Raw genomic sequence first — 163,464 nt, forward strand, 5'->3', positions numbered from 1 at the left:
ACGGAAAGCTAACCGTAGAGGCTACAACGGAAGATACGCCGTGCGTCTATTCCTGATCCTGATTGCCGTTTTTTTAATTATTCTTTATTTAGTCATGCGTTATTCCGAAGGAGATTTAAAATTTTTAGGATTATAAATCTCCGGTCATTTTAACAGCTATTTATTTTATGTCAGATATTATACAGTTATTACCCGATTCCGTCGCTAATCAGATTGCTGCCGGAGAAGTTGTACAACGACCGGCTTCTGTCGTGAAAGAATTGATGGAGAATGCGATCGACGCCGGTGCCGATCATATTCAAGTGATATTGAAAAATGTAGGAAAAGCTATTATCCAGGTTATTGATAACGGAAAAGGCATGTCGCCTATGGATGCCCGTATGGCTTTCGAAAGGCATGCCACTTCTAAAATAGCCTGTGCTCAGGATTTATTTAATATACATACTCTGGGGTTCAGGGGAGAAGCACTCCCTTCCATCGCCTCTGTCGCTGAAATAGAATTAAAAACCCGCCGCCAGGAAGACGAACTGGGAAGCTATGTGCATATATCAGCTTCCGAATTAAAATCACAGGAATCTATCAATACACCTTATGGTACAAACATCTGCGTAAAAAATCTTTTCTTTAATATTCCCGCCCGGCGGAAATTTTTAAAGTCTGATACGACAGAACTACGCAATGTCATTAATGAATTCCTCCGATTATCCCTCACTTATCCCGGTATTACTTTTTCCCTGATAAACAACGGAAATGAAATTTATAACCTGCCCGTCAGCGGATTAAGACAACGCATTGTAAATGTCTTCGGGAAAAGTATCAATACCCGCTTACTCAATATCAATTGCGATACGGAGCTCATTTCGATAAAGGGATTTGTGTGTAGTCCGGAACATGCCAAAAAAACTTACGGAGAACAATATTTCTTTGTCAATAACCGCTTTATGAAACATAACTTTTTTCACAAAGCGGTCATGGAAGCTTATTCCGGTCTGATCAGCGCAGACAGTATCCCGTCCTATTTCCTTTATTTCACCGTTCAACCGGCACAAATAGATGTAAATATTCATCCGACAAAAACCGAAATAAAATTTCAGAACGAATCTGACTTTTTTCAGATATTATTAGCCGGAGTAAAAGAAGCTTTGGGGAAATTCAATATTACCCCCCCCTTAGACTTTGACAAAGAAGGGGATATCGGGTACAATCCCCCAACTCCCTCTCCGGCTCCTTATGTTCCTAAAATTAATTACAATCCGAATTATAATCCGTTCAATTACAAATCAGGTATCAGTATCGAAGAGTCGGATTTTGAAAAACCGGTGACTTCTTCTTCCGTTCATACGAAAGAAAAGGTACCCGCAAACTGGGAATCTCTTTTCGAAAACCTGAAAGAGAAACAGGAAAACCAGCAGATGACGCTTACAGGCATGGACATTCCGGAAGAAATAACCCCGAACCATACCGCCTTTATACAAATGAAAGGACGTTATATTGTCACTCCTGTTCATTCCGGTTTAATGTTTATCGATCAGAAAAGAGCTCACGAACGAATTCTATTTGAACAATATACCCATAACCTTTGTACAGAAAAAGTAGCCGGACAAAAAAATTTATTTCCCGAAACGCTGGAACTCTCGGCAGGGGACTTCGCGCTTATTCAGGAAATCAATGGCGATTTGGAATACCTGGGATTCGAATTGAGTGAATTCGGGAAAAATTGTTATGCGATTTATGCGACTCCTCCGGACCTTTCCTGCTCGAGAGCAAAGGAGGTCCTGATCCAATTAATCGATCATTATAAAAATACAGAAGGCGAGATTAAACAGAAAATGAAGGAACGTATTGCTCTTGCTTTGGCAAAAGCGACTGCAATTCCTTATAATACCCTTTTAACAGCGGCTGAAATGAATGACATTTTTGATAATTTATTTGCCTGTCAACATCACAATTATACGGCCGACGGAAAAAGTATCATTCATATTCTCAATTTTGAAGATGTAAACAGTTGGTTTAAATGATTTTAAACCAACTCTTCCCTTCAAAGCCGAACAAGGCTACTGCTGTCCGAAAAGAAAATTTTAACTACTCCATTACCGATATTATTTCTACTTTACCCTTAATTTCAAACCGGCCCGGATGGTATCGAACTTTAAATCCAGCAGGCTCCTCATTTCTCCTGCCATACAAAAACCACAGCGATCGCAAAGGCCCGCCGCTTTTCCCTGACATTCTGCCAATCTTTGCCCATCGGGTAAAATAAAATTAGATACCCAACATTGTTTCCGGAAATGATTATGCCGCATTAAGCGCAGGCCTGATACAGAATTCATAATGGGGTAACCGGCTTTCTTTAACCGTATCACTTCATCTATAATCTCTGCCCGTACTCCCCAGTTTACCATTAAGTTCTCCGTCCCTTCAAAAGGGGTATGAAAATTTATTGATATTAACTGAATATGAGGATTACTCCGCACAAATTCTATCGTTTCCCTGACAGAAGGATGATTCAGCCGATTTACAACCATATTGACACTTAAGGCCGGATGACCGCATTCACTGATATTTTTAATCAAACGGGCAAAAGTACCTTCTCCACGGATCTGATCGTGATATTTTCCAATACCATCCAAACTGACCCATATCGAATCCGCTTCACATCCTTTAAAAGGGATCTGGGCATTTGTAGTGACTGTGACAGAAAAAAATCCAATTTTCCGGGCTAATCTCACTAAATCATTAATATCTTTTTCCCCGTCTTTCCAAATCATAGGTTCTCCTCCCTCAAAATCTACAAACCGGGCCCCTTGAGCAAAAGAATACGCAAGTTCCTCCTGTATCTGTCCGTATGTTTTAATATGCGGATGTTCTTTCCGGTAAATACTACAATGCCGGCAAGCCAAATTACATTGATCCGAAATAAACAAAACGGTCTGTAAAGGCTTCTTTACTTTTCCAAATTTAGCCCGGAAAAACCAGGAAGAAAGATACATTAATCGTCCCATATTTTTAAATCCTTTTTATTTTAGCCGATAAAAAGCGGCTAATTTTTCCCATACATCCATTCCCAATGAAATGCCAGCCGGCTATAAATACCTACCGAAGCAGCTATACTTTATATACCACATTCAATATCAGAATAACCAGACAAAAGAAAGAAAGCAAATTACGGGCCAAATACCATCGAATCATAAACCATTCAATTCCCGCCCCTTTTATTCTTTCCCAATTGTTCATCGGCCCCATCCAAAAATAACGGTTAATTTCTTTACCCGGACAACGTATATATTGTAACATGAAGTAAAATAACCCAAAAGCCATAGGAAACACCAACATCACCCACCAATAGTAAAGTGGCAGACAAAAAGTTATAATCCCAAAGATGATAAACCCAAAAGGCAAAAACAGGAAACCGGTTAAGATCCACAACATCGCCTTTTTATTATTCAACAATACGGCCAAAGTCATTTTACCGACTTGTTTGTCCGGTTCAAAGTCCATTATAGAATGAGTATACAGAATATTTGCTACCAGTAATCCTACCGGTACAGATACCAGAATAACAGAAATATCCAATTGTCCGCAGGCAGAATAATAAACACCTGCCATCAATAAAGGACCGAACATAAATCCGACCTGTAACTCACCCAATCCCCTATAACTCAAACACAAGGGATTACCGGAATAGGAAAGTCCCAAAAAAGCGGCAATCAGACCTATATAGAAAATAACCTCTCCTCTTTTGAAAAACAGCACAATACCAATAACGGACGCCAACAGACAAAATACCATGCAAGCATTCCGCAATTGCCGGACTGTAGCGGCGCCAGAAGTCAGGTAACTACATTTAGCAATGCGGGCCCGTATACCAGCCCGGGCCATTTTATCCCGATAAGCCGTCTCCTTTCTTCGATAATCAAAATAATCATCCCATAAATTTAAGCCCAAATGTCCCAGAGCTACGCCCAATACAGCTAAAACGGACAAACCCACAGAAAAACCCGGCTGACGGAAAGCCATGACAACAGCTAATAAAGCCGGCATTAAACTCTGCGGCAACGCATTAGAACGTGAATTCCGAATCCAGAAACGAATTGTATTCATTTTCTTTATTTTAAAATCAGTTATCCCCTTTCAATCAGATTTTGCAGACAGCTTATTTTAAAGATTTGCCTTTCACTGACATTGTGGCTTTCCGGGCATTTACAATTTAAGACCCTTCTTATTTTTCTGCAAAGGACGGCTTTTTTCAGCAATTAACAAAGTATTCTTTCTGAAGATACAACATATTCCCCCAAAACTCTTTTTAATTCCAACAACTTACAGAACTTGCTGTAAAAGACGGGCAGTAGCCGGATCTGCCGGAGAAGTCATATCTGCTTTTACAATCTTCCCTTCAGGATCAATGAGGACAAAATAAGGCAATTGACGGACCTGATAAAAATCAATTTGTTGCATAACGTCTTTTCCAAACAGTTGAATACCGTGTATCTCGTGAAGAACCATAAATTTCTTCCAAACCTTTTCTTCCTGATCCGTAGAAATACCGATAAAACAAATAGGTTTATTTTTCCATTTCCGCTCCATTTCTTTCAGGGAAAGCAAACTTTTGACGGAAGAAGCACAAGACGTATTCCAAAAACACAGGTATACAAATTTTCCCCTGAAATCCCTGAGCCGGATATCAACTGAATCAGCATTTATACAATTAAAATCAAAAGCAGGCGCCCCGGAAGCTTTTTTTCGCCACTTTTCACATAACTGTCTGAAACGTTCTCTTTTTTCCGGATTTTTTACTTTTGCTTCATAGTAAGGCAATAACTGTTCCAAACGTTCTATCCCATTCCGACTGACGTAATCAGAAATATAATGATCTGTCAGGAACTCTGCAAGTTGTGGACGGGCAACCGAATGGTGTATGCATTCCAATTCTGCCAGCAAAATTTCAAAATCAGTGTTTCCGGAAAGTCCGTTATTGCTATATGCTTCTACCCATCCCAATAAAGCCTGACGGTAATCCTCGTATTCCAGTAATCCTTTTTCCTGCTTAATTAAAATCCGGAGGTAATCTCTGTATACTTCTGAAGGCTTATAGGTGTCTGTACGTAAAGTTTTCGCATGCTTTTCCGGATATTTTCCCAAATAACCGAAAATAGTATATTTAAATTTTTCTTTTACTAATCCGGTAAAAAAAGAATCCAGATGTAAAGAATCGATTTTGCGGTCGTATTGCTGTTTTACAGCTTCCAAAGAACGCATAAAAGTATCTTCGTCTAAAGTATAATCCGGTACAAAATCCGTTTCCCCATATTTACCGTTTAAAATCTCATTTTTTAAAGCCCCTGCTCCCCGAAATTCTGCGCCCAGTGAATGCGGAAAAAGATTAAGATAAATATCCAGGTTTTTTTCTGGTTCCAGGTATAAAAACAACCGGTATCTTCCATATTGTAATAATCCTTGCGTAGGGATAGAAAGCGGCAGGTCATTTATTTCCGCAAAACCTGCAGAATCTATAACAAAAGGATAAGTATTCTCCCCTATCCTCAGGACCGGAATAATCCCCGCTTCTTTCCCGTCCACTTTCATCCGGATGAAAGAAGAATCGGAAGATTGACAAGTCCAGAAAAAGGAAATAATAAAAATACAAATCCACAATTTGAACATACCTGCTTTTTTACAAGAACAAAACTATTATATTTCTCTTTCAAAACCATAAGGTTACTATTAATTTTATGGAGAAAACAAAACTATTTCAATCAAATAAAACAAATCTCCGTAAACATTTATAAACTTGTAAAATTATTCAGAGTAAAAATGGACAAAAATGAAGCACTCCGGTATCACGCAGAAGGGCGCCCCGGAAAAATAGAAGTTATTCCGACAAAACCCCATAGTACCCAACACGATCTTTCCCTGGCCTATTCCCCGGGAGTAGCAGTCCCTTGCCTGGAAATTCAAAAAAACGCTGCAGATGCTTATCGTTATACGGCTAAAAGCAATCTGGTGGCAGTTATCTCGAACGGAACTGCCGTATTAGGACTAGGGAATATCGGAGCAATCTCCGGAAAACCTGTCATGGAAGGGAAAGGATTACTTTTTAAAATATTTGCCGATATTGATGTATTCGATATTGAACTGGATACAGAAGATGTAGATAAATTCATCGAAACAGTAAAACTCATTTCCCCTACATTCGGGGGAATTAATCTGGAAGATATCAAAGCCCCGGAATGTTTTGAAATCGAACGACGGTTAAAAGAAGAATTAAAAATTCCTGTCATGCATGACGATCAGCATGGAACAGCTATTATTTCCGGAGCCGGTTTATTAAATGCCCTGGAACTGAACGGGAAAAAAATCCATGACATAAAGGTAGTGGTGAATGGAGCCGGAGCTGCTGCCATTTCCTGTGCCCGTTTTTACCGAGCACTGGGCGTAAAAAAAGAACATATTCTCATGTGTGACAGCAAGGGGGTAATCAATACCCGCCGAACCCAACTGAATAAAGAGAAACAGGATTTTATCGTAGATACACCTTTTAATACATTAACAGAAGCTTTGGTAAATGCCGATGTTTTCTTAGGACTTTCTGTCGCCGATATATTAACCGAAGAGATGATCCGCAGTATGGCACCGGATCCGATTGTCTTTGCTCTTGCCAATCCCGATCCGGAAATTACTTATGAGAAGGCGATGCATTCCCGGAAAGATATCATTTTTGCTACCGGTCGTTCCGATTATCCCAATCAAATCAATAATGTACTGGGATTTCCCTATATTTTCAGAGGAGCTTTAGACGTACAGGCCAGTGGAATCAACGAGGAAATGAAATTAGCTGCAGCCTATGCCATAGCAAATTTAACCAAAGAAGCAGTACCCGAAAGCGTGAAAATGGCTTACAATGAACCAACCTTATCTTTTGGTAAGGATTATATTATTCCCAAAGCCTTGGATAACCGGTTGATCAGCCGCGTAGCCCCGGCTGTAGCCAAAGCAGCCATCCAATCGGGAATTGCCCGGAAAATTATCCACGACTGGGAAGCATACGGCAACGAACTGGAAAAGCGCATGGGACACGATAATCGGCTGATGCGAATAATGATCAGTAAAGCCCGTTCTAACCCCAAACGCATTGTATTCGCCGAAGGAGAGAATTTGAAAATTCTTTCAGCTGTGGAAGAAATCATCAGTGAAGGGATCGCTCACCCGGTTCTCATCGGCAAGCAGGAGGTTATCCTCCGGAAGATCAAAGAAAACAAACTGAATATTCCGGCTCCGGATATTTTTGATCCCCAAGAGGAAACAGATGCATTGGAAAAATATACGGAACTCTATTATGTCCGCAGGCAAAGAGCCGGGATACTCCCGGAAATAGCCCGGAAACACATGCAGGACCCGAATTACATCGGACTTACAATGGTAGAAAACGGGGATGCCGACGGTTTTATCGGCGGTATACAAACCCCCTATAGATCTTTGTTGAAAATTGCAAAAGAAGTGATCGGACTCCGGGAATGTTGTCCCTATGCAGCCGGCATGCATATTGCTGTAACCCACAAAGGGACTTTCTTTCTGGCCGACACAACTGTAAACAGCCACCCCTCAGCAGAAACATTAGAATGCGTCACCGTTCTGACTTACGAATCCGTAAAGCAATTCGATATAGAACCTGTCATCGCACTAACCTCCTATTCCGATTTTGGGGAATACAAACTGGGAAGTCCGGCTCAGATACAAGCAGCAATAGAACAAATTCACCGGAAATACCCGGAAATCCTCGTAGATGGAGAGATGCATGCTTCAGTAGCTTTCAATAAAGAATTAAGGCAAACTACTTTTCCTTTTTCAGCATTAGGCGACAAAACAGTCAATACAATCATTTTTCCCAACCTGAGTTCCGGAAGTATCGGACTTGGTATCCTGAAAGAATTGGGAAATCATGACATAATTGGTCCCATACTTTTGGGAATGAAAAAACCGGTTCATATCCTCCCTATGGACTGTCGTATACGAGATATTGTATATCTTACAGTCCTGGCAGTATGCGACGCTCAAAAAAAGCAAGCCGTTAATTTCTGCCGTATGGAAAACCGGGGATAAAAGAAAGAACCCGGTATAGTACCGGGCTCTTAGGCAAACGCCATACTTATTAATTTATCTTATTTTGGGGACGCTACCAGTAGGCCCCCTTTTTTCCTTTATTCAGAGAAATCCTCCGGTACTGAATTCTTTCTATTCGCAGCAAGCTTATTGTATAGGTATTTTCTCTATTCTCCGCTGATGCCGTCCTCCTTCAAATTCAGTAGCCAAAAAACGATCTACTATTTCCTGAGCCTCCTCGTAAGGAATAAAACGGGCCGGCAATCCGCATACATTAGCATTATTATGCAAACGGGCCAACCAGGCAATTTCTACATTCCAGCACAAAGCACACCGAATTTCCGGATGTTTATTAGCCGTCATAGAAGCTCCGTTTCCACTTCCGCAAAGTACAATTCCTTTTTCAAACTCTCCAGCCCCTACTGCCACAGCCAAAGGATGAATCGTATCGGGATAATCCATGCTTTCCGGAGAATGGGTTCCGAAATCTTTAACTTCATGTCCGTTTTTCCGAAGATAGTCTACCAGTTTCTCTTTGTATTCAAAACCGGCATGATCACAAGCTATTGCAATTTTCATAATTTAAAACATATTTATGTCCGGCCATACCGTAACGACAGGAAGTAATGCACCTGACGCATGCGAAACTGCCGGAACAGTCTTTATTATACTTCAGTGATACAAAGTTAAAGGATTATCTTTCACATAAGCAAAAAAAATAGGTATTCTTGCGAATACCTATCAAAATATTTATCCCGGCAATATCAAAGAATCAGTTTATATCCTTTTCCATGTACATTGATAATTTCCACGGAAGGATCTTTTTTCAAATGTTTCCGCAATTTCGTGATATACACGTCCATACTGCGGGCATTGAAATAGTTATCATCTGCCCAAATATTCTTTAAAGCATAATTTCTTTCCAACACTTTATTTACATTCAGGCATAATAATTTCAATAATTCCGACTCTTTTGTAGTCAATTTTTGTTCTTCTTCCCCGTCGAACAATGTTTGCTTTTTAGAATTAAATGTCAGTTTTCCAATTTTGAAAACTTCCTGTTCATCTTCCGGTTTCAAGCCTGTAGAACGGCGTAAAACAGCCTCTATTCTCAGTAACAATTCTTCCATACTGAAAGGCTTGCTCATATAATCATCCGCACCAATTTTAAAGCCTTCCAATACATCTTCCTTCATATTTTTTGCAGTAAGGAAAATAATCGGAATTTCGCTATTTATCTGACGCACATCCTTCGCTAAAGTAAAGCCGTCTCTTTTTGGCATCATCACATCGAATATGCATAAATCAAAAGGCTGATTCAAAAAAGCCTCGTATGCAGCATCCCCATCTTCGCATAAAATTGTATCGAATCCTTTTGCTCTCAAATATTCTTTTAACAGCATTCCCAGATTCGTATCGTCTTCTGCCAATAAAATTTTAATTTTCTCATCCATAACTATATAGTTTTAAATAATTTCTCTGAAAAATATACGTTTTTAAAAAAATAAAGTTCTCTTTACTTTTTGTTTTTTAGAGGTCAGCGGTAAAATAATATCAAAACGACTTCCCTTGTCCAAAGCACTTTCTACTTCTATTCTTCCTCCATGTGCTTCAACAATCTTTTTGACATAAGAAAGTCCTAATCCAAATCCTTTTACATTATGCAAATTACCTGTAGATACCCTGTAAAATCTTTCAAAGATTAACTTTTGTTCTTTCGTAGCAATTCCTATGCCATTGTCTATCACGCTGATAATTATTTCATCTCCCTTGTTACGGGTATATACACTGATTTCCGGAGCTTTTACACAATATTTTATTGCATTGTCCAGCAAGTTGGAAACCACATTGGTAATATGCACCTCATCTGCCAGCACTTCATCCCGCTCTGCATCCAAATGGCCGAATAATTGTCCGCCTTTATCTTCCACCCTCAGGCTAAATTTTGTCAGCAAGCCTTCCACAACTTCATTCAAATTCACATTTTTCAACTTCAATTTCATCCGGGTTTCGGTAAATAAAGCCGTCTGCAATACCTTTTCAACCTGATAGGTCAGCCGTTTGCTTTCATCCCGGATAATACCTGCAATATGATCGATAGATTCAGGCGTCTGTTGCACAGCTCCGTCTTTCATCATCTGGGCCGCCAAAGAAATCGTTGCAATCGGAGTTTTAAACTCATGAGTCATATTGTTGATAAAATCATTCTTAATCGCTGACAATTTCTTCTGCCTGAGAATCACATAAATACAAAACCCGAAACAAAGTACTAACAGTAATGTAATAATTAAACTAGGCAACAGCAAAAATACAGAAGATAAGCGGTCGTGTACCTGATCGGGAAATATAAGGTAAAGACTGGCCAGACTTTTATTCCCTCCCAAAAATATCTGTTTACTGTACGTATAATCGGAATAGCGGTTAAAAAAATGTTGTGACATCACAATAAAACGGTCTTTTTCTTTTACGGCAAATTCAAAATCCGACTTCACTCCGTTATTCCGCAATCTTTCCCCCAGCACTGTCCGCAAATTTATATCTTTAATACGGTCTTCAACAGAACGTTCCGGTTCGCTGAACCTTTTCTTTAAAACCAATTCATAATCTGTTCCTAAACGATCTTTTACGGCCTGTCTGTATTTTTGAAGGGAAGACAATAAACCCGTGTTTTTTTGTCCTAAAAAATCATTTACATTTTGAGTTTCATCATCACCATCGATCAGATTCAAAGGCTGTCCCAACCCCATCTCATTTTTTAAAGAAACATTGTCGTGTCCTGTTCTATACCGATCTTCAGGCTCCTGCAATTTTTCAGTTCCTTTTTTTATCTCATTCAGTTTATCCCTTTCCTCTACATAAGCAATTGCTTCATCCAGAGAACGGTTGACCGCATAATCAAACTGAGCTTTTTTCAACTTAAAAGCCGTCTGAAAATACTTTGCCTGCATATAGATTAACCCTAACAGCGAGCAACCCAGCACCACACTCAAAACAATAATTTGTTTCTTTCTCATACACGCATATTTATCAATTCAAAACCACATTCCCCTCACTTCCGTCCCCATTTACCCTCCCTTAAAACAAAGTAGGTTGTTCATTTATCCGTCTATCATTTTTCCCCAGATGTTTAAAAGCCAGTTCCGTCACTTCCCTTCCCCGGGGAGTCCGTTTTAAAAACCCTTCCTTGATCAAAAAAGGTTCATATACCTCTTCCAGCGTACCTGCATCTTCTCCCACAGCTGTGGCAATAGTAGTCAACCCTACCGGCCCTCCTTTGAATTTCTCTATTATCGTCAACAATATCTTATTGTCCATTTCATCCAACCCATACTTATCGATATTCAACGCTTCCAACGCATAACGGGTAATATCCCAGTCAATCTCTCCTGTTCCTTTCACCATTGCAAAATCCCTTACTCTTCTCAATAAAGCGTTAGCAATACGGGGTGTTCCACGGCTCCGGGAAGCAATCTCCAAGGCAGCCTGACTGGTAATTTTCACTTTCAAAATAGAAGCCGATCTCCACACAATAGCTGACAATACATCCGTATCGTAATACTCCAGATGAAAATTAATTCCGAAACGAGCCCGTAAAGGGGCTGTCAACAATCCGCTCCGAGTAGTTGCCCCCACTAAAGTAAAAGGATTGAGCTGAATCTGTACGGAACGGGCAGCCGGTCCTTTATCAATCATAATATCAATCCGGTAATCTTCCATTGCGGAATACAAATACTCTTCTACAATGGGGCTTAAACGGTGGATCTCATCTATAAAAAGCACATCATTTTCTTCCAGATTTGTCAACAGACCCGCTAAATCCCCCGGTTTATCCAATACCGGTCCGGAAGTAATCTTTATCCCCACACCCAATTTATTGGCAATAATGGAAGCAAGTGTGGTTTTTCCCAAACCCGGAGGACCGTGCAAAATAACATGATCCAACGATTCCCCCCGCATCTTCGCTGCACTGACAAATATCTTCAGATTTTCGACAATCTTTTTCTGTCCCTGAAAATCCTCAAAAGTCAAGGGGCGTAATGCCCGCTCAAACTCTTTCTCCGTCTCTTTTATCCTATTGTCTCTTATATCAAAATCACCCATTGCCGTATACATCTGACACCAAAAGTATAAAAACAATATATCAACTCAAAGTGTTAAAATGGAAAAGTGTTAATTCTGAGAAGAAATTAAAAGAAGATTAACATTTAAAATTAGTTTTTAATGATAAATACTTCCTGGGCAACTCCCTAAACATTATTACCGGGACAAGGTAACCTTTTTTTCATTTCCTGCCGGGGAAAAGGTACTTCAACATTTCCCAAAAGTTCATAAATATCTTTTTCCAATTTCTGAATAGCAGTATATGCCCCGTAATGAATATTCTGCCGGAGTTCCATATCCACATTATTGCGATCCCGGTATAAAGCAGCTATTGCTTCCCGGGTATGATGCCCGCGTCTTGCCTTTTTCAGCAGGATCTTACATACTTCCTTGCTAATACTGCTGATCATATCGTAAACATTGTGTCCGCGTATAAACAGGTAAGTTGTATCCGAAGTCAGGCCCAAAATTTCATATTTATTACGAATAAACGCTAAATCTGCCTGGGGATAAATCCGTTCAAAATAATCCGTCTTCTTTTTCACTTTATATCTCAGCTCCTCCAACGCTTTCCCGACATTATTCAGAATATCCGGAGCTTTATGCTTACCCAAATTGATAAACTGGTTAAATTCATACTTGGAAAACCGCGTCGGATCTGCTCCCAAAAAATAAAGATGCCAGATAAAAAGAGGATACACAATACGGGAATATTCTGCCAGAAATCTGCGGAAACTAAATATTTGGTTCGGAACATGAGTAACCCGGCTGCATACCTCATCCAATCCCTCTGCAAAGCAATGGTGATTTTCAAAGGAATACGTATACGTCTGCAAAACGTAATGCTTTACATCTATTTCCTTTTCATGTAAAAGATAGCGATAATCGCTGTCGATACAGATAAAAAAATCAGTGCTAAGGTAATTAAGATACTTTAAACATTGGGTCACCCCGCTGGTTTCATGTCCAAATTCGTTCCGGGAACCTGCAATAAAATGGAAACGGTCGTCCGGACGAAAATGCTTTATCACAGTACTCCAAAAAATAATATCATCTTTATTTTCCACATGTATGGCAGCACGACAGCGAAACATTTTAGCATCCAAAGCAAAACGTCTTGCTGAATTTGCGAAAAACAGTTCTTTATTTTCTATACCCGCTCCCGTCCCAAACATACAAAAATTCAAATTAAAAAATATACACCCTTTACACACCTCTTTCCCTTCCTTCCCTTCGCTTACAACTGGAAAAGAAATTTATTCCCTAAAAACGTTCCGCCTTTTCCAACCCTTCTGCATTTCTAACCGATCACCTGCACCATATCTTCTATATAAAACAATTTATCCCCCCAACCGTCTCCGAAAAGACTGGGCGAATGAGTAGAAGTAATAATCTGGCAACTCGGATTCAAATTCCGGATTTCTTCAAACAGACGATATTGCCATTCTATATGGAGAGAGATTTCGGGTTCATCCATCAATAAAATATAAGGTTGCTCCTCCATCAGAAAAACTCTCAATAAAATAATCAACAACTGCTTTTCACCCGAAGACAGTTTATATAAGGGAATTATCTCTCCATGATCTATAAAAATCAAACGGTTCGTATGGGGATCTATTTCAATTGTTTTTTCTGTTTTGGCAAAAAGACGATTTACAGTATCGTAAAACATTTGAATCCGTTCATTAATTCTGGCGGCCTGATCCGGAAAATTTGTTGCTTTTAAACGATAATCCGAAAAAGAAGGATGGTCCCCGCCAATATTGTAAACAATATCGTGCAATTCATTGTAAAGCTGGCTGTATTCTTTACCAACCCTGGGCTTATCCTTCATCGGGACATCAAATGTACTGATTTTCTGGTAACGAACGCCAGACAAGGCCTTTTTGAGTTCGCTAACCGGCATCTTCGGAGTATAGTCTACTGTAAAATCGTTTACTTCCACTGTAACGGATACCCCGTATAATTTCAAGCGTTTGACATCAGCCGAAAAAATAGAATCTAAAATATTAAAAAAGGTGGTTTTACCACTTCCGTTGATACCAATCAGAATATTGACATCCGGATTCAGATCTTTCCAAAGCAGATCGTATTTCTGCCATAAATTCCGGATCTCTATACGGTGTATAAGATTAGCTTTCATAACAAACTCTTTTTACAAAGATATAAAACTAAAAATGAAAAAGAGAAGGATAAAAAATATATTTTTGCAAGGTCTTACAGAACCAAAATGTCAAAGTGAAGATTTATTATTTTAAAAGTCTGCATTTCCCTTATTATTTTGGTTTTTGAGACATTTTTTATTTTAAAGTATATCACCTATCGGTCGATCTGACTTTACGCATACTTTTTAAAGTATGCATTTCAACGGCCGGTCTGATTTTATGATTATTTTATTTTTTAAAATTATAACCTCTTGCTCAGGGGATTGACTAACATTTTTAATTTGGTATTATGCGCGGATTATCGACCATTGGCCTGCTTATTCTTTCTAATATATTTATGACATTTGCCTGGTATGGACATTTGAAACTTCAGGAAGCGAAACTTATTACTCATTGGCCTCTTATCGGCGTTATCTTATTTTCCTGGAGCATTGCCTTATTCGAATATTGCGCACAAGTGCCGGCGAACCGTATCGGCTTTGAAGGAAATGGAGGACCGTTTAGCCTGATGCAGTTGAAAATTATTCAGGAAGTCATTACACTTGTCGTCTTTATTATCTTCTCCCTTTTGTGCTTTAAAGGGGAAACTTTGCATTGGAATCATATCGCAGCCTGTGTCTGTTTAGTTATGGCCGTGTATTTCGTATTTATGAAGTAGTAAGTTCCGCCTCGAACTGATGATGTTCCAGGTTTAACTTAAAACCGAAAAGATTACCGTAAACCGATAATTTTGTCTTAATTTTGTGAGAAGACCGGCTTATCGGGAATTTTTTATATCTCTTTATCGGTTTAACAGATGACGCTCCCAACAGAACTGAAATATAAAATCCGGCAATACTACCATAACTTTCAGTCGCTTGTAAAAATATCGACCGATATTATTGCTTTTCTCACCTCTTTTCTGACACTTTGCCTGCTCATGTATGAAATCGGGTTTCACGAAGACGGGAAAGTCCATTTGCTCCTGTCAGAAATATACAAGATTATTCTCCGGATTTTTTTATATACCGGCCTGATAAGGGTTATTTTAAATCCCCAGGGGGTAAAAAAAGAAAAAGGATTCTGGTTTGAAGTTGTACTTCTGATTGCTTTGACATTTGTCATCATCCTAGAAGCCTGGCCGGCTACAAGCAATCCTTTGTTTTCAAAACACTTTACAGATGTATCGACCTATATTTTACTCACCACAATCAGCGTTATTGAATTTTCAAAACAAATTGTCACGACTCTTCAAAGGTATGTAAAACCGGAAATGATGTTTGTCTACAGTTTTCTTTTCATTATTCTGGTCGGCACCTTTCTGCTGTCGCTTCCCAATGCACACACCTATCCCCTGAGTCTCATAGATGCCTTGTTTACATCTGCCAGTGCTGTCTGTATAACCGGGCTTACTGTTGTAGACACATCTGCAACATTCACCTTTACAGGCTTGATTATTCTGGTTTCTCTCATTCAGATCGGAGGTATCGGAGTGATGACGTTTACCAGTTTTTTTGCCATGTCTTTTTTCAGTCAGGTTTCCTTCCGTGACCAACTCAGTTTAAAAAATATTCTCAATGAAAATTCTTTAAATAACATTTTCCGTACCCTTTTTTATATCCTTCTCACTACCTTTCTTATTGAAGGCTTTGGAGCCTATGTCATTTACAATCAAATCAAGGATATTCCGGAACAAATTCTCCCGGACAAATTGTTTTTTTCTATTTTTCATGCCGTCTCATCGTTTTGTAATGCCGGCTTTTCCACCCTTCCCGGAAATTTATATGACCCCATTGTCCGGAATCTTTATGGACTTCAGAGCTGGATGGCTTGTCTGGTCATATTAGGAGGGATCGGATTCCCGATTTTGTTTAATTTCGGAAAATTATTCGTACACTATTTCCGGAATGCACTTTCCAGACTGAAAGGGAATCCTGTTCCGCATTACGGACAATTCCACATCATCAGTCTGACGACCCGGATTGTATTACCGATAACTTTAATTCTCATTGCAGGAGGAACGCTGGCTTTCTTATTTCTGGAGGATCATAATACCCTGCAAGACCTCCCCCTTTCCGGGAAAATAGCGCTGGCTTTCATGAACGCTGTTACACCCCGTACAGCGGGATTTAATAATGTAGAAATGACTTCGCTCCTTCCTTCCTCCATCTTCCTCCTACTGATGCTAATGTGGATCGGGGCTTCCCCAATGTCTACCGGAGGAGGGATTAAAACGACAACTTTTGTTGTTGCCTTTAAAAACATAATAAGTATTATACGGGAAAAACAAACCGTCGAGATTGCCGGACGTACAATTTCTCCGGGCAATATCCGGCGGGCCAATGCGATTATTCTTTTATCGCTGCTCTGGATAGGAGGGGTTACTCTCTTCCTGTTGATCACCAATCCACAAGCTTCTTTTATTCAAGCCCTGTTTGAGGTTGTATCCGCCCTCAGTACCGTCGGCCTGAGCCTCGGCCTGACTCCAGAATTGAACATAAGCGGTAAAATTATTATCAGCATTACAATGTTTGCAGGAAGGGTGGGATTGCTGACGCTTTTAATCGGAATTATCCGCCAACAACCGGTACAACCGTGCCAATATCCGGAAGAAAATGTTATTTTATAAATAAGAAAAATTATGAATTGTATTGTAATGGGTTTAAGTTATTTTGGAATAGCACTCGCCCAAAGATTGACCTCCATGGGCCATGAAGTGATTGGCATCGATAGGGATATCAATAAAGTAAATGAATACAAAGATTCCATCAAAAACACAATCTGCCTGAATATCAATAATCAGCAGGCCATTGAAACCTTGCCTTTAAAAGATTCAGACATTATTTTTGTAACCATCCGTAAAGATGTAGGGGCTTCCGTACAGGCCGTCGCTTTATTGAAAAAATATAAAGCTCCCCGCATCATAGCCTGTGCCGTATCCGACATTCACATGACCATATTAAAAGCCATGGGAATTACTGAAATCATCCGTCCTGAACAGGAGTATGCCGATCTCTTTACCACCCGGATTGAGTTGTCGAATTCTATTTTCACCTATAAAATTACCCACAATTATTTTATTCAGGAATTAAAGCTCCCGGACTCTTTTACCGGAAGACGTCTGGGAGACGTGCAATTTGAAAAAGAATTCAGCCTGCAACTCATCGCTATCAAACATCCTTTAACAGAAGAAACAACATCTCCCGGAAAAATAGTATTATTGAATAAACCGGATGAGAATTTTATCATCAGTAAAGAAGATATATTTATACTGGCAGGCAACCCCAAGTCTTTCCGGAAATTGATTCCTTTTTCAAACAAATAAACGTCCGGAAAACCGCTTTTCGAAGTAACCGTTCCTATTTTTTGCAGAGTCCGATGCAGGACCCGAATTTCTGATTCCCTCTCTCCCAGCTTTTCAGCCCCTTCAATCTGTCTGCTGACAAAGAGGTATCTGTCAGGTATAGTGTACTATCAATCAAAAGGCGTTTTTTCGGACGTTTTCTTTTTATCCCAGGCAATTATTCTCCGCGTATAGCCTCAATTCCCGGTAATTCCTTTCCCTCTATATATTCCAAAAGGGCACCTCCTCCGGTAGAAACATAACTTACCTTATCAGCCAAACCGAATTGATTAATTGCAGCGACAGAATCCCCTCCTCCAATCAGCGAAAAAGCTCCTTTTTCCGTAGCCTTTACAATCGCTTCTGCTATTGCCTTGGTTCCTTCGGCAAACTTAGGCATTTCAAAAACTCCGACCGGTCCATTCCAAAGAATCGTCTTGGAATTTTCGATCACTTTAGCAAATTTTTCCCGGGTTTCCGGACCGATATCCAAACCTTCCCATCCGTCCGGGATATTCATCGGGTCTGCCAATTTAGTATTAGCGTCATTACTAAAACTATCCGCTATAACAGCCTGATCGGAAAGTACTAAATTTACGCCGGCCTCTTTAGCTTTCTGCATAATTTCCCGGGCTAAATCCAGCTTATCTTCCTCACAAAGCGAAGACCCCACATGTCCGCCTAAAGCCCTCTTAAAAGTATAAGTCATTCCTCCTCCTAAAATCAAATTATCCACTTTCCCCAGCAGATTCATAATGATATCGATCTTTGAAGAGACTTTTGATCCTCCCATAATTGCAGTAAAAGGACGTTCCGGATTTTTCATCACTTTATCCACACTATCCAATTCCCCCTTCATCACATATCCGAACAACTTATCATTGGGAAAAAATTTAGCTATGACAGCCGTAGAAGCATGGGCACGGTGCGCCGTTCCAAAAGCATCATTGATCCACACATCTCCTAATTTCGCTAACTTACGGGCAAATTCCTCATCTCCTTTTTCCTCTTCTTTATGAAAACGAAGATTTTCCAATAAAAGTATTTCTCCCGGTTTCAAATCAGCAGCAGCTTTTTCGGCCACCTCTCCGATACAATCTTCTGCAAATTTTACAGGTACTTCTGTCAACTCTTCCAAGTGTTTCTGAATGTGTTTCAGGGAAAATTTATCTTCGGGTCCGTTTTTAGGGCGGCCCAGATGCGACATCAAAATGACGGAACCCCCTCCTGCCAACACTTTTTTTATGGTCGGAATAGCAGCTCTCATGCGGGTATCATCAGTAATTTCAAATTTTTCATTCAAAGGCACATTAAAATCCACCCGAATCAATGCCTTTTTGCCTTTGAAATCATAAGTATCAATAGTCTGCATAACTAAAATTGTTTATAATTATTTAATTTAAAATAGCTTCCTCTCTCCTTTCCTATTCCTTTCCGCCGCTAAAATTAACAATAAATCAAATGCATCCCAAATATTTTCAATTTATAAAGCTGACAAAAAACTCAAACGATTGTATTATTCCTTTAATTTCAAAAGTCACAAAATAGCAGATTTATTTCTTTCTTCTTATTTTTGTTTTTCTTTAAACTCACAAATAAAAGAACCGCTATGCCTCACGAAATTTTTATGCGAAAAGCCATAGAAGAAGCAATCATGGCAGCAGAAGAAGGAGAAATCCCTGTAGGAGCTCTGATTACTTGCAAGGGTAAAATTATTGCCCGGGCTCACAATCAAACCGAACGCCTGAATGACGTTACGGCCCATGCGGAAATGATTGCAATCACAATGGCAACTGCGGCTTTAGGAGGGAAATACTTAAATGAATGTACCCTGTATGTCACGCTGGAACCCTGTACAATGTGCGCCGGAGCAATGGCCTGGGCACAATTGGGAGAATTAGTTTACGGAGCTGCTGACCCGCAGAGAGGTTACAGACGTTTAATCCCATCTGTACTCCATCCCCGCACGAAAGTCACCGAAGGAATTCTGGAAAAAGAATGCAGTCAACTCATGAAAAAGTTTTTTCAGGAAAAAAGATAAAACAGAGGTTCTTATTTCAAAACAAACGGAACTACAACAAAACAGCAATAACCTGAATAAAGACAATCAGGAACACCATAGCAATCGGATAGACCGTAGCGTAGGCTACACTGGGTGCATCACTGTCTGTCATCGAACCCGCAGCCGCTAACCCAGGAGTACTGGTCATTCCACCCGTAATGGTACCCATCAGATCAAATAAATTGATTCTAAAAATAAAATAACCGATCAATACGGCAACAATCATAGGGACCAGCGTAATGGCAACACCAGCCCCGAAGAGAGCCCATCCGCTTTCCCGGAAGGTTTCCACCAGATTAGCCCCGGCAGCTGTACCGACTTCTGCCAAAAATAAAAGTAGTCCCAACTGCCGCAATAAAAGATTGGCTGCTCCGGACATGGACCAAACAACAGGTCCCGTTTTACCGATAGAACTCAAAATCAAAGCCGTCAGCAATATTCCCCCTGTCAAACCGGGAGAGAAACTAAAACTATCCGAAAAAGAAATATTTATTTTTCCGACCAATACCCCCAATACAATTCCCATCGCTATGGGGAAAAAATCAGTATCGGAAAGGCGTTTTTCATCATTCCCTAACAACTTGGCCAATTCTTTTAAACTATCCTGATGGCCCACCACCAACAGTTTATCGCCAAACTTCAACGATAAGCCCGGTTCCGGAGAAAGATCAATACCACTACGCCGGATACGCGTTACGGTACAGCCGAAATTCTGTTGCAGATTCAAACTGCCTAGCGTCTTTCCTATAATTTCTTTTTTGGTCAGTAATAAAGATTGCAACTCATAAGAAGTAGCTAAAGGCAAATCTTCCTGTATCCGTTCCCCTACCAATACCCCGAGCTGAGCCAAAGCATATTCACTTCCTACAGCCTTTACCAAATCATTTTGATGTAACACTGTCCTGGAAGAAGGTATTTCAGTCGTATCCCCGTGCTTAATCCGGGAGATCACTGCTCCTGTCATCGTACGGATTTGTAATTGTACTAAACTTTTCTCGAAAATATTTTCATTGGTTACCCGGAAGGTCCCCGTATAAATTTCAGGGTATTTACCGCGTTGTAAAATGTCCAGTCGTTTTTCTTCTTCCTTTACGTCCAATCTCAACATTCCCGGTAATAATTTAACAAACAAAATAACTCCAATGACTCCAAAAGGATAAGCAATACCATAAGCGATAGAAGCTGCAGACGAATGAGTACTGTCTATAGCTGCCGCTAAACCCGGTGTACTGGTCAAAGAGCCTGCTATCAAGCCGACTGCTTCTGCCGTATCAATATGCAATAAATACTTAAATAAGAGGGCAGTCATACAAGCCGAACCAATAATCAACAAAGTGATCAGAATTAAAACTTTCCCCTTCGAACGGAAAGAATCAAAAAAACCAGGTCCGGCTTGTATCCCAATCGTAAAAATAAACAACACCAAACCAAAATTTCCCAGTTCTTTCGGAATAATCACTCCGAAATGTCCAAACAACAAGGCAATAAAAATAACGGCTGATACGTCTAAAGAAATACCTTTGAAGTTAATCCGCCCCAATACAAATCCCAGAGCCACAATTAAAAACAGTGCAAAATACGATGATTGTAATAAACTTACCAGCATATTATTTCTTTTAAATTTTGATTCTTCTTTTACAAAGAGGCTTCTCTTACCTGCTTTCTGCCGTTCTGAGTCCCAGTTTATGTAATTCCTTCCAATAATCAGCAAACGATTTACTGACAACTTCTTTCTCAACGATAATTAATCCCGGATGTTTCAGAGCAGCAGGAGCAAACGCCATAGCCATCCGATGATCGTGATACGTCTCTATAGAAATACGATTATCCTCCGGCCACAAATATTCCCCTTCCCACTTCAATCTTCCTTCCCCCTCTTCCCTCAATTGATACCCTAATTTTCCTAATTCCCGGATTAAGGCCGCAATACGGTCTGTTTCTTTGATACGCAGCGTCTCCACCCCCGAAAAAGAAAAAGGAATCCCTTTCAGGCAACAAGCAACGGCGAAAGACTGTACCAAATCGGGCATTTCGACAAAATCGAATTCCAACGACCGGACTTCAACGTCCTTTTTCTTTAAAATTAATCTTTCCCCCTCAAAACAGCTTTCCACACCTAATTTTTTCCAAACCTTCACTTGCCCGGCATCCCCCTGCAAGCTTTTTTCCTGCAAACCGGACACGGCAATTTCACCCTCCTCTGCTATTGCCAACAGTTCATAAAAATAAGAAACTGCGCTCCAATCCGATTCTACCCGAAAAGGTACAGGAGTATACGGGACAGGCGCTATTTTTATAAAATTGCCGTCTGTCTCTATTTTTGCACCAAAACGGCCCATCAAGGCTGCGGTCATATCGATGTATTTACGGGAGACCACTTTACCCGTTAGACGCAACTGTAAGCCTTCGGCCATATAAGGGGCAATCATCATCAATGCCGAAATATACTGACTACTGACAGATGCAGGAATGGCAATTTCCCCTCCCCGCAAATACGACCCATAAATCCGGAGAGGAGGGAAACCAATCTGCCCGCTATACTCAATACGGGCTCCCAACTGATTTAATGCCTCGACTAAAACACCAATTGGCCGTTGCTTCATCCGCTCAGAACCTGTCAGTATCCATACTCCCGCAATTCTCGACAAAAAAGCCGTCAGAAAACGCATAGCCGTACCTGCATGACCTATATCAAAATGATTTGTATCCGATTGCAACACCTTCAACATACTTTCCGTATCGTCGCAGTCCGAAAGATTCCCGATTTCAAAAGGACTATCCGCCAACGCATTTAATATTAAAACCCGGTTGGATATACTCTTAGAAGCAGGTAAGGAAATTATTCCCCTTACTGTATTTTTTTCAAAACAGACAGCTATATTCATCTTTTTGCTTTAAACGGATTTTAATCAGGGATTGGAAAGGGTACGCAATGCCTCCAGTATTTCTTCCTGACTGCAATAATTATCGATGGAAAATTCTCCGGGCCGGCGCAGGAGGGTAAAATTCACCCCTTCCTGTTCATTTTTTTTATCATGCAGCATCAATCCATACAAACATTCTTCCGGTAGCTGAGGGATATAAGAGGGATAGATCCGACGGATATGCTGCCGAATCCTCTCATATAAACCGGATTCAAAGCCCATTTTTACCTCAGAAAGGTATAATTCCGCCAACATCCCATAAGCAACGGCATCCCCATGGTAAAGTTCCATCCCCTTTTCAATAGCCGCACTTTCAATAGCATGTCCTACCGTATGCCCGAAATTGAGTGCTTTACGTATTCCGGCTTCCTGAGGATCTGCTTTTACGACAGCATATTTTACCTTTACCGACTCTTCCAGTAAGCCTGCAAAATTTTCCCAGTCTATCTGTTCCGGAGAAACCGAAAACACGGCTTCAAAATGCTCACCTCCTGCCAGTAATGCATGTTTCAGCATTTCTGCAAATCCGGACAGGATCTGACGCTGAGGCAAAGTTTTCAAAAAAGAAATATCAATAATGACTTTCTCAGGTAAAGAAAACGTTCCAATTTCATTTTTCAAACCATTGAAATTCATTCCGGTCTTTCCTCCCACGGAAGCATCTACCTGTGAAAGCAAAGTCGTCGGGACATTGATACATTTTATTCCCCGTTTAAAACAGGCAGCAGCAAAACCACCGATATCCGTTACCAACCCTCCTCCGACATTTACTAACACAGCATTTCGCTTTGCTCCCCTATCGGACAGGATTTTCCAAATATACAGTACACTTTCCGGAGATTTATTTACTTCTCCCTCACCGATTACAATTCTGTTTTTTACATTTATCCTTTCCAGATTTAAGAGAGGCACACAATATTTATTACTACCGGTATCCGCTAAAATAAAAATATTCTCCGATGCAAAATTTTCCAGAACCTGCCCCAAAATACAATTGATATTCCGGGTAAAAATGATATTCTCCATAATCCTTCAGACAAATGCAATTCGTAACTATTCACTCTCCTCTTCCAAATCCACTTCCTCAGCAAAAAACAATTTTAAACCGGAACAAAGATAAGCTGAAACTTAAAAACTTCCAATCGAAATCCAGCTTTCCCTTCTTATTAAAACACAAATCAGATAAACTGCGTATAACATAAAAAAATATTTTTTACTTTAAACCTAAAGTTGTACCAATATTGCAATTTTACTTTGATCAATTACAATATTTTATTATTTTTGCAAATTTACAGTAATTATTAATTTATAGCGCAGGTTGCTTTGTCCGGGAATTGTATTCTGGATTTTCAGGATAAAATTCATCCGCCAGTCGGATAAATACAGCCTGCGCTTTCTTATTCAATTTTGGAAAATCAGTCCTATTTTTATTTTCAGTTTTTTTTCATAAATTTGTTTATATCCCTTATTTCAGTAACAATGGAAACGAATAGTTGCCTGAAAATGCAGATAGCTTTAACGATGCTACCCCGATTCAATACTCAAAAATGCTTAACGCTCATTGAACAATGCGGAGGTATTGAAGGATTTTTTCACGAGAAGACTGCTGTTTTCTCAGCGCTTTTAAAAACATATCATCTTGATTGCGCTGATGAAAGAAAAAAGGCATTGCGTTGTGCCGAAGAAGAATTAAAAAATCTCGATATTCACGATATTCAGGTATGTTCTGTCGAGCATTCCAATTATCCTTTTCTCTTGCGGGAATGTGAAGACACTCCTCTGGTCTTTTACTACAAAGGGCAATTGGTATCTGAAGATCTGCCTTACCTGTCTATAGTGGGTACGCGGCATGCCTCTGACCGTTGTAAAATACGGGTAAGGACCATCCTTAAAGAGTTATCCGAGAAAGGACATCGCTTAATCATTGTGAGTGGCTTAGCCTACGGCATCGATATCACAGCCCATCTGTCAAGCCTTGCCTACAATTTCCCGACTTATGCAGTATTGGGGCACGGGTTAAATACCATTTATCCGGCTCCTCATAAAAATATTGCAGAAGACATTCTCCGGAAAGGAGGAGCCCTGATTTCCGAATATCCTTGTTCATCTCCCATCTTACCCGTACATTTTTTAAAACGCAACCGGATTATCGCCGGTATAAGTCAGGTTACTTTCGTTGCAGAATCAGCCCTCAAAGGAGGAGCCATGTCTACTGCCCGCATAGCAGCTTCCTACGGACGAGATGTACTGGCACTTCCGGGCAGGCCGGAAGATAAATTTTCTGAAGGCTGTAACCACCTGATTAAACAAAACATTGCAGCTTTAGTAGAAAATAGTTCAGATATTGCCTTTTTACTTCACCTGAAAGCGGGAGAAAAAACTGCCGTACAAACAAGTCTCGACTTTTTCGAATCCGACGATCAGGAAAAACAACTTTTAAAAGTACTTACTCAACAAGGCTGTACTCATATCGATGACTTAGGCAAAAAAACAAATATTGCAATCAATGCACTCACAGCCCTTTTGTTAAAATTAGAACTGGAAGGAAAAATCATCTCCCTCCCCGGAAAAAATTATATTATTCCTTAATAATCCGGGTAAAAAAAATCATAAAATTTCAGTTTTTACAAATAACAGCAGATTTTAATAACAATTTAGATGTTGCTCTTTCTTTAGAGTAATAAATTGTAATAAAAAAAGGTTTACTCATTTAATAAAAATACGCTTAAAAATTTTGGAATATTAAATAAATAGGTAATTTTGAAACCTGAAAACGTTTGAGAAAATCAAATGTTTAAAAAGTGTCATTTACAATCAAATCCATTTATTAAAATCCTTCTGGGATTTTAAACGACTTAAAAATTATACACATGAAAGCAGAAATTAAAGAATTCATGGATGCCTTAAAGGCAAAAACTGTCGGTGAAAGTGAATTCCATCAGGCAGTGGAGGAAGTTATTGAAACGGTTTGGGATACCTATCAGGCAAATCCTAAATACAAAGCCAATAAGATTCTGGAAAAAATGGTTGAACCCGAAAGAGTGATCATGTTCAGAGTTCCATGGATTGATGATAAAGGTGAAGTACAAATCAACCGCGGTTACCGGGTACAATTCAATAGTGCTATCGGACCGTACAAAGGAGGCTTGCGTTTTCACCCGTCAGTAACCTTAGGAGGTTTAAAATTCTTAGGTTTTGAACAAACTTTCAAAAACTCTTTGACAACTCTTCCTATGGGAGGTGGTAAAGGAGGTTCTGATTTCAACCCGAAAGGAAAATCGGATAATGAAGTCATGCGTTTCTGCCAAAGCTTTATGACAGAACTTTGCAAATATATCGGACCGGATACAGACGTGCCTGCTGGTGATATCGGTGTGGGAGCACGCGAAATCGGCTTCCTTTTCGGACAATATAAGAGAATCCGCAATGAATTCGTCGGAGTATTAACAGGTAAACCGCGTGAATTCGGTGGTTCAAGAGTTCGTCCGGAAGCTACAGGTTATGGTACGGTTTATTTTGCTCAGCACATGCTGAAAGAAAAAGGCCAGGATATCAAAGGCAAAACTGTTGCTATTTCCGGTTTTGGTAATGTAGCCTGGGGTGCTGCTCAGAAATTAGTTCAATTAGGTGCCAAATTAGTTACCATCTCCGGTCCTGATGGATACATCTATGATGAAAAAGGAATTACCCAGGAAGGTGTTGATTATATGTTGGAACTTCGCGCCAGCAATAACGACGTTGTTGAACCGTATGCAGCTAAATTCGGAGCTAAATTCTTTGCCAAGAAAAAACCGTGGGAAGTTAAATGCGACATTGCATTCCCCTGTGCTATTCAGAACGAATTAAACGAAGAAGACGCAAAACAACTGGTTGCCAACGGATGCCAAATGGTAGTTGAAACTTCCAACATGGGTTGCACTGCAGAAGCTGTTAAATTCCTGAATGCTCACATCACTTTTGCTCCGGGTAAAGCTGCAAATGCCGGTGGTGTTGCCGTTTCAGGTCTGGAAATGAGTCAGAACTCTCTGCGTTACAGCTGGACTGCAGAAGAAGTAGACCAGAAATTATCTCAGATCATGAAAGATATTCACGATACCTGCGTGAAATTCGGTAAAGAAGGAGATAAGATTGACTACGTAAAAGGTGCAAATATCGGTGGCTTTATCAAAGTTGCTGAGGCAATGTGCGCCCAAGGACATGTATAAAAAGAAAATTCTTTCTTTTTCAATAAAAAATGTGCGTGGCTTCACGCACATTTTTTATTTTCTTTCCTCAAATGAAAAAAGACGGAAAAGCCTGTAAAGAAGAAAAGAAACACAGAAACAAATAAAAATCCGTAAAAAAACTCAGGAAATCCGAAAATATTCTTATTTATCCCATTAAGTGTTGACGAATTTCATTGCTTCCCTTAAATAACAATCCTTGAATTTTATTCTTAAAACAGTCGCTGTCCATACTGATTCTATCCCCTATCTTTTTTGTATTTCTGATTAATGATTATCTTTATCCAGCAAAATACAGTTATCCATTATGTATATTGACACGCATTCTCATTTGTATGTAGAAGAATTTGCCGCAGACCGGGAGCAGGTGATTCAAAGGGCGAGGGAAGCTCGTGTAGAAAAAATTATTTTACCTGATATAGATAGTCAGACACGTTTCCAAATGCTGGAACTTTGTGACGCCTATCCGGACTTATTATTTCCGTTAATTGGCTTACACCCGACTTCCGTCAATGCTGATTATAAAAAGGAACTCCATGAACTGGAACACCAACTCGGTTTGAGGAAATATTACGGAATCGGAGAATGCGGAATCGACCTTTATTGGGACAAGACTTATTTTAAAGAACAGGTAAAAGTTTTTGAATACCAAATGGGTATAGCCCGGGAATTAAATCTGCCGATTATTATACATGCGCGGGAATCTTTAGAAGAAATCTTTTCTTCCTTAAAAAAATACCCTTATATCACCGGTATATTCCATTGCTTTTCGGGAAATACCGAACAAGCTAAACAGGCAATAGACATGGGATTTTTATTGGGTATAGGCGGAGTTGTCACTTTCAAAAACACCCAGTTGGATAAAGTCCTTTTAGCAAATGGTCTTTCTTCCATCGTTCTGGAAACGGATTCTCCTTATCTGTCTCCGGTACCTTACCGGGGGAAAAGGAATGAAAGCAGTTATATTCCGTTAATTGCTCAAAAAATTGCTGATATCTTAAAAGAAGACCTTAAAAAAATAGAAAAAATTACAACGCAAAATGCAATGAATTTATTTACTTTGCACACGGAAATTGTATAAATGCAAAAGCAGTTGTCAACATGAATAAATCCGTCTTGATTATCTATACGGGGGGGACGATCGGAATGATTAACAATCCGGAAACGGGGGCGTTATGTCCGTTCAATTTCGAGCAGATTGCAAACGAAGTACCTGAAATTAAAGAATTTGGATTTGATATCGACAGCTATACTTTACCCGAATTAATCGACTCTTCTGATGTAAAGCCGGAAGTATGGGCCCTATTGTGCCAGATTATTTTAGACAATTACGAAAAATACTGCGGTTTTGTCGTTTTACACGGTACGGATACGATGGCATACTCGGCTTCTGCCTTGAGTTTTATGTTATCCAACCTCACGAAGCCGGTTGTATTTACAGGTTCCCAACTACCGATCGGGACAATCCGTACAGACGGGCGGGAAAATCTGATAGCGGCTCTGGAAATTGCAGCTGCCTATATAGAGGATAAAGCCATTGTACCGGAAGTGAGTATCTTATTCGGAGCAAAACTATTCCGGGGAAATCGTACGACCAAAATCAATGCCGAAAGTTTTGACGCCTTTCAGTCGTTTAATTATCCGCCATTAGCAGAAATCGGTATACATATTCATTACAACTACGGCGCAATCGATTATTCTCCCCGTATGGAGAACGTTTCAGCTTTTACTCATCTGGACACTCATATCGCCATATTAAAAATATTCCCGGGCATTCGTCCGGAATTAATTGAATCTGTCATTCAGACACCGGGATTAAAAGGATTGATTCTGGAAACTTATGGTTCAGGGAATGCCCCTACAGACGCTGTGTTTCTGAAAAAAATTCAGGAAGCCTGTAAAAAAGGGATTATTATCTATAACGTCACCCAATGCCAGGGCGGAACCGTCGAAATGGGACGCTATGAAACCAGTACAGCACTTATAAATGCCGGGGTGACAAGCGGATATGATATTACGACAGAGGCTGCCGTATGTAAAATGATGTATGTATTAGGACAACAGCAAGACGCTAACGAAACAAAAAAAAGTTTAAATTCGGCCTTAAAAGGAGAAATAACTGTAAATCGTATTGGATTTTAACATTTTTTTTGTACCTTGGCCCGTCGTTTGGAGTGCAGTTGTTGGATACAAAGGATTGCAAATAGATATAGAAATATATAGAGTTAAATTTTAATTATTTATAAACTAAAAATCAGTTAAAGAGATCATGAGAAAATTATTTGCACTAATAGCAGTTTTAGGAATGCTTACTATTGGAGCATCAACAATGCTAATGGCTCAGGAATCAACAGAACCTGAAACACAAACAGAAGAAACAACAACTACCCCTCAAACGACGACATTGGATGAAGACGTTGTTGAAAGTACTTCAATGCATGCCGCTATCAAACAGAAATTCATCGAAGGTGGTGCCGGATTTATGGCAGCAGTAGTACTTTGTTTAATTTTCGGTTTGGCTGTCGCTATTGAAAGAGTTATTTATTTGAACCTTTCTGATACCAATACCAAAAAATTGGTAAATGGTGTAGAAGAAGCTTTGAATAACGGAGGTATTGAAGCAGCTAAAGAATATTGCCGCAATGCACGCGGACCGGTTGCCAGTATTTTCTATCAGGGATTAATGCGTTATGACCAGGGAGTAGACATGGTTGAAAAATCAGTTGTATCTTATGGATCAGTACAAATGGGTCTTTTGGAAAAAGGATTGACTTGGATTTCACTGTTTATTGCTATCGCCCCGATGTTAGGATTCTTGGGTACAGTAATCGGTATGATCGCGGCTTTTGATAACATTCAGGCTGCAGGAGATATGAGTCCGGCTTTGGTTGCAGGAGGTATTAAAGTGGCTTTGATCACGACCGTAGGTGGTTTGATCGTTGCTATGATCCTTCAGGTATTCTTCAACTACTGTAATTCAAAAATCGAAGGCATTGTAAATAATATGGAAGATGCTTCAGTTAGTTTGTTGGATATCTTAGTAAAATACAATCAAAAAAATAAATAATCAACCATGACCGAGAAGATATTAAAAATTATCACCATTGTAATGTTCGCCATTACCCTTGTGATATTGGGTATGTTCATGTTCGGGGGAGATGTACCTGATCAGATATATCCAACACCGATATATACGGGAGCATTACTTAATTGGGCATATGTATTGTTTGTTATTGCAATAATAGCAGCAATTATATTCCCGATCACAAGGTTATTTACAAGACCTAAACAAGCCATGAAGAGCTTTATAGGCTTGGTTGCCCTTGCTGTAGTTATACTCTTTGCTTATTTGTTAGCTGATGGTACTCCGATGCAAATCGTAGGTTATACAGGTCCGGATAATGTTCCGTCACGTCTGATTTTCTCTGATACCATCATTTATACAATGTATTTCTTGTTCGCAGGAGCCATAATTGCTATTTTAGCAACTGAACTTCTGAGAAAATTCAGGTAATCATATCCCCTGGAGGGAATAGATAAAAACGAATAATATGGCAAAAAAAACACCAGAAATTAATGCTACTTCAACTGCCGATATTGCGTTCTTGTTGCTTGTATTCTTCTTGGCTACAACGACAATGAATGTGGATTCCGGTATGTTCCGGAGATTACCGCCATATCAGCCCAGCAATACCGAAGCTCCGAAAATTGCAAAGAGAAATATCCTGCAAATTTTGGTAAACCGGAACAATCAGCTGGCGATCAACGGTGAACTAGCTGATGTTTCTACGCTGAAAGAGAGAACTGTGGAATTTATACTGAATCCGACAAACGATGAAAATTTACCGGAAAAAATGGTAAAAGATATCGATTTGCTGGGGAATGTAGAAGTATCCAAAGGTATCGTTTCTCTACAAAGTGATAAAGGAACATCCTATGAAATGTATATTGCTGTTCAGGACCAATTGGCAGCAGCATACAATGACGTAAGAGACCGGAAATCCGTGAGCAAATGGGGCAAAAAATATTCAGCTCTGACATCTGATCAACAGGATGCCATTAAAAACTGGATTCCCATGTCAATATCAGAAGCAGAACCTAAAAACATAGGAGGTAAAAAATAATGGCAAAATTTAAAAAAGACGGTAAAAAAGAAACACCGGCAATTTCAACAGCGTCATTACCTGATATTGTGTTCATGTTATTGTTCTTCTTTATGGTTAGTACAACCATGCGTGAAGTAACACTTATGATTCAGAATAATCTGCCTCAGGCAACACAAATTGCCAAACTGGAAAAGAAATCGTTGGTAAGTAATATTTATGTAGGAAAACCAACATTCCAATACCAGAAGGCTTATGGAACGGAACCCCGTATCCAGCTGAATGATAAATTCGCAACATTAGAAGACGTTGGAGCTTTCGTAGCTGCTGAACGCGAAGCCCGGAAAGAAGAAGACCGGAACAGCATTACGAATAACCTAAAAGTTCAGTCTGAAACCACAATGGGTATCGTTACTGATATTAAACAGGAATTACGTAAAGCTAATTCTTTGAGAATCAACTATGGTGCCAGACAAAAGGTCACCAATCGTTAATAACGGAAAAAAAGGGGATCTAAAATCCCCTTTTTTCTTGTAAAATTATTATTTTTGCAATCGTAATGGTTCCGTAGTTCAATGGATAGAATGAAGGATTCCGGTTCCTTTGATTGGGGTTCGAGTCCCCACGGGATCACAAAGGGAGTTAAAAATCAACAAGTTAGGATTTTTACTCCCTTTTTTACTCCCCCCACTTTTTGTCTCACTTTTATATATTTTTAACTTTTACAATAGTGATTTTTTCCTCCTAAACCAAGATTATTGGCAGAAATAAAGAAGATTCTATCAAACTATGAGAGGAAAACCATTACAAAAACGAGAAGATATTAAACAGGTCCGAATCCGTCATTTAATGGCTCAGGAAACAAAATCAAATCATCATTTGGTGTTTCCATCTCCTGAGCTTTATTTTCAGGCTTAAAATGGCTTAAATCAAGTTTTCCCGTATTATTACTTTTGTTTTCCACTAGTGTTTGCTGTCTATCCTTTTTAGGGTCGCAGCTAATCAGTATGGAAAGAAGGATAAAAATTAGATTTATTGTTTTCATGATTATTACTTATTTATCGAGGAAATAAGCCATTACGATTTTGTTACCATGTCGGGTAATCAAAAGCTCATCCGGCAGGTTAATCAATAGGTAGAAGCCCCGGTTTGTTTCTTCCATTAATTGCTCTGGATTGTTGAAATCAGGCAAATTCATAATATCAATCCCTTCTCCTTCTTCTTCTATCATCACTGAGAGTTTTTCTTTGTCTTTAACGGCATTTAGATAGATTCTTCTGCTTAAATTCGCTCTATTTCCGAATAAGATAGAATTTGTTACTGCTTCAATAACCGGAAGAGTTATTCGGGCTTGTAGATGTTCCGGTATTTCAAATGCGGTCATTACATATTCAATAAACTTTTCTGCTTCCGTAATATTATCCGGTAGTGATACGATTGTAGTGTTTAATTCATTCATCTTTGTTTTCTTATAACGGTTTTGTCTGTAATTATTTCATAGATTTTTATCATTTCCTCGGAATCGTTTAAATCCGGTAGTCTATATTCGTGAAGGTGAAAAATCGGAAAAGGTTCTGCTTTAAGTCTGGCATTCCTGCAATAGAGGGTGGTAGCCAGGATTAATTGAAAGCTATAAAATAACTGGCTAAAACGGATCGTATTAAGAATGCTGTCCAATGGAGCATTGTCATGACCATAAAGCCGGATAATGTATAGGAAAATAAGTACCTGAACACTATTGGTTTCATATTTAGGATTTTCTGTAAAGTCAGGAATAGACCAGAATTTTAATAAGTGATTAGGTATATCGCTTGTTAGAATATTCGGATTATTGTAGATATAATCCATACTAACCATAAGCATTTTGTAATCCCCTTCTTTTAGCTTTTTTTCCATAATTATAATTGTATTAATCTTAACATTTTCTAAAAATAAAACATCTCTCTTTTTCTCACGTTTCTATTTATCGCCCATAGACGTTTAAACACTGCATCAAAATTACCTTACTTGCACAAAATTAGATTTTTAAATGTCAATAGTTGATATAGAACAATATGTGATTGACCGGGTGAGAGCTAAAAGGCTTGAACTCAACTGGACGCAGGAAGATTTATCTGCTGCAACAGGTCTTTCACAAGGTTTTATAGGTGACGTAGAATCAGGTAAGCGAGGTAAAAAGTATAATTTGAGGCATATCAATATCTTTTCAAAAGCCTTTAAAATTTCACCGAAAGAATTACTCCCTGATGAGCCATTTTGAATAGGAATTGATTGATTGTATTTTCTTTTCATAATCAGAACGTGGAATATATTGCAGAAACTAATCGCCTAAAGGCTCTGCAACAAGCCCGTCCAACAAATAGTACAACAATAATTCCACGTATAAAACATGAAACTAAGTGTCTATCTCGTTGGACTTTAGGAATGTTGCAGATTCTTAGGTCAAGATTTCCATTTAGTTACTAAACCATTTTAATAATCTATTAGAATGGTTTTTTCATGATATTTTCTTTTCTCTCTTTTATTTCAATTTTAGATATTTCTATATTTTGCAAATATAGGATAACTAAAAACTACTTGCAAGCTATTTAATAAATACTAAAATATTTTTTGGATTAATCCCGTTATTTTTCTCCCTTCTGAAATCCCCTGAAACTCTTATATATGAGAAGGAATAAGATATTAGAATTATCAGATATTCGGAATAGTGCCATTCTATTCTAAATTCCTTTTTTCGTCAGGAAAGAAGGGAAATATCTGATTACAAAAGAGAGCTTTAGGCTCTCTTTATTTTTCTCCCTTTCAAAGCCTTATATATGTAGAGATAACAAATTAAAAATCAATCAAATAAAGAAAGGAGAAAATTATGAAAACAGTAAAAAATTTACTTACAGTATTGCATTTATTATCAGCAATATTCACAGTTTATGAATGTACCGACAAATTCATTCAGAACAGAAAAGTGAAAAACGAAAAAATGAAAACAGAAGACAATCAGGCATGACAAAATACGAAAAAACGGAAACATGTCTGATTTTAGGGTTTGAGGTTCTCTTATGTATATTAAAGAACTTCAAAAAACTACGCTCGGTTCTCCATAAAAAGGTATCGAGAGTAAAAAAAGAGTAATAATTTAAAAACTAAGGAATTATGAAAAATAACAAAAAACAGAATACAGAACTACCGGAAAACACAACAGAGGTAGCCGTATCAGAAAAAACAGAAAATAATAATATCGAGGAAGCTGTAATAATCGGGGAACAAACGGAAACACCGAATTTACCGTTTCTGGAATCCAACACAAACGAAGCGACTTTGGAACACTTAAAGAAGGATTGTATCATTCCGGTGTTTGCCAAAGATAACGAGCTGACGATATCGCATCAGGAATTTATCGAGGCGGTATATGATGCAGCCAATGACTTTTACAAAGGCGAAGGTATCGAAATGCCCTCAATCCGGGTGTCCCATATCATAAAAGGCAGAATACCGGAGGCTATTCATAAAAGGACGGAAGAGCTTTTGCCTTCGGATAAAACAATGTATTATTCCCGGATGGCTTTCAATATTCAGGTTTCTACAATCCGGGAAAACCTATTCGGAGACAATCTTACGCTCTCCATTTCAGGGTGTAGAAGCTATGAAAAGGATAACTTAGGAGGAAAGCTCACAGCTCAGAAATTTTCTTTGGCTGTAGGGTTCCTGAATAAAGTATGCAGCAATCAATGCCTGACGACCAACGGATATAAGGAGGAAATAAAAGCCTCCAATACATCCGCCTTGTATCAGTCAGCACTGGAATTATTCGACCAGTATAACGTTGCCAAGCATATCCACCTTATGCAATCGTTCGGTGAAGCCTATCTTTCGGAACACCAGTTTTGCCAAATACTGGGACGGATGAGACTATATAATTATCTGAGCTTAGAAGATCAGAGAGCTTTACCGAGGCTTTTGATTACGGATTCTCAGATTAATAGCGTAGCTAAACACTACCTATGTGATGAAAACTTTGCCGGAGAGAGGAATCAGGGAATTTCAATGTGGAAGTTTTACAACCTCATTACCGGAGCAAACAAAAATTCTTATATAGATTCGTTTCTGGCAAGGAGTGCCAATGCAACCAAAACCTGTGAAGGAATTACAAAAGCCCTGACAGAAGAAGATAAGGAGTATGGTTGGTTTCTTGAATGAACGTATCTAAACGACAGAATCCGAAAAGGGTATCACAAAAATGTGGTATCCTTTTTTTATTACAAATCAAAATCTAAGCTATGTATATATTATCAACAGTAGTAAAAGCTATAATTACCAGAGAGACAATATATAGTACATGCAGAATATTGCATGACAGTAAAAGGAAAGTTAATAAATCAAATGTCATTAAAGAGCTTAAGGATATAGTACAAGACAAAGGAAGTGTCGGAATAGAGTATATCTATGACCGTGATATGGAGAATTTAGAATATGACGGATTAGAGGAAGATGTAAAGAGGATATGCAGGGAATTAGGTATTAATTAAAATTTTAAGGAAATGGAAAATTTGACAGAAAGTAAAGAATACAAAATAGCTAAGGAATTAGAAATGATTTTGAACGATTATAGTTTTAATGCCAAAAAGTTTGTAGCAGCAATACCAACGATGCACCCTACCCTCCAGCAAAGCCTATTCCGGTTATTGAAGGAGTGTATCATTTTCATGGCAGACGAAAAGAACAGATATATAGACGGGAGAAACCGAATTTCCTATGAGTGTTCCAAGAAACTTGCCGGGATATTAAAGGAAACAGGTGTACCGATGATTTGATTCTTATGTATCTGGAATGTACTTGTTCTGATATATCCATAGATGAATGGAATCAGAAAATGAAAAAGACAAAGCCGTTGAGTTATATATGGCTGAAAAGACAAATCAAGAGAAATTTACCGGAATTATACGATTCATTATGTCTGGATTTTTATAATCCCTGGGAAAAGCAAACAAGGCAGAATAAGGATTACTATATTCTCGTACATTCTGCAACGGAGTATTTTATAAGGAAAAAGTAAAATGAGAAATTCAGAAAAATATCAAAATGGGAAAGAATACAAATATCAAAAACAGGAAAACCATAATTTGTATCAGATGTGGCAAAGAATTAAAAGACGGATTCTATAATTCGCCTGAAGGGATATTTTGCCCCTCCTGCTGGGAGGAGAAACCACAAGAAGAAAGAGAGCGACTTTATAACGATGCTATAAAAAATATAGCTGGGTTTATAAAAGGAAAATAAAGATAGTTGTAAGGACACTTTCATTTTTTGGAAGTGTCTTTGTCTTAAAAAAAGGAATGTATTCAAAATAATCTGTAGAGGATATTTGAATACAGCTTTTTATGGTAACAAAATAATCAAAGAAAAATATGGAAACAAAAGCTGTGATTTATGCCCGTGTGAGTTCAAACAGTGACAGACAGGACACAACTAGGCAAATAGAGGATCTGAAAAAATATGCCGATTCTCAAAATATCAAAATCGTAAAAATCTTCGAGGAGAAAATATCAGGAGCTAAGAAAATAGAAGAAAGACAGATTTTAAGTGATTGTCTGGACTATTGTAAAGATGAATCTGTCAATTTCCTGCTTCTTTCAGAATTATCAAGATTAGGAAGATCGACATTACAGGTATTACGAAGTCTGGAAATACTTCACAATTCTAAAGTATCGGTTTATATTCAAAATCTGGGTTTATATACTTTACAACCCAATGGAGAACCTAATCCAATGGCTTCAATTCTCGTTACTGTCATGGCTGAAATGGCTAACATTGAGAGAAACAATATTCAATACCGCCTGAATAGTGGAAGGGAAAATTATATCAGGAATGGTGGCAAACTTGGCAGACCTAAAGGAAGCCTGAAAACAACCGAAAAGAAGAAACAAGAATACAAGGACACAATAACTTTACTCAAAAAAGGCTATTCGATAAGGAATGTAGCTAAACTTCAAGGAGTAAGTGTTTCTACTGTATTGAGAATAAAAGAAGAGTTCATAAATCAGAATTTTTAGAGAAAAGGGGATGTTTCCCTTTTTCTTTTTCCTTCCTCAAAGGGATAAAAGCCTTATATTTGAAGAAACAATATTTTCACATTTAAGAGCGTCATATTGAAAGAAAAACGTAATTTTGTAATTGTTAGGATAAGCGATTATTCTGACAGACATAAGAAAGCGTTTTTTGCTTTATCCTGAAAAACGAAATCGCCAATTTCAACTTTTTTAGGGGGATAAGGACAATATATGACGCTCATTTTCTGTTTGTATAGGTACGAACAGCTTTTTTGCTGTATCGCTATACTTTCAGGCGTGAGAATATTGTTTCTTTATTCATTCCTAAAAGGCGTTTGGCGATGCCTGTTTTTCAATGAATGGCAGACAAGTCTCACGCCTTCTTTTCTTTATTAAAAACAGCCTGATTCGGAGACTTACAGGGTAAAAATAGCAAACTATGAAAACAGTAATCTATTATTGTCTGGCATTATTGCTTTGTATTGTTGTATGTAATAATGCAGAAGCTAAAATAAAAAAGTATCCTAACGGAGATGTGTATGAAGGAGAAATGAGGAAAGGAAAACCTCATGGTGAAGGAAAGATGATTTATGTGAGTGGAGATATATATGAAGGTACATGGGTCAATGGATTCTATAAACAAGGGAAAAAAAGTTATGTTGACGGTAATATATATGAAGGGGAATGGCTAGACGGATATTATAAAAAAGGAAAAATGAGTTATGCTAATGGAGATATCTATGAAGGGGAATGGCAACTAGGAAAACCAGAAGGAAAAGGAAAAATGTCTTATAGTAATGGAAATACATGTGAGGGTAATTGGTACAAAGGAGAATTATCTTATGGGAAAATGATTTATGCAAATGGAGATATATATGAAGGGGCATTTAGTATAGGAATACCAAATGGCATAGGGAAAATGACTTATGCAAATGGGGGATTTTGTGAAGGAGAATGGAAGATGAACCAATTTTATTCAGGAAAAATTAATATTCATTATGAAAATGGAGACCTATATGAAGGCATGTGTAAACGAGGGAAAATAGAAGGTGAAGGTATAATGACTTATGCTAATGGAAAAACAGAGAAACTTAAATATAAAAATGGTAAGATTTTAAATAAAAAAATAACAATACATCCTGATAATGATAATATTTCTGAATTTACTGGAATAAACTATGAAGATGAAACAATGGATGGCAGTATAAAATATAAAAATTATAAGACGTTGTATGATTACAACGGAAAAATGGTGGGAAACTATGAACGTCATGGACAAGGTATACTTCATTTTAATGACAATAACAAAATATCTACCATTGAAGGATTGTGGCAACATGATTCATTGGTCTCGGGCTCAGGTAAATTCATAATACAAAGAGATACTTTAGAAGTAACTAAAAAAGCAAACCAACCTATTAGAATCTTTGATAAAGTTTTTAATGATAATATGGTAGTCCATGATAGTAATTATAGTAACATGGATGAATTATATAAATACATAAAAAAGCAAAAGGAAGGTATGCGGAAAATTACAGTAAAAAAACCGGGTACAATATTATCTTATCTCGATATAGAAGAACTTTCAAGTATTAAGCATTTGACAATCACAGGCTTTTTATATGAAACTGATTTGGCAGTAATTAATCAATGTACAGCTTTAAGCTACTTAGACCTTTCACATACTTTTATAACGGATTCTCCTCAAGCAAAACAAGAAAAGGAGAATGAAGCAAAAGCACTTTTAGGTTTTGTAAAATTATTAGGTGTAGCTGCCGACCTAACTTATGGTGACGGAAATTTATCTAATAGTGATTATATTATGATGAAAGCACTTGCCAAACTAGGAGAGTATGCCGAAAATAGCGAACCAGTGAAGCAGGCTAACGAAAACTGTTTTATACCAAAAGCCGCTTTTAAAAATATGCAATTTTTAAAAACAGTGAAGTTACCACTTTCTGCTATTGAAATAAAAGAAGATGCTTTTTACGAATGTGAAAATCTGGAAAATATACAATTACCACCTTATTTAAAATCTATAAATGAACAGGCTTTTGCTTATTGTAAAAGTCTTAAAAATATAGAATTTCCCTCTACTCTTTCAATGCTAAAGCAATCGGCTTTTCGGGGATGTGATTCTATAGAAAGAATTGATTTGAGTAAAAATACATTTAGTGAGTTTAAGCCTTCTTTTAATGGAACGACTTTAAAAGAAATGAGATTATACAAGAATGTATATTCTTCCTATGAATACTATACAAACTGTGTTGTATATTTCCCCTCTTCATTAGAATATATTGGGGGCAAAGTATATAATTGTGAATTGCATTTTAGTTCTTCAATTCCTCCTAAAATACAATATCTTAGACCCGATGATATTATAAAAGGCAATAAAATATATATACCTAAAGGTAGTTTAACAGGCTATTTTACAACCTTTGGAAAACAAAATACCTATATAGAAGAATAAAAAATAGATTAATAATAATTACCATTAGAACGTATCGTTTAAATCCGGTACGTTCTTTTTTGTCCTTCCTAAATCGCAAAAACGCCATTCAAACGCCATTGAGAGCCTCATATCTGAAAGTAAAAAATATGCTTGCTAATCTTATTTATTCTTTTTTTGGAGGATTTCAAGGAGATTCTTCAAAACCTTCTGTTGCTTGTCAGGAGGATAACCCAAAAACAAGCGAAAACAAATATAGAGACGATATAGAAGCCCTCCGAGAAAAATACGGGGAATTAACAACTGGGCTCTCTATTGAAATTCAGTTATCAGAACTCCTTAGTATTATTCCCAGAGAGCGAAAAAGAATAGACGCTTATAAATCTCTGATATCCTACCTGAAAGAAAAACATGGAGTGAACCTTATTATTAAATCACGAAAGACCAAATGAAAATCCTTAGAAAAAAAGATTATGACGGAGATTGTTGTGTTTTTGGCAGCCAACTCCTTATAAAATCCAACGGAGAGACGGAAGAAAAATTACCCCAAATGCCATTGAGCGACATTTGTATGCTATTGGACTATGAGGTTGAAAGAGTAAAGAAAGACTATGCCCCTATCCACTCCTCCTATGATTATGAAATTATTAAACTTATGTTGGATGCTTCTATGGCAACCGGGCTTTACTATCAGCAATGTGAGATTGCCTCCTTTGATTCAGCTCTTTATTACAGTATTTATTACGATACTGATAAACTAAAATTAAAGGATACAAACCATATTCCAGTTTCTTTAGCTGCTTTGCTGTCTTTTTTACCGGAGAAAAGGATGCTGAATCTTATCGGGTTGGAAATGAAAGTATATACCGATGAAAACGGAGAGCCTTCCATTAGCGTTACGGACTTTCTGGAGTATTATGAAAAAGGGCTGCTACAGAAGACAGGACAGGAATGTGATGTAAAGATGCAACGGAAGGATGATTGTGTAAGCATCCTGATTAAACGGGAATTAACCAATAAAACGAAAAACGATGAATAAATTTATAGTAAACGGTCAAGAATACACCACAGACCAACCGAAACAAGAAATTGAGGGGAATGTTCAGGGGCTTTTAGATTTACAATATGGGGCGGGAAATATTATTTTTGAATACGATCTGATAAATGACAAGGAGGTAAAACTCTCTTTCAAAAGGGATATCGTATATGGCATCATAGGGGATTTTCTGACTTCCATAGATTGCAGTATGATAACTGGCTGCGATTTAAGTGCTTTTGAAGTAGACTATCTCGGAGACAATCAGCCTTTGGTTCACTGTTTCCCTTTTAATAATTCACGGGGAGAAGGTCATTGGTACATTTCTACCGATGAACTGGCTTATGTATATAGGGAAGAATTAAAAGCCTTGTTAAATCAGAAAACAAAGCAGGTAAAGGTTTCAGCAAATGATACAATCGTCACAGTCAATATAAAATTCAGGTAGCTCATAGGGTTACCTTCTTTTTTCCGTTTTCCCCAAGTCTCCATTTCTTTTTTACCGGTATGGCATTGTTATACCTTCCTCCTATCCTCAACGAGTGCTAACGCTAATTCAAGGCTTCGCCTCTCATTAAAACTCGTTTCGTCTTAGGGTAAATTTGAAAATACCCCCTTGATTGTCAATTGTAGTTTTCATAGGAAATTGACAGTTTCGGAGAAACTGGATAAACCTATGGATTTCTCAATTGTAGTGATAAGGGGGGAAAACAGAAAATAAGATACAGCTTCAATTCTATCCTTCAATTGAAACAATTAGGTATCTCTTTTGTATTTATCTGACAAAAGGAATTTTTAATTGTAAGATATGAAGGAAAATTCATGAAGCTGGTGAAAAGGGGAAAATAAGGATATTCCATTTTTCAAAAAATTCCAATTATCAATCCTTTTCATCAATCTAAACAAGGATAATGCCAAAGGCAAGGAGGAAGTATCTTTCAGATACTCCCTCGTTAATGACAAATCTATGAATGTATTTTCTCTGGATAAATGATAAACTTTACTCTCCATTTTTTAACCCTTATAATAACTATACCGGAAACAAAAAAATGGAGACTTATTTTATGGCTTCTTTTTTCCCTTTCTGTTGACCTGTATATTCAGGATAATTCCAAAGTGTCTATCTAAAAATCTGATTAATGGTTTAAACGTTTTGGTCTCTTTCTTTTGGTTTGTTTTCCCTAATCTTCTGTATATTTCATCGAGTGTAATATCTAATGTAAATTTGGAATGAGAAACAATAGCTTTTTCCAAATCCGGATTATAGGTAATTAATTTTTCAATCGGACTTACATACATTTTACTGTATTTCTCCACTTCACTCTGCCATACCGGGACAGATTGTTTTCTGGAAGGGATATTGAGCTTATTCTGATTCAGGTAGTCTTTTAAAGCGGTTATAAAATAAGCCTGAAAGTCGGAGGAATAACAGACTGTATAGGTTTTCCCTTTATGGTTCCTTATTCCAATCCTCAAAATTAACTGAACCATATACCAGAATTTATATTCATCCTGTGTAGTCTGGCTGTTATAGGCTTCCCTGAACTTGGCTGAAACGGAAGGGGGTAAATCCCAATTGCCACAAAGGATAATATTCCCGTAATCCCTGTATTCATTCGTTGACTTGGTATCTGCTGCCCCGTAATAGGTGACAGAAAATGAATCTCCCCGTAATCCTCCTTTTTTCAATTTTTCTTCTAACCTGTTTACCCATTCGGATTTGTTGTTTGTATCATTCAGATCGTCGTCTTTAAAATCCTTCCAAATCACAATAAGGGTTTTTCCTGATAAGGAGGTACAAAGGCTTTTTACCTTAAAGACAAAATCATTATACTCTTTGTCTGAGGGTTTATTTTTCCTGCTCAGTTTAAAATCGAAATCTTTAAACAATACCGTATCTTTATATTTCCGGGGTATATCCAGCAGTTTAAATTTCGGGGAAGAACCCAGTAAAACATCCCCCACACCTTCATAAATCAGTACATGGGTTGCCATATTGGGAACAATCAAGTGAGACGGATAGAATTGTATATCAAATCTCTTATCCTTCTCCCTTATCCATTCGGAGTAATGGACAGGAATCAGATTAAATACAGTTTTCCTTTTCATCTGGTCGGCTTTACTGTCCCCGTCACAGAACCCTAAAACACCGCCTTTGATAAATTTATCGTAATACCTTTCTATTTCATCAATAGGCTTACATTGGTACTCTCCTTTAATCTCATTGGAGAATATGCCTACTATTTCTCTGGGAATGGAAACAAAAGGTTTCAGGAATAACGGGGTTTCGTCAAATATCAGGTATTCTCTCAGGTTCTTTTGTGTCATTAGATTTTGGAAATTCCCGTCAAAAGGAGGAATGCCGGGATTAGGGTTATTGGGTTCATAGGTAACAAAAAGATGAATCAGGTCTGTCAGGAACCGGACGTGTGTTATAATGAGAATCCGGCACTTTACAATTAATTCCGGGTTATTCCTGTATCTGTCCTTATCCGAAAAATCACATCCTGAGTGAAGCATCAGAATATCGTCCTTCTCTAATTTTTGTCTGTTTAATTTTTTCCCGGTTAGATTCTTATTCAGCCAGTCATACATCTTATTGCATTCTGCTATGGTATCGACACAATAGAGAATGCCTTTATCCCATTTTTGCCGGATAAGTGATTTTATAGATTCTGTTTTTCCCACACCACACCCGGAAGCTATAACATACCCGCCCAGTTGGTCTTCGACAGTGAGAGTACCATTAGGAAAAGGTATGTCAAAACCTTTTCCTGTTGTATGGCACTGGATTTCTATTCGTTCCCGGATTATACCCAAACATTGATTAATAAATTCTACGAGGTTACACATATTCTCAAAAGTTATATTTCTTCGTTCTCGGCAAAGTGTCTGTAATCACAATATCGGCATCCTGAGCGTTTCCCTTATACCGTTGTAGGGCGAACCATAAATGAAGGTCATGGACGATTACAATTTTCTGGTCTATATCTGTATCGGTAAGGGAAATCAGTGTCCCGTTTTCATCGACCGCCAACCACCCCTTCGCTAAAAAATCTTTCCCCGATACGGCTGTCAGGGGTTCTGAGAGACTAACACAATGAAGGTTACAAACCAAAGTATTGACATAGCCCATATCTATACTGATTTTTTGGGGTAGGCAAATTTTTCCTCCCTGATTTATAAAATCTGATAGTTTTACTTTTTTCATAATACATAGAATTTAAATTCCCTGTTGGCTGTCACTCAGGGAATTTAGGTTATGAGGACTTCTTAACAAAGAGCATTTTTTATTTCTTCAAATGGGTCTTTGCGATTTTTTTTCTTAGAAATACTTCCTGGCTCCTTCTTTGAAATTGCCTCTGTTTTTGTCTTATACTTTTCGGTGGCATCATGTACTGCATTAGTCCATTTTGCTTTACCTTCTGATGTGTTCCATTCTTTAAGAAACTGATTATAAGCGGAAGCGAATGCTTGTTTCTTATCCTGAATGGATTTCTTACTTTCAATTTCTAACAACGTAGAATTTTCCACTCCTGTATAAAACGTTATAAGATTCTTCACACATTCTGATTTCTTTTCGTCAAGAGCTTCCATGTAGATACTTATAAAATTATCTATTGCTGCGCTATTCTTTAATAACTCCGGATGATCTCTAAAGCCAATTAAAAAAGAATCCAAAATTCTTTTACCACGTTCAAACTGTTCCTTTGTTCCCTTTAGTTTTGGTGATTTTTTACCGTTCAAGCAATTTGTAACATCCGCTTTTTTATAAACATCACTTAAATGGAAAATCTTAAAACATGTTCTGAATCCCATTTTATATTTATGGTGACAGTCATTTGCACAGAATAAAATACGAGTATCTTCATCTGACTTATTTTCAAGGACAACTTGGGCTACTTCTCTGTAATTCCAACCGAGCTGGTTTACATTGCCTTTTTTAATGTAATCAGAGATTTTCATACCCTCTGGGATTTCAGCAAATTTAATGTAAGCATCGAGCTCAATATCTTTATTTTCATTCATTAACATCATGATTGCATAGGCTCTATGCTGACCGTTTCCAATTCCCACCGTTTTTTGAACATCTTCGTCCTCAGATTTTATGGTTTTACCCATAGCATCCTGTAAAAGTATTTTTTCCTCTAATATTTTTTCCGCCGGAATGACTTCAATAGGATAAAGCATTGTTTTATCTTGTTTTAAAGATTCTGCTAACTCTTTTACATGGGTTTTTATAATCTTTCTGTTGATTTCAGGCATAAATGCTAACTTTAGTACCTTAATCGCTTTCTGAAAAAGCACTCTGCCTCCTTCTTTCAAAGTTTTCCAGATTTCTTCAAATTCTCCTTCCTTGGTTTCGTCCAGAGATGGTTCATCGCTTTCCCCAATAACTGATTCGACTTGACTAATCACTGTTTCAGGCAATTCTGAAACAGAGACTACATTTTCTTCTATTCCTGTGTTTTTTTCTTTCATAATTTCAAATTTTTGTGAATAACAGCACTCTGAAACAATATCGGCCGCCTAATATTTCAAAGGCTGTTATTCTGGTTAATAAATGCTTACTTGTTTTTCATCAGCTCCAACGCTAATTCAACATCGACAATGATAACACGACCGTCCTGAGAAATTGCCTTATCCAGTCTCCCACTGCTTTTAATCCTCTGAGCGGTTGCTATACTACATCCCAAGACTTTTGCCAGCTCCTTTATACCATAGGCAAACCTCCTGTCAGCTCGGTGCGTCTTGTTCGATTCATTACTGGTAGAAGAAGTGATAATTTCTTCCAATACTTTAGCGACATCCCCAACGGTCGCTTGAAAAAGTGGTTTTTCTTTTATCTCGTTCATTATAGGTACAAATCAGGGATTCGAGTAGTGAAGCTTCAAAACCTCTCGTTCTGATTTCGGGGACAATATTAACCCATATATCTGATACATAAAACTTTACCAACAAACCACCAACTTTACTTCAACAAAATCCCAACCGCATCCCAACCAATAAAAAAGGATGTATCGTAATGATACATCCTTTATAACAGCCGTTTATATTTTAAATATTATTCTAAAAAATCTTTTTCATTTCCATGATTAAATTTTTAAAATACTCATACGTGTCATTTTTATATTCTTCCTTCTCCCGATATTTATTTTCAATCCGTTTAAAACTTGAAGCTAATCCCTTACTACTTATCTCGTTAAAAATATTTTTATTATCTGACGAAACAGCTTTACTTTCACGGACAAAAGTTTCTGCTGTTCTTTCCCATGTTCCACTTTTTATATCTTCGCTAATGGGACATAACAAACCAATAAAACAAGCCAAATCCTGTAAACCTCCCAACCACTCTATTTTTTCAAAATTATCATAATCCTTTGGTTTTTCACCTGTCAGAAAAAAAGCAAAACGTATAATATCACTAGCATCTGATATATACTTCTGGTCAAGTAAACTTTGAAACAAAAATTCTATTTGTTTTTTGTTCAAATCCAAATGTAAACTTCTTTTTTCACTAAGTTTATCCTTCTCTTCATTATAATATTCAGGTAAAATTATGGTAGGAACTTGTATTTGTTCATGGTTTTTTATACATATTATCCAATCCTTTGCATTTCCATTTTCTCTCATAAACTCATTATACAATTCTTGTAACTCCCATGAATATGGGGATTCCTTCAATAATGTAATAATACTATTTTGAACTTTGAAGGGCATATTATTATTTAAGAAATAAAATATAGCATAATATAAAGAATATATGATTTTTTGCAACCATCTAACTTTTTCTTCTTCAGATTTTTTCTTTAATTCTTCTAGCTCATTAGTTTTCTTTCTCTGGTATTCATCAAATATGCTAATTATGTGTGGTGCGATAAGTTCAAGGTCTTCAATACTCTGTTTAATAGAAAGATTTGCTAAATACTGTTGAATTTTCTGAATAGGTCCTCTAGTAAGTTTCCATTCATATATAATAACTTTCAATTTTATTAGGTTATCTCCATTGATAGTCTTAATAAAAAGAGTATAATCTCTATTTTTCAAGGCTTCTTTTAATTTTAAAAATTTTCTCCTTCCTAACAAAGGAGCTAAAAAAAGAATCCCTTCTCTTTCTCCTAATTCACATAAAATTTCCCAACAATCTTCCTCTGATATTTTACCTTCTATAAAATTAAGCATAAGTAACTCTGTTTGCGACCTAGGGGAAAGACAGCTCCCCTTTTCACTTTCCAAAAATTTCCAACTTATATCTTTCAAAGAAATATCTTTCAAATTTTGAAAAACAGCTTTCAATAATTCTAATCTACCTTTTATGTCAGCTTCTTTCATAATATTTTCTATTTTTAATAAAACAAAGATATAAAAAACGACATCTGATTTCTCAAATGCCGTTCTAAAATTATTTTTAAGCTGTCTGTTTCAAGATTTTCAACGCCTTTGCTATTTCTTCCGGCTTCATCTTATTTAGTAACTCCGCTATTTCGGTTTTATTTTGCTGATTATTCCATTTATTCATTTGTTCTTCTTTGGTTTCATCCGACACCTCTATATAAGGTTTCATTGAATCATAATCACTATGTCCGGTGTATGACATTACTACCGTAGGCGGAATACCCATTGCAAGGGAACAGCAAATAAAAGTTCGTCTGGCATCATGACAGCTAATTTGCTCATAAAATTTCTTTACTTCCTCGTGCCGTTCAGTACCAATGAAATAAATGTCTAATACCTCCCTATCCAATCCTGCCATTTCAGCAGCCTCTTTTAAATAATCGTTCAACTTCTGATTAGACGGTACAGGGAATAACATATCGCCCTCATAATTTGCATATTTATCAAGTATTCTTTGGGCGTGTTCGTTAATATCAATATAAATCTTTTCATTCGTTTTCTCGGTACAAACTTCAATTTTGCCATTCGATATATGTACACGTCTCAAAGCTACCAAATCACTGTGCCGAAGGGAAGTTGCAGCCATAAAACAGAACATATCACGAGCCTTATCTAAATAATTTTTAGTAGGGGGAAATACAAAAGACTCAAAATGCAGTAATTCCTTAAACTTCAAAAATGTAACGGTTTTCTTTACCACAGTAAGATTCGTTTTATACCGTAACACTTCTTTCTTAATCGGATAATAGTTTGTGTCTATCCACCTCAGAAATGCCTTTAAATTAACAAAATGTCTGTTTGTTGTCCGATTACGGTATTCATTTTTAACATACCATTCTTTTAATTCTATCATTTTTTCTTTATCCAACGCATTTATAGCAATATCAGGGTGACAGCTATTCAGATTATTCCAAGCTTGTTCATATTTGTAATGTACCTTCTCCGTCCAATTTTTTTCTATTGAAGTAATCTTAATAAACTCCTCGAACAAATCTTTAAATGTTTTCTCTTTCTCAACCTCCACCCGTTTAACCCGTCCTAATTTTGTATTTACACGTTCCTTCAACCAATTATTATCAGGCATAACTTCTTTTAAACCCGCCTCTGTAAATGCGTCCCCTATATATCCTAAAAAATTAATAATCCGGTTATTTATATCACGGGCTACAAATACTCTATTCCCTATAGTATGGGTTGTATTATTTTTGGCTCTCTGGTCTTCACTATTCCATTTGTCAGAATCAGCATAACAACCGACAGAGAAAGCGACTTCATTCTTTTTACGATTCCAACGAACACGAATCATCACTTGTCCGTTATCTTCAACAAATACTCTTGTATTATACTTAATTTCCTGCATTATGACCTCCTTTTTTAATGTTTCGGAAGACAAATATATATACAAAATTTGGGGGGAGTAACACCTTTTCCTTACTCCCCCTGTATACGATTGTTCATTAATTTTTATGACAGTATTTTATAAAAACACAGTCATAATTGATTGAATATTAGATAAATAATATAAAACTACAAATCAAGAATTATCAAAAGCAAAGTCCCCACGGAATCACAGAGCAAAACGCTAAATAAGTATAAATCACTTATTTAGCGTTTACTTTTTTCTGTTCATTTCTACAATTTGCACGACGTTTGCACAACGAAATCTAAATTTTGAATCGTTTCATACGATCAGATCCGATCAGATTTTAAACTCCAATCAAAAAATAAGCGGCTGATTACACACCAGGGACGTGCCCTAATGTGTAATTTTTATGCTATATTCGCATAAAGAAAAGAAAAAGATGAAAAAACCGTCCCGACATACGAAATTAAAAGTAGTGAGTGGTTACATTTTACTTTTTATCCTCACCATTGCTGCCATTACTTTTATATACAAACAAATTTCCCGTTTTACAGACAATGACCGGCTTGTCAGTACAGCCAACCAAAAACTTTTCATCATCGGGAATACCATTACCGGTCTTTATGAAGCTGAATCTTTAAGTAATTCGTTTATACAAACCGGTTCTCCCAGCTCTTTCCGGAAATACATTCAAATCATAAATCAGGTTGAGCTGAACATCGATTCGTTGAAAAACATGACCGACCAACCCGGACAAATTGCCCGTATTGATACCATACATACTTTACTCAACAATAAAATCAGAAACCTCAAGGAACTTATACGTGCTAAAAAATCCCAGACACCGGAAGATTATTACAACCAGGCGATGGCTTTAATTGAATCGAACCGTGACACTTTGACGGATGTTCCCCAGCTACAAAAACGGATAATCACTACAAGAGACAGTTCCTACATTAAAAATGAAAAAAAGAAAAAAGGGTTTTTAAGGCTCTTTTCTTCCCGCCAACCGGATTCTTCTTTACAAATTACCGTTACAAACCGTGAAGTGTGGGATACGCTTTATAATCCCGCTCCTGCTACGAATGCCGACAGTATTATGAACCTACTCAAATCAGCCTGGGAAAATTTTCAGGCAGAGACTGAAAATCTGAACCGGCAAATTACCCAAAAGGAATACAACATTGTCCTCCAAAGTGTCAGAATAACAGAACAATTAAAAAAAGTATTATACGATTACGAAAACGAAGAAATCAATTATTCCATTAGCCGGATGAAACAACGGGAAAAAGTCATGAACTCTGCAGCGGGAATGATAGCTAAAATTGCCATCATCGCAATTCTATTCATTGCCTTTTTCTGTACGCTCATTTTGAAAGACATTACCCGTAACCAGCGTTACCGGCAAGAATTAGAAAAGGCTAAAGCCTATACCGATCAATTATTGAAAAGCCGGGAACAACTTATGTTATCGGTAACTCACGACATTAAATCTCCTTTAAGTTCTGTTTTAGGATATATTGAACTGTTAAACACCACACATACCGATGAGCGTCAAAGCTATTTCCTGAAAAATATGAAAAGTTCCTCTGAACACATACAAAAACTGGTTATGAACTTACTGGATTTTTCCAAATTGGAAAACAACAAAGTAAAACCTGAAAATATCAGTTTTAACCCGGCCCGTTTATTTCAGGAAATAAATGACAGCTTTATTCCATTGGCTAAAACCAAAAATTTGGTGCTCAATTACCATATAGACGAAAAACTGGATAAAGAATATACCGGGGATGCGCTGAGAATACGTCAGATTATTGTAAATTTAATGTCCAATGCCATTAAATACACAAAAAAAGGAAGTGTCGCCCTTATCGTTATGACAAACGTACCCGGAGATAAACTGATTATCCAGGTAAAAGATACCGGCCCCGGTCTCTCCGAAGAAGAACAAACTTTAATCTTTCAGGAATTTACCCGCTTAACTTCATCTGCCCCTGCAGAAGGAACAGGTTTAGGACTTACCATTACTCAAAAACTGGTGCACCTGCTCAAAGGACAAATTCAATTGGACAGCAAACCCGGTAAAGGCAGTTGTTTTACCATTGAACTACCGTTAAAGAAATCTGCAGTTCAACTTCCTGCCGCGGAAAAAGAAACCCTTTCCCCACTTAATTCTGTAAAAAAAGCGGCTTTATCCCGCTTGAAAATATTGTTGATAGATGACGATCCGCTTCAGCTGGAGATGACAGCCGGCTTACTGAACAGTCAGGGTATTTCATCTGACATTACCACTCATCCGCAGGAAGCAATAAGCAGATTACAAGCCACCCATTATGATCTGGTATTCTCAGATATTCAAATGCCGCAAATGAATGGATTTGAACTTGTAAAACAAATCCGTAAACATTTTCCCGCTCTTCCGGTTATAGCGTTGTCAGCCGATTCGGACAAAAAAGAAGAAGACTACCTGCAGGCTGGTTTTACAACTTATCTGAGTAAACCTTTTTCCTCCCCTCAACTGATCCAGCTCATTCTCCGCCTGACCGGACTGGATCAGTCCATTAAGTCTATTCCTTCTTCCCCGGAGGATTGTTTTCCCGATAAAGAAACCCGAGGATATACATTAAAAAATATTCTTCAGTTTACAGATAATGATCCGAAAGCTTTACAAAAAATTTTAAAATCATTTATCAGCAATACCCAAGAACATATTGAATTACTCAAAAAATATTTACAGGAAAACCAATGGCCGGCCATTGGACTTCTAGCTCATAAAATGTTACCGCTGTTTCGCCAGTTAGAAGTTAACACCGTGCTTGATTCTTTACAAAAACTGGAGCACTCTGAAAAAAATCCCTTGCCGGTGGCTGAAAGCGCAGCTCTCGTGCAGCAAGTTATCACAATCTCAGAAACATTAATACAAGCATTACAAAATCAAATTGACAAACAAAACACTTATTGAAATCCAAGATGTAAAAAAGTTCGATAAACGGACTACTCCTTTTCAGCCTTAGCCGGATTCTTTTATCAGGAAGCTGCTCAACAGGAGCAATTTTCCTGATTATTATTCCTGAATCAAAACCGTGCGTTTGTTCACAAGCAAATTGAAAGGTACGAAACTGCTTTCTCTTTTAAATTTAAATATCTGAACATTTTCACTTTGAACATTTGAACCCACAAACCTTCCTGAATTTCCGGATTTTTCCTATTTTTGTCTCATTCAAACGGCTAGAAATGAAATATATTCTGATTATTTTTTGGTGTAGTGTGGTTTGTCAAGTGTGGGGACGCGAAGTTATTTCCCTGAATCGTTCCTGGAAATTTACACCGGGATACGAGACAAAGAAGAATACATTTACGGAAGTAAACTTGCCTCATACCTGGAATCAAGATGCCCTGACAGCGAAAATAAACTATTACCGGGGATTGGGGAATTATGAGAAAGATATTGATATTCCGGTTAACTGGCAAGGGAAATGTATTTATTTACGTTTTAAAGGAGTAAATACCATAGCAAATGTATTTATAAACGGTAGACATGCAGGAGAACACCGGGGAGGATATACGGCTTTTGCCGTTGACCTGACTCCTTATATACGATGGGGAGAAAAAAATACAATCTGGGTAAGAGTCAATAATTCTCCCCAATTAGATATTATGCCTCTGGTCGGAGATTTCAACATGTACGGAGGTATATACCGGGATGTTGAACTCATTGTCACCGATCCTTACCATATCAGTCTTTCCGACTACGGTTCCTTCGGTGTATACTTTACTCCGGCAGAAGTTTCCCGGAAAAAAGCCAGGATTCAGGCCAAAATCTTAGCAAAAGGGAAAACAGGTTGTTCTTCAGTAATACGGGTAAAAATAGAAGATCGGGAAGGAAAAACCTTTCTCAGTGAAGAGCAAAAGATTACGTTTGACGAAAAGGGGGAAGCGGTAGGAGAACTGACATTGGAAGTTAAACAACCACATCTCTGGAACGGACGTAAAGACCCTTTCCTTTATCATACAGTTACTGAATTGATTCATGAAGGGCAAATCAAAGACCGGGTAAACGAAAGAATTGGCATCCGGAATTTCCGGGTAGATCCCAACGAAGGTTTCTTTCTTAACGGGGAACATTTACAATTAAAAGGCGTATGCCGTCATCAGGACCGGCCGGAAATCGGGAATGCACTTCTTCCACTTCATCATTGGGAAGATATGGCACTTATCAAAGAAATGGGAGCCAATGCAGTAAGGTTAGCTCATTATCCTCAAGACCGTTATGTATACGATCTTTGTGATGAATACGGATTTATTGTATGGGCTGAAATCCCCTTTGTCGGACCGGGTGGCTATCGGGACAAAGGATTTGTAAATCAAGCCTCTTTCAGAGAAAACGGTATCACTCAACTCAAAGAACTAATACGTCAGAATTACAATCATCCTTCTATTTGTTTTTGGGGATTATTCAATGAACTCAAGCAAACAGGAGACGATCCTGTAAAATACATTGAAGAATTACATACCCTGGCTCATCAGGAAGACCCTTCACGCCTCACGACCGCAGCCAGTAATCAAAACGGCATCTTGAATGAAGTAACCGATCTGATTGCCTGGAACCAGTATTACGGTTGGTATGGCGGAGAACCTGACGGGATAGGAGAGTGGGCAGATGCCGTACATAAAAAATATCCGGGGAAACCTGTGGGAATCAGCGAATACGGTGCCGGGGGAAGTATCCTTCATCAACAGGAAGAATTGAAAAAGCCAATAGCAAACAGTTATTGGCATCCCGAAAACTGGCAAACATTCTTCCACGAAGAACATTGGAAAGCAATCGATCAGAGGCCTTATTTATGGGGTACTTTTGTATGGAATATGTTTGATTTTGGAGCTGCTCATCGTCAGGAAGGAGAAATTGCCGGGAAAAATGATAAAGGTTTAGTAACTTTCGACCGGAAAACAAAAAAAGATGCTTTTTATTTCTATAAAGCAAACTGGAATTTAGAAGAACCTTTCGTATATATAGCAGAAAGACGGTTAAAGCAAAGATCGGGAACACCTCAACAAATAAAAATCTATTCCAATCAACCGGAAGTAGAATTGTTATTAAATGGAAAATCTTTAGGTGTCAGAAAAGGGACTTACGGTATTTTTATCTGGCCGGAGGTCTTCTTAAAAGCAGGAGAAAATATACTGTTCGTCCGTTCGAAGCAAGGAGTAACAGACAAAGTAAAAATTCTTTTTTAACAGTGTCATCTTACCCTTATGTGGAAAACATTTTTAAGAAAGCATTTGGTTTATCCCTGCTGTGCGGCTTTACGATATTTTTTTCAAAAGATGTAGAGTTTACACCTTACGAACTGGCTTTACAATATTTTTTTCTTTAATTTTATAGCAAAATAGGAGACATGGCAAAAATTTTATTAGTAGACGACGATACGACATTCTGTTTAATGTTAAAGACTTGGTTATCCAAACGCAACTTTGATGTCGACGAGGTTTTCTCCTGTGAAGCTGCTTTAAAATCACTGGCGGCGCAAAAATATGATGTTGTACTGACAGATTTGCGTCTCCCGGATAAAGATGGAATATTTCTCTTAAAAAGTATAAAAGCAAACTATCCGGCCACACAGGTGATCTTAATGACAGGGTATGCCGACATACGGACCGCGGTAGAATCCATAAAGGCAGGAGCATTCGATTATGTTTCCAAACCTGTGATTCCGGAAGAAATTCTCAAAAAGATTGAGGATGCTTTAGCGAAAAAAAATCCGGCTATACAGAAAAAAGCAGAAACAAAAGAAGGAATTTCCTATATAAAGGGGACGAGTGAACAAGCTGATAAATTATACGAATATATTCAATTGGTTGCACCCACCCAGATGACAGTACTGATTAACGGGGAAAGCGGATCGGGCAAAGAATATATTGCCCGGCTGATTCATGAAAAGAGTAAACGCAAAAACGGACCCTTTATTGCCGTAGATTGCGGGGCTATTCCCAAGGAGTTAGCAGCCAGTGAATTTTTTGGGCATGTAAAAGGAGCATTTACCGGAGCTGTCAGCGACAAAACAGGGTATTTCGTATCGGCCTCCGGAGGGACCATTTTTTTAGATGAAATCGGGAATTTGAGTTATGAAATTCAGGTACAGCTATTACGTGCTCTGGAAGAGAGAAAAGTAAAACCTGTAGGAAGCAATAAAGAAATTGAATTTGATGTGCGGATTATTTCAGCGACGAACGAAAATCTGAAAAAAGCTGTAACAGAGGGAAGATTCAGGGAAGATTTATACCACCGCCTGAATGAATTTTCTTTAAGGGCCTTGAGTTTACGGGAACGACCGGAAGATATTATTGTATTTGCCAATCATTTTCTTTCCCAATCGAACGAAGAATTAGGTAAAAATGTCATCGGATTTGAAGATAAAGTGATCCGAATCTTTAAAAAATACCCTTGGCCGGGTAATTTACGGGAAATGAGAAATGTAATAAAAAGGGCAACTTTATTGTGTAAATCTTCTTTTATTTCGGAAAATGATATTCCTGCTGAGTTACTGGCTTGCTCTGAAAATACCCCTGAAGATTTTTCCTCCCGGAGGGAAAAAAATGAGCTGGAGTTGATCAAAGAAGCTTTGGCAAAATGTAATAATAACAAAAGTGAAGCTGCCCGGCTTTTGAAAATAGACCGGAAAACGCTCTATAACCGGTTAAAACACTATTCATTAGAATAAAAGATGTTTCATTCAGCCGATTGTTTTCAAGTCCACGAAAAAGCTGCCCCGGACGAGGCAGCTTTCTTTCGCATTAAATAATAAAACATCAAATACCCTGCATAAAATTACAGGTTTCTTTCCGCAGAAATTCACCATTCCCGCTATAATAAACTGCTAATTTAGATCCTCTTTTTTTCAGCATTAATTTATAATAACTATTATCTTCTATAAAAGCTTCCTCAACCACATAAGCAGAGTACCGCGCTGCGATAGCGGATTTCACCACTAAAGGCACATTATCAATATCTATTTTGCGTAGATTCACGGTTTCTGCCGGTAATTGAGCATCATAAACCATTTCCCCCTTTACAGTATCTTCTTCATAGAAAGGAGGATTTGAAGAAGCAGAAGCCGAAACCGATAAAAAGAGTCCGCATCCTAATACTATTCCGCTAATTCCTGTGATACGTTTCATAATTTTTCCTTTTAGATCATAGCTCTCTATTTTTTATAGAAAAAGCTATGCCAAAAAGGAGCAAAAATCCACAGGATAGAATAATTGTCTTGAAATCAATACATTAACTCATCTGAAAATTTCATTTAAGCATCTTAAATTGAGGAAAATGGGGAGGAGATTAAAAAAAGACAGGGGAAAATTTCCACAACTTTATTTAAAATTCAGTCTCCCATCAACGCTTTTTCTGCTTCCAATACAGAAGTATAATCCCAACAGTGCCGTATAAATTTAGCTTTGATTTGTTCCAGACAAAGATTTCCCATACTCCCTTCATGGGAATGGTGAAGGGAACGCTGCATATTGGTATCGTATTCTCCCGCCTGTACTTTCAAACCTATAATTCGGTAGGCCTCCCGGAAAGGGATTCCGGCACTTACCATATCGTTTACATCTTCTACCGTAAATAAATAATTATAGCGTTTATCTTCCAGAATATTCCGGTTTAATTGTATTTCTTTTAAAACCGTTCCGGCCATACACAGACAATCTGTCAACTCGCTAAAAGCCGGAAAAAATATTTCTTTTGTCAGCTGCATATCCCGGAAATAACCTGAATTGAGATTGGCGCAGATTAAAGTCAATTGGCCCGGTAAAGATTGAATACGATTACATTTAGCCCGAATTAATTCGAATATATCAGGATTTTTCTTGTGAGGCATAATACTTGAACCGGTTGTAAATTTATCCGGTAATTTTAAGAATCCGAAATTTCCGCAAGAAAACAAACAGATATCTGCAGCCATTTTCCCTAAAGTCGTAGCCACTGCCGCCAAAGCAAACAATACATTTTTTTCCATTTTTCCCCTTTGCATTTGGGCGTAAACGGAATTATATGCCAAATCCTCAAATCCCAATAAGGAAGTAGTCAGCCTCCGGTCGAGAGGCACAGAAGAGCCATAGCCCGCCCCAGAGCCGAGAGGATTCGTATTGACCATGTCGTAAGCAGCTTTTAAAAACAGTAAATCATCGGCCAGCGACTCGGCATAAGCACTGAACCACATTCCATAAGAAGAAGGCATTGCGATCTGTAAATGGGTATACCCCGGTAATAAAACCCCTTTGCTTTCTTCCGCTTTCGCCATAAGGATTTCGAAAAATTCCTGCACATGCTGAAGCACACTTATCAAGGCAGAGCGGGTAAATAATTTTATATCCGTAAGTACCTGATCATTACGGGAACGGCCGGTATGAATCCTTTTCCCGGCCTCTCCGCATTTCCGGGTCAATAAATATTCGATCTGGGAATGTATATCTTCTATTCCCTCTTCTATTTTAAATTCTCCCCGGTCGATAACTTGCCCAATTTCTTTTAAAGCATTCTCCAAATCCGTTACTTCCTGATTGTTCATTAATCCGATGGAATGCAACATTTTTAAATGAGCCATATTTCCCAGCACATCCGCTTTTGCCAGCAGCACATCCAGTTCACGGTCTTTTCCGACCGTAAATTTTTCTGTAAAACGGTCGATATCATATCCTTTATCCCAAAGTTTCATGACTTTTATATTTAAATGTTAAAATGTTCAGAACCGAAAGTTATCTAATAATCGCACAAACAGGCCGATACCTTCTTCTATTTCCTCCAGGCGAATGTATTCATCAGCTGTATGACTGCGGGCACTGTCTCCGGGGCCAATCTTCAGGGAAGTCCAGGGAATAACGGCCTGATCAGAAGTAGTAGGGGAACCGTAAGTAGTCAATCCGACAGCTTTACACCGTTTTACCAGCGGATGATTTTCAGAAATACAGGAAGAATTCAGGGAAAAAGAACGGGGTTTTACCTCGCTCTTTACCCGGGAACGGATTATATCAAAAATCTCAGCATTAGAATAATGCTCATTTACCCGTATATCCACCATAAAACGGCATTCTGCAGGTACGACATTGTGCAAAGTTCCTGACTGTATGCCGGTTACTGTCATTTTCACCTCTCCCAGTAAATCCGACACCTTTCCGAAACGGTAATTCCGGAACCATTCTATATCCGGCAAAGCTTCGTAAATAGCATTTATTCCTTCCTCCCGAGCAGCATGTCCGGCTTTTCCCTTCGCTACACAGTCCAATACCATCAACCCCTTTTCAGCAATCGCAGCCTGCATTCCGGTAGGCTCTCCAATTAAAGCCAAAGCGATTCCCTCCAATTCTTCCACTACACTTTGCACACCTCCTTTTCCGGTATTCTCTTCTTCGGCTGAGTTCAGGTAAATCATATTATAAGGCTGAACCTTTTTATCCAATTGTAAAAAAGCAGCCAACATGGAAACAATACTCCCTCCCGTATCGTTACTTCCCAATCCAAACAATTTCCCCTCCCGGATTTCCGGGCGGAAAGGATCAAGCGTCCAGGCAGAATTCGGTTTAACTGTGTCGATATGGGCTTCTAATAAAAGGGTCGGTTTAACCGGATCGAAATTACGGGAACGTACCCATACGTTATTTCCTTTACGAAAAGCGTTATAACCGAGTTTGGCCCAAGTGATTTCCATCAGATCCGCAACCCGATCTTCTTCCCCGCTGAAAGAAGGAATAGAGATAATTTTCATTAACAAATCCACTGCTTCCGAAACCTGCATATCTTAGTTTTTATTTATTTTTCCGAAAATACTTTTCTTATTCCTTCATCAGTACCGTCCCGCCTTCCAAATCCGCAGGACTGGTCAATCTCACTTTTTTTACACCGGCATCCAGGGTTTTAAAAGCGTTTTCCAATTTAGGCAGCATACCTGCATGTATATTTTTTTCTTTCAATAATTCTTTATATGTTTTCCGGTCGATAAAAGGAATAACAGAGTTTTCGTCCTGAATATCTTTCAATACGCCCGGTTTATCCAAGCAAAATACCAATTCTGTTTCATACTTCCGGCTCAATGCTATAGCAGTAGCGGAAGCGACACTATCGGCATTGGTATTTAACAGTTGCCCGGCAGCCGAGCAGGTAATAGGAGAAAGCACAGGCATGATTTCCCTTTCCAGCAAAAAAGCCAGAACCTCTTCTTTCACCTGTTCGATATCCCCGACATAACCCCAGTCGATAGCTGTAATTGCCCGTTTATGAGAAACAATAACGTTCATATCACAACCGGACAAACCACAGGCATTTATCTGCTTGGCTTGTAAACAGGCTACAATCTTTTTATTTGCTAAACCGGCATACGCCATTACGGTAACGTCCAAAGTCAGGGCATCTGTAATCCGCCTGCCCTCATGCATACGGGTTTCTATTCCCAAACGGGTTGCCAATTGGCCTGCCATACTTCCCCCTCCATGTACCAACACGCAAGACGGATAATAAACTGCCAATTTATTACAAAGCTCATCCAGTATCCGTTCGTTTTCAACCAGCTTACCGCCTACTTTTACTATTTTGATCATACCCTAATCTTTTGAAACTATATTTTTAAGACTCCATTACTATCCGGAAAGCCTTCAAAAATTCATCGGCTTCTTTCCGGGTAATTGTCAGTGCCGGTAATAAACGAAGTGTATTTGTCCCACTGTACCCGGTCAGAATATGATGGTCTTTTAACAGTCGGGCCCGTATCTCTTTTTGCGGGTTCTCCGTATCCACCCCGATCATCAGTCCCCTTCCCCTCACTTCCTTCACTCCTTTTATTTTCCCCACTTCATGCATCAGGTATTTTCCTATACCGGCAGCATTGTTGACAACATATTCCTTCCCGATCACTTCCAATACCGCCAATGCTGCAGCACAAGCCAGATGACTGCCACCGAAGGTAGTCCCCAGCATTCCTTTTCTGGCCTGTATTTTTCCGGCAATTAATAGCCCGGCTACGGGAAAACCATTGCCCATTCCCTTAGCCATCGTAATAATATCCGGTTTAACCCCTGCGTATTGATGCGAGAAAAACTTCCCGCTTCTGGCATAGCCGCACTGGATCTCATCTACAATCATAAATGTCCCGCTTGCCTGACAACATTCCTGCATCCGGCGTAAAAATTCATCTTCAGCCAGACGAATTCCACCCACACCTTGTATTCCCTCTACAATTACCGTAGCGTACTGTCCGCTAGACAGTTCTTTTTCCAAAGCCTGGATATCATTTAAGGGAATAAATGTTACTCTGTGATACTGATTCACCGGAGCCTGAATAGTGGGATTATCGGTTATGGCAACAGCTGCACTAGTCCTGCCGTGGAAAGCACCCTTGAAAGCCAGTATTTTATCCCTTCCGCTTGCAAAAGAAGCCAGTTTTAATGCATTCTCATTGGCCTCAGCCCCGCTATTACAAAGAAAAAGCTGATAATCCTCACAACCGGCAAGACGGCATAATTTCTCAGCCAATTCTTCCTGTAAAGGATTTATTACAGCATTCGAGTAAAACCCCAGCTTACTTAATTGCCGGGTTAATTTTTCTACATAAACAGGATGACTATGCCCAATGGATATTACTGCATGCCCTCCATAAAAATCAAGATATTTTTCTCCCTCCTTATCCCATAGATAAGCTCCCTTAGCCTCTACCGGCTCTATATCAAGCAAATCATAAACTTCAAATAATCCCATAACTGAAAATTTAAACGGCCTGGAAATACTTTATGGTCCTCCAAGTCTGTAATTACTTTAAAAATAATTCGCCTTTAACTGAAGTCCTGCCGTTTCCGGTAAACCGGACATCAGGTTCATGTTCTGCACAGCCTGACCGGAAGCTCCTTTCAACAGATTATCAATTACCGAAGTAATCAGTATTTTTCCCTCCTGCTGAGCGATCTGAATAAAACAATAATTCGTATTGACCACCTGCTTCAGATAAAGAGGATCATCACTTATACATACAAACGGATGAGCCTGATAGTATTTTCTATACATATCCGTCAGTTCAGTTTTCGAATAATTGCACCGGAGTACCGTATTAATCAGAATCCCGCGGGTATGGCATCCTCTTACCGGCACAAAAGCCAGATCGTAAAGATTTTTAGCCCCGGCTCTCTGTAAGGTTTCATTGATTTCAGCCAAATGCTGATGAGTAAAAACTTTATAATTCGACAAATTATTACAACGGTTACTGAAATGCGTATCAATCGCAGGCTTTTGTCCGGCACCCGTAGAACCTGTAATGCCGAAGACGGTAATGTCATCGGGTAAACCGTTCGCAACCGCTAAAGGCAATAATCCCAATTCTATGGCAGTAGCAAAACATCCCGGATTTGCAATATACTGGCTTTTAATGATTACTTCCCGGGCTAACTCCGGTAAACCGTATACAAACCCATTGGCTTCTGCAGCCAGACGGAAATCATTTCCCAGATCGATGATCTTTACCCGGGGAGGTACAGAATATTTTTCCAGGAATTCAAGAGATACACCGTGCCCCATACACATAAACAAAACATCTATGTCTGAAAAATCTATTTCAGAAAATGTCAGGGGAAGATACAACAAATCCTGATGAACTTTCGAAACCGGTTCCCCGGCATGCGACTCACTTTGAATATATTTTATTTCTGCCTGCGGATGATTCACCAGCACCCGGATCAATTCTCCGGCCGTATAACCGGCTCCGCCGGCAATCCCTATCCTAATCATACTCTTACTATTGTCTCCCATAAATAGTCCTTATTCTTTCTTACAGATCGTGATTCACCGCATTATAAATCTTCAACGGCATAGCGATCATTTTCGTAAACCCTTTTACGTCCTCAGCAGTCCAGGCATTATTCATTTCCCCATATTCTGCAAAACCGGAATGCATCAGATCGTGAGCGGACTCGATTCCGATCAAGTCAAAATGATAAGGCCGCAGCTGTATGCTGACTTTTCCACTGACATTCCGCTGACTATTTTCCAGAAATTTCTCAATGTCCCGCATAACCGATTCTGCATACATGGCTTCATGTAAAAACATGCCATACCAATTTCCTAATTGTTCTTTCCAGTATTGCTGCCACTTTGTCAAGGTATGTTTCTCCAGTAATTCATGCGCCTTAATAATCAAAAGCGGAGCGGCAGCTTCAAATCCCACACGTCCCTTAATTCCGACAATCGTATCCCCTATATGCGTATCCCGGCCGATTGCCCAGGGACTTGCAATTCTCTCAATTGTGTTGATCGCTTTAATTTTCTCTACCGGGCAGCCATTGACGGCAACAATTTCCCCCTTTTCAAATTCAATCTCCAGTATTTCTTTACCCGTTTTCTGCAATTGCGAAGGATAAGCTTCTTCAGGCAAATTTGTATCGGCCCGTAAAGTCTCTTTCCCCCCGACAGAAGTACCCCATACCCCTTTGTTAATGGAGTATTCCATTTTTTTCCAATCGTAATTTACACCATGCGCCTTCAGATAGGCAATTTCTTCTTCCCGGGATAACTTCAGATCCCGGGTAGGGGTAATAATCTTTTTATCCGGAGCGAAAACAGTAAAACAAAGATCAAAACGAACCTGATCATTTCCGGCTCCGGTACTGCCATGAGCGATATACTGGGCGCCGATTTCGTTTGCATATTCCACGATAGCCAGCGCCTGGAAGGTACGTTCGGAACTTACAGAGACCGGATAAGTGTGATTACGCAATACATTTCCGAAAACCATATATTTAATACACTTCTCATAGTAATCGGTTGTCACGTCCAGATTTACATGCTTTTTAGCCCCCAGAGCATAGGCTTTTTCTTCTACCGCCTTTAATTCTTCCGGAGTGAATCCCCCTGTATTGGCCAAAGCTGTATATACTTCCAATCCAAGCTCCTCACTCAGATATTTTACACAATAGGAAGTATCCAATCCTCCGCTATATGCTAAAACGACTTTTTCCATTTTTATCTTCATTACAAAAGTTATAAATATGATTTATGTTTTAAAATCCTGTTTTCAGTGGTTATTTTCGGTATGAAACCAACTATCAGTATCCCTCTCAGGAACCCTCTGTCTGAACCGAAAGTTTTTTAGAAAAACCATACTGCCTTGTTTTCTTCCGCAAAGCCACACGATTAACCGGAAAATACCCCTTTTAAAACTTCGCCTGTCCCCTTCGCGATTTAAAAACAGGCAAACTTTTTCAATAAACGGATAATTCCCGAACGTTTCCGCCCCATTTTCTTTAATTCTGCCTCACGCCTGGCAATAGCTTCCGGATCATATACCATACCTGTACACAAACATTTCGTCATATTCGTACGCTGAAGAATATCGTAATTCACACAGGATTTACAACCGGCCCAAAACTGTTCGTCATCGGTTAGTTTAGCAAAAGTAACCGGTACATATCCCAATTCGGTATTGATCCGCATCACCTGTTCCCCTGTAGTTAATCCAAATAATTTGGCCTGCGGAAATTTTTTACGGGACAACTCAAAAGCAGCCCGTTTAATTTTTTTCGCTACTCCCATTCCCCTATAGGAAGGTTTTACAATCAAGCCCGAATTGGCAACGAATTTTTCATGACCCCAGGATTCGATATAACAAAAACCTACAAATTCCTCCCGGTTTAAAGCTATAATGGCTTTCCCCTGTTTGATCTTACCGGTTATATATTCATCCGTTCTCCGGGCTATACCCGTTCCACGAGCCTTAGCTGCTTCATCTATGGTATCATTAATAGTTGTAACATATTTCAAATGCTTCTCAGAAGCAACCATCACATCTATTTTCATCTCCTTCTAATTTAAATGCGTTTAAGATTTATAGTTTGTCCTCTCTCCTCCCCCCTATTGGATTCCGATGCAAATATATGCATAAATATTTATTTAAAACAAATATTTATGCAATTTTATTCTTTTATCAGCAGTTTTTTCTAAGCTAAAATAGAGGATTTACAGAGGGAGCAAACGTATGCATAAATATTCAATATTTATAAAGATTCTAAAAAGGGAAGACTACAGTACAGTATTTCCAATTCTGTTTTGTAGAGTTAAAATTATTTCAGATCGTCATTAAATAAATTCATTTTTATTACGAATTGACAGTAAATAGGAGCATTTTGTAAGAATATATTAGAAAAATTTTTAATTCGGGATATTTTTTCTAGTTTTGTTTTCGCAAACGTTAACAACAAAGATCATGGAGAAGAATTTTACATTGAATCCTAATCCTTTAGTTCAGTTTTTACAAAAAGAACAAAAAGAATTTACGAAGGCTGATATTATAAAATACGTCACCGAAAATCAGATTGAAATGATCAATTTTCGATATGTAGGAGCCGACGGCAGATTAAAAACTTTAAATTTTATTATTAGCAGTCTGGAACATTTGGACAGCATCTTAACCTACGGAGAGCGTGTAGACGGATCCAGTCTATTCCCTTATATAGAAGCGGGATCCAGCGATTTATATGTTATCCCTCGTTATCGTACAGCTTTTCTGAATCCGTTCAGTGAAATCCCGGCATTGGATATTTTATGCAGCTATTATACAAAAGACGGGAAACCGTTGGAAAGTGCTCCGGAATACACTCTCCGGAAAGCTCACGAAGAGTTTAAAAAAGTGACGGGCATGGAATTTCAGGCCATGGGAGAATTGGAGTATTATGTGATCAGCGAAAAGGAAGAATTGTTTGAAACAGCCGACCAAAGAGGATACCATGAATCTACTCCTTTTTGTAAATGGGCAGATTTTCGCTGCGAATGTATGCGGGCCATTGCTCAAACGGGTGGAAAAATCAAATACGGTCACTCGGAAGTAGGTAATTTTACCCTCGGTAACATCCAATATGAACAAAATGAAATCGAATTTTTACCGGTAGATATCGAAGAAGCTGCCGATCAATTGGTGATTGCCAAATGGATTATGCGTACTTTAGCACTTCAATACGGTATCAATTTGACTTTTGCTCCTAAGATCACAGCAGGTAAAGCGGGAAGCGGATTGCATATCCATACCCGTCTGATGAAGGATGGTAAGAATATGTATATTGAAAACGGTAAACTAACCGACAACGCCCTAAAAGCCATTGCCGGAATTCTGAATATTGCTTCTTCTCTGACAGCTTTTGGCAACACGAATCCGACTTCTTATTTCCGTTTGGTTCCCCATCAGGAAGCTCCGACCAATATTTGTTGGGGAGACCGTAACCGTTCAGTACTGGTACGGGTTCCGCTAGGATGGACAGAAGGTGCCGATAAAATGATTACGGATGCCAATCCGCTGGAAAAACCGTCTCAAAGTTTAGATCCGGGTATTAAGCAAACTGTAGAATTCCGTTGTCCGGACGGTTCTGCCGATCTTTACCTGTTATTAGCAGGTCTGGCTGTCGCTGCACGTCATGGCTTCGAAATGAAAGACAGTATACAGTACGCCAAAGACCGTTACGTCAGTGTCAACATTTTCGACGATGCTCATAAAGCTACTGCCGAAAGACTGAGTCATCTGCCCGCTTCCTGTGCAGAATCTGCAGAATGCCTGGAAGAACAACGCAGTATTTATGAAGAACATGGCGTATTCAGTAAAAATTTATTGGACGGTATTATCAAAAAACTAAAATCTTTTGACGACCGTACATTACGTACCGACATCGGAAATGATACTATGAAAATCACAGAATTAGTAAAGACCTTCATCAACGTCGGCTAATTTTCGAAAAAATATTAAACTTTTTAAAAAGCCCGCCTGATTTTTAAATATCAAGCGGGCTTTAATCATAATTTCATTTTACGGGTCCCTTTTTTAGGCTACTTCAAAGTAACCCATAGATAAATATTTTAAAACATTAATAGTTAATTTTATTCTATTTCCCACCCCGGATAACGTCCGGTTTCCATCCGTTCACAAATATGTATAGGCGGATATACAAGTCCTCCATCCACTTTGCGGGTTTCTTCATTTAGTTTTCCTACAAATATTCTGGGTTCATTCATTCGCCAGATATACCAACGAGAAGAAACTTTTATTCGTCCCCTTCCATGATCATCAGTATCCCGAAAAAGTACATCTGCCTTTTCCCGGAAAGGGACATTACCTACTTTCTCCCACACATTGGAATAATTATAAAATCCTGCACGTATATCTGTATGAGTATGAAAATCAATCTCGTCTTTAACAACTTCTTCTAAATCTACTACGGCATCTACCGGATAATGTGTTTTAAATACTCGGATCACCTCACTGTTTAATTGCTCGAAATCCAACCCAATATATTGAAAATACCTTTTAAATTTACCCTTAATGTTAGCACAAAATACATTACCTACGTCAATTTTTACTTGTTTCATAACCAATCATATTTTATTGTTTTATAAGACAAAGGGACGGTTCTTTTGTCACCGCCCAAATATATAATAATGGCCCATCTTAATATAAGAAAATATTTTTATTTTAATCATAACTCCTCCTTAATTCTAAATACATTTTTTCGGATTTATGGATGATCCGCCTATAGACACCTAACTATCTGGTCCTATTTATTTTATACAATCCCATAAATACAAATAACACTTCTGTATTTTTCTGATTTTTTAAAATAACAATTCTGCATAAAATCCGAGTGTAAAGAGAAAGAAGAAAGCTAGAATAAAAAAGGTGACAAAAGAACCGTCCCTTTGTCACTTTTGATAAAAAAAATCTGAAAAATGTCTATTTTTTTGACACTTTTATGGATTTATCCGGGAGGATTTATAGTTTTGAATGATAAATTCTGAGACAAAATGGCAAAAAAAGGAATAATATTAGTAGTAGATGATAATAAATCCGTATTGACAGCAGTAGGATTATTATTGGGAAGTTATTTTGAAAAGGTAATCACTTTATCGACTCCCGAACGTATTCCTGCAGTATTATCAGCAGAGCGGGTAGACGTCGTTTTACTGGACATGAATTTTTCAGCTGCCATCAATACCGGTAACGAAGGATTGTACTGGCTTTCGAAAATCAAGGAACAAATTCCGGAACTCCCTGTCGTTTTATTTACTGCCTACGCAGATATCGAACTGGCCGTCAAAGCAGTAAAAGAAGGGGCAACGGATTTTGTGGTAAAGCCCTGGGACAACGCAAAACTGGTAGCAACTTTACTCTCGGCCTACCGGTTGAGAGAATCCCAAAATGAGGTCAAGCAACTGAAAGAAGAAAAGAATGTACTGAAAAACCAGTTGAACAGCGAACCTTCCATGTTGTGGGGAAGTTCCCCGGAAATCATGCAGGTATATAACCTGGTGTGCAAAGTAGCCAAAACGGACGCCAATATTTTGCTTACCGGTGAAAATGGCACCGGGAAAGAAATGATTGCCCGGGAAATTCACCGTTTATCCAACCGTTCCAACGAAGTAATGATTTCCGTCGATATGGGAGCCGTAACGGAAACACTCTTTGAAAGTGAATTGTTCGGGCATGTGAAAGGAGCCTTTACCGATGCCCGGGAAGACCGCGCAGGAAAATTCGAAGCAGCTAATAAAGGCACCCTTTTTTTGGATGAAATCGGAAATTTATCCTATGCTCTGCAGGCCAAATTACTGACAGCCCTTCAAAACCGTAAAATTACCCGGGTCGGTTCCAATAAACCCATAAATACCGATATCCGCCTGATATGTGCCACGAACCGGAATATTCAGGAAATGGTACAACAAAATCATTTCCGGGAAGATTTACTCTACCGGATTAATACTATTCACATTGAAATTCCTCCGCTCCGGGAAAGGAAAGAGGACATCGTACCTTTAGCCGAATATTTCCTGAAAAAATATTCTTCTAAATATGGGAAAAACTGCAATATGTTATCAACCACCCAGGAAAAATTACAGGAATATAAATGGCCCGGGAATATACGGGAATTACAACATGCTATCGAAAAAGCCGTGATCATGTGCGAAGGAAATATAATCAAGCCCTCAGATTTTTTCTTTAAAACGGTAACAACTACTTTTATCGATAAAAATGAAACGCTGGAAGATATGGAAAAACAAATGATCCAACACGCTTTGGACCGCAGTAATGGAAATTTATCGGCCGTAGCCACCCAGCTGGGAATTACCCGCCAAACCCTTTATAATAAAATGAAAAAATACAGTTTATAAAATCCGGGGTTCATCCCTTTCGTAAAAATGAGTCTGCAAAATGTAAATTATAGAATATGTTCCGGAGGATTTCACTACACCTTTTATTTTTTATCCTGATCATTATCGGCTGTTCTGTCGCTTCAGCCGCTCTTTTCTATTTTTCTTATAAAGGCTGGGGAATTATATGTGCTCTAGGAGCTATTATCTATATATCCAAAACCCTTACTCTTTATAATTCGGTAAACCGTAAGCTGGCTTATTTTTTCGAAGCCATCGAAAATGACGATTATTCCATTAATTTTATCGAGAAAAAAGGAACCAGTTCGGAAATGTTTCTGAGTTACATCCTGAATAAAATGAAAAATGTTCTTCAGAAAATCCGTATCGAGGCTCAACAAAAAGAAAAATTCTATGAACTGATTTTAGGTAGTATTCATTCCGGTATTGTGATATTAAATTCAAAAGGTTTTGTATTACAAGCAAATACAGCTGCTTTAAAACTTCTGGGACTGGATGTTTTTACTCATATCCGTCAACTGGACAGAGTAGATCCGGCATTGACGGGTTTATTTGAAACGATCCGGCCCGGAGATAATAAGACCTCTTCCCTGACAATGGAAAGAGGAAGCGTACAATTGAGTATAAAAGCTTCAGGAATGACAATGGAAAACGAATTCGTACGCCTGATCGTCATCCACGATATCAATAATGAAATGGATGAGAAGGAAATTGAGTCCTGGATCAAGCTTATACGTGTATTATCGCACGAGATTATGAATTCTATTGCTCCCATTACTTCTCTTAGTGACACATTATTAACCCTATACGAAGATAAAAATGTCCCCGACAACGACATTCGTTCGAATGCTATCAGTGGACTTCATGTCATCAGTGAAACCAGTAAAGGCCTGGTGTCATTTGTTGAATCCTACCGTAAGTTCACTCGTATTCCAACCCCTGCACGGGAATTGTTCAACGTAAGTGAATTCATTCAACGCATCGTCATTCTTTGTAGTGCTGAAGACAATTTTAACTCCGTAAAAATAGATATGTCCGGTGTTCCGGAAGATTTAAAATTATATGCCGATTCTAATTTATTAGGACAGGTACTCATCAATATTGTAAAAAATGCGATTCAGGCTTTATCCGGACGTCAAAACGCTGCCATTGTAATCAAAGCCTGGAAGACAGAAAACGACCGGACAATTTTCACTATTAAAGACAATGGACCCGGTATACCGGAAGAATTGATAAAACAGATTTTTGTACCTTTCTTTACAACAAAAGAATTAGGTTCCGGAATCGGTTTGAGTATAGCCCGTCAAATTATGCGAGCACACGGAGGTTCCATCCGCGTTCATTCTGTCCCCAATAAAGAAACACAATTTACAATTGAATTATAAATTAAAATTCTAACAAAAAGCCATAAGTCATCCTGTCTGAAAACTATAACGTAAAACAGTAGGGCCTCTGCGTCACCTGAAGTTTCATGACTGAGTATTTTTATCTTTGGATAGAGACCTTTAAAGGCCGCTTAATGCTTCCGTTCGCTTCAGAATTAGATCACCTGAAACGGCAGAGAAATATTAACCCGGAATAAAATGCCATTTATTATTTTAGTTAGGAAAATTAAAAAATCCTTTTAAAAGGACAACAGCATTTTAAAGATGAGAAAAAGAAAATTGGGTGACAAAAGAACCGTCCCCTTGTCACCGAATGACAGATTTGATATTTTCGATTAAAAGAGATAGGGCAACAGAATTGAATCCACCTTCCGGTATGATTACATCAGCATATTTTTTAGAGGGTTCTACAAATTCTTCATGCATTGGTTTTACCGTGGAAATGTACTGATTGATTACAGAGGTCATACTTCTGCCCCTTTCCTGTACATCCCGTAAGATCCGACGAGCTAAACGGATATCCGCATCTGTATCTACATATACTTTAATATCCATCAGATCCCGTAAGGCTTTATTTTCAAAAATCAGAATTCCTTCTACAATCAATACCTTGGCAGGGATCATTTTTACCGTTTCCCTCAACCGATTGTGCTCGACAAAAGAATATACAGGCCGCTGGATAGGAACGCCGTCCTTCAGCGTCCGCACATGTCCGATCATCATTTCCGTATCAAAGGATTGAGGATGGTCATAGTTCAATTTCCTTCTTTCCTCCATACTGAGATCATTATTTGCCTTATAATAATAATCATGACTCAAGGTGATCACTTCCTCTTCCGCAAAAGCTTCCCTCAATTTCCGTACCAACGTACTTTTACCGGAACCGGTACCTCCGGCAACTCCTATAACTGTTGTATTCATATGCAGATACTTACGGATTTCTGTTTACAGGCAAATCTCTATACCGCCTTCCCTCCCTCTTTTAAAAAATTTCTCCTCCTCTCCGGCCTTTACCTGGAATTTCCTTCTATCGGACAAATATATAAAAAGTATTCGCTGACTACAAAAGTAAAAAGACATTGAATCTGCTTTGTTTCTTTCCTTCTGATCTATTAAATAAATGTTTAAAATTAAATTATTTTTGTCTTTTCTTCTTGTCAAATAATTTCACACTGTTGTCTATTTTTTTGACACCATAATAAAATTAATAAGTAACAAAATACTAATAATTAATATTTTACAATTCTGGCACGTTTTTAGCAGAATTCCTTACAAATACAGAAAAATAGAAATCACGAAAAAACGAAATAAAATGGTAAAAATCGGTATCACTTTACTGGCTGTCCTGATTACCTTTCAAAGTTTTGGTCAGGAAAAGAAATGGACACTACAGGAATGCATTGATTATGGTGTGGAGCAAAGTCTGACAATGGAGCGTCAACTACTCAATAATAAAGTTAACAATGTAAATTTAAGGGACGCCCGTTTGGATCTACTTCCCAGTCTGAGCGGTTCTTCCAGCTTAGAATATAGTTTCGGACGTTCGATTGGGGCCGACAATACTTATGTTGATTCCCGTATACTTGCCAATAACTACCGGGTTGGGGCCAATCTCAATCTTTTTTCCGGTTTTACGGCCATCAACACTTTGCGTTACCGGAAAGTATCCCAGCTAAAGGGATTGCAAGACTCCGAGAAGACAGCCAACGATATCGCTGTAAACATCATGCAGGCCTTCTACGATCTGGCTTATGCAGAAGGATTAATCGAAATTTCTCAGGAGCAGCTGGAAAACGCCCGTTTACAACTAAAAAGAATGGAACGTCAGCATGAGCTGGGTATCAAACCCAAAAGTGATCTGTTTGACATACAAGCCCAGGTAGCTGAAAGCGAATATAATCTGATTGCAAATCAGAATAAAAAAGCGACTGCTTTAGTAACCCTTAAACAAACAATGAATTATAACCCTGACGAAGAACTGGATATAGAAGTTTCTTCTCTGAGTAGCCGTATTCCGGAAAATCATGAATTGAATATTACAGAAATATACGGAAAAGCAAAAGAAGATTTACCCGAAGTAAGTGCAGCAGAATATGCCTTCCGGGCTGCCCAGCTGAATTGGTATATTACAAAAGGTCAGTTGTTCCCAAGTTTTAATGCTTCCGGAACGCTGAACACCTACTACTATGATTCCCAAGACAATTCCTTTCATTCCCAAATAAAGAATAATCTCGGAAAAAGTTTCGGATTCAGCGTAAGCATTCCCATCTTCGGAGGCCTTTCGCGCCACTCTACTGTTTCCCGCAGCAAATACCAGATGCAGGATGCAGAATTTGCTTATCAGGAAATGTTACAGTCTGTATATAAAGAGATTGAACTTGCCGTATTGGACCTAAAAGCTGCTTCCCGGGAATACGACATGGCCATAAAAAAACAGAACTTCAGTCAATTGTCTTATGAAGCAAACCAAAAAAAATATGAACAGGGATTAGTGACAATTATCGACTTAAACACCAGTGACAATAATCTGAGGCAGGCAAAACTCGATGTATTGAAAGCCCAACTGACTTATGGAATCAAAAAAAGGATGGTAGATTTTTACAGAGGTGCTCCTTTGCAGGCTAAGATCAAATATTAAAAATACGAAAAACCTTATTGAATAACAATTAAAATATATATCATGGATAAGATCATCGAACAGAAAAAAGGATTGAAGAAAAAACATATTCCTTATATTTTAGGGGGAGCTTTTGTATTGCTCTTTATCGGATGGCTGGTTTTTGGAAACCACAGTTCAACTTTAAGGGTAGAAAAGGATAAAATTACCATTGAAGAAATCAAAAAAGGAACTTTCAACGATTATATCCGCATTATGGGAAATGTAGAGCCGATCACTTTTATCCAGTTGAGTGCTATGGAAGGTGGACGGGTTATTGAAAAAGTGGTCGAAGAAGGAGCTATGGTAAAAGCCGGAGACATTATCGTTAAACTCGAGAATCCCAATTTATCGATGGAGATCCTGAAAAGTGAAGCCGATTTGGCTTATCAGGAAAACGAATTGAGAAACACTTTGCTTTCCATGGAAAAAGAAAAAATCAGCATTCGCCAGGACCGTTTGCAAAGTGAACTGAATGTTACCCGGAACAGACGGAAGTACGAACAAAATAAAAAATTATACGAAGAAGATCTGATCGCAAAAGAAGACTACCTGACTGCAAAAGAGGATTACGAAACATCCATACAAAATAACGATATGTTGATTGAGCGTCAGAAACAGGATTCCATGTATCGTGAAATCCAGATTGAAAACATGGCGGAAAGCTTGAAAAGTATGCAGAGAAACCTCAAACTGGTCCGGGAAAGGTATGAAAACCTGAATGTAAAGGCTCCTATCAGCGGACAATTGGGTACACTTTCTGTAGAAATCGGCCAGTCTGTAAACAGTGGTACAGAGCTGGGGAAAATCAATGTTTTGGATAACTACAAAGTAGCAGCTCAGATCGACGAGCACTATATCGACCGTGTAAGAAAGGATCTGGACGCCTCTTTAGAACGTCAGGGTACCAATTTTAATATGACCGTCATGAAAGTATACCCCGATGTAAAAGGCGGGCAATTTAAAACAGATCTCTGCTTTGTAGGCGATATGCCGGAAAATATACGTACGGGACAAACCTACCATATCAATCTTCAACTGGGACAATCCGACGAATCTGTATTAATTCCAAGAGGAGCTTTCTATCAAAGTACAGGAGGACAATGGATTTTCGTACTTTCACCCGATGGTAGTGAAGCGTACCGGAGGACAATTAAAATCGGGAAACAAAATCCGCAATACTATCAGGTAATAGAAGGATTGGAACCCGGAGAAAAAGTAATCACTTCCGGTTACGAAATGTACGGAGACAACGAACGCCTGGTCTTAAAGTAGAAAAACCGTAAAACAGGGTAAGAATAAAAATCCGCTCTCTTTAAACAGATGCAAATGTATAAAAGATAAAGAGTAGTTTATATCTTTATTTTATTCGCCTGACCCCCTCACTGATTAATGAACCTTTGGTTCTGATTCCACTACTTATTCGGGGAACGTAAGCTTCATTAATCAGTGTTGTCTTAGTTATTTTTACTGAAAACGTTACACTAAAACTCTAACCTGCTAAATGAAATATAAATGATTCGGTTATAAACATTTTTTATAAAAAGTGTAACAAAATACATATATATCCGTCATATAATAAAACACAAATTCCGACACGGAAAGCAAGATATTTCGTAACAACAATTCAACATTAAAATATACAACTATGAAAACATTATCTCTTATTTTTCTAACTTGTTTTTCCCTGACACTTTGTTCTTGGGGCTACCGGAACAACAAATCTGAAAATGTAGTAAAAGAACAGCGGGAAATTGGACATTTTACGGAAATAAAAACATCCTCTGCGATTCACGTTTATTTAACCCAGGGAAAAGCTGAGTCGCTTCAGGTAGAAGCCGAAGAAAACATAATTCCTTATATTGAAACAAAAGTAGTAAAAAACTGTCTGATCATCTCCCTCAATGGAAACAGAAAACACAAAAACTTATCGACAAATAAACCGATGAACGTATATGTAAGTGTCCCTAACTTAGAAAAAATTGAGGCCTCTTCTGCCTCTCACATCTATGGGACCAATGAGTGGAAGGCGACAGATCTGGAAATCGAAATTTCCTCAGCAGCACAATTAGATATGAATTTAGAGGTAAATCGTCTGGATCTGGAAGTGACTTCGGCAGCAAAGGCCCAATTAGCAGGGAAGGGGAATTTATTAGATGCAGAGGTCAACTCGGCAGCTTATCTGGATGCTGAAAAATTTATTGTTAGCAAAGCAGACATAGAGGTAAGTTCTGCAGGTAAAGCAACTATATATGTAGCCGATGAACTCGAATACGAGATAAGTAGCATGGGAAAATTAGATTATTACGGAAATCCCCGTATATTGAAAGCAGAATCAAATTCAGGTGCGAGACATAGAAGTAAAGACTAAAATAAACAAGGAAAGACCAATGAAATTACTTATTCTATTATCTCTTATATTTATTTCCCTGACCTCCTGGAATGGGAAAGAACAAAAAACGATCAAAGCGTCGGGACGCGTCATTACGGAACAAAGATCTGTCACAGCCTTTTCTGGTATTGCAGTTTCACAAGGTATAAATCTTTATGTAACTCCTGGTGAAAACTACAGCATAACGGTAAAAACTGACGATAACATTCTGCCTTATTTAAAAACCGAGGTAGAGGAGAATACATTAAGAGTACATTTTCCTGAAAATGTTCAAATCAAAAATGCACAGTCACTTGAAGTACAGGTAACTTTACCCCAAGTCAAAAAATTATCGGTCACTACGGGAGCTATGTTAAAAAGCACTCAGCTATTAAAATGTACAAACATAGACCTTAAAGCCACAACGTCGGGGGTAATGACCTTAGATTTGGAAGCAGTAACTGTAAAAACTTCCATCACAACTTCCGGGGATATTTATTTAAAAGGGAAAGCGGAAAAAATTGATGTACAAATGAGTACAAGCGGAAACTTAAATGCTGCAGACTTCCCTGTAAAATTTGCAAACATAAAAGGAACGACAGGCGCTAAGGCTACAATAGAAGTTTCTGAATTATTGGAATATTATATGAGTACCGGTTCTGACCTAATTTATAGAGGGAATCCGACAATAAAAAGCCAGAAACTCACCTCAGGAGGACAAGCGACACGAAAATAATAAGATAAAGTTAGACGTATCTTATTAGGCGGGCACCTGCTTTCCACAGTGGAAAGTAGGTGCTTTTTTTAAATTCAATAAAAAAAATCATCTTATTTTAAAGAGATTAATCAAAACATTGCTATATTATCAAAGTTAGTATATTTTTGTATCAAATATCGGTGTGTGATGAATAGATACTGCTTTTCGATTTTAATAGTTTTAGGAGTATTCGCCTGTGATACTCAACTTACTCCTTATATGGTAAAATTAACCCAATGGGATAAAATATTGGAAGACAATCCACAAGCTATAGCGGATAGTTTAACAACATTAGATGTCGCAAAACTTAGTAAAGCCGAAAAAGCTTATTATTATCTGCTGGAAGCCGCAATGGCAGATAAAAATTTAAATCAATTGGAAAATGATTCTACTCTACTTATTGCTGAAAAGTATTACAGCAGCAAAAAAGATTACTATGCCCTAGCCAGAACCCAATATTATTTATCTAAATATCAAGAAGATCCTCAAGAAATATACGAATTGTTAAAAACTGCGGAAATCAATTTTGAAAAAAGTTCAAAAGAAGATTATCACATTCTTGGATTAATATATTATTGGTTAGGACAAATTCAATACAAACAGATAAATTTATCTGAAGCAGAATTATACTATAAAAAATCTAATCAGATTTACTCAAGCTTAAAAGATTCACTTTATATGGTATATTCACTTAGACAACTAAATCTAATATATAATAAACAAAAGAAATATAATTTAGCGAAAGAAAATTCTAATCATATGTTAGAAATCATTAAACATATTGATAATAAAAATGATCCACAAGTTTCAGAGTTATACGCTAGTATTTTAAATAATAAAAGTTTTCTACTTCAAAATACAGGAAATATTGATAGCGCACTTATCATTAGTAAGGAATGCATATCTTTACTTGAAGAACGTGACTTGTCAATGAAATCGCCTTATTATTATAGAATAATTAATATATTTCGTCAAAAATCTAAAATAGATAGCTGTAAATATTATGGATTAAAAATGAAAAAAGCAGCAGAACAAGAAAACAATTTATTTAATCTAGCTAACTGTTATAAAAATCTTTCTCAAATATCTAAAGAACAAGAAGACTATAAACAAGCATGTGTATTTAATTCATTATATAACGAAATAAAAGACAAATTAAATTCTAATCACGAAAAAGAAGTTTTAAAAGAATTAGAACAAAAATATGCTCTAGCAGAAAAGGAAAAAGAAAATCTCAGAGATCGTAATAGAAGTCTTTGGTATTTTACTATTTCACTAACCATTGCGCTAGCAGCTAGTATAATAGCTTTATATTTTAGTTGGATTCATCGGAAATTAAAAGTTAAAAACGCTCATTTATCCGAAGAGATTGCAAAAACGCAATGGGGTTTTGCTTTATCGAAAGAATTAATTGCAGATAATAGCAGTGCTTACGAAAAACTGGAACTCCTTTTAACAAAAAACATAAAATTAATTCCAGATAAAGTCTATTACGAATTCGAAAATTCTTTAAAAGCTCAAAAAGAAGATTATTCTCAACGTCTCTTTTCTGCTTTGACAAATATTGATAATAATTTTATTGAAAAACTTCAACATAAATTTCCAGAGTTAAATATAGATGAAGTCATGTTAGCCTATATGCTCAGGCATGAATGGGATATTAATGATATTGCTCAAGTATTCCGAATTACTTTTGAAGCTTTTAAGAAAAGGAAATATAGATTGAAAGTAAAAATTCTAGGAAATGACAATAATAAAATTAGCTTGGAAGATTACTTAATTAAAATGTGATTTCTTCAAAACTTAATAAAAATCTTGAATAAAAAATAACTTTTTTTAGAAGTGTCACCTTATTTTAAGATTTATATAACTAATTATTAAAATTTTACATTTTCATCTGTCCCCTCTTTTGTCCCACAAAATGATTTGGAAGGAGAGTGGGATTTGCTTTAAATTTGCCAAAAAGTTTTAGAGGATAAAAAAAGTGTGTATGAAAACAAAATTTCTTGGCGTACTAGTAGTATTAACAAGTTTAATGATCATTCCTGTTTTTTCATCTACATATTATACAGATGAAGATATTGAATTTTTAGGTGAAGATGATGGAGATCTTGTATACCCAACAGATGAAGTACCTATATATTTAGAAGGAACTTTATCTCAAAATAACATGACAATAGATTGCAATTTCTATTATGATTTAGGTCAAGTAACTTTTAAAATAGAATCCCAACAGGCAAAATCCATTGTTTTAACAGAAAAAACAATAGCCTATAAAAATGGGACTTATACAATAGATATAAAAGAATTAGAGGCAGGAAACTACAAAATTTCTTGTTATAGTGAAGAGCTAGCAACGCAAGTTGGAGAATTCGAAATTAGAAAATAAAGATATCCCAAGTTGATAATAAGTCAATTTTGTGTTTGCTGTGCCCTTTCCCAAGTGGGGCATGGCAAACTTTTTAAAGAAAACAGTAAACGTTATAAAGATACTCCGGGATAGACCCAAATATCCCTTATTCATCACCACTGGAGTGCCTGCACGACGATTGAATTTTACTCGACTATTTGACCAAGCGATAATCGGTAATGTAATTCAATTTTGTTTGTGCAGGTTTTTTTATTATTTTTTCCTCATTCTGATTATTTCTAACGGTATTTTTTGTAAGTTCGCCAATAGGAAAAGCGTCTGTGCTAGAGGTATTCAAAATGTTTTATTTATCCAAATACAATCATAAATAAAAAACATCCATTATGAAAAAATGTTTACTATTTGTCTTTTTACTGGCATTTGTATTCTGTACATACGGAAAAGAAGCCAGATTATTACGTTTCCCGCACATTCAGGGAGATAAAATAGTGTTTTCCTATGCTGGAGACCTATATACAGTGGACGCTAAGGGAGGGACAGCCCGGAGGTTAACTTCTGATATTGGCTATGAAATGTTCCCTAAATTTTCTCCCGACGGGAAATATATTGCTTTTACCGCTCAGTACGACGGAAATACAGAAGTCTTTGTCATGCCTGCAGAAGGCGGACAGCCCCAACGGATTACGTACACCGCCACCCTCGGCCGAGACGATTTAGGAGACCGGATGGGTCCTAATAATATCGTAATGGGTTGGACACCGGACAGTAAAAATATTCTGTTCCGTTCCCGTCAATATACATTTAATGACTTTACGGGTCAGCTCTTTACTGTCCCCGTAGAAGGAGGGGATGTTACCGAAATTCCCCTGAAAAACGGTGGTTTCGCTTCTTATTCCCCAGATGGGAAAAAGCTGGCTTATAATTACGTCTTCCGGGAATTCAGAACCTGGAAAAGATATCAGGGTGGGATGGCCGATGATATCCGTATTTTCGATTTTGATACTAAAAAATCAGAGAAAATTACCGACAACATCCGGCAGGATATTATTCCCATGTGGTCTGCTGACGGAAATGAAATTTACTACATTTCCGACCGCGATAACGTCATGAACCTTTATGTATACAATATAAACGATAAAAATACCAAACAGCTGACGTTCTCAAAAGATTACGACATCAAATTCCCCTCTATCGGAAATGATCAGATCGTTTACGAACAGGGAGGATATATTTACAAATTCGACACTCGGAATAAACAGGCTACCAAAGTCAATATAGAAATTGATAATGACCAATTATATTCCCGTCCCCAACTGAAAGATGTAAGCGATCAACTCCGCAGTATTGATATCTCCCCGAACGGAGAACGGGTATTACTGACGGCCCGTGGAGATTTATTTTCCGTACCGGCAAAAGAGGGAATTACTTACAACCTGACGAATTCTTCCGATGCAAATGACTTTGCTGCGACTTGGTCGCCCGACGGACAAAAAATAGCTTATATTTCCGACAAAAACGGAGAGTTCAATATTTGGATCCGGGACGTATTTACCGGTAAAGAACAGGATTTGACAAAAAATCTGAAAACCTATATCTTCGACATTCTCTGGTCGCCCGACAGTAAAAAAATAGCCTGGAACGATAAACAGAATCAGTTAAATATTACAGATGTAACCACCGGTAAAACAGAAACGGTAGAAACTTCCGGAATCGGAACTTTCTATAGTTACAACTGGTCGCCCGACAGTAAATACCTGACCTACGTACGTCCGGAAAAAAATACGAGCAACATTATCCTCTATAACCTGGCTACCAAGGAAAAACATCAAATGACAGACGGCTGGTACGATATCAGTTCTCCCAACTTCAGTTCCGACGGAAAATACCTGGTCTTTAGTTCTGCCCGTACTTTTAATCCGATATACAGCCAGACGGAATGGAACCATGCCTATGCCAATATGAACAAAGTATATCTATTACCTTTAACAGAGGACGCCCTCATTCCGTTTGCTCCGGAAAACGATAATTTAAAACCGGTTTCGGCTGAAAAAGCAATAAAGTCTGAAAAAACAGATAAAAAACCAAAAGCGAAACAAACGGAATCTACCGAAAAAGCACTTGTTTACAATTTTGAAAACCTGAATAACCGGGTTGTGGAATTGCCGGTTCCTGCCTCTTACTATTACAACATACACATGATCGGACAGAAAGTATACTACAACCGGGGCAGAGAAACTCAGGTTTACGATCTGAACGCCAAAAAAGAGACAAACCTAAAAGCTTACATCGGTTTCGGGCCTGCCTATAAAAAAGCAATTGCCATGGAAGGCAAAAACATGCAGGTCATTGATATCCCGAACGGGCCTGTAAGTATTTCCGAACCGATATCTTTAAAAGATGTAAAAAAACGCATCGATTTCCATCAGGAATGGATGCAGATCTATAATGAAAGCTGGCGGCAAATGCGCGACTTTTTCTATGCCAGAAATATGCACGGAGTGGATTGGGATGGAGTACGGGAAAAATACAAAGTATTGGTTCCTTATGTAAACCATAGAACCGACCTGACCTATATCATAGGCGAAATGATAGCAGAATTAAGTGTAGGCCATGCCTATTCCGAAAACGGGGAACATCCTGAACCTGTCCGGATTCCGATGGGATTACTGGGAGCTCAGTTTGAAAAAGACGCTTCCGGTTATTTCCGGGTAAAGAAAATTATTGAAGGAGCCAACTGGGATAAAGCTACCCGTTCACCCCTGACAATGCCTGGCGTCAATGTCAAAGAAGGAGAGTACATCATTTCCATTAACGGACAGTCGTTAAAAGATACCGATAATCTGTTTAAACATTTGGTAGATAAAGCCGGTAAAACCGTAGAAATAGAAGTAAATACCGTTGCAGATGCAAAGGGAGCACGGAAGGTATTGGTCGTTCCCCTCGAAGACGAATCGCAACTATACTATTACAATTGGGTACAAAACAACATCCGTAAAGTCAATGAAGCTACAAACGGAGAAGTAGGTTATATCCACATTCCGGATATGGGAGTTGCCGGTTTGAATGAATTCGTAAAACATTATTACCCTCAGCTCGGTAAAAAAGCATTGATTATCGACGACCGCGGAAATGGAGGCGGAAATGTATCTCCTATGATTACAGAACGTTTACTGCGTACCCCGACATTTTACACTATGCATACAAATCAGAAAGAAGGGTCTGTCAATCCGGTGGGTACCTTTGTAGGACCGAAAGTATTGCTGGTAAACGAATATTCGGCATCTGACGGAGATTTATTCCCCTACAGATTCAAATACAATAAGCTGGGCACAATTATCGGACACCGTACCTGGGGAGGCGTAGTAGGTTACAGCGGTACTGTACCGGTAGTAGACGGGGGAGCTATCGTAACTCCTTCTTATGCACCTTTTGCTGTAGATGGAAGCGGTTTTATCATTGAAGGAAGCGGAGTTACTCCTCATCTCGAAATCGACAACGATCCTTATAAAGAATATATGGGAGATGACGAACAATTGAACAAGGCCATCGAGGTTATTCTGGAAAAGCTGAAAACAGAAGCACCCCGGGAACCAGCAATCCCGACTTTCCCGAATAAATCCGGAAAATAAAATACTTTAAAAATTTTATGAAAAACCTATTCTTTATAATTGCCTGTAGCCTCCTTTCAGGATGGCTACAGGCACAATCTGCATTAGAGGTAAGGACATTTACCCTGGACAACGGATTAACGGTCTGGTTAAATGAAGATCATTCCCAATCTACTGTTTTTGGGGGAATAGTGGTAAAGGCCGGAGCTAAAGATAGTCCCAGCACAGGTATTCCGCATTATTTTGAACACATCATGTTCAAAGGGACTGACAAAATCGGTACTATCGATTATGCATCAGAAAAAGTATATCTGGATTCTATCGCCCAACAATACGATACGCTGGCTATTACAAAAAACAAATCCGCACGACGGAGAATTCAAAAAGAAATTAACCGGATGAGCATTGCAGCGGCTCAATATGCAATTCCCAACGAATTCAATACCCTGATTTCCCAATTCGGGGGAAGCGGACTCAATGCTGCAACTTCCTACGATTATACCTTCTATTACAATAGCTTTAATCCCCAGTACATCAGTCAATGGTTGGAATTGTACAGTGAAAGATTAATTCATCCGGTATTCCGTTTATTTCAAAGCGAACTGGAAACCGTTTATGAAGAAAAAAACATGCACGAAGATTCCGATTATGAATTAGCTTTTCTGGAAGCAACAAGGTTATTTTATACTCCCCACCCCTATCAATATCCCATTATCGGAACAACGGAACACCTGAAAAATCCACAGTTATCAGAAATGATGAAATTTTATGAGGAATATTACGTAGGGGGAAATATGGCTTTAATTTTAAGCGGTGATTTCGACTCCGAAGCAATTATCCCACAGATCCGGGAAAAATTCTCCCGCATAAAAGCCGGGAAGGCCCCTGTTTCTCAACCGGTTGACCTGCCCGCTTTTCAGGGGAAAGAAACGGCAGAAATCCGGATTCCGATACCCATTGTAAAGATGGGAGCCATTGCCTGGAGGGGTATTCCCGCTAATTCTCCCGATATCTATGCCTTGAGGATTGCGCTCAATCTCTTGAGCAATCAAAACAATACCGGTTATCTGGATCAATTGAGTATAAACGGAAAATTAATGGGTGCCGGTATTGAACAACTCAATCTGAATGAGGCCGGAGCTATAGTGCTCATGTTTGTACCGAAATTCCTTTTCCAATCCTACCGTAAAGCTCAACAAATCGTAACCCGGGAAATTGACCGTATTAAAAAAGGGGATTTTACGGAAGAAGAACTGGCCGATCTCAAACTAAGCCTGAAAACAGCTTTCGAAAAAGCACAGGAAACACCAAAAAGCCGGGTAGAACAAATGGCACAACTTTTTACACAAGGCGGGAACTGGACAGACTATCAAAAAGCTCCTGAGATCATAGACGCCCTTACAAAAGAAGATATTACAAAAATAGCAAACCGGTATTTCACTCCCAACTATTTATTTTTTAAGAAAAAAAACGGACGTTACCGGAAAGAACGGGTTAACAAACCGGACTTCGAACCCATAATTCCTTCTCACCGGGCAGAAAGTTCGGCTTATGCCCAAAAATTAAAAAAAGAAGCGGCCTCGATGTCCGTCATTCCTCCCCGCACCATTGATTTTGAAAAAGACGTGACTACGTTTTCCCTTTCTCCTTTAGTAACTCTATATGCAAAAGAAAATCCGGTCAATAACATCTTTGAATTAACCCTAGCCTATAAAAAAGGAGTTGCAGCCGATCCGGCTCTGGAATTTTTACCTGCCTATCTGAACCATTTAGGAACAGACAGCCTTCCTTTTAAAGAATTCAGAAAGGCTCTTCAAAAGACCGGAGGAAACGTGATTTTTAACGGTGACAGTGAATTTTTCTATATATATATTTCGGGAATAAACGAAAATTTCGATCAAACACTCGCGCTTATTCATCACTTTCTGACGCAAATAACATCCGATAAAAAGCAATTTAAACAAACCCTCAGCGAAGAAAAAATAAGCCGGCTACAAATGCAAAGGGAACCGGAAATCATGGGAAAAGCCCTTGCGCATTATGTAATATGGAAAGAAAATTCAGTTTATTTAAAAACATGGCCTTTAAAACAAATCAAAGCCAAAGGAGGTGCGGAATATGTCAGTTTATTTAAAGATTTATTGCAAACAGAATGTAATCTGTATTATTCCGGGAAATTACCGGTTTCTACCCTAGCAGAAGCTGCCCGGAAATACCTGCTGACAGAGGAAGTCTCTCAAAAAGGATTTGGTCCGGTCTCTGAACCGATCGTAAAATATAAGCGGCCGACCGTATTTTTTGTAAGCAATCCCTATACAAACCAATCCATCATTTACAGTTATACTCCGTCCAAAACAGAAATGAGCATGGCTTTCCGGGATTCCAGTCTCTTTTTCGACTGTTACTTCGGGCTCGGTATGTCATCTTTAATTTTCCAGGAACTCCGGGAATTCCGGTCTTTTGCTTATTCTGCAATAGGCTATCACCACCGCCCTGATCCGCTCAACTGGGAGAAAGGCAGTTTTCTGAATTGTACACTTTCTACTCAAGCGGACAAAACGATAAATGCTTTAAGTGTCCTGGATTCTTTATTAAAAAATATGCCTGAAAAACCGGAATTTACACCTTATGTAAGGCAATTAAATCTGAACTACATTAACGATGCTTATCCCTCTTTCCGGGATTTGCCAGGTACAGTTGCTCTCGGGAAATTCTACGGTTATTCTTCCGACCCGAACCGGGAACTGATTCAAAAATTAAATGAAATGGATATGTCGACAATCCGGGAGTTTTATAATAACAACATTAAAAATCAAACGACCTGTTACATTATTGTCGGAAATCCGACAAGGATTAATGTGGAAGCTCTGAAACGATTCGGAAATCTGAAAATAATCGATAGAAAAAAAATATTTGGTAATTCCATTAAATAAAAAACCAGAGACAAGCTTTTACCGACAGCAGATTAACGTTTCTCAGGTTAATGAACCGAAAGTTGCTGATAAATTCATTTTTTCAGGGCCGGAAGTTCATTAACCGGCGGAGTGATTTTTACGAACCAGGCGATAACACTTCTTCCTTAGTCACCTAAACGGCCAATGGCTTTCAAATATTCAGTCTCACTCAATTGAAGCGCTGCTTTTGCATCTACCCACTGACTCCAGGCATCCTGCCATTGGGCTTGCGCTTCGAGTAAATTGGAAAGGCTTTCCATTCCGCCTTCATATTCCGCTTGACTGATGTAGAGATTTTCTTTCGCCTGAGCCAAAGCATCCCGGCACATCTCTATTCTTTTCTGTGCATCTTTGATGTTAAAGCGGGTAGAAGCAACTTCCAGCTCCATCAGTTGGGCAGATTTTTCCAAATTCAGCTGAGTCATTTCCTGTTCGATTTGGGCAGCCCGGACCTTATTCCTGCCTTCTCCCCAATAAAATACGGGGATTTGGACCGAAGCCATCGCATTTAAAGAAGCACTGGCATCTGTATTTCCGTTCAGTTCCAAACCTCCCCCATATCCATATCCGACGGATATACCTACCTGGGGAAGAAATTCTGAACGGGTGAAACGAATTTGTTTCTCTTTCAGCTCCACCTCTTTTTTCAACAGATTATAATCGGGTCGCTCGGTAATATTTTCCCCTTCTCCCAGAAGACCGGGAGTAATGGTTTCCGGTAAAGTATCCTTGATCACGACTTCCGTATGTAAATCCAAACCGATCAGCCGGCACAAATTCATACGGGAAAGTACCAAACCGTTCTCGGCTTTTTGCAGCATCAGTTCGGCCTCATTATACCTAACTTTTACTTTCAGGACTTCATTATTGGAAGTCATGCCGACCTGCTCAGCATCTTCTATATTCTGCATCAATTCACCCACTACTTTCCGGTAGGCAACAGCAGCCCGGATTTGTTCCTGTACCCGCATCAACTGCCAGTAAGCTCTATCGGTTTCCAGCAAAACTTCGGAACGGTTTAACCGTAAATTTTCATTGGCCATCCACTCTCCTGTTTTAGCCATCTGATGAGCCGTCCGGATTTTGCCCCCCATATATACAGGTTGCAAAATTTGTACTCCCGCCATATAAACCCCTCTCAAACCTATCTTTATGCCGATATCCGGCAAAAAAGCATATTCTTTGAAAACGGGCAGACCGTCTGCTCCCATTACGGGTTTACCGGTTTCAGGATTTAACAGGACATTCGGCTGTAACTGTCCCTGTTCGTCCGGTATATAAGTGGGTAAATATCCCCCTTTCAACTTATAGGAATATTTTTCCTGATTGTAAAAACCGAATCCGGAAACAGATACTTTCGGAAAATAATCTGCCCTCACCGATTTGGTTGTATAAAGGGCTTTCTCTTTGTCTTTTCCGGCAATTGCCATCTGTTTGCTATTTTCCAATGCCATCTCCCGGCATTGCTGACGGGAAAGCTGCACCTGAGCTGCCAGGTGACCAGTAGTCCCCCAGCTACCGAGCAAAAAGATCAGGATAATAAATCTCATTTTCATAACATTACATTCTCAACATTTCTTGTCTTTTTCTGCCGGATACGATAAAATACAGCGTACAATACGGGTAAAATGACTAAGGTAATAATCGTCCCGATAAACAATCCGCCCATAATCGTTACGGCCAGAGCACCGAACATATCATCATTGACCAACGGAATCATTCCCAAAATCGTCGTCATAGCAGCCAATAATACAGGGCGTAAACGGGAAGAGGATGCGTCCAGCAAAGCTAAAAACGGTTTTTTCCCACTGTGGATCTGAATATTTACTTCGTCTACCAAAACCACTCCGTTTTTAATCATCATACCGACCAATCCCAAAGCTCCCACAATAGCGACGAAGCCAAACTCCTTCCCTGCCAGTAACATTCCGGCAACAATCCCAATCACAGCCAGTGGCAGGCATAACAAAATCATCAGAGGTTTTTTAAAATCCCCGAACAAAGCGATGAGGATAATCAAGACCAGGACAATGGCGATAGGCACATTTTTGAATAAATACTGTTCTGACTGTGTGCTGGCCAGATATTCCCCCTGCCATTCAGAGCTATACCCCGCAGGCAACTGAATAGAGTCGATTTTAGCCAATAAACTATTCCGCGCTTCAGCGGTCGTAAAGCCCGGAGCATTATTACATTGGATAGAGATCGAACGTTGTCCGTTATAACGCCTCACCAAGGGTACTTCCCAAGTCATGTCTACCCCGTTAGTGGTCTGGTTTAAGGGTTTGGAACCGATTAATCCGCTTAAAATTTCATCTTCAGAGATCATACCAACCATTAATTCTTTGACCGTTTCCATATTCAATCCATTGAGGGAAGGAGTCAAACTCCATACCGGTATATTATCAATCCGTTCCGGACGTTCTCCCCGTTCATTTACACTTTTGATATAAATGGGCAGATCGTGTTCCCCCTCGTAATAAGAGCCGATGGGCAACCCTTCGGTTGCTGCCAGTAAAGCCAGACTGACATCCTGCCGTGAAAGTCCTGCTTCCCGGGCAATCTGCTGGTGATACCTCACATCCAGTGCAGGAGTTTCCGGTCCCCAGTTATTTGTCACCAGTATGACAGTAGAATCGTGACGCATAATATCTTCCACCCGTTTACTTAAACTCTTTAAAACAGCCGGATCCGGACCGGAAATCATAAACTGCACCGGAAAATCCATATACATCAGATTATATTGTTTCATACGGACATATCCCTGAGGGTAATGTTCCGACAAATATTTTTGCAAACCGTTCAAATTTTCTTTCAAAGTGGCAGGTGAGGTAAAATCTACAATCAACTCCCCATAACTTAAAGCAGGCTCGGCAACCGTCCGTACCAGATTGTACCGGGAAGGCGTTCCGCCAAGGCTGGTGGTTACCGCGGTAATTTCAGGCCGGCTCATCAGATAGCGTTCCATAGAAGCCAGATCTGTTTTAACGATCTCGGGATTCGTCCCGTAAGGCATCTGATATTCAATATAAAGCTGATTATAACTTAAATTCGGGAAAAAGCCCTGTCGTACAAAGCGGAAAGCCCATACACTGATGACTAATAAAATCACTAGTACCAGGATTACCATCCAACGGTAATGCAATGAAAACTGCAGGATATTCCGGTAAAATCGATATACTTTCTTTTTATATATAACCTCTTCACTTACCGGTTTACCTTTCACCTTCAATACCCGGTCTGCCTGTATGGGCACATAAGCTAAAGCCAATATCCAACTCAGCCAAAGGGATACCGCCAACACAATAAACAAGTCCCGGACATATTCCCCTGTCGTATCCGGAGAAAGAAAAATAGGTAAGAAAGTCAGGATTCCTATCGTTGTCGCCCCCAGTAACGGCCAGGCCGTTTTTTTCGTAATATTTACCAAAGCAGCCGGTTTTTTTACCCCTCTTTGCAAATCGAACATAATTCCGTCCACAATCACAATGGCATTATCCACCAGCATACCCATAGCGATGATAAAGGAAGCCAGCGAAACCCGTTGCAGCGTACCATGCATCATATGAAGAACCACAAAAGAACCCAGTACGACAATAACCAGACCGGCTCCGATGATATAACCGCTACGGAACCCCATCGATAACATAACGATAAAAATTACGATCAATACGGATTCTATCAGATTAACCATAAATACGTTTATCGCATTCTTTACCCGGGTCGGCTGGAAAAATACTTTTTGAAACTCGATTCCGGCCGGAATAATATTTTCTTTCAATTCTGCCAATCTCCGATCCACTTTTTTCCCCAACTGAATGATATTTCCGCCTTTTTGCATAGCGATAGAAATTGCAATCGCAGGGAGGGTATCATATAATACTCCTTCCCGGGCCGGTTGAACATATCCTTTAGAGATATCTGCAATATCTCCCAGGCGAAGTTCGTCTTCCTCATGTCCCCGTATCAACAGGTTCCGGATATCATTGATATCGGTAAAATTTCCGTTTACTCCCACCCGGATTCGTTTTTCTCCGCTATTATAATAACCTGAATATACTGTCTGGTTCTGGTTATTAAGGGTCAGGATCACCTCTGCGGGATGTACACCCAGATTAGCCATCTTATCCTCCAATATCCGGATATCGATACAGGATTGGCGTTCTCCGTATATATCCACGCTACTCACTTCGTCAATATCTAGTACTGTCCGCCTCACCAATTGTGCATAATCCATCATTTCCTGATAACCGAATCCCTGAGAGGTCATTGCATAAAACATCCCGTATACATCCCCGAAGTCGTCCATCACCAAAGAAGGTTGTGCTCCTTTCGGGAGCTGAGATTGTACATTTGCAACTTTGCGGCGTAAGATATCCCAATTTTGCTGCAATTCATCCAAAGGTACAGTACTGCTTAATTCCACTAAAATTTCAGAAACATCATCCATAGAACGGGATTCTACATGATCCAGATCTCCCATAGAACGTATGGACTTTTCCAGTACATTGGTTACTTCCAGTTCTACCTGAAAAGCATTTGCTCCCGGATAAGCCGTAATCACCATAGCCTGTTTAACCGTAATAGCCGGATCTTCCAGTTTACTCATCGTCATAAAGGAATAAATGCCTCCTACAATAAGTACAACGACAAGGAAATATACTAAAGCTCTGTTTTTTAATGCATACTCGGTAAAATTCATATTTGAAAATTGAATAGTTAAGAATCAAAAGTGAAACAGTATCATAAAAGTTTACCGACATTGGAAGACGGAACGGGAGGCAAAACCCTGACGACCTGTCCTTCTTTCAGATCATTCACTCCGGCAGAAACGATTGTCTCTCCCGGACGTAAATCCGATTCCACAATCACTTCCCCATCTTTCAGGACCCGCTTTACATCCACCGGCATCATTCTCACTTTCCCGTCGTTAGCATCGAAAAGCCATACATAGGAACGGTAATCTCTCCAGAAAAGAGCAGATATAGGTATAATAGACAGATCTTCAGCAAAGGGGATATACTGAATTGTAACACTGACACTCATACCGGCAGCCAGATTCAGTTTTTGTTTTGGTTCTCTTTTCAAACGAAACCGGACCTTAAACAATTGATTAAAATTAGCTTTACGGGTAATATCCAAAAATTCAAGAGGTAAAACATCATCCGGATAGACATCAGCTATGCAACTAAATTCGGCAAAATCTTCCTGACGGATATAGTCTACTGAAGGAATATCTATGCTAACTTCCAGATAGTCATTATTGATCATGGACAATACCGGTGTGCCCTGATTCACTATTTCATAGGCGTCAAAATATTTATTCTGGATATAACCGTCAAAAGGGGCCCTCAAACGGGTATCTTCCAATGCGTTCTTTTGCCCGTTATACAAAGCAGAGACACGTTTCAATGCAGCAACAGCCTTATCATATTCATTTACAGGAACACTTTTTTTCTGATACAATTGCATGATTCGTTCCGACTCTCCTTTTACCTGTATGTATTCGGCATAAGCGGCATCGTATTGAAGCTGATAATCACGGGGATCCAAACGGGCTAACAATTTCCCTTTTCTGACATATTCTCCTTCATGCACATAGATATCCTTTATCGGACCGGCAACCCGGAAAGCGAGTTTTACATCAGAGGCAGCCTGCAATTTTCCCGGATAAGTCACTTTAAACAAGCCTTGATATGCTTTTACTTCTGTCGTCTTCACCAATTGAGAGATCGTTAAAGGAGTTGTTTTTTGGCGGCATGCTCCCCATAAAAGCATAAATCCCGTAACTATTATAAGCCGAATAAACGTCTTTTTCATATATATCCTATCATTTTTACAAAAGCTAAAAGAATAAAACGTTTATATATACTTATCTGAAGGCAGACTTGTTTCATTTTAACGACTAAAAAGACATTTTCAATTCTTTAACACTAGTCCAATTATTAATTAAAACTTTTTCTATATTTGTAGTAGGTTATTTTTTTAACATGGTTAAATATGCAGTATTTCATCAGTTCATTTTACTTCTTAAAAAAAAGAGCATATACCTTCTTTTCACTTTTTGCATACAAGCCGTTTTGGGATACCGGCACTTAATTGCAGGTATTCACTGATATCGTATTTTTCTGTCAATCGGCAAAACAAATATCGTATTGAATTCGTTATCCGGTGTAAGTACGACTTTTAATTACTTATATATTATCAACTTGGGAAAAAAACAAAAAATGGAAAGGAAACAAATTGTAGCTGCTTATCTGCGTGTCAGTACAGATAAACAAACGATTCTGAATCAAAAAAGCGAAGTGCTTAATTTTTGCCGGAAGCAGGATATGCAAGTTACTACCTGGTGTACAGAAACCGTCAGTGGCACCAAAAAGGAAACAGAACGTCAGTTGGGGACGTTATTAAAAAGGTTGCAACAAGGGGATGTTCTGATCATCACAGAAGTATCTCGTTTAAGTCGTAAAATGCTAAACATCATGAACATTATTCATCAGTCTATTGAAAAAGGAATTACCATTCACAGTATCAAAGAAGGGTATAAATTCGATACTTCTATCAATAGTCAGGTACTTGCTTTTGCTTTCGGCCTTTGTGCCGAAATTGAACGTACCTTGATTTCACAACGTACAAGAGAAGCTTTGGCCAGAAGACGAGCTGCCGGTATAAAACTGGGAAGACCGAAAGGAAGTATCAGCACCAGTAAATTATATGAACACATTGATGAAATTTTCCAACTCCGCGCAGATGGACTTTCTTTTCAAAAAATCGCCCGGAAATATAAGGTTTCTCCGGAAACAGTCCGTCTGTTCTACTTGAGAAATCTGGTAAAAAAAACCAAAAAGATACTCCCGGCTTCTGAAGTCCAAACCAACGAAACCCCTTCCTGAGAACAGGAGGAATTGAAAATAGAAAACTGTTTTCAGCTAAACGAACCAATGCTTTCTAACAAAAGCTGATTAACGCTTCGCTGATTAATGAGACCAAAGTTCCGGATTGATTTTTTGCCGGAGACCAAAGCTTCGTTAATCAGTGAGCCGTTAAGCAAATTTTAATCCGCCACAAAACATGCCAGTATCTAAAAACAAATTTCCTTTTTTCTTTCCGGAAAAGTTTTATTCTGCCAAACGGCCGGTAGCTTTTAAATATTGCGTTTCACTCAACCGCAATTCTGATTTGGCATCAATCCAATCACTCCAGGCCTTTTGCCACTGGGCTTGGGCCTCCATATAATTGGTCAGGTTTTCCATCCCCACTTCATAGCGATTTTTGCTCACAGTCAGATTTTCTTCCGCCTGGAGTAAAGACTTACGAGTCATCTCTACACGGCTAGCAGCATCTTCTACATTAAAACGGGCCCGGGCCGTTTCCAGTTGCATGAGTTGTATCATATCTGCTCTTTTCAGTTCGCTTATGGTCTGTTCAGAGCGGGCTGATTTTATTTTATTCCGCCCTTCGCTCCAATGGAATACCGGTACTTTTAAAGAGACAATAGCCATAAAAGAAGACATTCCGTCGGATTCGCCATTCAATGCTATCCCGTCCGTATACCCATAAGATGCAGATACTCCCAACTGAGGCAGGAAATCAGAACGGGTCAGGTCTACCTGTTTTTTCTTTAACTCTATTTCTTTTTCCAGAAGATTATATTCCGGTCTTCCTGTTATATCAGGATTTCCCTCCAATATACCGAGAGTTAAACCATCCTGTAAAGAATCCCGGATTTGCAGGCTTGAGTGAAGATCGACTCCTATTATCCGGCATAAATTCATAGCCGCTAATGTTTCCCCATGCCGGGCTTTTTGTAACAACAATTCCGCTTCATTGAATTTTACCTGAGCTTTTAACAAATCATTCCGGAAAGCCATTCCGGTCTGATACGCATCTGTCAGATTTTTTACCAGTTCTCCCACTACCTCTTTATATTTCAAAGCAGATAAGACCAATTCCTTTACTTTCAGATATTGCCAATACGCCCCGTCAGCTTCAGTAATCACTTCTGCCCGGTTGTATCTGACGTTTAAATAAGCCATATCAGCTCCGATAGATGCCATGCGAAATGCAGAACGCACCTTTCCTCCCATATATAAGGGCTGCTCCAAAACTCCTCCTACCGTATAGGCATTATCCAACCCCAAAGACAATGCAATATCCGGCATAAAAGCATATTGGTTAAAAATTGGAGTTCCGTCTGCTCCTACCACAGGTTTACCTGTAGCCGGATGAATCAGATAATTCGGCTTTAACTGCCCGGAAGCATCCGGAACAAAAGTTGGCAAATATCCCCCATCAATTTTAAACGAATACTCTTTTTGCATATAGGCATACATACCCATAGCCGAAATTTTCGGAAAAAAATTAGCCCGGTAAACTTTTTTGTCATAGTTTGCCTTTACAGCTTGCTGACCGGCAATTGCCATTTTTTTACTGTTCTCCAAAGCCATACTCCTGCATTTCTGCAAATCGAGTTCTACCTGTGCCTGCAAAAAACAAACTTGCAAAAGCAAAAATACTGTCAACAGTGTTCTCATTTTATTTACTTTACACACACTTACTAATCTATTGCATCTATTTTCACTTTTTTTCCTTTTATCCGGAAAAAAAGAGAGTATAATACCGGTATAAACACCAGAGTAATCACAGAACCGACCAGCAATCCGGACATAATTGTAACTGCCAGAGAACCGAAAAGGTCATCCCACAACAAAGGAATCATTCCAACGATAGTAGTCAACGAAGCCATCATGACCGGACGGAAACGGGAAGAAGAAGAATCGAGCAAAGCCTGGTAAGGATCTTTGCCGGATCCGATTTGTAAAGTAATCTCATCTAATAAAACCACTCCATTTTTAATCATCATTCCGATCAATCCCAAAGCCCCGACGATTGCAACAAAACCAAAATCTTTTCCGCTCAATAACATTCCGAATACAATTCCGATGATGGCCAAAGGCAGACAGAGCATAATAATAGCTGGCTTTTTAAAATCCTTAAACAGCATAATCAGAATGGCTATCATCATAATGACAGCCCAAGGTAAACTACGGAAAAGATACTTTGTCGATTGACTGCTGGCCCGATATTCTCCTAGCCACTGTTTTGAATATCCCTCCGGCAGTGTAATTGTATCGGTCTTTTCCATCAAAGCTGCCCGTACTTCTGCAGCCGTATGTCCGTAAGCATTATTACACTGCGCTTTTATAGCCCTTTGTCCGTTATATCGCCTTACTACCAAGTCTTCCCAGCAGATCCGGATTCCCCGGGTCGCCTGATTCAAAGGTATAGATCCTATTGTTTCTGACAAAAGCTCCTCCGATTTAACCGTACCCATCAGTAAACCCTTTATGGTTTCTCCATTTATCCCAACTACAGAAGGCATCATACTCCATACCGGAATATTATTCAGGGATTCTAATTTCTCTCCTTTATTGTCTACACTTTTGATATAAATCGGTAAAGAATGTGTCCCTTCAAAAAAAGATCCCACAGGCATCCCGTCCGTAGCAGCCAACATGGAAACTCCAATATCTGAACGGGACAAACCGGCCATTCGGGCTACAGGCTGGTGATAATCTACTGTCAGCACCGGTTTCATCGGTTCCCAATCATTGCGTACCAACATGGCGGAAGGTTCGTCTCTCATAATCCGCTCCGCCTTTGCAGACAGTTCTTTTAATACCGCGGGGTCCGGTCCGGTAAACATTAATTCCACCGGAAACTTTTCATACATCAGATTATACCGCTTAATGCGTACATAAGCATCCGGAAAATTCCGTGTTAATTCTTCCTGCAAAACCGGGATAGAGGTTTTCAGGACTTCCGGATCGGTATAGTCCACGATTAATTCTCCGTAACTCATAGAAGGTTCTGCAATAGAACGCACTAAATTATAGCGGGAGGGTGTACCGCCAATACTGGTAGTTACATGAGTAATACCGGGATAATTCAATAAATAATCCTCCACTTTTTCCAAGTCAGCTTTCAGTCTCTCTACCCGTGTCCCTTCCGGCATACTATATTCAATATAAAGCTGAGAATAGCTTAAATCAGGGAAAAAGCCCTGAGGTATATAGCGGTACAAATAAACACTCAGGCCCAAAAGTAAAACAGTTACACCGATAGCTAATTTTTTATGCCACAACATATAAGACAGGAATGTCCGGAATTTACGGTAAATCGGACTATCGTAAAGATCCGCATTCTTACGGTTTTTCACTTTCAAAAAACGATCGGCATGTACCGGTATCTGAGTCAGTGCCAGTATCCAACTCAACAACAGAGACACCGCCAGTACGATAAATAAATCCCGTACATACTCCCCGGTTGTATCGGGAGACAAAAAAATCGGTAAAAATGCCAGAATTGCAATCAAAGTCGCCCCTAACAAAGGCATAGCAGTCTTCTTCACAATATTTACCAAAGCTGCCGGCTTGGGAATTCCTCTTTCCAGGTCAACCTGAATGCCATCGATAATCACAATGGCATTATCGACCAGCATCCCCATGGCAACAATCAAAGCTCCCAAAGAAACCCGCTGCATCGTACCGTCAAAAAGATACAATACGACAAACGAACCCAGTACAATGATCACCAGTCCCACTCCAATAATAGCTCCGCTCCGGAATCCCATCGTCAACATCAGAATCAGGATAACCACTAATACAGACTCCAGCAGATTCACCATAAATATACTGATTGCATCACTCACCTGTTCCGGTTGAAAAAATACTTTCCGAAACTCTATTCCGGCAGGAATACGGGACTGTTTCAACTGTTCCAGTTTCCGATCGACCACTTTTCCCAAATCAACGATATTCCCTCCTTTTTCCATAGATACGGATATGCCTAAAGCCCTTGTGCGGTCGTAACGCATTTCATTGCGCGAAGGCGTATCATACCCGCGGGTAACGGAGGCTATATCCCCCAAACGCAATTGATCCTGCTCATGTCCCTGTATAATTAAATTCTGTATATCTTCTATGGATTTATAATCATCGCTCACCGCAACTCTGATCCGTTCATCACCGCTATCAAAATAACCGGGATAAACCGTTTTATTCTGGTTATTGAGGGTAGACAAAACCTCCAGAGGATGCACGCCCAGATTAGCCATCTTATCCCGGATAATCTCGATATTGATACAAGGTTTTCTATCCCCGTATATTTCAACTTTACGGACTCCTTCAATATCCTGCAATTCCCGTTTTACCAGCTGGGCATAATCTATCAGCTCTTCATCGGCTATTCCGTCGGTCGTCATAGCATAAAACATGCCGTACACATCCCCGAAGTCATCCATCACTACAGAAGGACGAGCCCCTTCGGGCAAGCTGGCCTGAGCATTTGTTACTTTCCGCCTCAACATATCCCATTGCTGCTCCAGCTCTTGCGGACTAACCGTACTTTCCATTTCCACTGTAATCTGAGAAACATCCGCCAGAGAACGGGACTGAATATTATCAATCTCTCCCATAGAACGAATGGATTTTTCCAGAATATCTGTGACTTCCAATTCCACTTTATGAGCGGAAGCTCCCGGATAAACAGTAATCACCATCGCCTGTTTTACTTTTATCTCGGGATCTTCCAATTTACTCATCGATAAAAAAGCAAACAGCCCGCCAGCCACTAAAACGGCGATAAAGAACTTCATTAAAGCTCTATTATTCAAGGCGTATTCAGTTATTGTCATTCTCTTATTTTTTAACTAAAAATTAAAGTGCTGCCGTCCGGAACATCGTAAATATCTTTCCGTTACAAAAGCTTCTCTTTCTGACGAATTATAACAATCCTCCAATGTTTGTTTTGGATACCGATTTCAGCATTTTTACTTTTACACCTTCTGTCAAGCTATGCACTCCCGCCGATACAATGATTTCCCCGGCTTTCAGACCTTCGTATACAACTGCCTCCCCGGTCTTTAAAAATTTTCCGACTTTTACAGAGCGCCCATGCACTTCTCCGGTCCGGGGATCATACACCCAAACGGCAGCATTTCCTTCATTCTCAAAAAGAGCACTTACCGGTACAGAAGTCAAGTTTATCTCATCCGGAGTATATTCGATCGTTGTATTGACACTCATTCCTGCGGCAATGTCTATTCCCGGAACAGGTTTCAATCTCAGACGTATACGATAAAGCTGGTTTAAATTCGCTTTCCGGGTAATTTCGATTAATTCTAAAGGAAAAGTTTTTCCGGGAAACACATCAAAAGTACAGGAAAATGCCTTGAAATACTGCTGACGGACATAATCACTGGAAGGAATATCTATTTCAACCTCGAAATAACTGTTATTTATCATCGAGATAACGGGCATACCGGCGCTCACTGTCTCATGAGTATCAAAATATTTTTTCTGGATATACCCATCAAAAGGAGCCAGCATACGGGTATCCTGAAGAGCGTTTTTATGAGCATTGTATTTAGCAGTTATCTGCTGCAGTCCGGAAACAGCCTTGTCATAATCATTTACCGGTACACTGTTGCGCCGGTACAATTCTATCACCCTTTCGGCTTCAGCCTTGACTTGTTTATACTCCGCTTCGGTAGCAGAAAATTGTATCTCATAATCCCGTGGATCAATTTCTGCAATCAATTGCCCTTTTCTGACAAAAGCTCCTGCTTCTACCGGTATACGAAGAATAGGACCCGCTACCCGGAAGGACAAATTTACATCCGAAGCGGGTTTTACTTTACCCGGATAAGTTATGTACAACTCATCCTGATAGTTCTTCACAGTATCTGTCTTTACCGTGACAACTGTATCCTTTGCTGCTTTCTCCGTACGACAAGCCATGCAAAGCAGGAACATCCCCAAAAGAAAAAAAATAAAATTACGTTTCATATACACACCTTTTATATTCTATAGCTCAAAGCTCCAACATCCGGAAACCTTAAAACTTTTAAACCAGAAACGAAGGAAAAATCACCTACCGGAAAACATTTGATTACACACCTGAAAACGTTCGTTCTCCTTTAATTATTTATCTGATTTTCAGACTCCGCAACTTTAAAATACTTATTTCCCGATAATACAATAAATATGCCAAAAGAAAATAAAAAACAGTTAATATCCACAAACTATTAAATTCCTGTCTTACTTCTCCGAAAGTAGCTCCCAGGCTATTAATTTTTACATATCCTTCTATACCATAAGTGGAAGGAAAAATCTTTGAAAAAATGACCCAATAGTCTGGTATAGCAGCAGCAGGCCAGGAAATTCCCGATATAAACATCAAAGGGACAGAAGTAAATACAAAAATCAAAAAGGGAGTTTCCCTTTCCCTGCATAAAAACGAAAGGGTTATCGCAAAGAAAATACAAGCCAGTAAAAAGGGCAATATAAACAGAAAAAAGTCCCATTTCTCACCAATACGCGTCAGATTAAACATTCCGGGTACTACGACAAAAATCCAAATCGCAACAAATACGTAAATAGGTAAATAAGCCAACGCTTTTCCTACTACTACCGGAAAGGGATGTTTATAATGAGAATTGAAAGGCAACAAAGCATGCAAACGGCTGCGATCCCGCGCCGTTCCGGTCAAAGTACCCACGCCCAGGAGTAAAGACTGTTGTATGACCAGTATTAAAATCGCAGGAATAATAAAAGTCGCATATCCGCTTTGAGGATTAAACAACTTTACCTCAGCCATTTTTACAGGTGCAACTGTCAGCTCCTGTTGTTTTGGAGAAGCATAAGGCAAACCTTCTACCTGGACAAGTCTTCCCATCCCTACAGCAACATTGCTGGCTGACTGCAGCAAAGCTTTATAATTTAATAAGCCTCCCATATCCGTGTAAAGGGAGACATGAGCCTGTTCTCCTTTCACCGGCAAATGACTAAAATCAGCCGGTATTTCCAATATTCCGTATATCTCTTTTTTCCATAATAGCCGACGCGCTTCTTCCCTATCCGCACAACGGGCAACGACAGCCACCCCTGAAGATGCATCCCATGCCCGGATAAATTCCCGGCTTTCATAAGAATTATCCTGATCTATGACAGCCACAGGCACTTCAAATACGGTTTCATTACTATAAATATAGGTATATAAAACCGGATAAAACAAAGGGAGAGCGACGAAAAAAGTAAGCACAGCACTATCTCCGGCGATAGCTTTCATCTCCTTTCTGCAAATGTACCAGATATTATAAATTATTTTTTTCATCTTTCTGTTCTTCCCTTATCTTCTTCCTATTTTCAGGATAAATACACATTCCGCATGAGCTGGTTTTTCAAAGAAGATAACACCAAAACCGGTAATAGGATAAATATTCCCAAAGCCAGATAAGACTGTACGGAATAAATCATTGGTATACCGTTTAAAGCCTGATCTACATAGAGCAAAAAATAATGCCGCATAGGGAAAAGATTAGCAAACCATTGCACAGGCTCAGGCATAGAACGTACCGGAAAAGTAAACCCACTGATCGAAAAAGAAAGCACGGCCCAAAGAGCGCAGCTACTCAGCGCCAACCGGTTACGAGGATACAAACCCACCATCAACAATGCAAATCCCTGAGAAGCAGCAATCAATAAAAACATAGCTAAAAACATAGGGAAAAAGCCACTGTTTAAAGGGAAATGTAAAAAACGGTACAGTAATACCAGGCAAAAAGTACCGGTTATCAAAAACAAGATCAGTTGAGGTATCCATTTCCCGGCAATAGCGATTCGTATAGAATTCCGGCTAAGTTCCAGCCATTCGCGGGCGGTTCCTTTTTTTAATTCTTCTCCTATACTGAATGCCAGAGTAAACATGGCAAACATACTGACAAAAGCAGGCATCAGAATATTGGATAAATAAATAGCGTAACTCAGCCAGGGATTATTCAAGGGATGTACGTCCACAGCCACCGGATTTAAGCGGGCAGAAAGTTGAGGTTCTGTGGTTCCTTTGGCCTGCAGTAAAGCCCGCTGTACAGCCCCGTTAGCCAAAGCCGCCTGTAAACGCATATCCTTGTAAATCAGGGAACCCGGCAAAATATAAGAATCATTTGTATAGAAAGAAAGTACCGGTTCCTTTCCAGAAGAAGCGTCCCGGCGAAAATGTTCCGGAATAAAGAATATACCGTAAATTTTTCCTTCCTGCATAGCTTTCCGGGCTGCTGTAAAATTATCCGTTTTCATGACAATTTCCGTTTGCCCGAAAGCATTTAAAGAGCGCGCTAAAGAACGGGAGACGGCGGTATTATCCATGTCCACCACAGCTACAGGCAAATTGACAGGCACGCCCCCTTTGAATAAATCGGCAAAAAAGAGAAAGCACAACACCGGAGCAATTACAATCATAAAGAGGTAAATGCGGCGGAAAGCCAACTGCCTTATTTCCCGTTTCATTACGCTTATCAATCCCATTTTCAATTTCTGGTTATTTTCAGAGAACAGCTTGTATATTCTTTAAAGATCCTGTTCTCTGTCAGATTTTATACCTTATCTCTTCTTCAAAACACTCATGCCGGGGCGTAGACCTTCGACTTTTTCTGTGGGAACTGCTTTAACTTCAAACGTCTTAGCATCAAACTGCCCAGTCGTCTTGGTAGCTCTCCATGCAGCATAACTTCCCCGGTCCTTCATATAAGTGACCTTTAAAGTGATCTCCCGTTGATCCAAAGCAGGAATTACAGCTGTAAAGGTCTCTCCGATACGGATATCTCCTAATAAATCTTCCCGTATATTAAAAGTTACCCACATATCATCCAGATCCATGACGTCCATAATAGGGGCTCCGGTTCCCACCAATTCCCCGACCTTCGGGTAACGTTCGGAAATTTCCCCATCGATAGGAGACAACAGAAAAGTTTCATTTATATAAGATTCAACTTCAGCGACCGCACCGCGCGCCCGGTTTACCTGAGCTTCAGCAGCCAGCTTATCTTCCCGCTGGGCCCCGTTTTTTGCCATTTCATATTGAGCATGAGCAGCCTTTTCAGTTGCCTGCATAGCTTTATAATTTGCTTCAGCTTCGTCCCGTTTTTGTGCAGAAACAACTTCATTTTCAAATAAGGATTGTATCCTTTCATACGATTTCCGGGCAATTTCAAGAGCAGCCAATGCTTTTTGCCAATTCTGATAAGCCATTGACAATTGTTCGGAGCGCGACCCCTTGCCGACTTTCTCATTCATTGCCTGTGCAGCTTTTTCAGCTGCCATCGCCTGCTCAAATTTAGCCAGGACTTCCGGACTATCCAAAATAACTAAGGTATCTCCTTTTCGTACCCGGTCCCCTTCATTTGCCCTGAACTCCTCAATACGTCCGGGTACCTTCCCCGAAATCCTCACTTCCGTTGCCTCTGCTTCCCCCTGAATAATTTCCGGCAACGGGTTCCAAAAAATAAACGCAAAGATCACGACTAACAGTACAAGGCCGATAAGCCCGAGAAAAACAATTAGTTTATTTTTTTCCTTCTTTTCCATGCTATTTGAATCTAATATTATGCATTAATTCTCTTGTCCCAGTATACCATAAGCTTTTTGTAAATAAACTTCACACAATTTCATTTCTATACGGGAATCTATAAGCTCTGAATGTGCTGACAGCCAAGCAGACTGAGCTTCCAGCACATTAGATACCGGAATGGTCCCTTCCTGAAAACCGAGATTGGCCAGTTTCAAATTTTCATTCGCCTTTTCCAGATTAGTTCCGGCCATTTCCAATTTTTTAGCTACTTCTTTGATTTTAAATTCCGACTGTCTGACTTGTAATTCAATTTGTTCTTTTACTTCCTGTAAGCGGTATTCAGCCATTCCGGTCTGGGCCCGGGCATTTCTCAGACTTTTCCGGGAAGCTCCCCAATGAAAGAGAGGAGCTTTTACTCCAACCCCTACACTCCACATTCCGTCGAACTTCGTACTAATCCCATTGAAAAAAGAAGGGGTCATCGTCAGATAATTCGCAGTTAAAGCCACTGTAGGTAAATACTCAGCAAGAGCTATTTTTTCCTTTTTTTTATAAATTCGGGTTGCAAGTTCCAATCCAACTACTTCCGGACGTTTTGCATAGATTTGTTCTAAAGATAGCTGTTCAAAACCCTGCACCTTATTTATTACGATATTTTCGTCCTTTAAAGGAAAAATGGTATCGGTACTCAAACCACATACCTGATTCAAATGCATACGGGCAAGACTCAGCCCGTCTTCAACCCGCAACTGCTGCATTTCAGCTTCATTCAATTTTACCTTCACAGAAAGTACATCCGCTTTAGTAGACAAACCTGTCTTATACATCAAATCAATGTCACGCTCAAATTTTTTCAGCGTCTCTACATATTTCTCAGCCAGTTTTTTACGATTTACCAGCGAAACCACTTGCCAATATGCCTCATCGGATAATTCTATTACATTCTGAAGTTCCAGTTCGCGCTTACTATAAGCCAATTCTAACGAAAGCCCGGCCAGACGATTGTATGCCCTTATTTTACCTCCCATATAAACAGGCTGTGTCAATCCCAACTGCAATACTGCCGTATTCCGGTCGTCCACCGACATCGCCTCTTTCGGCAACAATGCATAATCTTTAGGTACTGCCTGTCCATTTATTATCTGTACCTGATCCGGCCGGGGTCTCCAACTCCCGTCCGCTTGAATGGCTCCGACCGGCAAATAAGCATCGTGTTCCAGCAGATTAATTTTCTTCTGATTCCGCATATATATCCCTGCAGCGTCTATTCCCGGAAGATATTTCGTAAAAGCTTCTTCCTTCTGTGCCAAACCCGACTGAATTTCCTCATCGGCTATTTTCAATTTCTTATTATTCTCTACAGCCAGATTCCTGCAATCCTGTAAACTCAATCCGGATTGAGCCTTTAAACTCAAACCGGTTAACCATAAAACCATACAGATAAATACTCTAATCATCTTCTCAGAGTTTAAATCAACAATCCACTTTTCTCCTTAAAGAAAAACTTTATATCATAAACGTGAATAAAGCCTGTATAACAGATAGAAAACAAATTTTTTAAATAAACTTTAAAATAAAACCTTGATAAAACCAAAATTTTCAAAATCGTTCTCATCCTTTCACCCATTAAATCAACAAATTCTACGTAATAATTTATTTACAGTTATTTCTTTTCCATTGTCAGCCTTTATTTTATACTTTCTGGTATGTAAACAGCAATTAAAATGAATTGACAGAAACCAATGAATACAATTGCTCATATTGGGACCGCATAGCAGAAAGTGCATAGGAAACATCCTGATGCATTACCAAATAATTTACCATACCCGCACTGATATTAAGTATATTTTTAGCCAAAACCGATGTATCTGCATCGTTACGTAATTCCCCTCTTTTCTTAGCTTCCAGAATCAACTGCTCTAATTTTGACAATCTCTGCATTTTGGAAACAATTGTCACTTTTTTCAGTTCGGGAAATAAAGCAATAACCTCTACCAATAAAGAAAGCGATAATACTTCAGGAATCTCGCTAGTGAACGATTTTGCCGTATAATTATGAATACCAGACATTTTCCGGATGGTTAAATCAACATATTCCCTCAAAGTAGTTATACTATTAAATTCCATCGACCGCTGTTTATCTATCATCTCATAATAACGGATTAAACCTTCCTTCAAAACTTCCTCTTTACTCGTAAAATGATAATAAAAAGTTCCTTTCGTAATACCGGCCGCTCTCTCAATATCACTTAACTTTACTGCTTTAAAACCTTTTTTTAAAAACAGCAAAAAAGCCTTTTCTATTATCAGAATTCTGGTATTTGCCATTATTTCTTTATCAACATATAATATTGCTCAAACTGTATACGCATATCTGAAAAAGCATATTTCAAATCAGCGCTCAGCAATTCGATATTCACCATACTCATGGGAACTGACATCAAAGTCCGCGCCAGTACAGAAGTATCCAATGATTCACGGATTTCACCCTCTTGCTTAGCTTTCAAAATGATTTCTTCCCAACGGGATAAACGGTTTTTTAACAGGACATCTATTTTCCAGCGGTATTCCGGAAATAAATATTCAACTTCCAAAACAAGCTGAAAATAAAATTCTTCAATAATAAATGTACCAAACAATTCTCTCAAACGCTCTGCCCGTCTTTCCTTTTCCTGCAGTATAACTTCTATGTATGCTTTTAAAGAATGGATTCCCCGGAATTTTTCTTCTTCAATATCTTCAATTACCGTAGCATAACGTGCCAGTCCTTCTTTGAGGATTTCTTCTTTATTTTTGAAGTAATAGTAAAAAGCCCCCTTCGTCAAACCTGTGACCCGTTCTAAATCTTTAAGGGTACAAGCTTTATAACCTTTATTTAAAAACTGGAAAAAAGCCTTATTTACTATTATATCTTTAGGAGTTGTCATCTTTATACTTTTCGGTATGCAAAATAAATAAACTTTTAGAATATAGTAAAAATAGTTTCAAATAATTTTTTCTTTCTTTTGTGTTGTCTTTTTATCTGCTATTCCCAAAAAGTAAACGATATAAATAAGTGTAAAAAAACAAGACAGAAGGTGTCCATTTTTTTTACATACCGATCCTTTTAGTTTTTATTTATAATATTATATATCAACATTTTATGTTTTTGGCACAAAAATAGCTATAGTTTTAGCGTGAAAATGAAAAATGAATTAAAAAAGAAATATATGATAAAAATTGAAAATCTGAATAAAGTTTTCCGGACGGAAGAAGTTGAAACAACAGCTTTAAATAATGTATCACTTCACATTAAAGAAGGAGAATTTGTAGCAATCATGGGGCCTTCAGGTTGTGGTAAATCTACTCTGTTGAATATTGTCGGTTTATTGGATAATCCGACTTCTGGAAAATACTACTTTGATGGCAGAGAAGTAGGAGCCTTAAAAGAAAGGCAACGTACTATGGTTCGGAAGGGGAATATCGGTTTTGTATTCCAAAGTTTCAATTTGATTGACGAATTAAATGTATACGAAAATATTGAATTGCCTCTAATTTATCTGAAAATGAAGGCATCTGAAAGAAAAGAGAAAGTCAACCGGATGCTTGAACGGATGCAAATCAGCCACCGGGCCAAGCATTTTCCACAGCAACTTTCCGGCGGACAACAGCAACGTGTAGCAATAGCCCGGGCTGTAGTAGCCGGTCCGAAACTAATCCTTGCCGACGAACCTACTGGTAACCTGGACTCTAAAAATGGTATACAAGTAATGAACTTACTAACTGAATTAAATAAGGAAGGGACGACCATTGTAATGGTAACTCACTCCCAGCACGATGCTTCTTTTACACATCGGATTATCAATCTTTTCGACGGACAGGTCGTAACTGAAAAACCGAACTTATAAGAAGCATAAATTTTCTCATAAATTTTTTCTGGAAAGAGCCGTCTACAGAAGACGGCTTTTTTTATATCAGTCTCTATCAAGACGGGAATCAACTTTCTTTCCCTTTATATATGCGATTTATGATCACTGCTATTGCACCGTCTCCTGTCACATTGGTAGCTGTACCAAAACTATCCATTGCAATATAAAGAGCGATCATTAATCCCTGCGCTGTCTCATCAAAACCCAACATGGACTGTAACAAACCCAAAGCAGCCATAATCGCTCCTCCTGGCACACCGGGAGCTGCAACCATTGCAATCCCCAACATCATGATAAAACCTGCAAATTGGGCAAAATGTATTTCCATCCCCGACATCAGCATAATGGCCATAGCACAGGCGACAATCTTCATCGTACTTCCCGACAAATGAATCGTAGCACAGAGAGGAATGACAAAACCTGCCAGCTCAGGACGCACCCCGTTTTTAATGGTTTGTTCCAGAGTTACCGGAATTGTAGCTGCAGATGACTGAGTACCCAAAGCAGTCATATACGCAGGCAACATATTTTTGAATAAATGAAAAGGATTTGCTTTTCCGACCAAACCGGCTATAAAAAATTGAAGAAAAAGCAGAACTACCGTCATCACAAAAATGACCAGAATGATTTTTACAAAAACCCCCATCACCCCCGCTACTTGCCCGGAATTCGTCATGTTCAAAAAGATACCGAAAATATACAAAGGCAAGAGAGGTATAATCACCGAAACAATAACAGCATTGATAATATCTTTAAAATCTTCCATCATCCCTTTTAATTTATCCCCGGTAATAACAGACATCCCTAAACCCAGGGTAAACGCCAGAATTAAAGAAGTCATTACTCCCATTAAAGGAGGCATCTCTATCGTAAAATAAGGTGTAAGATCTTTCACTTCCTCGCCTAAAGGAGTAATTGTCTCCGTTGTATCCAATAACCAGGGATAGGCAAGATCGCAAGTAAAATAAGTGAAGAAACCAGAAAACAATGTGAAACAATAGGCCAATAAAGCCGTAATCAACAAAAGCCGTCCCGCACCCTTTCCCAAATCAGCAATACCGGGTGCAACCAGTCCCAAAATCAATAAAGGAATAATAAAACCTAAAAAGTTTCCGAATAAGGTATTAATCGTTATAAAAATCCGAACCAATCCGTCCGGGAAAAATAAACCACAAACGATTCCGGCAGCTATGGCAATGATAATACGCGGTAACAGACCCAGTCTTCTCTTTTTCATAAATCAATTTTATTGTTAAAACGGTTAAGGCGTTGCAATGTTACAATTGTTTTTTTATTTTTACAATAAAACATCCGAACATTCGTAAAATGGAATATTTATTCTAACATTATTTTTTCCGTTAACGGAAAGAGAGGGGATTTTATATTGTTTCTTTCTTTTCAATACAATTAGTTGTACTTTTGTCAGGTACGGAATCCCGTTCTAAATACGATTTTATGACTAAGGAAAAATGGGAAGGACATATTGCTATCCTCTTTACGAATCTTATTTTCGGGCTCAATACCCCAATTGCTAAAACGATCGTTCCGGAATGGATTTCTCCTACAGCTCTTACGGCTTTGCGGATGTCTTTTGCTACCTTGATATTTTGGACCATTGCCTCTTTTTTCCCCAAAGAAAAAGTTTGTGGTAAGGATTTAGTGACTATTTTATTCGGCGCTTTGTTCGGACTCGTAGGTGCCCAGCTTTCTTTTGCCACAGCTTTAAAATACACCTCTCCTGTGAACATTTCATTAATTGCAGCTATGACTCCCGTCGTCGTTATGCTGATGGCTGCTATCTGGTTAAAAGAACCGATAACCTTTAAGAAAGCTGCCGGAGTAGCTGCCGGAGTAGCCGGCGCCCTGCTCCTTATTTTTCATTCTTCCGGTGCAATCAAAGGACCCAACGAAATGCTGGGGAACTTATTGAGTATTGTAAATATCATTACTTACGGTATTTACCTGATCATTACCCGCTCTGTTTCCCTGCGTTACACCCCCATTACTTTAATGAAATGGATGTTTCTATTTTCAGCCTTGTTTTCACTTCCCTTAGGATGGCAAGACTTAGGGATGGCCAAAGCATTCTCCGGAACTGCCCCGATAAGTGTTTTAGGACGTCTCAGCTATATCGTACTGATCGCAACCGGATTAGCTTATTTTCTGGTACCCATGGCTTTAAAACGTATACGGCCGACAACTGTCAGTATGTACAACAATGCCCAACCCCTGATTGCTTCCACTATTGCTATTGTAATCGGACAAGATATTTTCAGTTGGGACAAACCGGTTGCTGCAGCTCTGGTATTCACCGGTGTATACCTGGTTACTCAAAGTAAGTCCAAAGAGGATATACGAAAAAAGGGACAATGCTCTGGTCACAATTGATTTCTAAACGATTGAAATATAGCTGAAAAGAATATGTTCTGTAAAAAGAGTGACAAGAGAACCGTCCCCTTGTCACTCTAAAACGTTTATTCTTTTACACAGCGTACGGGCATACCGCTTGAACGTGCTGCTGCTGAAGCCGGATTCCAAGAGGATTGCGATGCAGAAATGGCAGTTGCCTGATGCTTTTTCCCTTCTGCTGCTTCAACCGGATTGGCCGCAGGCGAAGAGCCCCACATAAATCCTGTAGTACTTACGCCATAAAGTTTCCCGCAACTGGAAGAGTTATTCTGACGGCGTCCTGCCAACGGATACCAATCTTTTGCTCCATCGGCAGCGGTATATACATAACCGTAATAAGCCGTATTCGGAGCCAACAGCGGAGATGAGAAAAGTTTTTGATAAACCAATGCGGCTTCGCACCAGTATTTTCCCGGAGCAACTTTATAACCTACAGGACAGGGATCGTAAATAGTCTTTACACCTTCTCCGGTACTGATTTCAGTCGCTTTATAGGTATCAAAAATATATATTTTTCCATCGGCATACGGATTTCCCCACAAATTATCGTCAGGGGTCTGAAGCCAGTCGGTTAACGTATAAGAAACCTGGTAATAAAACTGCATGGGATTACGCACGGCATCCTCAATCTGTTTTCCGCCAATTTCACAGGACCATTTCATATTTTCAGACGAATTGATAATCTTACCTTCTCCATCGTACATAAAGGCAGTATAACCTGCCTGTGTATAATCGTCCGGTGTACTGCCTCCGAAAGCCAGATTACTATCTTTACGGCTACTACCGTCACCATTTCCGGCAGCTGCCGGGAACGGATCTTTTCGACCCCACTGATAGTAAAAACCTAAAGCATTATCACTGCCTATTTCATTTGAAATCGCTCCCAAATTCCGGTCTAATACCCGGAACGCCTCCGTACCGGTTTCATAAGAATTATACGGATGTGCCTGCAAATCAGCTACACACCAGATATGCCAGCTCCAAAGTATTTCCCCGTTGGCATCTTTAGCAGCAATTAAGGCATTCCCTGCATGGAAAGTCTCGCCAGTCGTAAAATATATATAACCGTTCTGGTATTTAACATCGTTTACAATACCTGCTCCGTCAGCATAATAATCCTGCCAAAGTAATTCTGCTGAAACCGGAGAAATAGTCGTAGGCGTAATTCCGGGAGTTGTGGCATTGTTTCCCTTCACACAGGCATTGAACATATAAGATCCCGCTTCAGAAACAACATAACAATTCGAAGTGCCCCCAATGCTCAAATCGGAAACGATCACTTCCGGACGGCCTTCCTGTGACACAGTGATGGTTTTCACCACTGCATTGGGGGCTACACCTGCCGTAAGGGTTACAGTAGCCAGGGGCATGGCCTCGAAAGTTTTATTCTCTGCTACAGAAACCATCATGGTATGTTCGTCTTCTTTCGTAACGACGCACCAGGTTTGGTCGGATTCGACATTCCAAACTTTATTACTGCTGATATAAAATTCGGTATTAGAACCGCTGTAAAGAAACTGTAAAGTTTCAACATCAGGATCGATTGTCATTTCTGCCGGGGCAGAGCCTTCCTGCGAAACGGTAAATGAAACTTCGTCGGTATCCTCTTCTGAAGAAGCCACTACAGTCACTACAGCCTGCGGCATAGCGTCTATACCGGTATTTTCAGCCGCCGTAATACAGAAAGAGTTCGCAGCACTTTCAATTTTCACCCATTCTTGAGTAGTCGTAGCTTTCCAGTTTTTGCCGTTGGTTTCCACCTGAATCTCCATACTGCCACCCCTCTCTCCGAAGACCACATCTTCATCCGGGAGTAAACGTAACGTCGTAACATCTGTAATTACTATTTCATCTTTGGTCGAGCAAGCCATCATACAGCAAAAACCCACCATCATTAATCCTATTACAATTATTTTTTTCATGACATTTTCCATTTTTTGTTTGACGAATTGCTAATCTCTGGCGCAACGGACATTGAATCCATAGGTAATTCTAATATTAGTCCGCGCAAAACTTCCCGTCTCTTCAAACCCGATGGCATAGTTAAAACCTGTCATCAAATCATAAGGATTTGTTTCGCTGGTCCACACCCAGCCGCTGCGTCCAATCATAGACAAACGCCCGTTCTGGAAATTCCGGTATCCTTGTGCCGGGACCCTGTCTTTCCCGCGCATAACCCCCTGGTAATCGTCCCAGGAAATGGTACTGTTTACGGACGAAAAATAATTTCCCAATTCGTTCCGGGTCGGTAAATGCCAACCCGGAGGACAAGGATCACTTTCTCCGGTCCATTCCGTTCCATAGTTAGGCAAAGCTTTAATCGTAGTAAGATAAGTCGTAGCTATCGCTGATGCACTTGAATGAGTATGGGCATCACTCTCGTCTGAAACGTTCCAGTCAGCTACAAGTGCTGTATTTACAACTGTAGCTGCTGTATAACTGACTCCTTGCTCATTTCCCGGGGCAAACGGAGTTTCTTCATTGTAAGAAAACAATTCCTGAGGGAAGCTACCAACACCGGATGAACCGATAAACGGATCTTTACGTCCCCATTCATAAAAAAGACCGAACTGAGATACTTCACCCGTTAAATCAGAGGTTGCACCCAGGTTTACAGGCATCATATTACGCTCACGGGGTTCAAGTACCAGATCGGTGAGCCAAATGTGCCAGCTCCAGACGACCTTACCATTTTCGAGCAAGGCCAGTACAGCATTACCCGGTTTAAAATCACTGCATACAAATGAAATATATCCATTTTCCACTTTGGGTTCTACAGTCAGCAAACCTTCTTCAGTAGCCCAAAGCCAGTCGGCTGAACAGGCCGAAAAATCAGACGCAGTTGCCAGCTCACTCTTTCCCTGTACACGTGCATCGAATTTATAATAACCCGCTTCAGAAATCACATAACAATTGGAACGCCCTATCTCACTTAAATCAACAAGATCAAATCCGCTCTGTTTAACTTTGATACGAATTGTGGCAAAATTTTCCTCAAGCTGTCCAGCCGAAGTTTTTACTGTTACCGTTGCTTCTGGCAACTCTTGTGTGGTATGATTGGGAGCCGCACTCACCACAAAACCATTTCCCTCTGCGTTTGGAGTCACTTTACACCAGTCCTGATCGGAATTCACCTTCCACTCTTGCTGATTGGTACGTACGGAAATTATACGTTCTCCCCCTTCACTTGTAAAAATAATGTCGGACGAAGGCGTCAGACCGACTCTAGCCTTGGATACGTAAACGTAATTTGTGTCCTCACAGGCTATGAATGCTACAGCCGCCAGTAAGCAAACTGCAGATTTCACCAAAGAAGTTAAGTTTTTTTTCATAAGTTAGGTTTTTATTTAAAATCCAAATAAGATTGGAAAATTTATTTCAACATTTTAGTTTTTTCCTTTTATGCTGATTTAACAGGCATTTTATATTTCAAAATTGGATAAATTTATATAATAATAAGTTTTTTAAACTTTTTCTACACTATTTTTTAAAATCTTATTTATTCATTTTTTATAAACTATACATTACTATCAACTTTACTCTAAAATATAGTTTATCAAAACGATATAAATCACTTCTTTTTCAAATCTTAAATATTGGGGCTGAATCTGCTGGAGCCAGCATACACCTCCATTCATCCACCGGACTGTGGTTCTAAAAATAGAATACATTTTTAAATTATACAAATTTATTAAAATATAAAATATGCTTACACCTGAAATAAGGAATAGAATAAACTTTAAAATCAGAATATTAATCGTATCAGAAAGGGAAAGAGGGACATAAATTTAAAAAAAACGACCGGGAATAAGTAAAAAATGTAAATACAAAATTGGATTATATTTCAAATCAAAGCAGTTTAGCTACATAAACTTCATACGGATAAAATATTTACAAAACAAAAAACAACATTCAGAATAGTAAGGTTTGAGTACCTAAAAGGCCGACTGAAAATTGAAATTTCCAGCCGGCCTTTTTCATCCTTTCATTTTTATACTACTTATTTATTCAGATAAGCACATAACATCCAAACTAATTTTTCTTGTTCAGAAATATAGGGAGTCAATAAATCCTGGGTTCCGTCATCTCCGTTATCAGCAGCCACGGTTAAAATTTCGCGTTCCTGATTAATCAATACGGAAAGATTTTCCAAAACAGCATGCAAACATTCATCCCCATCCGATATATTTTCCACAGCCTTTAATGAAGCTGCCCGGGAATAAGCTGCATAAGAATGTAAAGGAACTCCTCCCAAAGTCAGAATACGCTCTGCTAATTCGTCTATCTTTTCGATAGCATCATTGTACAATTCTTCAAATTTGGCGTGAAGAACAAAAAAACGATTTCCTTTTATATTCCAGTGAAATCCACGTAAGTTCTGATAATAAATCTGGAAGTTTGCTAATAAACTATTTAAAAGATCGATTTCTTTCTTTGATTGTCCGGCGTTCAAACCGATAAAGTCTGTTGTTTTCATAATCTTATGTATTAATTGATTTATATTATATTTCTTTTTCTGATACAAATATACGGCAACGTAAAATATAAATCAAATCGATTGTTTTTACTTGTTTATAAATTTTAATTATACTTATTGAATATAAGCATTCTACAAACAGATAAAATATTTAAAATACAGAATTTTATTTTCAAACATTCTTATCGTTCTATGCTGGCTTTACGAATAATTAAATTTTAAATTGATTCTTTCTCCTTTAAATGGGTTTTAAAAACATTCCGGAGTCTGAAAATCTTTTCCCTCAGCCGACTTTAGAAACGTTTTATTTTAATAGATTGGCTTTTCACTTTTCCTTTAAACGAAGTAAATGATCAGCACTTTGAAGAATTTTATTCCGGAGTAAAGGCGGATAATGCGGGTGAGTTTCTAAAAAAGCTCTTACAGTATCTGCTGCAGCCGGAGTATGGTGCCCTTTTAAAGAAACAGCAGCCCAATTTTTAGGGAAAAAGATATCTCCCGTACGCTGAATATCCTCCAGTATTTCCAAAGCAGGACGGATATATTTTAATGCCTCTTTTTGTCGCAAAGGGTGATTCAAATAAGAGAGTACGCTTAAAGTCCAGGGTTCAACCGGACGGTTTTCTGCTTTTAAAAGAGAATAAAAAAGGGAATCTCTGACATTTAAACAGGGGCTCAGGGCAGGGGCAATAAAGTCAAATTCCCGTAACCGGTCGGGATTTGTAATTCTGGACCGTTGTACATCTAAAATTCTTCCGGTTTTTTCCGGCAGTCGAATACACAATGCATAAGCCATATCGGTATAATCCTGTTCACTGAGGTATACACCTTCAGGTAATTTCTGTGATTCCCAAATAGCATATATTTTACGGGCACAAGCAGGAGTACGAAAAATACGCAACAAAGTCCGGAACGCTCCCTGTTTGTATTCTTTTCCTAACGGGCTCTGTACTAATGCCAGACATTTTTCTTCTACTTTCCGGACATCTTCTTCATTGATACGGGGATCAGTACAGCAAATCCCGAGATAATTCAACAAAGCAGAATAAATAAATAGGTTTTCTTCTGTCTGTATAGAAGACAACAGGCTTTCCATAAAATCAGCAGTTCTCAATTTTCCTTCTCTGTTGTTTTCATAAAGAGTCATCAGGATACTCATTCGGCGGACGGGATCCCGGTTATCTTTCCAATGTTTTAAACAATAAGCAAGGGAAGCGGAATCTAAAGCAAAATAACCGTATTCTTTTCCTCCCACACCGGGTATTACGACATCTGCTTCTTTTTCCGGAACAATCTCTGCCGTTTCGTTTTCCAATACGACTTCCCGGATTTTTAAAGAATCGTTTTTTACCAACATTACAGCTATTGTTTGGGGCCATCGGATGTTCCGTCCCCAAATATCCTGCTGAAGTAATTGCCAGTTTCCTTTTCCCTTCCGGACAGTAATTTCCGGTAAACCTTTTTCATTGACCCAGACACGACTCCATTTTTTTAAATCGGCGGCAGTATGCCGGTCCAAAATATCAATCAATTCTTCCCAATCGGCATTCGAATAAGCATAGGCAGTCAAATACGACTGTATTCCCTTCCGGAAAGATTCTTCTCCCATTTTTTCCTCCAACATCCGCATCACAACAGGTGCTTTATTATAAATAATCTGTCCGTATATTAATCCGGCATCCTTTAAATTTTCCAGATTTTGTTTAATAGCGTTACACCCTTCTGTACGGTCTTCGGAATAAGAAGCCGCATAAAAATTCTTTAAAGCACTTAAAGTATGATTGATGGCGGGAAAAAGAGGCTCTGTCATTTTAGCTGCAAAAAAATTGGCAAACACTTCTTTTGTCCATACATCATCAAACCATCTCATGGTAACATAATCTCCGAACCACATATGGGCTGTTTCGTGAGCAATCAGCTCTGCTCTTGCCAATTCTTCATTTAGGGTAGGATGTTCCGCTAAAAACATCCGCTTATCATTATATAAAGTCGCACCTGTATGCTCCATACCACCAAATTGAAAACCAGGCAAAATAATTAAATCGTATTTGGCAAACGGATAAGGTATACCTGTGTATTTCTCCATCCAGTCCAAAGCATTAAAGACCTGACCGGCAATTACGGGCAACTGTGCTACCCTTCCCGGATCCGTCTCCCGGTAGTAAATGGAAATATCTTTCCCTGCCTGAGTATAAAAAGTCCGTTCAAAACATCCGGCAACGAAAGAAAATAAATAAGTACTCAGGGGTTCAGTCTCTGCAAAAAAGATCCAGCGCCCCTTCCCGTCCGTATAAGATTTTTCTACCGGAGAATTAGCAACAGCCTGCCATCCTTCCGGTATCCGCAATCTCAAAGTGAAACGGGCTTTCAGATCCGGCTGGTCAAAACAAGGAAATAAGGTACGGGCCCGATCCGGCACCAATAAGGTATATAAATAATCTTCATTCCGGTTTAATGACTGATTACCTGCAGTAAATAAGATTTCCACCCGATTTAAACCTATAACTGTTTCCGCAGCCGGAATAACGATATGTTCATTTTCAAACCGATATTCAGCAAGTTGCCCGTTGACGCTTACCTGTTTTAATTTCTGCTGCTCTTCCCGGAAATCCAATACAATCACAGTCGGTTCAGATAAATTAAAAGTGATTTCTTCCTGTCCTTCTATCACTTCACATTTCTGTTCCGGAAGTTGAAATTCCAATTTATACTTCAAATCGGAAATTGAAGCTTTCCGATAGGCAGCTAATTCTTTACTTACCCCAGGAACAAGCCAATCCACCTGTTTTTGTGCACATCCTCTCATAAAAAACAGGCCGCAAATTCCCCACCATAAATACATCTTCTTCATAACAAACACCTTTAGATCATTTGAACATCTCCAAAACCCGGCGAACAGAACCTAACTGAATTTTTGATTTATAAATTTAAGGATATGGCCCGATTACCGAAATAACAGACAAAAAAAATAGGTCTGGAAATTTCTCTCTGAAGGGGCAATATTGCCCCTGACAGAAACGCTCTTCACTCCTCTTTCGGTTATGCCGCTCATTCGTTTTTCAACACTTCCACCGGATTTGCATTGGCAGCTTTCCAGCTTTGCCAACTGATAGTTAACAAAGTGATTAACAAGATTACCAAACCGGCCCAAAGAAATACCCAGCCGGAAAGAGTTGTTTTATACGCGAAGCCATCTAACCAGGATAAAACGGCATATCCGGCTAACGGACAGGCAATCACACAGGCAAGGATAACGAGACGCAAAAAGGTTCCATTAATCAGAATCACCATTTGCCAATTTGTAGCCCCGTTCACTTTTCTGACTCCAATTTCTTTGGCTTTAAACTTAGCATTGAATAATACCAGTCCGTATACTCCCATTAAAGCGATCAAAATGGTCGCTAAACCAAAGATATTCACTAATTTTCCCAAGCGTTCTTCATTTTGGTAAAAGCTGTTGAGATGATCGTCCAAAAATTTCACCTCATATCCATAGGCGGGAGAGAGAGTACGAACGGTTTTCCGGATATGGGCCAAAGCTTCATTCCGGCTTGCAGCATTGATTTTTATGTAAAAATAATGAGCCCATTTTTCATCTATACCTAATAATAAAGGACGGATATCCTGCTGAAGTGGTAACAGATTAAAATCTTTCAATACCCGTGTCACTTTCATTCCCGCCAACTCTTTTCCTATAGGATCAAAGCCATATTTTTTTTGAAACGTCTCATTCACCATTGCGGTACTGTCCAAGGGATTTACGCAAGAATCGCCCACTAAAACTTTTAGTCCAAAAAAATTCAGATAATTAGGAGCGACCATGCAAACATCACATTCGATCATCTGGTCTTCACCGTCGATAGAAGCCCCGAAAAACCAATGTTGCATATCCACGTCCCCTATTAATTCAGAACCAAAGGTAACGTCTGCAACGGCAGAATTCTGACGTAATTCATTCGTAAAAGCATTCCGTTGATTTCTAATATCGCTGTTTCCTTTCAGGAAAACGACATGTTCTTTCTCGATCCCCCAAGGCTGATTTTTCATCCATTCCAGTTGGCGGCTGATAAATATTGTGCCTATGATTAACACAACGGAAACAACATACTGAAAAACGACCAGGGTATTGCGCAGGTATACTCCGCGTGGAGACAAAGCCTGGGAACCTTTCAGTACCAAAGCCGGTGAAAAAGATGTCATATAAAAAGCCGGATAACATCCTGCAAGCATTCCGACGACAAAACTTATCCCGGTTACAAATAACAACAAACTCATGTAATGAAACGGATTCAAGGGAGCGTACAACACTTCCTGTAAAGAAGTCGTCCCTAATAAATAACACCAGAAGAATCCCAGCAGACAAGAAACAAAAGCAAAAAGTACAGCTTCTGAGACAATGCAAAAACGCAAAAAACGGTCGGTTGCCCCAAAAGTTTTCTGGGTATTTAAACTTTTAATCCGCGAAGGAGCCAATGCTGTTGAAAAGTTCACAAAATTTACGACAGCCACCACCAGAATCAGCCCCCCTATCAGTAATAAGACATTTGTCATCGCTTTATTTCCGCAAGCTTCCTGACTATGGCGCACATCAGCAAAATAAAGATCTTTCAGCGGATAGAATTTCAGTTGATAATTATCTATAAATTTATTTGAGACCAAGCTATCCAAACTCCGTAATTTATGTTCCAATGCCTGAAAATCTGTCCCTTCCCGAATGACATAATAGGTTTGATAATTCCATTGATTCCAATTTTCCCAACGATTAAAACTCCCTGAATAAGGCATGTTCTGAAAAAAAGAATTAGAAGGTACATCCCGGTAAACAGCAGCAATTGTCAGTTCCTGTTTTCCACCGAATAAAACCGTTTTTCCGACAGCATCGGTACCTCCGAAATATTTTTGTGCTAAACTCAAAGGTAAAAATACATTATTCTTAACCGTCAACGCTTGCCGATAATCTCCCGCTACCACATCCAGATCAAAAACATCGACAATACAAGTATCTGCATATCCGTAACTATCTTCAAAAAAATCCACCTCTCCATTCGGCTTAACAACGGAAAAACTCATTGAACCAAACGATTGGCCAATAATACAGGAAAATGCCAATTCAGGTATTTCGGATTTTATCAGCCTGTAATAGGGCATAGGTACCAAAGAAGAATACTGATTTCCGGAATTCTTTTTTATCTCCAGCCGGTAAATCTGATCAGCTTTTGGAAACGAATCGTTATAGCTATATTCATAGTCTACCTGAATCAAAATCGCAGTAAATACAGCAAAAGCCACCGACAAACCCGCAATATTTAAAATACTAGCTCCAAAAGAACGTTTCAGAACATGAAAAAAATTACGAAAAATTTGTATCATAAAGCATAAATTTTAAATGCGTACAACAAAATTTACAACCGGAGAAAAGATATTCATTGAACCTTTAATAAAGTTTTTTCTACTCGCTCTTAAGTGTTTCTACCGGATTACGTACAGCTGCCCGCCAGGATTGCCAAACAACGGTCAGTACTCCCAGCATAAAAACAAATACCCCAACCCCGACATACGTCCACACCGTCATCTGTTGTTGATAAACAAACTGTTTTATCCATTGGAACGTAAAATAAATTGCTACGGGCAAAGCCATCAGAAAAGCTATTAAAATCCATTTCATAAAACGGCTGCAAAGCACTTCCATCACTTGTACTTCTGTCGCTCCGCTCACTTTCCGCAAGGCAATTTCTTTCATTCTATTTTCCACAGAATACCAGGCCAGACCGAATAAACCCAGACAAGTTAAAATCAAACTGATCCAGGAAAACACGAATACTAAATTAAATGTCTTTTGTTGCTCCTGATGCAAATTCCGGAAAGAATCAGCTAAAGTTTCCCATTCAAACGGCTGTTCATCGGGAGCGATTTCTTTCCACAAAGCCATCATCTTGGCAACAGCCGCTGAACGGTTTTCGGCTGATATTTTCACCACAGTTGTATATGGTTCTTCCGAGGTAATCATCAAAGGTTCAATTGCCCGCGTCAAATCGTCAATAATGTAATTATGAACCACTCCGCAAATGACATATTCTTGTCCGTTGAATTGAAAACTGTTCCCTACGGGACTCTTTATGTCCCATTTTTCTACCATAGCTTCATTTACGACAACGTAATTACCAGGAGAAGTAGCAGTAAAAGGACCTCCTTCCAAAAACTGTAAATTAAATAAACGGAAATAATTCTCATCCGCATTCACTATATTCATATTTTTCCCATTGACCGATATCATTGCGTCTACAAAAGCGGACCCCCAAGCTACATCTTCAATTTCAGGAATAGAGAAAAGCCGTTCATGGAAAACAGCTCCTAAATTTTCATCCATCATTCCATCTGCATCAATTGTAATAATCCTTTCAGCTCCCGGACGATTATGGGCAACAAAATTCATCTGACGTTGCACATTCACCACAAAAATCAATAACACAATAGAAATAGCAAATTGAGCCACGACCATTCCCGTTATTAAACGGGAACGCTTTCCGTACTCTTGTTTTAAAATACGACTCAATTGCGATTCACCTAAACGGGAAAAAATATAAAGGGTCGGAATTATAATCACTAATCCCAACAATCCCGCCAAAATCCAGGGTGTCGCCCCAGTAAAAAAATCAGAGAAAAATAAGCGGGCTCCGAATAGTCCATTGAATTGAGGCAAAAGTTGATAAATCAATATAAAGGCAATACCTACTGAAAAAAACACATGTAATGCTGTTTCTACCATCAATTGTGTACGCATTTGCTGCTTAGAAGCCCCGAATGCCATTTGCTGTCCGGTATTTCTCAAACGCTGTAAAGTCCGGGTCATACTGATATTGATATAATTAAAACAAGCTATCAATAAAACAGCCAAAGCAATACTGATTCCAATGTACAAAAAAGAGGGGTCTCTGCTTAAAATCAATCCTTCCGGATCCGCATCCGATGAAAAATAAACCTGATCCATCGGGACAAACTTTAGTTTACTATTTGTCTGAAAAGTAGTGTCTGCCTCAATCTTCTCCCCGATACTCTTAGCTTCTACTCCTTCATTTAAGCCGACAAAAGTATAGTATGCCCCAATCCATCCTTTTAAATTGGTAGCGATCTCTGCCTTTGGCAGACCGGCCAATAAATTATAATTGAAAAAACTTCTACGGGAATCATCCAATACTGCGGTTATAACATATATCTTTTCTCCCATTTTATTATAAACCATTCCATTTGTCAGCCGTACCGTTTGATTTACATTCAACGTCAGAGATTCCCCTACCACATTCTCTTTTCCAAACCGTTTCAAAGCAAAAGAACGGGTAACAGCAATTTCTCCGGGACGACTAAGCGTCTGTTCCAAATCTCCTTCGATAACTTTCGGTTGAAAAATACGCGCAAAATCAGGCTGAACTTCATAATAACCGCTCAGTTCCTCAGGTTTACCTTTATCAATCAACTGAGTATAACAATAATGAAACACACAATAATCCCCTACTTCCGGATACCGCTCTTTCAATTGTAAAGCCAAACTTCCTTGTCCTCCTCCAAATACTTCCAATTCTGTACTCCCGTAAAAAACACTGGTTTCCCTTAAAGCGTACCAGCGATCACTATTGGGTAAAGCATGGGCTATCCGGTATTCATTTACGACAAAACCCGACATTAAAATGCTGCATGTCAACCCTACAATTAAACTAAATATAGAAATGACAGTATATACCTTATTACGCGCCCAACCACGGAAAATCATTTTAAATTGAATTAACTTCATTGTATTGTCATTTATAATTTTTAAATCATAACAGAATATACAAGAAGCATACCAAACACTTAGTAATTTGAAAATCAATATAATATACATATATTATTTTATAATAATGTCTAATAAATAGACATCCCCTGTCCAAAAAATTAACAAGAAAAAGCACTTTATTTTCGATCTTTTCTAAAAAGAGAATATATTTGACGGAATATTTCAAAATCCATTGTATCATTTTTGCCGGGAAGAAATTTTCCATATAAAGCTATTATTTCCGGTACTTTTTCTATGTTGTGAACCATCCTCTGGCGTTCAGTATATCCCTCAGAGAAAAGAATCCTCTATTTTCACACTACAGAATCTGACTGATCGTTTCAGCCGGAAAACAATTGCCTGCAGAATTCTCCGGAAAACTGACAGCCAATATCCGGACTTCCTTCTTCTTATTGCGGTTAAATAGTACAGAACGAAAGGAGATTCTTCCAAATTACCCTGTTTATTTTATTATCCGGGACTTCACTACGAGGCAGGAAACAGAGAAAGAGAAGCCCTGAAAGCATACGTTCAGGCAGAGCCACGTTTCCTGACAATTAAAAATATGGAGGACATCGAGCCTTGTACTTTTACTGGCCTTATGTACTATTTTCCTTTTGTCCCGATATGGGCAAACTGCCGGAAGATTTCGCCTATCGTATTCCTCTAAATTTTCGGACTTTCGGAAGAAGTACCCTTTATACATTGCTAATTATTTTAATCCCTGTATTGTTGAAAAGCCAAAAAGAAATCCGGATTTGTTTTGCAGGATCATTAAAAAGTGAATGAGGAATTTAATAAATGTTTAATAGTATATTTTCCGTATTTTGTTATTAATTCATTAAATTTGTTCATTAATTCCCTTTAAAATATCCGGAGATTCTGAAACGGAATTTCTAAAATTTAAACATCAAGACAAACATAAATGAATTATAAATTTTCTCACATCTCTTTTTTAAACAAAATAAAAAAAGGAGATATTAAAGATTATTTCCGCCAATTATCCGTCGTCATTGTTGGTATCGTAATTACTTTCCTTGCCAGTGATGCCATCAATCAACACAGCAAACAAAAAGAAGTGGAAAAAATCACAACTATGCTAAAAAAAGAAGCAGCAGATAATTTAAAATCTTTACACTTCCTGCAAAGTCGCCTGATACGGGAATATAATCTCTATAATCTGATCCGCGAACATTTAAATGATTTCAGTTGCTTACCACAGGATTCTCTCAGGAAATATCAAGCTTTACCCGGGAATGACTACCGGTATTTGTTTAAAACACAATCTTTTGATGTTTTGAAAAACTCAGGACTAATCCCACATATAAAAAATAAAATTTTCCTGAACAATCTCTTTTCTTGTTATAATTCTCTGCAATTTTCCCAGGAATGGATAAACACTTATTATGCGGATAAGACAAATGCTACCTGGAAATGGCTACAGAATCTTAGTTTAAAAGAAGCACAACAGTTGTTTATGGATGATGATGATCCGATCAATATAACTCAATACTGGACATTCATTCTGGAAAATGATAATACCCGTAATTTTTATATCAATGCCTGCGGATACATCGAAACAATATTAAATGAATGCAAAAAGACGGAAGAGCTGCTTCAAAAAATACTTAAAGACTTCAAATAGTCCCTGCTTTTATATATTCTATTTCTTAAAAGAGTGATATCAAAATGAGAAGGGGTAATTAAGCGACAAATAAATCAGGTAAACAAAGGGGTAAACCGATAATTTTTATAAAATAGCTATAAATAAACTAAAGATTACGCCTTCTATTCGCATAAATAAAAATCTATTTTGCATCTTCACGCAGGAATTTTTGCTCTTAGCTGTCTAATAGGAGAGAAGATATTTCATCTGCGTGCGAAAAAACTTTTACGAATGTCTGTAAAGTATATTTGAATTTGCTCCAATCTTTCGGACAAAGAAAATCTTGTATTGAAAGATGTTGTAAAACCGATAAATACTTTATTAAAAACAGGAAACGGATGTATCAGAAAATGTTGCGAATAAAATGTGTGAACCTTAATATATTATTAATCATTAAAATCAAAAAAAGATGAAAGCTTTATTTATTGCCCTGGCATTTGTATTTACAGTAAGTATTGCATCTGCTCAAAGTAACAAAACCACAAAAGATCAGAAAAAAGAATGCAAAAAAGAATGTGTAGTAAAAAAAGAATGTTGCAAAGATAAAAAAGATACAAAATGCTGTAAAGTAAGCAAGAAGGACGCAAAATGCTGCAAGGAAGGAAAAAAACAGGGAAAATGCTGTAAAGAAGGGAAAAAAGAAACTTGTGAGAACAGTGAAAAAAAATGCTGTAAAGACAAGAAATAAAACAGAAATAGTTCAATTATTAAATTACTCCTCAAATACTTATCAAGTTAGTCCTTATAAAATTAAAATTTTATAAGAGTTAACTCAGGAAAATTTAAGGAGTAATTTTAAGTAAAGTATTTTTTTATCTCCGTCAAAAAATGATCAGGGAGAATCGGTTTTGTAATAAAACCATTACAGCCGGCTTTTCTGGCTTCTTCTCTGTCTGAATCGAAAGCATAAGCCGTCTGCATAATAACCGGGATATGCTGATATTTTTTCCGTATTTCCTTTAAGGCCTCAATCCCATCCATTTCAGGCATTTTGATATCCATCAAGATTAAATCTACCTTTTCTTTGTTTACTATTTCCACGGCTTCTTTCCCATTTTTTGCATGCAGAACCTCATAATTTTTATGTAAAAGAGTATAAATAAGCATATAATTGCTTTCGTTGTCCTCTGCAACCAGAATAAGGGGGCGGATAGAGGCAGGTAACGGGATTTCCGAAGAAACGGAAACATCCGGACCCTTATAACCTTCTGCCGATATATCTTCTGTCTGGAAAGGCAATATGACAGAAAAGCGGCTCCCTTTTCCTTCTTCCGATTCCAAGTAAATATGGCCTCCCAGTTTTTCTACAATTCCTCTGCAAATAGCCAGTCCCAAACCGGTCCCCTGAGCGAATTCATCTTGTTTATAAAATCGTTCAAAAATCATTTTCTGTTCCTGAACCGGAATACCTTTTCCGGTATCTTCCACATAAATAACGACTTTTCCGTTCGTTTCCTCTTTTTTATAACCGACTAAAATATGTCCGTAATCTGTAAACTTCACAGCATTATTGATAAAATTTGAAAGTACCTGGCTCAGGCGAAGTTTATCGGTATACAAAAAAAGAGGTTCTTCCGGAACTTCTTTTAAGAGTTGCACCTTATTGTGTATTAACATCTGGTGGGTGCTATATAATTTCTCCACCAACTCCGTAAGATTACATTTGTCAAAAGTAAATGACATATTCCCCGACTCAATCCGTGAAATTTCCAAAATATCTTCTATCAATTTCAGCAATAACTCACAGTTTTGATTAATAATCTTAATGAACTCCTGCCTTTCTTCGAAAGAATGGTTCTCCTCATCTATCAACAAATTTGAAAAACCAACAATAGCATTCAGGGGGGTACGGATTTCATGGCTCATATTAGCCAGGAAAGACTGTTTAAGTTCAGCTTTTGCAGCTAAATCTCTGGCCTGAGTAAGTTCTTGTTCGCGATTTTTATAATCCTGTATATTCAAAAGCAAACCTATAATAGAAAAGTTATGCCGTAAAGAATCGTCAACACGGATATAACGGAATTCATACCAGACATAGCCTGATCCATTAAAATTGCAACGACAATCGATGATCGCCCTTTCCATTAAACCCGCCAAAAGCTTTTTAAACTGTGCAGCTGCCTGGGGACAATCGTCCGGATGAGTCACCTCACAGAGTTGTTCTAAAGTGAATAAACGGAAAGGGATACTTAAATTTTCAAAAAATTCTTTATCGAAAAAGAAACACCCTATACCCGGCTCATACTTCCAGGCAAATATTTCATTTCCCTCCAATGCCAGTGATAAAAACTCTTTCTCCTTGCGGAGATGTTCCCGGGCTTCTTTTTTCTGGCGGGCTTCCCTGACATAAAGGTAAGAAAGATAGGTAATCAAAGACAGGATCAAAATTGTGGCTAATGTACAACCAATGATAATAAAAACCCGATGCCGTTGATAAAAAGGGATATTCACAATCTCATAATGAGCCGGGACAATATCCGGAGAGAGATGCCAACGTATCAATTCTTCCCAATCGACTACATATTTTTTCCTACTTTGGGAGATCGGGAGTTCCCAAACCGATTTCCCTTTTAAAATCTGGGCTGCATACTTAACAGCTTCCGTCACTTGGATATCCAGCGTAGTAATATATCCCCCCAATACGCCCTGATGGTATCCAAAGCACTCGTTAATCACAGTAAAAGTCGGAATAGAAGCCATTTGACCAATACGGGTAGAAGTAAAGTCGTATTTTGTTTGGACAAAAGCAGAATATTTTGACATACCGCTAATTGCCCATAAAATCCCGCTTCCTTTATTATCCCGAAGGTTTGTAAAGAAAAACTGAGTCGTATCAGGGCGCATTACACGCTGAAGCATTTTTTCAGAAACAATATCAGAAAGTACGGGCCGGTTTACTGTTGTAGAGTCCTTTAAATAACCGTATAACAACTCCGACAACCCCATATCCTTTCTTTCCAATTGCCTGGCCAATTCTAAAGTCACCTGCCGGCCTAAGAAAGTATTATCATAAAAAAAACGGATTCGGGTTTTTCCCAATAATTCTTCTATCATGTTTACCGTCTCAAGATAATCCGGCCTATCCCAGTATCCTGTGACGTTATCAAACTTTTTTAATAAATTCCAATTGGGAAAATTCACTCCGGAAAAAACAACCGGCGTATTGAAAACCAAAGGATGCCCACAAGCCAAAGTCGAGTAAGTAGCCTGATCTTCGTTTACTAAAATTAAATCAGGATGCCAGGAACCGATAGAATCCAAATAATCGTATACCCGTTGTTTTTCAGGTTCCTCCAAATACTGCTCACAGTCCAGATAAAAAATCCGGAGATCGGCTTTGATCCCTTCTTTTTTGAAATTTTCCAAGATCATCCGGTTATAATCCGGATAAACAACATAATCCGAATCATAAGAATGAATTACCAGAACGCGGAATTTTTCTTCTCCATTAGCCCAGCTGCTAAACGGAAATAAAAAGATAAACCACAGAAGGCTGATAAAATGCATTGAGAACAAAAAATCTTTCACTGTCGGTATTGATGTTGTCAAACATCCACAAATGTAATAATTCCCCGGGAAAAAACAGGAAAAAGATTGTTATTCTTCAAAATCCCCTTTCCTTTCAAAATAAATCATTCTGTTTTCAGCAGTAAAACATTTTATTCCGTTTTTAAAGTCTCTACAGGATTTGCAGAAGCCGCTTTCCAACTTTGCCAACAAATCATTAAACCTGCGATAAAAAGGGCAATCATTCCGGAAATCACAAAAATCCACCAATCCAGAGAAATACGATAATTAAAACCGGACAGCCAGCGGTTCATCGCATAATATCCTACCGGACAAGCAACAAAAAAGGCCAGTATAATCCATTTTATAAAATTATTCATCAACATCTGCAGCACTTCCCGTATAGAAGCTCCATTTACCCGACGAATACCGATCTCTTTGATCCGTTGCTGTATAAAATAAGTGGCCATGGCCAAAATCCCCATAGCAGAAAGCAGTATCGCCAGTATGCATAAATTTCCGATCATATTGGAAATCCGGTCAATATTATCGTACCATTGTACAATGGCATCATCCAAAAAAACAGATTCAAAAGGGGTCCCGTCGCTCAACTGTTTATATACATTTTCAACTTCGTGAAAAGCAGCGTAGGCATCATTACCTTGCAATTGTACCAGCATGCACCACGGACATTCCGGCGCTTGCATAAGAGAAATCATCAAAGGTTGTAATGGATGGGACAAATCCCGTATATGGAAATTATTTACAATTCCGCGTACCGGCTGCATCCGGTTATCCATTTTAAATTCCAAAGGTAACTCTCCCACTCCCAGTTGCCTCACGGCTTCTTCATTTAACCAGACACTTTGATATTTTAATACATTCCGCTGAGAAGTACTGCCAAATGTATACTCGACATATTCACCACCCTCCAGATTTGTATTTCCAGTAGGCCTTTCCTTTATACCCAGCATCCGGAAAAAAGAAGAATCCACTTTAAAGGTTTGAAAACTCAGTCTCCTTCCTTCATAATCAAAAGTCAAATCACTTCCTCCATATATCGGATCACCACAAGTAAAAGCAACTTCTTTTACTCCGGCAATCTTCAATAATTCATTTCGTAATGTTTCTTTTTTACCGGCATCCAAAACATAGGGGAAACGAACGATTTGATCCCGGTTAAAACCCATATCGTAATGTTGCATAAAATGTGTCTGCTTCATCAATACGATGGTACAAATCGTCAATACAATCGCAATCGTAAACTGAAAAGAAATCAAAGCTTTACTATATACTCCCCTGGTTCTCTTCCGGAATACTCCCTTCATTACTTCTATGGCATTATAACGGGTTATCACCCAGGCCGGTATACTTCCCGATATAAAACCGACCACTAATATCAATAATAATGCATACAAGAGCAGGAGAGGAGAAAAAGCGGATGCCACTTCTATATGAGTAGCCATCAAGTCATTAAATACTGATTCCAGTAATATACTGAAAACACAGGCAATCAGAAAAGCCACAAAACTTAAAATAAGCGATTCTCCTATAAATTGAGAAAAAAGCATGTTACGCGAACTTCCGAACAATTTTTTTACAGATATTTCCCTTGCCCGCATACTTCCCTGTGCAATGGATAAATTAATATAATTTATAATTGCCAATAGTAAAATCGTCAAACCTATAGCCGACATCACTGCAATTAAGGATTTACTGTTACGTTTTCCCCCTCCGCCGTAAGGACTGAAATAAATTTGTTCCAAAGGTTCGATTACAAGTTTCTTAGGACTATCTTCCCGTTGATATTGAGAGGTATTTTTCTGCAAACAGGTTAGTATATCTTTTTCCCGTGCTTGCAGGTTTGTTCCCGGTTTTCCCATTAGGTAAAGACTAAACGTGGCTATTCCCATTTGTTCCAAAACATCCCCATTTTTCCATCCCCAATAATCGGATAAACCGGCAATATTGACAGCTACATCAAAACGAGAGAAATGTGTATTCTCAGAAATATCTTCCATTACTCCCGTTATGGGAACAGCAATACCTGAAATCTGAATTTCTTTCCCTAAAGGCGATTCATTTCCATACAATCTTCTCGACAACGACCGGGTAATGACCATACTGTATTTCTCCCGCATCACTTCCTCCGGAACCCCTTCCAGCAAAGGGAAAGTAAACATTTTGAAAAAAGTCGGATGTACATAAGCACAGGTATACCGAATTTTTTCTGTAGGAGAAACCGGAACAATTCCTTGCCGGTTTAACATAAACAGAGAATAGCACTCTATTTCCGGGAATTGCTGCTGTAACAAACTTGCCATGGGGCCGGAATATCCGTAATCCAATTCATTTGCCACCCGAAACAGACGGTCTTTATGTTCCTGAAAAGAATCTACAGCCAACTCCTGACGGATGTAAACACTCAGCAATATAACAAAAGTCAAAGCCGTTGCAAAGCCTAAAATAGTTACAGAAGAATATAATTTATTTCTGGAAAAATTACGGAGAAACAATTTATAGCCTGAAAATTGCATAATTATTTTATTTAAATAAAATTACTTTTAGCCTTTTTGTACGTTCGATAAAAAGCCTTCCCCATCTTTTTCCTGCTTCACGGTAATACAAATTTTTCTACTTATTCATTTTGTAAAGCCTTTACCGGATTTTCAGATGCCGCTTTTATACTTTGCCAGCCTACAATTACTGCTGCAATAAAAAAAGCCATACAACCCGCTCCTAAAAACAGTTCCCAATTCAAATCCGTCCGGTAAGGATAATCCTCCAGCCAACGGTTCATAATATACCAAGATAAAGGACAGGCAAAAACAAAAGCCAACGCAATCCATTTCATAAAATTACCCATCAACATAGAAAGAATCCCGTTTATTGTAGCCCCATTTACCCGTCTTACCCCGATCTCTTTGATCCGCTGCTGTATAAAATACGTAGCCATGGCCAAAATTCCCATCATACACAATACTATAGCCAGCATAGAAAAATAACCGATCAAACGGGCCGTATGAGCTTCCGATTTATACCAGTCGTCAATGGTTTGGTCCATAAAACCGGCATCAAAAGGTTGCCCATCGGTAAAATGACTATATGTTTTTTTGATCTGATCAAAAGTTCCGGCTGCATTCTCCGGAGAAATTTTTACCAAAATCGTCCAGAAATTCAGCTCATCCGATTGAAAAGGAGAAATAATTAAAGGCTCTATTTCACATGTCAAATCTTTTATATGAAAATCCTTTACAATACCTAAAACGGGACATTTTTGTTCATAATACATGAATTCTGTCGGAATACCTTCGGCTTCAATCGCTTTCACAGCTGTTTCATTTAACCACACCCCGTTTTTATCGTATGCAGTCCCGGTTGGAATAACCTGTAAATCCAATATTTTAAAGAAATTAGAATCTACGACAAATTGCTGGAAACTGATCTGTTTACCGGTACCTGCATAATCGGTCATGGTCTGATTGTTTCCTCCGTCAATCGGAGTACCCCGTACAAAGGACACTAATTGTACGCCCGGAATTCGTTCAAATTCACTTTGTAAAGCATTTTTTTGCTGACTTGTAATTTTATTATCCAACCAAACAATATAGTTTTTATTGTATCCCAACTTATAATTTCGCATAAAATCCGTCTGTTTCCAAATAACCAGCGTACAAATAATCAATGTTATCGCTGTACAATACTGGAAAGAAATCAGTACTTTACTATAGACCCCCTTCGTCTTTTTACGGAAAACTCCTTTCACAACTGCTACCGGATTAAAGCGGGTAATAATAAAAGCAGGTATTATTCCGGCAATTATACCAATAATTCCGACTCCCAATAAAGTAATAATCAGAGTTACAAAGGTGAGATGTTGACTCAATTCGATATGTGTTTTCAATAAATTATTAAACCAAGGAATTACAGAAACGGTAAAAATACAAGCTAAAATAAAGGCTACATAGCAGAGACTGACCGATTCTGCAATAAATTGACGGAACAAAGCCCTGTTATTACTACCCAGTAATTTCTTTATTGCCGACTCTTTTGCCCTAAAACCGACCCGCGCTACGGAAAGGTTATTGTAATTGATCAACGCCAAAATCAAAATAATCCCGACAATAGCCATCATGACGGAGACAAAAGTACGGCTATTGTGATGTACCCCGTAAGTCAATTTCGGACTCCAATACACCTCTTTCAAAGGGTCTAAAAAAAGTTGTTTTCTGTAATTATCCTTATACATCCAAAAGTCTTTTTTCAGGTATTCGAGCATAACCGGAATTTTAGAAAAAAGCTCCGCACCCGGTCGCACCATCAGATAAGTCGCAAAGGCAGAACTATTGTTATTTCCAATCCAACCTGCATTCAAACTATTAAAATCCAACAAGGCATCGCAAGTTTTAAAATGAGTATTTTTCGGGAAATCCTCCGCCACTCCGACAATTAACCATCCGGTTTCACCTCTCATATTCAAATCTTTTCCAAGAGCCGATTCATCGCCAAACATCTTCCGGGCAAAAGAACGGCTAATAACTACTTCTTTTTTAGCTTTAAAATTCCGTCCTTCTGTCAAAGGAAAAGAAAACATATCTAAAAAAGCCGTATCTACATATAAACTGTGAAGCAGTAACTTATTCCCATCTGCTGTCGTCGCATAATCTGAATTGTTTTCATATATCCTCGTATAAGCTTCGATTTCCGGAAAAGCATCCTTTACGCCTTGAGCCACCAAAGCTCCCCAGGTCGCTCCATCTTCCCCTTCCATCCGCACAATCCTGTCTTTGTTTACATGAAAGTCATCCACAGATAATTCCTGACGAATATAAACACTCAATAATAGTACAAAAGTTAAAGAAATTGCAAAACCAATGATTGTTATTACCGAATATAATTTATTCCGGATTAAACTTCTGACAAATACCTTTAAATCCAAAAAATTCATAGCCGTTCAATTAAATTTACGTTTTCGGAATAAAAATTGAAATGTTGAGTAAACAGAGGAGAATTTTTATCCGTTTTTAGCTGAAGGGAACAACCTTTATGCCAAAAGAATAAAATATTGAATTTCAATATTTTAAATACTTGATAAACGTTTTCACCTGTATAATTATTTTACATTCCTGTCTAAATTTTTACCACTCAGCAGGAAGAATACATTACTCAAAAACTCCTCTTTTTACTCTGTTTTCAAGGCTTTCACCGGATTAACAGTAGCTGCTTTCCAAGTTTGATAACTAACCGTCAGCAAAGCGACAAAAACCACAATTAAACCGACTGCTGCAAATATCCACCAACTGATTTCCGTACGAATACGGAAATTTTCCAACCAACGGGAAATAAAAATGTAAGCGACCGGGCAAGCTAGCACAAAAGCGACCAATACCCACATTAAAAAATCACGGTTTAATATGAGCAGGATTTCGCCAACTGTTGCACCATTCACTTTACGAACTCCTATTTCCTTAATACGTCTTTGTGTCGCATAAAAAGCCATGGCAAATAAACCGACAATACTGATCAGTAAAATCACGAACATAGCCGAAGATAAAATTTTACCGGCATTGGTTTCCGCCTTATATAAATTTTCATAAGCCTGATCCAAAAAACCGTATTGGAAAGGCACATGGGGGACCAATTCTTTCCATTTTGCTTCTATCGCCCGAATTGCCACCTGCGGATCCCCTTTTATTTTAATTAAATAAGGGACTCCTCTGCTTCCCCAGGACTCGTTCAATTTTAAATAAACCTGAGGATCGACTCCCTGATGAAAGGACTTGGTCTGAGCATTTTTTACAACACCCTTTATAGGATAATAAGAACCGTAAATCAATAAATTTTCTCCTACAGGATTTTCCATAGCCAATAATTGAGCTGCCCTTTCATTAATCAGGCAATAACGAAGAGAATCATGCACTTCCCGGAAAGGATTTTCCCCTTCTATGACTTTCATCCCCATCAGATCGAAATAATTGTAATCAACACGGCACATCTCCATCAGATATTTATCCTCCATCCCTTCTTTACCGACAGTCCATCCCTGTACCCAATCGGTCGGCAAAGAATTTTTCCGGCTTACATCTTTTATTGCGGGGCATTGTAACAAATCATGCCGTACAGCTTCATAATGTTTCGCAAAATCATCCCGCCCTTCTACATACAAAACATTTTCTTTATCAAATCCCAAATCGGTACTTATCATAAAATGAACCTGTTTATTGATAAAAAAGATGGAAATCAAAAAAATCACAGAGGCTGTAAATTGAGCTATAATCAATCCTTTTTGTAAAAAAGAAAGGTTTTTACCTTTGAATTGCCCCCGCATGGTTTCCACCACTCCGAACTTAGTCATATATACAGCCGGAAAAAAACCGGCAATAAAAACAGTAAAAAGAGTAAGTCCCCCTAAAAAAACATACAATAAAGGGGACTTGAAATCAATATAAATATTGCTATTGGCCATTTCATTAAAAAACGGGACTCCGACACAAGCTATAACTACTCCAAGACCGACAGCCATTATTACATAATAAAAAGTCTCCGTAAAAAATTCCCGGATTAAAGAAATTTTATCTGCTCCGTGCGTTTTCTTTACGCCTATCGCCTTAGCTCTCAAAAAGGAAGTGGATATAAAGAGATTAATAAAATTAATACAGGCGATCAATAATACCACTAAAGCCGTCAGTAAAAAAATCATTACCAAGGACTTGCTCCCTTTGGCAATATTTTCTGATCCGCTTTCTGTAGAGAAATGAATATCTTTTAAAGGTTCAAGATAGACGGAACTCTTCCGGTCCCGGAAAGAAATCATACGATCTGACAACAATTGAGTCAATTCGTTTTGTAAAGTCGGAAAGTTTGTCGTCGGCTCAATCTGAAAATAGGTGATATAAATATCCGAACCGCCCCACACATCCCTTGCATACCAACCGAATAAAGGAACAATCATATCAGCCTGCAAATGAGAATTAGCGGGCATATCATACATGATTCCCATAACTTTAAAATTTTGCCCTCCGTAACGGAGTATTTTCCCTATCGGATCTTCTCCGGGAAAATATTTAAGTACAGCTGATTCGGAAAGTACAATATTGTCCGGTGCTTCAAAAATGCTAGCAATATTTCCCACCTTCAGAGGAAACGTAAAAAAAGTAAAAAAATTAGTATCTGTGACTAAAACCTTATTTTGGTTATATACGGTGTTGCCGATCCAGATTTCGCTATCAGTCCAGGCAGCAACCCGGCACATTTTTCGGATTTCCGGAAACTTATCTTTTGCTTCTTCCCCGAAAGGTTTAAACGTTGAACCAAAACGAGTCGATTCATTATTTTTAAACGTATTTATAGTCAAACGATAAATCTGATCTCCATGCTGATGAAAATTATCGAAACTCAATTCATTGATTCCCCATAACCCGATGAGTAAAGCCACAGCTATACTAATTCCCAGGCAACCAATACTCAGTATACCAACGGTTTTCTGTTTTTTCAGATTTCGTACAAAGACTTTGAAACTATTCAGATTCATAAAATTTATTTTATATGTTCCAGAAACGTTTCTGTTATTCACTTTTCAGCACCTTTACCGGATTTACATTGGCTGCTTTCCAAGTCTGGTAACTAACAGTCAGTAAAGTCACAAAAAATGTAATGATTCCCACAAGGGCAAATATTCCCCAACTTAAAGAAGTTCTCTCCACAAAACTTTCCAGCCAATGGGATACAAAGATATAAGCCAAAGGACAAGCGATCAGAAAAGAAATTCCGACCCAAACAAAGAAATCGCAGTTCAGGATTAATAATAATTCCCATACTGAAGCCCCATTTACTTTCCGTACTCCGACTTCTTTCAGCCGGCGTTGTGTGGTATAATAAGCAATGGCAAATAAACCTGCAACACTAATAATCAACGTAATGATCATGGCAACCCCCAATATCTGTCCGGCATTGGTTTCCGCCTTATATAAACGGGCATAAGTATCATCTAAAAAATAATAATCAAAAGAAGTACCGGGATTGAGGTCGTTCCATTTATTTTGAATCAGGTGAACGGCTTCCTGCGGGTTTCCCTGTATTTTAAACAGAACGGTAGGATCACCGATCCAGTCTTTTTCAAAAGTAAAATAAATTTGCGGATCTATTCCTTGGTGAAGTGATTTCGTCTGTGCATCTTTTACCACTCCCCGAACAACATAAAACCGGTTATCTGTATATAGTTTTTCTCCTACAGGTTCAGTAAAACCTAACATCCGGGCCGCTGTTTCATTCAAAATACAATAATGTAAAGAATCTCCGGAATCTTCACTAAATTCTTGTCCTGCAGACATCCGCATGCCCATCATATCAAAATAATTGGGTTTTATCTGGCAAAATTCCATCAGATATTCCTGATCATCACCCGGTTTTTTTACCGAATTTCCCCTGCACCAACCCGCCGGATCCGTATCTTTTAAAGTTACATCTTGAACAAAGGGATAACTTTTCATTTCATTCCGGAATGCTTCGTAATTCTTCACAAAACCGCCCCGGTCATATACATATAAAACATTTTCTTTATCAAAACCCAAATCTTTATGAATCATATAATTTACCTGTTTATTGATAAAGAAAACAGATATCAGAATGATAATAGAAGCTGTAAACTGTACAATAATCAAACCTTTCTGTAAAAAAGAAAGATTTTTTCCTTTAAATTGTCCTTTTAAAGTAGCTACAGCATTGAATTTGGTCATATACAAAGCCGGAAAAGTACCTGCTGTCAACATGACAAATAAAGTCACCCCGAGCAGAAAAATATATAACCACGGATTCAAAAAATCAATTGTCAAATGATAATCCGCCAGACGATTGAATAATGGTAAAGTCAGCTGAGCCACAACCACTCCGATCACCAAGGCAATCAATACATAATAAAATGTCTCCTTATAAAATTCACGTATCAACATTCCTTTTTCTGCCCCATGAGTTTTTTTCACTCCGATGGATTTAGCTCTTAAAAAAGAGGTAGAAATAAAAAGATTAATAAAATTAATACAAGCAATCAACAAGATTACAAAAGCCGTTAACAAAAAAACCAGTACCAAACTTTTATTTCCATGGACTACATTATCGAACTTAAAGGAATTATTGAAATGGATATCCGATAAGGGCTGCAGTTTATATTCAAAACCCAGTTGTTGCCATTGAGAACTGGTGATACGGATCAATTCCGTCATTCCCTTTTCGAGACGAGAAATATAGGCCGGATTCTCTATTTTGAAATAGGTCAGGAAGCAATCTGTAGAACCGTAACCCAAATACTGATCTTTTGCCCAATAACCCAGGAAAGGACTAATAATATGAGCTTTGAGATGAGTATTCTCCGGCATATTTTTCATTACAGCTGTCACTGTAAATATTTTATCCTGTATAGTCATCATTTTTCCGATGGGATTTTCGCCAGGGAAATACCGGTTAGCAGCAAATTCATCGATTACTAAACCATCAGGAGCAGAGAGACAGGTACGCGGATCACCTGTTTTTAAAGCAAATGTGAAAAATGTAAAGAAATTGGAATCCACTAAAAAGATTTTATTGTCCTGATATATTATATCATTAATTTTTACCTCCAAATCTTGTGGTGTAATCCGGCACATATCTGTAATTTCCGGAAACTTTTGCACCGCATCAGATCCTAGAATTTTATAAGTTGAACCAATAGCAGTGGGAGTATTGTTCAGCATTAGACTTCCGTATACCCGATAAATTCTCTCCCCGTCTTTCTGAAACTTATCAAAACTGAATTCATTAGCCGCCCACAATCCGATAAGAATTACCACAGCAATTGCAATGGCCAAACTCCCGATACTCAAAATACCAACCGTCTTCTGCTTGATTAAATTTCGCCAAAAAATTTTTAAACCACTTCTTTCCATATGCTTTCAGTTATATAACTTCTGTATTTTTTACTTATTCATGTCAAATTATATGCCAAATATATAACTGATTAATATTTATACATTTAACTAAGAATAGAATTAAAGTACTGTCTAAAAAATGGACAAAACTGTTAAATAATTATACAGATAAAAGGGAAGAAAAGGATGAATTGTTCAACCATTTAAATGCAAAAGGTTTAAAGAAGAAAAAGGTTTAAAAGATTGATAATGCTACCTTTACCGGATAAAGATCCGGCTAAAATTTGCAGAAAAATTTATTATATTATAAAGATACATTACCCGCAATTTCATTCTGATTATCAAATAAAATACAAGTCTACAATCAAACCTTCTCCGCCCCTTCAACAGTCGAACAATCAAACCTTTTGAATATTTAAACGCCCTATTCGCTTTTCAAGGCTTTTACCGGATTTTCTGTAGCTGCTTTCCAACTTTGCCAACTCACTGTAATGAGGACAATTCCTAAAGTAATTACTCCAGCCAGCAAAAATATCCACCAATGAATAGGTGTTTTATAGTTAAAACTCTCCAGCCAACGACTTATAGCATACCAGGCAATGGGGCATGCAATAATAAACGAAAGGATCAGTAAACGGAAAAAATTCCGGTTTAATAACAGCATGATCTGGCTTTCAGTAGCTCCATTCACTTTCCGGACACTGATTTCTTTCCGTTTATACTGAGCGTTGAAGACAATCAGCCCATACACTCCTACCAGGGCTAAAATAATAGCAATACTCCCCATTAATGAAATAACCTGCATCAGACGTTTCTCAGCTTCATAACTTTGCTGTAAAGATTGATCCAGAAATTCAAATTCAAATATTCCGGAAGGAGATAAATGTTCATAAATTTCCTTTATTTTTTCGATAGTAACCGAAAAAGAATGGCCGGACAATTTCAGGAACATATATTCATAACCCGGTTCGTTTTGACAAATAATGGCCAAAGGACCGACGGCTTTGCGTAATGACATATAATGAACATCGTGAGCGACTCCGACAAATCGTCCTTTAAATGTCGGACTCGGAAAACTACGTTCCAAATAACGTTCCAAAACCGGTTGTTTTTTCACAGCTGTCTCGTTTAAAATAATTTGTCTTTCCGATAAATCAGACTGAGAAAAATTTTCTCCTTTTATTAACCCTATTCCAAAAAAGTCCATAAAGTTTTTATAAACGATCCAACTGTCTAATTGTACTGCTTCCCCATCAATTTCTGTTCCTGCACTCGAGACTAAATCTTCACCCGGTACATAATCGGAAAATGTATAATCTGTTACACCGGGAACAGCTGTCATCTCTGAAATTAAAGTTTCCTGATTAGCCATCAAATCCCTGTCCAGTTTCAACCAACCGATGTTCTCCGTCTGGAATCCCAGGGAGTAATCCTGCATATAACGATATTGGGCTCCCATCAATAAAGTACAGGTTATCAATACAATAGAAATAATAAATTGAAAAGCCATCAAACCGTTTCTCAAACGAATCCCTTTAGGGGTCATCACAAAACTTCCCCTTAACACCATTGCCGGCTCAAAAGAAGTAACGTAAAATGCCGGATATAAACCGGCAAAAATACCCAGTAGAATAGCTAATAAACCGATTCCCCCCATTATTTCCCAGTGATCTACCGGAATCAACGATACAGAAAACAAATTTGAAAAGCCGGAGATGGCAAACAATTGTAACAAACCGATAGACACCAAAAAAGCAATTACGGTATAAGTAACAGCTTCTGCTACTAATTTCAGGCGCAGAGCGGCAACTACAGCTCCTAATACTTTTTGAGTATTTATACTTTTCATCCGGGTAGGAGCCAACGACATCGAAAAATTAATAAAATTAATGCCTGCAATCAGGATAATTAACAATCCGATAGCTACCATTACTACAGCATTCCGACGGTCTCCTTTATCAGAAGCATCGTAAATCACCGTATTATCGTAAAATATTCCGGTCAAAGGAGACACGCGCAAATAGGACTTCCCTTCTTTTTCTACTTGCTCTTTTTTATGCAGCCCTTCAAAAATCTGATCCAGAGTAGCAATTTCCAAAGCATTAACCTGTTGCTGCAATACATTTCTATCCGAAGTTGCCGCTTTTATATAGATTTGCCCACTCCAGTCCCCCCAGTTTTCCTCTTCTACAAAACGGGTATAACAATTGTTTTTAAAAACAGAATTTTTCGGCATGTCTTTATATACAGCAGCTATTGTTACATCTTTCCCTTTCCCATTGCGAAATATATGTTTCCCTACTGCCGGTTCACGGCCAAACCATTTCTGAGCCACACTTTGCGGAATCAACAACATATCGGGCTCCGTCAAAGCCTGCCGGGCATCTCCCTCCAGAATCTCCATACCTAACACATCAGCGAAACCAGCCGTTGCATTTCCACACATTTCTTTGAATTTATCTGATGAACCATCCGGTTTTTTCAGCAAGAATATATCTTTCTGATCATCCGCCATAACAAAATAATCTTCTACCAGAGGACTTTGATCCTTTAACATGCCGCCCATCGGACTGGGACCGGAAGCACAATATTGTAAAGACATCGGGAAAAGTAACTCTACCCGGAAAATTTTATCGGCATCAGGCCGGAATCGGTCGTATCCATTTTGAAAAACCAATTGGATAACAATTACGGCAAAAGCCGTAAAAGCGACCGACAACCCAACCACATTCAATATTCCGGCTATTTTAAAGCGGCGGAAATTGACCCAAAACTCTTTGATAACTTTCATATCTACTGATTTTAATTTGGCAAAATTAATTTTATGCCCGTGGATTAAATTTTTTAAAATTAAAAAATATCTCTGACTCCCCGTAACCGATTAATGAATTTCCGGCTCCGATGAAAACGTAAAATCAGAAATGTCAGTTCTCTTCAACAGCTCCCGTACAGGAACCTTACTCCAAAGGGAAAAACCTTCCCCTTCCCTCAATCCTCAAACTTATAATTGTCTAAATCCTTAAATGAAAGTAACTTCTCTTTTATCTATTCACTTTTCAAGGAATTAACCGGATTCTCCATCGCTGCCTTTAAACTCCGCCATAACAAAGTAATTAAAGCAATTGCAGCTGTCAATGCTCCCGCCACTATAAAAATCCACCAACTCATTTCTGTGCGCTTCAGATAAGATTCTAACCAACGGCTCATAAAATAATAAGCCAATGGACAGGCAATCACAAAACCAACCAATATCGGCTTTAAGAAATTGACATTTAACAACCAGACAATCTCTGATATTCTGGCACCATTCACCCGGCGAATCCCTATTTCTTTCCGTTTCTGTTCCATCATAAAAGTAGCTAACCCGAACAAACCCAGGCAGGAAATTAAAATAGCCAATACAGAGAAAAAAGATACCATATGAGAAGTTTGCTTTTCAGATTCAAGCCAATATTCTACATCTCCATTGAGAAAACGGATAACAGGCGGTTCTCCGAAAATTTCTTCCGTTCGTTTTTTTATCCTATCGTAAACTTCCCCTAATTTTTCCCCACTTACCCGTATACTCACGATATTCACCCACTCTCTTTCTTCCGGATAAATCGGGAAAATGACCAAAGGTTCTTCCTCTGCTTTAAAGTCATTAAAAAGGAACTGATCCACAACGCCTAAAATCTTCACTTTTGGGGTTTCTTCCCCCTGCTGAAAATATTTATCCAAAGCATTTCCCCCCATCAGTTCTGCCAATTTGCGGTTTACAACCACTCCTTCCTGTGATTCAGTAAAAAACTCTCCCTCTTTTAGCCGGATGTCATATACTTTAAAAAAACTTTCATCTGCATACAGCATAGAAATCAAAGGATTCTGTAAAGGATCTTTCCCTTCCCAATTAAAACCCACCCCATTCCAATATATAGCAGTGGGAATAGATGTCGAAACTGTAGCAAAACGCACGCCTCCATCTTTCACAAGTTCATCCCGTAAAACAAACGCTTTCTGAACCTGCGCCTGATTGCGCAAAGATATATATAAAACTTCATCCCATTTATATCCCAAATCCATATTCTGATACATCCGGATTTGACGGGAAATGATCAATGTACATGCAATTAAGGTAATGGATACGGCAAACTGCAAAACGACCAGGCTCTGACGCAAACGGGCACTCCATAAGCCAACAGCATTCCGGCCTTTTAACACCTTTACAGGCAGAAAAGAAGACAAATAAAACGAAGGATATAAACCAGCCAGCAAGGTCGTAATCACCAACATAATTCCTCCGATCCAGAATACTTCGGGACGAAGTAAATCAGAAACCCGGAAATTGCTTCCGATTATTGTTCCAAAAACAGGCACAATAACATAAGCCAATAAAAAAGCCAGAAAATAGGAAATCAATACCAATATAAACGTATTGGAAAGATAAATAGCAATTAAACTTTTGCGGGTAGCTCCCACCACTTTCCGTATACCCGTTTGTACAGCATTCTGGGAAAATGCGGCGGTTGATAAATTGACAAAATTAATACAAGCAATCAACAAGATCACCAAAGCGATTAATCCCATCAAGCGTACCTCCCGGATATGCCCGTGAGCATGTAAATAACGGTCCTTTAATTTTCCGGCTTTAATATACAACTTCGTTTCCGGCTGAGCTTTTATCGCCCGGTCTTTAATCTCTGTTGCGAACTTTTCAAAACCGGCCATATCTTTCAATAAGACATAACTTTCAAAGCTATTGTTATACCAGGCACTCAAGCCTTCCTGATTCCGTTCTATAGGCAAAAAAATAATCTCTTCCCTTCCTTGCCGGGCAACTGTCCGGTGCAGTGGCAAATTTTCTATAACGCCACATACAGTAAAAGTCCCGAAATCGAATTCCAGCGCCTGGTCTATAGGGGACTTATTTCCGAATATGATTTTCGCAGCCTTACGCGTAAGTACGCAACGATCTTTTTCTCCCTCGGCAAAAGGCCTTCCCTCTATGGTTGTCAAACTGAATAAATCGAATAAATCGTAATCCGCATCATAAGCCGAAATACCGAAATTTTCTGTCTCATATTTAACCGTCCGGGCTGCATTCCGGATACGAACAGCCTTCTCTATTTCCGGACGTTCCATCTTTAATACGGGAGTCACCGCAGGGGAAACGCCCCAAAAAGTATTTTGTCCTTCATGATACCCCTGAAGGGTGACAATCCGGTCGATATTTTTAAACGAACGGTCTGTCTCCACCTGCCCTACAATCCACATGACAATCAATAAACAGCAAGCAAGTCCAGGAATCAGACTCAACATATTGATCATGGAAGACAATCGGTTGTGTTTAAAATTCCGGGAAAAATTTTTGAAAATGTTCATGTATAAATTATAACGTTAAAAAATGCCTTTTTTAAAAATCACGCCTTTATCTTCCCTTTAAAGCTTCAATCCTCCTTCCACATTTGCAATTCCTTCTTTCAAATAACCATCCATAATATTTACAATCCGGGTACCATAGCGGGCATTCTGTTCGGAATGGGTTACTTGAATAATAGTCATTCCTTCCTCCTGATTTAATTTTTTCAATAATTCCATAATTTGCCTTCCTTGTTCAGAGTGTAAATTCCCTGTCGGCTCATCTGCCAGCAATAATTTAGGGCGGGCAACAATAGCCCGGGCAATACCCACCAACTGTTGTTGTCCGCCAGACAATTGGTCCGGAAATAAATCCTGCTTGGCTACAATATTAAAGCGATCCAGAATATCTGCCACAATTGCTTTTCTCTCTTTTCCCTTTACCCCCTTATACACCAAAGGCATCTCGATATTCTCATACACATTCATATCTTCCAGCAAATGATAGGCCTGAAAAATAAAACCGATATAATTCCGATGGCATAGATTCTTATCTTTTTCTGTCATTTTATGAACCGGATTACCCATAAAATAATACTCTCCTTCCGAAGGTTCATCCAGCATACCGATGATATTCAATAAAGTGGATTTACCCGCTCCACTAGGTCCCATAATACTCACAAATTCCCCTTCATTTACAGTAAAATTGACATTCTTCAGGATAAACGTACGCTGAAAGCGGGATTTATAATACTTGTCAACATTTTTTAATTCAATCATAATCTTGCCATTTAATTTCTTCTTAAATTCTACAAAACGTATGCCATTTCAAATAACAAATTCAATTACAATTATTTACATTTTTATATCCCTCAAAAAATGTCTAATTATTGGACAAGTTTGTCTATTAATTTGACAAATTTTATTTTTCCCAATCTGCTTTCTCTCAGACAAAATAAATGTCAATATTCATTACAATTTCCAAAAGTCCGTATTTAATTTTCAGTTTTCGATTTTTATTCGTTATTTTAGAATGCTAAAAACGGAAAATAACTTTATAAAGTTAATAAAAAACATTATTTATAAACCTGTCAGAAATCCGAATTTATCCGTATTGAAGAGAAACCGGATTCTGCACTTTTAAAATCAGTCCGATTATGGAAAAACAGGCAGCCAGAGAACTAATTGATTTTATCAATGAAAGCCCCACTAATTTTCATGCTATTCTGAATCTCAAAAAACACCTCCGGGAAAACGGATTTAAACAATTATTTTCCGGGGAAAGCTGGAATATTGAAAGAGGAGGAAAGTATTTCGTTACCAAAAATCATTCCTCCCTTTTCGCTTTTGTTCCCGGCAGTGGAGACATTGCTGAAAACGGATTTAAATTTATCTGTGCCCACAGCGATTCTCCTACTTTCCGGATTAAACCTCATGCAGAAATGCTTGTAGAAGGCAAATATCTCAAATTGAATACTGAAGTATACGGAGGGCCCATTCTGTATACCTGGTTTGATCGTCCTCTTTCTATGGCAGGACGGGTAATGCTCAAAAGTAATAATCCACTAAAGCCTGTCACCCAATTTGTCAATTTTAATCGTCCTCTATTAACGATTCCTCATTTAGCCATCCATTTTAACCGGGCTGTAAACGATCAGGGAAATCCGTTGAGCAAACAGAAGGATATGCTACCGGTATTAGGAATGGTAAACGAACATTTTGAAAAGGACAATTATTTACTCAACCTCATTGCCACCGAAATGCAAATTCAGCCGGAAGAAATTCTCGATTTCGACTTGACCCTTTATAATTTTGAAAAGGGATGCCTGACAGGCATGAATGAAGAATTTATCTCCTGTGGTAAATTAGACGATCTGGCCATGGTACATGCCGGACTGAAAGCGTTATTGAATTCTAAAGAATGCCGTAAAACAAAAGTGCTGGCTATATTCGACAACGAAGAAGTGGGAAGCGGAACCAAACAGGGTGCCGGCTCTCCCATATTGAGAACAATCATCGAACGTATTGTATACAATCTGGGAGGAAGTCCTGAGGATTTATACCGGGCCATTCACAATTCCTTCATGATCTCTGCCGATATGGCTCACGCTTTACATCCGAACTATGCTGAAAAGCATGATCCGACAAATCATCCGGTAATGAACGGAGGACCGGTAATCAAAATCAATGCTAATCAGAAATATGTTACAGATGGAGATTCAGCAGCCGTATTTCAAACCATTTGTAAAATGGCAGATGTTCCTTATCAAACATTTGTCAATCAATCGGATATGGCAGGCGGTTCCACTCTTGGAAATATTCTGCTTTCTCAAATGGAAATGCGGGGAGTAGATATCGGTAACCCGATGTGGGCCATGCACTCTGTACGCGAAACAGGAGGTTCCCTGGATCATCACTATGTCATCGAAGCTTTTACGACTTTTTACAATATCTGACAGAAAGAGAAAGCCGATATCCGGAAAAGACATTCCGGATATCACTTTCTTTCTAATTCGTTCGTTACCATGGTTCGAATAAAAACAGCCTTATATTCTACTCTACCCGGACAAGATGCTCAAAATAAAATGGCTCCTCGACCTAAGATTATAGAAGGTTATGAAGGTATACATTCCGGACCGCCCGTTAAAAGCGCTGTCCTGATATTGATTATGCCGGATAACAATGAATTGGCAATTCCGTTTATCAAACGGACAAACCGAGGGAAATATCATGCCGGACAGATTGCCCTGCCCGGAGGGAAAATGGATGCCTGCGACAAGGATGCCATAGACACAGCCTTACGGGAATGTGAAGAAGAAATCGGAGTTCCCTCAAAAGAAATCTCCATTTTGGGAACTCTAAGCGAATTATATATTCCCCTGAGTAATTATAATATTACTCCCATCGTAGGGTCCGTGCTTCAAAAACCAGAATTTATTTTATCTCCTCATGAAGTCGACAAAGTCATTTCCATTCCCTTGAAAGAATTATTTGATCCCAATCACAAATCTACTACCTCTTTCTCCCGGCATGATCACAAAATTATCGCTCCCGGATACCGGCTAGGGGAATATTTTATTTGGGGAGCAACCGCTATGATTATATACGAAATGGAACAAATCATGAAAACGAACACCAGACAGATTGAAATCAGGAAAACGAGAAAAGGAACTGTCTAAATTTTCCTTACGTCTTAAATACATTGGTATATATGTTCAAACATTAAAAAAATTAACGGCTCTCTGTGCCTGATTAAAGTTCGTCTGACGATCCCCAGCTTAAAGGACCTCCGGTCCGGACGAAATAATGAATCAAGAATGTAAACTCCGTTAGTCAGTGAAACATTCATCCGCTTCCGTCAGGAAGCATTCATCCCCTGATTCTATTAAAGATAACCTGACTATTTCTACATCTGGACTTTCTGAGCATTTTCACTCCTAAACAAAGAAACATTTTTCCCGGACAATCCTTTTATCTTTTTCCTGTAGAGAATATTTATTGCAGTTGCCGGATTCTCACTTCTATCGAAGATTGATTTTTCAATTGATCCTGTAACTCCCGGACAGGTGTTTCCCCGTAATGATAAGGATATAAAATCTTTGGATTTATCCTTTCTGCAGCTTTCACTGCCTGGGGGACAGTCATCGTATAAGGTTGATTAACCGGCAAAAAAGCGATATCGATAGCTTCCAGATTCTTCATTTCCGGTATGTCTTCGGTATCCCCGGCAATATAAATACGGGTGCCTCCTAAAGTGAGCACATACCCATTGTCCCGCCCTTTCGGATGGAATTTATCTCTTCCGGGTGTGGTATTATAAGCGGGTACAGCTTCTATAAAAAGATAAGGAGTCAATTGTCTTTTATCTCCATTTTTCATCACTATTCCTTTCTGTATTTGTTCATAAGAAGAAAGATTGCTCACAATTACCGTTCCCTCTTTTTCGGAAGCAGCAATAGCTTTAGGATCCAAATGATCGTAATGTTCATGGGTAATTAAAACAACATCTGCTTTTGGGAACTTCGCATAATCTGCATATTCAGAAATCGGATCAACCTGTATAATGTGTCCGTCATATTCAAGCATAAGACTGGCATGCTTAATAAATGTAATCTCCAGTTTTTTTCCGTCTCTTGCCGTGAATGTATCCTTTTCAAAAGGATCTGCCTTAACGGACACTGTACTCAATAGGCAACACATCATTATCATTTCATTTTTCATAAGGTATTCTTTTTATTGCCTAAAGTTACAAAAAACGCGGGAATATCCGGGAAACAAAAAATTTAAATCTTTCTGATTTACAAAAATTATCAAAGAACGGTTTTCACTGAAAGAAAAATCTTTTCCGTTATTTTTCAAACTTTTCTGTTATCTTTACAGAAGGTTTAATAGTAAAAATATGGAAATACACAAATTTAAAACAACAGCCAAATGTCAAGGTTGCGTAGCTAAAATCAGACCTTTCTTAAATCAGATTGTACCTGAAAACCAGTGGATCTTTGACCTTTCTGATCCGGATAGAATCCTGACGGTTCAAGGGGATTATTCAGATGAAAAAATCATTCAAGCGTTGCAAAAAGCCGGATTTAAAGCTGAAATGCTGAAATAAACAGGACAAAGAAAACATATCCGAAAAATTTATGAAAATTATTACTTATAATGTAAACGGTCTCAGAAGCGCTCTTTCCAAAGGTTTTACGGACTGGCTCTCAACCGAGCAGCCGGATATTGTCTGTCTGCAAGAAACAAAGGCGCAACCGGACCAGATACCGACTTTAGAGTTTGAAATGCTGGGATATCACTCTTATTTTTTTTCAGCTCTGAAAAAAGGATATAGCGGAGTCGCAATCCTCACTAAAAAAATACCGGATCAGGTAATCAGTGGCATGGGGATTCCTCCCTATGACAATGAAGGTCGTTTTATAAGAGCAGACTACGGAGACTTATCTGTGGTAAGTGTTTATCATCCCTCTGGTACAACAGGAGAAGAAAGGCAGGCTTTTAAAATGAAATGGCTGGAAGATTTTCAAAACTATGTTTTGGAATTAAAACAGGTACGTCCGCAATTAATATTATGCGGAGATTATAACATCTGCCACCGTCCTATAGATATCCACGACCCGGTCCGGAACGCCAATAGCAGTGGTTTTTTACCGGAAGAACGGGACTGGATGAGCCATTTTCTGGAAAGTGGTTTTATCGATTCTTTCCGTTATTTTCACGCCGCAGAACCTCATCATTATACCTGGTGGAGTTTCCGGGCAAACGCCCGGACCAATAACAAGGGATGGCGCATTGATTATTGTATGGTAAGCCCGGCCATTGTTCCTTTTTTAAAAGATGCTTATATATTACCGCAAATTAAACATTCAGACCACTGTCCGGCTGTACTGGAATTAACCATTTAACCGGAATTAAAAACAGGCTGTTTGAGATATTCTTCTCAGCAGCCTTACAGTCAAATATAGACGAATAGTATATTAATTTATAAACAAATCGTTATTTTTGCAGATAAAATAAATACGGCAAATTATGATAAAATCCATGACCGGCTTTGGGAAAACAACCATAGAAACCGGGAATAAAAAAATAGTCATTGAAGTTAAAAGTTTAAACTCGAAACAACCCGATATTAACCTGCGGATTCCCAATCTTTATAAAGAAAAAGAAATGGAAATCCGTAATCTGATCAAAAACCGACTGGAAAGAGGCAAAATTGATGTCTGTATTTATTTTGATAATTCAGAAACAGAAAAAGCAGTATCCATCAATCAAACGATTGTGGAACAGTATTTTAAACAGATGCTGGATGTAGCCGATACATTGGGTGTGGAAATCAACAATAATGAACTTTTACAAACGATCATGCGCTTTCCCGATACGCTCAAACAACCGTCCGAAGAACTCGACGAAACAGAATGGCTCAAATTAAAAACCGGTATCGAAGAAGCATTGGAAATGGCTGATCAATTCCGGAAACGGGAAGGAGAGGTTTTGATCCAAGATATCTTACATCGTATTGAGTTGATAAAGACTTTCGCAGCAGAAGTTCCTCAATACGAAGAAAAACGCGTCGAAGGAATACGACAGCGCTTGCAGGAGAAAATGAAAGAGTGGAAAGAGATTCAGAACATCGACCAGAACCGTATGGAACAAGAAATCATTTATTATCTGGAAAAATTAGACATTACAGAGGAGAAAGTACGATTAGCCAATCATTGCCAATATTTCACAGAAACAGTAGAGAAAGAAGAGGCTCCTGGACGGAAACTGGGATTCATAGCACAGGAAATTGGCAGGGAAATCAATACAATGGGCTCAAAAGCCAATGACCACGATATCCAGAAATTAGTCGTACGCATGAAAGACGAACTGGAAAAAATTAAAGAACAGAGCTTAAATATTTTATAATACACGGAAGAAGATTTTTCAAATTGAATACAGATTTGCCGCGTGTTAACAGCAAATGAGATGATGGGAAAAGTAATTATTTTTTCAGCTCCGAGCGGAGCGGGCAAAAGTACAATTGTCAATTACCTTTTAAGTAAAAATTTAGGATTAGAATTTTCTATTTCAGCTACCTGCAGATCTCCCAGGGGGAAAGAGCAACAGGGAAAAGAATATTATTTTTTAACACAACACGATTTTAAAGAAAAGATTGCCGCCCGGGAATTTTTAGAGTGGGAGGAAGTATATCCAGGTTGTTTTTACGGTACTCTGCAAAAAGAAGTAGAACGGATCTGGGCGAAAGGCCATACCGTTTTATTCGACGTAGACGTAAAAGGCGGAGTAAATATCAAAAAGAAATTCGGAGACCAGGCCCTGTCCATTTTTATCCAGGCCCCCTCTATTGAGGTCCTGAAAAAACGGCTTATTTCACGGGCTACAGATAGTCCGGAAAAAATCGAAGAACGAATAGCCAAAGCTGAATATGAAATGTCCTTTGCCAATAAGTTCGATACAGTAATTATCAACGATAATCTGGAAACGGCTCAAAAAGCGGCAGAAGAAAAAGTCAAAGCATTTTTAGCCCGTTAAGTGTATTTGATTCGAGAAAGTGGAAAAATGTTCCAGTTCTTTTAAGGGGATGAGGGAAGGAATGTTCCCTGACAGAACCGGGTTAACGGGATTTACACTTCATCCGAACCCCCAATTTTTTTGTCAGTAAAGGGACAAACGAGTCTTCCTCCGGTACAAAGTTTACTAATCTGGTAATCATTTGAGCTTTTAACCATTTTTACTTTTTGAACATTTTAAACACTTTCACCTGGGAACTTTTAATCCGATACCCTTTTCAGTTCACTCCTTCATCTACTTATAATCCTTTCAACACGGGCAAGCTAATGTGATATTTTACAGCTAACAGACGGGCTAAAATTACACCCGCAGCCGATATCAACTGGGTTAAAGCCGCAGGCAAATCCAACAACATACATATATAAAAAACAAATCCGCCGAATACACAAGCCAATGCATAAATCTCTTTCCGGAAAATCAAAGGGACCTCATTAATAAAAACATCCCGGATCACTCCACCGGCAGCTCCGGTTGTCATCCCCATAATAATAGCCACCCAAAAAGAAAATCCACACGTCAGGCTTTTCTCTATTCCGACAACAGCGAACAGTCCTAAACCAATGGCATCAAAAATAAAAAAAGTATTATTCAGACGGATGACATATTTTCCAAAAACAATCACAAATACCAAAGCCAGGCCTGTTACAACCATATAAGCCGGCTGAGTCATCCAGAAAGGCGTTACACCCAATAAAATATCCCGTATAGTCCCTCCCCCGATGGCGGTAGCTAATCCGACTACATAGGCTCCGAACCAATCAAATTGCTTGGCCGAAGCCAGCCGAATCCCACTGATTGCAAAAGCAAAAGTTCCGATATAATCGATAATCGTTATAAAATCCATCATCCTCTTGTCGTGAATTATAAATAAAATTTATCCTCATTACTAACCCTTACCCCTCAAACGTCCCCTCTTTTCTTTATCTTTTTATTTTAGCGGACGCAAAAGTAGTAATAAAATTATATATTTGAAATTTCGTACAAAACTAGATTTTTCCAAATTTATGAGGATGGACTTTTTGCTTTATCCCGTAAAACAAAACAGATAAAAGCAATAAACAAAAATATTTCAGCTTATTTTAGGGACAATATGACAGGACTTTTTTTCGGATCGTTTAATCCCATACACAACGGACACCTGACAATTGCGGAGTATATACTTCACCACCATTACTGTGAAGAAATCTGGCTTATTATCAGCCCCCAAAATCCCTTTAAACAAGAAATCCGATTACTGGAGGAAAGCCTGCGTTTAAAAATTGTAGAAACAGCCATCTATTCCCATCCTCATTTAAAAGCCTGCGATATTGAATTCAAAATGCCCAGGCCCTCTTATACGATTGACACGCTCCGGAAATTTTCAAAACAATATCCGGATAAAAAATTTGCTCTCATAATCGGAGAAGATAATTTAAAAAACTTTGCTCTTTGGAAAGACTCCGAGCAGATCATTTCAACTTATCCGATTTATGTCTATCCAAGGCCTCATATTCATACGGCAGATATTCATTTCCCCAATCTAATAAGAATAGACGCTCCTTTATCAGAAATTTCATCTACGGAAATCCGGAAAATGGTTCGGGAAGGAAAAGACATCAGCGCCCTGGTTCCTTCCTCTGTTTTAAAGCTTATAGAGACTTATTACAAATAAAAATTGAAAAGAATCCATCCCATCAATTTAAATAAAAGTATATCCGATTAATATTTTTAACAAGGGTCTTGTATCCGGCTTCGGGTAAATTACGTTACTTCCTAGAAAACCAATTCTTCAACGTATATGAGTTATAAAATTGCATTTTTTGACACCAAGCCTTATGATAAAGCCGCTTTCGACAAGATAAATGAAAATTACGGTTTTGATATCCGTTACCATAAAGGTCATCTCAACAGGAACAACATTGTACTGACACAAGGAGTAGATGCTGTCTGTATTTTTGTAAATGATATTGCCAATGCCGAAATTATCAACGCCTTGGCTGATAACGGGGTCAAACTGCTGGCTCTCCGTTCTGCAGGTTTTAATAATGTGGATCTGGCAGCAGCTGCAGGTAAACTGACAGTAGTCAGAGTCCCTGCTTACTCTCCTTATGCAGTAGCAGAATTTGCGGTAGCCTTGATGCTGTCTCTGAACCGGAAAATTCACCGGGCTTATTGGCGCACAAGGGACGGAAATTTCTCCTTACACGGCTTAATGGGATTTGACATGCACGGGAAAACAGCCGGCATTATCGGAACGGGAAAAATAGCCCGGATCCTTATTCAAATCCTCAAAAGTTTTGGTATGAATATAGTAGCTTATGATATTTTTCCGGACCCGAAAATCGCAGAAGAACTGCAGTTTACCTATACGACATTATCCGACCTCTACCACCATTCAGATATCATTTCTTTACATTGTCCCCTGACAGATCAAACCCGACACATGATTAACGAAGACTCGATTTCAATAATGAAAGACAACGTCATGATTATAAATACCGGAAGAGGGCAACTTATCCGTACCGAAGATTTGATCGAAGGCTTAAAAAACAAAAAAGTAGGGGCAGCTGGTTTGGATGTATATGAGGAAGAAGGACCTTATTTTTATGAAGACAAATCGGATAAAATTATTGACGATGATACACTGGCCCGTTTATTATCATTCAATAATGTAATTGTTACTTCCCATCAGGGATTTTTTACAGGAGAAGCTCTAAAAAATATAGCAGAAACGACATTAAAAAACATACAGGATTTTGCAACAGGAAAACCATTGGAAAACGAAATCAAAAACGAATCCAACTGATTTTAATAAATGCTGAAAATGTTTAAGTGTATAAATGTAAAGCGTAAACGTGTGAAAATGTTTGAAAGATTAACGACACTTTATGCCTGATTAAAGTTTGCCTAACGATCCGGCAGTTAAAGAACTTTCGGTTTAGGAGGGTTAATCAGTCTGTATTGTAAATCCGGCCAATCAGTAAAATATTCATTTGCTTGCCTGAAAAAGCATTTACCTCCTGATCCGACAAAAAATAACTTATACACAGTCACACTTAAACATTTTTACATCTAAACATTTCCGCTTTTTAAGTAATTCAGCCACTACCTACAGTTAAAATGTCTTTACGACTTTCAGTTTTCCTCAACTAAAGGTTTAAAACCGTGTCCTAGAATTTCTTTGGAATCAATGACATTAATAAAAGCATTCGGATCAATCTCCTGAATGCGGTGACGAAGTATCATCATCTCCCGACGGGTGAGAACCGTATATACAACGTTCCGGTTTTCTCCCTGATACATCCCTATAGCCGGCAATAAGGTTGCTCCCCGGTTGATATCCTGTAAAATAACTTTTTTTACAGCTTCTACATTATCGGTGACAATCATCAGCGTTTTGTATACAGATCCTCCTTCGAGCACAACATCAATGACTTTTCCTTCTATAAAGACGACAATCCAGGAATACATGGGAAGTGTCCATTCCCCAAAGGCCAATACAGTCGTAAGCGTTATAGTACAATCGACCAGTATAACCAGTTGTCCCAATGAAATATGAGTATATTTATTTAAAATCATAGCAATAATATCCGACCCGCCGGAAGTAGCCCGCGATTTAAAAATCATTCCAATTCCGATGCCATAGACAATTCCTCCAAAAATAGCGGATAAAAGTTGCTGATTTTCTCCCAAAAGTGCATCATAACCGTAGGTCGCATGAATCAATCCCATAAATAAAGGGATTGCAAAAGTACATATCACTGTTTTGATACCAAATTTGGGACCTAAAAAATAAATTCCGATGAGGAGAAGGGGAACATCCATACACAAAGCGGTAAGCTCTGTCCGCCATCCTAATAAATGATGCAAGACAATCGCTAACCCATACGTTCCTCCCGGAGCAAAACGATTGGGCTCAGCAAACAGGACTGCTCCTAAAGCAAAAACAAAACAACCACCTAGTAACCAACTATAAGTGATAAAGAAATCTTTTGAAAACAACTTTTCCTTTGTGACAAAGCTCATAGAATATTTTATTTTAAAAGTTTACGTCCCACCTATCCTTCTGGTTTTTCCGGACGTTTTTTATGCTAAAAATTTATCTCTGTTCCCTCTTTACCCACATCGCTTTTCAGAATCCGATAATCTCTTTGATTATTTATCTAACAAAAATGTTTGGGTTAAAGCTGAACGCGGACAAATTTATAAATTGTTTTCGGCATTATTTTGCTGTTTTCTGTTCAGATTAAACATATAAAAAATTGATTTTCAACATCTTAATTTTGAGAGAAATGCATAATAATACAAACGACAGCATATTTATACAAAAACATCCAGGAGAACGAAAACGATTGAAAAAAGTAATTTTATCAGGAAAGGGTGTCTTAAATACAAATCATTTTGTTTTCTGAGAAATTCCTGCAGAACTTTTCCGTAGGCTACTTACAATTGCAGACACAATCGCAATTCCTGCTCCGAACAAAAGCGACATTTTCATACTATTGCCGGGGAAGAAGGCAAACATCAAAGCAGCAATGGCAGCTCCGACCGTTTGACCCAGCAAACGGGCCATACCTAACATTCCGCTGGCCCCTCCACTCCGGTTGGGAGGAGCTGAAGCAATAATAGTGCTGTTGTTAGGCGTTAGAAAGGTCCCGAAACCAATACCCCCAATAACCATCCGCCAAATAATATCGAAATGAGTAGGATGGTCGGGTAACAGGGCTAAAAGACAAAGAGCCAGGCCAAATATTGCCAAACCAATTCCTCCCAGTATCCCACCGTTAATACGGTCCATCAGGCGGCCGGCTAAAGGCGCAGAAATCATTGTAGCCAATGGCCAGGGAGTGAGTAAAAGCCCGGTAGCCACTTCACTCAAATGCAATACTCTCTGAAAAAAGAAAGGGATAGACACCAAAGCCAGCATCTGAGCGATAAATGCAACGACTGAAGTAATTACAGATAAAGAAAAAGTACGATTATGCATCAAATCGAGTGGTAATAAAGGGAAAGGATGGTGTAACTGGCGCCGTATAAAAAAATAACCGATAGCTAACATTACAAATATTCCCGGAATCAAAATATACCAATGTATATCATGGGCAAACCCATCTATTACACAAATGAGAAGCCCGAAGGTCAAAGCATTGAGAATAGCACTTGTAACATCAAAGCGTTGTCCTTCAACTTTTACCGGATTAGCCGGAAGGAACTTTGCACTTAAACCGAAAGCGATCAAACCGATCGGCACATTAATGGCAAACAACCAAGGCCAATTAGCGACAGAAAGAATACCGGCGGCAACTGTAGGACCGGCGGCAGCGGCAACAGCTATAATCAATGCATTTGTACCCATGCCTCTGGGCAAAAGATGCGCCGGATAAATAATACGTAATAAAGCCGTATTCACACTCGTAATCGCTGCTGCCCCGAAACCTTGCAGACCACGGGCAATCACCAATGTCCAAAAGGAATCGGAAAGGGCGCAAATCAAAGAAGTAGTACTGAACAATAATAACCCGCCTACATAGACTTTTTTATATCCCCATAAGTCTCCCAAAGAAGAAAAAGCCAATAAGGAAATAGTCACAGCCAATTGAAAAGCATTGACCACCCAAATCGAACTGGCGGGATTTACATGCAAATCACCTGCAATAGTAGGCAGGGCGACATTGGCAATAGCACCGTCCAATACGGCAACAGATATACCTACGGAAATAGCAGCCATTGCCCAATTCCGTTGAGGTTTTGGTATACCATCCTGCACAATATCTTTAGCCATATCTCATCTCTATTTTTCTACTGACTTGGAAAAAACCAATCCCCCAAAACAATATTTATTCGGGTTCCGGAACTGTTTTTACAGTAGTAGTAGTGTAATAAATCGCACAACTCGTCCGCTGCAATTGCGGATAAATATTCTTCAACAAATATTTATAATGAGGCAACTGCTGAAGAGCCCTGTTTTTTTGCTGAGGTGTACGATTACTGTCTAAAATAGCCAAAACAGCTTCTTTATCCGGAAAATCCGATTTTTTTACCATTTCTGAAAATCCTTCCCAATCCTGAGGTTCTGTCTTTATTTCAATCCGGATCTTAAAGGGTCCGGAAGTATTCTCCAAATAATTTAAAAAATGATCCGCCCTTTTCATCGATAATTTTTCATTATATGCAAGGGTTCCGTCAGGAGAGGACATTCCGGTAATTACAATACGGTCCAACTGCTGAGCAGGAGCGTTTTTAATTTGAAGCAAAAGATCTCCCATTTTATTTAATTGCTCCAAATTATCCGATAAATCGGGATAAAGAAAAGAAACATTGACCGGATAGTGGAAATAAAAAGTTGCCTCCTGAGCTACCGGAATTTCTTTTCTGACATATCTGACTCTTACGGGCCCCGGACCCAACGGTATATAAACAATTCCATCCGATACGATCTGAGTAGAGGTTTGCATGGCATGGGGCGTTTCCACAATTGTAGTCGCAACCAATTTAGCCTGAGTCATCCACAATTGAAAGGGAATCACTTCATCGATCTCTATTTGCATATTCCCGGAAGTCAGCTGGAATCCCTCCCCGGAAGACAGGTTAACAGCGGACAAACCAGGCAACCGTATTGTACGATGTTTAGGTTTAAATTTGCTTCCGCTTACAATAACAGGCTTCAATGTATAGTCATGACCTGCCGCAGAAATACGCGGAATATAGACCAAACGGTCTTTGGCAGAAATAAAATCAGCCGGAATGTTCAACTTATATTTTACCCGTATGGTGTAAGGGTCTGTTTTCTGATTGACAAACAATTCGGGATGGACAGGAGAAGTGGTAAGCGGATATTTTTTTTCTTTCTCTTTTATACTACCACAAGAAAAAAACGAGAAAGCAGAAATCAAAAAAAGATAATATACAATTTTCATAACCCAGTTTTTTGGTTTAAACGAGAAGAAAAAAATAAAGTTAGAACGAAGAAAATGAATCTCTCTTTTTCAATTTAACTTTATCTTTTTTGATTTCTCATTCTTTTTTACTTCTTTTGCCTTCATAAAACAGAAGAAATGAAGCAAATGTTAAATATATGGTGGTGGTTCTGTTCATTTGTCAAAGCAAGTGGAGGAGCGTAGCTATTCTATATAACCCAATAGTTAAAACCGCAGGAAATCCACCTGCGGTTTTTTTATAATTAAAATTAAAATCTGATACAATGAACACAAAAACAAAAAGATTTATTTTACCGGAAAGCGAAATTCCGAAAGCATGGTATAATATCGTAGCGGATATGAAGAATAAACCAATACCAATATTGCATCCGGTAACCAAACAACCACTGAAAGCAGAAGATCTGTATCCTATTTTTTCTGAAGAAGTCTGCCGGCAAGAAATGAACCAGACAGATACGTGGATTGAAATCCCGGAAGCAGTGCGGGAAGAATACAAAAAATACAGATGTACTCCTTTAGTACGGGCTTATGGATTGGAAAAGGCACTGGATACTCCCGCCCACATCTATTTTAAAAATGAAAGTGTGAGTCCGGTAGGTTCTCACAAATTAAATTCGGCTTTAGCTCAGGCTTATTACTGCAAGCAGCAAGGAATTACCAATATCACTACAGAAACAGGAGCGGGCCAATGGGGAGCAGCTCTTTCCTATGCTGCCAAAGCTTTCGGACTGGAATTAGCCGTATACATGGTAAAAATCAGTTACGAACAAAAACCTTACCGGCGTTCTATCATACAAACGTTCGGAGCACAAGTCATCGCTTCCCCCAGTATGTCGACAAAAGCCGGTCGTAAAATTCTGACAGAACATCCTCATCATCAGGGAAGTTTAGGTACAGCCATTTCTGAAGCCATCGAATTGGCTATGCAAACGCCGAACTGCAAATATACTTTAGGAAGCGTCTTAAACCATGTTTCTCTACATCAGACCGTTATCGGACTGGAAGCAGAAAAACAGATGGAAATGGCCGGAGCGTATCCGGACATCATTATCGGCTGTTTCGGAGGAGGATCCAATTTTTCAGGTATTTCTTTTCCTTTTATGCGTCATACTATACTCGAAGGCAAAAAAACACGTTTTATTGCTGCGGAGCCTTCTTCCTGTCCCAAATTAACCCGGGGTATTTTCCAATATGACTTTGGAGATGAAGCCGGCTATACTCCTCTATTACCCATGTATACGCTCGGACATGATTTTGCACCGGCAAACATACATGCCGGAGGATTACGTTATCATGGAGCAGGTACAATTGTAAGTCAATTGAAAAAAGACGGCTATATGGAAGCGGTGGACATTCCTCAGCTGGAATCCTTTAAAGCCGGCACTTTATTTGCACAGGCAGAAGGAATTATTCCGGCACCGGAATCCTGTCACGCTATAGCTTCCGCTATACGCGAAGCCATGCGGGCCAAAGAAGAAGGAAAACAAAAAACAATTTTATTCAATCTCTCCGGACACGGGTTAATTGACATGGCAGCTTACGACCAGTACAATGCCGGCAATCTGATCAATTATGATTTACCTGATACAACGATCCGCTCAAGTACAGACAAGCTGGAAAAATTAATCTGAAATTACAGGAATCAAATATCCGGAAAATAAAGGAGGCATCAACGACAAAGCCTCCTTTTTTACTCTGTATCCGGAATCTTACCGAATGGGAATGTTACACATCAGGAGAAGTTTTCTTGATGTCCACTCTATTTGGAATTACTTTTTTTCATCATACGAAAATTTCTATAAAATACCGATGTCAAATTTATAAACTTTCTAATCCAGTTTCAAAACTGCCAAAAAAGCTTTTTGAGGAACTTCCACATTTCCGATCTGTTTCATCCGTTTCTTTCCTTTCTTCTGTTTCTCCAGCAATTTTCTTTTCCGGGAAATATCTCCTCCGTAACATTTGGCGGTCACATCTTTCCGTACAGCTTTTATCGTTTCCCGGGCAATAACTTTTGCCCCAATAGCCGCTTGTACAGCAATATCAAATTGCTGACGGGGGATAAGCTCTTTTAATTTTTCACATATACGGCGGCCAAATGCATAAGCATTGTCAAAATGAATCAATGCAGACAGGGCATCGACAGATTCCCCGTTCAATAAAATGTCCAGTTTCACCAGATTAGCCCTCCGGTATCCGATCTGATAGTAGTCAAAAGAAGCATATCCCTTGGTGATACTCTTCAGCTTATCGTAAAAATCAAACACAATTTCTCCTAAAGGCATTTCATACGTAATCTCGATCCGGTTACCCGTATGATATTGTTGATTAATTAAGATTCCTCTTTTTCCAAGACATAAAGTCATAATCGGTCCGATATAATCAGCCGGAGTAATAATCTGTGCCCGGATAAAAGGTTCCTCTATAAAATCAAGCGCATTGGAAGAAGGCATATCGGAAGGATTATGCATTTCATATACTTCTCCTTTCGTAGTATGGGCAATATACATTACATTCGGCACTGTCGTAATGACATTCATATCGAATTCCCGGTCCAAACGTTCCTGAATAATTTCCATATGCAACATTCCCAGGAACCCGCAACGGAATCCGAAACCCAAAGCCGCCGAAGATTCGGGTTCAAAAGTCAGAGAAGCGTCATTCAACTGTAATTTTTCGATAGAAGCTCTCAGATCTTCATAATCTTCTGCATCTATAGGATAGATACCGGCAAAAACCATAGGTTTTACTTCCTCAAATCCGTCTATCGCCACATCACAAGGATGCTCTACGTGAGTGATTGTATCCCCCACTTTTACTTCAGAAGACGTTTTTATCCCTGATATAATATATCCCACATCTCCTGTCTTCAATTCGTTCCGGGGTTCGGGTTTCAACCGGAGTACTCCAATTTCATCGGCTACATATTCCTTTCCTGTATTGACAAATTTCACCAGATCTCCCGTTTTTAAACTCCCGTTTATAATCCGGCAATAGGTAATAATTCCGCGGAAAGAATTGAACTCCGAATCAAAAATAAGAGCTTGCAATGGCTGACTCGGAAATCCTTCAGGATGAGGAATACGGGTAATAATCGCCTGCAAAATCTCTTCTACACCCAGACCCGTTTTTCCACTGGCTTCTATAATGTCTTCCCGTTTACACCCGATAAGTTCCACAATCTGATCTTTAACTTCCTCAGGCATCGCATTAGGCATATCCATTTTATTTAAAACCGGAATAATTTCCAGATTATTTTCCACAGCCAGATAGAGATTGGAAATTGTCTGGGCCTGTATCCCCTGGGTAGCGTCCACAATTAGTAAAGCTCCTTCACAAGCCGCTATCGACCGGGACACCTCGTAAGAAAAATCCACATGTCCCGGAGTGTCAATCAGATTTAAAGTATATTTTTGCCCATCATAAATGTAATCCATCTGGATAGCATGGCTTTTTATCGTAATTCCGCGTTCCCGTTCCAAATCCATATCATCCAATACCTGTGCCTGTAAATCTTTTCCTGTCACTGTTCCGGTATGCTCTAACAAACGATCCGCAAGCGTACTTTTTCCGTGATCAATATGCGCTATAATACAGAAATTCCGGATATTCTCCATATATTCAATTTTAGGCTGAAATTTAATGTTTTCTTGTTAATTGGACTCTGGAAAGCCCTTCCTCCTAATCAGGCTGTAAAGATAGTGATTTTTTATTTTAAGTAACCGATCAAAATTAATTATCCATTTCCGTATCGTAATCATCTTTGCCAAAAAAGATTACGGAAATATGGAATAAGTCGGCGGACATACAAAAAGAAATAGCCTTTTTACTCCTTTACGAAATTTCTCTTTCCACAGTTTTATTTAAATATGCTATTGGCAAAAATTTATAGGAACAGAAAAGTAAAGACAAAAAAACAGAGAGGGATAAAGACTTTGAAAAGCTTTATCCCTCTGTTACAACATTCAGGTACCCTTATTATTTTTCAGCAAAATATTTATAAAACAAAGGAATTGTCGTGATTCCATTGAAGAATTGTTCTAAAGGGAAATTTTCATTCGGGGAATGAATAGCGTCGGATTCCAAACCAAATCCCATTAAAATGGATTTTATTCCTAAAATTTCTTCAAAAGCAGCAATAACCGGGATACTCCCTCCTGAACGGAAGGGTACCGGATTTTTCCCGTACACTTCTGCATATGCCTTTTCTGCTGCTTTATACGCCGGCAAATCAATCGGGCAAACATAAGCTGGTCCTCCATGCAAAGGAGTCACTTCTACCTTCACATAATCCGGAGCGATGGATTCAAAATACTGCTTAAACAAAGTTGCAATCTGCTCGTGATTCTGATTGGGGACCAGGCGGCAACTGATTTTGGCAAAGGCTTTTGAAGGCAGTACGGTCTTTGAACCTTCTCCCGTATAGCCCCCCCAAATTCCACATACGTCAAACGTAGGGCGGATTCCCGTTCTTTCATTCGTGGTATATCCTTCTTCCCCAAACAATTCTTTTACACAAATGGCTTTCTTATAAGCTTCTAAATCAAAAGGAGCTTCTGCCATTTTAGCCCGTTCTGCAGCACTTACTTCCAAAACATCATCGTAAAAACCGGGGATAGTAATATGCCCCTTATCGTCCACCATAGCAGCTATCATCTTGGCTAAAACATTGATAGGATTTGCTACAGCTCCTCCAAAAAGTCCGGAGTGCAAATCCCGGCAAGGCCCCGTCACTTCTACCTGCCAATAAGCCAGTCCCCTCAAACCCGATGTAATAGAAGGAACATCCGGAGCGATCATACTTGTATCCGATACCAAAATGACATCTGCTTTCAGCAGGTCTTTATGCTCCTGACAAAATTTCGGTAAACTGGAAGAACCGATTTCTTCTTCTCCTTCAATCATAAATTTCACATTACAAGGCAGATTTCCGGTCCTTACCATATATTCGAAAGCTTTAGCATGCATAAAGCTCTGTCCTTTATCATCATCTGCTCCTCTTGCCCAGATTTTTCCGTCTTTTATGACCGGTTCGAAAGGCTTCGTATTCCACAATTCTACCGGATCTACCGGCATAACATCCATATGCCCGTATACCAACACCGTCGGTAAAGCAGGGTCAATGATTTTCTCTCCATAGGTAACAGGATTTCCTTCTGTTTCAAAAACCTCTGCCTTATCAGCTCCTGCACTCAACAAAATAGTTTTCCATTTTTCGGCGCATTTATACATATCCGGTTTATGTTCCATTTCGGAGGAAATGGAAGGAATACGGATTAGCTCAAACAATTCTTCCAAAAAACGCTCTTTATTCTTTTCAATATACTCCTTTATTTCTTTCATACTTTTAATTTTTGATGATTTGCTGTAAAGATATGAAATAAAATTGAGACTTAACGCAAAGTGCAGTAATAAGGCTGACAAATAGCGATTTAGGCGAAAAAAAGGAAGGAGCAAAGTTCCCTCTGAAACCAACAAAAAGCCAAGTGAGGACAGAGTTACATTACTATCCCGTTACTTTCTTTTGGCTGGCAACAGAATTTTAGATGGTTTTCAAAGAGCTGATTTACATGAATTTCAGATGTTACTTACCTGCAAATGTAACCGAAATTTCGGGGAATGGCAGTGATAGCATGAAAAAAGAAACAAATCCGATTCTTTTGCGTTGGTTGGCAGTGTTTTGCATATCAAGAAACAACTCTACAGGTAATAATTTTGCAATCAAAAAAATGTAGAGTATGGGATCAACTTTTAAAGTCTTATTTTATCTCAAACGCAATGCCCCGAAGAAGAACGGGCTTGTACCAGTCATGTGCCGTGTGACCGTGAACGGCAAAGTATCTGAGTTCAGTTGCAAACTGGATGTAGAGGAAAAATCATGGAATGTCGAACTGGGCAGGTTGTCCGGCAGAAGCCTCATTGCACAGGAAGGAAACCGGATGCTTGACAAAATTCGTGTCGGTATAAACAAAGCCTATCAGGAAATCTGCGACCGTGACAACTATGTAACCGCCGAGAAAGTGCGTAATGCTTTTTTAGGTATGGGAATGAAACCCGAAACCTTACTTGCAGTCTTTGCACAGCATAACGAGGACTACGCTAAACAAGTAGGCAAAATCAAAAGTGAGCGCAGCTATTGGAAATACTGTACTGTGTACAATCATTTGTCGGAGTTTATCAAGCAACGGTATAAAGTCAGTGATATAGCTCTCAAAATGCTATCAAATTTCCGAATCCACCTTCAGGTATTCTGTCTTGATTGGGGAAGAAACGGTCGTATGAGTTGAATGTAATATGTCCGTTTCGCTTCATGGCTTCCGTTAGGATGATGCTACCCAATCTCCTTACTTTGTATGCAGGTATCGGTTCTTGAAAGAAAATCCACACATGTGCCCCATTACCGGATCGTGAGTGTTCTATGCCGTAAGGGATTTCCCAATTCCTGCAAACAGCAATGAAAGCCTGCACGTCTTCCTTACATCCGTGAGTACAATTCTTGTCATCAAAATCAGCGCATAGGAAAGAGCATTTATTGTCGGAAACAATGACATATAGACCAATCACGTCACACCCATCCTCACCTTTTCCCTCCGGATGGCGATAGATGTCTTGGTTTATCAAAGGAGCAAAGTTCCGGTTCGGACATGATGCACACTTGTGTTGTTTTTGTCGCAGATGCCTCTACGCCATTCATTGATACAAGCTGGTTGATAGCCACATTTTTCGGTTGTCTTGCTAAACCATCTTCGTGCAAAGACATCTTCACGACCTTTGAAAAGACTGCGAAACAATGCAATTTTCTCATCAAGAGAGAAATTGACAGGATGGAACATAATGGAGGTGAATTCCGATACCTCATCCAGAATCTTCATATAAGAATAATCAATATCATGTTGCTGAAGAATTGATTTCAATTTTTCGTTTTCAGCGAGCAGCATATTATATTTTTTGATAATCACATTGTGTTTCTTTTGGATGTCCTCCATTATACACTTAAATAATTCTTTATGTGTTGTGAATTTACATAACAACCCAGGTTATCGAATATAATTCACTATATTTACACAACTAAATTGCATCTAAGAATGAAACTGAATAGAATAAAGGTGGTCTTGTTGGATAAAGGCATCTCTCAAACGTGGTTGGCGAAACAACTTGATAAGAGTTTCAGCATGGTAAATGCCTATGCTTGTAATAGAATCCAACCGAATTTGGAGACATTGCAACAGATTGCTGAGATTCTTCAAGTTGACTTGAAAGATCTGATAACTGACAAGAACGAACGTCAATAGTATTTATGGACGTCCATTATTTTTCAGTGTACAACTTCTGATAATATGGAAATATAGGAATATATATGACACCAGAAGAAAAAGCAAGGCAAAAAATAGATCAGTGGTTTATCGATGCCGGGTGGAAAGTAATTAATAGGGAAAATTACGAACCGACAAGTACAGCTGTGGCTATAAGAGAAGGGCTGCTAAAGGGTAATCTTGAAGCAGATTATTTTCTTTTCATTAACGGAAAGGCTATAGGTGTACTAGAAGCTAAAAGGGAAGATATAGACGCCTTTTCCAATAAAGTATGTGAACAAGCTGCTTTATATGCCAGAAGTGTTCCTAATATCTATCAAGCTTATCAAAAGCCATTGCCTTTCATTTTCACTTCAAATGGAAAAGATTTATATTTTTGCGATTTCCGCAAACAAGATGTTTGTTTCAAACAAATAATGACTATTCCAACTCCTTATGAACTGGTGAAGCAGTTGGGTATAAGCGATTATTTTGCCGGACTTCCGACTTTGCGTAAAAAAGGATTGCGAGACTGTCAGTACGAGGCTGTAACCGAATTGGAAAAGAGTTTGCGGAGTGGGCAAAATCGTGCCTTGATGGTGCTGGCAACGGGCGCAGGCAAAACATATACCGCTTGTCTTGCTGCATATCGTATGCTGTCATATACTCCTATGCGAAGGATTCTGTTCCTTGTAGATAGAAACAATCTTGGCAAACAAGCAGAGGGAGAGTTCGGAACCTTCCGATTGACAGAAAACGGAGATGCGTTCAATACTATATTTACAGTGAACCGACTTCGTTCCTCATCCATTCCATCTGATAGCAATGTGATTATTTCGACAATACAACGCCTTTTTTCATTCTTGAAAGGGGAAACCATCGAAGATAATGACGACGATGACGACAGCGAACCAACAGAAGAAGTAACATTGCCGCCTAACCCAAACTTGCCGCACGATTACTTTGATATGATTATCATAGACGAGTGCCACCGTTCTATTTATGGGGATTGGCGTAAAGTATTGGAATACTTCGATACGGCAAAACTTGTGGGGTTGACTGCTACGCCTATCCCAGAGACAATGGCGTTCTTCAACAACAACCGCATTGTCAACTATACATTGGAAAAAAGTATTGTTGACGGTGTAAATGTGGATTGTCGTGTATATAGAATCAAAACACAGGCTACCGAGAACGGAGGTGCTATCCTGGAGGGAGAAAAGGTGAAGGAGGAGACGCGCTATACCGGCGAGGTAAAAACCATCTGCAACAAAGAGGCGAAAACCTACACCAATAAAGAACTGAACCGAAGTATCATCAATCCGGCACAAATCAAACTTATCCTGTCCACTTATCGCGATGTAGTCTATACAGAATTGTTCAATGACCCGCAACGGGAGGCCAACTTTGACTATTTACCCAAAACATTGATATTTGCTCTCAATGAGGCTCATGCCACCAATATCGTACAGATTGCCAAAGAGGTATTTGGGCGCACTGACGATCGCTTTGTTCAAAAAATCACCTATTCGGCAGGCGACAGCAACGAACTGATACGACAATTCCGCAATGAGAAGGATTTCAGAATTGCCGTGACCTGTACATTAGTCGCCACCGGTACGGATATAAAGCCGCTTGAGGTGGTGATGTTTATGCGTGACGTAGAATCTTTGCCCCTTTACATACAGATGAAGGGGCGTGGTGTGCGTACCATCGGAGACGAGCAACTACGCAATGTCACTCCGAACGCCTTCAGTAAAGATTGTTTCTATCTGGTAGATGCTGTAGGAGTAACAGAACATGAAAAAACTATTTCTACAGCGACGGACGAACCGGCGACAAAGATAATTACTCTTAAAGAACTATTGGAACGTATCAGTCATGGCTACCTTCCCGATGAGTATCTGAAACGTCTTGCAGCAACGCTTGCCCGGATATACAACAAGGCGGACAATCCGCAACGGAATGAGTTCGCACGTTTGGCTCATGATGATATGAAGGAACTTGCTTACAGAATTTATGATGCGCTTGAAAATAACGCTCTTCCACCGTTTGTCAGCATAAATGAACCGAACAACGAGCGCAAAGGCTTGGTTTCGCCACTTGCCCATCATGCAGATGCGCGCCGATACTTGCTCATTCTCGCGGCCGGGTTTATCAATACTTTGATGCCGGGTGAAGATACGCTTATCTCTAAGGGATTCTCCCTGGAAGAAGCCAAAAGTACGACAGAGGCTTTCGAGGAATTTTGCAAGGAACATAGTGATGAGATAGAGGCGCTGCGGATTATATATAATAATGAGAGAACCCCCATTACATACGTCATGCTAAAGGATTTGGAGAACAAACTCAAAATGGCAAACAATCATTTCACATCCAAGCAGCTTTGGAACTCGTATGCCATTGTAAATCCAAACAGTGTGCGACGCTCTACCACCAAAGAAGAAAGTGAAGCTCTGACCAATATTATACAACTCGTGCGCTTCGCTTTCCGCCAAATCGAACGATTGGATAGTGTGGTCGCCACATCCAAACAATATTTCAACCTGTGGTTGGGACAAAACCAACGCGAAATAACCGACAAACAGCGTGAGATTATCGGTCGCATAGTAGATTATATCGCATCCAATGGAGCTTGTACCGTCAGGGATATCCGTGAAGATGACGCTACTCATGCAGCACAAATGATTCGTGCATTCGGTAATATGCAAAAAGCTGACGAAGCACTGTACTCTCTTTATACATTTGTAGTTCTAAGAAAAGCAGCATAAATCTATGGCAGCCAATAATACAACAGAGCAATCGCTCACTAAAAAAGTTTGGAATCTGGCAACTACTCTTGCCGGACAAGGTATCGGGTTCACCGATTATATCACTCAGTTAACCTATCTTTTATTTCTGAAGATGGATGCTGAGAACGTAAAAATGTTTGGAGAAGAATCAGCGATTCCAGCGGGCTATCAATGGTGTGATTTAATATCTCTCGATGGTCTGGAGTTGGTCAGGCAGTATGAAGAAACGCTGAAACTGCTGAGCGAACAAGAAAATTTGATTGGCACTATTTACACCAAGGCGCAAAACAAGATCGACAAGCCGGTTTATCTGAAAAAGGTCATTACCATGATTGATGAAGAGCAATGGCTCATCATGGATGGTGATGTGAAAGGTGCTATCTACGAAAGCATTCTTGAAAAGAA

122 protein-coding genes, 1 tRNA gene and 2 pseudogenes (1 of these 125 only partly in view) are annotated in these 163,464 nt (G+C 38.8%); 58 read left to right on the forward strand and 67 right to left on the reverse strand.

The window, feature by feature from the left end; translation table 11 throughout:
• Both Q0465_RS08715 and mutL read left to right on the forward strand, forming a co-directional pair.
• On the forward strand, window positions 1-136 hold the 3' end of the coding sequence (locus Q0465_RS08715; RefSeq protein ID WP_298615154.1) for a hypothetical protein. Its footprint begins 185 nt before the window's first position; 136 of the gene's 321 nt are visible here — the last part of the coding sequence; its start codon lies off the left edge, out of view; the stop codon is at window positions 134-136.
• Between the two features lie 31 nt (window positions 137-167).
• Window positions 168-2,018, forward strand: coding sequence for a DNA mismatch repair endonuclease MutL (gene mutL / locus Q0465_RS08720; protein ID WP_298615156.1), 1,851 nt, complete (start codon window positions 168-170; stop codon window positions 2,016-2,018).
• A gap of 87 nt (window positions 2,019-2,105) precedes the next feature.
• Here mutL and Q0465_RS08725 read toward each other — a convergent pair whose 3' ends face one another.
• The 3 genes from Q0465_RS08725 to Q0465_RS08735 all read right to left on the reverse strand — a co-directional run bounded on the left by Q0465_RS08725 (window position 2,106) and on the right by Q0465_RS08735 (window position 5,661).
• Window positions 2,106-3,002 (reverse strand): radical SAM protein, encoded by an 897-nt coding sequence (locus Q0465_RS08725; RefSeq protein ID WP_298615159.1) that lies wholly within the window; start codon window positions 3,000-3,002, stop codon window positions 2,106-2,108.
• A gap of 103 nt (window positions 3,003-3,105) precedes the next feature.
• Window positions 3,106-4,101 (reverse strand): prenyltransferase, encoded by a 996-nt coding sequence (locus tag Q0465_RS08730; protein WP_298615162.1) that lies wholly within the window; start codon window positions 4,099-4,101, stop codon window positions 3,106-3,108.
• 216 nt (window positions 4,102-4,317) lie between these two features.
• The gene (locus tag Q0465_RS08735; RefSeq protein ID WP_298615164.1) at window positions 4,318-5,661 is read right to left on the reverse strand and encodes a TlpA disulfide reductase family protein; all 1,344 of its coding nucleotides are present in this window, start codon (window positions 5,659-5,661) and stop codon (window positions 4,318-4,320) included.
• Window positions 5,662-5,811: 150 nt separating this feature from the next.
• On the opposite strand from Q0465_RS08735, the gene Q0465_RS08740 reads away from it, so the two are divergent.
• Entirely contained in the window at window positions 5,812-8,097 is a 2,286-nt protein-coding gene (locus Q0465_RS08740) for an NADP-dependent malic enzyme (protein ID WP_298615167.1), read from the forward strand.
• A gap of 147 nt (window positions 8,098-8,244) precedes the next feature.
• Here the strand turns inward: Q0465_RS08740 and rpiB are convergent, their stop codons facing one another.
• The 6 genes from rpiB to Q0465_RS08770 form a co-directional block, all read right to left on the reverse strand.
• Complete coding sequence (gene rpiB / locus Q0465_RS08745) at window positions 8,245-8,679, reverse strand: ribose 5-phosphate isomerase B (protein WP_298615448.1); 435 nt, start codon at window positions 8,677-8,679, stop codon at window positions 8,245-8,247.
• A gap of 182 nt (window positions 8,680-8,861) precedes the next feature.
• On the reverse strand, window positions 8,862-9,551 hold the full coding sequence (locus Q0465_RS08750) for a response regulator transcription factor (RefSeq protein WP_009137392.1): 690 nt from the start codon (window positions 9,549-9,551) through the stop codon (window positions 8,862-8,864).
• Window positions 9,552-9,593: 42 nt separating this feature from the next.
• Entirely contained in the window at window positions 9,594-11,111 is a 1,518-nt protein-coding gene (locus Q0465_RS08755; RefSeq protein ID WP_298615176.1) for a sensor histidine kinase KdpD, read from the reverse strand.
• Window positions 11,112-11,172: 61 nt separating this feature from the next.
• Window positions 11,173-12,198, reverse strand: a complete 1,026-nt coding sequence (ruvB, locus tag Q0465_RS08760; RefSeq protein ID WP_298615179.1) for a Holliday junction branch migration DNA helicase RuvB — start codon at window positions 12,196-12,198, stop codon at window positions 11,173-11,175.
• Between the two features lie 146 nt (window positions 12,199-12,344).
• Entirely contained in the window at window positions 12,345-13,373 is a 1,029-nt protein-coding gene (locus Q0465_RS08765; RefSeq protein ID WP_298615182.1) for a DUF4435 domain-containing protein, read from the reverse strand.
• 125 nt (window positions 13,374-13,498) lie between these two features.
• Window positions 13,499-14,341, reverse strand: a complete 843-nt coding sequence (locus Q0465_RS08770; RefSeq protein ID WP_298615184.1) for an AAA family ATPase — start codon at window positions 14,339-14,341, stop codon at window positions 13,499-13,501.
• 311 nt (window positions 14,342-14,652) lie between these two features.
• Here Q0465_RS08770 and Q0465_RS08775 point away from each other — a divergent pair, with 311 nt between their 5' ends.
• The 3 genes from Q0465_RS08775 to Q0465_RS08785 all read left to right on the forward strand — a co-directional run bounded on the left by Q0465_RS08775 (window position 14,653) and on the right by Q0465_RS08785 (window position 17,667).
• Window positions 14,653-15,021 (forward strand): DMT family protein, encoded by a 369-nt coding sequence (locus Q0465_RS08775; protein WP_298615186.1) that lies wholly within the window; start codon window positions 14,653-14,655, stop codon window positions 15,019-15,021.
• Window positions 15,022-15,159: 138 nt separating this feature from the next.
• The gene (locus Q0465_RS08780) at window positions 15,160-16,971 is read left to right on the forward strand and encodes a TrkH family potassium uptake protein (RefSeq protein ID WP_298615189.1); all 1,812 of its coding nucleotides are present in this window, start codon (window positions 15,160-15,162) and stop codon (window positions 16,969-16,971) included.
• 12 nt (window positions 16,972-16,983) lie between these two features.
• Window positions 16,984-17,667 carry a TrkA family potassium uptake protein gene (locus Q0465_RS08785; RefSeq protein ID WP_298615191.1) on the forward strand — a complete coding sequence of 228 codons (684 nt, stop codon included), beginning with the start codon at window positions 16,984-16,986 and terminating at the stop codon, window positions 17,665-17,667.
• A gap of 196 nt (window positions 17,668-17,863) precedes the next feature.
• Here Q0465_RS08785 and pgk read toward each other — a convergent pair whose 3' ends face one another.
• Window positions 17,864-19,057 carry a phosphoglycerate kinase gene (gene pgk, locus Q0465_RS08790; RefSeq protein WP_298615193.1) on the reverse strand — a complete coding sequence of 398 codons (1,194 nt, stop codon included), beginning with the start codon at window positions 19,055-19,057 and terminating at the stop codon, window positions 17,864-17,866.
• A 237-nt stretch (window positions 19,058-19,294) separates the two neighbouring features.
• Here pgk and Q0465_RS08795 point away from each other — a divergent pair, with 237 nt between their 5' ends.
• A complete protein-coding gene (locus tag Q0465_RS08795) occupies window positions 19,295-19,726 on the forward strand; it encodes a nucleoside deaminase (protein WP_298615195.1) in 432 nt (143 codons plus the stop codon).
• A 31-nt stretch (window positions 19,727-19,757) separates the two neighbouring features.
• On the opposite strand, the gene Q0465_RS08800 is transcribed toward Q0465_RS08795, so the two are convergent.
• Genes Q0465_RS08800 through aroB form a run of 3 tightly spaced genes read right to left on the reverse strand, consistent with a single transcriptional unit; the run spans window position 19,758 to window position 23,697 of the window.
• Window positions 19,758-21,353, reverse strand: a complete 1,596-nt coding sequence (locus Q0465_RS08800) for an aspartate:alanine exchanger family transporter (protein WP_298615197.1) — start codon at window positions 21,351-21,353, stop codon at window positions 19,758-19,760.
• A gap of 46 nt (window positions 21,354-21,399) precedes the next feature.
• Window positions 21,400-22,632, reverse strand: a complete 1,233-nt coding sequence (locus tag Q0465_RS08805; protein WP_298615199.1) for a 3-phosphoshikimate 1-carboxyvinyltransferase — start codon at window positions 22,630-22,632, stop codon at window positions 21,400-21,402.
• Window positions 22,633-22,656: 24 nt separating this feature from the next.
• Window positions 22,657-23,697: a 3-dehydroquinate synthase gene (gene aroB / locus Q0465_RS08810; RefSeq protein ID WP_298615202.1), complete on the reverse strand. Its 1,041-nt coding sequence runs from the start codon at window positions 23,695-23,697 to the stop codon at window positions 22,657-22,659.
• A 453-nt stretch (window positions 23,698-24,150) separates the two neighbouring features.
• Here aroB and dprA point away from each other — a divergent pair, with 453 nt between their 5' ends.
• The 9 genes from dprA (at window position 24,151) to Q0465_RS08855 (ending at window position 31,630) form a co-directional block, all read left to right on the forward strand.
• Window positions 24,151-25,260: a DNA-processing protein DprA gene (gene dprA / locus Q0465_RS08815; protein ID WP_298615204.1), complete on the forward strand. Its 1,110-nt coding sequence runs from the start codon at window positions 24,151-24,153 to the stop codon at window positions 25,258-25,260.
• Between the two features lie 281 nt (window positions 25,261-25,541).
• Window positions 25,542-26,876, forward strand: a complete 1,335-nt coding sequence (gene gdhA, locus Q0465_RS08820; RefSeq protein ID WP_298615206.1) for an NADP-specific glutamate dehydrogenase — start codon at window positions 25,542-25,544, stop codon at window positions 26,874-26,876.
• A 325-nt stretch (window positions 26,877-27,201) separates the two neighbouring features.
• Complete coding sequence (locus tag Q0465_RS08825) at window positions 27,202-27,975, forward strand: TatD family hydrolase (protein WP_298615208.1); 774 nt, start codon at window positions 27,202-27,204, stop codon at window positions 27,973-27,975.
• Between the two features lie 20 nt (window positions 27,976-27,995).
• The gene (locus tag Q0465_RS08830; protein WP_298615211.1) at window positions 27,996-29,036 is read left to right on the forward strand and encodes an asparaginase; all 1,041 of its coding nucleotides are present in this window, start codon (window positions 27,996-27,998) and stop codon (window positions 29,034-29,036) included.
• A 127-nt stretch (window positions 29,037-29,163) separates the two neighbouring features.
• On the forward strand, window positions 29,164-29,961 hold the full coding sequence (locus Q0465_RS08835) for a MotA/TolQ/ExbB proton channel family protein (protein WP_298615213.1): 798 nt from the start codon (window positions 29,164-29,166) through the stop codon (window positions 29,959-29,961).
• Window positions 29,962-29,967: 6 nt separating this feature from the next.
• On the forward strand, window positions 29,968-30,408 hold the full coding sequence (locus Q0465_RS08840) for a hypothetical protein (RefSeq protein ID WP_298615216.1): 441 nt from the start codon (window positions 29,968-29,970) through the stop codon (window positions 30,406-30,408).
• Between the two features lie 37 nt (window positions 30,409-30,445).
• A complete protein-coding gene (locus Q0465_RS08845; RefSeq protein ID WP_298615218.1) occupies window positions 30,446-31,018 on the forward strand; it encodes a biopolymer transporter ExbD in 573 nt (190 codons plus the stop codon).
• Window positions 31,018-31,491, forward strand: coding sequence for a biopolymer transporter ExbD (locus Q0465_RS08850; RefSeq protein ID WP_298615220.1), 474 nt, complete (start codon window positions 31,018-31,020; stop codon window positions 31,489-31,491). Before Q0465_RS08845 ends, Q0465_RS08850 begins: the two co-directional genes overlap by 1 nt.
• A 67-nt stretch (window positions 31,492-31,558) precedes the next feature.
• Window positions 31,559-31,630: transfer RNA gene (locus tag Q0465_RS08855), tRNA-Arg, on the forward strand.
• 190 nt (window positions 31,631-31,820) lie between these two features.
• On the opposite strand, the gene Q0465_RS08860 is transcribed toward Q0465_RS08855, so the two are convergent.
• The 3 genes from Q0465_RS08860 to Q0465_RS08870 are packed head-to-tail and all read right to left on the reverse strand — an operon-like array spanning window position 31,821 to window position 32,893.
• Window positions 31,821-32,042, reverse strand: a complete 222-nt coding sequence (locus tag Q0465_RS08860) for a hypothetical protein (protein WP_298615222.1) — start codon at window positions 32,040-32,042, stop codon at window positions 31,821-31,823.
• A 9-nt stretch (window positions 32,043-32,051) separates the two neighbouring features.
• Window positions 32,052-32,456 carry an ATP-binding protein gene (locus tag Q0465_RS08865; RefSeq protein WP_298615224.1) on the reverse strand — a complete coding sequence of 135 codons (405 nt, stop codon included), beginning with the start codon at window positions 32,454-32,456 and terminating at the stop codon, window positions 32,052-32,054.
• Window positions 32,453-32,893, reverse strand: coding sequence for a hypothetical protein (locus Q0465_RS08870; RefSeq protein WP_298615227.1), 441 nt, complete (start codon window positions 32,891-32,893; stop codon window positions 32,453-32,455). Before Q0465_RS08870 ends, Q0465_RS08865 begins: the two co-directional genes overlap by 4 nt.
• A 133-nt stretch (window positions 32,894-33,026) precedes the next feature.
• Here Q0465_RS08870 and Q0465_RS08875 point away from each other — a divergent pair, with 133 nt between their 5' ends.
• The 10 genes from Q0465_RS08875 (at window position 33,027) to Q0465_RS08920 (ending at window position 40,974) form a co-directional block, all read left to right on the forward strand.
• Window positions 33,027-33,257 carry a helix-turn-helix domain-containing protein gene (locus Q0465_RS08875; protein ID WP_298615230.1) on the forward strand — a complete coding sequence of 77 codons (231 nt, stop codon included), beginning with the start codon at window positions 33,027-33,029 and terminating at the stop codon, window positions 33,255-33,257.
• 890 nt (window positions 33,258-34,147) lie between these two features.
• The gene (locus tag Q0465_RS08880) at window positions 34,148-35,191 is read left to right on the forward strand and encodes a DUF3871 family protein (protein WP_298615232.1); all 1,044 of its coding nucleotides are present in this window, start codon (window positions 34,148-34,150) and stop codon (window positions 35,189-35,191) included.
• 80 nt (window positions 35,192-35,271) lie between these two features.
• On the forward strand, window positions 35,272-35,520 hold the full coding sequence (locus Q0465_RS08885) for a hypothetical protein (protein ID WP_298615234.1): 249 nt from the start codon (window positions 35,272-35,274) through the stop codon (window positions 35,518-35,520).
• A 12-nt stretch (window positions 35,521-35,532) separates the two neighbouring features.
• Window positions 35,533-35,805, forward strand: coding sequence for a hypothetical protein (locus Q0465_RS08890; RefSeq protein ID WP_298615236.1), 273 nt, complete (start codon window positions 35,533-35,535; stop codon window positions 35,803-35,805).
• Between the two features lie 268 nt (window positions 35,806-36,073).
• Complete coding sequence (locus Q0465_RS08895; RefSeq protein ID WP_298615237.1) at window positions 36,074-36,271, forward strand: hypothetical protein; 198 nt, start codon at window positions 36,074-36,076, stop codon at window positions 36,269-36,271.
• Window positions 36,272-36,399: 128 nt separating this feature from the next.
• Window positions 36,400-37,044: a recombinase family protein gene (locus Q0465_RS08900; RefSeq protein WP_298615239.1), complete on the forward strand. Its 645-nt coding sequence runs from the start codon at window positions 36,400-36,402 to the stop codon at window positions 37,042-37,044.
• A 436-nt stretch (window positions 37,045-37,480) separates the two neighbouring features.
• On the forward strand, window positions 37,481-39,511 hold the full coding sequence (locus tag Q0465_RS08905; RefSeq protein ID WP_298615241.1) for a leucine-rich repeat protein: 2,031 nt from the start codon (window positions 37,481-37,483) through the stop codon (window positions 39,509-39,511).
• A 128-nt stretch (window positions 39,512-39,639) separates the two neighbouring features.
• The gene (locus Q0465_RS08910) at window positions 39,640-39,942 is read left to right on the forward strand and encodes a hypothetical protein (protein WP_298615243.1); all 303 of its coding nucleotides are present in this window, start codon (window positions 39,640-39,642) and stop codon (window positions 39,940-39,942) included.
• Window positions 39,939-40,529 carry a hypothetical protein gene (locus Q0465_RS08915; protein ID WP_298615245.1) on the forward strand — a complete coding sequence of 197 codons (591 nt, stop codon included), beginning with the start codon at window positions 39,939-39,941 and terminating at the stop codon, window positions 40,527-40,529. The genes Q0465_RS08910 and Q0465_RS08915 overlap by 4 nt, the downstream gene beginning before the upstream one ends.
• Window positions 40,522-40,974, forward strand: coding sequence for a hypothetical protein (locus Q0465_RS08920; RefSeq protein WP_298615247.1), 453 nt, complete (start codon window positions 40,522-40,524; stop codon window positions 40,972-40,974). Before Q0465_RS08915 ends, Q0465_RS08920 begins: the two co-directional genes overlap by 8 nt.
• 614 nt (window positions 40,975-41,588) lie before the next feature.
• Here the strand turns inward: Q0465_RS08920 and Q0465_RS08925 are convergent.
• The 6 genes from Q0465_RS08925 to Q0465_RS08950 all read right to left on the reverse strand — a co-directional run bounded on the left by Q0465_RS08925 (window position 41,589) and on the right by Q0465_RS08950 (window position 48,282).
• Entirely contained in the window at window positions 41,589-43,379 is a 1,791-nt protein-coding gene (locus Q0465_RS08925; protein ID WP_298615248.1) for a hypothetical protein, read from the reverse strand.
• A gap of 4 nt (window positions 43,380-43,383) precedes the next feature.
• A complete protein-coding gene (locus tag Q0465_RS08930; RefSeq protein ID WP_298615250.1) occupies window positions 43,384-43,737 on the reverse strand; it encodes a hypothetical protein in 354 nt (117 codons plus the stop codon).
• Between the two features lie 62 nt (window positions 43,738-43,799).
• Window positions 43,800-45,008 carry a hypothetical protein gene (locus Q0465_RS08935; protein WP_298615253.1) on the reverse strand — a complete coding sequence of 403 codons (1,209 nt, stop codon included), beginning with the start codon at window positions 45,006-45,008 and terminating at the stop codon, window positions 43,800-43,802.
• A gap of 86 nt (window positions 45,009-45,094) precedes the next feature.
• Window positions 45,095-45,382, reverse strand: coding sequence for a DUF3853 family protein (locus Q0465_RS08940; RefSeq protein WP_298615256.1), 288 nt, complete (start codon window positions 45,380-45,382; stop codon window positions 45,095-45,097).
• Between the two features lie 214 nt (window positions 45,383-45,596).
• Window positions 45,597-46,859 carry a hypothetical protein gene (locus tag Q0465_RS08945; RefSeq protein WP_298615258.1) on the reverse strand — a complete coding sequence of 421 codons (1,263 nt, stop codon included), beginning with the start codon at window positions 46,857-46,859 and terminating at the stop codon, window positions 45,597-45,599.
• A gap of 76 nt (window positions 46,860-46,935) precedes the next feature.
• The gene (locus tag Q0465_RS08950) at window positions 46,936-48,282 is read right to left on the reverse strand and encodes a site-specific integrase (protein ID WP_298615259.1); all 1,347 of its coding nucleotides are present in this window, start codon (window positions 48,280-48,282) and stop codon (window positions 46,936-46,938) included.
• Between the two features lie 442 nt (window positions 48,283-48,724).
• Here Q0465_RS08950 and Q0465_RS08955 point away from each other — a divergent pair, with 442 nt between their 5' ends.
• From Q0465_RS08955 to Q0465_RS08965, 3 genes are all read left to right on the forward strand, one after another.
• Window positions 48,725-51,247, forward strand: coding sequence for an ATP-binding protein (locus Q0465_RS08955; RefSeq protein ID WP_298615261.1), 2,523 nt, complete (start codon window positions 48,725-48,727; stop codon window positions 51,245-51,247).
• A gap of 272 nt (window positions 51,248-51,519) precedes the next feature.
• On the forward strand, window positions 51,520-53,523 hold the full coding sequence (locus Q0465_RS08960) for a glycoside hydrolase family 2 protein (protein WP_298615263.1): 2,004 nt from the start codon (window positions 51,520-51,522) through the stop codon (window positions 53,521-53,523).
• Between the two features lie 161 nt (window positions 53,524-53,684).
• On the forward strand, window positions 53,685-55,007 hold the full coding sequence (locus Q0465_RS08965; RefSeq protein WP_298615266.1) for a sigma-54 dependent transcriptional regulator: 1,323 nt from the start codon (window positions 53,685-53,687) through the stop codon (window positions 55,005-55,007).
• Window positions 55,008-55,095: 88 nt separating this feature from the next.
• On the opposite strand, the gene Q0465_RS08970 is transcribed toward Q0465_RS08965, so the two are convergent.
• The 8 genes from Q0465_RS08970 to Q0465_RS09005 all read right to left on the reverse strand — a co-directional run bounded on the left by Q0465_RS08970 (window position 55,096) and on the right by Q0465_RS09005 (window position 63,115).
• Complete coding sequence (locus tag Q0465_RS08970; RefSeq protein ID WP_298615268.1) at window positions 55,096-55,464, reverse strand: hypothetical protein; 369 nt, start codon at window positions 55,462-55,464, stop codon at window positions 55,096-55,098.
• Window positions 55,465-55,667: 203 nt separating this feature from the next.
• Complete coding sequence (argH, locus tag Q0465_RS08975) at window positions 55,668-57,002, reverse strand: argininosuccinate lyase (RefSeq protein ID WP_298615271.1); 1,335 nt, start codon at window positions 57,000-57,002, stop codon at window positions 55,668-55,670.
• Between the two features lie 27 nt (window positions 57,003-57,029).
• Window positions 57,030-58,079, reverse strand: coding sequence for a M20 family metallo-hydrolase (locus tag Q0465_RS08980; RefSeq protein WP_298615273.1), 1,050 nt, complete (start codon window positions 58,077-58,079; stop codon window positions 57,030-57,032).
• Window positions 58,080-58,116: 37 nt separating this feature from the next.
• Complete coding sequence (gene argB, locus Q0465_RS08985) at window positions 58,117-58,878, reverse strand: acetylglutamate kinase (protein ID WP_298615276.1); 762 nt, start codon at window positions 58,876-58,878, stop codon at window positions 58,117-58,119.
• A 25-nt stretch (window positions 58,879-58,903) separates the two neighbouring features.
• The gene (locus Q0465_RS08990) at window positions 58,904-60,031 is read right to left on the reverse strand and encodes an aminotransferase class III-fold pyridoxal phosphate-dependent enzyme (RefSeq protein WP_298615278.1); all 1,128 of its coding nucleotides are present in this window, start codon (window positions 60,029-60,031) and stop codon (window positions 58,904-58,906) included.
• A gap of 57 nt (window positions 60,032-60,088) precedes the next feature.
• Entirely contained in the window at window positions 60,089-61,051 is a 963-nt protein-coding gene (gene argC / locus Q0465_RS08995; protein WP_298615282.1) for an N-acetyl-gamma-glutamyl-phosphate reductase, read from the reverse strand.
• 40 nt (window positions 61,052-61,091) lie between these two features.
• On the reverse strand, window positions 61,092-62,279 hold the full coding sequence (locus Q0465_RS09000) for an argininosuccinate synthase domain-containing protein (protein ID WP_298615284.1): 1,188 nt from the start codon (window positions 62,277-62,279) through the stop codon (window positions 61,092-61,094).
• A 221-nt stretch (window positions 62,280-62,500) separates the two neighbouring features.
• Complete coding sequence (locus tag Q0465_RS09005; protein ID WP_298615287.1) at window positions 62,501-63,115, reverse strand: GNAT family N-acetyltransferase; 615 nt, start codon at window positions 63,113-63,115, stop codon at window positions 62,501-62,503.
• 406 nt (window positions 63,116-63,521) lie between these two features.
• On the opposite strand from Q0465_RS09005, the gene Q0465_RS09010 reads away from it, so the two are divergent.
• Window positions 63,522-65,030 carry a glutamine synthetase family protein gene (locus Q0465_RS09010; protein WP_298615289.1) on the forward strand — a complete coding sequence of 503 codons (1,509 nt, stop codon included), beginning with the start codon at window positions 63,522-63,524 and terminating at the stop codon, window positions 65,028-65,030.
• A 149-nt stretch (window positions 65,031-65,179) separates the two neighbouring features.
• Here Q0465_RS09010 and Q0465_RS09015 read toward each other — a convergent pair whose 3' ends face one another.
• Window positions 65,180-65,668, reverse strand: coding sequence for a hypothetical protein (locus Q0465_RS09015; protein WP_298615291.1), 489 nt, complete (start codon window positions 65,666-65,668; stop codon window positions 65,180-65,182).
• A gap of 432 nt (window positions 65,669-66,100) precedes the next feature.
• On the opposite strand from Q0465_RS09015, the gene Q0465_RS09020 reads away from it, so the two are divergent.
• Entirely contained in the window at window positions 66,101-67,462 is a 1,362-nt protein-coding gene (locus tag Q0465_RS09020) for a sigma-54 dependent transcriptional regulator (protein WP_298615293.1), read from the forward strand.
• Between the two features lie 56 nt (window positions 67,463-67,518).
• Entirely contained in the window at window positions 67,519-68,847 is a 1,329-nt protein-coding gene (locus tag Q0465_RS09025; protein ID WP_298615296.1) for an ATP-binding protein, read from the forward strand.
• 306 nt (window positions 68,848-69,153) lie between these two features.
• On the opposite strand, the gene udk is transcribed toward Q0465_RS09025, so the two are convergent.
• Complete coding sequence (gene udk / locus Q0465_RS09030; RefSeq protein ID WP_298615298.1) at window positions 69,154-69,768, reverse strand: uridine kinase; 615 nt, start codon at window positions 69,766-69,768, stop codon at window positions 69,154-69,156.
• A gap of 391 nt (window positions 69,769-70,159) precedes the next feature.
• Here udk and Q0465_RS09035 point away from each other — a divergent pair, with 391 nt between their 5' ends.
• The 8 genes from Q0465_RS09035 to Q0465_RS09070 all read left to right on the forward strand — a co-directional run bounded on the left by Q0465_RS09035 (window position 70,160) and on the right by Q0465_RS09070 (window position 83,543).
• The gene (locus Q0465_RS09035) at window positions 70,160-71,485 is read left to right on the forward strand and encodes a TolC family protein (protein WP_298615300.1); all 1,326 of its coding nucleotides are present in this window, start codon (window positions 70,160-70,162) and stop codon (window positions 71,483-71,485) included.
• A gap of 42 nt (window positions 71,486-71,527) precedes the next feature.
• Complete coding sequence (locus tag Q0465_RS09040; protein WP_298615303.1) at window positions 71,528-72,778, forward strand: efflux RND transporter periplasmic adaptor subunit; 1,251 nt, start codon at window positions 71,528-71,530, stop codon at window positions 72,776-72,778.
• Window positions 72,779-73,151: 373 nt separating this feature from the next.
• Window positions 73,152-73,874 carry a head GIN domain-containing protein gene (locus Q0465_RS09045; RefSeq protein WP_298615305.1) on the forward strand — a complete coding sequence of 241 codons (723 nt, stop codon included), beginning with the start codon at window positions 73,152-73,154 and terminating at the stop codon, window positions 73,872-73,874.
• Between the two features lie 19 nt (window positions 73,875-73,893).
• On the forward strand, window positions 73,894-74,610 hold the full coding sequence (locus tag Q0465_RS09050; RefSeq protein WP_298615308.1) for a head GIN domain-containing protein: 717 nt from the start codon (window positions 73,894-73,896) through the stop codon (window positions 74,608-74,610).
• Window positions 74,611-74,778: 168 nt separating this feature from the next.
• The gene (locus Q0465_RS09055; RefSeq protein ID WP_298615310.1) at window positions 74,779-76,422 is read left to right on the forward strand and encodes a hypothetical protein; all 1,644 of its coding nucleotides are present in this window, start codon (window positions 74,779-74,781) and stop codon (window positions 76,420-76,422) included.
• A 199-nt stretch (window positions 76,423-76,621) separates the two neighbouring features.
• Window positions 76,622-77,020 carry a DUF3244 domain-containing protein gene (locus Q0465_RS09060; RefSeq protein WP_298615312.1) on the forward strand — a complete coding sequence of 133 codons (399 nt, stop codon included), beginning with the start codon at window positions 76,622-76,624 and terminating at the stop codon, window positions 77,018-77,020.
• 365 nt (window positions 77,021-77,385) lie between these two features.
• Window positions 77,386-80,631, forward strand: coding sequence for a S41 family peptidase (locus Q0465_RS09065; protein ID WP_298615315.1), 3,246 nt, complete (start codon window positions 77,386-77,388; stop codon window positions 80,629-80,631).
• A gap of 17 nt (window positions 80,632-80,648) precedes the next feature.
• Window positions 80,649-83,543 (forward strand): pitrilysin family protein, encoded by a 2,895-nt coding sequence (locus Q0465_RS09070; RefSeq protein ID WP_298615317.1) that lies wholly within the window; start codon window positions 80,649-80,651, stop codon window positions 83,541-83,543.
• A 146-nt stretch (window positions 83,544-83,689) separates the two neighbouring features.
• Here Q0465_RS09070 and Q0465_RS09075 read toward each other — a convergent pair whose 3' ends face one another.
• Genes Q0465_RS09075 through Q0465_RS09085 form a run of 3 tightly spaced genes read right to left on the reverse strand, consistent with a single transcriptional unit; the run spans window position 83,690 to window position 89,384 of the window.
• Window positions 83,690-85,120, reverse strand: coding sequence for a TolC family protein (locus Q0465_RS09075; RefSeq protein ID WP_298615319.1), 1,431 nt, complete (start codon window positions 85,118-85,120; stop codon window positions 83,690-83,692).
• Complete coding sequence (locus Q0465_RS09080) at window positions 85,117-88,266, reverse strand: efflux RND transporter permease subunit (RefSeq protein ID WP_298615322.1); 3,150 nt, start codon at window positions 88,264-88,266, stop codon at window positions 85,117-85,119. Before Q0465_RS09080 ends, Q0465_RS09075 begins: the two co-directional genes overlap by 4 nt.
• Window positions 88,267-88,307: 41 nt before the next feature.
• Complete coding sequence (locus Q0465_RS09085; RefSeq protein WP_298615325.1) at window positions 88,308-89,384, reverse strand: efflux RND transporter periplasmic adaptor subunit; 1,077 nt, start codon at window positions 89,382-89,384, stop codon at window positions 88,308-88,310.
• Between the two features lie 407 nt (window positions 89,385-89,791).
• On the opposite strand from Q0465_RS09085, the gene Q0465_RS09090 reads away from it, so the two are divergent.
• Window positions 89,792-90,457 carry a recombinase family protein gene (locus Q0465_RS09090; protein ID WP_298615328.1) on the forward strand — a complete coding sequence of 222 codons (666 nt, stop codon included), beginning with the start codon at window positions 89,792-89,794 and terminating at the stop codon, window positions 90,455-90,457.
• A gap of 225 nt (window positions 90,458-90,682) precedes the next feature.
• Here Q0465_RS09090 and Q0465_RS09095 read toward each other — a convergent pair whose 3' ends face one another.
• From Q0465_RS09095 to Q0465_RS09135, 9 genes are all read right to left on the reverse strand, one after another.
• Window positions 90,683-92,098, reverse strand: coding sequence for a TolC family protein (locus Q0465_RS09095; protein WP_298615330.1), 1,416 nt, complete (start codon window positions 92,096-92,098; stop codon window positions 90,683-90,685).
• Between the two features lie 23 nt (window positions 92,099-92,121).
• Window positions 92,122-95,259, reverse strand: a complete 3,138-nt coding sequence (locus Q0465_RS09100; RefSeq protein ID WP_298615334.1) for an efflux RND transporter permease subunit — start codon at window positions 95,257-95,259, stop codon at window positions 92,122-92,124.
• Between the two features lie 88 nt (window positions 95,260-95,347).
• Window positions 95,348-96,412: an efflux RND transporter periplasmic adaptor subunit gene (locus tag Q0465_RS09105; protein WP_298615337.1), complete on the reverse strand. Its 1,065-nt coding sequence runs from the start codon at window positions 96,410-96,412 to the stop codon at window positions 95,348-95,350.
• 139 nt (window positions 96,413-96,551) lie between these two features.
• Window positions 96,552-97,739 carry an ABC transporter permease gene (locus Q0465_RS09110; protein ID WP_298615339.1) on the reverse strand — a complete coding sequence of 396 codons (1,188 nt, stop codon included), beginning with the start codon at window positions 97,737-97,739 and terminating at the stop codon, window positions 96,552-96,554.
• Window positions 97,740-97,771: 32 nt separating this feature from the next.
• A complete protein-coding gene (locus tag Q0465_RS09115) occupies window positions 97,772-98,929 on the reverse strand; it encodes an ABC transporter permease (RefSeq protein WP_298615342.1) in 1,158 nt (385 codons plus the stop codon).
• A 75-nt stretch (window positions 98,930-99,004) separates the two neighbouring features.
• Entirely contained in the window at window positions 99,005-99,988 is a 984-nt protein-coding gene (locus Q0465_RS09120) for an efflux RND transporter periplasmic adaptor subunit (RefSeq protein WP_298615345.1), read from the reverse strand.
• Window positions 99,989-100,012: 24 nt separating this feature from the next.
• Window positions 100,013-101,428 (reverse strand): TolC family protein, encoded by a 1,416-nt coding sequence (locus tag Q0465_RS09125; protein ID WP_298615348.1) that lies wholly within the window; start codon window positions 101,426-101,428, stop codon window positions 100,013-100,015.
• A 262-nt stretch (window positions 101,429-101,690) separates the two neighbouring features.
• Complete coding sequence (locus Q0465_RS09130; protein ID WP_298615350.1) at window positions 101,691-102,299, reverse strand: TetR/AcrR family transcriptional regulator; 609 nt, start codon at window positions 102,297-102,299, stop codon at window positions 101,691-101,693.
• Window positions 102,299-102,898 (reverse strand): TetR/AcrR family transcriptional regulator, encoded by a 600-nt coding sequence (locus tag Q0465_RS09135; RefSeq protein WP_298615352.1) that lies wholly within the window; start codon window positions 102,896-102,898, stop codon window positions 102,299-102,301. The genes Q0465_RS09130 and Q0465_RS09135 overlap by 1 nt, the downstream gene beginning before the upstream one ends.
• A gap of 282 nt (window positions 102,899-103,180) precedes the next feature.
• Here Q0465_RS09135 and Q0465_RS09140 point away from each other — a divergent pair, with 282 nt between their 5' ends.
• Complete coding sequence (locus Q0465_RS09140; RefSeq protein WP_298615354.1) at window positions 103,181-103,858, forward strand: ABC transporter ATP-binding protein; 678 nt, start codon at window positions 103,181-103,183, stop codon at window positions 103,856-103,858.
• 88 nt (window positions 103,859-103,946) lie between these two features.
• Here Q0465_RS09140 and Q0465_RS09145 read toward each other — a convergent pair whose 3' ends face one another.
• Window positions 103,947-105,116, reverse strand: a complete 1,170-nt coding sequence (locus tag Q0465_RS09145) for a dicarboxylate/amino acid:cation symporter (RefSeq protein WP_298615357.1) — start codon at window positions 105,114-105,116, stop codon at window positions 103,947-103,949.
• 218 nt (window positions 105,117-105,334) lie between these two features.
• Here Q0465_RS09145 and Q0465_RS09150 point away from each other — a divergent pair, with 218 nt between their 5' ends.
• Entirely contained in the window at window positions 105,335-106,267 is a 933-nt protein-coding gene (locus Q0465_RS09150) for a DMT family transporter (protein ID WP_298615359.1), read from the forward strand.
• A gap of 86 nt (window positions 106,268-106,353) precedes the next feature.
• Here Q0465_RS09150 and Q0465_RS09155 read toward each other — a convergent pair whose 3' ends face one another.
• The 6 genes from Q0465_RS09155 to Q0465_RS09180 form a co-directional block, all read right to left on the reverse strand.
• The gene (locus tag Q0465_RS09155) at window positions 106,354-108,210 is read right to left on the reverse strand and encodes a BACON domain-containing protein (protein WP_298615360.1); all 1,857 of its coding nucleotides are present in this window, start codon (window positions 108,208-108,210) and stop codon (window positions 106,354-106,356) included.
• Between the two features lie 30 nt (window positions 108,211-108,240).
• Window positions 108,241-109,620, reverse strand: coding sequence for a BACON domain-containing carbohydrate-binding protein (locus tag Q0465_RS09160; RefSeq protein WP_298615362.1), 1,380 nt, complete (start codon window positions 109,618-109,620; stop codon window positions 108,241-108,243).
• 668 nt (window positions 109,621-110,288) lie between these two features.
• Window positions 110,289-110,765, reverse strand: a complete 477-nt coding sequence (locus tag Q0465_RS09165) for a Dps family protein (RefSeq protein WP_298615364.1) — start codon at window positions 110,763-110,765, stop codon at window positions 110,289-110,291.
• 325 nt (window positions 110,766-111,090) lie between these two features.
• The gene (locus tag Q0465_RS09170) at window positions 111,091-113,616 is read right to left on the reverse strand and encodes a M1 family aminopeptidase (RefSeq protein ID WP_298615366.1); all 2,526 of its coding nucleotides are present in this window, start codon (window positions 113,614-113,616) and stop codon (window positions 111,091-111,093) included.
• A 197-nt stretch (window positions 113,617-113,813) separates the two neighbouring features.
• Window positions 113,814-116,135 carry an ABC transporter permease gene (locus Q0465_RS09175; RefSeq protein WP_298615369.1) on the reverse strand — a complete coding sequence of 774 codons (2,322 nt, stop codon included), beginning with the start codon at window positions 116,133-116,135 and terminating at the stop codon, window positions 113,814-113,816.
• Between the two features lie 79 nt (window positions 116,136-116,214).
• Window positions 116,215-118,551 carry an ABC transporter permease gene (locus tag Q0465_RS09180; RefSeq protein ID WP_298615372.1) on the reverse strand — a complete coding sequence of 779 codons (2,337 nt, stop codon included), beginning with the start codon at window positions 118,549-118,551 and terminating at the stop codon, window positions 116,215-116,217.
• Window positions 118,552-119,497: 946 nt separating this feature from the next.
• On the opposite strand from Q0465_RS09180, the gene Q0465_RS09185 reads away from it, so the two are divergent.
• Complete coding sequence (locus tag Q0465_RS09185) at window positions 119,498-120,217, forward strand: hypothetical protein (RefSeq protein WP_298615375.1); 720 nt, start codon at window positions 119,498-119,500, stop codon at window positions 120,215-120,217.
• Between the two features lie 430 nt (window positions 120,218-120,647).
• Window positions 120,648-120,926 carry a hypothetical protein gene (locus Q0465_RS09190; protein WP_298615378.1) on the forward strand — a complete coding sequence of 93 codons (279 nt, stop codon included), beginning with the start codon at window positions 120,648-120,650 and terminating at the stop codon, window positions 120,924-120,926.
• A gap of 107 nt (window positions 120,927-121,033) precedes the next feature.
• Here Q0465_RS09190 and Q0465_RS09195 read toward each other — a convergent pair whose 3' ends face one another.
• The 8 genes from Q0465_RS09195 to Q0465_RS09230 all read right to left on the reverse strand — a co-directional run bounded on the left by Q0465_RS09195 (window position 121,034) and on the right by Q0465_RS09230 (window position 139,761).
• Complete coding sequence (locus Q0465_RS09195; RefSeq protein ID WP_298615380.1) at window positions 121,034-123,745, reverse strand: response regulator; 2,712 nt, start codon at window positions 123,743-123,745, stop codon at window positions 121,034-121,036.
• 152 nt (window positions 123,746-123,897) lie between these two features.
• Window positions 123,898-126,282 (reverse strand): FtsX-like permease family protein, encoded by a 2,385-nt coding sequence (locus Q0465_RS09200; RefSeq protein WP_298615382.1) that lies wholly within the window; start codon window positions 126,280-126,282, stop codon window positions 123,898-123,900.
• A 101-nt stretch (window positions 126,283-126,383) separates the two neighbouring features.
• A complete protein-coding gene (locus Q0465_RS09205; protein ID WP_298615384.1) occupies window positions 126,384-128,693 on the reverse strand; it encodes an FtsX-like permease family protein in 2,310 nt (769 codons plus the stop codon).
• Between the two features lie 234 nt (window positions 128,694-128,927).
• Window positions 128,928-131,276 (reverse strand): ABC transporter permease, encoded by a 2,349-nt coding sequence (locus Q0465_RS09210; RefSeq protein WP_298615386.1) that lies wholly within the window; start codon window positions 131,274-131,276, stop codon window positions 128,928-128,930.
• 34 nt (window positions 131,277-131,310) lie between these two features.
• Window positions 131,311-133,662, reverse strand: coding sequence for an ABC transporter permease (locus Q0465_RS09215; protein WP_298615389.1), 2,352 nt, complete (start codon window positions 133,660-133,662; stop codon window positions 131,311-131,313).
• 406 nt (window positions 133,663-134,068) lie between these two features.
• Complete coding sequence (locus Q0465_RS09220) at window positions 134,069-136,435, reverse strand: FtsX-like permease family protein (RefSeq protein ID WP_298615392.1); 2,367 nt, start codon at window positions 136,433-136,435, stop codon at window positions 134,069-134,071.
• A gap of 254 nt (window positions 136,436-136,689) precedes the next feature.
• Window positions 136,690-139,005, reverse strand: coding sequence for an ABC transporter permease (locus tag Q0465_RS09225; RefSeq protein WP_298615395.1), 2,316 nt, complete (start codon window positions 139,003-139,005; stop codon window positions 136,690-136,692).
• Between the two features lie 57 nt (window positions 139,006-139,062).
• Window positions 139,063-139,761: an ABC transporter ATP-binding protein gene (locus Q0465_RS09230; RefSeq protein WP_298615398.1), complete on the reverse strand. Its 699-nt coding sequence runs from the start codon at window positions 139,759-139,761 to the stop codon at window positions 139,063-139,065.
• A gap of 377 nt (window positions 139,762-140,138) precedes the next feature.
• On the opposite strand from Q0465_RS09230, the gene Q0465_RS09235 reads away from it, so the two are divergent.
• Together Q0465_RS09235 and Q0465_RS09240 are read left to right on the forward strand one after the other, a co-directional pair.
• On the forward strand, window positions 140,139-141,437 hold the full coding sequence (locus Q0465_RS09235) for a M18 family aminopeptidase (RefSeq protein WP_298615400.1): 1,299 nt from the start codon (window positions 140,139-140,141) through the stop codon (window positions 141,435-141,437).
• A 129-nt stretch (window positions 141,438-141,566) separates the two neighbouring features.
• The gene (locus Q0465_RS09240; RefSeq protein WP_298615402.1) at window positions 141,567-142,160 is read left to right on the forward strand and encodes a CoA pyrophosphatase; all 594 of its coding nucleotides are present in this window, start codon (window positions 141,567-141,569) and stop codon (window positions 142,158-142,160) included.
• Between the two features lie 316 nt (window positions 142,161-142,476).
• Here Q0465_RS09240 and Q0465_RS09245 read toward each other — a convergent pair whose 3' ends face one another.
• Window positions 142,477-143,190, reverse strand: coding sequence for an MBL fold metallo-hydrolase (locus Q0465_RS09245; protein ID WP_298615451.1), 714 nt, complete (start codon window positions 143,188-143,190; stop codon window positions 142,477-142,479).
• A gap of 190 nt (window positions 143,191-143,380) precedes the next feature.
• Between Q0465_RS09245 and Q0465_RS09250 the strand changes: the two genes are divergently transcribed.
• The 4 genes from Q0465_RS09250 to gmk all read left to right on the forward strand — a co-directional run bounded on the left by Q0465_RS09250 (window position 143,381) and on the right by gmk (window position 146,019).
• Entirely contained in the window at window positions 143,381-143,590 is a 210-nt protein-coding gene (locus tag Q0465_RS09250; RefSeq protein ID WP_298615405.1) for a heavy metal transport/detoxification protein, read from the forward strand.
• Window positions 143,591-143,621: 31 nt separating this feature from the next.
• Complete coding sequence (locus tag Q0465_RS09255; protein WP_298615407.1) at window positions 143,622-144,389, forward strand: exodeoxyribonuclease III; 768 nt, start codon at window positions 143,622-143,624, stop codon at window positions 144,387-144,389.
• A 124-nt stretch (window positions 144,390-144,513) separates the two neighbouring features.
• Entirely contained in the window at window positions 144,514-145,392 is an 879-nt protein-coding gene (locus Q0465_RS09260; protein WP_298615408.1) for a YicC/YloC family endoribonuclease, read from the forward strand.
• Window positions 145,393-145,455: 63 nt separating this feature from the next.
• On the forward strand, window positions 145,456-146,019 hold the full coding sequence (gene gmk, locus Q0465_RS09265) for a guanylate kinase (protein ID WP_298615453.1): 564 nt from the start codon (window positions 145,456-145,458) through the stop codon (window positions 146,017-146,019).
• Between the two features lie 277 nt (window positions 146,020-146,296).
• Here gmk and Q0465_RS09270 read toward each other — a convergent pair whose 3' ends face one another.
• Window positions 146,297-146,905, reverse strand: coding sequence for a trimeric intracellular cation channel family protein (locus Q0465_RS09270; protein ID WP_298615410.1), 609 nt, complete (start codon window positions 146,903-146,905; stop codon window positions 146,297-146,299).
• A gap of 243 nt (window positions 146,906-147,148) precedes the next feature.
• Here Q0465_RS09270 and nadD point away from each other — a divergent pair, with 243 nt between their 5' ends.
• Window positions 147,149-147,709 (forward strand): nicotinate (nicotinamide) nucleotide adenylyltransferase, encoded by a 561-nt coding sequence (gene nadD, locus Q0465_RS09275; protein WP_298615412.1) that lies wholly within the window; start codon window positions 147,149-147,151, stop codon window positions 147,707-147,709.
• A 126-nt stretch (window positions 147,710-147,835) separates the two neighbouring features.
• A complete protein-coding gene (locus tag Q0465_RS09280; RefSeq protein WP_298615415.1) occupies window positions 147,836-148,843 on the forward strand; it encodes a 2-hydroxyacid dehydrogenase in 1,008 nt (335 codons plus the stop codon).
• 329 nt (window positions 148,844-149,172) lie between these two features.
• Here the strand turns inward: Q0465_RS09280 and Q0465_RS09285 are convergent, their stop codons facing one another.
• The 3 genes from Q0465_RS09285 to Q0465_RS09295 all read right to left on the reverse strand — a co-directional run bounded on the left by Q0465_RS09285 (window position 149,173) and on the right by Q0465_RS09295 (window position 152,954).
• Window positions 149,173-150,063, reverse strand: a complete 891-nt coding sequence (locus tag Q0465_RS09285) for a YitT family protein (protein WP_298615417.1) — start codon at window positions 150,061-150,063, stop codon at window positions 149,173-149,175.
• 370 nt (window positions 150,064-150,433) lie between these two features.
• A complete protein-coding gene (locus tag Q0465_RS09290; RefSeq protein WP_298615419.1) occupies window positions 150,434-151,819 on the reverse strand; it encodes an MFS transporter in 1,386 nt (461 codons plus the stop codon).
• 55 nt (window positions 151,820-151,874) lie between these two features.
• Entirely contained in the window at window positions 151,875-152,954 is a 1,080-nt protein-coding gene (locus tag Q0465_RS09295; RefSeq protein WP_298615423.1) for a hypothetical protein, read from the reverse strand.
• Between the two features lie 284 nt (window positions 152,955-153,238).
• On the opposite strand from Q0465_RS09295, the gene Q0465_RS09300 reads away from it, so the two are divergent.
• The gene (locus Q0465_RS09300) at window positions 153,239-154,606 is read left to right on the forward strand and encodes a TrpB-like pyridoxal phosphate-dependent enzyme (protein WP_298615425.1); all 1,368 of its coding nucleotides are present in this window, start codon (window positions 153,239-153,241) and stop codon (window positions 154,604-154,606) included.
• 198 nt (window positions 154,607-154,804) lie between these two features.
• On the opposite strand, the gene lepA is transcribed toward Q0465_RS09300, so the two are convergent.
• Both lepA and Q0465_RS09310 read right to left on the reverse strand, forming a co-directional pair.
• Window positions 154,805-156,592 carry a translation elongation factor 4 gene (gene lepA / locus Q0465_RS09305; RefSeq protein WP_298615427.1) on the reverse strand — a complete coding sequence of 596 codons (1,788 nt, stop codon included), beginning with the start codon at window positions 156,590-156,592 and terminating at the stop codon, window positions 154,805-154,807.
• A gap of 361 nt (window positions 156,593-156,953) precedes the next feature.
• A complete protein-coding gene (locus Q0465_RS09310) occupies window positions 156,954-158,318 on the reverse strand; it encodes a dipeptidase (RefSeq protein WP_298615429.1) in 1,365 nt (454 codons plus the stop codon).
• 395 nt (window positions 158,319-158,713) lie between these two features.
• Between Q0465_RS09310 and Q0465_RS09315 the strand changes: the two are divergent.
• Window positions 158,714-159,199 (forward strand): annotated as a pseudogene (locus Q0465_RS09315) (Arm DNA-binding domain-containing protein); the annotation flags it as partial.
• Here Q0465_RS09315 and Q0465_RS09320 read toward each other — a convergent pair.
• A pseudogene (locus Q0465_RS09320) lies at window positions 159,192-159,961 on the reverse strand (helicase); the annotation flags it as partial. The pseudogenes Q0465_RS09315 and Q0465_RS09320 sit on opposite strands and share 8 nt — an antisense overlap.
• A 99-nt stretch (window positions 159,962-160,060) precedes the next feature.
• Here Q0465_RS09320 and Q0465_RS09325 point away from each other — a divergent pair.
• The 3 genes from Q0465_RS09325 to Q0465_RS09335 all read left to right on the forward strand — a co-directional run.
• The gene (locus Q0465_RS09325) at window positions 160,061-160,267 is read left to right on the forward strand and encodes a helix-turn-helix domain-containing protein (protein ID WP_298615431.1); all 207 of its coding nucleotides are present in this window, start codon (window positions 160,061-160,063) and stop codon (window positions 160,265-160,267) included.
• Window positions 160,268-160,332: 65 nt separating this feature from the next.
• Window positions 160,333-163,038, forward strand: a complete 2,706-nt coding sequence (locus Q0465_RS09330) for a DEAD/DEAH box helicase family protein (RefSeq protein WP_298615433.1) — start codon at window positions 160,333-160,335, stop codon at window positions 163,036-163,038.
• 4 nt (window positions 163,039-163,042) lie between these two features.
• Window positions 163,043-163,464: type I restriction-modification system subunit M N-terminal domain-containing protein (locus Q0465_RS09335; protein WP_298615435.1), on the forward strand; the 422-nt coding region annotated here is incomplete at its 3' end.

The sequence above is a fragment of the uncultured Odoribacter sp. genome (genome assembly GCF_937966165.1).
In the GTDB taxonomy this organism is placed as follows: Bacteria; Bacteroidota; Bacteroidia; order Bacteroidales; family Marinifilaceae; genus Culturomica.

Bases quoted from the DNA above. Each gene is read 5' to 3' on its own strand.
- mutL (WP_298615156.1), top strand. From the start codon at position 168: ATGTCAGATATTATACAGTTATTACCCGATTCCGTCGCTAATCAGATT.
- Q0465_RS08725 (WP_298615159.1), bottom strand. From the start codon at position 3,002: ATGGGACGATTAATGTATCTTTCTTCCTGGTTTTTCCGGGCTAAATTT.
- Q0465_RS08730 (WP_298615162.1), bottom strand. From the start codon at position 4,101: ATGAATACAATTCGTTTCTGGATTCGGAATTCACGTTCTAATGCGTTG.
- Q0465_RS08735 (WP_298615164.1), bottom strand. From the start codon at position 5,661: ATGTTCAAATTGTGGATTTGTATTTTTATTATTTCCTTTTTCTGGACT.
- Q0465_RS08740 (WP_298615167.1), top strand. From the start codon at position 5,812: ATGGACAAAAATGAAGCACTCCGGTATCACGCAGAAGGGCGCCCCGGA.
- Q0465_RS08750 (WP_009137392.1), bottom strand. From the start codon at position 9,551: ATGGATGAGAAAATTAAAATTTTATTGGCAGAAGACGATACGAATCTG.
- Q0465_RS08755 (WP_298615176.1), bottom strand. From the start codon at position 11,111: ATGAGAAAGAAACAAATTATTGTTTTGAGTGTGGTGCTGGGTTGCTCG.
- ruvB (WP_298615179.1), bottom strand. From the start codon at position 12,198: ATGGGTGATTTTGATATAAGAGACAATAGGATAAAAGAGACGGAGAAA.
- Q0465_RS08765 (WP_298615182.1), bottom strand. From the start codon at position 13,373: ATGTTTGGGACGGGAGCGGGTATAGAAAATAAAGAACTGTTTTTCGCA.
- Q0465_RS08770 (WP_298615184.1), bottom strand. From the start codon at position 14,341: ATGAAAGCTAATCTTATACACCGTATAGAGATCCGGAATTTATGGCAG.
- Q0465_RS08775 (WP_298615186.1), top strand. From the start codon at position 14,653: ATGCGCGGATTATCGACCATTGGCCTGCTTATTCTTTCTAATATATTT.
- Q0465_RS08780 (WP_298615189.1), top strand. From the start codon at position 15,160: ATGACGCTCCCAACAGAACTGAAATATAAAATCCGGCAATACTACCAT.
- Q0465_RS08785 (WP_298615191.1), top strand. From the start codon at position 16,984: ATGAATTGTATTGTAATGGGTTTAAGTTATTTTGGAATAGCACTCGCC.
- pgk (WP_298615193.1), bottom strand. From the start codon at position 19,057: ATGCAGACTATTGATACTTATGATTTCAAAGGCAAAAAGGCATTGATT.
- Q0465_RS08795 (WP_298615195.1), top strand. From the start codon at position 19,295: ATGCCTCACGAAATTTTTATGCGAAAAGCCATAGAAGAAGCAATCATG.
- Q0465_RS08800 (WP_298615197.1), bottom strand. From the start codon at position 21,353: ATGCTGGTAAGTTTATTACAATCATCGTATTTTGCACTGTTTTTAATT.
- Q0465_RS08805 (WP_298615199.1), bottom strand. From the start codon at position 22,632: ATGAATATAGCTGTCTGTTTTGAAAAAAATACAGTAAGGGGAATAATT.
- aroB (WP_298615202.1), bottom strand. From the start codon at position 23,697: ATGGAGAATATCATTTTTACCCGGAATATCAATTGTATTTTGGGGCAG.
- dprA (WP_298615204.1), top strand. From the start codon at position 24,151: ATGGAAACGAATAGTTGCCTGAAAATGCAGATAGCTTTAACGATGCTA.
- gdhA (WP_298615206.1), top strand. From the start codon at position 25,542: ATGAAAGCAGAAATTAAAGAATTCATGGATGCCTTAAAGGCAAAAACT.
- Q0465_RS08825 (WP_298615208.1), top strand. From the start codon at position 27,202: ATGTATATTGACACGCATTCTCATTTGTATGTAGAAGAATTTGCCGCA.
- Q0465_RS08830 (WP_298615211.1), top strand. From the start codon at position 27,996: ATGAATAAATCCGTCTTGATTATCTATACGGGGGGGACGATCGGAATG.
- Q0465_RS08835 (WP_298615213.1), top strand. From the start codon at position 29,164: ATGAGAAAATTATTTGCACTAATAGCAGTTTTAGGAATGCTTACTATT.
- Q0465_RS08840 (WP_298615216.1), top strand. From the start codon at position 29,968: ATGACCGAGAAGATATTAAAAATTATCACCATTGTAATGTTCGCCATT.
- Q0465_RS08845 (WP_298615218.1), top strand. From the start codon at position 30,446: ATGGCAAAAAAAACACCAGAAATTAATGCTACTTCAACTGCCGATATT.
- Q0465_RS08850 (WP_298615220.1), top strand. From the start codon at position 31,018: ATGGCAAAATTTAAAAAAGACGGTAAAAAAGAAACACCGGCAATTTCA.
- Q0465_RS08860 (WP_298615222.1), bottom strand. From the start codon at position 32,042: ATGAAAACAATAAATCTAATTTTTATCCTTCTTTCCATACTGATTAGC.
- Q0465_RS08865 (WP_298615224.1), bottom strand. From the start codon at position 32,456: ATGAATGAATTAAACACTACAATCGTATCACTACCGGATAATATTACG.
- Q0465_RS08870 (WP_298615227.1), bottom strand. From the start codon at position 32,893: ATGGAAAAAAAGCTAAAAGAAGGGGATTACAAAATGCTTATGGTTAGT.
- Q0465_RS08875 (WP_298615230.1), top strand. From the start codon at position 33,027: ATGTCAATAGTTGATATAGAACAATATGTGATTGACCGGGTGAGAGCT.
- Q0465_RS08880 (WP_298615232.1), top strand. From the start codon at position 34,148: ATGAAAAATAACAAAAAACAGAATACAGAACTACCGGAAAACACAACA.
- Q0465_RS08885 (WP_298615234.1), top strand. From the start codon at position 35,272: ATGTATATATTATCAACAGTAGTAAAAGCTATAATTACCAGAGAGACA.
- Q0465_RS08890 (WP_298615236.1), top strand. From the start codon at position 35,533: ATGGAAAATTTGACAGAAAGTAAAGAATACAAAATAGCTAAGGAATTA.
- Q0465_RS08895 (WP_298615237.1), top strand. From the start codon at position 36,074: ATGGGAAAGAATACAAATATCAAAAACAGGAAAACCATAATTTGTATC.
- Q0465_RS08900 (WP_298615239.1), top strand. From the start codon at position 36,400: ATGGAAACAAAAGCTGTGATTTATGCCCGTGTGAGTTCAAACAGTGAC.
- Q0465_RS08905 (WP_298615241.1), top strand. From the start codon at position 37,481: ATGAAAACAGTAATCTATTATTGTCTGGCATTATTGCTTTGTATTGTT.
- Q0465_RS08910 (WP_298615243.1), top strand. From the start codon at position 39,640: ATGCTTGCTAATCTTATTTATTCTTTTTTTGGAGGATTTCAAGGAGAT.
- Q0465_RS08915 (WP_298615245.1), top strand. From the start codon at position 39,939: ATGAAAATCCTTAGAAAAAAAGATTATGACGGAGATTGTTGTGTTTTT.
- Q0465_RS08920 (WP_298615247.1), top strand. From the start codon at position 40,522: ATGAATAAATTTATAGTAAACGGTCAAGAATACACCACAGACCAACCG.
- Q0465_RS08925 (WP_298615248.1), bottom strand. From the start codon at position 43,379: ATGTGTAACCTCGTAGAATTTATTAATCAATGTTTGGGTATAATCCGG.
- Q0465_RS08930 (WP_298615250.1), bottom strand. From the start codon at position 43,737: ATGAAAAAAGTAAAACTATCAGATTTTATAAATCAGGGAGGAAAAATT.
- Q0465_RS08935 (WP_298615253.1), bottom strand. From the start codon at position 45,008: ATGAAAGAAAAAAACACAGGAATAGAAGAAAATGTAGTCTCTGTTTCA.
- Q0465_RS08940 (WP_298615256.1), bottom strand. From the start codon at position 45,382: ATGAACGAGATAAAAGAAAAACCACTTTTTCAAGCGACCGTTGGGGAT.
- Q0465_RS08945 (WP_298615258.1), bottom strand. From the start codon at position 46,859: ATGAAAGAAGCTGACATAAAAGGTAGATTAGAATTATTGAAAGCTGTT.
- Q0465_RS08950 (WP_298615259.1), bottom strand. From the start codon at position 48,282: ATGCAGGAAATTAAGTATAATACAAGAGTATTTGTTGAAGATAACGGA.
- Q0465_RS08955 (WP_298615261.1), top strand. From the start codon at position 48,725: ATGAAAAAACCGTCCCGACATACGAAATTAAAAGTAGTGAGTGGTTAC.
- Q0465_RS08960 (WP_298615263.1), top strand. From the start codon at position 51,520: ATGAAATATATTCTGATTATTTTTTGGTGTAGTGTGGTTTGTCAAGTG.
- Q0465_RS08965 (WP_298615266.1), top strand. From the start codon at position 53,685: ATGGCAAAAATTTTATTAGTAGACGACGATACGACATTCTGTTTAATG.
- Q0465_RS08970 (WP_298615268.1), bottom strand. From the start codon at position 55,464: ATGAAACGTATCACAGGAATTAGCGGAATAGTATTAGGATGCGGACTC.
- argH (WP_298615271.1), bottom strand. From the start codon at position 57,002: ATGAAACTTTGGGATAAAGGATATGATATCGACCGTTTTACAGAAAAA.
- Q0465_RS08980 (WP_298615273.1), bottom strand. From the start codon at position 58,079: ATGCAGGTTTCGGAAGCAGTGGATTTGTTAATGAAAATTATCTCTATT.
- argB (WP_298615276.1), bottom strand. From the start codon at position 58,878: ATGATCAAAATAGTAAAAGTAGGCGGTAAGCTGGTTGAAAACGAACGG.
- Q0465_RS08990 (WP_298615278.1), bottom strand. From the start codon at position 60,031: ATGGGATTATTTGAAGTTTATGATTTGCTTGATATAGAGCCGGTAGAG.
- argC (WP_298615282.1), bottom strand. From the start codon at position 61,051: ATGATTAGGATAGGGATTGCCGGCGGAGCCGGTTATACGGCCGGAGAA.
- Q0465_RS09000 (WP_298615284.1), bottom strand. From the start codon at position 62,279: ATGGAAAAAGTCGTTTTAGCATATAGCGGAGGATTGGATACTTCCTAT.
- Q0465_RS09005 (WP_298615287.1), bottom strand. From the start codon at position 63,115: ATGAAAATAGATGTGATGGTTGCTTCTGAGAAGCATTTGAAATATGTT.
- Q0465_RS09010 (WP_298615289.1), top strand. From the start codon at position 63,522: ATGGAGAAGAATTTTACATTGAATCCTAATCCTTTAGTTCAGTTTTTA.
- Q0465_RS09015 (WP_298615291.1), bottom strand. From the start codon at position 65,668: ATGAAACAAGTAAAAATTGACGTAGGTAATGTATTTTGTGCTAACATT.
- Q0465_RS09020 (WP_298615293.1), top strand. From the start codon at position 66,101: ATGGCAAAAAAAGGAATAATATTAGTAGTAGATGATAATAAATCCGTA.
- Q0465_RS09025 (WP_298615296.1), top strand. From the start codon at position 67,519: ATGTTCCGGAGGATTTCACTACACCTTTTATTTTTTATCCTGATCATT.
- udk (WP_298615298.1), bottom strand. From the start codon at position 69,768: ATGAATACAACAGTTATAGGAGTTGCCGGAGGTACCGGTTCCGGTAAA.
- Q0465_RS09035 (WP_298615300.1), top strand. From the start codon at position 70,160: ATGGTAAAAATCGGTATCACTTTACTGGCTGTCCTGATTACCTTTCAA.
- Q0465_RS09040 (WP_298615303.1), top strand. From the start codon at position 71,528: ATGGATAAGATCATCGAACAGAAAAAAGGATTGAAGAAAAAACATATT.
- Q0465_RS09045 (WP_298615305.1), top strand. From the start codon at position 73,152: ATGAAAACATTATCTCTTATTTTTCTAACTTGTTTTTCCCTGACACTT.
- Q0465_RS09050 (WP_298615308.1), top strand. From the start codon at position 73,894: ATGAAATTACTTATTCTATTATCTCTTATATTTATTTCCCTGACCTCC.
- Q0465_RS09055 (WP_298615310.1), top strand. From the start codon at position 74,779: ATGAATAGATACTGCTTTTCGATTTTAATAGTTTTAGGAGTATTCGCC.
- Q0465_RS09060 (WP_298615312.1), top strand. From the start codon at position 76,622: ATGAAAACAAAATTTCTTGGCGTACTAGTAGTATTAACAAGTTTAATG.
- Q0465_RS09065 (WP_298615315.1), top strand. From the start codon at position 77,386: ATGAAAAAATGTTTACTATTTGTCTTTTTACTGGCATTTGTATTCTGT.
- Q0465_RS09070 (WP_298615317.1), top strand. From the start codon at position 80,649: ATGAAAAACCTATTCTTTATAATTGCCTGTAGCCTCCTTTCAGGATGG.
- Q0465_RS09075 (WP_298615319.1), bottom strand. From the start codon at position 85,120: ATGAAAATGAGATTTATTATCCTGATCTTTTTGCTCGGTAGCTGGGGG.
- Q0465_RS09080 (WP_298615322.1), bottom strand. From the start codon at position 88,266: ATGAATTTTACCGAGTATGCATTAAAAAACAGAGCTTTAGTATATTTC.
- Q0465_RS09085 (WP_298615325.1), bottom strand. From the start codon at position 89,384: ATGAAAAAGACGTTTATTCGGCTTATAATAGTTACGGGATTTATGCTT.
- Q0465_RS09090 (WP_298615328.1), top strand. From the start codon at position 89,792: ATGGAAAGGAAACAAATTGTAGCTGCTTATCTGCGTGTCAGTACAGAT.
- Q0465_RS09095 (WP_298615330.1), bottom strand. From the start codon at position 92,098: ATGAGAACACTGTTGACAGTATTTTTGCTTTTGCAAGTTTGTTTTTTG.
- Q0465_RS09100 (WP_298615334.1), bottom strand. From the start codon at position 95,259: ATGACAATAACTGAATACGCCTTGAATAATAGAGCTTTAATGAAGTTC.
- Q0465_RS09105 (WP_298615337.1), bottom strand. From the start codon at position 96,412: ATGAAACGTAATTTTATTTTTTTTCTTTTGGGGATGTTCCTGCTTTGC.
- Q0465_RS09110 (WP_298615339.1), bottom strand. From the start codon at position 97,739: ATGAAAAAAATAATTTATAATATCTGGTACATTTGCAGAAAGGAGATG.
- Q0465_RS09115 (WP_298615342.1), bottom strand. From the start codon at position 98,929: ATGGGATTGATAAGCGTAATGAAACGGGAAATAAGGCAGTTGGCTTTC.
- Q0465_RS09120 (WP_298615345.1), bottom strand. From the start codon at position 99,988: ATGGAAAAGAAGGAAAAAAATAAACTAATTGTTTTTCTCGGGCTTATC.
- Q0465_RS09125 (WP_298615348.1), bottom strand. From the start codon at position 101,428: ATGATTAGAGTATTTATCTGTATGGTTTTATGGTTAACCGGTTTGAGT.
- Q0465_RS09130 (WP_298615350.1), bottom strand. From the start codon at position 102,299: ATGGCAAATACCAGAATTCTGATAATAGAAAAGGCTTTTTTGCTGTTT.
- Q0465_RS09135 (WP_298615352.1), bottom strand. From the start codon at position 102,898: ATGACAACTCCTAAAGATATAATAGTAAATAAGGCTTTTTTCCAGTTT.
- Q0465_RS09140 (WP_298615354.1), top strand. From the start codon at position 103,181: ATGATAAAAATTGAAAATCTGAATAAAGTTTTCCGGACGGAAGAAGTT.
- Q0465_RS09145 (WP_298615357.1), bottom strand. From the start codon at position 105,116: ATGAAAAAGAGAAGACTGGGTCTGTTACCGCGTATTATCATTGCCATA.
- Q0465_RS09150 (WP_298615359.1), top strand. From the start codon at position 105,335: ATGACTAAGGAAAAATGGGAAGGACATATTGCTATCCTCTTTACGAAT.
- Q0465_RS09155 (WP_298615360.1), bottom strand. From the start codon at position 108,210: ATGAAAAAAATAATTGTAATAGGATTAATGATGGTGGGTTTTTGCTGT.
- Q0465_RS09160 (WP_298615362.1), bottom strand. From the start codon at position 109,620: ATGAAAAAAAACTTAACTTCTTTGGTGAAATCTGCAGTTTGCTTACTG.
- Q0465_RS09165 (WP_298615364.1), bottom strand. From the start codon at position 110,765: ATGAAAACAACAGACTTTATCGGTTTGAACGCCGGACAATCAAAGAAA.
- Q0465_RS09170 (WP_298615366.1), bottom strand. From the start codon at position 113,616: ATGAAGAAGATGTATTTATGGTGGGGAATTTGCGGCCTGTTTTTTATG.
- Q0465_RS09175 (WP_298615369.1), bottom strand. From the start codon at position 116,135: ATGATACAAATTTTTCGTAATTTTTTTCATGTTCTGAAACGTTCTTTT.
- Q0465_RS09180 (WP_298615372.1), bottom strand. From the start codon at position 118,551: ATGAAGTTAATTCAATTTAAAATGATTTTCCGTGGTTGGGCGCGTAAT.
- Q0465_RS09185 (WP_298615375.1), top strand. From the start codon at position 119,498: ATGAATTATAAATTTTCTCACATCTCTTTTTTAAACAAAATAAAAAAA.
- Q0465_RS09190 (WP_298615378.1), top strand. From the start codon at position 120,648: ATGAAAGCTTTATTTATTGCCCTGGCATTTGTATTTACAGTAAGTATT.
- Q0465_RS09195 (WP_298615380.1), bottom strand. From the start codon at position 123,745: ATGCATTTTATCAGCCTTCTGTGGTTTATCTTTTTATTTCCGTTTAGC.
- Q0465_RS09200 (WP_298615382.1), bottom strand. From the start codon at position 126,282: ATGCAATTTTCAGGCTATAAATTGTTTCTCCGTAATTTTTCCAGAAAT.
- Q0465_RS09205 (WP_298615384.1), bottom strand. From the start codon at position 128,693: ATGAATTTTTTGGATTTAAAGGTATTTGTCAGAAGTTTAATCCGGAAT.
- Q0465_RS09210 (WP_298615386.1), bottom strand. From the start codon at position 131,276: ATGAATCTGAATAGTTTCAAAGTCTTTGTACGAAATCTGAAAAAACAG.
- Q0465_RS09215 (WP_298615389.1), bottom strand. From the start codon at position 133,662: ATGGAAAGAAGTGGTTTAAAAATTTTTTGGCGAAATTTAATCAAGCAG.
- Q0465_RS09220 (WP_298615392.1), bottom strand. From the start codon at position 136,435: ATGAAAGTTATCAAAGAGTTTTGGGTCAATTTCCGCCGCTTTAAAATA.
- Q0465_RS09225 (WP_298615395.1), bottom strand. From the start codon at position 139,005: ATGAACATTTTCAAAAATTTTTCCCGGAATTTTAAACACAACCGATTG.
- Q0465_RS09230 (WP_298615398.1), bottom strand. From the start codon at position 139,761: ATGATTGAATTAAAAAATGTTGACAAGTATTATAAATCCCGCTTTCAG.
- Q0465_RS09235 (WP_298615400.1), top strand. From the start codon at position 140,139: ATGGAAAAACAGGCAGCCAGAGAACTAATTGATTTTATCAATGAAAGC.
- Q0465_RS09240 (WP_298615402.1), top strand. From the start codon at position 141,567: ATGGCTCCTCGACCTAAGATTATAGAAGGTTATGAAGGTATACATTCC.
- Q0465_RS09245 (WP_298615451.1), bottom strand. From the start codon at position 143,190: ATGATAATGATGTGTTGCCTATTGAGTACAGTGTCCGTTAAGGCAGAT.
- Q0465_RS09250 (WP_298615405.1), top strand. From the start codon at position 143,381: ATGGAAATACACAAATTTAAAACAACAGCCAAATGTCAAGGTTGCGTA.
- Q0465_RS09255 (WP_298615407.1), top strand. From the start codon at position 143,622: ATGAAAATTATTACTTATAATGTAAACGGTCTCAGAAGCGCTCTTTCC.
- Q0465_RS09260 (WP_298615408.1), top strand. From the start codon at position 144,514: ATGATAAAATCCATGACCGGCTTTGGGAAAACAACCATAGAAACCGGG.
- gmk (WP_298615453.1), top strand. From the start codon at position 145,456: ATGGGAAAAGTAATTATTTTTTCAGCTCCGAGCGGAGCGGGCAAAAGT.
- Q0465_RS09270 (WP_298615410.1), bottom strand. From the start codon at position 146,905: ATGATGGATTTTATAACGATTATCGATTATATCGGAACTTTTGCTTTT.
- nadD (WP_298615412.1), top strand. From the start codon at position 147,149: ATGACAGGACTTTTTTTCGGATCGTTTAATCCCATACACAACGGACAC.
- Q0465_RS09280 (WP_298615415.1), top strand. From the start codon at position 147,836: ATGAGTTATAAAATTGCATTTTTTGACACCAAGCCTTATGATAAAGCC.
- Q0465_RS09285 (WP_298615417.1), bottom strand. From the start codon at position 150,063: ATGAGCTTTGTCACAAAGGAAAAGTTGTTTTCAAAAGATTTCTTTATC.
- Q0465_RS09290 (WP_298615419.1), bottom strand. From the start codon at position 151,819: ATGGCTAAAGATATTGTGCAGGATGGTATACCAAAACCTCAACGGAAT.
- Q0465_RS09295 (WP_298615423.1), bottom strand. From the start codon at position 152,954: ATGAAAATTGTATATTATCTTTTTTTGATTTCTGCTTTCTCGTTTTTT.
- Q0465_RS09300 (WP_298615425.1), top strand. From the start codon at position 153,239: ATGAACACAAAAACAAAAAGATTTATTTTACCGGAAAGCGAAATTCCG.
- lepA (WP_298615427.1), bottom strand. From the start codon at position 156,592: ATGGAGAATATCCGGAATTTCTGTATTATAGCGCATATTGATCACGGA.
- Q0465_RS09310 (WP_298615429.1), bottom strand. From the start codon at position 158,318: ATGAAAGAAATAAAGGAGTATATTGAAAAGAATAAAGAGCGTTTTTTG.
- Q0465_RS09325 (WP_298615431.1), top strand. From the start codon at position 160,061: ATGAAACTGAATAGAATAAAGGTGGTCTTGTTGGATAAAGGCATCTCT.
- Q0465_RS09330 (WP_298615433.1), top strand. From the start codon at position 160,333: ATGACACCAGAAGAAAAAGCAAGGCAAAAAATAGATCAGTGGTTTATC.